Raw genomic sequence first — 230,686 nt, 5'->3', positions numbered from 1 at the left:
CTTCCTGCCGCTGGCCACGGGCGGCAAGGTGATCCTCGCGGACAACGCGCTGGCGCTGCCGTCCCTGGAAAATGCCAGCGAGATCACGCTGATCAACACCGTCCCCTCCGCCATGGCCGAGCTGCTGGCGGACCGGGGGCTGCCCGCGTCGGTGAAGACCGTCAACCTGGCAGGCGAGGCGCTCCACCGCTCGCTGGTGGAGGACCTCTACGCGCGCACGCAAGCCGAGCGCGTCTACAATCTCTATGGGCCCACGGAGGACACCACCTACTCGACCTTCGCGCTCATCGAGCGAGGACAGGCCACACCTCCGGCGATCGGCCGGCCCATCCAGTACACGCGCGCCTACGTGCTGGATCACCTGCTGCACCCCGTCCCCATCGGAGTACCCGGGGAGCTCTACCTGGGGGGCTCGGGGCTGGCGCGAGGCTACCTGGGCAGGCCCGAACTCACGGCGCAGCGGTTCATCCCCGATCCCTTCAGCTCCGAGCCGGGCGCGCGCCTCTACCGGACGGGAGACCTCACGCGCTACCGGGGAGATGGAACGCTCGAGTACCTGGGCCGCATCGACCACCAGGTGAAGATCCGGGGCTTCCGCATCGAGCCCGGAGAGATCGAGCAGGTGGCCAGCCCCTTTCCAGGCCTTGGCCAGATCGCCGTGATGGCGGAAACGGGAGCGGGAGGAGAGCCCCGGCTCGTGGCCTATGTGGTCCCCGCGGCCGGTCACACGGTCTCACTCCCCGGGCTGCGCACCTTCCTCAAGGAGCGGCTGCCCGCGCACTTCATCCCCTCCCTGCTGGTACCGCTGGAGGAGATGCCACGCACGCCGAACGGGAAGATCGACCGGCGGGCCCTTCGTGCCCCCGAGCACCCCACCGAGGATCCGGCCCTGCAAGCCCGGCCCCAAGGTCCGCTCGAGGAACTCCTGGCCTCACTCCTCGGCGAGCTGTTGGGCGTGAGCGCACTCGGCCGTCACACCGACTTCTTCGAACAGGGAGGCCACTCGCTGCTCGTCGCACGGGCGATCTCGCGCATCCGCAAGAGCCTCGGGCGCGAGCTGCCGATGCGCGCGTTGTTCGACTTCCCCACGCCCGCCGGGCTCGCGCGGCACTTGGAGACGCTCCGGAGCGTGGGGCGCTCTCTGCCTCCTCCGAGAAGGCTCGAGAGGACCCCGGATGCGCCCCTGTCCTCGGCCCAACGCCGCCTGTGGTTCCTGCATCAACTGAACGCGGGCCCCGTCTACCACATGCCCTTCGCGCTGAGGCTCACCGGTCCACTCGATGCGGCCGTGCTGGAGCGATGTGTCGCGCGACTCGTGAAACGCCACGAGATCCTCCGGACCTGCTTTCCCGAGTCCGGGGGCGTTCCCGTCCAGCGGCTGCAGTCTGGACCCGGGTTCATCTTCCAGCACGTGGAGGGCGAGGCGCTCGGGTTGACGAGCACGGAGGCGGAGCGGGAATGGCTCGAACAGGAGGCCCGCCGCCCCTTCGAGCTCACCACGGGACCGCTGTTCCGCGTGACCCTCGTGCGCCATACCGATCACGAGTGGCTGCTGCTCTTCGTCCTGCACCACCTCATCGCGGATGGGGAATCCATGCGCGTGATGGCCGAGGAGCTCTCCCAGGACTACGCCGCGGCCCTGGCTGGACAGGAAGCAGAGCGGCCCGAGCTGGCCTTCCAATACTCGGACCATGCTCACTGGCAGCGGCAGTGCCAGGACTCCCCCGCGATCCAGCAGGGGCTCGACTTCTGGCGCACCCAGCTCCGGGATGCCCCGCTCGCCCTCGAGCTGCCCACGAGTCATGCCCGGCCCGCGGTGCAGACATTCCAGGGCCGACAGTACTCCTTCACCCTTGAGCGCGAGCTGGGAGATGCCCTGGGCCGGCTCGCCCGGAGCTCCCACGTCACGCCGTACATGGCGCTGCTGAGCGCCTTCGCGATCCTGCTCTCGCGCTACAGCGGCCAGGAGGATCTGATCATCGGATCACCGAGCGCAGGCCACCGCGCCGAGTTCGAGCCGATGATGGGGCTGTTCGTCAACCTGCTGCCCCTGCGTCTCCGGCTGTCGGGCGATCCCTCCTTTGGAGCGCTGCTCGCATCCACCCGTACCATCGCCCTCGACGCCTACACCCATCAGGAGGTGCCCTTCGAGCAGATCGTCGAGGCGCTGGGCGTGCCCAGAAGCGTGGACCGCTCGCCGCTGTTCCAGGTGGCGTTCTCGGTGCAGGACGCCCTGGAGCGCAGCCTCCGCCTCCCAGGCCTGCGAGTGCGTCCGCTCAACGTGGACCCCGGCACCTCGCGCTTCGAGCTGAGCCTGGTGTTCGAGGAGCACGACGGGCAGTGGAAGGGAACCTTCGAGTACAACAGCGCGCTCTTCGAGGCTTCCTTCATCCAACGGATGGCCGAGCACCTGCGCGTCCTCCTGCAAGGAGCGGTGGACGCGCCGGATGCGCGCATCTCCGAGCTGCCCCTGCTGTCTCGCGCCGAGCGTCACCAGGTGTTGGTGGAGCGCAACCTGGAGAAGCACGAGTTGCCCGAACCCGCGCTCGTCCACCACCTCATCGAAGCCCAGGTCCTGCGCACGCCGGATGCCCTCGCCGTCGCCTTCCAGGACGAGGTGCTCACGTACCAGCAGCTCGACAGCCGCGCCAACAGGCTTGCCAACGCCCTGCGCCGCCAGGGTGTGGGCCCTGACGTCATCGTCGCGCTGGGCCTGGAGCGCTCCACGGAGCTGGTGGTGGCCATGCTCGCTACCCTCAAGGCCGGCGGGGCGTGGCTGCCGCTGGAGCCCTCCCTCCCCCTCGAGCGCCTCGGCGCTCTCATCTCGGATGCCCGGCCGCGCGTGTTCCTCACGCACTCCCGCGCGCCTCGCCCCAGCCTGCCCGCCGGCACGTACGTCATCGTCCTGGACGAGCAGCGCGCCCTCATGGAGGAAGGGCCCGAGGAGAGTCCACGGGTCGAACTCGATGGCGAGCACCTTGCGTACGTCATCTACACCTCGGGCTCCACGGGCCGCCCCAAGGGAACGCTGCTGCGGCACCGAGGGCTGTGCAACACCGCGCTGCAGATCGCCAGCGCCATGGCGCTGCACCCCTGCAGCCGCGTCCTCCAGTTCGCCTCCGCGAGCTTCGATGCGTCTGTCTGGGAGATCTTCCCCACCCTGATGGTGGGGGCGTCGGTGCACCTCGCCCCGCGCGAAGAGCTGATCCCCGGCGAGGCGCTGCATGAAGTGCTGCGGAGACGCTCCATCACCGCGGCAATCCTTACGCCCTCGGTGCTCGCGCAGCTCGATCCGCGAGGGCTGGAGACGCTGGAGACGCTCGCCTCTGGAGGCGAGGCGTGCACGCCGGAGTTGGTGGAGCGCTGGCGCACCGGCCCGCGCTTCCTCAATGCCTATGGACCCACCGAGGTCACCATCTGCTCCTCGATCGCCATGCACGTGGAGCCGGAGCGCATCACCCTCGGCCGTCCCTTCCACAACGTGCAGGGGTACGTGTTGGACACGCGGCTGCGGCCAGTCCCCGTGGGCGTGCCCGGCGAGCTGTACATCGGTGGGGAGGGACTCGCGCGGGGCTACCTGGGCCGGCCAGAGCTGACGGCCGAGCGGTTCATCCCCCACCCTTTCTCCAACGAGCCGGGCGCGCGCCTCTATCGCACGGGGGACAAGGCGCGGTGGCAGGAGAACGGAGAGCTGGAGTACCTGGGCCGCACCGACTTCCAGGTGAAGCTGCGGGGCTACCGGATCGAACCAGGCGAGATCGAGTCGTGGCTGCTCGATCACCCGGGAATCCGGGAGGCCGTGGTGGTGCGCTCGGGCTCGGCCGGGCAGGAGCGACTCGTGGCCTATGTCGTTGCACGGGCCTCTGCCGGGACGGCACGTCCTGGCCTCGCGGACCTCCGGGCTCACCTGAGAACGAACCTGCCGGAGTACATGATCCCCTCCGCGTTCTGCTTCCTGGACGCGCTTCCGTTGAGCCCCAGCGGCAAGCTCGACAGGCGCGCCCTGCCTCCTCCCAGCAGCGCTCCCTCGGACTCCGAAGCGGCGCCCGTCCTCCCACAGACGGAACTCGAGCGCAGGATCACCGCCATCTGGAAGGACGTGCTGCGCCTGGAGCAGGTGGGCATCCACGACAACTTCTTCGACCTGGGCGGGCACTCGCTGCTGCTGGCGAACCTGCGCACGCAACTGAGGCAACAGTTGTCGGTCGAGGTGTCGATGATCGATCTGTTCCAATACACCACCATCCACGCCCTCGCGGGGCTGCTCGGCAGCCGCCACGAAGCCTCGGCGGACGAGGCCCCCCACGCGCCCGAGAGCCGTGGCCCGCGCCGAGAGCTGGCGCGTCGGCAGCGAGAGCTGCGGGTGGGCCAACGCTCCCGGCCGGACAGCGGAGGCAAACCATGAGCAACCAGCGCGTCTACCTCAGGCCGGACGTCCTCGCGGAGCCCCTGTTCAACCAGTGGTACGCGTGGCCCTACCTCATCGCGCCCGCCTCCGCGGCGATGTACACGGCCAACGTCCACCTGAAGCTCATGCGCTCCTTCGTGGAGGCGCCGGAGATCCACGTCGCCGCGCTCCAGCGCCCGGAGATGCTGGGGGGACCCTTCCTGGGATGCGACCCCCGCCGGGCCCACGAGGTGAAGGCCCTGGCGGATCGGATCACCCAGGAGCACGGCCCGTTGCTGGCTTTCGCCGAGGCGATCAAGAGCCTCGACAAGCTCCTGGAGCAGGACACGCAGGGGCTCTCGCTCGAGCCGCTCTACGCGAAGATCCCCAAGCTCCTGCGGGGGTACGTGGAACTCGTCTACGACGCCAACAACCGCCCCACGTTCCGCCTGCTGGAAGGCCTGCTCTACCGCAGCCCCTTCCATGATCGCTCGTGCCAGAGCCTGTCACTGCTGCGCGTGCAGGGAGACAGCCGGCCCTTCGCCTTCAGCACGCCTCGCCTGGCCGATGCCAGCCGGCTCGAGCTCCCTCTGCCCTTCGAGACGCCCGCGCTAGATGAGCTGTTCGCGATGCGGCGCACGCCGGCTCCTCTGGCTCCGCTCGCGGAGAAGCTCGGCATCCCGTCCCAGCAGGCCGCGCACTTCGCCTCGCTCTTCACACCCGAGGCGCCCGCGCCGCGCCCCTCTTGGGAAGGCCCCGGAACCCGCATCCGCTACTTCGGCCATGCGTGTCTGCTCTTCGAGAGCCGGGACGTGAGCATCCTCGTTGACCCGGTCATCAGCTACCACGCGGACGCGGCCGTGCCCCGCTACAGCTTCGAGGATTTGCCGGAGACCATCGACTACGTCCTGCTGACACACAACCACCAGGACCACGTCCTCTTCGAGACGCTGCTGCCACTGCGGCACAAGGTTCGTCACGTGGTCGTGCCCCGGAGCACGGGTGGCAGCCTGGTGGATCCCTCGCTCCGACTCATCCTGCGCCATACCGGCTTCACTCATGTGATCGAGCTGGGCGAGCTCGAGTCACTCGCCCTTCCCGGCGGCACCCTCACCAGCCTGCCCTTCCTGGGCGAGCATGGGGATCTCGACATCCGCACCAAGAGCGCCTACCTGCTCGAGCTGGGCGGCAAGCGCAGCTTCATCGGGGCGGACCTGAACAACATGGAGCCCGCCGTGTACGAGCACGTCCACTCGCTCACGGGGGACGTCGACCGGCTCTTCCTGGGGCTCGAGTGCGACGGAGCCCCCTTGAGCTGGCTCTACGGCCCCCTGCTGTGCAAGCCCCTGGGCCGGAAGATGGATCAGTCCCGGCGGCTCAACAGCTCGGACTTCCCGAAGACGCGCGAGCTGGTCGAGCGGCTCAACCCCCGCGAAGTCTACGTCTACGCCATGGGGCAAGAGCCGTGGCTGACCCACCTCACCGCGCTCCAATACACCGAGACCTCCAAGCCCATCGTGGAGGCACGGCGGTTGATCGACCACTGCCGCGCCCAGGGGCGGCAAGCCCTGAACCTGTTCGGCAAGCACGACCTCCTCCTGAGCTGACCTTGAGCACCGCCCCCACCGGATCCCTTCCCGAAGCGAACTCGCCCCGCGAGACGGACATCGCCATCATCGGCATGGCGTGCCGCTTCCCAGGCGCCATGGACGTCGACGCCTTCTGGCGCAACCTGCGCGAGGGCGTGGAGTCCATCACCTTCTTCAGCGAGGAGGAACTCACACGCTCGGGCCTGCCATCCGAGCTGATCCGCAACCCGCGCTATGTCCGCGCCGCTGGCATCCTGCAGAACGTGGAGGGGTTCGACGCGGGCCTCTTCGGCTACAGCCCGCGCGAGGCGGAGCTGATCGATCCCCAGCAGCGGCTCTTCCTCGAGTGCGCGTGGGAGGCGCTGGAGAGTGCCGGGTGCGATCCACAGCGTTACCCGGGGACGATCGGAGTCTACGCGGGCTGTGGACTGAACACGTACCTGCTCAACAACCTGGCCACCCACGAGCAACTGCAGGCTTCGGCGCGCGCCTTCCAGGTGCTCATCAGCAACGACAAGGATCTGCTGCCCACGCGCGTGTCCTACAAGCTGAACCTGCGCGGGCCGAGCGTGAACGTCCAGACGGCCTGCTCGACGTCGCTGGTGGCCATCCATGTGGCCTGTCAGAGCATCCTCAACGGAGAGTGCGACGTGGCGCTCGCGGGCGGCGCCTCGGTGCGCGTGCCCCACAAGAACGGGTACCTCTACGAGGACGGGATGACGTTCTCGTCCGACGGCCACTGCCGCGCTTTCGACTCCACGGCCAGCGGCACGGTGGGCAGCAACGGCGTTGGCGTCGTGGTGCTCAAGCTCCTGTCCCAGGCGCTCGCGGACGGGGATGTGGTGGCCGCCGTCATCAAGGGCTCGGCCATCAACAACGATGGATCCTCCAAGGCGGGCTTCACCGCGCCGGGTGTCAACGGACAGCAGGCCGTCATCCAGGAGGCCCACGCCGTCGCGGGCGTCCCGGCCGGCTCCATCACCTATGTCGAGGCGCATGGGACAGGGACGTCGCTGGGAGATCCCATCGAGCTCACGGCGCTGACGCGCGCCTTCCGCGGGACCACGGCGGAGCGCGGCTTCTGCCGGATCGGCTCGCTGAAGACCAACGTGGGCCATATGGACACAGCGGCAGGGGTGGGCGGGGTGATCAAGGTCTCGCTCGCGCTGCAGCACGGGCTGCTGCCCCCCACGCTCAACTTCATCCGTCCCAACCCCGCAATCGACTTCGAGAACAGCCCCTTCGTCGTCAATGACCGGCTCACCCCGTGGCACTCCCAGGGAGGACCGCGGCGCGCGGGAGTGAGCTCATTCGGGATCGGCGGCACCAACGCGCACCTCATCCTCGAGGAGGCGCCTGCCCGGGCACCCACGCCTTTCAGCGACACGCCGCAACTCCTGGTGCTGTCGGCCCAGACCCGCACGGCGCTGGAGTCCTCCGCCACACGACTCGCCCAGCACCTCGAGGCCCATCCCTCCCTCTGCCTGGCGGACGTGGCCCACACCCTCCAGAACGGCCGGACCGAGCTGCCCCACCGGCTGTGCGTGGTGGCCACGAATCCCGCCGACGCGGCCCAGGTGCTCTCAGGCCCGGGCCGGGGGGAGCGACTGCTGTCCGGCTTCAGCGCGGCACGGGATCGACCCGTGGCCTTCCTGTTCTCGGGCGGAGGTGCCCAAGCAGTGAACATGGGCGCCGAGCTGCGGCGGCGAGAGCCCGTGTTCCAGGAGCACGTGGAGCGCTGCTGCGAGCTGCTCCGCAGCCGTTCCGGGCTGGACCTGGAGGCGGTGCTCTACAGCGCGCCCGAGCGCCAGGACGAGGCCGCAATCGCGTTGGGCAAGACGCGGTATGCGCTGCCCGCGCTCTTCGTCACCGAGTACGCCCTGGCCCAGCTCTGGATGTCCTGGGGCATCACGCCCAGCGCCATGCTGGGTCACAGCATCGGAGAGTACGTGGCGGCCTGCCTCGCGGGCGTCTTCTCGCTCGAGGACGCGCTCGAGATCGTCGCGGCCCGCGGAGCCCTCATCCAGGGGCTCCCCCGAGGTGCGAACCTCTCGGTCCCCTTGTCCGAGCAGGAGGTGCGCGCGCGGCTCACGGACGGCCTGTCGCTCGCGGCCGTCAACGCGCCATCCCTGTGCGTGATCTCCGGCCTTCCAGAGGACGTGAACGCGCTCCACCATCAGCTCACGGCAGAGGGCATCGAGAGCCGGTTCCTGCGCATCGAGCATGCCGCGCACTCTCGAGTGATGGACGCGATCCTCGCGCCCTTCCGCGAGCGGTTCACCGGCGTGAAGCTCCACGCGCCCACCCTGCCCTTCTTGTCGAACGTCACCGGGACGTGGATCACCGCTGGGGAGGCCACGGATCCGGGCTATTGGGTGAAGCAGCTCCGGCAGCCCGTGCGCTTCTCCGATGGCATCGCGCAGTTGCTGAAGGATCCCGAGCAACTGTTGCTCGAGATCGGCCCCGGCCGGACGTTGACCACCCTGGCGAGGATGCAGCCGGAGACGGGCTCTCGCACGATTCTCCCGTCGCTGAACCGCCAGCAGGACGCTGCCTCTTCGGAGCAAGCACATTTGCTGGGTACCCTGGGCAGGCTCTGGCTCGCGGGCCGCAGCCCCGATTGGAGCGGGGTGCACGCTCACTCCCGCCGGAACAAGATCCGTCTGCCCACCTATCCGTTCGAGCGCAGCCGCCATTGGATTGACTCCCAACCCCCACGGGCTGCATCCAGCGCGGCGCAGGCCCCCGCCCTGATGCGCAAGCCCGAGCTGGCGGACTGGATCTACCTGCCCTCGTGGCGGCGGACGGTGCCGTTCCTCGCGAGGAGCACGGCGCTCCCCCAGGTCCGCTGCCTGCTGATGATGGACGAGTGTGGTCTGGGCACGGAGCTCCAGGCCCGGCTGGAGGCCGCCGGCGTGCCGCCCATCGTCGTGCGCATGGGCGCGCACTATCACCGTGCGGGCCTGCGGGACTTCACCCTGGCCCCGGGAGAGCCCGAGCACTACCAGCGCCTGCTGGAGACATTGCGGCGAGAGGACCAGTTGCCCGAGGCCGTCCTGCACCTCTGGAACGTAACCCCCGAGGTGTTCCCCTCCCGGCTGCTGGAGGACGTAGAGCCCACCCTGGACCGAGGCCTGCACAGCCTCGTGTTCCTGGCCCAGGCCATCGGCCGCAGTGGCTTCACGCACGCGTGGCGGCTCCTGGTCGTTGCCAACCAGCTCGCCGAGGTGCTCGGCGACGAGGAGTTGCATCCCGTCAAGAGCGCTCTGCTCGGGGCATGCAAGGTCATTCCCCAGGAGTACACGGGCCTCTGGATCCGGTGTGTAGACGTGGTGCTGCCGCCTCCGAGCCGGAGCGGCGAACTCGCCGAGCCGCTGCTCCAGGAACTCAGCCAGCCTGAGGGCGGCGTGCTCGTGGCCTACCGCGGCCGGCACCGGTTCGAACAGTTCACCCGGCCCTTCCGGATGGAAGTCCCCACTGAGAGCACTGCGCGGTTGAAGGAAGGCGGTGTCTACCTCCTGGCTGGCGGGCTCGGGGGCATCGGACTCGCCCTCGCCGGCCATCTGGCGCGCACCGTCCGCGCGAGGCTCCTGCTCACGGGGCGAGGACCTTTCCCCGCGCGCGAGCAGTGGGACACCTGGCTCGCGGAGCACGAGGCGCGGGATGCCACGAGCCAGCGCATCCACCAGCTCCGGGAGATGGAGCGGCAGGGCGCACAGGTGTGGATCGAGCAGGCGGATGTCGCGGATCTCGAGCGCATGCGCACCGTGGTGCGGGAGGCCCTCCGGCGCTTCGGGAGGATCGACGGCGTCATCCAGGCCGCGGGGGTGCTGGACGAGGGAGGGCTCCTCCAGGGCCGGACGCGAGCCTCGCTGAGGCCGTACCTGTCCGCCAGGGTGCACGGCACGCTCGTGCTGCAGCGCGTGCTGGAGGGACAGCCGCTGGATTTCTTCCTGCTCTGCTCGACGCTCGGCACGGAGCTGCACCAGACGAAGTTCGGACAGGTGGCGCACTGCGCCGCGAGCGACTTCCTGGATGCCTTCGCTCCTTTCTTCACCCGGCTGGGGGGAACACCCACGGTGTCCGTCGGCTGGTTCGATTGGAAGGGCACCGGCATGTACCAGCAGGCCACGGAGCGGTGGGCCCAGCGCGGCGGAAGCGCCGGCCCCTCCGTATTCCAGGACGGCGTGAGTCCCAGCGAGGGCGCTCGGCTCTTCGGCGCGCTGCTGCGGCACCCCTTCTCGCGCGTCCTCGTCTCCCCGTTCGATCTGGAGGCGCTCGGACGGGAGGGCATGCTCGACGCCCGGGCCCGGCTGGAGGCCTCCGCGCCCCAAGCCCCTCCGCGCCAGGCCCATCAGCGACCCGAGCTCGGCACGCCGTATGTGGCGCCCGAAGGGGAGCTCGAGAACAAGCTCGCCTCGCTGTGGGAACACTTCCTGGGCATCCAGGGGATTGGCGTCCAGGACAACCTGATGGATCTGGGGCTGCACTCGCTCCTGGCCACCCAAGCCATCTCCAAGCTGCGCAGCGTCCTCCAACTGGAGCTGCCGCTCAGCGTGCTCTTCGAGTACCCGACCATCGCGGGGCAGGCGGCGTGCATCCAGACGCTCATGCGCTCCAGAGCTGCTCCCGCCATTCCTCCCGGGGCCCTGGCCCCCGAGCGCGAGGTGATCGAGCTATGAGGCCCGTCTCGGAGCTGCTGCGCCAGTTGGAGGAGCGCGACATCCGGGTGAGCGTCGACGCGGGAAACCTGCGCCTCGACGCGCCCAAGGGCTCGCTCACCCCAGAGCTGCGCAACGAGCTGAGCCAGCGCAAGTCGGAGCTCATCTCCTTCCTCGGCCAGGCCCGCGCGGGGATGGCAATCAGGAAGTCCGCCGCCCCGCCCGAGCCGCTGCTTCCCGTGAGCCGCGAGCAGCCGCTCCCCCTGTCCTTCGCGCAGCAGCGCTTGTGGCTCATCGAGCGTATGGGGTTTGGGGGCAACGCCTACAACACCCCCGCCAACATGCGCCTCCATGGCCCACTGGAGGCCACGGCCCTGCGCGCCTGCCTCCAGGAACTGGTCAACCGCCACGAGGCCCTCCGCACCCGCTTCCAGGAGACGGACGGCAACCCGACGCAGCATGTGCTGCCACCCACTGCCTACGCGCTCCCAGAGGTGGATCTCTCCCACCTGCCCCCAGTGGAGCGGGAGCGCGAGCTGGCCCGGCTGACGGTCGAGGAGAACGCCCGGCCCTTCGATCTGTCCCGGGGCCTGCTGCTGCGCTCGCGCCTGTTCCGCCTGGACGAGACAGACCATGTACTCGTGAGCACGTTCCACCACATCGCCTCGGATGGGTGGTCGCTGGACGTCTACTTGAAGGAGCTGGTCGCGCTCTACCCGGCGCTGGCCACGCGGCGCCCTTCCCCGCTGCCCCCGCTTTCCATCCAGTACGCGGACTTCGCTGTGTGGCAGCGCCGCTGGCTGCAGGGAGAGCGGCTGGACTCCCAGCTCGCCTATTGGCGCAAGGCGCTCGCGGAACTCGAGCCGCTGGCGCTCTGCACCGACAGCCCCCGCCCCTCCGTCCGCAAGCACGCACCGGGTGCCGGTCAGCGCATCCTCTTGTCCCACTCCCGCATCACCGAGTTGGAGAAGCTTGGGCGCACCCAGGGCGCCACCCTGTTCATGACGTTGCTGGCCGCGTTCCAGACCCTGCTCTACCGCTACACAGGCCAGGATCGCATCACGGTGGGCTCGCCCATCGCCAACCGCAACCGCGCCGAAGTCGAAGGGCTGATTGGCTTCTTCGTCAACTCGCTCGTGCTCTGCGGAGACTTCCGAGGGGATCCTCCCTTCATCGAGCTGCTGCGCCGCACTCGCGAGATGGCGCTCGGGGCGTATGAGCACCCGGATCTGCCCTTCGAGAAGCTCGTGGAGAGCCTGCAGCCCGAGCGCGATCCGAGCCAGAACCCGCTGTTCCAGGTCATCTTCTCCTTCCAGCAGCGCAAGGGCATGGGGGCATCGATCGAAGCGGGTGGGATGACCTTCATTCCCCTGCACTTCGAAGAGAACGCGGCCCGCTTCGATCTGGAGCTGCACATCTGGGAGGACCCCGAGGGCTTCCAGTGCCAGTTCATCTACGACACCGGCCTGCTGCGGGCGGACACCATCACCCGCATGCTCGGCCATTACCAGACGCTGCTGGACGGCATCGTCGCGCAGCCGCACAGCCGGCTGTCCGCGCTCCCGCTGCTCACCCACGCCGAGCAGCGGCAACTCGAGGCCTGGAGCATGGCGCAAGCGTGAGCGCCTCCGCCGTGTCCCACGACGAAGCACCGAAGAGGGTCCCATGTCGAAGGAGCTGATCGTCCAGATGTTCCATCACATCGACAGCAACAATTGGGCGGGGCTTCGTCCGCTGTTCTGCCGGGACGTCATCTACGAGCGACCCGGGTACGCTCCCATCATCGGGGCCCAGGAGTTGCTCGACTTCTACGAGCGCGTGCGCGTCATCGCGGCGGGACGCCACACGATCGACGGGCTGCTCACGGAAGAGGACAGCGCGGCCTGCTGGGGACACTTCGCGGGAACGCACCGCAATGGCACGCCGCTCCAGGTGCGCTTCGCCGACTGCTACACCTTCGAGGATGGAATGATCAAGAAGCGCACCTCCTACTTCTTCACGCCCGCGGTGTGACGGTGCCCACGATGCTGAGCCACCGCGCGTCAGAAGAAGCCGCCATGCCGTCACGCCCTGCCTGCATCCACCACCTCTTCGAGGCCCAGGTGCGCAAGGCCGGTGAACGGATCGCCCTGTCCTGTGGAGACACGCACTGGAGCTACCGCGAGCTGGACGCGCGCTCCAACCGCCTGGCTCACCACCTCGTCCAGCTCGGCGTGGGGCCCGGAGCGCTGGTGGGCGTGTGCATGGAGCGCTCGCTGGAGATGATGGCGTGCATCCTGGCCATCCTGAAGGCGGGAGGCGCCTATGTGATGTTGGACAGGACCTTCCCCCCAGAGCGGCTGGAGTTCTGCCTGCGGGACACACGGGTCTCCGTCCTGCTGAGCACCACGGATGTCGCCGCGCGGTTGCCGCCGCACGAGGCCCGGCTCGTGTGCCTGGACGCGCTGGGGGACACGCTGGCTCGCGCGCCCGAGACCGCCCCTGCCTCCCATGTGACGCCGGAGGATCTCGCCTACGTCATGTACTCGTCGGGCTCCACGGGGACGCCCAAGGCGGTCGAGGTCCCCCACCGCGCCATTCCCGGCTTCATCCTCGGCGTCCGGTACGTCACGTTCGACGAGGAGCAGGTGCTGCTCCAGTACTCCTCCATCTCCTGGGATGCGCTCACGCTCGAGCTATGGCCCGCGCTGCTGTGCGGTGGACGCTGCGTGGTGCACCCCGGCGCGACACCCAACCCCTCGGAGCTGGCGAACGCCATCCAGCGCCAGGGCATCACCACGCTGTGGCTGACCTCCGCGCTCTTCAACCTCTTCATCGACACCATGCCCGAGGCCCTGCGCGGCGTGCGTCAACTGATGACGGGAGGAGACAAAGTATCCGTCGCGCACGTGACCCGGGCGCTTCGGCTGCTGCCGGACACGCGCATCGTCAATGGGTACGGGCCATCCGAGTGCACCGTGTTCGCCACCTGCTACCCGGTGCCGCGGGACTTCGACGCGCGCCGGGAGTCGCTCCCCATCGGCCGGGCCATTGGGGATCGGATCGTCCACCTCCTGGACCGGCACCTCAACCGCGTTCCCATCGGCGTGCCCGGGGAGATCTACATCGGTGGCCCGGCCGTCCCGTGGGGCTACCGGAGCCAGCCCGAGCTGACTGCGCAGAAGCTCGTTCCAGATCCCTTCCGCGAGGAGCCCTCCGCGCGGCTGTACCGGACGGGCGATCGTGCGCGCTACCTGCCGGATGGCACCATCGAGTTCCTCGGCCGGGTGGACCGGCAGGTGAAGATCCGCGGCTTCCGCATCGAGCCCGGAGAGGTGGAGGCCCAGCTCCTCAAGGACCCACGGGTGCGGGACGTGGCCGTGGTGGTACGAGAGGAAGCCCCCAACGACAAGCGGCTCGTCGCCTACGTGGTGCCCGAAGGCCCTGGACTGTCCACCGGGGCGCTGCGCGAGTCGCTCGAAGGCGCCCTGCCCGCCTTCATGGTCCCCTCCGCCTTCGCCCTGTTGCCAGCGCTGCCGCTCACGCAGAACGGCAAGGTGGATGCCCGGGCACTGCCGCCTCCCGAGCACGGCTCCCAGGAGCAGGAGGAGTTCACCGGGCCGCGATCCCCGATGGAAGAGGCCATCACGGGCCTCTTCTCCGGCATGCTCGGCGTCGCGCGGGTGGGTATCCACGACGACTTCTTCGCGCTCGGCGGCCACTCCCTGCTCGCCACGCGGCTCGCCTCCCGGATCCGCAGCGTGTTCGGCGTGGAGCTGCCCCTGGTCAAACTCTTCGAGCTGCCGACCCCTGCGGGCCTGGCCGCCTGGGTCGAGGAACATCTCGAGCGCGGAGCGCGTCCCCTGGCTCCACCCCTGCTGCCCACCTCCACCCGCGAGAGCGTGCCCGCCTCGTTCGCGCAGCAGCGGCTGTGGTTCCTGGAGCAGTTGGGCTCGCTGGGCAACACCTACAACGTCGCCGTCAACCTCCGACTGAAGGGGACGCTGGATCGCGCGGCGTTGGGCCAGGCGCTGGATGAGATCTTCCGCAGACACGAGGCGTTGCGCACCTGCTTCCACGCCTCGGGCGATGAGCCGGTGCAGCGAGTCCTCCCCCTCACGACGTTGGATCTGCCCTCGTGGGATCTGTCGGACCTGTCCGCCGAGGAGCGTCAGCGCGAGCTGCTGCGGATGATCCAGCAGGAGAAGTCCACGCTCTTCGATCTCTCGCAGGGGCCGCTCATGCGCGCGCGTCTGCTGCGGCTGGGCGAGCAGGAGCATGTGCTCTTGGTGAGCTTCCACCACATCGCCTTCGACGGCTGGTCCGTGGGCGTCTTCTCCCGGGAGCTGCGCGCTCTCTACGCGGCGTTCCGCGCCGGCAAGCCCTCGCCGCTGGCAGCGCTGCCCATCCAGTATGCGGACTTCGCGCACTGGCAGCGCGGCTGGCTGCGAGGCCCCGCGCTCGAGGCGATGGTGAAGCACTACCGCGCCGCGCTCGCGGATCTCACCCCGCTCCAGCTCCCCACGGACTTTCCGCGCCCTGCCGTGGAGACGTTCCACGGAGGCTCGCGCCCGTTCCGGCTGCCAGTCCGGCTCACCTCCGCGCTGGAGGAACTGGGCCGTCAGGAAGGTGCGACGCTCTTCATGGTGCTGCTGGCGGGCTTCCAGACGCTCCTGCACCGCTACACGGGCCAGCCCCACATCACCGTCGGCTCGCCAATCGCCAACCGGGGCTACTCGGAGATCGAGAACCTCATCGGGTTCTTCGTCAACTCACTGGTGCTCTCCACTCCCTTCGAGGGGACACCCTCGTTCCGCGAGGTGCTCGCGCGAGCGCGGAGCACGGCGCTGGGGGCATATGCGAACCAGGATCTGCCCTTCGAGAAGCTCGTCGAGGAGTTACAGCCTCAGCGCGACCTCAGCCGCAATCCGCTCTTCCAGGTGATGTTCGCGCTCCAGGAGCGCGAGGCCATGGCGCCTCGCTTCGAGTTGGAGGGGCTCGAGTCCGAGGTGCTCGCATTGGACGAGGCGACCATCCGCTTCGATCTCGAACTCCACGTCTGGCCGAGCGAGGGAGGGCTCCGCGGAGGGTGCCTCTATAACGAGGATCTCTTCCGCCCGGAGACCATCGATCGGTTGCTGTCGCACTTCCAGACGCTCCTGGAGGCCGCCGTGGTGGCTCCGGACGAGCCCGTCTCGCGGCTGCCGCTGCTGTCCTCCGCCGAGCGTGAGCGGGTGCTGAACGAGTGGAACGACACGCGGGTGCGTTACCGCCGCGCCTGCATCCATGAGCTCTTCGAGGCCCAGGCGGCCCTGACGCCCCAGCAGACGGCGCTCGTCTTCGACAAGGCGGGCCGGGAGTCGCAGGCCTTCACGTACCAGGAGCTCAACGCGCGCGCCAACCAGGTGGCGTGGCACCTGCGCCGGCTGGGCGTGGGGGTGGAGGACCGGGTCGGCGTCTGCCTGGAGCGCTCGCCCGAAATGGTCATCGCCCTGCTGGGCATCCTCAAGGCGGGCGCGGCCTACGTACCGTTGGATCCGGCATACCCCGCCGAGCGTCTGCGCTTCATGATCTCCGATGCGCACCTCCGGATGATCGTGACACGCGAGTCCCTGCTGGACGCGCTCGGGCCCACCCCCTGCCGCACGAGCTGCGTGGACCGGGATCAGGCGGAGCTGGCTCGCGAAGCCGTAACCAACCCCGGCGTGGCCATCGATCCGCGCCAGGCCGCGTACGTGCTCTACACCTCCGGCTCCACGGGCCGTCCCAAGGGCGTGATCGTCCACCATGAGGGAGTTGCGGCCTTCTTCCGGGGGATGGATGACCGGCTTGGCACCGAGGCGCCCGGCACGTGGCTGGCCGTCACGAGCATCTCCTTCGACATCTCCGTCCTGGAGCTCTTCTGGACCCTCGCGCGAGGTTTCAAGGTGGTGCTCCTGCCGGACACCCGTGAGGAGCGGCAGCCAGCGCCAGCGCCGGCGAAGGCTCCCCGAACTCGCTCGCGAGGGATGGGGTTCAGCCTCTTCTACTTCGCCGACAACGCGTCCCAGCGTGGCGGAGACCGATACCGGCTGCTGCTGGAGGGCGCGCGGTTCGCGGACACCCATGGCTTCGAAGCGGTGTGGACGCCCGAGCGGCACTTCCACTCCTTTGGAGGTCTCTACCCGAATCCTTCCTTGATGGGCGCGGCGATCGCGGCGGTGACTCGGAGGGTGTCGATCCGGGCGGGCAGCGTGGTGCTGCCCCTGCACGATCCCCTGCGCGTCGCAGAGGAGTGGTCCGTGGTGGACAACCTCTCGCAGGGCCGCGCGGGCGTCGCGTTCGCCTCGGGCTGGCACTTCAACGACTTCGTGCTCGCCCCGGACCAGTACAACGGCCGCAAGGAGCTGATGCTGCGGCACATCGAGACCGTGCGCACGCTGTGGGGAGGCGGCGCCATCTCTCGCCGCAATGGCATCGGCCAGGAGATCCAGGTCCGGATCCAACCTCCGCCCGTGCAGGAACAACTCCCCATGTGGCTCACCGCGGGAGGCAATCCGGAGACGTTCCGGCTCGCCGGAGAGCTGGGCGCCCATGTGCTCACCCACCTGCTGGGACAGAACGTGCGCGAACTCGAGGAGCGCATCTCCATCTACCGCGAGGCGAGGGCCCAACGAGGCCTGGTGCCAGAGGAGGGTCGCGTCACCGTCATGCTGCACACCTTCGTGGGCGAGAGCGCCGCGCTGGTGTCCGAGCGGATCCGCGAGCCCTTCAAGAACTACCTGCGCTCCTTCACGGGTCTGCTCAATCCGGTCGCGGACCAGCACGGCCACCAGGTGGATCCCGAACTCATGCTGGAGCAGGCCTACCGGCGCTACGTGGAGACGAGTGCCCTGTTCGGAACTCCGGACTCGTGCGAGGAGCTGGTCCATCGCCTCCAGGCGCTCGGTGCCGACGAACTCGCATGCCTCATCGACTTCGGGATCGACAGCGACGAGGTACTCGCGAGCCTGCGCTCCCTGGACACGCTGAGGCAGCGCTTCCAGCGACACTCCGGGAACATAGCGGAGCAGGTATCCATGAGCTGGCCGCTGAGCCCTGGCAGCCCGCGGGGTCCGCTCGTGGAGGACAGCTCGCCAGCGGCGCTCATCGCCCGTCACCAGGTGACGCACCTGCAGAGCACTCCCTCCTTCGTCCGGATGATGCTGCTGGATCAGGACGGCCGCGCCGCGCTGGGCCAGCTCCAGAAGCTCCTGGTGGGTGGCGAGGCGCTCTCCCCAGCCCTGGCCCGAGAGCTGCTCGGGACGCTGAAGGGCGAGCTGCACAACATGTATGGGCCCACCGAAGCCACGGTCTGGTGCACCTCCGCCCTCGTGCGCCATACCGAAGGGCCCATCTCCCTTGGCAGGCCCACCGCCAACATGCGCCTCTATGTGCTGGATGGGCTGCTCCAGCCCGTCCCCCCCGGTGCGGTGGGCGAGGGCTACATCGGCGGCGTGGCACTCGCCCATGGCTACCTTGGGCGTCCAGAGCTGACGGCCGAGCGATTCATCCCGGATCCGTTTGGCGGCGAGGGAGGAAGGCTCTACCGCACGGGAGATCTCCTGCGGCACCTGCCGGATGGGAGCCTCGAGTTCGTAGGCCGCGCCGACCATCAGCTCAAGATCCGGGGCCACCGCATCGAGCCGGGCGAGATCGAATACCGGCTCCTGGAGCACCCGGACGTGCGCGAGGCGGCGATCGTTGCCCGCGCCGATGCCTTCGGCGATCCCGTGCTCACTGCCTATGTCGTGCCCTCCGCCGAGTTCGGCCGGAGCAAGGAGTCCAGCGCCCAGGCCCGGACGCAGGTGGAGGAGTGGAAGACGCTGTGGGGCGCTGTCTACGAAGAGGCGCTCAGCGAGCAACGTGGCGATCCGCTGTTCAACACCGCAGGCTGGCGCAGCAGTGTCGACAACCGTCCGTTGCCCGAGGACGAGATGCGGCAGTGGCTCGCGGAGCGTGTGGAGCGCGTTCTCGCGCTCCGGCCCCGGAGGGTGCTGGAGCTGGGGTGCGGCACGGGGATGGTGCTCTTCCAACTCGCGCCCCACTGCGAGGCCTACCAAGGCGTGGATCTCTCCCAGGCCTCGCTGGACTACGTGGCCACCCAGATCGCCCGCGCGGGAGAGCGCTTCCGCCACGTGACGCTCGCGCAGGGCGGCGCGGACGAGGTGTCCCGCATGGCCCCGGGCTCGTTCGACGCCGTCATCCTCAACTCTGTCATCCAATACTTCCCGAGCGTCGAGTACCTCATGGAGATCCTCGAGGGCGCGCTCCGGGTGGTGTCGCCCGGCGGCTTCGTCTTCGTGGGAGACGTACGGGTGCTCTCGCTCGCTCCCGCGCTCCGCGCTTCGGTGGAGCTGACGCGCGCCGGAGAGAGCATGACCGTGACGGCCCTCGCGCAGCGCGTGCGCAAAGCCGCCTTCGAGGAGAAGGAGCTCCTGATCGATCCGGCACTCCTCGCCTCCCTGCCCGAGCGGGGAATTGGCGCCAGCGCGGTAACCCTCCACCCTCAGCGGGGCCGCTACGCCAACGAGCTCAACAGGTTCCGCATCAACGCCGTGCTGTATGCGGATGGCGCGTCCGCCCCCTCCATCCTGAAGGACGTGGAGCCTCGGAGCGCGCCGGACCTGGAGGCGCTGCGGGCCTGCCTGGAGCGCGAGCAGCCCGAACGCGCCTGGTTCCATCACCTGTCCGACGCGCGGACCCAGCGAGACCGGCAAGCAGCGGCGCTGCTCTCCGCCGCTGCGCCTCCCGGAGACGTGCGAGAACTCCGCGCCTCGCTGGAGCATGAGCCACTCCAAGGCATCGATCCCGAGGCGCTCCACGCCCTCGCGAAGCGCCTGTCCTACGCCGTGGAGCTGTACTGGAACCCCGAAGGTGAGGGCAACTTCGACGCGGTCTTCATCCGCCAGGGACCGGGTTCGACAGCAGCCTCCGTTCCCAGCCCACCGCGACCCGCCGCGCGCCTCCGAGATCCCATCGCCTATGCCAACAACCCGCTGCGCACGCGGGCCACGACCGAGCTGCTCCCGGAGCTGCGGCGCTTCCTCGGCGAACGGCTGCCCTCGCCGCTGATCCCCTCGGCCTTCATCGCTCTGGGAGCCCTGCCCCTCACGCCCAACGGCAAGCTCGACCGCCGCGCCCTGCCCGCCTTGGAGACCATGACTGCTCGCGCCTCCATCGAACACAGAGCCCCCGCCACTCCCACTGAGGAGCTCGTCGCGCGGCTCTACACAGAGCTGCTGGGCCTGGACCGGATCAGCGCCCACGACCACTTCTTCGAGATGGGTGGGCACTCCCTGCTGGCCACTCGGCTCGTGACGCGGATCCGCGGCGAGCTGGGCATCGAGGTGTCGCTCCAGCTCGTCTTCGAAAAGCCCACCGTCGCGGGACTCTCCGCCGCCATCGACGCCCGTACCCCCAAAGCCCCTCCCCCCGGAGAAGCCGCCGCGCTGCTCGAGCAGCTGAGCCAGATGCCCGAGGAAGAAGCCCTCGCATTGCTCGCCAGCACCTCCACGCCCTGAGCCGCACGCTCCCCTCTCCAGACACTCAGGAAACCACCCGAGATGAATGACTTGAAGGATCAACTCGCGCAGTTGTCTCCCGCGAAGCGAGCGCTCTTCGAGCGGATCATGCAGCAGAAGACGCCGCCCTCGGCCCAGAACGCCTCCGCGCGCACCCTCCCGCGCCGGCAGCAGCAGAGCGGCATCCCCCTCTCGTACGCCCAGCGCCGGCTGTGGTTCCTCGATCGGATGGGCCACACCGGGCACGCCTACAACATGAGCATGAGCCTGCGGCTCGACGGGCTCTTGAATGCCGAGGCGCTCGCCCGGAGCCTCGATGAAATCATGCGCCGCCACGAGGCGCTGCGCACGGCCTTCCGCGAAGTGGAGGGAGAGCCCGTCCAGTTCATCCTCCCACCCGAGGGGGCCCGGCTGGAGTTGGTGGACCTGAGCGCGCTACCCCCCGAGGAGCAGACCCGCGAGGCGCAGCGGCAGGCATGGGAGGAGGGCCGCGCCCCATTTGATCTCTCCGCAGGCCGGCTGCTGCGGGCACGGCTCGTGCGCCTGGGCAGGACGTCGCACCTGCTCCTGCTCACCCTCCACCATATCGCCGGGGATGGCTGGTCCATTGGAGTGCTCGCCCGCGAGGTTTCGGCGCTCTACAGCGCGTTCGTGTCGGGCAAGCCTTCACCCCTCGAGGAGCTGCCCATCCAGTACGGCGACTTCGCCGTGTGGCAGGCAGACTGGCTGAACGGGGATACGCTGAACCGGCAGCTTGCGTGGTGGCGCGAGCACCTGAAGGGCCTCACGCCCTTGCAGCTCCCGCTCGATCATCCGCGTCCCCCCGTGGAGACGTTCCGCGGCCGGGGGCAGCAGCTCCAACTGCCGGAGCACCTGGTGAGCGCGCTGCAGGAGCTGAGCAAGCATCAGGGGACGACCCTGTTCATGCTGTTGCTCTCCGCGTTCAACGTCCTGCTGTGGCGCTACACGGGGCAGCAGGACATCGCCGTGGGCTCGCCGATTGCCAACCGGACGCGGGGCGAGACGGAGCCACTCATTGGCTTCTTCGCCAACTCGCTCGTGTTCCGCAATCACGTGGACGGCTCGCTCCCCTTCACCCGCCTTCTTGAGCAGGTGCGCACGCGGGCCCTGAGCGCGTACGAGCATCAGGATCTGCCCTTCGAGCGGCTGGTAGAGGAGCTGCAGCCCCAGCGGGACCTGAGCGCCAACCCGCTCTTCCAGGTCGTCTTCGCGCTCCAGCAGCAGGAGGCCATGGCGCCGCGGTTCCACCTACCGGGTGTGGATGTGCACCCGGTGGAGGCTCTGGAGGTCACCACGCGATTCGATCTGGAGCTCCACCTCTGGCCGTCGGAGGGAGGGCTGCGCGGGGTCTGCACGTACAACGCCGATCTCTTCGAGTCGTCCACCATCGAGCGGCTGATGGGGCACTTCCACACGCTGCTGGCGGACATAGCGGCCCACCCCGAGCGGCGGCTCTCGCAGTTGCAGCTCATGACAGAGGCGGAACTCCAGCACGTGGTGCACGCCTTCAACACGGGGGCCCATGCACGGCCCCAGGGGTGCATCCACAGCACGTTCGAGGCCCAGGTGGCTGCGGCCCCGAACCGGATCGCCCTCGTGGCTGGCGAGAAGACGCTGACCTACGCGCAGCTCGACGCACAGGCCAACCGGCTCGCGCACCACCTGCGCCGCTATGGCGTGGGGCCCGAGATCCCCGTGGGCCTGTGCCTGGAACGCGGCATGGAGATGGTCATCGCGATCCTGGGCATCCTCAAGGCCGGCGGCGCGTACGTGCCCCTCGATCCCGCATACCCCCAGGAGCGGCTGGATGTGATGCTCGAGCAGGCCGCCCCCCTCGTCATCCTCACGGACTCCCGCCTGGAGGCGAAGATCACCCTCTCGTGGGCGCAACTGGTGCATCTGGACGCGCTGGACGAGCTGCTCGTGAACGAGCCCTCCAGCCCTCCGCACCCGCGGACCGAGCCGGACAACCTCGCGTACATCATGTTCACCTCGGGCTCCACGGGAGAGCCGCGCGGCGTGCCCGTCAGCCACCGCAACGTGGTGCGGCTCGTCAAGGACACCGGCTTCGCGCGCTTCGACGCCACGGAGACCTTCCTCCAGTACGCCTCCATCTCCTTCGACGCCTCGACGCTGGAGCTGTGGGCGCCCCTCTTGAATGGCGGGCGGCTGGCCCTCTTCCCACCCGGGCTCGCCAGCATGGAGGCGCTGGGCCGGTTCATCGTGGAGCATGGCATCACCAGCCTGTGGCTGACTGCGAGCCTCTTCCACCTCATGGCCGAGGAGCAGAGCGCGTGCTTCCGCGGGGTGCGCCAGCTCCTGGCGGGCGGGGACGTGCTGTCGCCTCGCCACGTGGCCCAGGTCCTCGCCGACAACCCCTCGCTGACGCTGATCAACGGCTATGGCCCCACGGAGAACACCACGTTCACCTGCTGCCACCCGATGCGGCACCCGGTGCAGCTCGAACACACGGTGCCGATCGGGCGCCCGATCGCAAACACGCGCGTCTACATCCTGGATGAAGCGCTGAGGCCCGTTCCCCTGGGCGTGCCCGGAGAACTCTACGCCGGAGGAGAGGGCGTGGCCCGGGGCTACCTCAAGCGTCCCGAGCTCACCGCCTGGAGCTTCATCCCGGACCCCTTCAGCCCGATCCCCGGTGCGCGCCTCTACCGGACGGGCGACCTGGCGCGAGCCCATCCCGATGGGACGTTCGAGTTCCTGGGCCGGACCGACCGCCAGGTGAAGCTGCGTGGATTCCGCGTCGAGCCCGCGGAGATCGAGGCGCACCTTCTCGCCCACCCCGCGGTGCATCAGGCCGCCGTGGTGGTGCGCGAGCAGCCTGGCGGAGACAAGAGGCTGCTGGCGTACGTGGCCGCCGATCCCGAGCTCGCCCTGAGCGTGGAGCAGCGCCGGGAGATCGCCACGAGCCAAGTCGTGGAGTGGAGCGAACTCTTCAACGGGCACATCTACGAGGAAGCAAGCGAGCTGGAGGATCCGCTGTTCAACACCATGGGCTGGCTGAGCACCTACGACGGCAAGCCCATCCCCCTGCCCGAGATGCACGTCTGGGCCGACGGCATCGTCCAGCAAGTGCTGCAGGCGCGTCCGCGCCGGGTGATGGAGATCGGCTGCGGCAGCGGCATGTTGATGTTCCGCATCTCGCCCCACTGCGAGGCATACCTGGGCACGGACGTCTCGAAGGTGTCACTGGACTCCGTGCGCCAGCGCATCTCCGAGCAGGGAGAGCGCTTCCGCCACATCCAGTTGGAGCAGCGCCCCGCGGATGACTTCGCGGGGCTCGAGCCCGCCTCATTCGACGCCATCGTGCTGAGCTCGGTGGTGCAGTACTTCCCCAGCCTCGACTACCTGCTGCACGTGCTGGAGAACGCCGTGCGCCTGGTGCGTCCCGGAGGCGCGGTGTACGTGTGCGACGTGCGCAGCCTCGCGCTGCTGGAGGCCTTCCATGCCTCGGTGGAGCTCTTCAAGGCGGAGCCCGAGCTGGCCGTCCGGGAACTCGCGCGCAGGGTGGAGCAGGCGCTGGCCCAGGAGAACGAGCTGTTCCTCGCGCCCGAACTCTTCGCCTCGCTGCGGGAGCGGCTCGCACGCGTGACGCACTCCGAGGTGCGGATCCAGCGCGGCCGCGCCACCAACGAGCTCCACAAGTTCCGCGTCAATGCCGTCCTGGAGGTGGAGACTCCCGAGCCGCCCGCGCTCGACATCGAGCGGGTGCCGGGCGAGCACCTCACTCTGGAGGATCTCGAAGACCTGTTGGTCCCCGGCCGGCGCGGAGGGCTGCTCATCACGGGGCTGCCTCGCGGCGTCGTCCAGACCGAGATCCAGCTCGCCAGGCTGCTCTGGGACGAGGATGTCCTGGCGGGAGATGTGGTGGAGTTGAAGGAGCGGCTCTCTCGCCTCGAGGGAGGGCTCGAGCCCGAGGATGTCCGCGCGCTGTGCGCCGACCGCGGCTATGAAGTGGAGTGCCTCGTGTCCTCGGATCCCAGCCGCTTCGATGCGGCCCTGGTGCCCCGGGGAGGCTCGCTGGCCTCCGTGACGCGAGCGCGCGTCCAGCACACGCGGCCTCTGCGCTCCTGCGCCAACGCCCCTCTGCACAAGCGGCTGGCGGCCGAGACCGTCCCGCTCTTGAAGCAGCACCTGGCCGGGCGGCTGCCCGCGTACATGATGCCGGACACCTTCGTGGTGATGGAGGCGCTGCCGCTCACACCCAACGAGAAGGTGGATCACCGGGCCCTCCCCGCTCCGGAGGTGCGGTCCGCGAATGACAAGGGCCATGTGGCGCCCACCACGGAGATCGAGGCCAGCATCGCCGCCATCATGGCGAAGCTGCTCGGGCTGCCGCAGGTGAGCATCCACGACAACTTCTTCGAGCTCGGCGGGCACTCGCTGCTGGCCACGAGCCTCGTGTCCCGCATCCGGACGCAACTCCAGACGGAGTTTCCCCTGCAGCGGGTGTTCGAGACGCCGACGGTCGCGGGCATGGCCGTCTACGTGGAGAACGCCCATTGGGCCGCGCGCGCGCGAACTGCCCAGCCCCCTCACCAGGAGCGCGAGCTCGGCAGCATCTGAGGCCCGAGAGTTCCCCATGCACGCCATCGAATCCCTGATCTCACGGCTGCGAGGCCTGGACATCCTCCTGTGGAGCGAGAACGGAGCGCTGCGCTACAGCGCGCCTCCGGGCGCCATGACGCCAGCGCTCGTGGCCGAGCTGCGCGAGAACAAAGCGGGGCTCCTCGCAGCCCTCGAGAAGGCGGCAGCCATTCCCCAGGAGGGTCCACCCATCCCCCGCGAGCCGCGTGGGCGCCCCCTGCCGCTGTCCTTCGCCCAGGAGCGGCTGTGGTTCCTGGAACAGCTGGGGCAAGCCGGGCACGCGTACAACATGCCGGTGAGCCTGCGCCTGCGCGGGCCCCTCAATGAAGACGCCCTGCGCCAGGCCCTACGCGAGCTCGTTCTCCGCCACGAGCCGCTGCGCACGACGTTCCAGGCCGTGGGCGGTGTGCCCGCGCAGATCATCTCTTCCCACCCGCCCGAGGTGAGGCGCCTGGATCTCTCCGGCAAGTCCCCCGAGGAGCGGGACGCAGAGCTGCACCGGCTCGTCACCCAGGAGAACACCCACCGCTTCGAGCTGTCGCGCGAGCCTCCCCTCCGGCTGGTGCTGATCCGGCTCGCGCCCCAGGAGCACGTCCTGCTCCTCGTGCTCCATCACATCGCCTCGGATGGCTGGTCCATCGAGATCCTCTCGCGCGAGCTGCCCGGGCTCTATGCCGGTTTCGCCTCCGGCCGCCCCGCTTCCCTGCCTCCCCTTCCCATCCAGTACGCGGACTTCGCGGTCTGGCAGCGCCAGCAACTGGGTGGCGACGTGCTTCAGAAGCAGCTCGCCTACTGGAAGGAGACTCTCGCGGGGCTCTCGCCGCTCGAGTTCCCCACGGACTTTTCCCGCTCCGAGGGAGGCTCCTACCGGAGCGCCGCCCGCGCGTTCCGCATCGAAGCCCCCACAGTTGCGGCGATCCGCAAGCTCAACGCCGAGCGGGGCCTGACGCTGTTCATGACGCTGCTGGCGGCGTTCGACGTCCTCCTCGCGCGCTACACCGGACAGAGCCGAGTGTCGGTGGGCTCGCCCATCGCCAACCGCAACCGCACGGAGACGGAGGGGCTGATCGGCTTCTTCGTCAACTCGCTGGTGCTCAGCACCGACACGGGCGGGGATCCGACCTTCCTCGAACTGCTCGAGCGCGTCCGCCAGAGTGCCCTGGGGGCCTATGCGAACCAGGATGTGCCCTTCGAGCGAGTGGTGGAGGAGCTCCAGCCCACGCGCAGCCTCACCCGCAACCCGCTCTTCCAGGTGGTATTCGCCCTCCAGCAAGCCGCCGCCATGGCGCCCCAGTTCCCCTTCCCGGGGCTCGACACCCGGCTGCTGGAGATCGGCGAAGCCACGGTGCGTTTCGACTTCGAGATCCACCTCTGGCCCGACGGCGACGCACTCCAGGGAGTGTGCACTTTCGCCGCCGATCTGTTCCTGCCCGAGAGCATCGAGCAGTTGTTGGCCCACTACCAGGCCCTGCTCACGCACCTGGTGGCCCACCCCGAGCAGCGCCTCTCGCAAGCATCCCTGTTGAGCCCGGAGGAGCGGAGGCGGCTGATGTCCGAGTGGAACCGCCCTCGGACTGCGTTGCCCGCCGCCTGCATCCACGAGCTCTTTGAGGAGGTGGCCCACTCGCGGCCCGAGGCCCTCGCCATCGTGTCCGGGACCGAGCCCCTCACCTATGGCGCGCTCAACGCGGCCGCCAACCGGCTGGCCCGGCGCCTGCGCGCCTGGGGCGTGGGGCCCGAGGTAGGCGTGGCCTTCTATCTGGAGCGCTCGGCTTCGCTGGTGATCGCGGCGTTGGCCATCCTGAAGGCGGGAGGCTTCTTCGTCCCCCTCGAGCCAGGCCACCCCCGCGCCCGGCTTCAGCACCAGCTCGCGGACACACGCGCCCGGGTCCTCATCACCCGGAGATCCCTCGTCGAACGCCTGCCCCCCAGCGACGTGCGCCTGTTGGTGCTGGAGTCCGAGGATGTCTCGGGCGAGGACGCGAGAGACCTGGGCCGCACCGCCACGCCGGAGAACCTCGCGTATGTGATGTACACCTCCGGCTCCACGGGTTCGCCGAGAGGCGTGGCCGTCACGCATCCGAGCGTCGTCCGGCTGGTGCGCAACAACCCCTTCGCGAGCTTCTCTCCCGAGGAGACGTGTCTGGCGTTCGCGCCCGTCTCCTTCGATGCCTCGACGCTGGAGCTCTGGGCGCCTCTCCTGAACGGAGCCCGGCTCGCCCTCTTCCCCGCCGAGAAGCCCTCGCTCAAGGAGCTAGGAGCCTTCATCGAGCAGCAGCGCGTCTCCACGCTCTGGCTCACCGCGAGCCTCTTCCAGGCCATGGTGGAGGAGCACCCCGAGAGCTTCAAGCACGTGCGTCAGCTCATCGCCGGGGGTGATCGGCTCTCGCCCAAGCACGTGCGCCACCTGCTGGCCGCGGGCTACGGCCTCACGGTCATCAACGGCTACGGCCCCACGGAGAACACCGTCTTCACCTGCTGCAACCCCATGAGGAGTCCGGGAGAAGTCGGCCGCACGGTGTCCCTCGGGCGCCCCATCGCCAACACCCAGGTCTACATCGTCGACGCGAACCTCGCGCCCGTTCCGGCAGGCGTCCCAGGGGAACTGGTGACAGGTGGCGCAGGGCTCGCGCGCGGCTATCTTGGGCGTCCAGCGCTGACCGCGGAGCGCTTCATCCCGGATCCCTTCAGTGGAGAGCCGGGAGCGCGCCTCTACCGCACGGGGGATCGCGCGCGCTTCCTGGCTGACGGGCGTATCGAGTTCCTGGGCCGCATGGACCGGCAGATCAAGGTTCGGGGCTTCCGCGTCGAGCCGGCCGAGATCGAGTCGCGACTGCTGGAGCACCCCTCGATCCGTGAGGCGGCCGTCGTGGCGCGGGAGGAAGCCCCCGGAGACACCCGGCTCGTGGCCTATGTGGTGGCACGGTCGGCGAAGGCGAAGGCGGAGGCGGAGCCCGAGGACGCCGAGCAGGCCAGGCAGCAGGTCGCCTCGTGGGAGTCTCTGTTCGATGACCACATCTACGCGCGTCAGAGCGAGTCCGCCGATCCCTACTTCAACACCGCGGGCTGGCTGAACACGCATGACGGCACGCCCATCTCCGTGGCGCAGATGCGGCTGTGGGCCGGCGACATCATCGATCGAGTGCTGGCCCATCGTCCCAAGCGCGTGCTGGAGATTGGCTGTGGCACGGGCATGTTGCTCTTCAGCATCGCCCCCCACTGCGAGCACTACCGGGGCACGGACTTCTCCCGGACGTCGCTCGAGCACGTGCGCCGCCATGCGGAAGCGCGTGAGGATCTTCGCGGACGGCTCCAGCTCGACAAGCGGCTCGCCGACGACTTCAGCGGCATCGAGGAGGGCTCCTACGACGCGGTGATCATCAGCTCGGTGGCGCAGTACTTCCCCACGGCCAGCTATTTCTTGAAGGTGCTCGAGGGCAGTCTCCGCGCGGTGCGGCCTGGAGGGTTCATCTTCCTGGGCGATCTGCGCAACCAGCGGCTGCTCGAACATTTCCACGCCTTTGTCACCCTCTACCGCGCTCCCAGCACCCTGCCCTCCTCCGACCTGGTCCGCCGCATCGAGGCCGAGCGGGCCCGGGAGAACGAGCTGCTCATCGATCCCGGCCTCTTCGCCGCGCTCGCGCTCCAGCAGCCCCGGATCGGACGGGTCCGCGTCTTCCTCCAGCGAGGGCATGTTCACAACGAGCTGAACAAGTTCCGCTATCACGCCGTGCTGTATGTAGGGGACGCGCCTCAGGCGGCCGAGGCACGGGAGGTGGATGGCTCGGGCATGACGCTGGCCCAGGTGGGCGCCTGGCTCCAGGCTGAGCACCCCGAACGGGCGTGTGTCACGAACCTGCGCAACGCCCGCCTCTCGCAGGAGGCGCAACTGCTGGCGCTGCTGTCCGAGGCAATGCCCCAGCCGGTGAGCCAGCTCCGCATGGCCCTGGCCGAGGTGTCTTCCGAAGCGGTGGACCCAGAGGCTCTGCGGGAGCAGGCCGCCCCATGGGGTTACGATGTGGAGCTGTGCTGGAGTCCGGGGGGCAGCGATCGCTTCGACGCGCTCTTCACACGCCGGGATGCCCCCGCCGCACCTCCTCCACTGATGCCCCTGGAGCGGCGGCCAGCCTCGCCCCGAACCCTCTCCAGCTACACCAACATTCCCCTGCGCTCGAATGAAGGCGCGCAGCTCATCTCGTCACTCAAGCAGTTCCTCGGCGAACACCTCCCCGAGCCCATGCATCCCACGGACTTCATGCTGCTGGAGTCCCTGCCCCTGTCGCCCCATGGCAAGCTCGACCGGGCGGCCCTGCCTGCTCCTGGAGGACGCCCAGACGGCGTGCAGGCCCAGTTCATCGCCCCGGAGACCGCCCTGGAACGGGTGCTCGCCGGCATCTGGAGCACGTTGCTTCGCGTGGAGCGAGTGGGCCTCCACGATGACTTCTTCATGCTCGGCGGCCACTCGCTGCTGGCCACCCAGGCTGTCTCCCGCATCCGCGAGGCCCTCAAGGTCGAGCTGCCTCTGCCCGCGTTCTTCGAGACGCCGACACTGTCCGGACTCCACCGGGCGCTGCTCCAGCGCGAGGCACGCCCGGGCCTGCTGGAGGAAATCGCCACGCTCCGCCTCAAAGTCGCCCAGATGAGCCCCGAGGCCATCAAGGCCCTGCTCCACGAGAAGAAGACCGCTCTCACCCCTTGATCGTCATGCCCGCCTCCAACTCCATGACCTCGCAGAGCCTGTCCAGGGAAGCCGAGGAGCTGCTCGCGCTGCTCCTCGAGGAGCAGCAACCCGGCGCCGGGACGTCCACCACCATTGCGCGGCGCACGGGGACAGGCCCCTGGCCGGTGTCCTTTCCCCAGCAACGGCTCTGGTTCCTGGATCGCTATGGGGTGCGCGGCGCGGCGTACCACATGCCTCTCAACCTGCGGCTCACCGGGACACCGCGCATCCCCGCGCTCGTGGAGAGCTTGCGCGAGATCGTCCGGCGCCATGAGGCCCTGCGCACGGCCATCCTCGAGCGCGAGGGAGTGCCCGTCCAATCCATCACGAACCTCGAGCTCGAGGTTCCCCTGGTGGACCTGAGCGCGCTGCCCATGGCCGAACGGGACGCTGAGCTGAAGCGGTGGACGCTCCAGGAGCTGGAGACACCCATCGAGCTGTCCGGGGGGCTGCTCATCCGAGCCCGGATCCTCCGGCTGCACGAGACCGAGCACGTCCTGCTGACGGTGATCCACCACATCGCCTCGGACGGCTGGTCTCTGGGCGTGTTCCTCCGGGAACTCTCCGCCTTGTACGAGGCCCAGGTATCGGGCCGAAGCGCGCCGCTGCCTCCCCCCGCGATCCAATATGCGGACTTCTCCGTCTGGCAGCGGGAGCGCGCCAGCACGGAATCCTTCCAGACCGGACTCCGCTACTGGAAGGAGCAGCTACGGGACCTTCCTACCCTCTCGCTGCCCAGGCGTCAGACGCCGCCCCCTCCCACGAGCCCAGCGGGAGCGATCCGCCCCCTCAAGGTGCCGGCCGAGACCGTCGCCGTGCTGGATGAGCTGAACCAACGCGCGGGCGTCACCCTGTTCATGACGCTCCTGGCGGCCTTCGGCGCGCTCCTGCACAAGTACACCGGCCAGCTGCGGCTGCCCGTGGGCTCGCCCATCGCCAACCGGGACCGCGCGGAGCTGGAGGGCCTCATCGGCTTCTTCGTCAATTCGCAGGTGCTCTGCGTCGATGCTTCCGGGGACCCGACCTTTTCCGAGCTGATCGAGCGCGTACGCAAGATGGCGCTCGAGGCTTATGCCCACCAGGACATTCCCTTCGAGGTGCTCGTCGAGCAGTTGCACCCGGAGCGCTCCACGGATCGCAACCCGCTCTTCCAGGTGATGCTGGCCTACCAGCAGAACGAAGCCATGGCCCCTCGCTCCGAGCTGACGGGGCTGCGGGCCGAGATCCTGGAGATGGGAGCGCCGACGACGCGCTTCGATCTGGAGCTGCACTTCTGGCGAGAGGGCCCGATCGTGCGCGGCTATTGCGCCTACTCCACCGCGCGCTTCGAGGACGAGACGGTCCAGCGCCTCCTGGAACACTACACCCGGCTGCTCAGGGAGCTGGCCTCCCTCCCGAACCTGCCTCTGTCGCGCTTCCCGCTGATCTCGGAAGCCGAGTGCGAGCAGCTCCAGCAGTGGAACCAGACGGCGACGGCCTATCCGCGACGTTCCCTGCATGCGCTGTTCGAGGCCCAGGCCGCCGCCACTCCCGAAGCCATTGCGCTCCGCTTCGAAGGAGAGCGGATCTCCTACCGGACCCTGCGGGAGCGAGCCCATCGGCTCGCCAGATACCTGTGTCACCTCGGGGTAGGCCTCGAGACAAGAGTGGCCGTCCTGCTCGAGCGCTCACCCGAGGCTGTCATCGCGTTCCTGGCCATCCTCGAGGCGGGGGGTGCCTTCGTCCCGCTCGATCCGGACTATCCGGAGAAGCGCCTCACCGCGATGCTCGAAGCCAGTGGCGCGACGTTCCTCCTCGTAGCCTCCACCGTCGAACACCTGCCCGCCTCGCGAGCACATGTGGTGCGGATGGGCGAGGAGCGAGCCTGGACTGATGAGACGCCGGATGCGCCCGGCCCCCAGGTCTCTCCAGAGAACCTCGCCTACATCATGTTCACGTCGGGCTCCACGGGGGCTCCCCGAGGCGTCGCCGCCACCCACCGCAACGTGGTCCGGCTGGTCAAGGAGACGAACTTCGCCCGCCTCGCTCCAGACGAGGTCTTCCTGCTGCTGGCGCCGCTGTCCTTCGATGCCTCCACCCTGGAGTTGTGGGCGCCGCTGCTCAACGGCGGCACGCTGGTGATCTTCCCTCCCGGGCCCTTCTCCCTGAGCGAGTTGGGGGACTGCATCCGCCGCGAGGGTGTCACCCTGCTGTGGCTGACCAGCGGCTTGTTCCTGCAGTTGGTGGACGAGCATCCGGAGAGCCTGCGGGGCGTGCGCCACGTGATGACGGGAGGCGAGGTGCTGTCCACGCGCCATGCGCGGCGGCTGCTGGAGAGCACGCCCGGGTTGCGGCTGACCAACGCCTATGGGCCCACGGAGAACACGACCTTCACGACCTGCTACCCCATTCCGGGTGCCCACGATCTGGACTCGCCCGCGCCCATCGGCCGGCCGATCGCCAACACTCGCGTCTACATCGTCGACGCGGCGATGAACCTGGTGCCTCCCGGCGTCCCGGGGGAGCTGTTGGCCGCGGGGGATGGCGTCGCCCGTGGCTACCTGGATCGGCCCGAGCTGACGGCCGAGAAGTTCATTCCGGATCCCTTCAGCCCTGAGCCTGGCGCACGCATCTACCGCACGGGAGACGTCGCGCGCTTCCGGCCGGACGGAGCCATCGAATTCCTCGGGCGCATGGACCGGCAGCTCAAGGTCCGAGGCTTCCGGATCGAACCCGCGGAGATCGAGGCGCACCTGCTCGCGCAACCCGAGGTACGGGAGGCCGTCGTCGTCGTCCGCGAGTCGACCCTGGGAGACAAGCGCCTGGATGCGTACGTCGTCCTCCGGGAGTTGGTGACGATGAGCGAGCTGCGTGCGCGGCTCATGGCGGAGCTGCCAGGCTCTCATGTCCCCTCCACGTTCACCGCGCTCGCGTCCATTCCCCGCAGCCTCACGGGAAAGCTGGACCGAAGCGCCCTGCCCGCCGCGCACGTCCTCCCCGCCTCCGAGCACGCGCCGGGCACGCCCACCGAGGAGGCGGTGGTGGCGATGTTCTCCGAGCTGCTGGGCTTGGAACGAGCCGGAGTGGACGATGACTTCTTCGTCCTCGGCGGCCACTCGCTGCTGGCCACCCGGCTGGCCTCGCGGATCCACGGCCGGTACGGGTTCGACTACCCCCTGCGCCTGCTGTTCGACCGTCCTACTCCGAGAGCCATCGCCCACTCCATCGATGCGCACGCCTCCGCTCCAGCGCCCTCGGCTCCAGCGCTCGTTCCCATCGAGCGAGGGCAGCCCCTGCCTGTGTCGTACGCCCAGCAGCGGCTCTGGCTGTTGGAGCGCCTGGGGCTCGTGGGGAGTGCCTACAACATCCCCCTCTCCCTGCGGCTCCAGGGCGCGCTCGATCGAGAGGCGCTCACGCGCGCAATCGAGGAGCTGGCGCGGCGGCACGAAGTCCTGCGCACCGTCTTCCGCGAGGAGAACGGCATTCCCCTCCAGGTGCCCCTCGCGGAGGTACGGCACGAGATTCGGTTCATCGATCTGCGGCAGCTCCCGGACACAGAGGTCGAGCCCGAGGTGCGACTCCTCGCGATCGAGGAGAACCGCCGGGTGTTCGACCTGACGCGTGACCCGCCCTGGCGGGCGCTGTTGCTCGCGCTCGGCGAGCACCGTCACGTACTGCTGATGACGTTCCACCACATCGCCTTCGACGGATGGTCCGAGGGCATTTTCGCGCGCGAGTTCTCGGCACTCTACACGGCGTTCTGCCGGGGTCTGCCCTCCCCACTGCCCGAGTTGCCCATCCAGTATGCGGACTTCGCCGCATGGCACCACCGCTGGATGCGGGACGGCGTCCTCCAGCAGCAGCTCGACTACTGGAAGCAGCAGCTGCGCGACCTGCCCCTGCTGCAGCTCCCCACCGACAGGCCTCGCCCCACGATGCAGTCGTTCAAGGGAGGGTTGGTCAGCTTCCTCCTGCCGCCGACCGTGGCGAAGGGGCTCCAGGAGCTGTGCCAGCGCGAAGGGGTGACGATGTTCATGCTCCTGCTGGCGGCGTATTCGGCCCTGCTCCACCGCTACTCCGGACAGGAGCGGCTGGCCATCGGTACCCCCATCGCCAACAGGACCCGCAAGGAGACCGAGCCGCTCATCGGCTTCTTCGTCAACACCCTCGTGATGTGCAACGACCTGAGCGGAGATCCCTCGTTCCGGGAGCTGCTGCGCCGGGGGCGGGACACCTCCTTGAGCGCATACGCCCACCAGGATCTTCCCTTCGAGAAGCTCGTCGAGGCGCTCAAACCTGAGCGGCGCCTCAATCAGACTCCGCTGTTCCAGGTCATGTTCGGCCTCCAGGAGCGCGACGCCATCCGCCCCCACTTCGAGCTGCCCGGCCTGGAGACCCGGCCGCTCGAATATGGCGACATCACCGCGCGGTTCGATCAGGAGTTGTACGTCTGGCCCGAGAACGGGACGTTCGCGGGCATCTGCATCTATGACGCGAGCCTCTTCGAGCGCGCCACCCTCGAACGGATGATCTCGGGGCTGCAAGCGCTCCTCGCCTCCATCGTCGAGCGGCCGGACACGAAGCTCTCCCGGCTCTCGGTGATCTCCCCGGAGGAACACCAGTACCTGCGCAAGGTGGGGCGCGGCGCGGAGCGATTCATCCCCGCGCAACTGCTTCACGAGCGCTTCGAGCAGCAGGTGGAGCGCCACGCGGACAAACCAGCGCTGCTTCACACCCACGAGACGCTCACCTATGCGGAACTCAATCGCCGCGCGAACCAGTTGGCCCACCACCTGCGAGCCCTGGGTGTAGGGCCCGAGACGCGCGTGGCGGTCTGCACCGAGCGTGGGGTGGAGATGGTGATCGCGCTGCTCGGAATCCTCAAGGCCGGCGGCGCCTATGTGCCGCTCGATCCCGCCTACCCACGAGCCCGTCTGGAGACGATGTTGACGAGCTGCCGTCCGGCCGTGCTCCTCACGCAGGAGTGGCTGAGGGATGAGCTACCCCAGCACGAGGGCACACGGATCCTCTGCCTCGACACCGGGCGGGAGGGACTCGATGCCCAGCCCGCCTCCAACCCTCGGCCACTCGCGGACTCCGGCAACCTGGCCTATGTGCTCTACACCTCCGGCTCGACCGGGACTCCCAAGGGTGTCCTCATCGATCACCGAGGCGCGGTGACGCTGCTGGAGTGGGCGCTCGCCCACTACTCCGCCGATGAGCTGCGGGGCGTGCTGGCTGCGACGTCCCTCTGCTTCGACCTGTCCGTCTTCGAGCTGTTCGTTCCCCTCTCGTGTGGAGGTGCGGTGATCCTCGCGGACAACGCGCTGCACCTGCCCGAGCTGCCACACGCCGAGCAGGTGACCCTGATCAACACGGTGCCCTCCGCGGCCACGGAGCTCCTCCGGGCCGGAGGCATCCCCGCCAGCGTGCGCGTGGTCAACCTCGCCGGTGAGCCCCTGACCAACAGGCTCGCGCAGGACCTCTACCAACTCGGTCACGTCGAGCGGGTCTGCAACCTCTATGGACCCTCGGAGGACAGCACCTACTCCACCTTCGCCGAAGTCGCCCGGGGTGCGGAACGAGAGCCCACGATTGGCCGGCCGCTCGACGCCAAGCAGGTCCTCCTCCTCGACAAGCACCTGCGCCCCGTGCCCCTGGGAGTCGTGGGCGAGCTGTTCATCGGAGGCCCCGGGCTGGCCCGGGGCTACCTCCACGCACCCGAACTGACGGCGGCGAAGTTCCTGCCGAATCCCTTCAGCCCCACCCCCGGCGCGCGCATGTACCGGACCGGAGACCTTGCCCGCTTCCTTCCGGAGGGAGAACTCGAGTTCCTGGGGCGGATCGACCACCAGGTCAAGGTCCACGGCTTCCGCATCGAGCTGGGAGAGATCGAATCCGCGCTGCTGCGGCACTCCGCCCTGCGCGAGGCCGTGGTCATCAGCCGGGAGGATCGCGCGGGCCAGCGGCGACTCGTCGCGTACATCGTAGCCGTGGAGGCACAACCCCCCTCCCCGTCCGAGCTGCGACGCCACCTGCAGGAGACGCTGCCCGGCTTCATGATCCCCGCCGCGTTCGTCTTCCTCCCGGAGCTGCCACTGACGCCCAACGGAAAGGTGGACCGACGCGCCCTGCCTGCGCCCGAGAGCACGAGCCCCACGGCCGCACGGGTCCATATGCCTCCCCGCACCGAGCTGGAGCGCCGCATCGCCGCGATCTGGAAGGAGCTGCTCGGCACCGAACAGGTCGGGCTCGAGGACAACTTCTTCGAGCTCGGAGGTCACTCCCTGCTGATGCTCCAACTGCACCGCCGGCTGTTGGAGATCGCCGCGGCTCCGTTCCCGCTGGTGGAGCTCTTCCATTACCCCACCGTTGCCTCACTCGCCGGCTTCCTGGGCCGCGCTCGGGAGAGCGCTCCTGCCCTGGAGGGAGTCCAGGAGCGCGCGCGCCGCAATCTCGAGGCGCTCGGCCGCAGCCGGCCCACCGTGAACAGGAGACCCAAGCGATGAGTACAGAGCACGTCACCCCCCCGCCGGAGGCCATCGCCATCATCGGCATGGCGGGCCGGTTCCCTGGGGCCCGGGATCTCGCCACCTTCTGGTCCAACCTGCGCCAGGGTGTCGAGTCCATCAGCTTCTTCACGGACGAGGCGCTGCTCGCCGCGGGCATCCGCCCGGAGCTGGTGCGCAATCCTCACTACGTCAAGGCAGCCGCGGTACTCGATGGCGTGGAGGACTTCGACGCCTCGTTCTTCGAGTTCAGCCCCGCCGAGGCGGCGCTGATGGATCCGCAGCAGCGCCTGTTCCTCGAGTGTGCCTGGGAGGCTCTGGAGAACGCAGGGTACGACTCCTCACGGTACGACGGGTGGATCGGCCTGTACGCCGGGCTCGATATGAACTCGTACCTGCTGCACAACGTGCTCACCAACCGGGAGGTGATGGAGTCCGCCGACATCTTCTCCATCATGGCGGTGAACGATAAGGACTTCCTCACCACGCGAGCGTCCTACAAGTTGAACCTGCGTGGACCGAGCCTCGTCGTGCAGACGGCTTGCTCCACCTCGCTGGTGGCGGTGCATCTGGCGTGCAGGAGCCTGTTGGAGCACCAGTGTGACATCGCGCTGGCGGGTGGAGTGGCCATCACCCTGAAGAACAACTCGGGCTACCTGCACCAGCCCGGGCACATCAGCTCGCCGGACGGGCATTGCCGCCCATTCGATGCCGCCGCTCAAGGGACGCTCGGCGGCGATGGCCTGGGGCTCGTGGTGCTCAAGCGGCTGTCGGAGGCCATCGAGGATGGCGACTGCATCCACGCCATCATCCGCGGCTCGGCCATCAACAATGACGGCACCCAGAAGGTGGGGTTCACCGCTCCCAGCCAGGAGGGGCAGGCCTCGGTCATCGCCATGGCCCAGGCGCTGGCGCAGGTGCCCGCGGACACCATCTCCTACGTGGAGGCCCATGGCACGGGCACGCCCATGGGAGATCCCGTGGAGGTGGCTGCGCTGACGCAGGCGTTCCGCCAATCCACGGACAAGAAGGGGTTCTGCGCGCTCGGCTCGGTGAAGAGCAACTTCGGCCACCTGGGCGCGGCAGCGGGAATCGCGGGGCTGATCAAGACGACGTTGGCGCTCGAGCACGGTGAGCTGCCCCCGAGCCTCCACTGCTTCACCCCCAACCCAGCCATCGACTTCGCCAACAGCCCGTTCTACGTCAACACCCAGCTCAAGCCGTGGAATCCGTCCACGCCGCGGCGCGCGGGTGTCAGCGCGTTCGGCATCGGGGGCACCAACGCGCATGTCGTGTTGGAGGAGGCCCCCGTCCGCCCGGCCTCGGGCCCCCACCGTGCGCGCCAACTGCTGACACTCTCGGCCCGAAGCGACGCCGCCCTGGAACAGGCCACGGAGAACCTCGCGCGCTTCCTGCGGGAGAACTCCGAGGTGAACATCGCGGATGCCGCCTACACCTTGCAGGTGGGAAGGCGCGCGTTCCCCTATCGACGGGCCGTGGTGTGCGAGAACCGCGAAGAGGCCCTGGCCCGGCTGGAGGGCTCCCCGGAGCAGCGGTTCGACGGGAAGCCGGGCCAGACGGCGGTACGCTCCGTCACCTTCATGTTTCCGGGCCAGGGGGCGCAGTACCCCCAGATGGCGCGCGAGCTCTATGACGCGGAGCCTGTATTCCGCGAGCAGGTCGACACCTGCGCGGAACTGCTGCAACCCTCGCTGGGACAGGATCTGCGCGCGCTGCTCTTTCCCGCCCGACGCGAGGACGAGACCGCCGCCTCGGCGAAGATGGCCCAGACGGCCTTCGCCCAACCAGCGCTCTTCGTCATCGAGTACGCGCTGGCCCGGCTGCTCCAGTCACTGGGCCTCCAGCCGCGCGCCCTGGTGGGCCACAGCCTGGGCGAGTACGTCTGCGCGTGCCTGGCGGGCGTGTTCACCCTGGAGGATGCGCTATCGCTCGTCGCCGCGCGCGGCCGCCTCGTGCAGTCCCTGAAGCCCGGCGCCATGCTCACCGTTTTCCTGCCGGAGCCGGAGCTGCTCGCCTTGCTGAAGGACGGCGCGTTGTCCCTGGCGACGACCGCTCCCGGGTGTGGCGTGGTCTCCGGCCCGGTAGAGGCGCTCTCGGCGCTGCGCGAGCAGTTGACGGCCAGAGGCGTGGAGACGCGGGAGGTGCGCACCTCGCACGCCTTCCACTCCTCGATGATGGAGCCGGCCATGCAGCGCCTCCAGGCGCATGTGGCGAGACTGCAGCGCAAGCCCCCCACCCTCCCCTTTGTCTCCAACGTCACTGGCACGTGGATCACCGAGGTGGAGGCGATGGACCCCGCATACTGGGCACGGCATCTGCGCGACACGGTGCGGCTCGACGCGTGCTTCGCCACCCTCTTGACGGAGCCAGACCAGGCCTTCGTGGAAGTCGGCCCAGGCCGCTCCATGGGCGCGATGCTGAAGCGGCACTCCGCGTGGAGCCATACCCACCTCCACCAACAGTTGCTGCCTGGAGCAGAGAGTGAGCACGGCGCGGCACGTGAGTCCCTGGAGGCAGCACTCGGCCGTCTCTGGGCCCACGGCGCGAAGATCGACTGGAACGCCTACTCTGCACACGAGGAGCGCCAGCGCGTTCCCCTGCCCACCTACCCCTTCGAGCGCAAGCGCCATTGGATCGAGAGCGGAGCCGCCGATCTCCGCTACCGGAACACCGCGCGCGGTGGCGCTCAGCCAGGCCCGATTCGCACCCACACCTGGAAGCAGGTGTCTCCCCCGGTGCTGGCCCGCGAGCGAAAGCCACGCGTGCTGCTGTTGTCGGGTGCGGCCGGCCCAGGCCCCGCGCTGGTCCAGCAACTGCGGGACGAGGGCTACGAGGTCCTCCATGCCATGCCTCCCCACGAGAGCGCGGCCCACCCTGGCGCGCGCGCGGTCGAGGCTTCGGACAGCACGGCACTCCTGCGATTGCTGGAGGAATTGCACCAGCAGGGACAGCCCCCCAGCGTCATCCTGTCTGCCTGGGAGCTCACTCCCGAGAAGCAGGCCGAGGAAACACCCCTCCTCTCCCAGGCCGCGCTCTCCTCCGAGGCCTGGCACCGCCTGTCCGCGCTCATGGGAGCACTCGCAGCCCGCTCCGAGCCGGTCCGGCTGGTGGTTGCCACGCGCGCGGCGCTCCGCGTGACGGGAGAGGAACCGCTGTTGGCCTCCCGGCAACTGGTGCCCGCGCTCTGCGACTCCGCCCGGCAGCGTTGCCCGGCCGCGAGCGTGGTCCTCGTCGACTTCGCCCACAGCCCCCACGCACCGGATGACAAAGCTTTCTTCACCTGCCTCCTGCCCGAACTCCACGGAGGCACGGGGGCCCCCTGGGTTGCCTGGCGAGGCCATCGCCGCTGGGAGCGCTCGCCCGAACCGCTCATGGAGCACGTCTCCGGGCGCCTCGAGGGAACCCTCCTCTTCGCGGGCGAGCCTGGACCGCGAGGAGCCCTGCTCACGCAGCAGCTCTTCGAATCCGGAGCGGTACGGCCCCTGTTCCTGAAGACCCACGCTGGGACCTCGGCCTTCGCGGACTTCGACCTGGAGAGGGAGACCCCGCGCATCGCCCAACGAGAGGCCTCCCTTGTTCGAGAGGAGCAGATCCACGACTACAGCCTCTCTCCAGGCTTCGTCGAGAAGATGAATGCCCTGTGCGCAGCTCACGCATGGGAGTACCTGACTTCCCGGCTCGCCCACCCGTCCGAGCGAAGTGTTCCCCTCGAGGAGCTGAAGCGCCAGCTCGGCCTGCTCCCGCGGTTCGACAAGCTGTTCGGCTTCCTTCTGCGCATGCTCGAGGAGGATGGCCTCGTCAGCGTGCGGGACGGGCAGGTCCGGTTCGTGTCCCCGGAGAAGGCGCCCCCAGCCGCTCGCAAGCTGTCGCAGGAGATCGCGGCCACCTATCCCCACTTCCGCGGCACGGTGCGCTTCCTCGATCACTGCACGGGCTCCTACAGCCAGTCCCTCTCCGGCGAGGTCGCCTCGATTGGGGTGCTCTACCCCGACGGCAGCGACGCCTTCTTCCTGGACTGCATGCGGGAGAACGTGAACAGCAGCCGGATCAATGCCCACCAGCGGTTGCTGATCGAGGTGCTGCGGGACGCGGTGGCACAGGTCCCGAAGGATCGCGAGGTGCGCATCCTCGAGCTGGGCGCGGGGTATGGCGGCCTCACCTGGCCGCTGCTGGAGCAGCTACCGGCCGGGCGGATCTCCTACCACTTCACGGACGTGGGCAGCACGTTCCTCGCCAGGGCGAAGCAGGAGGCTGAGCGGCGAGGGCTGCGCGGCCTGCGCTTTGGCCTCTATGACATCAACACCGCGCCTTCCGAGCAGGGCTTCCCCAGCGGCGCCTACGACATCATCCTCGGGCTCAACGTCGTGCACGTCGCCCGCGATCTGGGGCAGGCCCTGCCGCACCTTCGAGCGCTGACGGCACCAGGAGGCTGGGTCGGCCTGCTGGAACTCACCCGGGCCCAGCGCTGGGATCACCTCACCTGGGGACTGGCTGCAGGCTGGTGGGACGCGGAGGATGCCTTCCGCGGGAGCACCCTCCTGCTCGATCATGAAGGCTGGGAGAAGGTCTTCAGTGCCACGGGCTTCGCACACACCCAGGCCTTTCCCGTGGACCTGTCCGAGCGAGCCCGCTCCGACTTCGGGATGATCCTCGCCCAGCGTGGAGAGGAGGGTGCTGCTCCCGGAGTCCATATCGGGAGTCCGGATCGCTGGCCCGAACTCCTTCGCCAGATCCAAAGCGAGCACGGCGCACTGCGAGGCATCGTCTACAGCCCGGCGCCGGCGGCCGCGTGGGAGGACATCTCTCGCGAGCTCGAGTCCCTGCGTACAGCGGCTCGTGCAGCCCCCCCGGGATTCTGCCTGCTGCTCTCGGAGGATCTCTCGGACGCGGAGGCCCTGACGGGCCCCACTCGCAGACGGTGGATGGAGGCATGGTCCGAGGCGCAAAAAGAGCCGGCCCTCCGCTGGCGACAGCTCCACCTCGAGGCAGAGCCCTCGGGCCCGGTGAGCGAGGAACTCTCGCGGCTGCTCGCGACCGGAGGGGGAGCGGATGTCCTCTCGGTCTGCACAGTGCCCGTGGGCCGGACGGAGTCCTCTGCCCAGCCGAGCGCCACCGCACTGGCTTCGCCGCTCGAACCCTCCGCTCCCCGTTACCGGGATGGCCTGGAGGAGCAGGTCGCCCGGAACTTCGAGAGCGTGCTGGGAGTACCCACCCCCGCCCCCGACGCCCACTTCTTCGAGATGGGAGGAGACTCGCTGCTCGCGGTCCACCTGATGACGCGACTGCGGAGTGAGTTCGGCAAGAGCCTCAAGATGTCCGAGTTCATGCTCGAGCCGACCATCCGGGGAGTGGCGCACCTGCTCTCCCAGCAGATGGCTCCCAAGAAGCCGCTCTCGCCGGACCTCGTTCCCTTGCATACGCGGGGCACCCGTCGGCCACTCTTCTTCGTGAACCCGGCGGGAGGCAGCCCGCTCTGCTACCTGGACCTCGCCCGCCACCTCGGTGAGGACCAGCCCTTCTACGGCTTCCAATCCCCTGGCTTCCTGGACGATCGGCCGCCCATGGATCGGCTGGAGCCGATGGCGGCGCACTACGTCGACATCATGAGGGACGTGCAACCCCAGGGTCCCTACCTCATCGGAGGCTGGTCCTTCGGCGCCATGGTGGCCTACGAGATGGCACGGCGGCTGGAGGCGCTCGGCGAGCGGGTGGGGATGGTGGCCCTGCTGGACAGCGGAGTCGGCTCACCCAAGGCGAATGGGACTGCCGCGGGTTGGAATCCCCTCGCCTTCATCCCTGCCTGGAAGGCGCTTGCCGTGAGCGTCCATGTGACGAGCTACACGGACATCGCGGCCATTGGACGCATGTTTGGCATCCAGCTCCCCGAGAAGCTCACCTTCAACCGCCAGGACATGGTGGCTCAGCTCAAGTCCTTCCGGGATGCGTTCCAGCAGATGCCCAACCTGATGCCCGTCTACAAGGCCAACATCGTCTCCTCCTTCCGCTACGAGCCGGGGCCGTACCAGGGCCGCGTCACCCTCTTCAAGACAGCGCCCAATGCCTTCAGCCGCTTCCAGGGCGACATGGAAGCGTCCTTGCGGCAGTTGGCGCTCGGCGGGGTGGAGGTCTTGGGCATCCCAGGCAATCACATGACGTTGCTGGACCGCGCCAACGTCCCGCGTCTGGCGCAGTTGCTGCGTGAAACGCTCCAACGGGCCTCCGTCTGAAGGCTCAATCCCCGCAGTACAAACGAGGTATGGCAATGAACACACAGAAGTCGCGAATCCTCTCGATGGATGGCGGTGGGCCGCTCAGCATCATCTCCCTGGTGTTGCTCAAACGGCTGCTCAAGAAGGAGCCCCAACTGCTGCGCTATGTGGATGTCTTCGCGGGCAACTCCGCGGGCGCCATCAATGCGCTGATGCTGGCCTCGAGGGACCTGAGCCCCGGCTACGCGCAGGCCGTGCTCGATCAGCTCATCGAGTTCTGGGCCGAGCACTTCATCGAGCTCACGGCCAACAACCTCGTGCAGAACCTGGGGGCGCTCGCGGGGGCGCGTCCGCTCGGACAGACCGAGTCCCTCGAGACATACCTCCGCAATTACTTCTTCCAAGACACCCCGCTGGCGAACATCAAGAACGTCGCCATCACGACCTTCCAGTTGGACAGCGACAACCGCTCCATCAACATCCCCGGAGGCCCTGTCGACTCCCAGGTCCGCAGTTGGATGCCGCGCGTCCTCCACAACTTCAAGTACACCCACCCGGAGCGGCTCCGGGCGCCGCTCGTCGAGCACAAGATGGCAGCCTTCAGCCCGCGTGCGACGGTCCTGGACGCGGCCATGGCCTCGTCAGCGCCCCCCATCATGTTCCCCGTCTACAAGGGGCACCTCGACGGGGCGATGTTCGCCAACAACCCCGCCATGTGCGCGCTCTCCCAGGTCATCCACTTCAAGCTCAACAACCTCGAGGCGGCTGAGAGCACGGACGTCCTGAAGAACACCACCATTCTCTCCCTGGGTACCGGCCAGAACCCCATGTATGTGGAGACGAGTGAGGCCTTCACCCCGTGGGGCTACAGGGAGTGGCTGCTGGATCTGCGGCACCCGCTGCTCGTCATCCAGGCCCTCTACGAAGCGAACATGCTGACCGTCGACTTCCAGTGCATCAACCTGCTGGGACACGACCGCTACGTCCGCATCAACCCTCCCCTGCAGCGGCCCGTCGAGCACAACACCGATTACTCGATCACCGTGGCGGTGGCCCTGGACAGCGCCAAATCGGTGACTGACGCGCAGCTCGACAGCTACCTGGCACGGATGAAGGCCAGCGGCTGGTTCGACGCTCCCGCGGCACAGGCGTCCGGCCTCGCCGTGGATACGGCGGTGAAGGTCGCCACCAACTACCCCCTGTAGCGCTCAACGGATTGCCGCGGAGAGTCTTCATATGATTGTTCAAGCCACGGATGTTCCGTCCACGACAGCCCCCGCTCCGGGGTTCCTCCAGAGCCTCAGCCAAGGCGTCTTCCGCTGGGATCTCATCTATCCCTACCCCGCGCAGCCGGAGCAGGATCGGATCAAAGGAGATGCCTTCGCGATCGAATTCGAGGCCTTCCTGAAGGAACACCTCGATCCCGCTGAGATCGACCGGACTTGGAAGCTGCCCGCCGATCTCATTCCCCTCCTGCGCGAGGCGGGCTATTTGAAACTCCAGCTCAGCCCCGAGGGCTTCGGGGGCCTGGGGCTGTCCAATGCCAACCTCCAGCGAGCCATTGAGCTCGCGGGCAGTTGGTGCTCTCCCGTCGCGCTGATGCTCATCATCCAGAACGCGGCGGGGGCGGCGGCCTTCCTGGACTACATCCAGGACGTGCCCACGCGGCTCAAATACGCCCAGCGCGTCAAGGACGGCGCCATGGGCTCGATCGCGACCACGGAGCCCCAGGGCGCAAGCAACTTCATCTACAAGACGACGGCGACGCTGTCGGAGGATGGCAAGTCCTACATCATTGATGGGGAGAAGCTCTACATCAGCAACGGGCAGGTCGCCGAGCTGTTCGCGGTCAGCGCGAGCATCATCGTGCCAGGCAATCCCCTTCCACAGGGGACGCTGTTCATGGTGGAGCGGACCATGCCCGGCTTCAGCATCGCGTCCAATCTGGACTTCATGGGCAACCATGGCCTGTACAACGCCTACCTGCGGCTCGATCAGGTGCGGGTGCCGGTGGAGAACATGATTGGAGGCATTGGCCAGGTGGGGACGATCGCGGGCAATGTGCTGCTCAAGGCCCGCCTCTACTTCGCCCCCACCATGGCACTGGCGGACTCCAAGCTCGCAATGCAGTGGGCACGCGACTTCGTGCGGTTGAAGGTCATCGACAACCAGCCGCTCGCCCACTACCAGGCCACCCAGATCGTCATGGGACAGCTCGCCGCCAACACCTATGCCGTGGAGAGCATGTTGGACTGGATCGTGCTCCACATGGACATGAACGCGCAGCCCGGCGCCGTGCAGGTCGACGTGTCCATGGAGCAGAACGCGGCGAAGAACTTCGGCGCGGAGGCGGGCTGGCGCAACCTCGACATGACCTACCAGCTCATGGCGGGCGTGGGCTACGAGACGGCTCAGTCCAAGGAGGCACGAGACTTCCCGCCCTTCCCTCTGGAACGGATCTACCGGGACGCGCGCGTGCAGCGCATCTTCGGGGGGACCACGGAGTTCGTGAACATCACCCAGGGCAAGCTCATCTTCCTGCCCTACTTCCAGCCCACGGGAGCACCGCCGGCCGCCCCGGACGCGGCCCCCAAGCCTCCCGGGGTGGGTGGCCTCTCGGCTCGCAACCAGGAGCATCTGGCCTATGTGGCTCAGGAGGTGCACCACTTTGGCAAGGTCAGTGCCGAGCTCCTCCAGAAATACCCCGATGTGATCCAATTCTTCTCTCAGGAGGCCATGTTGGAGGTGGCGGGACAACTCACCACCGAACTCTTCGCGATGTCCGCGTGTCTGTCCCGCGCGGCAACCCTGGGAGAGGCGCAGGACGGCACGCTCCAGACGCTGACCGACGTCTATTGCACGGCGGCTCGCGACCGCGTCCGGGAGCTCTTCCGGGCGCTCTCCTCCCGGGTGCCTCCTTCCTACAAGGCGCTCAGCGACTCGTTCATGGACAGCACACGCCTGGACTGGTTGCTCGAAGGCGTCATCCACGAGATGCCCCCGGCCTGAGGGATTTCAGCCTTTCCGTAGAAAATCAAGCTCATCGACCACCCAGAAACGGAGGGGCTTCCCGGACAACAAGTTCACATGACTAAACCCGAAATATCCGCCTGCATTCTCTTCTCAGTTTGAAGGGGGCGCTACGGCTTCTCTCCCTTCCACGGGCAGCGCACCGCGTCACTGCCCTCTTCACTTCGAGAAGCCGTGAACAGCAGGGAGATAAGTCATGAGGTCCCCCCGATTCACTTTCGCGCGCGCTCTCGTGCGTGGAACCCTGGTCATGGCCCTGTCGGCCTGCTCGGGCAGCCCCGATGAGTTTTCCGCGCGAGAGGAGACCCTCTCCGAGGTTCAGCAGAACCTCTCCGCCTGGGCGGCCAACACGGCCTATGCCGTCGGCGCGCAGGTATCTTACGGTGGCAGCAACTATGAGTGTCGCCAGGCTCACACCTCGCTCGTCGGCTGGGAGCCCCCCAATGTTCCGGCGCTCTGGCTGCTGCTCACCAGCACGGGTGACACGCAAGCCCCGTCGGCACCTGGCAACCTGGCCTCTCCGTCGAAGACCTCCACCTCGGTCTCCCTGAGCTGGAGCGCCTCGACCGACAACGTCGGCGTCACGGGCTACGACGTGTACCGCGGCACCACGCTCGCCGGCAGCTCGTCCAGCACCTCCTTCACCGTCAGCGGCCTGAGCGCCAACACCGCCTACTCCTTCTCCGTGAAGGCCAAGGACGCGGCGGGCAACGTCTCGGCGGCCTCGAGCACGCTCTCGGTCACCACCAGCGCGGCCAGCAACTGCGCGGTGGCTCCGAGCGCCCCGACGGGCCTGAGCTCGCCGTCGAAGACCTCGAGCTCGGTCAACCTGTCCTGGACCGCGGCGGCCCCCGGCACCAACTGCTCCATCGTGGGCTATGACGTGTACAACGGCACCACCCGCGTGGCGCAGACCACCGGCACTGGCACCACCTTCACCGTCAGCGGCCTGAGCGCCAACACCGCCTACTCCTTCTCCGTGGCGGCTCGCAACGAGTTCGGCACCTCCGCCAAGGGCTCGAGCATCAGCGTCACCACCAGCCAGGACACCGGCGGCGGCGGCTCCATCATCCTGGGCTACTTCGCCCAGTGGGGCGTCTACGGCCGCAACTACCACGTGAAGAACATCGCCACGAGCGGCTCGGCCAGCAAGCTGACCCACATCAACTACGCCTTCGGCAACGTGACCAACGGCAAGTGCGTGCTGGGCGATACCTACGCCGACTACGATCGCGCGTACACCGCCGCTGAGAGCGTCGATGGCGTCGCGGACACCTGGGACACCGGCGCGCTGCGCGGCAGCTTCAACCAGTTGCGCAAGCTGAAGAAGCTCTACCCCAACATCAAGGTCATCTTCTCCTTCGGTGGCTGGACCTGGTCCGGTGGCTTCGGGCAGGCGGCGCAGAACCCGGCGGCCTTCGCCGAGTCCTGCTACCAGCTCGTCGAGGATCCCCGCTGGGCGGACGTGTTCGACGGCATCGACATCGACTGGGAGTACCCGAACTCCTGCGGCCTGAGCTGTGACACCAGCGGGCCGGACGCCTATGTGAACCTGATGGCGGCCCTGCGCTCGCGGTTCGGCTCCAGCTACCTGATCACCGCGGCGGTGCCCGCCGGCGCGGCGAACATCAACGCGGCCAACTACGGCGCCGCGGCCCAGTACCTGAACTGGTACAACGTGATGAGCTATGACTTCTTCGGCGCCTTCAACGCCGCGGGCCCGACGGCTCCCCACTCGTCGCTGTACGCGTGGTCCGGCATGCCGACGTCGAACGGCCAGGACAAGTTCTACACGGACGCCGCCATCCAGCTGTTCAAGAGCAAGGGCGTGCCTTCCAGCAAGCTGCTGATCGGCATCGGGTTCTACGGCCGCGGCTGGACCGGCGTGGCCAACGTCAACGGCGGTCTGAACCAGTCCGCCACGGGCGCCGCGCCTGGCACCTACGAGGCGGGCATCGAGGACTACAAGGTCCTCGTCAACCGCTGCCCGGCCACCGGCACCGTGGGCGGCACGGCCATGGCCTACTGCAACGGCCAGTGGTGGAGCTATGACACACCGTCCACCATCGCTGGGAAGATGAGCTACAAGAAGGCGCAGAGCCTCGGCGGCGCGTTCTTCTGGGAGCTGTCCGGTGACACCAGCAACGGCGAGCTGATCACCGCCCTCTACAACAACCGCTAGTCGCTCCCCCTCCACTGCAGTTTCGCGGCCCGATGAGGCTCTGTCTCATCGGGCCGTGCTGTTTCCTCTCACCTGTTCCCCCCAACCAAGGAGAACTCGCATGTCGCTTCATCGTTGGAAGTACGTGGCCCTGATGGGCCTCTTCTTCTGGCTTGCCGCTCCGCAAGCCCACGCCCAGACCGTGGACTGCACGGGCGTACCCGATTGGAATGCCAGCACCATCTACAACCCCGGCGCCCGCGTGGTGTACCAGGGCAAGCTGTATGAGGCCGTGGTCGCCATCTGGACGGCGGACCCTGTCTGGGGCACGGCCAGCGGCTGGTACAAGCTGCTGGGCACCTGCGGCACCACCGGCGGAGGCGGCGCACCGACCGTGAGCCTGACAAGCCCCGGCAACGGCTCCAGCTACCAGAGCGGAACCTCCATCACCCTGTCAGCCACTGCCTCGGATACGGGCGGAAGCATCACCAAGGTCGAGTTCTTCGCCAACGGCAGCCTCCTGGCCACGGACACCACCAGCCCCTACCAGTACACGTGGTCCGGGGCCGCGGTGGGCGCGTACTCGCTGACCGCGAAGGCGACGGACAACTCGGGCCTGTCCACCACCTCCTCTGAGGTCAACATCTCCGTCACCAGCACGGGTGGCAACAACAGCACCCTGCCGAAGCACATCCTGGTGGGCTACTGGCACAACTTCGTCAACGGCGCCGGCTTCATGAAGCTGCGGGACGTCTCCACCGACTGGGACGTCATCAACGTGTCGTTCGCCGAGCCCGTGGCGGGCTCCACCGCGCAGATCGGCTTCGTCCCTGACACGAACACCTCCGCCCAGGAGATCAAGTCGGACATCCAGATCCTCAAGGGCCGGGGCAAGAAGGTGCTGATCTCCATCGGCGGCGCCAACGGGCACGTCCAGCTGCGCAACGATACGGAGCGCCAGCAGTTCGTCAGCTCCATGAAGCAGATCATCAACGACTACGGCTTCGACGGCATGGACATCGACTTCGAGGGCAGCTCGATCTCGCTCAACTCCGGCGACAGCGACTTCAAGAACCCCACCACTCCGCTGGTGAAGAACCTCATCTCCGCCACCCGCGAGATCCGCAACGCCTACGGCGCCAACTTCATCCTCTCCATGGCTCCCGAGGTCTTCTACGTCCAGGTGGGCTACCAGGCCTACGGCCCGTCCGCGGGCGCGTACCTGCCGGTCATCTACGGCGTCCGTGACATCCTCACGTACATCCACCCGCAGCACTACAACACCGGCTCCGTGCTGGGCCTCGACAACGTCGCGTACAACGCGGGCACGGCGGACTTCCAGGTCGCCATGGCGGAGATGCTGCTGCAGGGCTTCCCCGTCGCGGGCAACCCCAACAACGTCTTCCCGGCGCTGCGGCCGGACCAGGTCGCCATCGGGCTCCCGTCCACGACGCAGGCCGCGGGCAGCGGCTTCACCTCGGTGGCGGACACGCAGCGGGCCCTCGGCTACCTCACGAAGGGCACGTCCTACGGCGGCCGGTACCAGCTGCGCAACCCGGCGGGCTACCCCGCCTTCCGCGGGCTGATGACCTGGTCCATCAACTGGGACAAGTTCGGCGGCTTCTCGTTCTCGCGGCCTCACCGCACGTACCTGAACTCGCTGCCGTGACAATAAAACGCGCCCCCGGTCTGGAACTCGACCGGGGGCGCGTTCACTTCTGACGTCTGTCTCAGCCCACCTCTTGCGCGAGCAACTCCCGGAGGTGGGCCCTGCCCGTGCGAAGCCGGGTGCGGACGGTCTCGAAGGGAACCGAGAGCGCCTCCGCCATCTCCGGCACGCTCATGCCCATCACGTGGTGCAGCAGCACTGCCCGCCGCTGCCCATCCGAGAGCTGCTCCAGCAGCTTCTCCAACTGCCGGCGCAGGACGCAGTCCTCCGGGGAGCTGTCTTCCACGGGCTCCTCGGCCAGTTCCTCCGTCGTTCCGGCATCCACCTGGCGGCGCTCGGCCCGCGCCCGCTTCGACGCGGCGAACGTCACCCGCTCCACGACCCGGTCCGCCCAGGACACGAAGGCACCCTCACCCCGGTAGGTCGGCAACCCGCGAAGGATCGCCACCAGGGCCTCCTGGGTGATGTCATCCACCTCGGAGTCACCCTGGATCGAATACCGGACGCGGGTGCGCACCCGCGGTAGCAGCTCCGCCAGGAGGGACTCTGTGGCCTCACGCCGCCCCTCCATCGCGGCACGGATGCGGGGCTCTTCGGCGGGAGCGGTCATGGCGCGACACATGGGGTTGGCTCTCGTCATCATGGGCGGACACCTGGGTTATTGGAGTTCGACGATCCGGCTGCTGCGTCCATCCGCCGAGCGGGTCCTGAGCAGGACCTTGCCCGCGGCCGCCACGGGTGCGGAGTAGCGCGTCCAGCTCGCTCCACCGTCGACCGAGTACTCGATGGCGAGCCCGGGGAAGCGCACGTTCGCTTCGAGCTTCCCGCTCACGATCTTCGCTCCCGGCAGAGGGATGCGGTAGTTCACGCCCACGATCTCCGGGAGCTCGTTGCGCAGGTCCACCGGACGGTAGGCCCCCAGCCGCGGCAGCACGTACTGCCCCAGGCCGTTCGTGTAACGCGCCCACAGCGCGGGCATCTCGCTCACCGGCGGCAGCTCCGGGTTCCACGCGCGCTCCGCCACGCCGAGCACCTTCGGGAAGGCGAGGTACTCGAGGATCTCGGGCGTCTTGACGTTCTCGCTCCAGAGCAGCCCGTGCATGCCCAGGATGTTCTTCTTGCCCTCGGCGGTCAGGTGCTCCTTGCTGTCCCAGGTGGAGGCGGGAATCGGGTCGCCCATGCGGCTCTCGGTGCCGTTGGCGAAGATGTCGAAGGGCCGGTACTCAAAGGTCTTCTTGTCGTCGACGAAGTTGGCCCAGTAGTACCCGGGCTCGTCCGGATCCTTGTTGTAGGCCAGGTCCATGTAGAGGTTCGTCGCGTGGGAGAGGATCACGCGAGAGCCCTGGTTGGCGTACTTATAGGCGTCGTCCTCGCGGCCCCAACCCCAGACATTGCTCCACGGCATGGGGATGAAGCCATTCAGCTTCAGGCCGCTGTGGATGATGTCGTCCCAGCCCGTCATGTCCGCGCCCGTCGCGGTGATGATCTGGTGCCAGCGGGTGAAGAAGTACTCGGCGATCTGGGTGTCGTTCAGCGACTGCGTCGCGGGGTTCGACTTGCACAGCGGCGAGTTCTGCCACCACACGTTCGCGCTCAGGCTGGGCAGCTCGTCTCCACCGCCATGGATGGCCACCAGCCGGGCGCCCGGCACCGCGTCGTAGCGAGCCTTGAGCTCGGCGACCACCTTCGTGAGGAAGGCGTACGTGCTCTCCATGCACGGGTTCACGAAGTTGTCCGTGTAGCCCTGGACGCTCGTGTGCGCGGACGTGTCATTCGGATCGAGCACGCGGAACTCGGCGGCCTTCGTGGGATCCGAGTCCTTCAGCTTGCGGTAGCGGTACTCCATGGCCTGCACGGCGGCCCGCGCGTGGCCCGGTACGTCAATCTCGGGGATGACGTCGATGTGACGCTCCGTCGCGTACGCGAGGATCTCCTCGAAGTCCTTCGTGGTGTAGTAACCGCTGCCCTTCCCCACGAAGTTGAGCGTCGCCGTCTCGAAGCCCTGATAGGCCGGAGCGACCTCGCGGTTGGCCTTCGTCGGCGTGGCCGGCTTGCGGTCGATGCCGTCCCCTGTCGCCAGATCGTTGGCGGACCCCAGGGACGGTTGCAGCATCTCGGTCTCGGCCGCTTCGTACCCGCGCTTCGAGCCGAAGCTGGTGAGCTCGGGGATGCCAGGGGTTTCGATGCGCCAGCCCTCGTCATCCGTGAGGTGGAAGTGGAACTTGTTGATCTTGAAGTGCGCCAGCACGTCGAGCAGCTTCTTGACCGTCTCCTTGGTCTGGAAGTGGCGGCCCACGTCCAGGTGCATGCCGCGATAGACGAAGCCGGGCATGTCCGAGATGGCCACCTGGGGCAGCGTCACCTCCGTGGGGCGGTTGCTGGCGTTCGCCGCGGCCGTGTACGCCGCCACGGGCACCAACTGACGCAGGGTCTGGATGCCGTAGAAGACTCCCGCCGCATCCTTGCCCTTGATCGTCACCTGGCTGTTCTTCACCTCGAGGGTGTAGCCCTCCGCGTCAGGGTGCTCGTCCCCGTCGATGTCGAGCGTGGGATCGAGGCTCAGCTCGATGGTCCCCGGGGTCCCGCCTCCCGCCGCCTGCGTCGAGACGGTCGCCGACAGCACGTCCTCCAGCGCGGACTTCAGATAGGCAGCCTCGCTCGTCAGCTCCGGCGGGCGGCTGATCACCACCTGCGACTTGAGCGTCAGCGAGCCCGAGCCCACCTCGACCTTGCGCGGACTCGGAAGGAGCGTCGCCGCAAGCTCCACCTGCTGCGCTGCCGGGTTCTCGCCGTAGCGCAGAGCCGGAGTCTGGACGGGCGTCACGTCTCCCTCGAAGCGCGTGGTCTGCTTCGGGTCGGACGCCTCGAGCTTCACCGTCGAGGGCACCGCGTACGAGAGGTCACTCTTGAACAGGCCGCCCTCGAACACGATGTGGAAGCCGGCCGGAGCGTCTGCCTTCAGGATGGCCCAGTTCTCGGCCAGCACGGAGAGCGTGCGCTTCTGTCCCGCGGCCAGCGGCTGGAACTCGGGCAGCGGCTCGAGGACGAAGTAGTCACCGCTCTTGGCCTTGCCTGCCTTGGAGATCTGGATCCCCTGCGCCTTGAGCCCCTGGGTCCCCGTCTGATCGCCCTCGCCCTCCTTCAGGATGCGGCGGGCGAAGTTGAAGTAGAGCTTCCAGCCACTGTTGCCGAGGGCCTGCGGGCCCTGGTTCTCGATCACGAACTCGGAGCGGAAGAAGGCGGGGCCTCCCACCGAGTGATCAACGGGCTGCCATTGCACCGAGAGCTTCGCCGGGAGCTCCGACGGATCCGGATTCGGATCCGGATTCTCCACAGGAGGCTTGGGTGAGTCGTCGGAACACCCCACAGCGGATACGGACATCGCGACAGCCAGCAACAAGCGCTTCATGTTTCCTCCTGATTGAGAGGTGAGGTCGCGCAGGCAAGGCACAGCCCAAAGCCTTGCCGAAAGCGCTTTCAACGAAGGGCGGACAAAATCCCCCCCTGACGGAGGCCGGACGAAGCCCGGCCCCGAGCGTTTTCCCAGGCGAGTGACTGGGTTCGAATGTCGTGAGACGAGGACTAGGTCAGCAGCGCGCGGAGCTCATCCGCGACCTTCTCCGCGGTGGGCCCGATGATGATCTGAACGGAACTCTTGGCGGGTCTGACCACGCCTCGCGTGCCGAGGTTCTTGAGGGCCACCTCGTCGACAAGGCTCTCGTCCGCCACGCTCAGGCGGAGCCGGCTGACGCAGGTGCCGACCTCGCGCACGTTGGAAGCCCCCCCGAGTGCCTGGAGCATGGCACGCGCTAACGATGTTTCCTGGCTGCCGGCTGCCGCCGAGGGAGCGCCTCGCAGGGCCTCCTGGACCTCACCGGCGATCTGGTCGGCGAGGGGCCCGATGATGACCTGCACGCTGCCCGCAGAGGGCCGGATGACACCTCGTGCGCCGAGGGACTTGAGCGTCTCCTCGTCCACACGCGCGTTGTCAGCGACCGTCAGGCGCAGGCGGGTGGTGCAGGCATCCACGTTCTGGACGTTGGATGGACCTCCCAGAGCCTTCAGGTAGGCCGCGCCGCGCGCCAGGGCGGGAGCCGGAACAGACACACCGTCTCCCGTGCTGACGGAGGCGGCCTGCGCGGTGGACTCATCCTCGCGGCCCAGGGTCTTCAGATTGAACTTGGCGATGACGAAGCGGAACACCCCGTAATAGATGCCCGAGTAGACCAGACCCACGGGAACCAACAGGATCGGGTTCGTCGACTTGCCGTAGTTCAGCACGTAGTCGAAGAGGCCGGCGGAGAACCCGAAGCCGAGCTTCACGTTCAGCGCATCCATGATGACCAGCGACAGGCCGGTCAGCACGGCATGGAGCCCGTAGAGCAGCGGCGCCAGGAACATGAACGAGAATTCGACGGGCTCGGTGACACCCGTGAGCGCGGAGGTCAGCGCCATGGAGAGGAGCACACCGCCCACCTTCGCGCGCTTCTCCTTGGGGGCCGCGTGATACATGGCCAGACAGGCCGCCGGCAGGCCGAACATCATGACCGGGAAGTAGCCCGCCATCATGGCGCCGGCCGACGGGTCCCCGGCGAAGAAGCGCTTCAGGTCTCCCGTCACGCCGTTGTAGTCGCCCAGGATGAACCAGGCGATGTTGTTGATGATGTGGTGGAGGCCCGTGACGATCAGCAGGCGGTTGAGGACGCCGTAGACGAACAGACCGGCCTTGCCAGCGCTGAACACCGAGCGGCTGACCGCATCCAGACCCGCCTCGACTCCCGGCCAGCCGAACCCGAACACGAGGGCGAGCGCCAGACAGGCGAAGCCCGTGATGATGGGGACGAACCTGCGGCCGCCGAAGAAGGCCAGATACTCCGGCAGCTTGATGTCCTTGTAGCGGTTGTACAGCACGCCCGCGAGCAGGCCGGACAGGATGCCGGCCGGCATGCCGATCTTCGACACGAGCCGCGCCTTGAAGGCGGAGACCGCCAGGTCCTTGGCGGGGCCCGCCAGGTCCTTGATCACCTCGGGCGGGACCTGGATGAGAGCCTCGGCGCCCTTGATGGTGATGAAGAAGCCGATGGCTCCCGCGAGTCCGGCGGCGCCGTGGTTCTCCTTCGCGAAGCCCACCGCCACGCCGATGGCGAAGAGCAGGCCGAGGTTGGAGAAGATGGCGTCACCCGCGGCCGCCACGAAGGGAATGTCTAGCAGGTCTGGCTGCCCGAGCCGGAGCAGAAGTCCTGCGACTGGCAAAACTGCGATGGGCAGCATCAACGCGCGCCCGAGCTTCTGCAAACCTGCAAACCGGTTGTTCACCATGTCTGGGTGCCTCCGTTGCTGCGGGACAAGCGCCCCTTACAGGGCGGGCCAGATGCTCTTCACGAGAGCACGAACTGCTTCTCCACTTTCGAGATCCAACGCCTTCCGAGCCACGTCCTCACACTGAGGGAAGTTCAGCGTGCGGATGAAGGCCTTGAGGTCGGGGACGACGGCGGGCGTGCCGGACAGCTCCGTGACGCCCAGCCCGATGAGCAGCGGGGCCGCGAGAGGCTCCGAGGCGATGCCTCCGCACACCGCCACCGGGCGCCCATGCTTGCGCGCTCCCGCCACCGTCTGAGCCACCAGGCGCAGAACGCCCGGGTGCAGGCTGTCGAGCTTCGCCGCCACGTACGGATTGCCGCGATCCATCGCCAGCGCGTACTGCGTGAGATCGTTGGTGCCGATGGAGAGGAAGTCCGCCTCCGCGGCGAGCCGATCGGCCTGAACGGCAGCGACCGGCACCTCGATCATGGCCCCCAGCGCCACAGGCCCGGTGACGCCCAGCGCCTGGCGCTCCGCCTCGATCATGGCGCGCACCATGCGCAGCTCGGACACCGAGGTGATCATGGGCACGAGGATGCGGCAGCCGCCGGCCTGCTTCACTCGCAGGATGGCTCGGAGCTGTGTCCGAAGGATCTCCGGATGCTGCTGCGCGATCCGCACGCCTCGGAGTCCGAGGACCGGGTTCTCCTCATGAGGGAGCGGCAGGTAGGCCAGGGGCTTGTCGCCGCCGACATCGATCGTGCGGATGACGAACGGCCGACCGCGCAGGGCGTCGGCAATCTCCTGGTACTGAGCCTGCTGCTCGGCCTCGCTGGGAGCGGTGACGCGCTCCAGGAACAGGAACTCGGTGCGCAGCAGGCCACAGCCCTCGGCCCCCTTCGAGACGGCCGTGGACGCGTCACCGGGGCGTCCGAGGTTGGCGAACACCTCGATGCGGACACCATCCGCCGTGTGGCACTCCTCGTGGGCGCTCGCCAGGTTGGCCTCTTGGCGAGCGGCGACGGCCCGACGGGTGGCTTCGCGGACCTCCGCGGGCGGGAAGACGTGAACCTCTCCGCGATTGCCATCGACGATGAGCGGCGCCCCATTGGGCACCTGGAGGGCCGACGCGCCCATGGCCACCACCGCCGGGATGCCCATGCCCGCAGCGAGGATGGCGGCATGCGAGGTAGGACCGCCGCGCGCCATGCAGATGCCGCTGAGCTGACCCGGGGGAATTACGGCCAGCTCAGAGGGCAGCAGCTCGTCGGCAACCAGGATCGCGTCCTTCGGCAACTGGGCCGGCACGCGCGAAGAGCCCTTCCCGGTCAGCTGGCCGATGACGCGGCGCTCGATGTCGCGCAGGTCCCCGACGCGCTCCGCCAGGAGGGGATCGTCCAGCTCGTGAAGGACGCGGGCGTGCTGCTCCACCGCCTTGTGCCACGCCCACGCGGCGCTGCGGCCCTCGGCCACCTCCCGGTAGGCCGCCTCGGTGAGCTCCGGGTCATCGAGCAGGGAGAGGTGGGCGCGGAAGATCTCCGTACGCGACGACTCCCCCGCTCCACCCTTCGCAATCAGAGCCTCGAGCTCCCGGCCCACGCGGGCGAGCGCATCCACGAGCTGCTGCTTCTCCTCCGAGACGCCACGGCCATCCACGGGAAGCTCGGACGACTCATCGAGAACCCTGACGGCATACCCGACGCCTACGCCCGGCGCCGCAATGGTGCCCTTGAGGAGAACCTCCTGCTCGGGAGTAAAGAGCTGCGCGGGAGCAGCGGAGGCCGAGGCGCCCTCGGCGGTGGGAGCAGCCGTGGGCTCGGCGATCGGATGAACGGGATCTCCCAACCCGCCGGCCACGAGGTCCGCCAGTTCCTGGGCCACCCGCTCGGCCTGATCGCCCTGCACGGAGATGAGCAGCGTATCGCCGTGACGGGCTCCGAGCCCCATGAGCGCCACGACGCTCTTGCCGTTGGCGGTGCGCTCCTTGTTGCTCAGGGTCACGGTCCCCGCGTGCAACCTGGCGTGTCTCGAGAAGGCCGCGGCAGGCCGGGCATGCATGCCATGCTGAATCAGCAGGCGAATCCGCCGCTCCGCCTTCTCCTCGCTCACCGCCTCCTGGGTCGCACCAGCGGATCCCGCAACCGCCAGCAGCGGCTCTCCCACCGACACCGCGCGGTCCTGCACGCGGCTGGTGACGGTATGGGTCTCGCCATTGACCACCACCATGGCGGTCACGAGGCTGCGCGCCTTGCGGGCCAGGAGTTCCATGTCGAACGCAATCAGCGGCTCGCCGGCGCGCACGCGCTGGCCCTCGCTGACCCGCACCATGAAGCCCTCGCCCCGCAGGTTCACCGTGTCGATACCGATGTGGAGCAGGATCTCCGCGCCCGTGGACGCGCGCAGCGTGCACGCGTGACGGGAGGCATGCACGGAGACGACGACGCCATCACAGGGAGCCCGCAGCTCGGCGGAAGTCGGATCCACCGCGACACCATCTCCCACCATGCGCTGCGCGAAGGCGGGATCGGGAACTTCTTCCAGGCGCGTGGCCCAGCCAGCGAGAGGTGAGATGAGGTTCAGCGTGGACATGGACCGCGGTCCCCCCGGGGCGCGAGAGTCGAGAGAGCGACGCGCAGATTACCTCCAGCGCGGGTCAGAGTGGCATCCACTTCGTTCTCGGAGAGCCCCGCGAGCCCCAGGACGGCGCGCTTGATGTCGCCATAGCGATCGAGCGCCTTCGCGGCTGCATCCTCTCCGACCCCGGCGATGCGAGAGATGATGCTGGCGCAGCGCTGCCGCAGCTTCGCGTTCTCGGGCTGCACGTTGCACATCAGGTTGTCGAAGACGAGCCCCAGGCGGACCATCACGGCCGTCGAGAACAGGTTGAGCATCACCTTCTGAGCCGTCCCTGCTCCGAGCCGGGTGGAGCCTGCGAGCACCTCCGCGCCCGTGGGAACGACCACCCCATACTCAGCGGCCCGGACGAGCGGAGCGTCCGCCAGACTGGAGATGGCCAGGGTCAAGGCACCGTGACGCCGGGCCTCATCCACGATCCCCACCGTGAACACGCTGTTCCCGCTCGCGGAGACGCCCACGACCACATCCTCGGGGCCGGGCCGGAGGTCGCGAATCCGGGAACGGCCCGCACCCTCATCGTCCTCGGCACCGCCGTCGATTCCGCGCGCCAGATCGAGCCCACCGGCCAGCAGGATGGAGAGGCGGGAGGTGGGCCATCCAAAGGTAGGCCCGAGCTCACAGGCATCCAGCGCCGCGAGCAGGCCCGAGGACCCCGCTCCCGAGTAGACCAGCCGCCCGCGCCCCGAGGACAGCCGCTCGGCCGCTGCGTCCACGCCCTTCCCGAGCACTGGCAACGCCGAGAGGCAGGCCGCCGCCGCGCGCGACTGGCTGCTCCACAGCGCTTCGAGGAGCTCCGACGTGCGCCAGGTGTCCAACCCCTGGAACCGCTGGGCCGCCTCCTCCGTGTCCTTTGCCATGAACTCTCACCTCGACCACTGGTATTAAATTGGTCTGGCGCAAGATACCAGTATGTCACCTGCTTTCAATGGAAAATTGGCAAGAGTGGATCGCGGAGTTCGGGGTATTCCTGAGCACCTAAAAATAACCCAGTAATTTCATGATATTAGATCTCGAAATACCACCCAGGGATGATTATTTAGTGTTGCGTCATGGCACTAGATTGGTATCATAGTGGTCGTACTCCACGCTGAGGAACCCGGAGCCATGTCTACCCACGTGAGCGGAGCAGAAGCGCTCGACAGGGGGGCCCTTTCGAGCGCCCTACCGTTGCCGCTCTACCTCCAGCTGGCGCGATACCTGAAGAGCATGATCGTCGGTGGCACGTTCGGCCATCAGGACGCTCTGCCCAGCGAGCGCGAGTTGGCGGAGCGCCTGGACGTCTCTCGGGTCACCGTGCGCAAGGCGCTGAAAGAGCTCCTGGACGAGGGGCTGCTGCTCCAGCGCCAGGGTGCCGGCACCTTCGTGAATCGCAACCCCTATGTGGAGCAGCGCTTGTCCACGTTGACGAGCTTCTCCGAGGACATGAGCGCGCGCGGAATGACCGCGGGCTCGACGTGGCTGTACCGCAAGGTGACGGTCGCCACGCCCGAGGAGACGCTGGCCCTGGGCCTCAGCCCTGGCGTCCTCGTCAGCCGGCTGCAGCGTCTGCGCACGGCGAATAGCGTCCCCATGGCGCTGGAGCTGGCGGTGGTCCCCACCCGCTTCCTGCCCGATCCCACCGAGGTGGAGGGCTCCCTTTATGAGGTGCTGCGGCGCCGGGGCTTCAACCCCTTCCGCGCCCTGCAGCGTCTGACGGCGATCAAGTTGCCGGCCGAGCAGGCCGAGCAGCTCGACATGGTCGAAGGCGCAGCGGCGCTCTACATCGAGCGTCGGACCCTGCTCGAGGACGGCACTCCCCTGGAGTTCGTTCGCTCCCAGTACCGAGGGGACGCCTACGACTTCGTGGTGGAGCTGAACATGGCTGGCGGCAACAAGCCGCATGAGGTGGGATCATGAACGTTGGCACTGTGCCCTCCCCTGCCATGGCGCACGAGGCCATGCAGGCAGCGGAAGCGGCTCGCATGCAGATCCGGGATGTCGGCGGATCCTTCGCCGAGCTCGGTGAACGCCTGCGCCGAAGGCCCCCGCGCTTCGTCGTCACCTGTGCCCGCGGCAGCTCCGATCATGCGGCCCACTACGGCAAGTACCTGATCGAGACGACGCTGGGGTGCGCGGTCGCCTCCATGGGACCGAGCGTGGCGTCGGTCTACAACACCCAGGGCCTCAACCTGAAGGACTCGCTCTTCATCGCCATCTCCCAGTCGGGCCGCAGCCCCGATCTCCTGCGGCTGACGGAGCAGGCTCGCAAGGGTGGCGCACTGGTCGTCGGCTTCATCAACAGCGTGCAGTCTCCGCTGTACGAGCTGTGTGACATCGGCATGCCCCTGTGCGCGGGCCCGGAGAAGAGCGTCGCCGCCACGAAGTCCTATCTGGCTTCCGGCCTCTCGTTCCTGCAGTTGGTGGCGCACTGGTCGGGCGACGAGGGCCTGCGCGACGCGGTGTCCCGGTTGCCGGAGGCGCTGGACGCCGCGCGTGAACTCGACTGGTGGCCGGCGCTCGCGCCGCTCGCCGAGGCCCACAATTTGTTCGTGCTCGGGCGCGGCGTAGGCCTCGGGGCCGCGTTGGAGATGGCCCTGAAGTTCAAGGAGACCAGCCGGCTGCACGCCGAGGCCTTCAGCACAGCCGAGGTGCTCCACGGCCCGCTGGCCCTGGTCGGCCCCGGATTCCCCATCCTCGCACTGGGCCAGGAGGACAGCTCGGCCGAGAGCACGCGCCACGTCGTGCGCCAGTTGGTGGAATTGGGGGCGAATGTCCGCTCGGTGCTCCCTGTGCCCGGCAGCGAGCCGCTGCCGACGGTGCCCCATGTGCCGAGCGCGATCGCGCCCCTGTGCCAGGTCCAGAGCTTCTACATGGCGGTGCATCGGCTGGCGGCGGCGCGCAAGCTCAATCCCGACGCCCCCGCGCACCTCCGGAAGGTGACGGAGACTGTGTGATGAAACGGGTCTTGATGGGCGCGCGCCTCTTCACAGGCGAGCGCATCCTCGAAGGGCATGGACTCGTTCTCGAAGGGGAACGCATCGTCGGCGTGGTGCCCACGTCGAATGTGCCCACTGATGCCCAGACCGTCCGGTTGCCCGAAGGCGCGCTGCTGGCACCGGGCTTCATCGACGCGCAGGTCAACGGCGCCGGGGGCGTGCTGTTCAACGAGACGCCTACCCCCGAGGGAGCGCTGGCCATCGCGGCGGCGCTGAGGCGCACGGGAACGACGGGGCTGTTGCCCACCTTCATCACCGATGAGCAGAGCCAGATGCGCAGGGCCTGCGACGCCGTGGTGGAGCTGATGGCCCGGCCTGCCAGCGGCATCCTGGGTCTCCACCTGGAAGGCCCGTTCCTGAGCAGTGAGCGTCCAGGCGTGCACGAGCCTCGCTTCATCCGCGCGCCCGAGTCCCACGACATCGAGTACCTGACGGCGCTGTCGAAGCGCATCGTCAGCAAGGGAGGGCGCCTGTTGATGACGGTGGCGCCGGAGCGCGTGGACGACGCCTCGATCGGTCGCCTTGCCGCGGCGGGCGTGGTGGTCTCGGCGGGGCATACGGCGGCAACGTTCGAGCGGACGAACGAGGCCGTGGCCGCGGGAGTCCGAGGCTTCACCCACCTGTTCAACGCCATGCCGCCGGTGCAGAACCGCCAGCCGGGTCCCGTCGTGGCCGCCTTCAGCAGTGACGAGGCGTGGTGCAGCATCATCGCCGACGGCGTCCATGTCCACCCGGCGCTGATGCGCCTGCTCTTGAAGGTCAAGCCAACCGGCAAGGTGATCCTGGTCACGGATGCCATGCCACCGGTGGGCTCGGACGACACCTCGTTCATGCTCTACGGCCGGAAGATCCTGCGCGGCAACGGGAAGCTGGTGACCGAGAACGGAACCCTGGCGGGGAGCGATCTCGACATGGTGACGGCGGTGCGCAACTGCATCCGCCTGCTCGGCCTGAGCGTGGAGGAGAGCCTGCGCATGGCATCGCTCTACCCCGCCACCTATCTCGGGCTGGAGGCCCAGCTGGGCCGGTTGGCGCCGGGCTATCGCGCGGACCTCACGCTGCTCACCCCGGAGCTCTCGGTCCTGGCGACCTGGGTGGCGGGTCAGGAGCAGTGGTACTGAACCACTGCCCGCTGACCGCGCTTCACTGCGACAGCGGGACAGCCTGGATCGCTAGTTCTTCACCAGCTCGAAGTTGTCGAACGCGGCCCAGTTGTTCGCATTGGCGTCCGCCCAGATACCGATCTCGATGGTGCCGTTGGTCACCTGGATGCCGGAGATCGTGTACTTGGTGTAGTTGGTGACGACGCCCGAGCCGATCTCGGCGGTCTTCTCCGCCCCGCCGTAGTTCTTCGCATACAGGCGCAGCACGTTCTGCCCGCCACCGGAGCGCACGTACACGCTGGCGGTGTACGTGCCATTGGACACGCTCAGGGACTGCCCGAGCAGTTGCTGGTAGGCCCCCACCTCGAAGAGGGTGAGCTTGTACGAGCCAAGGTACGGATAGTCCGTGTCCACCTTGTAGGCGACCGCGGCGTTGTGCCACTCACTGGCCCAGCTCGACGCGGAGCCAGTCTCGAAGCTCGGGTTGGCGAGCAGGTTGGTGGGTGTGCCGGTGCTCTGACGCGTCCACTTGTACGTGCCCACCGTCTTGGCGGGAATCGTGGCGAGGAGCTCCTGCCCTTCCGAGACGAGCTTGAACGTCTGGTTCGAGCCCGTCTGGTTGATGATGACGGAGGCGATGGTGTTGTCCGGGTTGAGGAACGACACGTTCGTCACGGTGGTGCTCGAGCCATAGCTGCTGGAGATGCGCTTGGCTCCCGCCTGCACGTACTTGGAATACTGGCCGATGAGGTAGACCTCGGGGAGCGCCCAGTACGTGTCATAGGTATACGCATTCTGGATGAGCATGGTGGGCCCCGGAGTACCGGTCCACTGCTCGGGCTTGATGGTGCTGTCGAGCATCGTCACCCAGGCGTTGTAGCTGACGGACCAGTTGCGGAAGTACTGCGCCATCCGGTCCGCACCCGCAGTGCCCCACCAGGAGCGCTCCGTCATCAGCATGTTCTTGCTGGGGTAGGAGTTGTGAACCGTGGTCATGGCGCTCGGGTCGCCGGCATAGTCGTGAAAGGCAATGCCATCCACCGCCGCGTTCGCGGTGGCGTCGCTCATGACGGGAGCCACGTAGGAAGCGGCCGAGTCGAAGTTGTGATCAAAAGCCCAGATCTTCACCCCGCTCAGGCCATTGGCGTTCAGCTCATTGCGCACGGCGATGATGAGCTGGCGCTCCTGGTCCGAGGTGATGCTGGTGCTGGGATAGTCGGGCGCGGTGTACAGCGGCTCGTTCTGCACGGTGAGCGCGTAGATGGGGATGCCTTGCGCCTGATACGCCTGGAGGGCCTTGCGATAGTACGTGGCCAGGACGGGGATGTACTGGGTGAGCAGCTTGCCGCCGATGAGGCTCTGGTTGTCCTTCATCCAGGCGGGAGGACTCCAGGGGCTGGCGAAGATCTTCAGGTTGGGATTGACCGCCAGCGCCTCCTTGAGCGTGGAGACGATCTTGTAATCAATATCCTTCTGGATGGAGAAGTACGTCAGGCTCGTGTCCGTCTGCCCATACGGCCTGTCGTCGTAGGTATAGAACGTCCGGCCGGTGAAGTCGGACGTGCCTAGGGTGATGCGCAGGAAGTTCATGCCCGAGCCCGTCGCCGGATCCAGCAACTTCTTGAGCACCTCCGTCCTCTTGGCCGCGGACATCCGGGCGAGGTTGAAGACCGTGGACTCCTCGAGCGACGTGCCGATACCCAGGATGGTCTGGTATTGCGCCGTGGGGTCCACGCTGATCGTCGTAGCTGACGTGCTCGTGGGGTTGGTGAAGGTGGCCGAGGCCTGCTGGCTCAGCGCATAGGGAAACGAGATCGGCCCGTTGAACCAGGCGCCATCCCCCGGGTTCTTCTCGGAGGTCCAGACCACCTGCGCGGTGGGCCCCGCCCAGGCACTCGTCCCGGCGAGCATCCCCATGGAGAGCGAAACGGCAGCGACTCTTCCCAGCGTGTTCTTCAACAACTTCATATCGGGTTCCTCTTTTTTCGACGGGAGGTGTGGCGAGACCACTCATGAACGAAAGGGGACCGCGTGTGAACGCGGTCCCCCGGGTACTGCTTCAGCGATGTTCGTTGCTTACAGGGACTGGACGAACTTGATCAGCGCATCCCGGTCCGAGGCGGACATCCTCACGAAGGACTGCTGGGCAGCCGCGGCTTCACCGCCGTGCCAGAGGATGGCCTCGGAGAGGTTGCGAGCGCGGCCGTCGTGCAGGTAGGCCTCACCGCCGCTGATGCCCGCCGTCAGGCCGATGCTCCACAGCGGAGCGGTGCGCCACTCGGCACCCGACGCCGTGCCCTCCGGCAGGTTGTCCGCCAGGCCCGTGCCCATGTCGTGCAGCAACAGGTCCGTGTACGGGTGGATCGTCTGGCTGCGCAGCTCCGAGTTCGGGTGGTAGGGGCTCGTGGTCAGCGTCGCGGCGTGGCACTTCGCGCACCCCGCGCTGTTGAAGAGCGTCTCTCCGCGCTGCACCGTCGTGTCGTTGAGGCTGCGCCGGGCGTTGACGCCCAGCAGCGAGATGTAGCGGACGAGCTTGTCCAGGTCGGAGTCGCTCAGCTCCGTGCTGGTGCCCGTGCAGCCCTGCTGGGACGAGCCGCAGTCCAGCGACTTGTACACCGACGTCGTGACACCCATGTCGCCGTTGAAGGCATCCGCCACCTGGTGGCGCACCCGCGCCTGGCTCGCCTTCCAGCCGAAGCGGCCCAGGCGGGTCTGGCCCGTCTGGGGATCCACCACGGTGCTCATGCGGCCGGAGATGCCGTCTCCGTTCGTGTCATTGGGATCCGCCAGGGCGAAGATGGAGCTCTCGGGAACGGATTCCAGCAAACCCAGGCCCACGAGCTGCGGCGTGATGCGCGCCGAGTAGTTGGTGGGGACGACGTTGGTGAAGCCATAGACGGGCTTGCGCAGCTGGTAGGCCGTGCCATCCGAGAAGGTGCCGTTGGTCGTCGTCCACGAGGTGATCTTCACATCCGCCTCGGGGGTGCCGCTCACGGCGCGCGGCTGCAGCTTGGAGCCCAGCTGCGGATCCGGCGCGTTCGTGGTGCCGTTGACCTTGCCCACCTTGACCACGACGTTGGTCAGCGTGGTGTTGGTGGCCGGGGGCAGGCCTCGGCCGTTGTTCACGTGGCAGGCCACACAGGAGCGAGCGATGTAGCTGTTGCCCAGCTTGTTCGCCTGCTCGCTGAACACCGGGTTGTCCGACTCGGAGTGCGAACCATCACCGAAGTCGGTGTGGTGGATGCGGCGGCCCTCGACGAACGCCTGCGTGTTGACGGGCGCCAGGTTCAGCGCCATCTGCATGAAGCGCTGCGACGGCTCGTTCGAGTACGGGTAGTTCTGCGTCGTCCGGCCACCCGCCCACGCCGTCTCCGGCAGCGGGTAGGAGTCCAGCAGCGAGCCCACGCCCTCGAAGGGCACGATGCCGCCCTGGCCCACGATGTAGAGCCAGGCGCCGGAGTAGTAGTTGAAGCGGCCATCCACCGGCTGCTTCAGGAAGACACCGATCTCGATCTCCATGCGATCGCCAACCTTGATCGCCCTGCCCTCCTTGGCGTTGTAGTTGACGCTGGCGGTGTAGTTGTAGTCGTCCACGCGGGTGAACGTGCCGTTGTGGAAGTACTCCGCCACGGTGTTGATGCCCCGGAAGAACGCCCGGAAGTTCGTGCCGTCATGAGGATAGACGGTGTGCATGTTGACGGTAATCGTGTTACCGCCCTTGGCCACCTGGTCGATGATGTCGACGTAGAAGGTGCGGTTGACGAAGTACTTGCCCAGGAAGTGATCGTACGCCTGGAACTGCGACTCGCGCGCGTGGCGGTCGCGCACGCGCTCGCCCACGTGCGTGATGATCGCCGCGGAGGTGTTCTCCACCAGGGGCGCCTCCAGCGCCGTGGTGTTGTTGAACAGCGGAACAGCCGTGCCGGTGCCACCGTCCCCGGGAGTGCCCGTGCCTGCATCCGTGCCCGTGCCTGCATCCGTGCCCGTGCCTGCATCCGTGCCCGTGCCTGCATCCGTGCCCGTGCCTGCATCCGTGCCCGTGCCTGCATCAGGAGGCGCCGTGGCGCCATGGGTATAGGTGGCCGTGGCGGAGTCGTAGGCGCAGTTACATGCGGCGTCCCAATACGTGAAGTTGTAGGTGACGACGTTGCCCGTGGCCAGGCCCGTCACCGTGTATTGGTTCTGGGTGCCAGTCTGCGTCATCCGGACGTTGACCTGGCCTCCGTTGTTGATCTTGTAGTGGATGTCTGCCCAGGAGGTGCTGTTGATATAGAAGAGGGCCGAATTGGCCCCCGAACTCTGGGCTCCCGAAGCGGGCGCCGCGAGGCTTTCTCCCGCCCACAGGAAGCCCACCAACATCATGACGGCGGCTCCAACAGATTTATTGATCATGGCGTTTCTTCACCTTCCTTCTCGGCGTGTGTTCATCCAGAGAATGCTCGAGGGATGGGGCGCAGCTGACGCAGTGCAGCGGTGAAACCGCGCGTTTGAAGACAGACGCGCAGGGTGCAATGCCTTGACCGGATGCGTCGAAACGCTGTGGTCCCGGTCATTCCATCAATAGGAAGAGACCACTCGGCATTTTCCGGGACCTACTGTAAAGCTACTTATTCGGAGAGTAAAGGGGTTTTATGAAAACGCATTCATGATCTCGGTTCAGGAATTACCACCCTGACGTAAGAGCACGACTGATAGAGAGTTCGCACGACTCGGAACGGCCTCCAGGGATGGCTCCATGCGTCAAAACAGAGCAGTCCTGTGACAGCGCTTGCCTGCGTGGCGCCAGAGTTGCACATGGCTCCATGCGTCAAACCGGTTGAATATCTGACAGCGCTTGCCTCACGGGCTCGGCTTCGGAACACGGGGAACGGACTCCCAGCCATCTGTCATGGAATGACTCCAAGACATTGGCAGACACACTCCCCCTTAGAGTCCCAGCCATACACAAACGGCTCATCGAATCGTCCACGGCTCCCGTGAGGACTCCATCGCCCGCCCTGGCCCGGATCAGGTTAGGGTGAAGGGAGCCCATGGACGCCACCCCTCCACCCGGCCCGCGCGTGCGCTGGCTCATCGCGGGAGCATTCAGTCCCTCGCCCTCGGGGCAGCGGTTCCCCGTCACCGAGGCGTCCTTCACCGAGCATCTCACCCGCTCGGCCAACGGCTTGCGCATCACTGTTCAGGACCGCATCGGCTCCAGCGATGTGAACGCCTATGAGGTCTCCTTCGACGGCCTTCACTCGTTCCAACTCTCGGCGGTCATCGACTCGACTCCGGACCTGCGCCTCCTTCGCACCGCCCTGGCGGCGCTGTCCGGCTCGGGCACGCTCAGCCCCGAGGATGCCGCGCAGCTCAAGGCCACGATGGGCCCGGGCCGCCTCTCCGCCGCCATGGCCCAGGCCGCCCAGGGCTCACTCTCCTCCGAGGACGCACGCCGCGCCGCGCTAGTCGTACTCGAGGAGGCCCTGTTCGCCACCGCTCGCGACCTGCTCCAGCATCCCCTCGTCGCGCGCCTGGAGTCCTCCTGGCGCGGCCTGCGCTGGCTGTGGGAACACTGCCCCGCGTCCGGTGGCCTGGAACTCGAAGTGCTCGACGTCGAGCCCTCATCGCTCGTGGATGCACTCTCGCAGGTCCTCGACGGTCCTCCCCTCCAGCGCCCCGACGCGTGCTTCATCCTCGACGAGATCTCGGACTTCGATGCCCTGCACCCGCTTGCCTCCCTGGGCGAACAGGCCTCGCTGCCCATGGTCGTAGCAGTCCCCCAGGAGGCCCGCTCACCTGAGGCCTGGAACCGGCTGCGAGCCGATGAAGTCTCTCGCTGGCTGTGCGCGGCCCTGAATCCCGTGGTGATGATGGCCGAACAGCACGGGAGCATCCGCCGCCAGTGCTTCACCAGCCCAGCCCTCGCCGTGGCCGCCCTGCTGGCCGCCAGCTTCCGCGACACGCGAACCTTCGGGCGCCTCGTGGGACCCGGCAGTGGCACCCGGGCTCCGGCGGTGTGGAAGCCTCAAGCGGGCTCCACCATCGCCACCGAGGTGGGGCTCGCCCTGCGCGAACAGGAGCGGCTGGCGGCGCAGGGACTTCTCGGTGTAGGCGGATGGTGGGACTCGAACGCCGTGCTGCTGGCCGCGGCGCCCACTGTGTATGGCGGCCGTGATGCCACCCCGCTGCCGGCACAGCTCCTCACGGGCCGCATCGTCAGGCTCGCGCAGGAGCTCACCGAACGCCTGCCATCGGGAGCCAACCCCGACGCGATCGCCGCTGCCTTCTCCCGGGCCGCCGAGGTCTTCCTTCCCACCGGCTCGAAGAAGGACTGCCAGCTTCACGCACAGGTGGTGTCCACGGGCAGAGGCGAACGGGGAGTCCAGATCCGAGCCTCCGTGCGCCCCGAGCTCGCGGGCACGCACCTGCAGCTTGCGTTCACCGTGCCGCTCCCTGGCTTCGTCAGGGAAGCTTGAAGCTGCGTGCGATGGCACCCGTGGCGTCCTGCCAGCTCTTCGCGCCCTTGGGATGGCTCCACTCGAAGCCGTAGAGGACACCGTCCTTCTCCCACTGTTTGAGGTAGAGCACCCGCCCCTTCGGAGCCTCTCCCGAGAGCACCCACCACCCCTTGCCCCTGTACGGTCAGGAACATGCGAGCACCTTCGCGAAAACGTTGCTGGCCAGCATAGCCTCCCCCTCCCCGCGGCTCAGGGTAAACCCGAGACAGAGTCAGGCGCTCGGACACCACACGGACAGCCAGCTCCTGGCCCTCCGCCTCCCACCGAAGCGCACCCTCGGAGCGGACGACGCATGGACCCCAGATATGCCATGATGCCCCGGTTCCCTGCATGAGAGGACGACCCCGGTGAGTACGCCATTCCAGGTGGAGCTCCAGCTCGGTCTGACGCTCACGGTGGGCGGCCAGACGTTCACCATTCCGGGTGGCCAGGTGAAGCACCTGTCCGTGCACATGGCCAGCCATGGCTTCACCGGCTCGGTCACCTTCTGGACCTCCCTGGAGAAGAAGGACGCACCGCTCTTCAAGGCCTTCTCGAAGCCGGATCTCCTCCAGGTGCGCGCGACCGTCACGGCGCTCGATCCCTCCCTGGACACGCCGCCCGCTCCCATCGTGCTCCAGGGCCTGGCCCGCAGCCGCCGGATCCTCGCGGACGTCCACGGCACCGCGCAGAAGGAGCAGCGCGTCTTCCGCCGCTACACCATCGAGTTCGCGGATGCAGCCCAGGTGCTCTGGCGGCAACACCGCCCGGTCGAGCTGCACACCTCCATGTCCATGGGGGAGATCATCGACCTGCACAAGGCCAGTCTCCAGATCAACCAGGACTGGGCCCTGCTGCGGCAGAAGCGAGACATGCTGTGCCTCGGGATCGGCGCGGACACGCCCGAGGTGAGCTTCTACGACTTCGTCCTCTGGTACGTGGACTCGAACAACGGCGTCTTCAGCTACGACAACCAGAAGAACGAATACCTTCTGGCCGACAGCAAGCCCTCCTCGGGCCAGGCCGCCGCGCTCGGCCGCCTCCGGGTGCACAGCGTGCAGGTCCAGATGCCTGCGCCCATCCGCCACGGCTCACGCGTGCTCAATGCCGTGGCCGAGGGCCCCACCACCGAGCAGCTCGACCAGCCCCAGGCCGCCACGGGCATCTCGCATGACGTGCTGCTGCGCACCCCTGTCACCGACGTGGCCGAGCTGCGACAGAAGCAGGAGAAGGCCCGCCTCCAGCTCCGGGAGCGACAGCTCCAGGTGTCCTTCAAGCAGTTCCCCGCCGTGGATGTCTTCCCTGGCGCGCTGATTCGCCTGGAAGCATCGGCCTGGCCCAAGAGCTTCACGGGGGCGGGCGACGATCAACGGGTGCTCGGACTCGAGTTGGAGGCCTCCGCCACGAGCGAGGGCCAGTACGACGGGCAACAGGCCCCCAGCGCCCAATACGAGGTGCGCCTGTCCGTCCGGCTCGAGTCCGCTTCGGATCCGGTGGTCACCCTGCCGCCCTACCGCGGGCCGCGCTACCCCATCCACGTCGAGGGGCTCGTGCATGCCCCGGGCGGTGAGCCAGAGGATCGGCGCTACCTCATCACCGAAGACGAGAAGACGTCCGTCAATTCCTTCCATGTCACGGTACCGCTCTGGAACAAGACGGTGAGCGTGCCCGCCGAGCCCATCCACTTCCCGGGCCAGTTCTTCTTCCCTCCCTACAAGAACACCCGCGTGCTGGTGGCGCTCCACCTCGAGCGTGCCGAGCTCATCCGCTTCATCGACTGGAAACAGGGCGTGCGCTCACCACAGGACGGCCAGGGCGATCAGATCCTCATGGGCCTGAACAAGCTGAGCCAGACGGGCATCACTCACGACTTCCAGGATGAGAAGCCGGTGTGGCGCATCCACCGCACCTCCCAGGGAGACACCCAGGTCGTCCGCATGGGCGAGGGCCACCTCTTCATCCAGGTGAAGGAGTCGCCCAGCGGCGCGGCTCCCACGCCCACCTATGACGTGTCGCCCCAGGTCGAGGCCGCCAAGGGAGATCTCACCGCGGCCGTAGGGGGAGCGATCGGGCAGACGTCCGCCGCCCACCAGGGCGCGATGGGCGCCGTGCGTGCGAAGATCAAGGCCTCGCAGGCGGAGGCAAAGACGGCACTCAAGGGGGCTCGGACCGAGCTGGGCTCCAAGGTGTCAGCAGCCAAGGCCAACATCCAGGCCTCCACCTCGAAGATGAACCAGGGAGTCGAGCAGCTCTCGGGGGCAGCGGCGGAAGCCAAGGCCTCGCTCGAGAAGCTGCGGTGAGGCACGAACCCAAGGACGGAGCAGACCCATGCAGCAACTGCGCGCCAAGGTAGCGGAGCTTCGCGGAGAACTGGAGGCCTTCAGCACGGGCATCGTCGCCCGCGTGAAGCCTCTGCGCACCGAGATCGACACGCTCACCGGCAAGCTCGAGGCAGCCGTGAGCTCCCTGCGTCCCGAGGTGGAATCGGTGGGCAGCGGGCTCTCTCAGAAGATCGATGCGCTGGACGCCGAGTTGGCGGAACTGGAGCCCTGAGTGAAGGCGCTGTGGGCCAGGTTCGACAAGGCCGCGGACGAGGTGCTCGTCCTGCGCGGGAAGCTCGATGCCTCCGCGGGGCGCATCCGCACCTCCGTGGGCGCCATCGAGCCCGCCGTCTCCTCGCGCTGCAAGGCCATCGAGGATGTGACGCGCGCCAAGGAGCAGTCCTTCGGCAAGCAGCTCGAGTCTCTCACTGTCGAGGTGGGCCAGCGCTGCGAGGCGATCGCCTCGGACGCGTTCGCCGTCATCAAGAAGCGCAAGGATGACCTGAAGGCCCAGCTGGAGGCCGCCGAGAAGACGCTCGAGCAGGAACTCCAGCGGATCCAGACCGAGGTGGATCAACAGTTGAACTCCGCGCAGGCGCAGTTCCAGGCCCGCGAGCAGCAACTCCAGAAACAGATCCAGGAACTCAACCTCCAGGCCGGCCGCATCCTCGCCAACGAGATGAAGTCCACCGAGCAGAAGCTCCTGGACGACATCAAGAAGCTCCGGGCCGAGTTCGAAGCGGAGAGCAAACGGATCAAGGACGGCGAGAAGCTGCTCCAGGACCAGCTGAAGAAGTCCCATGAGCAGGTCAAGGAGCGGATCCAGAAGCTGGAGGCCGAGCTCGACGAGCGCGAGAAGCAGGTCGCCCAGGAGACCCAGAAGCTGCGCACCCAGGCCGAGAGCGCCGTGCACCAGGGCACCTCCCAGCTCTCCTCCGCGACGGAGGCCGTGCTCGCCCCCGTGGCGCAGACACGGCAGTCCCTCGACGAGGAGGCCAAGAAGCTGATGCAGGCGCTCACGGCCGTGCTCTCTCCTCCCTCCACCGCCCTGGAGCGCGTCGCCGGTGACATCAAGTCCACGGGCGAATCCTCCAAGGCCGAGGTGCGCCGGCAGGTAGAGCAGCTCCGCGCGGGGCTCAACCCGGTTCGCGGCCAGGTGAAGTCGGCCACCGAGTCGGCCACCCAGGTCATCCAGACGCTGGAGACCACCGTCAACGGGACCATCGAGACCGGCCGCACCGAGGTCAACCGCGTGCTCGACGCGCTCGAGCAGACCCTGGCCGGACAAGTCCAATCCCTGGCCAACCAGATCAAGCTCGTGGAGGAGCTGATCGATCAGGTCCAGAAGCAGATCGAGTCCGCCATCACCCAGGGCAGCCAGGCCATCGACACCCTGATGCAGACGGCGATCACCACCTTCGAGAACATCCGCGCACCTGTCCAGACGACGGTGGACTCCGCCTTCTCGGTGCTCGACGGGCTGATGGACACCCTGGCCCAGCTCGAGAAGCAGATCGAGCGGCTCCTCTCGCTCCTGCCCGAGAAGCTCGAGCAGCTCCAGACGCTCTTCAAGACGCTCGTCGGCACGCTGGAGTCCCTGCTCTCGCGCGCCGTGCAGATGCTGGATGCCATCCCCTCCGAGGACCTGCCCAAGCCGCTGGTGGATCCGGCCATGAACGCCATCACCCAGGCGGTGACGCAGATCTCCACCCAGTTGGACAGCATCGTCAGCCAGGTGGCCCAGCAGATCACCACGATGTCGGATCAGCTCATCACCCAGGTGGAGCAGGTACAGGCCCAGGCCATCCAGCAGGTGCAGGCGCTGCAACAGCAGCTCGTGCAACAGGTCGAGACGCTGCAACAGTCCGTGCAGACCGCCATCGATCAGGCCGTCACCCAGGTGCAGCAACTGATCGTCCAGGTGACGCAGCAGGTGGCCGCCGCGCGCGATCAGGTGGTGCAGCAGATCGACGCGATCGCGAACCAGGTGGCCCAGCGCGTGGACCAGCTCAAGGCGCAGGTGAAGACACAGCTCGAGTCCTTCGAGGAGTCGCTGGGCCAGGGCGTGCAGACCGCGGCCAACCAGGTGGCCGCCGTGGGCAACTCGATCGAGCAGCAGGTGTCGGGCGCTCGCGAGCAGGTGAAATCCGGGATGCAGACCGTGAGCACCTCGGTGGACAAGGCGCTCGCGGAGGCCCGGAAGGCCAAGGAGCGCGTCGAAGCCGAGATCACCCTGCGCATCGATCAGTCGCTCGCCGCCTTCGCCAAGCAGGCCGAAGGACTCATGGACACCGCCGCGAAGCAGATCGACGGCGTGGCCACGCGGGTGGACACCACGCGAGAGCAGCTCCTCGCTCCGCTGGACCGGGTAGAGGCCTCGATCCAGCAGGCCAACTTCTTCTCCCAGGTCGTCGAGCAGGTGCGCGCCAACGTCCTGCGGCTCCTGGACGGATTGGACGCCCAGGTGCGCAAGCTGGCCGCCTGACTCAGGCGCCGGGAGCCTTGGGGGCCTCGGGCGCCTTGGGGGCCTCGGGCAGCTCGGGCATCTCCGAGGGGATCGCGGGCGGAATCGAGTCGCTCAGGATGCGGCTCACCGTCAGCTCGATATCCACCGCGCTCGGCATGGGCGGGCTGAGCAGCACCTGCCAGTTCCCATCCGGAGCAGTGAAGAGGAAGGAGACCGCCACGGGCCCCTCCTTCGGCGTCTTCACCTGGAAGCGTTGGATGGTGCCCGGGTAGATGACGGCCGTCTGCAGCACCGTCTGATCCGGCGCGCCCACCCTGGCGGCCACTTCGGAGTACGCCTCGTTGGCGTACTGCTTCGTGTCCACCTTGCGCACCAGCATGTACATCGGCCGGCCCAGGTTCGTCCCCGGCGGAGACTTCACGCTGAGGGCCACCTGCGTCGACGCACAACCCCCCAGACACAGCGCCGCCACCGCCCACATCAGCGGCTTCACGCGCGCGCTCATCGCGGCACCTCCCGGAAGGGCACCCACGGGTCTCCCTTGAGTCCGAAGCTGATCTCCAGCCCTCGCTTGTTCACGTTGTTGCCTTGCAGCGCCAGGCTCCACTGTCGGCGCTGATCCGTGGTGAGCGCGGCCTCCTCGAAGAGCCGGAAGCAGCTCCATGCGGAGCGGTTCCACGGCAGCGACAGGTACTGCGGCGCATCCCTCGCGGGCGAGCGCAGCTCCAGCACGATGGAGGACACCTGTTGGTCCCACCAGCTCACGGGGAACTCCTGCCACGTGGGGCTCTGGTTGAAGCCGTACGCCGTCGTCTTCCCGCACTTGAGCGAGGACATGGTGACGAAGACGCCCGGCATCGGCGGAGGCGGCAGCGGCTGCGGCTGCACCTTCAGCATCAGCGGCCGGGGCTTTCCATCATCGTCCCACAGCAGCTTGGACAGGCGCCCCAGCCGGCTCAAGGAGACGAGCATCTGGTCCGGCAGCGCCAGCTTGTCACGCAGCGGACCGCGCAGGCCCCAGTCCGAGCCCCGCTCCACGCACACGCGGGAGTAGACCTGATGCACGAAGGTCCAGAAGGCCCCGTCCTTGCGGCGCAGCACCTCCAGCTCGCCCGGATCCACGTCCTCCTGGGACTCGGGGTTGAAGGGGTAGCGCTCCAGCATGGGGCCCAGCATGCGGGCCGTCGTCTCCGTCCACCGTTTGGCCAGCGTCTTCTCCAGCTCCTGCTTGCCCAGCGCCTGCACCTGGAGGAAGGGCTCCAGGAAGGGCTGGCGCAGCTCGCCGGTGATGCCCTGCTGATCCAGCCACTCCTGCGCCTTGCGCAGGTAGGAGTTCTCCTCCTCGAGCAGCATGGACAGGGCCACCTTCTCCAGGGGCGTGATGAAGTCCGCGAGCTCCGGCAGAGCGCTCTCCTCGACCGGCACGGCCCCCTCCGCACCCGAGCCCCCAGCGGCCTTGCCCTTGGTGGGAGCCTCCGCCGCGGCCTTGGGCTTGCCCTCCTTGTCCCCGCCCGCGCCTCCCGACTTGGAGGCCGGATCCAGGTCGTCATGCATCTGCGCGATCAACGCCTGGTACGGGGCGAGCGCGGCATAGAAGCCGTTCTTGTCCGCCGCCATGATCTGGACGATGGGCCGGAAGGGCGCCACGGCGTTGCGCAGCGGCTCGTAGTACGGCCCCTCCAGGGGCTCGAGGTTGGCGCGGTTGGCCACGTCTCGCAGCATGTCCACCTGCCGCGAGGAGGGCTGCGTGACGCTGGCCAGTTCATCCAGCAGCACGCTGCGCGAGGCCAGGAAGTGGTAGTCGCGGATGCGCTGGAAGAGCGCCTCGCGGTACCCACGGGAGAAGGAGTTCACCCGCTTCTGCACGTACTCCTCGCGCTTGGCGGCCACCTCCGTGGGGAGCTGGGCATTCTTCAACCGCTGGGTGAAGTCCTCCACCAGCGGCTTGAGGTCCGTCTCGAAGGCCGTCCGGTTCAGCAGCATCTGTCCAGCCTGGCTGGCCTGGGCCGCGCTGAGCCGACCACTGGCCTCATACGAGTCCAGCAACGTCTTCAGCAGCTCGCGAGAGAGCTGCGGCGGGCGGAACTCGAAGTTCTGCTGCAGCAGCTCGATGTGGTACGGGCCCTTGTTGTTGCCCGACAGCCAGAGCCCATCCCGCGTGAGCAGCTCCGAGGGGCTCATCTTCTCCACCGCCTGGAAGCCTGAGAAGGCCTCCTCCTCCATGTTCAGGATCGCCGCGAGCGTGTCCCGGTTCGCCCGCAGCCAATCCAGCACCTGCACGGTGGACTCGATGCCCAGGAACTGCTTCGTGTTCATCTGGATCTTGGAGGCGTCGATCTGGCTGAGCACCGTGGACAGAGAGGCGAAGACATCCAGGTCCGCCAACTGCGCCTTCAGACGCTCTCGCTCCTCGCGTCGCAAGTCCAGGTCCCCCAGCCCCTTCGGCCCCGACTCCAGGGTCACCTTGAGGAACATCAGGTGATCGAACCAGGGCTTGAGCTGGCCCTCGAACGTCAGCCGCTCCGCGTAGGGCCAGCAGGACCAGTCCTCGTCCGCCGTTCCAGAGACCTGCACGGCGCCGCGCCGGCACGGAGGGTTACGCTCCCAGGGCTCGTCACTGGCGAGCACGTAGGTGGACACCAGCGGCTCGCTCAGCTCGAGCGCCGAGATCCAGGTGCGGCCCTGATCAGAGCTGGCGGAAGCCTGCACGCCGGGCGCGCTGGTCTCTCCATCCTCCCAGCGCCTCGAGTTCTGGGGCTTGACGCTGGAGTTCACGAAGCTGCCCAGGCTCTCCGACTTCGACGCGTGCAGGGTGGCCAGCAGATACACCACCTGCTCGGGGCGGCAGTCCTGGGGAGTCTTGTGGCAGTACTCGAGGAAGGGCCGCAGGTGGATCTCCCGGACACCCTGCGCCAGACGCCGACGCAGGTCCAGCATCTCGTCCGGGAAGCTGGAGTTCAGCGGGGGCCACCAGCGCGCGAACCGCCACAGGTGGCTGATCCGCTCGGCGGCCTCGTTCACCTGCGCCTCGACGACCTCTCCGGAGCGATCGATGCCCTGCTCCCGCATCTGCGCCACGGTGGCCTCGAAGCCCTGCACCTGCGCCTGGGCCTTGCGCAGCAGCCAGTAGAAGCGGCCGTACGCGAAGATCACCGGCAGGCAACACACGGCGGCGATCAGCGCGGCCCGCTGCAGGTGGGTGCGCAGGTAGAGGCGGCGCAGCGACTCGATGTTGCTGTCCTCGGAGGCCACGGACAGCGTGCCGCTGGCGCGAGCCTCGGGCGTGGGCGAGGACAGGTACACGCGCGTGAGCTGCGGCTTGTACGAGAGCGTGTTGCTCTCCAGCAGCGCCGTCACGAAGCGCCCCAGTGCCGCGAACGAGCGCCCGCCCTGCGAATAGAAGCGCTCCAGGCGCTCGAAGGCATCCACCGGCAGCGAGGTGAGCCCCAGCGCCAGGAACTGCTCCTGCCCATCCAGCAGCGAGGCCAGACGGCCCTCCTCGCCCTGCTTCGGAATATCGAAGGCGCACCCCACGCCGTGCTGGCGCAGCATGCGTGCGAAGTCCTCGAAGCCCTCCAGCCCGTCCATGTGCGTCAGGCACAGGCGCGTCTCCACGGGAGCGCCGCGCGCCTCGGACATGATGTTGAGCTTGCCGCGCAGCAACTGGGCCATGCGCCGCTGCTCATCCGGGGGCGTGTCCGCCAGCCAGCGCACGTCCAGCGCGAGGACGGCCACCCCCTTCTGCTTGTGGCTGAAGCACTTGCGCCACATCTTGCGCAGCGCGCCGCGAGCCTGGAGCGTCTCATCCTCCAGCAGCGGGGCGGACACCTCCTGCACCACGCAGTCGGGGCCCAGGTAGATCTGCAGCAGCGGATCGTCGGTGTAGCTGGGGAGGAACTGGCGGGCCTGGCGCTGCCAATCCACGTCCAGGCCGATGAGCTGCGTCTTGCCGCTCCCGGCAGGCCCCAGCACCACCACGTTGGGCAGATCCACCACGGCGGCGCGGTGGGCCAGCGGCAGGCCGTAGAGGAACCTGTTGCGCACCTGCATCAGCCGGCCGGTGCTCATGGGCGGAGGGCCACTGGCGACCCGGGCCGGGGAGCGACGGCTGCGCCACCAGCCCCACAGCTTCCAGCCGAGGAACCCCAGCAGCACCACGCCGATGACCACCAGCACCCAGATGAGGTACGGGCTCACCGCGTTCCAGATCTTCCCCACGGAACTCGTGCCCGTGTCGGCGGACTGCGCCCCGGAGTCGACGGCCTTGGCCCCCGCTTCGAGCGCCTTGACGCCCTCACCCACCGCCTTGGCGGGATCCGCGGCGGCCTGCACCAGCGTGGCCAGGTTGAAGAGCAGCTGCGAAACCACGGTCACCCCCCCCCACGGGCCTTGCCCGCTGCGGAGTGTCCCGAGCGCGCGGCCAGTTGGAGTGCCTCGAGCACGTCTTCCAGCTCGTCCATCGACGCGACCAGCTTCTCGTGCCGGGCCTCATGCTCCTTGGGAGCCAGGCGCGTACCTCCCGCTTCCGGGAAGATCGCCGCGATGCCCTCGCGCACGTCCGTCAACAACGGCTCGGCCCCCGCGACGAGCGGGCCGAGTTCGGAGCGAACGAACTGCTCGAAGCGCCCAAGCTGTGCCCGGGGCCCCTGCAGCTCCTTCATTCTCTGGGCTTCTTCCCTCATCGCGACAGCCACCACAGTAGCACCGGGACAAGAACCACGACGCTTCCGGACGCCACGTAGTACCGCAGCGGGAAGGCGTGGACGAGAGGGGGCTGGGCCACGGCTGGAGGGGGAGCAGGCACCGCCTCCGGCTTGGGAATGCGGGCCGCCAGTTTCTCCTTGTACTCGCGCAGCCGGGCGGTGCTCTCCGCATAGTGGCCCTTGAAGCCCGCGGTGAGACAGAAGTGAAGCATCTCGAAGACGAGCACCGAGGCGCCGCGCTGCGCCAGCTTCTCGTCCGCCAGCTCGTAGAAGCGGTTGCCGCCCGCATCCGTCTGGAAGAGCTTGGACTGGAGCAGCGGCCAGTCCGCCTGCTCGGCGTCCGCCAGCCGGCGCAGCACCAGCTCGTCCACCAGGTAGACGAAGGGCTCGGAGGCGTCGCGGATCTCGTCCTCCCGGTAGCCCGTCCCCAGCTCCTTCTGGAGGCTCGTCACCTCTCCCAGCAACTGGTACTGAAGCTGGGCCAGGCCCTGAGGACCCACCCGCACCTGCGTGCGCTCCTCACCCGGGCCGGGCTCCGGAGGCAGGTACTGCTCCAGGAGCGCGCGCACCTGGCGGTACGCCCGCAGGATGGCCTGCCAATGCTCGAGTTTCATGAAGATACCTTCAACGGGAAGGAACCTGCCCCTGCCACGGTGGGCCGCAGCACCACCGAGGCCTCGCCGTTCCATGCCTCCAGCAGCTTCTGCACCTGATCCAGGAAGCAGGCCACCAGCGGCTCGGCGCCGGGCTCGAAGGGCTCCAGCAACATCTCGTACACGTGCAGCAGGCCCGAGCCGCGCAGCGCGCCATCCGGAGCCACCGTGGCCTTGAGCTCGCGGATCCAGGGGATGACGCGGCGGAAGGGCTCCTCGGCGGGCGTGCCGAGATAGTTGAGCAGCGCGGCCAGCTCGTTGCGGTCCAGCGTGGACTTCACCTTCCAGGCCAGCAGCCGCGTCAGCCCCGCCACGTCATTGCGCAGCGCGCTCTCCCGCTGCGCTTCGAGCCGACCCACCAACTGCCAACCCAGGCCTTCCACGTGCCGAGCCGGCGTGGAGACACTCATCCGCCCCACCGCCTCGGCGGCGAACTGCGGCTGGAACCAGAGGGCCTCCACCAGCAGCTTCTGCGGTTCGAGGAAGGCCTCGGGCAGGCGCACCAGCAGGCTGTGCCGCGGGCGCATGTCCTCGTCGAGCCCCTCGTCCAGTTCGTAACTGGGGCCCTCACCTGGGAGGAAGGCCGGACGCATGGGCGTGCGCCCCGTCTTGCCCAGCACATAGACGCCGGTGACGGAGTGCAGCTGCAACTCCCGGCCAGCCGTCATCCCGCGGATGGTGTACTCGGAACGGGTGCCGTCCGCGACGATAGGCTGCGCGGGCTCGGCCTTGAGGTTCTCCACCGGCACGACGAACGGGTGGAGGATGTCCGGGTACGGCGAGCGCCCCACCGTCCAGGACTTGTCCAGGTCCATGCACAGGCTGAAGCGGGTCCACTCCTTGCGGTGCGAGGGCACCGACACGTGGAGGAAGAGCCCCTGCTCCGGCTGCTGGAAGAAGGCTCGCACGCGCTGCAGCGGGTGCTCGTAGCGGCTGGCGTCGTCCAGATCCGCGGGCGCATCCCCGAAGGAGTACTCGCACGGCAGGCCCTGCGAGTTGCTGTCCGCCTGCGCGTCGTACACCACGCTCACCTGCTTCATCGCCTTGCTCAGCGCATGGAAGACGGCAAGCGAGGGCCGGTACTCATCCAGGTGGCGCACGTGCAGGCTGAGCAGGCCCACCGCGTCCCGCCGCGGGAAGGCGGACTCGAAGCGGAGGATCATCCGGTAGTTGCCATCCGTGAGGCGCACCACCTCCGAGCCCACCAGGGAGATGGGGAGGATGCGCAGGTGGCGCCGCGTGCGAAACGAGCCCACCACGCCATGCGCGGGGGCCATGCGCAGCTCCGTACCGCGCGGCAGCACCACCGTCTCCGTCATCTTCTCGGCCGGCATCGCCTGAACCAGCGCCACCGAGGGCAGCGGCTGCAGCAGGAAGTCGAAGAACGAGGAGAACAGCCGCAGCCACGTGGAGCGCAGGTTGTGCTGGGTGGCCAGCCGCGTCTGCACCGAGAAGAAGGCCATGGACTCGATGAGGCGCCGCACGTGCGGATCCTCCCGGTCCAGAGGCACGGTGGGGTGCGAGCTCAGGAAGCGCTGCCGGAAGCGCTCCAGCGCATCGAGTTCGTTCAGGTAGTCCTGGTAGATCAGCTCCGACGAAACGCTCACTGCTCCCTCACCCCAGCTTGACGAGCGCTCCGCCCACGGTGGTCATCGAACCCTTCAGCTCCGCCACGCCCGAGGACTCCAGGCCCAGCTTGCCCTGCCCGGACACCTTCGTCATGGCCGAGGCCAGCTCCGCCTGCGACTGCCCGGACATCTTCAGCGTGAGGCCCTCGATCTTGTTCTCTCCGCCCGAGGCCGTGAGGCTCGTCTGCATCCCCTTCATGTCCAGGTTGCTGGCCGCTTCGATGGCCACCTTCGCGTTGGAAGACAGCTTGGCGTCCTGCGTGGCGCTCTGCGTGAGCTTGGCGCTGGAGGTGAGGGTCATGTCCTTGGTGCTCTCCACCTTGAGGATGTCCTGGCTGGCCCAACTGGACTCCTTGGCGGATTTGAGGGTGAGCGTCCCGGTAGCGTCCACGGTGAAATCCTTGCACGTGATCGTGACGCTGTCCTGCTTCTGGACGATGGTGCTCGTCTCCTCGTTCCCTTGCACCTTGATGGTGATGCTGGTGCCGTCCATGACCACCGTCTGGGTGATCTTGCCGTCAGCGTTCTCCACCTTGACGGTGACGCCTTTCGCCTTGTCCATCTCGACGGTACAGACCAGCGTGCCCATGGTTCCTCGCTTCCTTGGCAGAGAGCCGCGGCCCCCTTCCCGTCACTGCTCTTCCTTCACCTGGATGAGCAGGTTGCCCTCGGCGATCTCGATCTTCTGCGTGTCCTTGGCGGAGGTGCGCTGCATCAGGAACACGGGCTTGTCGTCCGTGTAGTAGTGCTTGATGGCGGTGCCGTTCTCCGTCGTCTTGCCCACGAGCAGCTGCACGCCCTGTCCGTCCTGGGGCAGGCGCGCTCCGGTGCGCCAATCCAGGAAGCGCTTGATCCACGCGCGCTGGAAGTCCAGCGCCACCAGCACCCGCTCCCCCTTGTAGGCGGGGAAGTAGAAGTGGCCCGGGAGCAGGTTCGGGTTGAAGGGCGTGGCGACGATCTGATCGGCGAACAGGGGGATCTTCACCTTGTAGCCGTCCACGGAGGTGTTCGAGTCCGTGTACACCTGCCACGTCTCGTCCTTCTCCGCGCCCTGCTCGCTGACGATGAGGGCCTCGACGTAGCGGGGGTAGGACGGCGGCTGCCACGCGGGCAGATCCACATAGGGCTCGTCCTTGGGCTCGAGCCGGGTGTTCATGCGGAAGGAGAAGAACGCCTCCGCGTCGCCGTACACCTCTTCCTCGCCCTTCTCCTCCACCTCGCCACTCAGGTGCAGGCTGCGCACCCGGAAGGTGGCGTCCTTGGCCACGCCCGCGGCGCCCCAGGCCTCCTCGGCCGGCAGCTTCACCAGCGCCCCCGGAGTGAACGCCTTCTCGGGGAACGAGCGCCACGTCACCTCCACCTCGGGGCCTCGCTCCTTGAGCCGCGCCGTCTCCAGATCCACCCGCGCCTGGACCTCGGCCGCGATCGGAGTGACCAGCAGCACGTCCTGGCGGATGCCGGTGACGGCCTGCTTCTGCGTCACGGGCTTGGTCTCCGGACCCTCGGCGAGCGCGTTGAGCACGTTCACGTCGTGGCGGATCACCTCCGGCAGCAGCAGCTCCAACCCCACCAGGTTGGCCACCTTCAACTGCATCGGCGTGCCGGTCGCGTCCTTCGCGCCCGACAGCTTGTAGCCGTGAGTCGCGTAGTCGTGGATGAAGACACCGTGGTGGCTGTGCACGTACCACAGCGCCCAGTCGTAGAAGCTCGCGCCCCGCTGGGAATCCAGCCCCACGAAGATCATCGGGTGCTGCTTAGTGATCGTCTCCCAGTCATAGGCGAGCTGGATCTTGTCGCCCTTGTGCGCGTCCAGCACATCCTTGGCCGACTTCTGGGTGTACAGGGCGCAGGGGAAGTGCTGCCGCCACAGCAGCCGCGCCGCGTCCTGGAAGCGGATGCCGTAGCGGCGGTGGAGGATGAGATCGCTGTCACCCGTGGTGATGGCGTCCTCCTCCAGCGACTTCTCGGTGACGTAGCCCTTGATGGTGAGCGCGGTGTGCGTCGGCTGGGCCGACGTCTCCGGCAGCACCGCCTTCACCTCGACCTTCACCTCCACCAGATCCGGCTTGAGGAAATCGGCCAGCAGCTCGTCCTTGCTCTGCCCACCCTGGGCCGAGTTGTCCGTGAGCATGAACTCGGCCTCGCCCTCCAGGCCCCAGCTCCACAGATCCAGCGCGAAGCGCTTGATGCTGCCGGCGATGATCTTGTGCGCCTTGCCCCCGATGGTGAGGGTGAGCGTCACGACGAGCCGTTCCTGAAAGGTGGTCTCCATCATCGCTCCTCGTCCTCTTCCACCCGCACCTGCCCGCTCACGGTGTGGAAGAGCACCCGTAGGGTGCAGGGCTCACCGCCCAGCGTCCCCGTCAGCACGAAGTGCAGCCAGAGTCCCGAGTCCCGTCCCCGCAGCTCCAGCTCCACATCCCGCAGCCGGGGCTCGTGCGCTTCCACCGAGTGCAGCATCTCCCCGGTGAGCGTCTTCATCAGATCCTGGGTGCCGTACTTCTCGGAGTAGCGGCCCAGGCCAAAGCCATCGACGAAGTAGCCGTAGCCCTCCTTGGTGTTCAGCAGGGATTCCAGGTTCTGGCGCACCTGCTGCAACTCGCTGTTGCCGCCTGGGCGCTGCCAGGGGCTGGTGAACTTGTCGAGGAAGGCCGGGCGCGTCATCTCACGCCCTCCGCCAGAAGAGGAACACCTGGTGGCCCTGCAGCGCCGGCGTGACGAAGAAGGCCATGCCATTGTCGCGCTGGGCGTATTGCCACTCCTCTCCCAGCGTCAGCCGGTACCAGGAGATCTCCGGACCGAAGGCATGGGGGAACGCGGGGTGCGGAACGTGCTGGAAGGGAATGCCTCGCAGCGCCAGGCGGCGTACCACCGGCAGGCGCGAGGGGCTGGCCACCTTCACCCCCTCCATGGAGGGCGGGCGGCTGGGATCCTCGCTGCGCACCAGCAGGTACAGCTCGCTCTGCACCCCCGAATCCAACGTGGGCAGCGGCGAGAGGATGAACTGTCCGTCCTTCGCCTCGAAAGTCTTGTAGGTGAGCCGCGTGTCCTCGGGGCGGAAGGCGCGGTTCAGCAGGTCCATCCATCCACCGAGCGACGCGGCCAGATCATCGTGCTGGTAGGTGGGCATGGACTCGCCGGGCTCCAGCTCCAGGTAGCAGCTCACCTCGAAGTAGAACCGGCGCAGCGCATCGAAGAAGTGGTACGGGTGAGGGCTGATGCCCACGCGCATGTCCGCGCGCATGGCCTGGAGCCTGCGCACCTCGAGCAGGGTGCGGCGTGCGCTGGCCAGCCGCTCCGCACGTTGGTAGCTGTCCAGCAGCAGCGTGCGCAGCTGGCCGTGCGCCTTCTCCAGCAACGAGTCCAGCTCGAAGAGCAGCCCGTCCAGGAACGGGTTGGGCCCCACCAGCAGCAGCGGCGGCACCTTCTCGGTGGAGGGGCGCCACATGCCCTCGAGCCCCTTGGAGAAGGACACCAGTTCCAGCGAGGACAGGGCGCGATCCACGGCCTGCTCACTGGACAGCTGCAGCTTGTGCAGCACGCGCTGCACGTTGGGAGGCTCCGCCGAGTACAGGGGCACGCCCTCGGTGCCGCGCGTGTCCTCGAGCAGGTGCAGGAAGACGGTCACTTCCGCCTTGCCCGTGGCCTCCAGCGAGAACGTGGGCACGGCGGCGTTGCCTGGTACGTCCACCAGGAAGCCACCGGGCATGACAGCCGTCAGTGTGGAAAGGGAAAGGCTGCCCTCGGCCAGCAGCGCCTCGCTCCATGCGAGCGCGGCAATGCCGACCTGAGGCAGCCCGGACAACGCAGCATGCAGCCGCGCTTCGGACGAGAGCGCCTCGTCCTGGGCGCGAAAGTGCTCGGGAAGGAGCGTCTGGCCGACCTGCCAGCGGACCCGCGCGAGCTTGTGGCGCTGCATGGCTTTGGTCCTATCTGGAGGCTACTTCGCCGCGGCCTCGGTGACGCCCCACTGCTTGACGATGTTCTTGCCAGAGCCCGTCGCCAGGTTCACCGACTGCTCCAGCGTCTGCGGCTTGACGCCCACCTGGCAGACGTAGTTCTTCGGCGACTGCACCTCGTGGGACGGATCGTCCGCCACGGACAGGTTCAGGTCATCCCCGTTCTTCTCTAGGATGCCCTTGAGCACCGCGTCCGTGAAGCTGGACTTGAAGTACTTCTTGGCGAGGGGATCGTACTCGTAGACGACGTACTGGATCTCCACGTTCACGTTGGCCCAGGTGCCCATGAGCGCCGCGGACAGGATCTGCTTGTTGGCCGTCGAGATCTGCGACGACAGGTACATGGCGTCCGTGACACCCGTCTCCCATAGGAAGTGGTTGAGCACACCCACTACCTTGGCGGCGAGCGCCTTGTCCGGCTGCTCCGGATCCTTGATGGTCTCCTGATCAGCCTTCAGCTCGATGTCACCCAGCTTCATCTTGGTGATGAAGCCCACCGGAGCCTGCTTGTCCTTCTTGAAGTTGAACCCCTGGTACACATCCAGGGAACGGGAAAATTGCGGCATGGGACCCTCCTCTTTTTTGCTGATGGATGACTACGGCGTGCCTGGCTAGCCCAGGCGGGACTCCAGCATCAGTTCCACGTTGAGGCCTTCGAACTGAATGTGCGGCAGCACAGCGACCTTGCAATCGTACCAGCCGATCTCGCCCGGACGCGCCTCCACCATGACGTTGGTGGCCTTGAACGGGAAGCGGCGCAGCGTCAGGTCGTCCGGGTTCACCACGGTGGTGACGTAGTTGGCCAGCCACGCGTCGATCTGCCGCTGCACGTAGCCGGCGTCCGCGGTGCTGCCGATGTTGTCGCGCATGATGCTCTTGATGTAGTGCGCAAGCCGGGTGATGGAGAACGTGTAGGCCAGGTTCGTCACCAGCTGCGAGTTCTCCGAGTCCTTCGGGTCCTTGAACTTCTTGGCCCGCTTGATGGACTGGGTGCTGAAGAACGTCGCCTCACCGGTGCCCTTGCGGTACACGAGCGGGATGAAGCCGTTGCGAGCGAACTCGTACTCGCGGTAGTCCGGGATGGCGATCTCCACCGGCGCCTGGATCATCTTCTGCCCGCGCAGGGTGAAGGTGTCCACCGGCAGGCCGGTGACGAGCCCGCCGCCCTTGGGGCCGCGGATGGACTGGCACCAGCCGGACTGCTCGAAGGCCTTCACCAGGTTGCGGCCCATGAGGTACGAGGTGTTGCCCCACAGGTACTTCCGGGTGTCACCCTCCGCGTCCTCCTTGAAGTTGAGGACATCGCACGGGTTCTTGTCCGGATCCCACGGCAGGCGCACCACGTAGCGCGGCAGCGTCAGGCCGATGTAGGCCGCCTCTTCCTTCTCGCGCAGCTCGTTCCACTTGCCGTAGCGCGGGTGGCTGAGCACGCCATCCAGGTTCTTGAGCGACTCGAGCTGCTCCACGCTGTCGCAGTCGAAGAACTTGGGGCTGGCCGCCGCGATGAACGGACAGTGCGAGGCGTTGGCCACCTTGCCCATGCGCTCCAGCCAGGTGATGTCCTGGCGGGACGAGGTGAATTCGTACTGGCCCAGCATGACGCCGTAGGGACGGCCGCCGAACTGGTCGTACTCCTTGATGTACATCTTGTCGAAGAGCGCGCTGGAGAAGATGTTGCTCGAGTTCTTCTCGAAGTCCTCGGACAGCTCCTCCTTCTCCACGTCCAGGATGTCGACGGTGATGTCGGCCTGGAAGTTGGTGTTCTGCACCAGATCATCCAGCCCGCGCCACGCGGCCTCCATCTTCTGGAATTTCTCGTCGTGGATGATCTCGTTCATCTGCGATTCGATGAGCTGATCCACGTGGGCGATGGCCTTCATCACCTCGCCCTTGTCGAAGCGGGTCTGCCCCGCCTCGTCCTGGATGGGCTCCACGTTGTAGAGCAGCGCCGCCAGGGCGGACATGAAGCGCTCGTCCCCGGGCACTTGCAGATCGTTGTTGGTGGTGGGGACCAGGCCCGTACCGACCAGCGGCTGGGGGCTGGTGGGGATATCGAACCCGCGGACTTCAAACAGCTCTTTCAGGGCATTCTTTTCGGCCATGAGCGACAAGCTCCTCGGCTAAGGATGGAAAATCGTGGGGTGGATCAGGACTTGGCGGTCGCCACGGCGGGAGCGGGAGCGGGAGCGTTCTGGGCCGCGAGCGCGGGCTGGACACCGTCGGCCGGCTTGGCGGCAGCCACCGCGGGCAGGCGCATGCTGGCGTAGCTCTTGAGCTGCTCGCTCTCCAAGAGCTTCTTGAGTTCGTCCTTGTTGGAGAACAGCTCGTAGAGCTTCTTGCGCAGGTCCTTGCGGTTGTCGATGTCCGACTGCATCTCCAGCAGGAGCTTGCGCAGCAGCATCAGCGCCTTGAGCTTGGGCACGTGCTTGACGATCTCGTCCGGGTGGAAGGACTTGATCTTGTCGACAGGCAGCTCCACCGCCATCTTCCCTTCGCCGTCGGCGCTGAGCTTGTCATCCACCTCGAAGGAGATGGACATGCCCATGTCCTTCATCAGCTCGTTGAGGTTGTTCCCGTTGACCGAGCGCAGCTTGCGCTCCTCGAGATCGACCTGCCGATCCTTGGAGCTGCCGAGCGAGAAATCACCGAGGACGACGACGCGGAACGGGAGCTTGACGTCCTCTTCCTTGCCGTTGATGTTGGTGCGATAGACGAGCGTGATGCGAGACTTGGGTAGCTTGTCCTGAATGGGCACGGATTCTCCTTACACGGTGCGGCGCACACTTCCTGGGAACTGAATGGCCCCCCGACTTCACCGCGGGACGTACACCGCTGTGTTGCGGAGAGTAATGTTAAAAAAAAGCATTCAAAGGGGTCAAGTAAGGTTACCCCTCTGCGGCGATGTTCGGCTGGTGGCTGGACGTATCCCCTGAGAACAGAAGGACTTGCTGCGCTTCGCTCGCGGGTTCCTGCAGGGCGTCATAGCCCAGGTGGCTGGCCCGCTCCAAACGTAGGATACCCTCCTGCTCGCGCATCACGAGGATCACGGTGAGCATCAACACCGTCTCCGAGAGCAGCGGCAACACATCCGTCTCGAAGCGGCGGCGGGCCTCGGTGGCCCAGGGCGAGCCGTTACTGGAGAAGGGCTCGGCACAGAAGATCCTCACCTCCATGGCGCCGGTGGGGATGTTGGCGAAGCCGCCCATGGAGTCGCCCTCGCCGAGCGCGCTGGAGCCCAGCCGCATCTCTCGCGCGGGCACCTGCTGGTGGCGCACCTCGCGCCGCACGGAGAGCTCCGCATCGGGGAACGCCTTGGTGAAGATCCAGTGCATCGTGCTCGGGCAGGTGGGGCGCAGCAGCCTCAGCCGATCCCTCGCGGCCTCGGGCCACCCGGGCAGCAGCGCGCTGTTGCGCTCGGGGTAGAGCCCGGAGAAGCACTCCTCCAGCAACCGGTGATCGAAGTAGCCGATGAAGCGCTCGAGCCGATCATGGTCGAGCTGATCCATGGTCCTCATCATGAAGGACGGCAGCGGCGACTGGGCGCTGAACAGCCCCATGTTCACCGTGATGATCACGCGCTTGCGCGGCGTGTGGACGAACTGGACGTCGTGCACCAGATGGGACTGGCGCACGGTGGTGCGATGGCTGCGGTACTCGAGTTCCGCGTCGCCATAGCCGGAGGCGGCCAGCACATCCAGCAACGCCGGGATGTCGAAGCTGCGGATGCGCTCTCGGATGCGCTGCTCGACCGGGCCGTCCATGGCAGCCCTAGTCCTCCGCCTCGCCCAACTGCGCGCTCTGCTCGAGGAAGGCGGAGAGATCCACGCGGTAGAGCTGATCGAGCGCGCGGAAGGACAGCGACTCGGTGCTCTGCAGCAGCGGCTCCACCTGCTCCGCGTGAGTGCTGAGGCCCGAGAAGAAGCGGGAGAAGAGCGAGGGCAGGTAAACGCGTGGATCGAAGCGCTCGATCAAGGCCAGCACGTCCGCTGCCACCACGGAGGCCTTCACCATGTCCCCCCGCTCCACGAGCGTGTTGAACGCGGCCAGCTTGCGCATCAGATCCGCCAGCGCGGGAGACACGGGAATGGTGGGCCCGGCCGACACGGGCGCCGCGGGCCTGGCTTCCTCCTCGGACGAGTCGTCCTCTTCGGGCTCCTCCTCGGGATCCGGCGCGGCCGCGTCCTCCGGAGGGGGCGGCACCGGCAGCGACTGCAGGTGTCCCTCCAACCACTGGGTAAGGCGACGGAAGGGGGCCTCACAACCGTTGCGCGGCATCACCCGGCTGAACGAGGCGAAGATCTCCTCGCTGAGCGCGAGCGCCTGCTCCAGCGGCTCGCGATTGGACGGAGCGCTCCAGGCCAGGAACGTGGCGTCCTTCATGCGCTCGTGATGCTCCAGGTGCTTGTTGAGCACCTTGATCAGCCAGCGCAGGCCGCCGTCGGCGTAGACGTCCCTGCGCTCGCGCGGGCTGAAGAACTGCCAGTTGCGCAGCAGCATGCTGGAGAGCGAGTGGTACACCACGGGCATCGCCGCCATGCCTCCCTCGAGGAACACCCCGAGGAGGTACGGGCCCACGAGCCGCACGTCATGCTCGCCTTCCTTCAGCAGCGCCTCGGCGGCCCGAGCCGCGTCGAGATAGGCGCTCTTGGCCACCAGGTCGTTGACCTTCCCCAGGCGCTCGTCGGAGCCGTCCATGTCCGGCGCCTCTGCCTCCAGCAACTGATCCAGGAGGTGAAGCTCCAGGGGAGCAATGACCTTCGCGGGTTCACCCATCTTGCACCGTCACCTGTCCAGGCGAGACGACCTGGATGACACCACCGTAGGAGCACATCAGTTTGCAGTTGCTGTCCACGGCCGGCATGTTGCCGATCATCAGCTTGGGACACCCGGGAACCCAGGGCGCCGCCGTGGCGGGGATGCAGGGCATGGGCGTGAGCACCCCCATGGCCGCCGCGGTAGCCGCCGCCACCATGGGGTTCGCCATCGACTGACACATGCCGAAGGGCATGATGTTCACCATGGGCTTGTTGTCCATGATGTTGGCCGCCGGCGTGGTGGCCATCACCTTGTTTGTGGGCAGGACCATCAGCGAGGACGGGGCCACGCCGAAGCTGCACTGCAACATGGCCCCTGTAACGACCTGGACTCCCATGATGCACTCCTTGGAGAGGGCTGGCGCGGCGCCTCATCCTCACACAGGCGGCTCGGCCTTTTCCAGCAGGTGGCCCCGCAGCGCCGTCAGGGCCTGGAAGAGCGGATCCGCACTCTTACGATAGAGCGCACCCGTCAGGTACTGCGCGTGGCACCAGGGCTCGTCTACCTGCCCCTTCACCTTGCGAGGGTACAGCGGGATGAACTCGGTGCGATCCGGCAGGTGCTCCGCGCCCAATTCGAGTTCCAGGGTGCGCCTCACCGTCTGCAGCCAGACGGCCGACTGCTGGGGTTGGGCTCCGGTGAAGACGAGCAGGACGTAGCGGTAATGGCCCGCCACTCCTCCCGTGGGCGCTGTCACCACGGCGGCGCCTCGAACGAAGGGCAGCCCCTGGACGACCTCGGCCACCTCGGCGGCCGGATACACCCGCCCTTCCCTCCTCGCCGTGCGCGGCCCTCCGTAGTGGTACACGCCAAACGAGCGCGTGAGGACGACGTAGGGAGGTGGCCGTCCCTTGTCCGGCATCAAGGAGAAGACGCCCACATCTCCTGGCGCCTCCTGGCCGCTCATGTTGACGTCGCTGAGCCCCCAGCGACGCCCCGGAGCCGGAGGAGCTTCGGTGTGCAGATCCCTGACCCGCCGCGTCGAGACGAGCACCGCGCCGCCCGCGGACGGATCCACGAGCACGTTGGAGGAAGGCACCGCGGACACACCGCACTGTTTGATCCAGGCCCGCCAGGAGACCCAGTCAATGGGCTCCTCGGGGTTGCGGAACCAGTGGCCCACGCTCTTGAGCGAGGTGCGCGTCCGCAGCAGCAGATCCCTCACCGCAGGAGTGACGCCGAGCGCGCGCACCGGATGCTCGTTGAGCAGCGCGGGGGTCGTCTCGAGATCCGCCAACTCGATGTGGAGATAGGTGGCGCCTCGCAGCAGCGTGGCGAAGAGGAAGGCCGGCACGTGCTGGAGCGGGTGGTAGCCGGGCGCCGCCAGGTGCTCTCCCGCGCCAAGGCCGAAGGTGAGCAGGCCGTCCACGAGCGCCCCTCGCCAGGCATCCTCCGCGCTCAGCGGTGCCGGGGTTCCCGCCGGCTCCACCAGGGGCGAGAACAGCAGGCCCACCGGCTCCTCCGGCTTGTACGTGTGCGAGGTGAAGGCCGGCGAGGCCTGGCCTCGGCTCTGCAGCAACTGCTTCTCGAAGCCCTGAAGGATGAGCGCCTGGTGAGGTTCGGTGGCGATGTGATCCGGCCCGAGCATGGCCAGGCGGCGCGTGATGAAGCGCCGGCCCTGCGGAGGCAGGAAGCTGATGCACGCCCCCAACCCCAGTGCCGCCGCGAGCGAGATGAGCAGCTCGTTGCCCACGGAGTAGATCAGGCACACCTTGGCGCCAGCCTTGACGCCCTGCCGTGCCCAGTCGGTGGCCCGGCGCGAGGCCTGCTCGTGCAGTTGGCGGTAGCTGAGCGTCTGCCACCCGCTCCTGCGATCGTAGGTGCGCAGAGCCACCCGATCCGGAGTGCCATGGCGCACGACAAGATCGTGGAAGAAGTCGTAGTGCTGCCCGCCGCGGCTCTTGAGGGGCGCACCGCGGCCCACGTGAGCCACGGCCAGCGCCGCGGTGAATCCATCCGGATCCTCCCAGCTCTCCACCTGCCAGGCCGGTACCCCAGGCTCAGCGGGGGTGCCGGTCTCCAGCTGGTCGAGGATCCTCTTCACATCGAAGGGCATCCGGCTACTCGCGCCTCCGCCGCGTGTCGTGACCGACGAGCGCCAGCAGAGCAAGCATGCTCGAACCGTCCCGCTCGGCGTTCGAGTTGGAGCAGCCGCTACCCTGTCCTGGCACCGAGACCCGCTGGACCGTCAGGACTTTGACTCGGAGCACTTGCCCCTCCCCACTCAAAGAGCGGTAGAATTCGACCGTTCATGAGTTTACATTCATCCGCTCGCACCAGTGCAATGGCCGTGAGCTTGCTGGTCTGCTCGCTGGCTGCCGCGCAAACCACCGAACAGCTCCCGGGCTTTGATCTCGAGCGGCTGGAGACCAACGTAGGGCGCGGCACGCTCCTGGTCGGCAACGGCGAGCTGATGGTTCCAGGGGGGCTCCATGTAAGCCTCCTGGGGCACTATCAGAGACTTCCCCTCGTGCTGAACGACGGAGAGGGAGATCTCCAGGTAGTGCGCAACCGGGCCACCGCACTCCTCTCGGCCGGCTACGGCTTGTTGCCCTGGCTCGAGGTGAGCGCTCAGCTCCCGTTCGTCCTGTGGCAGCAGGGAGATGATCCCTCCCTCCTGGGGCTTGGCGCGCTGGCGGCCCAGGGCTTGGGTACCCCGGTCCTCCAGGCTCGACTGGGACTGCTGTCTCGCCGCCAGCGGCACCCGGTGGATCTGTCCGCGGATTTCGGTGTGGGGCTGCCCGTGGGCAATGGTACGGCCCTGGCGGGAGATGATGGGCCGCGCTTCCACGTGCGCATGACGGTGGGCACCAGCCTGGGCATGGTGGCGCCCTCGCTCGAGGCGGGCGTGCTGTTCCGTCCCACCATCCTCCTGGCCACCTCCGACGGCTCGGCCAAGCAGGGCGCCAACTCAGAGATCCGCCTGGGAGCCGCGCTGGCCACCACTGGCAAGGGCCTGCGCGGCGAACTCGGCCTGCGTGCCACGCTCTCTCCCCAGGTGGCGATGGATGTGCTCGGAGGCGTGCGCTTCCCGCTTCCCGCGGGGCTGGATGCGTCCCTCATGGCCGGCCCTGGACTGGGTGGCGCCCTGGGCGCGCCCCGGTTCCGGGTCCTGGCCGGCGTCAGCTTCCACGACGAGCCTCCCCCCAAGCTGTCCTTCATCGACGAGAACGCGGACCGCGAGCTTCAGCTCGCGCTGGCCACGCCCGACCGCCCGCCGGAAGACGAGCGCGTCCGTCCGGTGAGCACCTGGGAACTCAACGCCCTCAGCCGGGGAGATTCCGGAACCGCTGCTCCCCAGGGGCCGCAGGAGCCGCTGCGGCCCTACCAGCCCACGCCCCAGGAGCGGGTCGTCCTTCGCGGAGTGATCCCCTTCACCAAGGGCAGCGCGGAGCTGCAGGCTGTGGTGCCGCTGTTGGATCAAGCGGTGCTCCAGATGTCAGAGCTCCCCAGGGGTGGCACCGTCATCATCGAAGGCCACGCGGACACCGAGGGCACCGACGCGTCCGACATGTTCATGTCGCTGCGGCGCGCCCAGGCCGTGCGACGCTACCTCGTCAACCAGGGCGTCCCCGCGACACAAGTGCGGATCCGCGGCTTCGGCGCGGAGTGGCCGGTGAGCGCCAAGCCCGCCACCGAGGAAGAGCGCCAGCTCAACCGTCGCGCCGAGGTGATCGTCCTCACCGAGGCAGTGCCCACCTCGGCCACCACCCAGACCCCCACCCCCTAGCTGGATGGAGAACCCCTGCCGCCTGTCTGGCGGCAGGGAGAACGCCTCACGGAGATGTTGGGAGTGCGCTCAGTTGACGCACTGCCTTCCGTTGGCGTTGTTGCTGAACGTGTTGTTGTACGAGGCTTGGATGAAGCTGGTCGTCACCGTCGTGCTGCCGGAGTGAGTGCCATCACTGATGGTCACGCCACAGCCAGAAGAGTCGCTGAGCGTGCTGTTGGTCAAGAAGGCCCCGATCTCCTGATACACGTTGACGTTGCCTGTACCGATGCTGCCAGCGGCTCCTGCCTGAGAGACGGTCACGTAATCGAGCTGGCTCCCGCTGGCCTTCCAGAAATGGAGCCCCCGCCAATAGCCTCGAGTGGTCTGCGTCGTGTCCGCAACGAAGCGGATGGGCGCTGTCGAAGTTCCCACCGCCTTCAGAGCACCCGGCGTGTCGCTGGTCCCCACCTGGAACGAATGATCCGCGCCGACCCGCACTTCCGTCCCCGCCTCCAGCGTCAGGATCGGGCTGGTCTCATAACCCACGAGAACCTCGGCATTGACGACATAAGGAATCGCCAGGTTCGGCCATGTCTGGGTCGTGGCCACGATACAGCAACGAAGCTCCACGGCATTGTGCCCGTTGCCGGTAAAGCTCCCGCCCGTGGGAAGCGTACCGGCTGCATTGGGCTCGATGGAGATGGCATAGCTGCCGTTGTCGTTCGCGGTCAGCGCGGTGGACCCGCTGCCAAACCCGCCATCATTCAACAAATAAACTCCGTACCCGCTGCTCTTTCGCACGATCACGTTCTCGACCACAGGGCGTGCGCCACCACCACCGGAGTTTCCGTACACATTCAGGTTGCCAGTCGCGGCGCTATCGCCAACCCCTGCATACTCGATGGTGGCAGAGGAGATGCGGCTGTTGCTGGAGGTTCGCGGGTACAGGTGCACCCCTCGCCAGGAACCGGGCTGTGGAGTGGCCGAATCCGCGGTGAGAATCACGCGCTCGTTCGCCGTACCGCTGACGACCAGCTCGCCCTGGGCGCCTTCGCCAACAGACAGCCCCTGGCCGCTCCCGAAGCGGAACACCGTACCGGCGGCAAGGGTGAGTGTAGGGACACTGGCCCCTTCGACCTTGATCAGATCGTTGACGACATAGGGGATTCCCGACTTCTGCCAGGTCTGCGATCGAGAGACACTGCCGCGCAACTCGATCGCATCAGGGGAGTTGTCCGTGAAGGTACCACCCAGAGGGAGCGTACTGGCCTGGTTGGCCCCGATCCGTATCGCGTACGAGGCGCTCCCCGAAACACTGAGCGTCGTCGACCCGGCGCCAAAGGCGCTGCCGTCATCGGCCACCGCGACTCCCGCGGCGCCGCTGTTCTGGACCGTCACGTTGCGAAGCACCGGTGCCGCCTGGCTCTTCACGGCGATGCAGGCGCGCTCACCCGAGTCCTTCCCACAGTGACTCAGCGTGACGTAGTCGAGCTCCGAGGTACTGCCCGCTCCAGAGAACAAAAGCCCCTGCCAGTCTCCCTTGGCGGGGGTGCTCTGGCCGGACACCATGCGGACAGGTGCTGCCTGGGTCCCCGTGGCCTTCAGCGCTCCCGTGGTGATGGTCAACCCGAAGCCCGGAGCGAAGCGAAGTTCCACCCCGGCTTCGAGGGTCAGCGTGGCGAGCACCTCGAGGTTCGCGTTCACCCTGTGCGGATTGTCGGACGCGCGCCACGTCTCATCGGCCGTGATGTTGGTGGAATGGTCGGTGCCTGGCTGACGGCTCACCGTGAGCGTCGCTTGTCCCGTCTGGGTGCTGCTGCCCACCGTGGCCGTGGCGCTGATGGTCAGGCTGGTCGTGCTTGCAACAGACTTCGTCGAGACCTTACCCGCGGCATCTACCGTCGCCACGGATTCCACGCTGGACGTCCAACGGTAGCTGGAACTGGGGACGGTGAAGGGCTTGCCGGATTGATCCGTGGCGCTGGCCGTGCATTGGGAGGACTCTCCTGCCGTCACGGAGGCGGGGGTGCAGGTGACCTGTATCGCGGCCAGCTCGGGTTGCGGTGGCTCGACAGGATCATCGCCGCCACAACCGCCCAGGATCAGCAGCGTGGAGATACAGAGGGTTGCCCGGGTGAACCTCATGAGTCGTTGACCCCTTTCGTTACGAGTGCCCATCATAGTTCCGAGTTCGCCGTGGCCGGGCAGAGGCATGTCGCGCCCGCGTTCGTGTCCAGTCGATGCCTGGCAGAGCCGCTCGGCTGCTTGCGCTCGCGCCAGCAAGCAACCAGCAGGGCCCCAGCGATGGCCCTCGTTGCTCAGGTGACTGTACGCTCATGAACAGGTAGACTCCTACCGCTTTTTGCATGGGGAGGGGCATGTGCTCCGCTTCTTGAAGTACCTGGCCGTGTTCGCTCTCGGAGTGCTCTCTGCCTGCACCGTTGACGCCCCAGAGGGTGCGGCTTCCGAGCAGCCACCCTCTCAGGTTTCCGCTGCGCTCACGGGCTTTGACGCAGGGCCCGTGGTGTGGAACGGCGCCACCAGCAACTGCTTGAGGTGCCGTGGTACCTCTGCGGGACTGTATGCCTGCTCGGGTGCGCCCGACGCGGGCTGGAACAACGGCGAGAAGACCTTCCCGGACCCTGTTCCTTCTGGCGCACTGGTCGTAGGCATCTCCGTCAGTGTGGTCGGCAAGTCCAATCTCAACAGCAATGCAGAGGCCGTCACAGTCACGTTGAATGGGGCGACGACCATCGGGACCTTCGACCCGGGTAATACAGGCAACACCTGCCCAGGCTCTACATGCGAGACCAAGACCGTCAGCTTCCCCGCAGATAACAGCTACGATCTTGATGAAGGGATCTCCTCCTATCACTACAAGACCCCGACTGACCCCGGCATCAATACGCTGAGCTTGGCAGTCGGCTCGGGTGACTACTGCGTCTCCCATGCCATCGTGACAATCACCTATGCGCTCCGGAGTCTGGAGCTCTCGACCGTCACTCTGGTCTTTGACAACCAGAAGGCAGGTACCGTCAGCGAAACCAGGGTCATGACGGTCAAGAATACAGGTGAGGCGAACATCTATATCAGCACGCCCCTTGTGGTCGACGCGGGCGTCGACGCAGGCGTCGATGCGGGCCAGCCGTTTACCGTTGGGACCTTTTCGCCGGCAGCCCTCCTGCCGGACTCGGCCAGAGACATCATCGTGACGTTTGCGCCCCCTTCCGTGGGAACCTTCAAAGGGGTTCTCACGGTCGCCAGCATCGACCCGTCCATTGCGCAGCAGAACGTTGTGATCACGGGAAAAGGGGTAGCGTCGGCGGCCGATGTCGTGATCCCCGATGCGGGAGCGCTCGCCTTCAACAACCAGCGAGTCGGTACCGACAGTCCGTCCAAGCTGGTCCAGGTTCGCAATGCCAGCGACAGCCCCATCACGATCACACCCGGCACGCAGGGAGACGGCGGGATCTACACGGTGGTGAGCCCTAGCGGGGGCTTTACCCTGGATGCTGGCGCCTCCCAGGGCCTCCAAGTGGTGTTCAGACCCCTTGTTCAGGGCGGCTCTTCAGGAGCCCTCACCCTTGCCGCCAACGGCGAAGACCCAGCAATCGCCCCAGTCGTTGCTCTCACAGGGGTGGGCATCAAGCCCAGCCTGGTGGTGACGTCCTCCACCCCCCTGATTTTCGGGAAGCAGCGCGTGCTCACCACCAGCGACGCCGGGCTGGTGACCCTGAAGAACGCGGGGACCGATACGCTCGTCCTCCAGGGCTTCACCCTCTCCGGACCCTTCACGGGTATTCCGGACGCGGGCATCTCGCTGACTCCGGATAGCGGTACCAGTCTCTCGCTTCGATTCCGGCCCACTGCCGCGGGGCCTGCTTCGGGAACCTTGAGCTTCACCTCCGATGACCAGGATTACCCCGATGCTTCGGTTCAGCTCGAGGGCATTGGTATCGAACCCCTCGTGGCGGTGACCCCCACCGGTCCCCTCGATTTCGGCCCGCAGCGCGTGGGTGGCACCGCCCCCGGCACCCAGACGGTAACGGTGACGAACATCGGTGATGACAACCTCACGGTCCAAGGGGTCAACATCGGTGCGGGTTTCAACGTCTCTCCGAGCGGCGGGTTCACCCTGGAGCCCGATGCTGGACGGGCACTCACCCTGAGCTTCACTCCTGGCACCCTAGGCACCATCTCTGGCAGCCTGAATGTCATCAGCGATGACCGGCTTCGTCCCAATGTTCCCGTCGCGCTCTCTGGCGTTGGGACCGTCCCCAAGGTGGGCTTGACTCCGAGCACCGTCCTGGTGTTTCCGACTGATCAAATCGTCACCACCCCCAGCTCTCCCAGCGCCGTGACGGTCAAAAACAGTGGCAATGAGGAGCTCGTCGTTTCCGCTGTCTCGGCCACCGCGCCTTTCTCTCTCGTCAACGCGAATGCCTTCAACGTGACCGCGGACGGCGGTTCCTATGCCCTCCAGGTGGTTTTCACTCCCACGGATGCGGGGCTTTCCACCGGACGACTGACGCTGACGACGAACGATCCCGTGGACGGAGGGATGGCCACCCTCGAGTTGCAGGGCACAGGGGTCAGGCCCACTCTCGAAGTGACCTCCGCGCTCGACTTCGGTTACCAGCCAGTCGGCGCCCATCCCGATGCTGGAGTGGTGAAGTTCAGGAACGCGGGCACAGGCACGCTGCAGATCAGCAGCATCGCGCTGCAACCGATCTCGGGCTCTTCCTCGGCTTTCACCATGCCTCAGCAGACGACGATCAGTCTGGGAGCAAACGTCGAGGGTACAATCCCGATCACGTACCATCCTGATGCGCCGGGAGAGTCCACGGCCAAACTGACGTTCAATACCAATGATCCCGAGCCAACCAGGCACACGGGCGAGGTTTCCATTCGTGGCATCGCGGAGAATCCTGTTCTCACAACGGATCCGGTGTCTCCGCTGGACTTCACCGACGTGCGGCGGGGTTCTCCAGCGAGCATGCAAGTGCGTCTCATCAACAACACCCATGTTCCTGTGACGGTCCAACCGCCCACAATCGATCAGGACCCAGCCGATCCCATCTTCACTTATCTGGGCTTCCCCAATAACAATACTGGCCCCATCACGATTGCGGGAAATGACCATTTCGATTTCTTCTATGTAAGGTTCAGTCCGCCTGCCGATACATCCGCGCAAGACAAGTCATACACTGGAAAACTCCGCATTCCGAACTCTGGCGGCGAACGGCAGCTCGATCTCAAAGCCAGGGCAGTCAATCCACGTTTGTCCCTCACTCGTACCTCGATTGACTTCGGAGATGTGGAGAAGGGAGAGCCCAGTACCCCCGTGCCTGTGACAGTCGCCAACAGCAGTTCGGCCCCTGTCAAAATCAATCTCTCCGTCACCAACGGAGTGGCCTTCAGAACCGAGTTGACGGACGGAGGCCCCGTGCTCCCGAACGTCACGGTCGATACAAACAACCCACTGACCTTCAACGTCATCTTCAGTCCCAAGGCAGAAGGGACTGTAGACGGTGGCATCACCGTCTCCAGTGATCTTCCTCCCCCAGCGCCGCAAGTGTCGCTCCAGGGAACAGGAACCACGGCCAGCATCTCGGCGGACGAGACGACGATCTCGTTCGGCAATCAGCGTGTGGGGCAGAGTTCCACGAGGACTCTTACCATCAACAATTCGGGTGCCGCCAAGCTGAAGATTTCGCAGATCCGCACGAGCGATTCGGCCTTCGCCGTGCTCCAAGCGCCCGATCCGGCCCCCATCGACGGGGGAACGCCGCGCCCTCCGATTGTCATCGACTCTCGTAGCAGGGCCTTCCTGGATGTGGTGTTCACTCCGTCGGAGGTGAAGGACTGGAAAGATGTCGGGATCTCCGTCGTCAGCAACGCCGTCAATACATTCACCAGCCCCAACCTCTCGGGACGTGGGATTGATGGACGTCTGGTGGCGAACCCCAGCCCTGTCTCATTTGCAGACGTGGAGGTGTCGAGTTCACAGTCGAAGACCGTGACGATCACCAACGCTGGAGAGCACTCCATGAAGGTCCTGGATGTGGCTCCGCCGGACGCAGGAGTTTTCAAAGTCGCCGATAGCTGCAAGGACAGGATTCTGGAGCCATTTGATGCGGGCACCTGCGTGCTCTCCGTCACCTTCCAACCTGACCATCGCGGTGACTACCTGGCATCTGCATATTTCAAGACCGACGCCCGGCAGAACCCCGATTACGTGCTCACGCTGAGTGGTACGGGCGTGGCTGGGGAAATGCAGTTGCTACCCCTGGTGCTCAACTTCGGCGGCTCCAACCTGCAAGGGACTGTTGTTCGGAATCTCAACATCACGAACGTGGGTGAGAAGTCCCTCTATGTTTCAGCGCTCGATATTGTCGCGGATGCACTCGACGGTGGCACAGCCATGGACTTCAGCCGCGACGATCTATCCGTGCCGCCTGTGACGCTGGAGCCCAAGGGCACCAAGCAGATTCCTCTGAAATTCACCCCCTCGGGAACGGGGCCTCGCAGCGCCGAGGCTGTCGTCTACTACGGTGCGAACCAGTCGATGAGGGCGACCCTCGTAGGCGTGGGGACCTCACCGAAGCTATCGCTGAAGGAGTCTGGCAAGCCGGTGACCGGCCCTCTGGATTACCAGAGCGTGTTGATCGGCACTGCCGCGTCCAAGATCCTGACGATTACCAACGAGAGGCAGCAATACGAGGGGCCGCTCACACTGACCTCCATCGCGTTGAACGGGCCGAACAAAGCCAACTTCAGCATCACGACGCCCGGATTCCCCATCACCCTGCAGCCAGGTACCTCCACCCAGATCTCGGTGGCGCTGGAGCCAAACACGGAAGGTCAATTCCTGGCCGAACTCTTCATCACCTCGGATGATCCAGACACCCGCAACATCTCGATCCCTCTCACCGGGTTGGGCGTTCGTCAGCAGATTCAACTGCTACCGCCGAGCCTGGACTTCGGGAAGCAGTTGATCAACACCCCCTCGAGTGAGCTGCCGCTCGTCGTCAACAACAGCAGTTCCTCTCGCAGCGCGACCCTCAACTCGGTCGCTGTGACTGGGACGGGCGCCTCGTTCTTCAAGGTGTCCACCCCGCCTCTGCCGCGAGTGGTGGAGCAGTCCTCGGGAGGAGTTGAGCTGAAGGTGCAATTCACCCCAGGAGATGAGACGCAGGTGGACGCCAAGCTGAAAATCAGCTTCTCGGATCCACCGGCGGAGTTCGAGGCACCGCTGCGTGGCCAGGGCATTGGCTCGGTGCTGTCGGCCCAGGCCGTGGACTTCGGGGTGATACGTCTGGGAGGTGAGCCGCTCGAACAGGATCTCACCATCACCAACCTGAGCAGCGCAGAGGTCACCCTGGGAACGCCGGTGGAGGAACCGGGCAAGTATGGCGAGCCCTTCACCTACATCCCTGAGCTCAGCACGCTGGGGGGAATGAAGATTCCCCCCAATAGCTTCCTCCGGTTGAAGGTGCGCCATGCCCCCAAGATTGAAGCCGACTCCTTGACCCGGCTGGCGTTGACCACCACCACCCCTCCCAGCCCCAGCAAGACGATCGTCGACCTCAAGAGCAGGTCGATCCAGCGTCTGCTCACGGTCGAGCCCGTCAGCGTGGACTTCGGCCGCGTGGATGTTCACGACGAAGTCGATCCCAAGGAGATCACCATCTTCAACAAGTCCCCTGTCGCGCGGCTCGTCCAGGTCAAGGTGAAGGACGAAGAGACACACTTCGAGCTGGATGAAGCCGACGCGGAGTCCCTGAAGACGACCCCCATCCCGCCGGATGGGAAAGCCACCTTCAAGGTGGCCTTCAAGCCCAAGGACGCCAGCGCGGAGGAGACCGAGGTGGTGGTGTCCCTCGCCGGGAGCACCGAGACCGAAGCCAAGCTCTCCGTCAAGGGACAGGGCCGCCAGCTCACGGGACAGGGCGGTGGATGCTCCAGTGCCAACATCGGGGCGGGGAGTGCGGCGATGCTGGGGTTGCTGACGCTGATGGCGCTCGGCCGGCGGGGACGGAGGCGCGAGCAGCCGGATTCCACTCGACGGCCGTGAGTGTCTCGAGTCCCCCGGCGCTCAGCGCTGGGGGATGACGCCGATCCGGACGAGGAAGCGCGTCTTCCTCTCCAGCTCGCGCTGCAAGTCATTCAGGTGCCGCGCCGAGTCTCGCACTGGTGCCATGGCTGGGGCGCTCGCCCGCGCGGGAGTGATGGCGGGTGGCCCCATGGTCCTCCGAGGCTCTGGACGGGCCGCTTCACGCTCGGCCGGCGCGTTCCGGGGCCTGCGGACCATGGGCTGCCTCACCACGAGCGGCGGCACCCGATCATCCACCGCGCGACCGTAGAGCCAAGCTCCACACCGCCACAGCACGTCGTGGCGCTGCACCAGCAACGTCCAGAAGCGATCGCGCATCTCGAGGAACCGCACGAGGGGCGGTGACCCTCCATCGGCCGAAGCGCCCTGCTGCCCGAGCAGCACCTTCAGCTTCTCCGCGATCTGCTCCGCGTCTCGGACCTCGCTTGGGCTCACCGGCGAACGCCCGGAGATGCGCGACTCGTTCCTTCTAAACACCGCGGCCAGCGCCAGGCAGTCCTCCAGGACATCCTGCTGCCCATACAGCCGAACCTCATCCGCGTCGGCGTCAGACAGCAGGTTGGCCTCGGCGAGCGCCTCGGCGGACTTGCGCAGCTTGCGCCGCATGTTCTGCGCCTGATCGAAGAGCGTCCCGAACGAGATGGACCTCAGCTCGCGCTGGACCTGCAGCGCGGCGAAGGCCACGCCCTGCACGAGCCGAGGGAGCATCGAGAGCTCCACGACATCGATGCTCGGCAACTTGCCGATGACCACCGCTCCACTGCCGAGCACCGCCTCAACCCCGCGCGTCACGTTGTGGTAGGTGAGCACGAGATCCGCGCAACACTCCTCGACGGCGGCCGGGTCGATGGCCCTCGCGGCGGCGATAAAGGAGTCGTAGGCCGCTTGCGAGCTCACGCTCTCGAGTTCGGCGATCTCCACCGGCACGTCCGCGGGGGGGGTCTCGGGCGCTTTGCCGCTCTCTTCCTCGGCCATATGAGGGCAGATTATCGACCGCCCTCCGGCACCGCAATGCACCGACCCCTTGGGGTAATCCTCACCCCCTGTCCCGCCGGATCGTGACCTTCCGGCCACGCAGGGTGGCATGCTTCAGCGCTGCGATGATGTGGTCGGCGGACGGCTCGGGTACCTCCACGAGCGAGAAGGCATCCGCAATCTGGATGGCACCGATCTGCGAGGCCTCCAGCCCCGCCTCGCCCGCGATGGCTCCCACCAGATCCGCCGGGCGCATACCCGCGCTCCGGCCCGCGCCGATGTACAGCCGGGTGATATCCCAATCCGGCCGCTCCGCCCGACGCCGGGGACCGCGATCCCCATGCTCGGGCCGTCCACCGGGCGCAGGCCTCTTTCCAGGGGGTTCCGCGGCCCCCTTGCGGCCAGGACGCTCGAAGCGGGGGCGCTTCTCGGATGGCGGAGCAAGCACGGGGATCTCCTCCTCCTCCCCAGCACGGCCGTCGTCCCGAGCCTCCTGAAGCAGCTTCACCGCCGCGGCGGCGACATCCATCACATCGAACTCGGCGGCCAGGCCCTCCACCACGCCCCGGCACGAGTCGAGCCCGCCCGCCACCAGCGCCTCTCGCAGCGAAGCCCGCGTGAGCTCCAGATGCCGGGCGCGCAGGTCGGCCACGGTGGGCACGGCGGACACTTCGATGCGTTGCCCCGTGAGCTTCTCCAGGTTGCGCAGCAACCGGTGCTCCCGGGGCTCCACGAGCGTAATCGCCACCCCCTCGCGCCCGGCTCGACCCGTGCGGCCAATGCGGTGCACGTAGGCCTCGGGTGCGTTGGGCACGTCGAAGTTCACCACGTGGGACAGGCGGGGAATGTCCAACCCTCGCGCCGCCACATCCGTGGCCACCAGCAGATCCGCCGCGTGCGACTTGAGCTGCTTGATCACCCGGTCGCGCTGCTCCTGGCTCATGCCCCCATGGAGCGCCTGGGCCCTCCAGCCACGGCCGTTGAGGGACACGGAGAGCTCGTCCACCTCCGTCCGCGTGCGGCAGAAGACGATGGCCGCCGTGGGCGACTCCACGTCCAGGACGCGACAGAGCGTGGCCACCTTGAAGGCTCGCGGGACGATGTAGGCCGTCTGCCGGATGCGCGGCAGCTCGCCCGGCTCCACCTTCTCACGGGCAATGCGCACGCGCACCGGCTCTCGCAGGTGACGCTCGGCGATGGCGGCGATGCGTGGCGGCAACGTCGCGGAGAAGAGCGCCGTCTGCCGCTCCTCGGGCGTAGCGGACAGGATGGCTTCGAGATCCTCCGCGAAGCCCATGTCGAGCATCTCGTCCGCCTCGTCGAGCACCACCACCTGCACATCATCCAGCTTCAGCGTCTTGCGCTGCAGGTGGTCGAGCGCCCGGCCCGGAGTGGCGACGACGACGTCCACGCCACGCTTGAGCACCCGGAGCTGCTGGCCGATCACCTGCCCGCCGTAGAGGGGCAGCACGCTCACGCCGAGCTTCTGGCCGTAGCGGTGGATGGCCTCGGCCACCTGCATGGCCAGCTCGCGAGTCGGCACGAGCACCAGCGCGGAAGCGGTATGCGGCGCCCGAGTTCCGGGATTGAGCTGCTGCAGGAGCGGAAGCGCGAAGGCGGCCGTCTTGCCCGTCCCTGTCGCGGCGATCCCGAGCAAATCCTTGCCCTCCAGCAGCGGCGGGAGGGCCGCGCGCTGGATGGGGGTGGGCTCCTCGTACCCCAGATCCCGGAGCGCCTCCACGAGCTGTGGCTTGAGCCCCAGCGAGTCGAAACTGTCATCAAGAGGCGTCGAAGGTTCTGTCACAGGGCCCGGCTTGTATCATTCCCCAAGGAGCCAAGGGGGTTCGAACACGCCCCACCGTCGAGAGGTGTATGAAGGTGGGTATGACTGAGTCGACTTCGAAACCCTCGGGCGCTCCCCCACCCCAGCTCGGGCGCATCGCACTCCATGCCGTGGCTTCCGGGCTGGCTCCGCTCATCCCCATCCCCTTCCTGGATGAGTACGCGCTGCGTCAGGTGCGAGAGCGCATGGTCCGTGCCGTCCTCGCGGAGCATGGCCTGACGTCCCCTCCCCCCAAGGCCGTGGGGATCCTCGCCGGCTCGCATGTGACGTCCACCCTGGGCGGCCAGCTCCTCGGGTTCTTCAAGTCGATGGCGCTCCTGCCCTTCCGAAAGGTCTGGCGCAGGGCCTTCCTCGTGCTGTGGGTGAAGGACTGCGTGGACATGGCCTCGTACTCGCTGCACCACGGCTACCTGCTCCACCACGCCGTGGCCCGGGGGGATCTGAGCGCCCGCTCCCTGGAGGGAGACGCTCCGAACAAGGTGCATGACGCCATCCTCGCCGCCTGCAAGGAGGTGGACTCCCGGCCCATCAACCAGCTCCTGGGCCGGCTCTTCCAGGGCAGCAAGCTGCTCATCAAGGAGGTCACCCAGGCGCTGAAGACCCCACTGGTCGGACAACCCCGCGTGCCGGAGAAGGAGGAGGACGCCGAGGTTGCCTCCCTGGCGGACCGGCTCACCGAGGCCCTCTGGGAGAAGCGCGGCTACCTCACCGCCCTGCAAGAGCGGTACGAGAAGCACATCGGCTCGGCGCGCTGAGCGGCGAAGATCGGTTTGGACGGAGGGGCCTGCGTTCGTTAGCTTCCAGGCCCTCCGCGCCCTCGCCATGACCCGCCTCTATCTCGTCCGCCACGGCCAGGCCTCCTTCGGGGCCAGCCACTATGATCGGCTCTCGCCCCTGGGCGAGCGTCAGGCGGTGCTCCTCGGACAGCACCTGCAGCGCACCGCCTTCCGCGCCGATGCGTGGCTCAGCGGCACCCTGGATCGGCAGCGCGCCACGCTCGTCGGAATGCTCCAGGGGCTGGAGTCGCCCCCCTCCACCGACGCGCACCCCGGCTTCAACGAGTACGATCACGAGGCCATCTTCGGCGCCTACCTGCCCCGTGTCATGGCGGAGATGGGGGTGACTCCAGATGATCGGATCGCCCTGTTCTCGGACACGCGCCAGTTCCAGCTCGCCTTCGCGCGCGCGATGCAGCACTGGGTCGACGGAGCTCCCCACGAGAAGCCTCCCTTCGAGACGTGGGAGTCCTTCCAGACGCGCCTTCGCGAGAGCCTCGAGCGCATGGCCCGCTCCAGCCACGAGCGCATCGTCATCGTCACCTCGGGCGGGCCTATTGCCTTCGCGATCCAGGCGGCGCTCGGGCTGACCACGGAGAAGACCTTTGCCTTGAACTGGGCGATCTATAACTCCTCCGTCACCGAGCTGCGCTTGCGCCGTGGCACGCTCATGCTGGCCGGGTTCAACAACGTGGCCCACCTGGAACTCGCGAGCGATTCCACCCTACTCACCTACCGCTGAGACCCGATCGAGGAACCCTCATGAGCACTCGCGACGAGACCCGGCCCCCCCGCTCCGGTGAGGAGCTGGATGCCAGCAAGCTGCTGGAGTGGCTGGCACGGCAGAACCCCGTGTTCACCGGCCCTCTGCAGATCACCCAGTTCCCCGGAGGCGCCTCCAACCTCACCTATCTCCTCCGCCAGGGCGACAAGGAGTGGGTGCTGCGCCGGCCGCCCTTCGGCACGAAGGCGAAGACGGCCCATGACATGGGGCGCGAGTTCCGCGTGCTCTCGGCATTGCAGCACGTGTTCCCCTACTGTCCCAAGCCCGTCGCCTACTGCGAGGACGAGAGCGTGATGGGCAGCCCCTTCTACGTGATGGAGCGGCTCCACGGGCTTATCCTTCGCAAGGATCTGCCCAAGAACTTGACGCTGAGCCCCCAGGACGCGCGGACGCTCTGTGAGCACCTGGTGGATGTGCAGGTGGCCCTGCACCAGGTGGATGTGAAGGAGGCGGGGCTCTCGGAGTTCGGCAAGCCCGAGGGCTACGTTCGCCGCCAGGTGGAGGGCTGGAGTGAGCGCTTCCGCAAGGCGCACACGGAGGATGTGCCCGACTGCGAAGCCATCATGAAGTGGCTGGCCGAACACCTGCCTCCCGAGAGCGGGCGCGCGGCGCTCATCCACAACGACTACAAGTTCGACAACGTCGTCCTGGATCCGAAGGACCCGCTGAAGATCATCGGCGTGCTGGACTGGGAGATGACCACCCTGGGCGATCCGCTCATGGATCTGGGGTGCTCGCTCGCGTACTGGATCCAGGCGGATGATCCGGAGGAGGTGCAGATGGCTCGCATGCTCCCCACGAACGTGCCGGGCATGATGACCCGCCGCGAGCTGGTGGACTACTACTCGCGCAAGTCCGGGCTGCCCATCCAGGACTTCCACTTCTATTATGTGTTCGGCCTGTTCCGGCTCGCCGTCATCGCGCAGCAGATCTACTACCGCTACGCGAAGGGGCAGACGACCAACGAGAAGTTCGCCCCGTTCGGCATGGTCGTGGCCATGCTCAGCTTCCGCGCCGAGCAGGTCATCCAGAGCGGCACGTTCTGAACGGGTGGTGGAAACGACATCCTTCAGTTCCTCTGGCGCGCCGCCGCTGCTGCTTGCGCTACCACCGCCACGAGGCTCGAGATGAGCTGCGGATCCCGGCTGCGGAGCACCCGGCCCTCCCTCTTCCGCGTCCGCAGCACCAGCCAGTACGTGTCTCCCATCAATACGAGCGCGGCGATCGAGCTGTAGATGGCCGTCGCCGAGACCACCAGGGCCACCCCGTAGATCCCTCGCTCCCGAGTATCCTGGGCCGCCATGGCCGAGAGGAGCACGGGCAGGCCCACTCCCCCGCCCAGCATCAAGGTCACCAGCCAGGGAACAACCCATGGACCACGGCGGATGGAATCCACCGCCTCCACGTCTCCCAGCGGCCACGTGCGGCCCTGGGCGACCACCCGCTGGCTCGTCACGAGCAAGCCCTGAGCGTTGAAAAGCGTGGTCTCGGAGGGCACCGAAGCCTGAGACAATGTGTCACTCATTGTACCCTCCTGGACGACGAGGACCTTCCGGTCGCAGGGAGCACCGCGAGAACCATTCGCCGAAGCTCATCGAGCGGCTGTCCCAGGGCGAAGCATCCCCGTGCTCCCAGCCGCAGTGCTCGCTGCATCAACCGCTCGTCGGCGAACGGCAGCAGCACGAAGACTGGCGCCGGGTAGGTCCCGTCCCGAGCTGTCTGCAGCGCACTCAAGACGCTCTCCCCTCGCCCGACCTGGACGAGCACGAGATCGGGCCGGGCCACGTGCGCCTCGCCCACCTGCAACGTAATCCCCACCTCCACGAGCACGTCGCAGAGGAGCGCGGCCAGGGACTCATCCGCGCCCAGAAGCAACGCGTGGCCGATGTGTCGCGTCGCCACGGCTATGGGGCATCCACTCGGGCGTGCGCCACGGAGACCGAGAACTCGCTGCGGCGGTTCCTGGACCAGACGCTCTCGCCACTGCCCGACTCCGCCGGGCGCTCCTCGCCGTAGGACACGACCGCGATGCGGTCCCGCTCCACCCCGAGCTTCACCAGGTAGTCCCGAGCCGCCGAGGCCCGCCGCTGCCCCAGGGCCAGGTTGTACTCGGTGGTGCCCAGCTCACACGTGTGGCCGGAGATCGTCACCCGCGTCTCACGGCGCGGCCGCAGGGCCTCCGCCACGTGATCGAGCAGCACTCTCGAGTCGGGCCGCAGGGTCGCCGAGTCGAGTTCGTAGTAGATGGGCCCGAAATCCAGTGCTGGCAGCTCGGCGACTTCCTTCGCGGGTGAAGAAGGTGGCTTCACCGGCTCGGAGCGGGGCTGCGTGCCCACCGAGGAAACGTTGTCAGAGGAAACCTTGGCCGCGGACTTCGTGGCACAGGCGCTCGCGCCAATGGCGAGCAAGAGCAGCGGAAGGAGCAAGGAGCGCATGTCTTGCTCTCAAGCAACGCCCATGCCGCATCCGCGCTCCTCGGGAAGAGCCCGCGCCCGGGCTCTTTACCCTGGTATCGCGCCACCCTACCGTGGCGAATTACCCGTTCCCTTCTCGCGCTCGCGGCGGTGGATGGTGGAGACGTCGATGCCGAGCAGCTCCGCGGCCCGCGTCTTGTTCCCTCCGCAGTGAGCCACCACCCAGGAGATGTACTCACCCTCGAGCTGGCGCAGCGGCCACAGCTCCTCCTGAGCCAGGGAGAGGGGGTGGACCTCGGGGCTCACCGAGGGTGCGTGCAGCTTGAGATCGGCCAGCTCCACCGTCTCCCGAGGCACGAGCACCACCAGGCGTTCGACCAGGTTCTCCAGCTCTCGCACGTTGCCCGGCCAGGGCATCGTGCCCAGTGCGGAGACCACCTCGGCGGACAAGGCCGTCACCTTCGAGCGAGGATTCCTCGCCCGAGCCCTCGCCACGAAGTGCTCGACGAGGAGTGGAATGTCTTCGCGCCGCTCGCGCAGAGGCGGAATCCGCAGTGTCACGACGTTGAGTCGGTAGAAGAGGTCCGCCCGAAAGCGGCCCTCGCGCACGCGGGCCTCCAGGTCCTGGTGGGTGGCCGCGACGATGCGCACCTCCACCTTGCGGCTGGCGTCCGCCCCCACCGCCCGGACCTCTCCGTCCTCGAGCACCCGCAGCAATTTGGCCTGGAGCTCGGACGGCATGTCGCCAATCTCATCCAGGAAGAGCGTGCCCTTGTCCGCCTCAACGAAGAGCCCTCGCCGCGGCGTCGTGGCGCCGGTGAAGGCTCCCTTCACGTGGCCGAAGAGCTCACTCTCCAGCAGCGCGTGGGGCAGCGCGGTGCAGTTCACCGCCACGAAGGGCTCGGCGGCCCGAGGCCCCTCCGAGTGCAGCGCCCGCGCCACCAACTCCTTCCCGCTGCCACTCTCCCCTCGCAGCAGCACCGGTGCGCCCGAGTGGGCCACGGGCTCGATCAGCGCGTACATGCTCCGCATCGCGGCGCTCCGGCCCACCAGCGCTCCCAGCCCGCCCGGCCCCGCGGCCTGACGCAGCTCCCGGTTCTCCGCGCGCAGCCGCCGCTCCTCCAGGGCCCGCCGCAGGTAGATGAGCACCTCCTCCAGCCGGAAGGGCTTGGTGAAGTAGTGCCAGGCGCCCCGCCGCATCGCCTCCACCGCGCTCTCGATGCCTCCGAACGCCGTCATCATCAGCACGGGCATCTCCGCGTCCACCCCGCGCGCCGCGTCCAGCACGTCGAACCCGTCCACCTCCTCCATGCGCAGATCGCACAGCACCGCGTCGAACGGGCGCGCACGCAGCAGGCGGATGGCCTCCGCACCTCCCGTGGCAAGTTCCACCTCGTAGCCTTCGTCCGTGAGCGGATCCTGCAGCATCCGCCCCATCTCCACGTGGTCATCGACGACCAGGATGAGTCCCTTAGATGACATGCTGTTCCTCGGCCGCCGCGGGCCCCGCCGCGGGCCAGAGCAAGGTGACACAGGTGCCTCGCCCGGGCTCACTCTCCAATTCCACCCGCCCACCGTGATTGCGGACAACGTGCGCCACCATCGTCAGCCCCAGCCCCGTCCCCTGCCCTCGCTTCTTTGTCGTGAAGAAGGGATCGAACACCTGGTGGAGGTTCTCCGGCGGAATGCCGCACCCGTCATCCTGGACAGTGAGGGTCACGAACCCCCACGCCCCCGAGGAGGAATCATCCGGAGCCGCCGCCGTCAGCCGGACCCGTCCCCCCGCGCTGCACGCATCACAGGCGTTGAGGGTCAGGTTCACGAGCACCTGCTGGAGCTGGTCCGGATCGGCGGCGATCGCGGGCAACCCCTCGGGCAACTCCCACTCGATCCGCACCTGACGCCGCTCGGCCTCCAGGCGCAGCAGCTCGCTCACGTCTCGCAGCAGCGACCCGATCGCCACGGGCCGCACCGCCGCGGGCTGGAGCCGCGAGAAGTCCAGCAACTGGCGGATGGTCCGGCTCACCCGATCGATCTGCTCGATGATGACGCCCACCCCTGCCGCCTGAGGATGCGCGGAGCCCAATTTGCCGAGCACGTACTCGGCGCGGCCCCGGACCACTCCCAGCGGCGTGCCGATCTCATGCGCGATGCCCGCCGCGAGCACTCCCACGGTGGCGAACTTCTCGGCGCGCAGCAGTTGACTCTCCAGGGCCCGGACGTTGCTGAGGTCCTCGACCACCAGCAGTGTGCGGACCTCGGGCTCCCGCGCCTCCAGCGGCACGGCGTGGATGCTGTACTGCCCCTCCTCTCCGAAGAGCGCGAGCGGTTCTCCCAGCAAGCTGCGCACACGAGCCTCTCGGATGGCCGCCTCCACCACCCCTTGCAGGCGCTTCAGCACCGGTTCGGAGGCCTGGGGAAAAGCCGCCGCCAGCGGAGCTCCCACGACGTTCGAGGGCATCCGAGATCCCAGCGCCTGATTCACCGCGCTGATGCGGCCCTCCTCCGTGAGCGCCAACACCCCCGTGGGGATGTTGTCGAGGATCTTCTGGGTCTTGTCGTGCAGGTGCGCCAGCCGATCCGCATGCCGGCGGCTCTCGCGCAAGGCCACCGCCCGACGCTGGGCCACGATGACGTACACCCCGAAGGCCACCAGGAACAGCGTCACCAGCATCGCCGCCAGGGATAGCCGCACGATGAGCCCCCGCTCGTGCGAACGCAGCGCAATCGTGGACACCAGGGTGGCGGCGGACCAATGACTGCCGCCCCTGAGCGGAATGGAGGTGAAGGCAGCCACCGCCTCCGCCTTGCCCAGCCCGAGGCGCTCCGCCTCCTGCTCTCCGATCAACAGGATGCCCCGCTCACCCGCCCTCATCTTCTCCGCCAACGAGGCATAGGTGGGAACACGCCCCTGCTCCGACTCCAGCCGCTGGTACCAGCTCGCGAGCCCCGGGTCGCTCGCCACGCTCGGCTTCCCGTGCGCACCGATGAGGAGCAGGCGTGCCTCCGGATCCGAGCTGACGATCCGCAGCGGAGCAAACACGGACTGCGTGTCCACCAGGACCGCCACCGCGCCCTGGGGCACTCCCGCTTCCGCGGGGATGGCCGTGGCGAGGATGCGCAGCCAGCCTCCTCCAGCCCCCGTGAGCGGAGGAGAGCTGGTGATCTCCCCAGGAGCATGCTCGAGCGCCCGGCGAGCCGTCTCCCCGAGCGCAGGAAAGAACGTTCCCTGCACCACCACGGGATCGGCACGTCGATCCACCAGCCGCAGCCGCTCGACCCCCGCGTCGTCATAGGCGGCGATGACCTTGTACTGGCCAATCACCTCCAGCAGCGCCCGGAGCTCGCGCCGATGCTCCTCCGAAGTACCCGGCTGCGAGAGCAGCTCCCCAGCGAAGAGCAGATCGTCGCTCACATCATCCAGGGCCTCGTTCACGCCCCGGGTCGCTTCATCGAGCTGAGCCTGGCGATCCCGAGCGAACTGCTGCACCAGATCCGCGCGGCTGCGCTGGAGCACCGCAACCACGCCCACGCCCACGGTGGCGAGCGCCGCGCACAGCAGGAGGATGGGCACGAGGGTCTGGCGCATGGGTAGAAACCGTCTAGCAACTTGCGAACCGGCGCGGCCGCCAGCACACCCTGGCCCACGGCCGCCGCATCCGTGGCAACCTGCCACTCCCACCCGGGCATTTCGCCAGCACCCCTCTTGCGAGCCGTTGACGCACCCAGCTAGAGGAGAACCGGCGGGCGGAAACCTTACAATCGTATGCGAACGGGACTAAGCTCGGTGTGGCACCTACCCCCTGCGTGTGCCATGGCCGACACTCCCGTTCCGCCGCTCCGCGTCAACAAGCTGGTCGTTGCCTACCTGGTCGTGGTCCATGCACTCGCGGCCTCGGCCTTCTTCCTGCCCGTCCCGTCGTACGCGTTGCCCATGGCGGTCTGCGTCTACGTGGCCCTCGGGCTGGGCACCACCGTGGGGCTCCACCGGCTCATCTGCCACCACGCCTTCGAGTGCCCGCGCTGGGTCGAATACACGCTCGTCACCCTGGCCATGCTCACTGGCCAGGGCAGCCCCCTGCTCTGGGCGGCCACCCACCGCATCCACCACGCCCATGCGGACGCCCACGGGGACGTCCACTCGCCCCAGCGCAGCTTCTTCTACGCGCACCTGGGGTGGATCATCGATGACGGCTCCACTGGCTCCGAGGACTGGAAGACGTGGTGCCGGGACATCGTCGGGCACCGCTACTACCACTGGCTGCTGCGCTACCGGCTGGTGCCGCAACTCGTGACGGTGGTGGTGCTGGGCCTGGTGCTGGGCTGGAAGGCGCTGCCCGCGTGCTTCCTCCTTCCCATGGTCTGCTGGATGCAGAGCACCTACCTGGTCAACTCGGCCTGCCATGTGCCGCTGCTGGGCGTGCGGCCCCAGAGCACCCGCGACCAGAGCACCAACGTGTGGTGGGTGAGCGTGCTCGCCCTGGGCGAGGGCTGGCACAACAACCACCATGCCTACCCGGCCTCGGCCCGCCACGGCTGGAAGTGGTGGCAGTGGGATCCGGGCTGGATCTTCATCCGCCTGCTCGAGCAGCTCGGGCTGGCGTGGGACGTGCGCGTGCCCACCCGGCGCGAGAACGAGGCCCCGACGACCTGACCCCCGCCGCCACGTGCACCCCCGCACGGGCCTGGGAAGCAGCTCCCTCACACTTATGCGCATCGCCATCATCGCCACGTATACGCATCCCACGCGTACACGAGTGAAAGAGCCGTCCATCATGCAGTCCTCGGTGCCGGAGCTCATCGCCGGGCTCTGTCCCGACCACGCCGAGATCGAGATCTTCAACGAGAAGGAGGCGGACATCCCCCTGGATCGCCACTGGGATCTCGTCTTCTTCTCGTACCTGCACTCGTACTACGAGCACACCAAGGTGCTCTCCACGCTGTTCCGTCAGCGGGGCATGACGACGGTGGCCGGAGGCCGCCACGCGGGCCACTTCCCGGACGATGCCGCGAAGTACTTCGACTCGGTCGTCACCGGTGAGCCCGAGGCCAACATCCCCGTCCTCATCCAGGATTTCGAGAAGGGCCAGCTGCAGAAGCGCTACAGCCTGCCCTCGCTCGGCGCGTCCGCCATCCGGCCGTACCGGTACGATCTCATCGACTTCACGCACAACAAGGTGCGGCTGCCGGGCATCGAGGCCTCGCGCGGCTGCCCCTTCACCTGCAACTTCTGCGTGCTCACCGGGCACGAGAAGTACCGCTTCCGCCCCATCCCCCAGGTGATCGACGAGATCAAGACGCGCATGGTCTGGAACCCCAACTTCATGGGGTTGATGAGCAAGGCATTCATCTTCCTGGACAACAACCTGGGAGGCTCGCCCAAGTACCTGCGAGAGCTGTGCGAAGCGCTGCTGCCGCTGAAGACGACGTGGGGCTGCGCGCTGACGTTCAACGTCCTCAAGGACGAGTCACTGGTGAAGCTGATGGCGCGCGCGGGGTGCCGCTACATCTATACCGGCCTGGAGTCGCTCAACCCGGACTCCATCAAGTCGATGAACAAGGGCCAGAACAAGCTGTCCGAGGTGGATGCCGTCATCCAGCGCGTCTTCTCGGCGGGCATCCTGCTGTCGTTCGGGCTCATCGTCGGCGCGGACGGAGACACCAACGAGTACCTGGAGAGGGTCCCCGAGTACCTGGCCGATCTGAAGTACTTCTCGGTGACGTTCCTGGGCATCGTCAGCCCGTACCCGGAGACGCCCTTCTTCCGAGAGCTGCAGGGCGAGGGGCGCCTGCTGCCCGGCACCCTCAGCCGGGACTACGACGGGTACACGCTGTGCCACCAGCCGAAGAACCTGCACCCCTCGGAGGTGGTGGAGCACTTCACCCGGCTGTGCAACACCCTGGGCAGCCTGCCCAACATCGCCAAGCACTACTGGTCCAAGCTCACCATGAGCGACATGCCGCGCTACAAGACGACGATCCTCTTCTCCGGGCCGGAGATCCTCAGCATCCGCAACCCGCTGAAGAACAAGGCCCGCCGCTACATCGCGGGCCAGGATCCGCTCGAGGACTGGGATGCCCAGCAGATGGCGAAGCTGGGACTAGAGCCGCAGCGCCTCACTTGAGGCGGAGGTGGATGGGGCCAGCGCCTTGGGGGACGCGAGGAGCGGACTCATCCGCTGCACGCGCCGCAGCTCGGCCTTGGCGCCGATGGCGGTGAAGATCTCCCGGGCCCGCGCGAGCAGCTGCGCGCGACGGTGAGGCAGGGCGACGGCCGCGTCGAAGCACGCCACGCCCAGCTCCCACTTGTTGGGCCCCTTCTCCAACACGGAGATGGCCTCCAGGAAGACGGGCTCGGCGGCGGCCGTGCCCTTGCGCAGGTTGAGGGCGCGGGCCGTGACGCGGAGTGAGGGCCCCTTCAGGTACGGATAGATCCGCGACAGGGCCCGAGCCTTGAAGGTGGCCAGCCGGACGATGCGCCGGAGCTTCGAGCGAGGCACCGAGGTGGCGCCCTCCTCCAGCGCGAAGAGCGCGGCCTCCGCCGCGTCCACCAGGCCGATCTGCAGGAACGGCACGAGCACCTGATACTTCCACAGCGTCTTGAAGGCGCGCACGGCCACCTGCGCGGCCTCTTCCACGCGGTGCTCGCGCACATAGATGTTGGCCAGGTGGTTGAGCGCCGCGCACTGGTTGGCCAGATCATCCACCTGGATGCTGATGTTCAGCCCCTTCTCCACCTCGGCGCACAGCTCGGCCACCTCGCCGTCGCCTCGCAGGTAGCGGCACATGGGCACCCAGGCGTGGGACCAGCCCTGGTGCATCAGCGCGTTGAGCTCCACGCCGAGCTCCCCCATCTCCCGGTAGTACTTCTCGGCGACTTCGAAGCGCCCGGAGGTGAAGTGGCTGGTGGCGACGATCATGGTGGAGGTCTGCACCTCCCACCGCTCGCCCGCCAGCCGGAGCATGCTGATGGCCTCTTCCTCGAGTTTGACGGCCCGCTCCGGATCATTGTGGAACAGGGCGTTGATGCCCAGGCGGCTGAGCGCGATGCCCTCGGCCACCACGTCTCGCGAGCGCCGGCCGAACTCCAACGCCCGCGTCAGGTAGCGCAGCGAGCGCTTCAGCAGGCCGGAGCCGAAGAGCATGGTGGCGTAGTACCCGCTGGCCTGGCTCAGCCCGTAATCCGTCCGGGAGCGCTCCGCCATGTTGATGGCGACCAGCGTGGCCCAGGTGAGCTTCGAGATGTCGACGAAGTAGTAGATCTTGATCAGCGAGATGAGCGTGTTGAGTTGCTTGATGAAGAGGGCCAGCCTGTGGGCCGGCACCGGCCGGAGGATCCACGGGAAGGCCCGGCTCAGCAGGTGGACGCCCATGTTGAGCGCCGTGCGCAACACCAGCCCCGCCTGGGTCCGCGGCGGAGCGCGCCCCATGAGCTTCAAAGCGCTCTCCAGCTCCTGGATGGCGCGGCCGGTGGCGCCCTTCTCCTGGAAGGCCCGGCCCAAACCCACGTGGATCTCCGCGCGCAGGTCCGCCGCGTCCTCCTCCGACAGGCGCTGCTCGAACATCTGGATGGCGGCGTCGTAGTTGCCGGCCTGCAGCAGCGTCTGCGCCAGCTCCAGCATCACCTGGCGCGTGTCCTCCAGCACCACGGCCCGCTCCAGCGTCTCCGAGGCGGAGAGCACCTCCAGGGCCTTGTTGTAGTGGTGGATGGCTTCTTCGTTCGCGTACTGCCGCTTGGCGGACCGAGCGGCCATCAGCGTGTACTCCAGCCCCTTCGCCTCGTCGTTCCCCGCCAGGTAGTGGTAGGCGAGGATGCCGGCCGGCTTCACGGCGTTGTCAGCGGCCTTCTCCTCCAGGAAGCGCGCCAGGCGCCGGTGCAGATCCTCTCGCCCCGACACGAGCAGCGTGTTGTACGCCACGTCTCGGATGACGATGTGCTTGAAGAGGCAGGTGTAGGGCTCCTCCATCTCCAGGAGGATCATCCCCAGGCCGGTGAGCGCGGCCATGGCCCGCTTCGTCTCGTCCAGCTCGATGCCCTCCGGCAGCAGCGCGTGGACGGAGTCCAGCGAGAAGATGCGCCCGACGACGGACGCCACCTTGACGATGAGCTTCTCCAGCTCTGGCAGCAGATCGATGCGGTTGAGCACCACGTCCTGGATGGAGTCCGGGATGCGGATGCTCTGCAGGCTGCGCCGCAGCACCCGCCCGCCCGCGGTGGACTCCTCCAGATGGCCCTCCTCCACCAGCCCCTCCACCAGCGACTCGATGAAGAACGGGTTTCCCTGGACCTTGGCCATCAGCATGTTCTCCAGGGCCGTGTTCGGCGGAGACAGCTTCAGGTGCAGCCGCAGCAGCTCGCGCGCGTCCTCCTCGTTGAGCTGGGACAGCTCCACCAGCCGGAAGGTATCCAGGTCGTGCAGCGAGCGCAGCGCCTCGCCCGGCCGCATCGTCACCAGCAGCGACAGCCGCAGCGGAGAGATCCGCATGGCCACGTACTCGATCAGATCCAGGGAGATGTGGTCCGCCCAGTGCAGATCCTCGAAGAAGACGAGCAGCGGCGTGGCCTCGGACACCCGGACCAGGAGCTGATGGATGATGTGGAACACCTGCTGGTTCTTCTGGCGCGCATCCAGCGAGGCGGTGAGCTCGTCCTCCACCACCGGCAGGCCCATGATGCCGGCCAGCACGGGCACCCACTCAGGCCCCACGCCCTCCAGCCCCTCGAAGACGCGGCGGATGCGCTCCAGCCGCGCCTCGGGCCCGTCGCCCTCGCGCAACTGGAACAACTGCACCAGCACCTCCTTCCAGGGGAAGAAGGGCGTGAACGTCTCATACGAGTAGCAGATGCCGTACAGCGTGAAGGCGCCCTGCACCTCGGCCAGCTCCACCAGCCGGCTGGACAGGCGCGACTTACCGATGCCCGCCTCGCCCGAGATGACGCACACGCGCCCCGCTCCGGCGATGGACTCCTCGACGGCCTGGCGCAGCGTCTCCAGCTCCTCCCGGCGGCCGACGATCTCGCCCTGGGCCTTGATGAGCAGGCTGCGCAGTTGCCGCGACTCCGTCTGCACGCGGTAGATGGGCACCACGCGCTGGATGCCCTTGAGCTTCGCGTCCTCCACGTGCACGGTGCCGAACTCGTGGTGGATCTTCCGCTGGGTGGTCGCGTCCACCTGGACGCCCGTCTCCCGCGCGTGCGCCATGAGCCGGGCCGCGATGTTCACCACCTCGCCCAGCGCCCAGTAGCCCTTGCGGGACGGCGCCCCCATCTCTCCCCAGTACGCAGGGCCCGTGGCGATGCCGATCCGCAGATCCTCGATGAAGGGGAACAGCGTCTGGCCATTCAGCAGCTTCTTGGCGAAGTGGCAGGCGAGCACTTCCTTGTTCTGCTGCGCGGTGGGCGCGCCGAAGACGAAGTAGAGGACGTTCCCCTTGTCCGTGAAGTCCGGCATCAGCAGCACGCCCCGGTGCGCGGTGCTCTCCCTCTGGGCGAAGGTGAAGAACGCGTTCATCTCCTCGACGAACGCCTCGGCCTCCGCATGGGAGCGGCGCGCGCCCACGCGCACGAAGACGCAGGTGATGTCCCGGAAGTCCCCGGTGAAGCCCTGGTGCGAGGTGATGACCGTGCGCAGCAGCTCAGGGTGGAGCAGCAGCGCGCATTGCCCCAGCGTCCGAGCCCCTCCCACCGGCAGAGGACGCGGAGGCAGCGTGGTGAGGTTCTTCGGCGGCGCGAACTTCAGGAAGCCCTCGAGCCGCTCTCCCTCGGTATCCGGCGGGAGCAGCGTGCTGGCCTCGCGGCTCACGACTACCTCTCCGCCAGAGGAGCGCTTCTCCGCCGCCACGGCCTGTTCCAGCGGCTGGCCGACGAGCCCGGACTGCAGCCACTGCGCCTGCTCGCCCAGGATGATCCGGTGGCACTCGCCAAAGCCCACGCCGATGCGCGAGGACAGGGTGAACCGCTGGCCCAGCAGATCCACGCTGGCGTAGCGGGCCAGCTTCTTCTGCACGTGCGTGCCGCAGATGGCTGCCCGCCGCACCACGTCCGCGTCCGTCTCGCCGCGCTCCGGCTCGAAGAGGGCCAGCGCCGAGTCCCCGGCGAACTGGTAGATGTCTCCACCGTAGTCCCGGATGCCCTCGATCATCTCCGTGAAGTAGGTGGAGAGCAGGCGCTGGAGCGCGTCGATCCCCCGGGGGCCCGCGCCACTCAACGAGACGACGATGGGCGTGAAGCCCGCGATGTCGAGCAGCAGGCTGGCGCCGCGCGCAGGCTCCACCGGCGGCAGGGGCACCTCGCCCAACTGCGCCAGCCGGCGGACGATCGCTGCCGGCACGTAGGGCGCCAGCGCCGCCAGTGTCATCCGCTCGTTCACGTCCCCCCCTTCCTACCCTGCTCGGTATCCGGGACCATGGCCGCTCAAGGAAGCACGGAGAAGCGGATCCACGAAGAGAAAGAGAACACCACCACCCAGACAGCGATTTCTACTGTCTCGGAGAGCGGTTGTGTCTTCCGGATGGCACCCCACAGGTGGATGAGGATCATCAGACCCGAGACGATGGCGATGAGCTCGAACAGCAGGTGGTGGCTCTTGGGGTCTGGGATGCCGTGCGCCACCGCGAAGATGAGGGTGAGCGCCGTGGCTCCCAGGCACCGCCCGAAGTACACCGTCAGGTCCGTGCTCCCCTCGGGGATCTTCCACCCGAACCACCGGGCCCACGTGAGGGGGGCCAGCAACAGCGGCAGGGCTATCACCAACAGGAAGACCCCAACGGAGATGACGAGGAACCAACTGGCCTGAGGGTATTCAGGGTTGATCATGACAGGGCGACGCCCAGGGTATGCCGCGTCACCCGCAGTGAAACGGTGACGCAGTGTTCTGAACCCATCATAACAGAGCGCTTGCGCGGACGACCTGTCAGGTTTGCGAGGGCGCGCTACCTCACCGTGTCCAGCAGCCAGTCGCAGACGCGCTCCAGCGAGCCCGTCCGCTCGATCTGCTCGGGGAAACGCCGGAATTCCCGCTCGGGCCCGAAGAGCAGCGTGGGCTTGTGGTAGCGCAGGGCCAGGGCCGCCTCGGAGGCCGTGCCCGCGCCGCCCGGCAGCACCACGAGCGCGTGTGAGGAGAGCACGTTGAGGTGATTGCGGCTCATGAGTTCCTGGCCCTGGGCGCCGCTCAGGGGCAGGTGGGTGAAGACGGGCAACTCTACGCTCGGATTGGGATAGCCGGGCTTGGGCCGATACACCCCGTCCACCAGCTCGCCCGGAACGATGCCGATGGAGACTCCCCGCCGCCCGGGCACGGCGACGAACGCCTCCGCCGCCGCTCGCATGACGCCCTCTCCCGCCCCGGTGAGCAGATCGTACCCGTGCTCGGCGATCCACCGCGCGAGCGGTACCACCCACTCGCGGTACTCGTCCCGCCCGGACCCCAGCACTCCGATGACCTTTCTGCGCTGCAACATGTCCCTTCCCATGTAGGGAGGCGGAGCCTCGGAATCCACCGAATCAATGCAATCTCGGTGCTGAGCCGCGCGGCCCATTTCCAGGCATTCGAGCAAGCGAGCAAGCCCGGACGCCGGGCACTGAACCTTGCAAGTCCCCGTCTCTTTGAAACATGCCCGGGTTCCAACACGTTCCCCGGCGGCCGTGTCGTTCTGGCCGCGTGGAAGAGGCCCACCTGACGCGGTGTCACCTGATCCGCGTGTCGGATCTGCCCCCTAGCGTGATCCGCGGAACAGGGAGGCTGAGCGATGCGAGATGTGTGCGCGGGCTGTGCACGGCACGGCAAGGCCTATGAAATCTTTGACTGGTGTGCCCGCTGCGAGCGCTCCCTCTGCCCGGATTGCATGAAGGAGGGCTGCTGTGAGCGCATCCCCGCGCGCTCCGGCCAGGTGGCCTTCAAGCAGGACCTGGGACTCTGGCGCCCGCGAGCCACGTGACGGAGGCGGGCCGTGGTGGCGGCCCGGCCCCTGCCCCGGAGTGCTACTTCTTCGCCTGGGGATCGATCTCGACTTCCTGGCCCGGCACCGCCATCACCGCGACGGTGGTGACGCCAGCCGCGCACTCGACCTGGACCTCCAGCTCCTTGCCCGCGTCGATGGGCGCCTTGACCGGAGTCTTCCCCACCATCTCGCCGCTGACCTTGACGGTGCAACCCACGGGGTTGCCCAGCACACTCAGCGAGCCCTTGCTGCCCGCCTGGCGGGAGGCCTCGGGGATGGTCCGCACGTCGATGCGATCGCGGCGCTCCGTCCGGCCGAACCGGTGCAGCTGGCCATTCATGGCGGTGGAGACGAGCAGCGCGCCCGGCTTGTCGACGCGCGGCGAGTTGTCCATGCGGAGCCCGCCGATATAGAGCTGCTCACCCTGGCTGAGGTTGACGACCTCGATTCCGCCATTGCCGCCCAGGAAGTGCATGAGGCCGAAGCCCAAGCCTCCCAGGACCACGACGGCGCCGACGGCGATCGCCACCCAGTTGCGCGAGGAGGGAGGAGACTCGGGCGGCGGAGGCTGCTGAACCGGCGCGGGCGGCGGCGGAACGGGGGCAGCGACGGGGGCAGCGACGGGTGCGGGCGCGACCGCGGGAATGGCGACACGGGACTGCGCAGATCCGGGGTTGCGAGCCACCGGAGCCGGAGTCGCCATCTGGACGCTGGGACGATGCGGCGGTGCGGCCACCGCGACCGCCGGAGCCGCTGGCGCCGCCGAGAGCGCCTGACGCTGCCCGGTCCCAGTCCCCTGAGCCATGGGGGCCGCGTTGGCCTGGGGAGCCACTCCCGCGGGGATGGCCCGGATACCCGAGCGCGAGGCAGGAGACGGAGCGCCACCGCCCGCATTCCCGAGCGCGGGGCGCTGCCCCGTCTGGCTGGGCCGGGACGGCTGTCCCGCGGCCTGCTTCACCTTGACCTGCTGCTCGGCGGCCTCGGCGTCCACGGCGGCCTCGCCGCCCGCGGCCATCTGGGCCGGCTGAGCGGTGGGGATGGGACGAGGCCCGCTCCCGGAGCGAGGAGACGGCGTGCCGCTAGGGCTGGGCCGAGGGCCCGAGCCCGTGCCCATGCCCGGGCGTGAGCCCGTCAGGTTGGGACGAGAGCCGGAGCCCGTGCCGGAGTTGCTCGCGGCGCCCGCCAGCCGCGCCGAGGAGCGCGTGTCGGACGGCGCCAGTTCCCCGGAGCCCGTGCTGTTGATGCGCGGGTGCGAGCCGGAGCCGGAGGACGAGCTGGCGGCGGGCGCGTACTCGGACAGCCTGTCTCCGAGCGTGTCCTTGAAGAACTGGGCCACCGCGGCCGGCGAGGAGTTGAGCCGGTGGTGGGCCATCACCGCCTCGATCTCCTCGCGCATGGCCGCCGCCGAGGGCGTGCGCCGCGAAGGATCCTTCACCAGCGCGCGGAGGATCAGATCCGACACGTCCTGGGGAATGCTCGGCTTGAGCTGCGAGGGGACGGGCGCCGGCTCACGGACGATGGCGTTGAGCGTGGCTGCGTCGTGATCGCGGCGGAACGGCAACTGGCCCGTGAGCAGCTCGAAGAGCACCACGCCCAGTGCGAACACGTCGTTGCGCGCGTCCAGCGAGCGGCCGGCGGCGGCCTCCGGAGAGATGTACGAGATCTTCCCCTTGAGCACGCCCGCCTGGGTGTGGTCCTCGCCCTGCACCTTGGCGATGCCGAAGTCGCTCAGCTTGATGGCGCCGTCGAGCGACACGAGGATGTTGTGGGGGCTGACGTCGCGGTGCACCACGGGGTGCGCGTTGCCGGCCGGGTCCACGTAGCTGTGGGCGTAGTGCAGGCCGGCGGCCGTCTCCGCGACGATGCGCAGCGCGTGCTCCATGGGCAGCGCCAGGCCCTTGCGGCGCAGCTCGTTGAGGAGCCGCTTCAGGTCCGGGCCGCGCACGTACTCCATGAGGATGTACGCCACGCCCTCGGTGACGCCCACGTCGAACGTCTGCACCACGTTGGGGTGCGTGAGGCGCGCGTTGGCGCGGGCCTCGGCGAAGAGCATGTCGACGAACTCGGGATTCTCCGCGAACTGCTGGAGAATCTTCTTCATCACCAGGAACTTCTCGAAGCCCTTCACGCCCACCTGCTTGGCGAGGAAGACTTCGGCCATGCCGCCCTGGCCCAGCCGGCGGATGATCTGCAGCTTGCTGCCGCCGTGCGAACCGCTGATGTCCGTGTTGCCGGCACCGCCGGCCTCGGGCGCGGTGTTGGTGGAGCCGAAGAGGAACTGCGTCCTCGAGCGGGCCTCCAGCGACTCCACGTCCTCCATGGGCTTGTCCGTCAGCGGGACGCGCGCCAGGAACTGGGGCAGGTTGGGAATGGAGGCCAGCCGGGAAGCCCCGCCACAGACGACGCAGGGGCGCTCCTGCCCCTCGTTCTGCCGCAACTGCTGGAGGAAGCTGGCCGCGTGCAGGCGCTGGTGGTGGAGCTGGCCGCAGTTCTGGCACTCGTACGGCAGCCACAGCGAGTGGATCTTCGCCGGAAGCGCCTTGCCGGACTTGGCCAGCGGCGAGAGCACCGCGGGAGGCACGCGGCACAGGAAGACCTGGGCGCCCTTGGCGGACGTCTCCAGCACCTGCTCCAGCTTCAGCACGCCCTCCAGCTCCACCTTGGCCACGTGCGCGAAGTCGAACGCGACGCGCCCCTCCAGGCCCGAGGCCAGCCGGCGCACGTTGAGATCGCCCCGGATGACGCTGGCCAGGGTGACGTAGGTGATGTCGTCCTGCACCACTTTCAGGTGCGAGGGCAGATCCAGCGGCTCGGAGGCGACGGCGAGGCGCAGGTAGCGCATCACCACCGGATCCACCGTGCCCAGGTTCTGCCGGCGCATGTACCCGAAGAACTCGCCGGGCAGATCGGCGAACTCCAGCGGGTTGGAGCAGACCGGGCAGTTGTGCTCGGGGGCGCGGTTCTCGGAGATGACCTGCGCCTCGTCCATCAGGTTGACGGCGCGCAGCCGGTCCTCGCTGCACGTGCGGCACGTATACGGCGCCAGCACGGTGAGCACGCGCGTGACGCCCGCGAAGCCCTCCACCATGTTGAGCTGGTCCACCACCACCGGCGGTGCGTAGACCATGTACATGCTGATGGCGCCCGACGGCAGCTTGGACGCGAACTCGATCCACTTGCGCACACCGAACGAGCTGATGCGATCGACGCAGCCCAGATCGACGATGACGATCCCCGTGAGTTCAGGGGAGGCGGACGTGAGTGGGAACGTCTCGTCGATGACGCCGGAGATCCGAACGTGGGTGATGTTCCCCACGCGGGAGCGGCTGATGTGTGCGTTAGAACCCTGGTTCTCCACCGGCCCTACCCTCATTCCGTACAGAAGAGCAGCGACTTGGGGAGCGCCGCGCGGCGGCGTGCATCCCCCAGGTCCACCGCGCAAAGCACTCGCGTTTCACGCCCACGGTTCACTCGCACGGCGATGGCGTCGCTGTGCTCGATCATCCGTCTCAACCCCAACCCCGCCCCTCCTCCTGAAGCATTGACCTGCACGCGGCCGCCATACGACTCCAACGCTCTGACAAACGGTCCTGTCGTCAGCCGGCCAAATTTGTCCACGGCCTCCAGATAGACGCGAGCGCCGTCCACCGCGAGCCCCAACTCGCAGGCGTCCTCCGCATCCACATCCTGCACCTCGGTCCGGCGGTGGGCGTACTTGGGCTCACCCTTGGCATCCACCGGCGCGTCGAGCAACGCGTTGACGGCCAGCTCGTGCATGACGTCCGCCGCAAGCTGGGCCGCCGTCTTCGTGCCCCCGGCCTCCAGCACAATCATGGAGGCCGCATCCGCGGCGTGCTGCACATCCTTCAGCCGCTGGATGCGCTGCCGGGCCACCGACAACCCTTGAGGCGTCAGGGGCCCGCCATTCAACGCCGCGCCGAGCAACAGTGCTTCCCACTCACTGGGCCCGCTCTCTGGCTGACGCGTGGAGAGCAGCAGCGCGGGCGGATCGCGTTTGAGCAGCTCCGCGTGCGCCGGAGTCAGCTTGCCGTCGAAGAGGACCAGCCGGCGTACCGAGGCGCGCGCGGCGCCCGTGTCCTCCAGGCTCGAGTACAGGGAGACACCGCCGCGCGCAAGCGTGGGGGCCACCTGCTCGAGCACCGTGGGCGCGAGCGAAGGATCCGCGATCAGCAGGAGGCCTCGGGAGGCCTCCACGTGGGGAGCAGTTCTCACAGCGGGTTAGTAACGGAGCTTGACTTCCGTGTACACGCCCCGAGGGGGTGCCGGGAAGCCGTGCGACTCCTGGTACTTCGAGTCGAAGAGGTTGGTACCGAGAAGTGACACGGACATGGCGTCCGTCACGTTCACGCCCACACGGGCGCTGGCGGTGACGTAGCCGGGCAGCTTCACACGCTGCGTCTCACCCGTCTCCTCGACGATGAAGCCGGGGTCGAAGCGCTCACCCACGTACAGGGCGTACACCTCCGCGAAGCCGTACTTGCCCATGGCGGTGCGGGCGCGGGCGTACACGCGGTGGTGCGGGGCGTAGTCCAGCTGCTCGCCGTCGCCGCCGCCGTACGGCACCGACTTGGCGTCCAGGTACTGGTAGGCCACGTCGAACGAGGAGTTCGCCGCGGGGATCTGCGCCGCCGCCTCGATCTCCGCGCCCAGCACGCGCGCGTCGCCGATGTTCCGGAACTGCGAGGTGGAGCCGAACATGAGCTGCTGATTGATGAAGTTCTGGGCGCGGTTGTAGAAGCCCGTGGCCGTCAGGCGCACCCGGCGCTGGAAGGGCCAGAAGTCCACCGCCGCCTCATAGGTATCCAGCGTCTCGGCCTTCAGGTCCGAGGAGCCCAGCAGCGTGGCCGCGTACATCTGCTGGTTGATGGCCAGCTCCGCCAGCGTGGGCGCGCGGAAGGCGCGGCCGTAGTTGGTGCGGAACGTCAGGTCATCCATCGCGTGGAACACGATGCTGGCGCGCGGGGAGATCTGATCCGTGCGCTCCGCCCACACCTTCTCGGGGATCTGGTAGCGGTCGTAGCGGGCACCCGCGCTGAGCACCAGCTTCTGCAGCGGGCGGAACTCGGCGTCCACGAAGCCACCGAGGATCGTCTCCTTGGTGTCGTCCAGCGACAGCCCCTCGAGGACGTTCTGGTTGTTGACCAGGTCGTCCTTCACGTCGCCGCCGAAGGTGACGTTGAGCTTCTCCAGGGTGAGCAGCGCGCGAACCTCACCGCCGTACCGGCGGCGCTTGCCCAGCGCCGGCTGAAGCTCGCTGGTGATCATGTTCTTCTGCTCGACGATGCGGCGCTTGAAGTAGGCGTAGGTCTGGCCGAACACGCGCAGGTTGTCCGTCACCTGCTGGTCGTACTGAGCGGACGCGTTCAGGTTCTCCACGTGCTCGTTGTCATCCGCGGTGTAGTGGCAGCGGCCGCAGTTGCCCACGGTGGAGATCTGCTGGCCACCCGGACGGCCCAGGTCCGCGTCGGTGTAGTCGGCGTTGAGCGAGAAGCCCTTCACCTTCACCTTGCCGCTCACCTGATGGACCGTCGAGTCCTCGTTGTTGTCGGTGATGCCCTTGACCGGGTCGTTGAACAGCTGCGGGCCGTCCGACTTGAAGCCGTAGTAGCTGGCCAGCGCCTCCACCGGACCGCCGCGGCCGGCCACCGTGGTCTGGATGCGGTAGGTGTCGTCCTGTCCCGCCAGCAGACGCGCATCCGCGCCCACCTGGTGGCCCTCCTGGATGAGATCCGACGGATCGCGCTCGATGAGGTTGATCACGCCGCTGAAGGCGTTGGAGCCGTACAGCGAGGAACCCGGGCCGCGGATGACTTCCACCTGCTTCAGGTTGACGAGCGGCGTCGTCTCGTCCGCGTAGAACTGGCCCGTCCAGGGATCCGTCAGCGGACGGCCGTCCTTGAGGAGCAGCAGGCGGTTGGACAGGTAGTTGGAACCCAGGCCACGCGCGCTCACCGCCACCTTGCGCATGGCGCCGCGGCGGCACTCCAGGCCGGGGAAGTACTGGACGGCCTCGCACAGGGAGAAGGCACCGGTGCCCTCGAGCTCCTCGGCGGGGATCCACGCCACCGTCAGCGGCACATCGGAGATGCGCTGCTGGCGCTTGCCGGCCGTCGTCACCACGGCCTCGCTCAGCAGCTTGTTCACGCCCTCTTCAATGGAGTTCTGCCCGGAGAGCGGATCATCCATGCCGAGGCCGGCCATGCTGGCGGGCGGCGGCAACGGACGCGTGCTCTCGGGGCCCGCGAAGGGAGCAGGCGCCGGCATGGTGCTGCTCGAGGAGGACTCCGGCGCCAGACCGCCCGAAGTCGACGTCGACAGGGTGCTCGACGAACCGGAGCTGGTGGTAGGGGCCGGAGTCGGCGGGGGCGCGGCGACCGGAGTGGGCGCCGGAGTCGGCTCGGGCGGCGGCGGGACGGGAATGCTGGGGGTGCTGGTCGCGGCCGCAGGGGTCTCCTCGACCGGCGGGGAGACGGTGGGATCCTCCACGCTCAGGTTGTCCACCGACGAGGGCGTGGGAACGGGCGCCGGAGTGGAGGTCGCGGGCGTACCGGGAGCGCCCTTCACCTTCTTGGGAACCTTGCCCTTGCCCTTCACGGTCTTGGCCTTGGCATCCGCGGCGCCCGCGGGCTTGGGCTTCACAGGGGCGGCATCGGCCACTCCGGCGGCGAGCCCGAGCGCGAGGCAGCATGCCAGGGAGATCCTCAGGGACGCGCGAAACCCGCGGTGCCCAGACTGAACCAATGCCGCGACACGCCGCGGCCAACTCGTTACAGAAGAGTGCATCATTCTCGCATCCGCTAGAGGAGCAGCCTTTAAGGTTCTTGCAGCCCGATCGACCAGGAAGCGACAGGACCCTCTCCTGCCAAGGGTTGGGTTCCACCGCCCGAACTGTCAGATTCAAGTTACCCTACTGTATTGATTCGAGCCAAGTGTAGGACCTGAGCTGCTGTGGAGCCGCCCGCCTCACCTGCGCCTCCCCCTCTGGCGCCCCCCTGGGGCTCCCCTACCCCCCTCCCCCTTCCCCACCCATCAAGTCGGGGCGGCGAGACCGCCCCGGACGGCCCGGATGTCCTACCCCGCCGGGCCCTCGGCTGGGATCAGTCGTCCGGCTGCTCGTCCGAGACGTCCATCGCGGTGACGAAGTTGGGCAGCACGGGGTTGAGCTCCCCCGAGCTCACCAGCGCATCCGTGTCCACCCGGAGGACGGGGGACTCGACGATGACGGGCTGCCGGCGCGGCGGGCCCTGCTGGACGAGCTTGCGGAAGTCCTCGAAGTCCTTGCCCTGCACCTTCACGAAGGAGCTGAAGGGGGCCACCTCGCCCAGCTTGGAGAGGCTGTCCTCCACGTTGCCCGCCCCCTTGAAGGTGACGAACAGCGCGCCGGGCACCTTGGTGCTGCGGTAGAGCACCCGCGCGTCCTTGGGCGCGTGCACCAGCGGCACGAGCGCGGCCTCGGCGCCCTTGGCCTCGAGCATCTTCAGCGCGGACTCCACGTTGGGCACGGACACCATCTTGAAGTGCTTCTGCGCGTCCAGGTCGCCCGCGAAGACGACGTTGGAGACGAACTTGGGATCCGAGGGGCCGGCGCCCTTGGCGATCGCCAGCCGCTTGCCGGCCAGATCCTTCACCGAGCCCTTCGCGTAGGAGACGACGGCCCAGCGCTGCGCGGTGTCACCGGAGAGCGCGGCGAAGGCCACGGGGCTGGCCTTGGCGCCCAGCTGCACGGCGGCCCACGCGTCGACCACCGCGAAGTCCAGGGTGCCGTCGGAGATGGCCTTGGAGAAGTCCTCGTAGCGGCCGAAGCTCTTGGCCGCCACGGACTGGCCGAGCGAGTCCCCCAGCTGCGCCGCCAGCTTCTCGGCGAACTGGAAGCGCTCCTGGCCATCCGCCAGGGTGGTGGGCAGGAACACGCCCAGGGTGGTCTTCTTCTCGGCCCACGCGGCGGGTGCCCAGGCACACACCAGCGCGAGCCCGATCAATGACAGGCGAGCGATCTTCATGGAGTGGTCTCCGTGGCGGTGGCCTCGCTGGGAGCGGCGTCGGAAGCACCAGCGCCCAGGCCGTACAGGGACACCAGGCGATCCTTCCACTCGCGCACGGTGGCCATGCGGGGGCCACCACTCGAAGCCAGGTAACGGCGGTAGGACTCCACCGCCTCGGGAATGTCGTTGCGGCGCTCCTGGGCGTCGATGCCCAGGTTGAGCGTGGCGGTGGACACCGAGGCCTCCAACCGGCGCCAGGAGGCCACGGCATCAGCCGCCTTGCCCTTGCGGTACTCCACGCAGGCCAGGTTGTGCTGGAGGACGGCGTTGTCCGGATCGGTGGTGAGCACCGCCTTGAAGGCCTTCTCCGCGAGCTTGAAGTTGCCCGTGGCGTAGGCGCGCTCGCCCTCGAGGCGGTTGAGCGCGCCGTTGAGGGCTGCGATCCACTTGGCCTGCCAGGGCGAGGGCTTCTTGGAGGCACCCGCCAGGATCTTGCGAGCCTGGGGCACCTGCTCCTTGCGGTAGAGGATGTAGGACTCGGTCAGCGCGCGCGTGTTGGTGCTCGCCCAGCGCGGGGCGGGAGTGAGGCCGCGCTTGAGGGCGGCGGAGGCCTCCGTGTAGCGCTTGTCCTCGGTGAAGACGAGCGCCCGGGTGAAGGCGGCCAGCTTCGCCAGATCCGGCTGCTTGTTCAGCGGGAACTTCTCGGCCAGCTCCACGTCCTTCTGCGCGGCGGAGGCGTCTCCCCTCTCCAGGCTGTTGAGCGAGCGGCGCAGCAGCATGAGCGGCAGGTTGGCCTGGGCCAGATCGCGCGCGGCCTTGGAGGGGCCGGGCTCGGACAGGCGCTGCACCGCCTCGTCCACGCGATCCAGCTCCACCTGCGCCAGCGCCGCGCCCACGGAGACGTCGGCCAGCTCGCTGGGCTCCTCCGTCAGCTTCGCGGCCTGCTCGAAGGACTCCAGCGCCTTCTGCGCGTCCCCAGCGCCGTTGCGGGCGTAACCGAGCATCCAGTGCTCGCGCCACGAGGCGCCCGGCAGCGTCACGCCCTGCTCCAGCACGGTGCGAGCCCCGGCGAAGTCACGCTTCTCCAGCAGCGCCGCACCGAGCCTGCGGGCCATGGGCGCGCTGTGCTCGAGATCGAACGCGCGGCGCAGATCTCTCACGGCATCATCCAGCCGGTTGCCCTCGGCGCGGCTGCGAGCGCGGTGCGCCAGCGAGCGGGCCAGCCACTTGGTGGCGATGGCGTTGCCCGACTCCAGGGAGAGCGCGTTGGTGTAGTCCTCGACGGCCTGATCCCACTGGCCGGTAGCGAAGTGATCGGCGCCCAGCAGGTTGTAGCCAAGCGCCTGCCGGGGAGCGAGCTCGATCACGCGCCGGTGCACCTCCACCGCGCGCTGGAAGCGGCCGGCGCGGCGGTTCACCGAGCCGAGCGAGGCCCACAGCTCCAGGTTGTTGCCGCCGGCCTGCGCCGCGGCCTCCAGGTAGCGAATGGCCTCCTCGTTGCGGCCCTGGGCCTGGAGCGCCTTGCCCACGGCGATCTGCGCCGGCACCAGGCCCGGTACCAGTTGCAGCACCTTGCGGTACTCGGCCTCGGCCTCCGCGGACTTCTTCTGAGCCAACCGCACGTCACCCAGCAGCAGGTGCGCGTTGGGCGTGCTGCCCAGCTTCACCAGGGCCACGGCGTGCGTCTCGGCGCCCGCCACGTCTCCGGAGTTCAACAGCATGCGGGCCAGGCGCTCCTTGGGCTCGGGGGCCTGCGGGAAGCGGCTGACGACGCCCTGCACCAGCGTCTGCGCCTCCTGCGCCTTGCCCTCCATCTCCAGCACCGACGCCAGGCCCATCTGGATCGAGGCCACCTCGGCCCGGCCCGACTGGGCCTTCTGGAAGGAGGCGCGCGCGGCGGCGGTATCGCGCCGCATCAGGTGGGCCTTGCCGATCAGCTCGTAGATCTGGAAGTCGTTGCCCGCCAGCTTCTCCGGGCGCTGCGCCAGGTAGCGCTGGAGCTTGGCGATGGCCACGTCCCCACGCTGCTCATAGAGGTAGTACGTGCCCAGGTAGTAGTTGACGATGAGGTAGTCGAGCTTGTCCGCGGTGGAGACCAGCTCCAGCAGCGGCACGGCCTCCGGGAAGCGGCGCAGCTTGAAGTAGGCCACGCCCAGGGGGAACGCCAGCGTCAGCTCGCTGGGGTTCGCCGTCATCACCGGCTGCACCTTCTCCACCACGCGGGCGTAATCCTGGAGGGCATTGCCCACGGTGCCCACGCCTGCGGCGGCCGTCACCAGGCCGGGCTCGGTGGTGAGCGCCTGCTCATAGAGGCCGAGCGCCTTGCGGTATTTCTCCTCGGCGTCCTTCTTGTTGCCGGAGGCGATGGCGGCGCTGGCGGCAACCTGGGCGGTATCGCCCTCCTGCACCAGGCGTTGGGACTCGGTGAGCGGCGGCGGCCGGTACTGCGCGAGGGCCGTCGTGCCCGCGAGCACGTGGACGAGGGCGAGAGCCGCGACAAAGCGGCCCGGTGAAAGGGTTCGAGAGTGGCGACTCATGAGGTTGGGTGGCTAGGAGGCAGGGCTGAATTCGGCGACGACGACGGTGATGTCATCGCGCTGGGGCTGACCGGCGCTGAAGGCGCGCACGTCCGCGAGGATGGCGTCCCGCAGGGACTCGGCGGACAGCTGGGAGTTGCCCTGGATGGAGGCGCTCAGGCGCTGGGTGCCGTAGAGCTTGCCGGCCGCGTCGCGGGACTCGGTGAGACCGTCCGAGTACCAGACGACGATGTCGCCCGGACGCAGCTGCGCCTGCCGCGAGGAGTACTGAGAGGTGACGGAGGCGCCCAGCAGCGGGCCGCGCGCCGGCAGCGAGGCGAACTGACCCGAGAGCCGGTTGTAGACGGCGGCCGCCGGGTGGCCACCGGCCGCGTAGTCGATGAAGCCCGTCTGGGTGTCGATGACGGCCAGCGCGCTGGACATCTGGTACTCGCCGCGGCCCAGGTGAGCCAGGGTGATGTTGAGCGCGCTGATGAGCACCTGCGAGTTGAGCTGATCCGGCTCGCGCATCGTCATGGCCGAGGCGAATCCGCTGGTCGCGCTGGTGGCCACCAGGGCGGTGGACAGACCGTGACCCGTCACGTCGCCGATGCCAATCGCCACGCGCTGCTCGTCCAGCGGGGCGCGGAACCACCAGTCACCGCCGCAGGCATCCGCCGTGATGACGACACCGGCGATGCGCAGCGGCCCCACCTGGAGCGCCTCGCGGCCGGGAGAGAGCGTTTCCTGGACGGTGCGCGCCAGGGACATCTCGCGCTCCAGCTGCGCCTTGACGCGCACGTCCTCGAGCAGGACCTTGATGCGCTCGGCCATGTGGTTGAACACCACGCCGAGGGTGCGCACCTCACGCCCGGCGCCGGAGGCCTGCCCGGTGGTGCGCGCGTTGAGATCACCGGCGGCCAGCTGCATCACCTTGCGGGTGAGCACGCCGAGCGAACGGGTGACGCGGCGACTCTGGAAGGCCACGAGCACGCCGGCCAGCAGCACGAAGCCGCCGCCCAGGCTCACCGTGCGCAGCGTGGTGTTGCGCAGCGTCTCGCGCTTGGCCTCGTCCAGCTCCTGGATCTGCTTCTGCAGCGACTCCAGCGAGTAGCTGATGACGATGAGTCCCTTGCCGCTCTGCGAGCCGTACTCCAGCGGCTCCTGGAACTCGAAGACGGGCTGGCCCTGGAAGAAGGCGCTGGCCCAGCCGCGCTCCGCCTTGCGGCCGCCGGAGGAGGAACCCAGCTTGGCCTCCTTGTCCGAGTCGGCCACCAGCTGGCCCTCCGAGTCGAACATCTGCACCCGGAGGATGTTGTGGTTGTCCTCGATAATGGAGCGCGCCACCTCCGTGAGGAAGCTGTAGTTGTTGTCGCGCAGCGAGGTGGCCGAGGTGAGCGCCAGGGTGTGGCTCACCGTCTGACCGAGCTCGCGGGCCTGGTTCTGAAGCCGCTCGGTGAAGCTGGCGGCGGTCTCCTCGAACTGCGCCTTGGTGGAGACGAAGGACGTGGCCGCGAGCAGGCCCACGATGACGACCACCAGCGCGCCTGTCGTCAGCAGCAGCATCTGGTCCAGCCGCATTCCGCGGATGGAGGCCACGTCCGGCAGCTCACCGGCCTCGAGCGGAGCGACGATGGTGCCCGTCATCTCTCCGGCCACCGGCGCCGCCACCGTGGTGCTGGTGAATTGCACGCCGTGGTGCGTGCCCGTCGGCTCCACGGGCCGGTGGCCCGAACCGGTCAACTCTGAGCCTTGAGGGATCGCGGTCTGCGAGGCGTCATCAGAAGACATGGCAGTGAAGCGCGAAGTCGTCTTGGGCAAGGGCACACCTGGCAACGGGCCGCGCTGGAGAACGCGGGCTGACGTGGGAAGCGGCCGGACTCTATCTTACTTCCAAGAGAGTGCGAGCCCCTGGCCCCCCCTCCTGCAGGCAGCCTCAGCTCCGATTAGGATGGGCAGACCTGCTCTCGCCATGGTGCTCCGATTCCGGGTGGCTGGGTTCCCCGTCCAGGTCCACCCCCTCTTCCTCCTCATGACGTTGGTCACCGGCACGACGGGGTGGAGCAGCCCTGCCCGCATCGCTGTGTGGTTCTGTGTCGTCTTTGTCTCGGTGCTCGTGCACGAGCTGGGGCATGCCCTGATGTTCCGGCGCTATGGGCACGCGGCGAGCATCTCGCTGCATGGCCTGGGGGGCACTGCCCGGAGCGAGGGAGGCGGACACCTCACCCACCGCCAGGAGTTGTGGATCGCGCTGGCCGGGCCCCTGGCTGGCTTCCTGCTGGGCGGGCTGGTGCTGGCGCTCGATCGGACGCTGCACATCGGGCAGGCAGGCAGCCTTGCCAGGTCCGCTGTCTGGGGGCTGCTCTGGGCCAACTTCGGCTGGGGGGTGTTCAACCTGCTCCCCGTGCTCCCGCTGGACGGCGGGCATGTGATGGCGGCGGTGATCCGCGAGCGCGGCGGGCGTCGCTACGAATGGCTCGTCCACGCCATCTCCCTGGGGACGGCGGCCTGCGGGCTGGTGCTCTCGATCATCTGGAAGGAGACCTGGCTGGGGATGTTCGCCCTCGTCCTGGGCGTCATCAACGTGAACGGGTTCATGAAAGCCTGGGTCGAGCGGAAGTACACCCTCCGGATCCGCTCCGCGTCGCAGCGAGCGCGCCCCACTCAGCAAGACGGAGAGCAGGCCTCGGCCCAGGTCGAGCAATTCCTCGCGGGGCTGCGCCAGTCCCCGAGCGCCCCGCCGCCCGAGCCACGCGCCGCACCGCCACCCGAACCCCGCCCGGAGAAGCCCCCCGTGTCCCGCGCTCCCCGGCCCGAGCGCCGCACCCCGCTGAACCGCCACTTCCTTCAAGAGGAGGACTTCCCCGAGCTGCCTCCCGATCCCCAATTCGTGGGCGAGCTGCTGCTGAGCAACGGCCTGCCGGAGCTGGCCATCCAGCCGCTGAGGGCCACCTTCAATGAAGCCCCCACCCCTCATACGGGCCACGTGCTCGTTGCCGCACTGCTCCAAAGCCAGCGCTACGAGGATCTCACCCGGCTCCTCTCCTCTCCGAGCCAGCAGCACCTGGGGAACGAGACGCTGGCGCTGATCGCCTCGCACGCGGACGCCTCCAACCAGCCGGCGCTGGCCTCGCGAGCCCGCGAACTCCGCGAGGGCCGCGCACGCTCCGAGCCCCTGCCCGCGCGCGGCCCGCATGACTCCGAGAAGCCCGGCTGATGCCGCAGCGCGCCACGTGAAAGGCCTTTCCCGACTGGCGGACATCTAAGCGAGCAGCCCTCTTGAGTGCACCGGGAGCTGTTGGGTTATAGGGACGACTCTCCCACTCTCCAGGAAGCCTCGCGTGTCACGACCTCGTTTGATCAACCGCGAAGAAGCATCCGCCCCTCTCGAGCGCGAGCAGCTCGTGCGGATCCACGATCTGATGGTGAAGACGCGCGTGCTCGAGGAGCGTCTCATCCAGATGTACAAACAAGGGCACGGCTACTTCTGGATCGGCGGTCCAGGCGAGGAGGCGTTCAACGTCCCGCTCGGCATGCTGATGAAGAAGGGCCAGGGCCCGGACTACGACTACCTGCACGCGCACTACCGCCAGTCCGGCACGATGCTGGCGCTGGGCGAGGAGCCCATCGGGGCGCTGCGGCAGATGAAGAACACGGCCACGGATCCCTACTCCGGCGGCCGCAACTTCGCGGGCCACTTCTCCAAGAAGGAGTGGAACATCGCCCCGGTGTCCTCGCCCATCGAGGTGCAGTACGTCATGGCCCCGGGCACGGCGATGGCCCAGAAGCGCCACGGTGGAGACGGCATCACCATCGTGACCGGCGGAGACGCGGGCACGGCCGAGGGCGATTTCGCCTCCTGCCTGATCTGGAGCAGCCGCCCCGCCAACCCGCTGCCGGTGCTCATCATCGTCACCAACAACAAGTGGGGCATCTCCACCTCGGCCGAGGGCCAGCACGGCGAGACGCGCATCTCCGACCGCGGGCGCGCCTTCAACATCCGCAGCAAGACGATCAACGGCAACGATCCCGTCGAGTCCTATCGCGAGCTGCGCGAGGCCATGGAGTACGTGCGCACCGAACGCAAGCCGTTCCTCATGGAGGCCATGGTGTCGCGCCTGTTCGGCCACTCGTCGGCCTCGGGCGCCAACTTCGTGAGCAACGAGCAGGACTGCCTCAAGGAGTTCGAGGCGAAGCTGGAGAAGGACGGCCTGCTCACGCGCCAGCAGATGGACGATCTGCGCAACCGCTACAGCGAGGAGCTCGCCGCCGCGGCCCGCCAGGTGCGCGACGAGCCCCAGCCGGCTCCCGAGACGATCTGGAATCACATCTACGCGGAGAAGAAATAACCATGGCCAACATGGCACAGGCCATCCGCATGGCCCTGCACTACGCCGAGGAGCACCTCGGGGTGATGGACATCTTCGGCGAGGACGTGGGCGCGCCGCTGGGCGGAGTCTTCACGGCGACCCAGGGCCTGAAGAACGCGTGGAACTCGCCGCTGGACGAGCGCGGCATCCTCGGCGCCGCCATCGGCCTGGCCATGGCCGGCCAGCGCCCGGTGGCCGAGATCCAGTTCGCCGACTACATCTACAACACGATCGATCTGCTGAAGCTCGCGGGCAACACGCTCTGGGCGAGCCACGGCGACTGGAACCTGCCCATGGTGGTGAAGACGCCCGTGGGCAGCGGCATCCGCGGGTCCATCTACCACTCGCACTCGTTCGACGCGACGGCGACGCACATCCCGGGCTGGAAGATCGTCATGCCCTCCAACCCGCTGGATGCGTACGGGCTGATGATCTCCGCCTGCCAGGAGCTCAACCCCGTCATGTTCCTGGAGCCCAAGGCGCTGCTGCGCGTGAAGGGCGAGGAGCGCATCCCCGGCGAGCCCGAGGACGACCGGCAACTGTCGAAGATGATCGACGCGCCGCTGGGAGACCGCTCGGCGTGGAAGCCGAATTGGCCCGCCCTGCAGCCGTACGCGGTGCCTATCGGCAAGGGCAAGGTGGTGCGCGAGGGCTCGCAGGTGACAGTGGTCAGCTACGGCCGCACCCTCCCGCTGTGCGCCAAGGCCGCCGACGCCTTGCGCGATCAGGGCTTGAGCGTGGAGGTGATCGATCTGCGCACGCTGTGGCCCTATGACTGGGATCTGGTGAAGGGCTCCATCGAGAAGACGGGCCGCGTGCTCTTCGTGAACGAGGACACCGAGGTGACGAACTTCGGCGAGCACCTGGTGCGTCGCACCGTGGAGGACCACTTCTACCAGTTGCAGGCGCCGCCTCGGCTGCTGGCAGGCAAGTTCGTGCCCGGCATCGGCCTGTCGGACAACCTGGAGATGGCCTCCGTGCCCCAGCTCCCGGACGTCATCGACGCCGTGCGAAAGCTGGCCACCGAAGAGCCATAAGTCCCTGCCACGTGTAGGAGTCCGGGCCGCCGTGCCTTCCAGTTTGGAGGACCGGCGGCCCTTTCGTTAGACTCCGGACGACGTGCCAACGCCTATTGCCAAGAGCCCGCCGCCCTCGCCTGCTCCCGCGGCCTCGCCGTCGGCGTTCCGCATTCGCCGTGCTCGACGCGGAGATGCCGAAGCCCTCGCCACGCTCCTCAAGGAGCTGGGGTACCCGGACGGATCGGATACCCAGACGGTCCACTGGGTCACCAGCCATCCCGAGATCGAGATCTTCGTGGCGTGTGATCCGCAGGACAAGCCCGTGGGGATGCTCAGCCTCTCGCACCGTCCCCAGCTGCGCCTGCGCGGGCGCATCGCCACGGTGGACGAGTTGGTGGTGACGGAAGCCTGGAGGCGCCGCGGGGTGGGCCGGGCGCTGCTGCTGCACGCCATCGAGCGCTCCCGGGTGCTCAGCGTGAAGCGGCTGGAGCTGGCCGCCCGGAGCGAATCGGGCTCGGACACGGCCCGCTTCTACGAGGCGTGCGGCTTCGTAGGGGACTGCATGGTGTTCCGCCACGGGGGCTCCTGAAGCCCGCCGGGCCACCTGCCTAGCGCTTGATGCTGTCGATGACGCGCTGGAGCCGGGTGCGATCCTCCTCGCTCATGTCCGTGAAGCGCACCCCTACGGCCTCGGCCTCGTCCCGCACCCAGGCGACGACGCCGTTCAGTTGGAAGGACTCGCCGGCGATCGTCATGTCCATGCGGACCGGAGAGCCCACGTCGTAGGCCTTCCGGGTCCGCAGACAGAGGCCGCCCGCTGACACGTTCAGCGAGTAGGCCCGAAGGGCCCTGGCCGCCTCCTGGGTATAGGTGAAGTGGACTTCGAAGCGTGCAGGCACCCGCTCCTCACCTCGGCGGTTCACCGGGGCATCCTGCCCCGTGGCTGGTACATCCGCGGAATTGCCGTTCATGCGGAACCGAAACTCCCAAGAGCAGCGCGGCGAAGCAAACAAGCGACCGGATGAGCAGCAACAAGTGTCGGCTGTCTCGCAGGCCCGGTTCAAGAGGGCCCTGTGCCCGAACGCTCGCTTCCTGTCCAGACGATTCCCGAATCCCTGGGAGTTCCGGCCCGCTCGGCCCCTCGAGCGCCTGGGGGAAAGCCCTCATCCTCCTGCCTGCTCCCCTCCCGAGAAGCCCAGGGTGAGAAAGGGCGTCAAATGGAGGACTTCCCTTCCTGGTTGGTGCGGGGCTGTTCAACCTTATTCCAGCCAAGGAGTGAAATGTGATTCGGAGCAGATCGGGCCTCTGGGCCCTCATGTGCACCTGGAGCTTGCTGGCGGCCTGTGGCGCCGGCTCGCCCGAAGCACCCTCGGCTCCCAGCTCGGAAGGGGGCGAGATCAGCACTCCCGCGCCGATGGATCCCCTCCCGCAGACGCCTTCGGAGCAGGAACCGAACCCCGCTCCCGAAGAGGCGCCCCCGCCTGGAGCGGATCCGGAGGCGCAGCCGCCCCCCACGCCTCCGATCCCCGCCCCTGCGTTCCAGCCCGCCTTCCATCAGGCGCTGCGCTGGTCCAAGAGCGTGAGCAGCTTGACGACGTTCCGGATGCGGGTGCCCGTGGGCAAGGCGGGCGAGCGGCTGCGGGTGACGTTCAGCGCGGGAGACGGGACGCTGAAGCTGCAGAAGGCCACGGTGGCCCTGGCGGGAGCGGATGGGGCGCTGGCCTCGCAGCCCGTCACCCTCTCCTTCAATGGAGCCCCGGGCTTCACCGCGAGTGCCCGGCAGCTCGTCACGTCGGATCCGGTGGTCTTCCCGGTGGGGTTCCGGGCGGAGCTGGCCATCTCGTTCGAGGTGAGCGGAGCGCTGGGCGTGAGCGCCATCGACGCGTTCCCTGGGAGCTTCTCGCGCTCGGGCGCGTACTCGACGCGGATGGAGGCGCTGGGAGGCTCGGCCTCGCAGAAGGCCATCGGGGTGGCGACGGTGGACGTGGAGGCCACGCCGGGCCGCGCCTTCGTGGCCCTCGGAGACAGCATCACGGAGGGCTACATCGACACCTACAACGACACGCGCAATGCGTGGCCGGCGCTGGTGGAGAAGGAGCTCGGGGTGCCCGTGGTGAACGCGGCCGTGTCCGGGCAGGGCTTCTGGGGCGAGCTGATCAACCTGGATCACGAGGTGCTGGCGGTCCAAGGCGCGACGGACTGCCTGGTGCTCCTGGGCACCAATGATCTGACGGCGCTGAGCGTGGCGGATCTCGAGGCGCGGATGACGACGCTGATCACCCGGCTGAAGCCCTTCTGCCGGGTCTGGGTGAGCACGCTGCTGCCCAAGGAGCGCACGAACTACGGCACCTACGAGCAGGTGAAGACGGACCGCGTCGCGTTCAACGCGTGGATCCGGACGCAGACGATGGCCTCGGTGATCGATCTGGAGGCGGTGACGCGCTCGCCGGGGAGCGTGCACCTGTTCATCGACGGGCTGGACGTGGATGGCATCCACCCGAGCATCCAGGGCCACCAGGTGATGGCCAAGGAAGTGGCTCGCGTGCTGCGAGCACAGGGCGGGCTCTGATCAAGCCTCCGGAGGCGTGGGAGCGCCGGGCCTCACAGCTCGCGCTCCCACGTCTCGCCGATCGAGCCTGTGCCGAAGAGATCATGCGGCTCCGAGGCGACGAGCCTGAAGCCGGCCTTCTGGTAGATGTTCCGGGCGGCGGCGAGCTGGTTGTTCGTCCAGAGGGTCATCTTCCGGTAGCCGACCTGGCGGGCGAAGCGCAGACACTCGTCCACGAGCCGCACGCCGATGCCGAGCCCGCGCGCCTTCGGCTCGACGAGCAGCAGGCGCAGCTTGGCGATCTCGTCGGTCTTCTTCACGAGGAACACCGAGCCGACGATCTCGCCGTCGCGCTCGGCGATCCAGCAGCGCTCGCGCTTGGGGTCGAACTTCTGGATGAACTCGGCCACCACGCTGGCGACGAGAGCCTCGAAGCGTTCATCCCAGCCGTACTCCTGGGAGTAGAGCACGCCGTGGCGGTAGGTGACCCAGCCCATGTCCCCGGGCTGATGGGGCCGCAGGATGTAGGGGACCTTGCGCTCGGGCTTGGAGCCGAGCAGCTCCTGGATGGTGCGCATGGCGTCGACCAGGCGCTGCTGGTCCGCCGGTGAGATTCCTCCGATGAGTTCGCCGATCTCGTTGTCCGAGCGGGCGTTGAGGGCGGCAAAGACCTCGCGGCCCGGCTTCTCGAGGGAGAGGACGCTGCGGCGCGCATCCTCCTCGGAGGGCTGCTTCGCGATCAGGCCGCGCTCCTCGAAGCTACGAAGGATGCGGCTCAGGTAGCCAGCGTCTAGACCCAGCTCGCTGCCCAATTCGGTGGCGGTAGGCTTGTCGCGGTGGGCCAGCTCGTAGAGGACGCGGGCCTCCGTCAGCGAGAACGGGCTCTTGAGGAGCTGCTTCTGCAGCACACCGATCTTCTGCGTGTAGAAGCGGTTGAAGCTGCGCACAGCCTCGATTCGTCCCTGGGCGTCAGTGTCGGCCATGGTTGCCAGGGTCAACGAATTGGTTGCCTGAGTCAACCGATGGCCAGGACTCCGTCAACTGACGGGCGCGTCCGTGCACGTAAACGCGCGAAATCTCTAGGAATCTAGGCTCAGCCCGTGTTGCGCATACCGGCGGCGATGCCGTTGAGGGTGAGGAGCAGCGGCCGGCTGACCTCCTGGCCCTCGCGCTTGCGGCGCAGGAGCTCCACCTGGAGGAAGGACATGGGGTCCACGTAGGGATTGCGCAGGGCGATGGAGCGCTGGAGCTGGGGGTTGTTGTCCAGCAGGCGGGACTCGCCGGTGATGCGCTTGACCCAGCGGCGGGTGCGCGAGTGCTCGGCGCGAATGGTGCGCCACAGGGGGCGTGTGGATTCGGGAGCGAGCTTCGCGTAGCGCGAGGCGATGGCGATATCGCTCTTGGCGAGCACCATGGTCACGTTGTCGATGACGGTGCGGAAGAAGGGCCAGTCGCGGTACATGCGGCGCAGCAGGGACATGCCCTCGGGCTTGTCGGCGAAGGCCTCGAGCGCCGAGCCCACGCCATACCAGCCCGGGAGGATGGCGCGGTTCTGCGTCCAGGCGAACACCCAGGGGATGGCTCGCAGGGACTCGAGTCCTCCCGCCTTGCGCTTGCTGGGGCGAGAGCCGATGGGCAGCGCGGAGATCTCCTCGAGCGGAGTGCTGTCCATGAAGAACTCGACGAAGCGAGGATCCTCCCACACGAGCGCGCGGTACTCGCGGCGGCCGATCTCGGCGAGCGAGTCGAAGGCCTCGCGGAAGACCTTCTCGTCCTCGGGAGAGGGCCGAGGCTGGGCATCCATGACGTGCAGGAGCACGCCGCCCAGGGCGAGTTCCAGGGTGCGGCGAGCGAGCTCCGGCTGAGAGTACTTGTGATCCAGGGCCTCGCCCTGCTCGGTGGCCTTGTAACCACCGGCGAGGCTGCCCTGAGGCAGTGCGAGGATTGCCTGCTGGGCGGGCCCGCCGCCACGAGCCACGGACTCGCCGCGGCCGTGGAAGAGACGCAGGGGAATCCCCTCCTCCTTGGAGACCTGGGTGAGGGCCACCTGGGCGCGCTGGAGCGCGGCGGCGGCGGCCAGCAACCCCACCTCCTTGCCGGAGTCGCTGTAGCCCACCATGACTTCCTGAACGCCTCGGGCCTCGACGTGGCGGCGGTAGGTGGGATCGGCGAACAGGGTGCGGATGACCTTGGGCCCGTCGTTGAGCGCACCGAGCTGCTCGAAGAGGGGGACGATGTCGACGGTGGCGCAACCGCGCTCGTTGTCCCAAAGGCCGGCGTGGCGGGCACAGCGGAAGGCGGCGAGCACATCATCCGCGGTGCTGGCCATGGAGAGGATGAAGGTGCGACAGGCGACCTCGCCTGACTCGGCCTGGGCCTCCTTCACGCGATCGAGTACGGCGAGAAGCCGGGCACCACCCTCGGAGGGCGCGGGCCCGCCATCCAGCGAGGCGTTGGCGCTGATGGCATCCTCTGCGGGCACACGGAACTCGAGCTCGGCGAGGTGGAAACCCATGGCGCTGACGCGCTCGTGGACGCGGCGCACCTGACGAACCCCGGCGCGCTCGGCTTTGACCTGCAAGAGGGTGCGCTCGACGAGCTCCAGATCCTTCAGGAAGGCAGCGGGAGAGCGGTAGGCAGCGGGAGCCATGGGCTCCTTGCTGCCGGCGCGAGAGCCCTCGACATAGTGGAGGGCAAGCTGGAGCCGGGTCTCCATGAAGCGGAGCTTGCGGCGCCAAGACTCGCCGGCGGTGCGAGGCCCCTGACGCTGAGCCACCTCGGGGAGTTCGGCCTCATCGCGCTCGATGGAGGCGCGCAGCTCCTTGGGCGTGGGGGCGTGGCGATCCGACTGGGAGAGCGAGACGCCCAGCGACTCCACGTCGCGCAGGAGCATGCGAAGGCCGCGGGCGCGGTGGGCGCGCAGGGTGTCGGCGAGCACCTCGGGAGTGACGAGCGGGTTGCCATCCATGTCGCCACCGACCCACGAGTGCAAACGCACGGGAGTGGGGACACGGCCGAGGGGCTCGCCATAGGCGCGCTCGAAGGCCCAGGCGATGGCTTCGGGGAGGCGGGCGAGCTGGTCGGCAAGGACCTCCTCGACGTACCAGAGGGCGTTCTTGACCTCGTCGCCGACGGTGGGGCGCATGCGGCGCAGCTCATCGGACTGCCAGAGGGCGGCGATCTCCTCGCGCATGGACTCCAGGCCGTCGGCGATCTCCTGGGGCGTGAGGGTACAGCGGTCGCGGGCCTCGAGGAGGCGCTGAATGCGGTAGAGCTTCTCGAGGAGCGTGCGGCGAGCGGCCTGGGTGGGATGGGCGGTGAGCGTGAGAGTCACCTGGAGCCCACGGAGGGCTTCGAGGACACGATCCTTGGGGACGCCGGCATCCTTGAGGGTCTGGAAGGCGGCCTCGAGGGAGCCGCGCTGCGGAGCGGCCTCGGGATCGCTGGCGTGCTCGCGGAAGCGGCGGATGCGGTGGTGCTGCTCGGCGAGGTTGACGAGCTGGAAGTAGACGGAGAAGGCGCGGAGGACGGGCTCGGCCTGCTCAAGGGGAAGCTTCTGGAGGAGCGCGGCAAGTTCTGCTGCGACGGCGCGACGGCCAGGTTTGGGGCCGCGGCGACGTTGGATGGAGAGGTGACGGACCTGCTCTTCGAGATCGAAGAGGGCCTGGCCTTCCTGCTCGATGAGGACTTCACCGAGCAAGCGACCCAGGAGACGGACATCTCGACGGAGGGGCTGGTCTACGGAACGGGTGCGCGCCATGACGCACCGCACCCTATCGCTACCTGGGGCCGGAACTCACAAGAAGTGATCTCATCCCACAGCATCAGACATCCTGGCTGCACGACTTCGGTGGCTCGCTCGAGGGGCGGAACCTTCGCGTCTCGCCCTTCCCCAGAGATCCCCTCAGAGAGCGTGACTCTGCGTCAGAATATCCCTGCCCCAGGGGTTTTCTCGAACTGACAAAGGATTCGCGACATGGCTTTGTCGCCTCGCCTATATCCTGGGCGGGGAGCTTCGGATGCTTCGCCAAGAAGTTGGATCCCGAGAGTTTCATCAAGTCTCAACAACTTCCAACCAGCCCTCTCCCCGCTAACACTGCCACCTCTTACCTGCCAAACACGCATCACGGCGTGTCCATCTTCCGTGTAACCGCAAGCGTGAACTTCAACAACTCTCGAGAAACCGTCGTATCGAATCTCTATGCGACGATTGGTGCGTAGCGCCTCACACGCTGTATAGATATTCACGACTATTGGCCCTCCCTTCCCGTCTCAAGCCCAGAGTGCCACGGACTTTGGCCAACCGGAATTCTCGCGTTCCTGGAGCCTAACGGCAGTGCCACCGTGGCGCACCCGAGAGGTTTGTCACACTTCAAGGGACTACCCGGCCGCCAATCTGTGGGAAGCGCTCATAGGCGTGCATCAGAGCCGAGAGGTGAGCGGGATTGCCGAGAACCAGCGGAGCCTCCGTGAGCCGGACCACCCACCCTCCCGCCGCTGTCCCCCGCGATCGAGAGAGCAGGTCCTCGTCGCGCGCAGGATCCGGGAAGCCGATGCTTCTCGCGGCAGCAGCCGACCAGTAGTTCACCCACCCGAGGCGATGCGGGATCTCAGGTGAAGAAATGTTCCGAGAAAGCTTGAGCGCTGGCAGTCCACGAGGTGGGGGCTGCGGGTTGGCGGCCCAGTTTTTCGTCTGGCGCGCGATGTCCACCGCCGCAAGGAACGGTGTTGTATGTCCCCAGAAGGCACGCGCACCCTCCGCTATGGCCGCCAGCACGTCCGCTGCCACCGCCACGCCATCTGCGGTCAGCGGCAACACCGCTTCCACGACGAGTTGGGCCTGCCCCTCCGGTGAGCTGGCAGCCGAGAGTTCCCATCCGGTCACTGTCACCCGGAAGTCGTCGTCGCCGTTGCGGAGTAGCGGGAATCCTCCATCCATTCTCGTCTGGGCGAGCCATACATCCCGATCCGGCAAGGGGATACGCTGACCCTTCTCAGAAATCATCCACCCCAGGTGCAAGCCAGGGGCTGCGCGCTCCATGGAATGAACGACTGCAACAGGACGCCCATCATCGCTCGCGAGCGCAGGCGCATAGACAGTAACTGCAAGTTCATTCTCTTGAGTTGCCGGCATCTCAGCACCAGCCCATGACAACGATGAGGCCCTCGAACTCCGGCTCCGCACGCTCCAGAGCTGCCTTATGCGCGGCGCGGCGCACACCCACCCGGAAGTCAAATCCGCAAGCCCCTGCGAGGCCGCGCTCTCTCCGCAACTCTGGCACCTGACTCCTGATCACGGGGCACCGCCGCTCAGTATCCCGAAACCGGATCCTCTTGGAGTCGAGCGCATGAAAGCATCGCTCCACCACCACAGGCCATGGCTGACCGGCTTCATGAACGACGCACTGCCCCTCATCCCGCCAGGGCAACACCGCCGCTCTCTGGAGGTTGGCAACCCTCTGGCTGCTGCTCACCGGCCCTTGCGTTCTCGGCTCCGTCGTAGCGCAGGCGGCGAGCAGGAACAGGAGTGCGCTGAGACTTCGGCAGGGCATTCCCAGGTCTCCCGGAGAGCAGGACCCTCAGTACGGGCCGACTCTTCTCCGGGAGTATAGCGCTCAAATTCGTACCCGGATTGAATTTTCCAATTTCCGACACCGTCAGGGAGCCCTGCATTCGCGGCGCTGGCCTCCCGGCGCCGCATGCAAACCAAAAAGAGGGGACCCCTAAATGTATGGACGAGTTGCGGTAGCAGCATTGGCCGTAGGCGTGCTGAGCACCGGTTGCGTTTCCATCAGCCAGGTGCAGACGGCGGATACGCTGGGCACAGGCAAGTTCCAGTTCGCCATTGAGCCTGGAATGGCTGGCGCGGCGGTGTTCGCCCAGGACGACACCTCCATAGACGGCAGCGTCTACTACCCCCACGTGGATCTGGGCTTGCGCTACGGCGTCGCGGACAGGGTGGACCTGGGCGTCCGGTTCGGCTCCTCGCTGGTGGAGCTCCAGACCAAGTTCCTCCTCACCCACCCGAATGATCCCGACAAGGCCATCTCGCTGGCTCCCTCGGCGATGGCACTCCTCGGCAGCATCGGGGAAGACGAGCTCAGCTACATCAACCTGGCACTGCCGGTGCTGGTGGGCTTCAAGACCTCGGGAGGCTCGGAGTTCGTCCTGGGCCCTCGCGTCTCCCTGGCGCGCGTCGGCGTGGATGATACGAGCGTGAGCATCATCAGCGCGGGCGCCTCGGTAGGCTACGCCCTGCGTGTCGCCGAGGGCTTCCGCCTCATGCCGGAGGTCGCGGTCTCCTATCCGCTCATCGGCTCCGTCGACACGTCCTCGGACTCGGATGTGGTCGGTGGCTTCAACGGAGGCTTCGTCCAGTTCAAGCTGGGCTTCCTGTTCGGTGCCGGCCGCCCCATCAACCGCTCGGCCGTGGACGAAAACGAGAACTGGGGCGACAACTCGAACGGGAACACAGACACCGGGTATTGAGCCGTCTCAGCCACTCCAGCGTGGACCCTGCCGCCACGCTGGAGCGGGCACCGGGGCCTTGTCTCGATCAGAGCGAGTACCCGCCCGTCACTTCGAGCCGCTGGCCGGTGAGCCAACGGCTCTCGGGGGAGAGCAGCATGGCCACCACGCCGCCAATGTCATCGGGCACGCCCACGCGGCCCAGCGCCGTCTGCGCGGCCACCACCTTCTGCAGCTCAGGGTTGCGCATCACCCCGCCGCCGAAGTCTGTCTCGATGCCACCCGGCGCGATCACGTTGACCGAGATGCCCCGAGGCCCCAGTTCCCGGGCCATGTACCGCGTGAGCACCTCGACGCCCCCCTTCATCACCGCGTACGCCGAGCTTCCAGGGTACGTGTAGCGAGTGAGCCCCGTCGACATGTTCACGATCCGCCCCCCGTCCGCGATCAGCGGCAGCAGCCTCTGCGTGAGGAAGAACGTGCCCTTGAGGTGGACGTTGAGCTGCTCGTCGAACTGCTCCTCCGTCGTCTCGGCGAAGCCCGCGAGCAAGCCCGTGCCGGCGTTGTTCACCAGGTAGTCGAAGCGCTCGCGCTTCCACACCCGCGCCAGTACCCCCTTCACCGCCTCGGCGAACGCCGCGAACCCGGCGCTCCGGCCCACGTCGAGCGCCAGGATGGCCGCCTTGCGGCCCTTCGCTTCGATCTCCGCCGCCACGTCGCGCGCCTCCTTCTCCGCGGAGCGGTACGTGAGGATCACGTCGACGCCCCGGTCGGCAAGCTGGAGGGCCATGCTCTTGCCGAGTCCACGGCTTCCGCCGGTGATGAGGGCAATGGGGGCAACAACGGTACGAGAGTTCGCGGCAGTCATGAGCGTTCCTTGGAGAGGAGTTGCCATGATTTGTTACGTACGCCCCGCTCCGGGACTAGACACTTATTCGTGCCATACGCACCGTTTGGTAACCATGCCCTCCATCGTTAAAGAACTCCCTCCCATCCCAGCCGAGCGAGCACTCAAGGTGATCGGCGGCCGCTGGAAGGCCGTCATCCTCTATTACCTGTTCGAAGGCCCCAAGCGGCTCTCCGAGCTCAAGCGTCTGGCGCCGCTCGCCAGCCAGAAAGTGCTCGTGCAGCAGCTCCGAGAGATGGAGGAGCACGGCATCGTCCACCGCGAGGTCTTCGCTCAAGTGCCTCCGCGAGTGGAGTACTCGGCGACGAAGCTGGGGCACAGCCTCCAGCCCATCATCGCGGCGCTCTGTGAATGGGGACGCCGCCACGCGGCGGAGCTGAACGCGATCGATCAGCTCGAGCCGCATCCGAGGCTTGGCAATGTCGAGCGACCGAAGGCGGCCGGAGCCCTCAGTCGCTCCTCTCCGCGAGCTCAAGCCCCAAGGCCGCGATGATCGCAGGCTGATTCTGACCGCTCACGTGCGTGTCAGGCCGCCACCTGCACCTTGGCCCGGCTCATGACGTGGTCCACGGCCGTGAGGTGCAAGGCCATCTGATCGATCTTGACCAGGTTCTGGGGTTCGGCCTGCAGGGCGGCGGCCACCTCGTGCAGCGGCAGCCCAGAGGCGTTCGCCTCGTCCCGGATGAGCTTCTCCACCCGCTCCCGCGTCACCTTCAGCTTGTCCCGCTTGCAGATGGCCCCCAGGGCCAGGCCGATGCGCAGCCGCAGCTCCACCTCGGCCCGCGTCTGCGTGTCCTGCAGCCACCCGCGCAGCGACTCGTCCCGACGAGCCTCGTCGAAGCCCAGCTGGCTCAGCACCTGCCCCTCGCTGGAGGTCCAGCGGCGGCGGATCTCCTCATCCACCAGCGTCGCGGGCACCTTCACCCGCGTGCGCTCCGCCACCGTGGCCAGCACCTGCCGCTGCACCTGGCTCAGCAGCAGCTGCTTGGCCTCGGCCTCCATCTGGCCCACCACCTTCTTCATGGCCTCCGCCAGGGTGGCGGCACCAAACGCCCTCAGGAAGGCAGGGTTCTCCAACTCGGGGTACGTCACCTCACGCGCGCCCCACAGCTGCACGCTGAAGCGCGCGGTGGCCCCCCGCAGCGACTCGACGGGATAGTCGCCCGGCAGGGTGATGTCGACCGCCACCTTCTCTCGAGGCGTGCGGCCCACCAGCGCCTCGAAGAGCCCCGGCAACACGGGCTCTGGCTCCAGCCGCACCCACTCGCCCGAGCGCACGCTGAACGGGATCAGCTTGCCCTCGCTGTAGCCGACGATGTCGAACAGCACCTCGTCGCCCCACGCCACCTTCTCGCTGGGGTAGCGGTAGCGCTCGGTGGCCAGGGGCCGCGCCAGCTCCAGGAACCGCGCCTGGACCTGCTCCGGAGTGAACGCCTCCGGAGGCGAGATGGTGACCGCGAGGTCCTCCAGGGAGGGGGCCTCCACTCGGGGAAGGGACCGCATCACCGATTGATCATCCTGGGGCAGCGGAGACGACAGCAGCGGAATCGAGACGGAGTTCATGGAGTCACCTTGGGGAGTGTGAAGGTGGAGAAAGAAGCGGAGGAACTACCAGCCCTTGAAGAAGTCCTTGATGCCCTCGCCCACCTTCTTGGCCGTGTCCTTGATGCCCTCGCCCACCTTCTTGGCCGTGTCCTTGATGCCCTCGCCCACCTTCTTGGCCGTGTCCTTGATCTCAGGACCGAAGGTCTTCACCACGTCGCTCACGAGGGAGACGCCCGTCGAGATGGCACCGCCCACCTGCGAGACGATGGGGATGTTGGTCGCGGCCAGCGCCGAGCCACCGGCGACGATGCCCGAGGTGATCTTGTCGCCCACGCTCGCGTTGGGGTCCTTGAACGTCTTCACCGCGGTGGCGATGTCCAGACCCGCCAGGGCGATGTTCGCGCCCGGGACGAACCGGCCGAGCGCCTTGCCGCCCGTCTTCAGCAGGCCCTTGGCGACGTCATCGGCCTTGCCGGCCAGACCGCCGGGCAGCTTCAGGTCCGGCACGGAGGGCTTGCCGGAGGGACGGGCATCCGGCGTGGAGGGCTTGGCATCCGGACCGGAGGGCCTGGTGGACTGGGTGTCCGGCGTGTTGGGCTTCGACTCCGGGCCGGAGGGCTTCTTGAACGGGTTGCGCAGGTCGGCCAGGTCGCCCACGCCGCCGGCCAGATCCGCCACCCCACCCGCCACGCCGCCGACCACATCGGCCGCGCCACCGAAGAGCGACCCCAGCTGGCTGGCCGGATCCGCGTACTGCCCCGCATAGGGGTCAGCGTACGCGCCGTACTGCTGGCTGGGGTCCGCGTACTGCCCCGCATAGGGGTCAGCGTACGCGCCGTACTGCTGGCTGGGGTCGGCGTACTGGCCGGCGTAGGGATCGGCGTACTGGCCCAGCTGGCCCGCGCTGTACTGGCCCGCCTCGACATTGCCCAGCGAGGTGGGGCCCTGGGAGTAGGCCATGCCCTGGAGCACATCGAGCTGGCGCGCGCCCGAGCCGCCATTGACGGCGCCGGCCACCTGGTTGGCGATGTTCAGCGGCATCTGCGCCGCCCCCGCCAGAGCGCCCACGGCCGCGTTCTGCAGCCCGGCGAACTGGGTCCCGAAGTTCGAGGCGAGGCCCGCCGCCGCCTGGATGCCCGCCTGGGCGGAGGCCAGGGCGTTGGTGGCCACTCCCAGAGCGTTGCCGATGAGCTGCTGCTTCGCGATGCCCGCCTGGGCCACCGTGTCGGCGACGCCGCCGAGCAGGGCCGGCAGAGCGCCACGAGCCGCCGTCGGGCCGCCCGCGGCGAACGACGAGGCGTCCAGCGGGGCGGACACCATCCGCTTCTGCGACGTCTCGACGGGCGTGGCAGGAGTCTGAGCGACGGACTCAGCAGGGAGCGGCTGGGCCAGGGGCAGCATGGGGCGGTTGCCAGAGATGGGGGCGGTCATGGGGGCCTCTCGAAGTGAAGGTTCGGACAGGGCTAGAGCAGGCCGCGTGCCAACCCTTCTCGAGGTTGGAAATCGCTGATTTCCCTCTGGAAGCCCCGGTGTACGCCCCGTCCGCCCTGGTCCTTACTGGTGACTGACGTTCGGAAAGCGGTGACGGCTGTCATCACCGGTAGACTCAGCGGGCGCGCTTCCGCGCCGCCAACGGGAGAAGGCATGGACCGGCTGCAAGAGGCACTCGAGGCGTGGCGCCGGGAGCTGGGCGAGGAGCACGTGCTCGCCGACGAGGTGACGCTCGCCCGGGCCCGCACGGCGACCTTCGCCACCACCCAGGCTGTCAGCGCGGTGCTGCGGCCCGGGAACACCGAAGAGGTGCGTGCATGTGTGCGCATCGCCCAGCAGACGCATGTCCCCATCACGCCGGTGAGCGCGGGGCGCAACCAGGGCTATGGCTCGCGAGTGCCAGTCCGGAGCGGCGTATTGGTGGATCTGGGCCGGATGAACCGGGTGCTCGAGTTCGACGAGGACCTGGCGTACCTCACGGTGGAGCCGGGCGTGTCGTTCGCGCAGGCCCATGCCTTCCTGGAGGAGCGAGGCTCGCGGCTGCAACTGGCCACCATCGGCGGGCCGCCGCAGGCGAGCCTCATCGGCAACGCGCTCGAGCGGGGGGACGGGATAGGGCCCCACGGGGACGTCTTCCAACACGTGTGCGGCCTGGAGGTGGTGCTGCCCACGGGCGAGTGCCTGCGCACCGGGCCCGGACGCTACCCTCGGGCCCAGGCGGCGTCCGTGCTGCGCTGGGGCGCGGGGCCGGGCCTGGACGGGCTCTTCAGCCAGTCGAACCTGGGCATCGTGACGCGGATGACCTTCTGGCTGGCGCCGCGGGCACCGTGTCTCCGGCTGATCTCGGGCGTATTGGAGGATCCCTTCCAGCTGGGCCCGGTGTTGGAGCGGATGCGGCAACTGCGGCTGGAGGGCACCCTGCGCGAGGCCTTCTCGCTGTGGAACGACTACAAGGTGCTCTCGGTGCTGGGCCAGTACCCGTGGGAGGCGACGCGGGGGCTCACGCCGTTGCCCGAGGCGCAACGGCGGAAACTGCGCGCCGAGCACAAAGTGTTTCCGTGGCACCTGAACTGCGTGCTCGAGGCCCCGAGCGAGGCCCAGGCCCAGGCGGCGCAGGAGCGGGTGGAGCACGTACTGAAGGAGACCCTGCCCACCCTCATCTGCCTTCGAGAGGAAGAGATGGGGCCGGGAGGCCTGCGACAGGTGCCCTCGGCGCGCAACCTGCGGATGATGTACTGGCGCAAGCGCACGCCGCTTCCCGAGGTGCCCGAGCCAGAGCGAGACGGGTGCGGCTTCATCTGGCTGTCGTGCGCGGTGCCGATGACGGCCTCCCATCTGGAGACGGCCCTGGCGCTCGCGGAGCCCCTGCCGCTGCGGTTCGGCTTCGAGCCCAACCTGTGCGTGCTGGGCGTCTCGGCGCGGTGCGCCTATCTGGTGGTGGCGATCATCTATGATCGAGAAGTCGAAGGAGAGGATGCGCGCGCGATGGCGTGCCACGACGCCCTGCAGCAGGCCCTGGGAGGAGCGGGCTACTACCCGGCGCGGCTGGGCATCCAGGCACCGGTGCTGCCCTTCGCGCCAGAGGATGACTCGCCAGCGGTGTTGAGGACGCTCAAGGCCGCGCTGGACCCGCACGGCATCCTCGCCCCTGGCCGCTACCTGCCCTGAGTCCCCTGTCCCTGGTGACAGCCGTCATCTGTCTGGTGGATCGAGTCACCCAGTGATCCTGGGTTCCAGCCACCACGCGGGGGGCTCGAGCGCCTCGTCTTCTGCGTAAACACCTGGATGCACGTGGGATTCCGGGGATTCCAGCCCTGGCACGAGCGCTGCAGTCGTGTCTGCTCGTCAAGGCACTCCCCCCGTCGCCTCGTCCCGTCGCCCCCGTCCTCCCAGGAGCTCGCGCCATGAAGTTCCCCAAGATCTCGATCCCCAAGCCCAGCATCCCCAAGCCGAGCGCTCCCAAGCCCAGCGCCCCCAAGCCCAGCGCTCCCAAGCCCAGCACGCCCTCGCCCAGCGCTCCCAAGCCCAGCACGCCCTCGCCCAGCGCTCCCAAGCCCAGCGCTCCCAAGCCGACCTTCACCCCGCGCCCGGACATCAACGGCTTCCCCTCTGGCGGCAAGCCGACCTTCACCCCGCGCCCGGACATCAACGGCAACTTCCCTGGCCAGAAGCCCAACCTGAACAACCCCTTCAGCGGCCTGAACAACCCCTTCAGCGGCCTGAACAGGCCCAACCTGAACAACCCCCTCAGCGGCCTGAACAACCCGCTGGGTGGCCTGAACAACCCGCTGGGCGGCCTCAACAAGCCCTTCGGTGGCCTGAACAACCCGCTGGGTGGCTTGAACAACCCGTTCGGTGGCGTGGGTAACGTGATCGGCGGCGTCGGCGAGGCCATCGGCGGAGGCCTGTCGGCTGTGGGTGGAGCCCTCGGCGGCGTGGCCAGCGGCGCGGCAGGTCTTGCCGGCGCGGGACTCCAGGCCGTCACCATGCTGCCCAGCGCCATGGCCATGCTCAACCCCCAGATGATGGATCCCTACGCTGCGGGCGCCATGCCGATGGACCCGTACGCCGCTGGTGCCGCTCCGATGGATCCCTACGCCGCGGGCGCGGCCCCGATGGATCCCTACGCCGCAGGCGCCATGCCGATGGATCCCTACGCCGCAGGCGGCCTGCCGATGGATCCCTACGCCGCGGGCGGCCTGCCTGCCGACCCGTACGCGGCCGGTGCCATGCCGATGGATCCGTACGCGGCCGGCGCCATGCCGATGGACCCGTACGCCGCAGGCGGCCTGCCCGCGGATCCGTACGCGGCCGGTGCCATGCCGATGGACCCCTACGCCGCGGGCGGCCTCCCCACTGCGGGCCTCGCTGGCGCTCAGATGATGGACCCCGCCCTCGCGGCCGGCGCCCTCCCGACGCAGAGCCCCATCGCCTCGCCGGCCGACACCCTGCAGTCCAGCCTGGGCAACATCTTCAACGCGGTCTCTGACGCCATCTCGACCGCCACCCAGGCCATCGACACCATCAAGCAGCTCGTGGATCCCTCCGCCGCCACTCAGCTCTCCCAGCTCACCCAGCCCTCCGCGCCCGAGCCGAAGCTGATGTCCCGCATCCAGAACGATGCGATTCCGGCCAGGGAGGAGAGGATCGGACCGCCGCCGACTCACGAGGTGCTGCCGCCTGTGGATCTGAGCAAGCTCGGCCGGCCCACGGAGATTTCTCCAGAGTTCCGTAAGACCCTGGAGGAGGCCGCTCAGAACTAAGTCGCCCTCCTCATATCGAAGCGATCGCGGGCCCCCATGTCTCTGACGGAAACGTCGGGGGTGGGGGCCTCGTGCTTTCTGCACAGGAGCCAGGGAACCCCGGTTCAGGCCCCCAGCCTTCGCGGACGCATCAAGGTGACACGGCGTGGACGAAGCCTGCCGCATCCACGTCCTGTCCAGGACGCGGTAGAACCGGCGAATCGATGCTCCCCATTCGCGTGCTCTTCATCCACGGTCTCGAAAGCCACCCGCAGGGGAGCAAGGTCCGCATCCTCCGCGAACAAGGGTTCGACGTGGTCGCGCCCGACATGCAGATGGCGGTTCTGCAGTTCAAGCGGCGGAACTCGGTTCTCCGCCAACTGCTCCGCCTACCGGAGACGTGGCTCGCCGGTGTCGTCATTGGGATCTCCTCAGTCCTGTGCATCGTGGGTTCATCGGTGCTCGGACTCACCGCGACGATTCTCCTAGGGCTGATCTGGGGTGCGGTGCGCGGCAGGGCACTCGTGGCCAAGGCGTTCGCACGGAGCTTCGCCGCATGTGTCGAGGTCCAACGCGCGGCGGTACAGCGGGAGAAGCCGGAGATCATCGTGGGCTCAAGTTGGGGAGGTGCCATCGCGGCGGAGTTGATCATCCGCGGTGAGTGGAGCGGACCTACCGTCCTGCTGGCCCCCGCCATCCTGAAGGCCAGCGAGTGGATGGGCCGTTTGGACTCCACGGACAAGATGGAAAGCATCCGGGCGCGGAGCACGCAGGTGCCCATCGTGGTCTTCCACGATCCGTCCGACGACACGGTGCCGCATCAGGACAGCGTCGAGCTTGCGCGCGGCTCGAGGATTGATTTCAGGTCCGTGGACGCGGGCGGGCACAGGTTGATGGGACTCCTGAATCGCGGCGAGTTGGCGGAAGCCATCCAGGGACTCAGCTCACCTGGTGACAACCGTCATCGTCCTGATGGATCGAGTCACCCGGCGACCCAGGGGTAGTGGTCACCACCTGAGCCTCCATGAGGCTCCTCCTTCCACACAAACCCTTGAATCCTCGTGGAACGCTGGGGCTTCCGGCCCTGGCACGAGCGCTGCAGTCATGTCTGCTCGTCAAGGCACACCGCCCCGTCACCGCCCCCGTCGCCCCCGTCCTCTCAGGAGATCCACCATGAAGCTGCCCAAGATCTCGATGCCCAAGGTCAACCTGCCCAAGCCCAGCGCTCCCAAGCCCAGCGCTCCCAAGCCGACCTTCACTCCGCGACCGGACATCAACGGCAAGCTCCCTGGCGGCAAGCCCAGCGCTCCCAAGCCGACCTTCACCCCGCGCCCCGACATCAACGGCAACCTGCCCGGTGGCAAGCCCAGCGCTCCCAAGCCGACCTTCACCCCGCGCCCCGACATCAACGGCAACTTCCCCGGCGGTAAGCCCAGCGCTCCCAAGCCGACCTTCACCCCGCGCCCGGACATCAACGGCAACCTCCCCGGCGGCAAGCCGACCTTCACCCCGCGCCCCGACATCAACGGCAACCTCCCCGGCTTCAACAAGCCCGGCCTGAACAACCCCCTCAGCGGCCTCAACAACCCCCTCAGCGGCCTGAACAGGCCCGGCCTGAACAACCCCCTCAGCGGCCTCAACAACCCCCTCAGCGGACTGAACAACCCCCTCAGCGGCCTCAACAACCCCCTCAATGGGCTCAAGAACCCGCTCGGTGGCCTGAACAACCCACTTGGTGGCCTCAGCAACCCGCTCGGTGGCGTCGGTAACGCGCTGGGCGGCGTCGGTAACGCGCTCGGCGGCGTCGGTGGCGCCATCGGCGGTGGCCTGTCGGCCGTGGGCGGTGCCCTCGGCGGTGTGGCCAGCGGCGCAGCGGGCCTGGCCGGCGCAGGACTCCAGGCAGCCACCATGCTGCCCAGCGCTCTGGCCATGCTCAACCCGCAGATGATGGATCCCTTTGCCGCAGGCGCTGCTCCGATGGACCCGTACGCTGCGGGCGCCGCTCCGATGGACCCGTACGCTGCAGGCGCTGCTCCGATGGACCCGTACGCCGCGGGCGCCGCTCCGATGGATCCCTACGCCGCAGGTGGCCTCCCTGCCGATCCGTACGCGGCCGGTGCCATGCCGATGGACCCCTACGCCGCGGGCGGCCTCCCTGCAGACCTCGCCAGCGCCCAGATGGATCCCTACGCCGCGGGCGGCCTCCCTGCAGACCTCGCCAGCGCCCAGATGGATCCCTACGCGGCCGGCGGCCTTCCTGCCGACCTCGCCAGCCCCCAGATGATGGATCCGTCCGCAGCCAGCGCCTCCGCCCCGCTGCAGGGGACCCTGGCTTCTCCGACCGACTCCCTGCAGTCCAACCTCGGCAACATCTTCAACGCCGTCGCTGACGCCATCTCCACCGCCACTCAGGCCATCGACACCATCAAGCAGCTCGTCGACCCCTCCCCGGCCCAGTCTCTGATGCAGCCGTCCATCAAGCTCCCGAGCGACGAGAAGTTCCAGCCGGGCGGGCCGATGACTCTGCGGGATGCGCAGCCCTCGAGGATCAGCCGGGAGGACCTTGCTCTCATCGAGAACAACAAGCCTGCGGATTTCAATGAGCAGCTGAGCAAGCAGGTGCACACGGAGGAGGGCAAGCTCACCATCCCCGGGCTCGAGGGTTAGTCAGGGGGAGGGACAGATTGCGACCCTCCCTCACTGAGTAGGAAGCAACGTCTCAAATCCTGTGGCCTCTACCCCTCGGACGGAAACCTCGGAGGGGTGGAGGCCACGCTCATTGGCGCGGCGCTCCGGCATCCCTGGACCGCAGGTACCGCCTACCGGTTCACCGCGCTGGCGCCGTGCACGTCGCGATTGTTGTGGTCCCAGCGCGCACGCTCCTCGCGCTCACGACGCTCCCGCTCTTCACGCTCACGACGCTCTCGCTCCTCACGCTCACGGCGAGCACGCGCCTCACGCTCACGACGCTCCCGCTCCTCACGCTCCCGGCGCTCTCGATCGCGGCGCGCCTGCTCCTCACGCTCACGACGCTCCCGCTCTTCACGCTCCCGGCGCTCTCGATCGCGGCGCGCCTGCTCCTCGCGCTCACGACGCTCCCGCTCCTCGCGCTCCCGGCGGCTCTCGTTACCCCGGCGATCCACGGGCACGGTGCCCGTGTTGTAAGCAGGCGAGGCATCGTGTGTCTGGGCAAAAGCAGGAACGCTCGTGGACAGCGTGAAGGCGATGGACAACCACGTGAGCTTGGACCTCATGACGTTTCCTCCCGGTGGGCTTCTTCCGTTGTGCCTGGTAGGACGGGGGGAGCCGTGCCCTATTTGATGACGAAACATTTCGGCCCCCACGCGCGTAAACCCGCGATTCCACAGGATTTGGGTTGCCGGCAGACACGGAGGACGGGCTCAGGCGCTGGCACGGAATGCGAGCAGCGCACGCTGGAGCGGCTTGCGCTCCGCGTAGAACCGTTCTGGATCCAAGGCCTTGAGATCCTTGGGTCTGACGTCGGACGGCAAGCTCTTCAGCCCTCCCAACGTGAGCAGGGCCACGAGGTACTCGTCATGCCAGAAACCGGTCCGCTTCTTCTCGGCGACAAGCTCGCGCTTCACCCTCGCCACGAGGCCGCGGCGTTCTTCGCGCGTCAGCTCGCACCGGGGCAGCACGATGCACAGCAGGAACCTCTTGAAGTAGCCGCCATCGCTCTCCTCTTCCTCATCGGCGTACTTCTCGACGAGTTGGAAGGCGGTCTCGATCCCGGCACGTCCCAACGCCATCAGGAGTTCGAGTTGCGCCACGTGGCTTGATGAGACCTTCACCTCGGCGATGTGGTGAGCCAGCTGGGCCTGGGTGTCCTCGGGCAGGCGAGAGAAGAGCGGCGCGCAGGTCGGCGTTTCGTCATCCTCATGCCAGAGATACCTCCAGAGCTCGGACTTCATCGCGGTGCGAACAGCCTTCTTGCGCCGTCCCGCTCGGGAAGGATCGATGGACACGACAGCCATGGCGGCGGCATCGGACAGCTCGAGATCGAAGTAGGTTTCCTCGATGCTGAAAAGGGCTTCCAGGCGCCGCCGGAGCGGAGCCACGGCGGGCCCCAGCAGGATCGCCGCCCCCACGGCGCTGAACTTGTCATACACGTCTCCATCCAGGAGCGCGGCGAGCGTCTCGAGGAGAGCGCCTCCCGAGTCCCGCGCGGCACGAGCCCGTGCGCCCCAATAGCTACCGCCATGCCGGAGCACCACTTCCGCATCCTGGAGCTCGAGCGGGACATGGATCAGGTCCACGATCGACGTGAGCTCGTCAGGCCGGAATGCATCAACAGACCGGCGGTCCCACGTAAGGTCGGTGGCGCGTTTCTCCAGGGCCGCAACCACCGTTTTGACATGAGGTACCGAACGGACGCGGTCGTCCCGGAGGCACTGAGCCGCACAACGAAGGAGCTCCTCGTTCTTCGAGAACAGCGCCCTGGCGGCCTTGGCGAGGAGCTCGTCGGACAGCTTCCCCAACCGTTCGCGCCTCAACGTGCGCAGGAGCGCGAGTTCCTCCTTGGCGCTCGAAGTGGGCACCGGCGGAAGGAGCGATTCCAGCGGCACCGGCTTCGCCTCGAAATAAGCACGGCCGACTTCGTGCTCCCGCCGGATGTAGAGGGTGCGGCGCCACGACACGTCGCCCCACGTCGCGAGGAGGGTCTCGACATAGTCCTCGAGGCTCGACGCGCGTGACGACGTCCAATCCGCACCGTAGTCGTCTCCGACCTTCACGACCGTGGGTTTTCCTTTGAGCACCACCAGGGCCGGGGTGGTGTATTGCCCCGGAAAGTCGACCCCGAACAGCCGCCCCACGTCCCCATCAAGATCCCGGGAGTAGTCGATGATCGGCTCCACCACCCTCTCGATGGGAGGCATGACGATCATCCGGAAGGAGTCCGTGTCGAGCGACTCGACCTCTCGAAGCGTGGGTATCCCCTTCTTCGACTTGTGTACCTTGGAATCGAAGCCTGGCGCGTGAACCGGCACCCACACCAGGGCCAGCCCATTCGAGCGCGCGTAGAACTCGATCTCCGCCTCGGAGAGTTGCACGCCTGCCTTCTCGGCCACCTGCTTCACCTTCTCGCGCGTGCTCGGCTCGCCGACGTGATTCCAGAGGACTCGGACGTCCTCTCGTGCCGCCAGCTCCGCGGCGCGCGCCATGAATCTTTCGCGAAAGTCCCCCAGGGAGGTCTTGCCGCGGGGAAGGTTGGCAGGCGCTGATGACGATCGCTTGGGCATGCGGGATTCTCCTTCTCCGAGTGTGCTCAGCCCACGGCGCCCAGGACAAGCATTTCACGCAGAACGCTGAAACTCTCGATTCGCACAGGAGGGTGCATTTCGCGGTGCGACATGTTCCGGGGCTTCCTGTCGGGAGGTTGAACCCGATCCCGGGAGCAACCATGTCCGATTCGTCCCCATTCGCGTCCTCCACATCCCTGCCCCTGCTCACCCGCCTCCTCATCTCGGCCCTGCTGCTCGTGCTGAGCGCCTGCGGCAGCGACATACCCTCAACCCTTCCCTCCCTTCAGGACCCCAGCACTGCCCGCCAGCACCTCACCGCCCTTCCCGGAGTCCAGGTGAGTGGGAACACGCTCGTCCGCGGCGACGATGGAACGCCCGTGCGCCTGCGCGGAGTCGCGCTCGGTGACGTCTATGACTACGTCCTGACCGGCCGCAGCGCCTCCGCGGACTTCGCCACCCTCTCCGGCACCTGGAGAGCCAACGCCGTCCGCCTGAGCGTGCACCCCAGCGCGTGGATCGATCATCGGGCCGAGACGCTCGGAGCCCTCCAGTCCCAGACGGCCGCCGCGCTGCAGGCAGGCCTGTACGTCATCATCGACTGGCACACCATCGGCTTCCCGGATGGCTGGCACGAGGTCCCCGATCCGGAGTGGGGCTACCCGGCCTATCTCTATGACTCCAGCTTCAGCCTGGCCCAGGATTTCTGGGGCACCGTGGCCATGCAGATCAACGATCCCCGCGTGATCTTCGAACTCTGGAACGAGCCGGTGCAGTCCGAGGACGACAGCGCCGCCGTGTCCTACTGGTCCCAGCTCAAGCCCTTCTTCGAGCAGCTCGTCACCCTCATCCGATCGAAGAGCAACGGCTCGGTCATCCTGGCCTCGGGTAACTCGTGGGCCTACAACCTCAAGGGCATCAAGAACAACCTGCTCACCGACCCGAACACGGCCTACACGTGGCACGTGTACGCGGGCAATGACGGCAACGACCCGGCCCGATGGGCAGCGGCACTCGATGGGCTGGACCAGCTCAAGCCCGTCTTCGTCACCGAGTGGGGCTTCCAGCAGCCGTCCACGGGAGATCACTTCGACGGCACCGCGAGCTCTTTTGGCAACAAGTTCCGCGACCAGTTCCTCGAGGGCCGAGGCCTGCACAGCACCGGGTGGAGCTGGAACGTGGACTATGGCCCGGCGTTGCTCGAGTCCGACTGGACGACCCGCACCATTTGGGGTGACTTCCTCTACAGCTATCTGACGCGTCAGCTGCTGCGCAACGGCAACGCCGAGGACGGCCTCAACGGCTGGAACTGCAATGGTTGCACGCAGAGCACCATCAGCTCGCCACGCCACGGAGGCCTGAAGTCCCTGCGCGTCACCAGCCGAGCCGACGCCTGGGCAGGTCCTCAGCAGGAGGTAGGAGCCCAGTTGCTCAACGGCGCCACCTACAAGACCGAGGTCTGGGTGCGGCTGGCCTCCGGTACCGCCAAGGCCATGGTGACGTTGGAGCTCGTCACGGATACTGGCACGAACTACCTCACGCTGACGCCCCACACCTCCGTCACGGCGACCGGGTGGACGCGGCTCAGCGGAAGCTCCATCGTGTCGTGGACCGGCACGCTCAGCGCGGCGCGCTGGTATGTGGAGACCGAGACGGGCACGCAGGGCTTCTACGTGGATGATGCGCAGCTCCTCCTCGCGCCGCCTCCCTGACTCCTGCTCTCGCCGCGAGCGCTTCGCCCGTAAGCGCTTCCGGTGGCCAGTCGGCGCTCCCCTCTCTGGCGCGATCCGTCGCGTCCTGGCAGCCTGGGAGGGGAGCCGCATGGGTTGCCTCGACGAGAACACCATCGTCGCCCTGGGAACAGGGCGCCTGTCCCTTGAGGAACGCCAGAGCGCCGCTGCTCACATCGACGCCTGCCCGGACTGCCGCGCCCTGCTCGCCGCGTGGGGGCAGGCGATTTCCTCTCAGGGGATTCCCGCGACCGCCTCGCCTCATGAAGAGGCGCTCCCCCAACCCGAGAAGACAGTGGAACCAGGCTCGCGCCTGGGGCCCTACCTCGTCCTGTACCTGCTCGGAGCAGGAGGCATGGGCGTCGTCTACGCCGCGTATGACACCCGGCTGGACAGACGCGTGGCCTTGAAGCTGCTGCGCCGCGACCGCTTCGCTGGAGTAGAACAGGCAGCGAGCGCACGGCTGCTGGGCGAAGCCAAGGCAGTGGCCCGCCTGAACCACCCGCATGTCATCACCCTCTATGACGTGGGCCTGCTGGACGATCAGGTCTTCCTGGCCATGGAGTTCGTCGAGGGTGGAACGCTGAGCCAGTGGCTGCGCGAGAAGCCCCGGACCTGGCGCGAGGTGCTCGAAGTCTTCCTGCCCGCGGGGCAGGGGCTGGCCGCGGCGCATGCGGCGGGTCTCGTTCACCGCGACTTCAAGCCAGACAATGTGCTGGTGGGCCAGGACGGACGCGTCCGGGTGACGGACTTCGGCCTGGCTCGCAGTCTGGAGGTGGCCGAGGAGCCCGGTCCGCGCGCTCCACCGGTGGCCTCTCCCGCCGCGTCCGTGACGCACACGGGTGCCGCCATCGGAACGCCCGCGTACATGTCTCCCGAGCAGCTCGCGAGGAGCAAAGCGACCGCCCGCAGCGACCAGTTCAGCTTCTGTGTAGCGCTCCATGAAGCCCTCTTTGGAGAACGGCCCTTCGACGGCACCTCGCGCGAGGCCTTGCGCGATCCACCCAAGGACTCGGCGGTGCCACCGTGGCTCCGAAGGGTGTTGATTCGTGGCCTGTCCTTGGAGCCCTCGGCGCGCCATCCCTCCATGGACGCCCTGCTCGAAGCGCTGGAGCAGGGACCACGGAGAGAACGGCGCAAACGGTTCATGCTCGGCGCAACGGTGGTGCTGGGAATCGGTGCAGCAGCAGCGGTCCTCCTCTGGCCCCTCCAAGCCCGTGAGGTCCTCTACAATGGAGATACCGAGGAGAGCACCAACGGCTGGAGCTGTGACCACTGTGTCCAGAGCAGCGCCAGTTCCCCGAGCCATGGAGGCCAACGCTCCCTGCACGTGACCCAGCGGGACGGGCCCTGGGCGGGCCCTCAGCAGGACGTCAGGGCTCGGCTGCTCAACGGAGCCACCTATCAGAGCGAAGTCTGGGTGCGACTGGCCTCCGGAGCCACCGAGGCCATGGCCACGTTGGAGCTCGTCACCGACACCCGCACGGACTATGTCACGCTGACACTCCAGGTCCCCGTGGACGCTTCTCACTGGGCGCAGCTGAGCGGCACTGCCCTCGTGTCCTGGACCGGAACGCTCCGCTCGGCGCGATGGTACGTGGAGACAGAATCCGGAACTCAGGACTTCTACCTGGATGACGCGCGCTTCTTTCCCCTCGCGCGCAGCATCACTCCGACCGCGACCGCTCCGTGAGACACGCTGCGGCAACATCCTGATGCTCGTTCAACCTGGAGATTGAAGGCGATTGCCCTTCATTTAAACGGGCAAGAAAACCAGGGACCTCTTACTCTGGCCGCGCATGGAAAAACGGGTGGATTCCCCCCGGAGCAACGGAGGTTCGGCACCGCCGATCATCTCCGTGTCCGGCTTGTCGAAGACCTATGCGTCGGGGTTCCAGGCGCTCAAGCATGTCGATCTAGAGATACGCCAAGGCGAGATCTTCGCGCTGCTGGGCCCGAATGGGGCGGGCAAGACGACACTCATCAACATCGTCTGCGGGATCGTCAATCCGAGCACGGGCACGGTCCGCGTCGACGGGCACGACATCCTCCGGGACTACCGAGCGGCCCGAACGCGGATCGGCCTGGTGCCGCAAGAGCTGTCCACCGACATGTTCGAGACCGTCTGGAGCACCGTCAGCTTCAGCCGCGGGCTGTTCGGGAAGGCGCCCAATCCGGCCCACATCGAGAAAGTGCTGAAGGATCTGTCCCTCTGGGACAAGCGGGCCAACAAGATCATGACGCTGTCGGGCGGCATGAAGCGCCGGGTGCTGATCGCCAAGGCCCTGTCTCACGAGCCTCGGGTCCTGTTCCTGGACGAGCCCACGGCTGGCGTCGATGTCGCGCTGCGTCGAGATATGTGGGAGATGGTCCGAGGTCTCCGTGAAGGCGGGGTGACGATCATCCTGACCACCCACTACATCGAAGAGGCCGAGCAGATGGCCGATCGGATTGGGGTCATCAACAAGGGAGAGCTCATCCTGGTGGAGGACAAGGCCACCTTGATGGAGAAGCTCGGCAAGAAGCAGCTCACGTTGCAGTTGCAGAGCCCCCTGGAGAACGTTCCGCCCGAGCTCGCGGGACGCTCGCTGGAGCTGTCGGCGGACAAGACCTCGCTCATCTACACCTTTGACGCCCAGCGCGAGGAGACGGGGATCGCCAACCTGCTGCGGCACCTCGGGGAGCTGGGGATCACCTTCAAGGATCTGAAGACATCCCAGAGCTCGCTGGAGGAGATCTTCGTCGAGCTGGTGAGGGCTCGGACATGAACATCCACGCCATCCGGTCGATCTACATCTTCGAGCTGGCGCGCGCCTGGCGAACGCTGTTGCAGAGCATCGCCTCGCCGGTCATCTCCACCTCGCTCTACTTCATCGTGTTCGGGTCGGCGATCGGCTCGCGCATGGCCGAGATCGACGGCGTCAGCTACGGCGCCTTCATCGTGCCCGGGCTGACCATGTTGGCCATCCTGACGCAGAGCATCGCCAACGCGTCGTTTGGCATCTACATGCCCCGGTTCTCGGGCACCATCTACGAGATCCTCTCGGCGCCGATCTCCGCCATCGAGATCATCATCGGCTACGTGGGCGCGGCCGCCACCAAGTCGGTCATCCTGGGGCTGATCATCCTGGTCACGGCTCGGGTCTTCGTTCGCTACGAGATCTCCCACCCGGTGTGGATGGTGGGCTTCCTCGTCCTCACGTCGGTGACGTTCAGCCTGTTCGGGTTCCTCATCGGCCTGTGGGCGGACGGGTTCGAGAAGCTGCAGCTCGTGCCGATGCTCATCGTCACGCCGCTGACCTTCCTGGGTGGCAGCTTCTACTCGATCAACATGCTGCCCCCCGTGTGGCAGAAGATCGCCCTGGTCAACCCGGTCGTCTACCTGGTGAGCGGCTTCCGCTGGAGCTTCTTCGGAGCGTCGGATGTCGGCGTGGAGGTGAGCCTCGGGATGACGATGGTGTTCCTCGTCCTCTGCCTGCTGGTCGTGCGGTGGGTCTTCCGAACGGGATACCGGCTCAAGGCGTGAGCCATCTCACAACAGCGGGCACAAGTCCCTTGGAGGGCAGGAAGCGCTCCGTATGATGCGCGCGTGCAGACTCCTGGGCATGCCGTCGTCAATCTGGCCATCCTGACCAGCGCCGTCACACCCGAGCACACGCTGCCCATTCTCGCGGGAGCCATCCTCCCGGACGTCCCCATCGTCGTCCTCTACCTGCGCGAGCACTACCTGCGGGGCCTGCCGGAAGAGCGCATCTGGCGCGAGAGCTACCAGCAACCGTTCTGGCTCAACCTCATCCATGGAGCCCACTCGCTGCCCCTGACGCTGCTGGGCACACTGGTGGGGGTGGCAGCGGGCTCCAGCATGGTCGCCGTGTTCTTCGGCAGCATGCTCCTGCATTCGCTGGCAGATCTTCCGCTTCACGCCGAGGACGCGCACCGCCACTTCCTGCCCTTCAGCCACTACCGCTTCATCAGCCCCATCTCGTACTGGGATGTGCGCTACCACGCGCGCAAGGTCGCGCTCGTCGAGGCCCTCCTGGTCGCTGGAGCCGCGGCCTTCCTCTGGAGGGACAGCTCCCTGGTGGCGCGGCTGCTCTTCGTGGCCGTCGTGGCCTGGTATGCCGTCACCTATTGGAGGGCCTTCCTGCGATGAGTGGGCTCGCACAGCTGTGCGCCACCTGGCTGGAGCTCACGCTGGCGGGAGCAGTCTGCGCGGCGCTCATCAAGGCCGTGAAGTACCGCGGCTTCTCGGTGGATGCGGCGATCGATCTGGACGATCTCGCGTGGGTGGCGCTGATCGAGTTCGTGCTCGTGCTGCCCGCGAGCCTGGGCCCAGCGGGTGCCGTGGTGGGGTTGCTGGGCGGAGGGGTGTTCTACTTCGCGCTCTGGCTGGATGCGGTCCTCTTCCGCATCTTCACCATCGAGTTGGGCCCTGGGGGCGTGGGCAGCGTCATCCTGTCCGTGCTGTACCGGGAGTTGGCGGAGCTGTCATTCGCGCGCCGCTTCTTCTCCAGCCATCGACTGTTCGCCGCGCTGCCGGCCGCCGCGACGGTGGCTCACGGCTGGCTGTTCCTGGGCGCCGGGAGTCTGGTGCGTGCGGGGCTCATCCTGGGGCTCTGCGTGTACCTCGTTGCCGCGACCTGGGTGTGTACGGTGGCTCGAGCACGCCTCAGGGCGCTTGGGGCTTGTGGAGCCCTGCTGCTGGTGGGCGCGGGCATGCTCCTCGTGCCAGGCGCTGCAATGCCGGCGGCAGGAGCAGCGCTGGGGCTGATCACCATCGCCCGCGCCTTGCAGGCGTGGCGCGGGAGAGCCTCGGGCCCATCGGGGGTCCGCCACTTCCTCTTCGAGAGACTGCGACCGAAACGCGCGGGCTTCCGGGCACGACCGGAGCATGCCCGCGTCCTCGAGTCCCCTCCCCGCCCGCTCCGGCCAAGCAACACCCACGGCCTGCTGCGAGGCCAGGACGTGGTGCTCTTCACCTTCGAGTCCGTGGGACGGGTCCACCTGGCCGCCACGGCTCCGAGCGGAGCGCATGCCTCGTTCTTCCAGGGGTTGATGTCCCGGTCCCTGCGCTCGCGACACCACGCGTGCCTGTCTCCCACCACCAACAACGCGCACACCGCGCTCTACGCGAGCAGCTACACGGAGGCCGCCCGCTTCTCGAGCCTGCGCGCCCTGAGTGAAGCGGGGTACCAGACCGTCTATCTCACCACCGCGCGCACGGGGGACTACGGCCTGCGCGCCATCCTGGACAAGGCGGGCTTCCAGCACATCATCGACCGGGCGCTTCTCGCCCCCGAGCAGAAAGGGCTGCTGACGGATCAGGTGCTCCTGTCCCAGGGGCTGGAGCAGCTCTCGCAGGTCCTTCGCGCGGGGAGTGGACCGCTCTTCCTCCATGTCCACGCCACCCATACCCACGTTCCCTACCGCGTCATCGACGCGGAGCGCTTCCGCCGCTTCGACTCCCAGGAGGATTACGGGCGCTTCCTCAACGCGATCGAGGAGGAGGATGCGCTGTTCGGTGCCCTCCTCGAAGGGCTGCGGCGGCAGGGGCTCGTGAAAGAGCCCCTCGTCGTCGTCAGCAGCGATCATGGGCAGGCCTTTGGTCGGCTGGGCTACCACTCGCACGGCAGCGCCATCACCCGGGATGAGCTGGACGTTCCCCTGCTCTTCCACCACCCGGCGCTCGCCCCGCGCGAGGTGCCCTTCTCATCCCACTTCGACGTGCTGCCCACCGTGCTCGATCTGCTGGGCGTGGCGCATGGCGAGCCTGTGTTCGGCGACTCGTTGCTTCATGACGACCGGCGGCCCGAGCTGCTCGTGTGGGCAGGCCATCCTTCCCGAAGCAGCACGTCCCACTATGGGCTGCTGCTCCAAGACGAAAAGCTGATGGTGGATCTGGTGCTCGACCGGTGCCTGCGCATGGACTGGAACGACGAGCACGTCGAGGAGCTCACGGGCGAGGAGAAGTCCTACGCCGTGGAGCTGGCCTCTCACTTGATGAACCTCCGAGGCGTCACATGATGGCAGCGGCACGTCTCTCCGCAGAGCGCCCGCGGGTGCTCGTCGTCTGTCCGGGCCCGTGGGACAAGGAGAACATCGGCTCCCGCTTCCGCGAGCGCTACGAGCTGCTCTTCCACGGCGAGCGACTCGTCGAGCAGCCCTCGCTGGTGGCGGGCCTGCGCTTCAACGTGGCCCGCTGGATCGATCAGTCCGTAGCCATGTATCGGGACGCGGGCCTGAACGGCATCCTGGGCACGGGCGACTACCCGGGCTGCATGTTTGCCTCGCTGATCGGAGAGCAACTGGGACTGCCCGTTCCTCCGCCTGGTGCGGTGGTGCAGCTCAGCCACAAGTACTACAGCCGGCAGATCCAGCAGCGAGCTGTCCCCGAGGCCACGCCGCACTTCGAGCCCATCAACCCGTTCTCCGGGCCGCCGCGGCTGCGCAAGCTGAGCTACCCGTTCTTCCTCAAGCCCGTGAAGGGCACCATGTCCATCCGCGCGCAGATGGTGCATGGCCCCGATGACTTCCGCCGCGCCGTGCGCTTCTCCTGGCGGGAGCGGATCGAGAAGTCCCTGCTGCTGCGGCCCTTCCAGCAACTGCTGCGGCGTTACACCGATGGACAGATCCCCGCCCATTGGTTCATCGGCGAGGCCCCGCTGGCGGGCACCCAGGTGACGGTGGATGGGTTCGTCGAGCGTGGAGCGCCGGTGGTGATGGGCATCGTGGACTCGGTGATGTACCCGGGAACGATCAGCTTCCAGCGTTTCGAGTACCCCTCGCACCTGCCCGAGGGCGTCCAGACGCGCATGCGAGACATCGCCCTGCGCTTGATGAAGGCCTCCGGGTTCGACCACGCCTGCTTCAACATCGAGATGTTCCACGACACGGAGCGCGACACGGTCTCGGTCATCGAGGTGAACCCGCGCATGTCCTACCAGTTCGCGGATCTCTACGAGCGCGTGGACGGGATGAACACCTATGAAGCCCAGATCGCGCTGGCCACGGGGCAGCCAGTGCCCTGGCGGGCCCGCTCCGGGCGAGACGGAGCCGCCGCCAGCTTCGTCATGCGCCGCTTCACCGATGCGCAGGTCCTCCGCGTGCCTTCCAAGGAAGAGATCGCAGCCGTGAAGGAGCGCTTTCCGGGCACCATCATCAAGGTGTTGTGCACGCCCGGCGAGAAGCTCTCTCAGCAGGATCAGGACGTGGGCAGCTTCCGCTACGGCATCATCAACATGGGAGCCCCCACTCGCGCCGAGCTCTTCTCCCGGTATCAGCAAGTGGAGGAACTGCTCCCATTCGAGTTCAGCTGATCGTCAGATTCCAATCCGCTGCAGGATGAGGATGGGTCCGTCATCCAGCTTGCGGCCGCGCAGATCGATCTCGCAGTCGAGCATCCAGTCTCCGTGGCCTTCCGGATCCATGATGCGCTGCTGCGCCCGCCACATCCGCTTGCCTGTCTCTTCGATGAAGGTGAGGCTCGGACGGCGCGCCGCGGGCGTGAGGAGCACCACCTTGTTCTCCTCGAAGTAGGGCGCCATCGCCTGCTCCAGCTTCGGCGCCGTCCACTCCCCCACCGCCCCGTCCAACATCGCCAGAGCATCCATGTAGCGCCGCTGACCCAGTGCCCGCAGCAACCGGTGAAGCTCCTCGCGCACCCGCGCCGCGAACGCCTTCGGATCCTCCGTCAGCTCCTTGGGCTTGAGCTCCACCACGGGCTTGGGCTCGAGCACCGCACCCGGGTTGCGCATCCGCTCCCACTCGTCCAGCAGGCTGGAGTCCACCTGCCTCAGCGTGGCACGCAGGTGATCCAGGATGTCCTCCACCGCCTCATCCTTGAAGCGCTCGGGCACCGTCTGTACCAGCGTCTTGTACACGTCGCTCACGTAGCGCAGCAGTACGCCCTCGCTGCGCTGCAACCCGTACTCGCGCACGTAGTCATGGAAGGACATGAAGCGCTCGAACATGTCCCGCACGATCGCCTTGGGACGGATGTTCTCCTGCCCCACCCACGGGTGCTTCCGCTCGAACTCGTTGAAGGTGGCGTAGATGAAGTCCCGGTTCGGCTTGGGCCACTCCAGCTTCTCCAACTCCTCCATCCGATCGTCGTACTCCATGCCCTGCGCCTTCATCTCCTGGATCTTCTCCCCCTTGAGCTGGTGGAGCTGCGCGTAGAGGACAACCTCCGGGTTCTCCAGGATGGACTCCACCAGCGTCACCACGTCCAGCGAGTACGTCTCCGCGGTGGGATCCAGCTTCTCCAAGGTGTCCAGCAGGTACAGCGACAGTGTGTGGTTCAGTGAGAAGTCCCGCTGCAGATCCTCCGCGACCTTGACGACCGCCCCAGTCGGCCGCTTCTCCACGCTGACGATCCCCGCTCCCGCCAGCGTCCGGAAGCAGGCCGCCGCCGTCTTCAGGTGCCGGCGCTTCACGTAGTCCGAGTCATGCGTCCGGCCGATGAGCTGCACCAGCCGCCGGTACCCGCCGCTGCCCTCCGTCAGATCGCTCTGCAGCAGGTTGAGCAGCAGGCCGTGGGACACCTCGAAGCGAGACTCGAGCGGCTCGGGGATGCCGTTCTGCAACCGCTCGAAGGTGTTCTTGTCGTAGTTGACGAAGCCCTTCTGCGGCGGCTTGGCCTTGGGCGCCTTCTTCTTGCCCGCAGCCTCCTTCTGCGCCTGCTTGATGTTCTCGATGACGTGTTCGGGCGCCTGGGCCACCACGGTGCCCTCGTCATCGAAGCCCTTGCGCCCCGCGCGACCGGCGATCTGCTGGAAGTCCCGCACGCTCAGAATGGCCAGCTTCTCGCCGTTGAACTTGAAGAGCTGCGTGAAGAGCACCGTTCGGATGGGGATGTTCACCCCCACGCCCAGCGTGTCCGTGCCAGAGATGACCTTGAGGTGCCCCGCCTGCGCCAGCTTCTCCACCAACAGGCGGTACTTGGGCAGCAGGCCCGCGTGGTGCATCCCCACACCGTGACGCAGGAAGCGCTGGAACTCCTTGCCGTACGGCGTGTCGAAGGGCGCGTCCATCAGCGCCTGCCGGATGGCCTCCTTCTCCTCCTTGGTGGAGAAGTCCACGCTCATCAGGTTCTGCGCCTGCTCGGCCGCCGCCCGCTGCGTGAAGTTCACCAGGTAGATGGGGTACTTCCCCTTGCCCACCAGCTCCTGGATCGTCTCGTGCAGCGGCGTCTCGCGGTACTCGAAGTCCAGCGGCACCGGGCGCTTCGCGCTGCGCACGGACACCACTTCCTTCCCCGTCAGCTTCTGCAACCCCTCCTCGATGATGTGCGTGTCGCCCAGCGTGGCCGACATCATCAGGAACGTCGTGTGGGGCAACCCCAGCAGCGGCAACTGCCACGCCGTGCCACGATCGCGGTCCGAGTAGTAGTGGAACTCGTCCATCACCACGTAGTCCACCCGCGCCCGCGAGTCCCTCATCGCCATGTTGGCGAGGATCTCCGCCGTGCAACAGATGATGGGCGCATCGCGGTTGATGCTCGCGTCGCCGGTGAGCATGCCCACATTCTCGGCGCCAAAGGCGTCGCAGAGCGCGAAGAACTTCTCGTTCACCAGCGCCTTGATGGGGCACGTGTAATAGGAGACCTTGCCCTCGGCCATGGCCTTGAAGTGCAGCGCCGTGGCCACCAGCGACTTGCCCGAGCCCGTCGGCGTCTTCAGGAACAGGTGCTTGTCCGCCAGCAGCTCGAGGATGGCCTCCTCCTGCGCTGGGTAGAGCGACAGCCCCGTCTCGGACACGTAGCCCACGAAGCGGTTGAGGATCTCGTCGCTGCTCAGCGGAGGCGAGCCTCGGGGAGGCAGCAGGGCAGCCAGGGGAGCGCGTTTCTCGGCAGTTTCCATCTCGGGGATGGAATCTAGGCGGGCAAGCCCAGACCCACCTGGAAAAATCGTGTCCCGGATCCGACTTTCTCCCCGCACGCCCCCTCCCCCTTCGAGCGGGGACGCTCAACCGTTCTTCATCACCCAGTCGAGCGCCAAGCGCACCCGCGCGGGCAATTGCCTCCGGGATGGGTACACCGCGTAGATCTCGCGAGGCTCGACCGTGCGACCTTTCAGGGTGAGTTGCACCAGAGCCTCGCCCTGCTGCTCGATGGCATCCTTGGGAGCGCACACCACTCCCAGCCCCTGCACCGCCGCGGCGATGGTCATCCGAGGATCATTCACGCGGATGCGCTCGCGCGGCCGGAAGTCCTCGGTGGATCCGTCCTTGCGGCGAAGGCGCCACACACCGGGCAAGCTGAGGATGGCGGGGACCGATCCGAGCTGTTCGCGATCGAGCAAAGTCCGGCCTTTCAGCTCCTGCCGTACGAACCCGGGGGAAGCGGCGAACGCAAAGGGAGTGCTCCAGACACGCCGCGCCACCAACTCCGCGTCCTGGATGGGCCCGGTGCGAAAAGCCAGATCGAAGCCTTCCTCGACCAGGGACACCCGGGTGTTGGTGAGATGGAGTTCCAAGGACAGCCGAGGGTGCTGGGCGGCGAAGGCGAACAGCGCTGGCGCAATGCGTTGCGAGCCCGTCATCACGGGCGCCGTCACCCGGAGCCGGCCCGAGAGTTCCCCCTCCTGCTCCACGCTCGTGTCGAGCACCGACGCCAGGCCTTCGAGCAGCGGCCCGGCACGCTCCAGCAGCCGCTCTCCCTCATGAGTCAGGCCCACGCTCCGGGAGGTGCGCTGGAGCAGCCGTACGCCTAGCGCCTCCTCAAGTTGGGACACCCTGCGACTCACCGTGCTGGTGGGAACACCCGTACGCCGTGCCGCCTCCACGAAGCTCGAGTGATGCGCCACGGCGACAAAGAGCCGCAGATCGTCCAGAGAGGTCATCCCATTCATGGGATGGAGCTTGCCACACCATCCCATGGTCGGACGCACGGTTCATGCGCTACTTCCATCGCATGAACCTCAAAAACCAGCATGTCATCGTGATTGGAGGGTCGTCCGGGATCGGGCTCGGGGTGGCCAAGGCCAGTCTCGACGCCGGAGCTTCGGTGACCATCGTCGGCCGTTCTCCCGACAAGCTCGCAGCTGCGGCGGCCCAGCTTGGCGGAGTGCAAGGCCTGCGGACCTTCGCCGCAGACATCACCCAGGAGGACCAGGCCCACACGCTCTTCCGTGAGCATCCACCCGCGAACCATGTCGTCCTCACCGCGGTGTACTCCCACGCTCAACCCATCCGGCAGCTCGAACTCATCCACGCTCACCGCACCATCGATTCGAAGCTCGTGGCGGCGCTGCTGATCGCCAAGCACGCCCGGATCGAGCTCGGAGGCTCGCTCGTCTTCACCACGGGCGTCGCGGCGGACAGACCGGGACCGAGCGGGTCCATCGTCGCGGCGGTGAATGGTGCGGTCCACTCGCTGGTGCGCGCCCTGGCCATCGAGCTCGCTCCCATCCGGGTGAATGCCTTGTCCCCGGGCTGGGTCGATACGCCCCTGTGGGACACCCTCGCTGGCAGTGCCAAGCAGCAGCGCTTGGAGCAGCACGGACAGCGCCTCCTCACGAGGCGCACCGGCACTCCGGCGGACCTCGGCCACGCGGCCCTCTTCCTGATGACGAACGGCTTCACCACCGGAGAGGTGCTCAACGTCGACGGGGGACACCGGCTCGTGTGAGCACCGGGGCAGCCTTCGGCGGATCTTTCCCTTCGAGCTCCGCCAGCGCCTCTGGAAGAATGCGCGCATGGCCAACATGCAAGGGAAGACCATCGTCATCACCGGTGCCTCCGCGGGCATCGGAAAGGAGCTCGCCGTGGTGTACGCCTCGCGGCGGGCGAACGTGGTGCTCGCGGCGCGGAGCGAGGAAGCGCTCGCCCAGGTGAAGCAGCAATGCGAGCAGGCCGGCGGGCGGGCCCTCGCTGTGGCCACGGATGTCGCGGATCCCGAGGCCTGCCGGCGCATGGTGGAGCGCGCCGTGGAGACGTTCGGTGGCATCGACACCCTGGTGAACAACGCGGGCATCACCATGTGGGCGCGGCTCGACGAGGTGACAGATCTGTCTCTGTTCGAGCGCATCATGCGCGTGAACTACCTGGGCTCGGTCTACTGCACATACCACGCCCTGCCCCACCTCAAGGCGCGCAAGGGGCTTTTGGTGGCCATCTCCTCGCTCACGGGGAAGACGGGGGTGCCCACCCGCAGCGCCTATGCCGCCAGCAAGCACGCCATGCAGGGCTTCTTCGACTCGGTGCGCGTGGAGCTGCGGGACACGGGAGTGGACGTGCTCGTGGTGTCTCCCGGGTTCGTCGCCACTGAGATCCGCGACCGCGCCGTGGGGCCGGATGGAAAGCCCATCCAGAAGAGCCGACGCGACGAGAGCAAGGGCACCATGGACTTGCAGACCTGCGTGGAGCTGATCGTCCGCGCCATGGACCGCCGCGATCGCGATCTGGTGATGACGACCAAGGCCAAGGTGGCACAGGTGCTCAAGCTCATCGCGCCGGGCTTCGTTGACATCATCGCGCAGAAGGCCGTCCAGGACCGGGACTCGTAGGATCTCGTCATCAACCAAGAGGGATTGGTCTGGGCCTTGGCCATCATCGCTCCCGAGGAAGCTCATGAAGCGCCCATTGCTGTTACTGCTTTGCGCCCTCGTTTCTGCCTGCGCGCTCTTTCGCCGCCCCCCTCATCCCGTTTACGCCCCACCCGAAGAGGCAGCCGCTGTCACGTTCCCGGCGGAGCCCCTGGCCACCGGCGGACACGTGAGCCTCTCAGGAAATCAGCTCGCGGCTATCGAGCTGGCCATGGAGGATTTCCTGCCTTGGGACGCAAAACCTGGGAAGGAGGCCTCACCTCGCGAGGTATGCCTCTCCAAGCGTGCGTCGTACGATGTCATTGCGGCACCCGGACCTGAAGGTATCGTCTTCGTCGAGATTTATGCTCGCCCGGGAGCTTGTGACATGGGCTTGGGCCCCGTTCTCGACTTCGAGGCCACGTATGCCATTGACATCGTGCAGTGGCGCATCCTCGCGATTCAGCATTAGAGCGCCTAACAAAAGTCAGAATTGAGGCCCCGGGAAGAGTATCAGGCAGCAGCCCAGAGCAAGGAGGCCGAAGCGAACATCGTCGCGCCGCTCATCGCGCACGCGCAGAGTCCTCTGCCGGTGACACCCACCGGTGTTGTCCCAGCCGTTGCTTCGACTCAAGGACTTGCTCAAGGGCGTGCTCTTTCCGTCCCAGGATCTCGCCTGGCCCCTCGCTGCTGGAACTTGACGGTTTCCCGGTGGGTGTTAGTTGTCTGTTGGGGAACCAAGTTCATGTCTGGGTATGAAGGTTTCCCAGTCAGGAGTAAGCGTGAAGCCTTTCATCCCTCGGCGAGCAAGCGCCTTCGTGTGTCTGCTCATTCTCAACACCTCCATCGAGGCACTCGCCGACATTTCCTCGGGCATCATTGATTGGGGGCATGTCACGGACCGTGACTGGGTGGACTTCAACGGCGATGGCCGGGCGGACTATTGCCGGCGGGTGGGGGGCACCAACCTCCAGTCCAGCTACGTGAGCTGCACGGTATCCACGGGCACGGGCTTTGGTAGCACGTCCTACTCGGGCGTCATCGACTGGGGCCAGGAGGCGGGCCGGGCCTGGGTGGACTTCGATGGCGATGGCCGGGCGGACTTCTGCCGCTGGGTGGGGAGTTCCAGCGACCCGTCCACCTACGTAAGTTGCACGGTGTCCACGGGAGCGGGCTTTGGCGCCACGTACTCCTCAAATTTCCTCGACGGGGGCCAGGAGATAGGCCGAGCCTGGGTGGACTTCAACGGCGATGGCCGGGCGGACTTCTGTCGCTGGGTGGGGGACTCCAGCAGCCCGTTCGGCAGTGTGAGCTGCACGGAGTCCACGGGCACGGGCTTTGGTGACACGTACACCTCGTACGTCGTCGATGGGGGCCCCGAAACGAGCCGGGCCTGGGTGGACTTCAACGGCGATGGCCGGGCGGACTTCTGCCGCCGGGTGGGGAACACCAGCGCCCAGAGCGGCTACGTGAGCTGCACGGTGTCCACGAGCGCGGGCTTTGGCCGCACGTACACCTCGAGCGTCATCGACTGGGGCAACGAGGCGGGCCGGGCCTGGGTGGACTTCAATGGCGATGGCCGGGCGGACTTCTGCCGGGTTCACGGCAGCATCTACCAGCAGTCCAACTACCTGAGCTGCACGATCTCCCTGGGCACGGGCTTTGGGGGCACCTACTCCTCGGGCGTTCTCGATGGGGGCTACGATACGGGCCGGGCCTGGGTGGACTTCAATGGCGATGGCCGGGCGGACTTCTGCCGCCATGTGGGCGGCGCCCCGTCTCGCTACGTAGCGTGTACGGCCTCCACGGGCACGGGCTTTGGGAACCTGTACTCCTCGAGTGCCCTCGACTGGGGCCAGGACGCGGGACGTGACTGGGTGGACTTCAATGGCGACGGCAAGGCGGACTTCTGTCGTCTGACCGGAGGCACCAACTTCCAGTCCAGCTACGCCACCTGCACGCTCTCGCCCTGACGGCGAAGCTCCACGGCAGGGCGAGAGGCATTCCAGTGCAATGTCGACGGCTCTCGCGTGCTCCGATTTCGTGCCTGACTTTGTTAGGCGCTCTTAGTACCAAGCGTAGAGGGGGAACCAAATGGATCATGCCGAGGTTCACCGCAAGGTACCAGAGATCGTCCGTGATGATGAGGACGTTTTGACAAGCACAGCTTTTGGCTTGCTGGAGCTACTGCCACCGGAGCGAGTTCTTGTGCCTTGGTTGCTCACGGCTCTCTCAGTGGACGGGCGGACGCCGCAGCTATCTGCCGGCTACAGCGACGTTGTCGCCGACTACTGGCCACTCTTCCCGGAACTCGGCGACCGCACAGAGCTGGATCTTCTTCTTGTCCTTCGCCACGATTGCTCGATCGCTCGGGATGGCGCATCGCTCATGGAAAAGCCGCGCAGATTGCTACCGGGCGCTCCGGAGACATCAAGCAGCCGGATCGCTGGGCTCCTCACTACATCGCGCGGTTCTTCAAGTTCGAGGACCAGCCCGCCCCAAATGGTCCTCTGGCGTATGTAAACTGCGTACTCTCCGACGGCGGAGCCTCGGACTACACCCTTCCAGGCAAAGGCATGCCCGTCCTGACGGCAGGTCTTCTAAGATTCGTCCCAGGCACCAAGCAGTGGAACTGGTGGTACTGGATGGCCAAGAGCTGGTTCTGGACCCCGCAGAACGAATGGCCCACCCCCACATGGCAACAATTCCGAGCGCCCGAGCTTTCGAAAAATGGAATCGACTTCATCGAGTGCACTGCGCTCCCGCTGGATCAGGCTGCCAGCAGAGATGTACTCGAGCGCTTGGTGATTGAACCTCTCCTGGTGCAGTCAGGACTTCGTAGGCACGGTAATTCAAATGAAGAACGGGAAGTTTGAGTCACTCAAACGCGTGGCTGACGACATGCATGGCGAATAGCGACTCTTCCCTTTCGAGGAGACCCTGGAATGAAGAGGTTTTGCATTGGAGTCCTCCTCCTCATGTGCACGGGGTGCTCCCATATCCACAGGAAGCCCCAGGTAGCTTCAGAGCAAGAGGCGTCACGGATCCAATTTCCCGAATGGAGCCAGGACGCGACCACGACCCTCACAGGTACGCAACTCAAGGCCCTGCAAATCGCTCTGGACGACTTCCGGCCGATCGGCTCGGAGCCCTCGAAGAGCGCGGATGCCTCGTCACGGTGCCTCCTCGAACTCAAGACCTATGATGCATGGGTGCGCAGCGGCGACGGGGTGACCTTCATCCACTTCACACCAAAAGAGGATGAGCGCTGCGGGCTTCAGCCCACTGTGATGGACGCAGGAGCCAGCTACGCTGTCAGCGACGATGGAGTGATTCTCAAGCGCGAATGAGCAGCCCGAGAGACTGTGTCGGCAGGGTCTTCTGGTACCCCTCCAGCCAACTGTGGGAGCCCTCCCTCTCGCTGCCCCCACGAGCGCCCACCTGTGGTAACTGAAAGCCCTCTTCCCGCGAGGACCGCACCGTGAGCGCTTTCACCTACCAGGACATGCTGCCGCTGGGCGAGGACACCACACCCTACCGGCTTCTCACCAAGGACCATGTCTCCACTTTCGAGGCCGGAGGGAAGACCTTCCTCCAGGTGGCCCCCGAGGCCCTCACCCTGCTCACCCGCGAGGCCATGCGGGACATCGCCCACCTGCTGCGCCCCGGGCACCTCCAGCAGCTCTCCCACATCCTCAAGGATCCCGAAGCCACCTCCAACGATCGCTTCGTGGCCCTGGAGCTCCTGAAGAACGCCAACATCGCCGCGGGCCGCGTGCTGCCCTCCTGCCAGGACACCGGCACCGCCATCGTGATGGGTAAGAAGGGCCAGTACGTCCTCACCGGCTTCAGTGACGAGGAGGCCATCGCCCGCGGCATCCACGACACGTACACCACCAGCAACCTGCGCTACTCGCAGCTGGCGCCGCTCGACATGTACAAGGAGGTCAACACCGGCACCAACCTCCCCGCCCAGATCGAGCTCTACGCCACCGAGGGAGATGCCTACAAGTTCCTCTTCATGGCCAAGGGCGGCGGCTCGGCCAACAAGAGCTACCTCTTCCAGGAAACCAAGGCGCTGCTCAACCCCGACAGCCTGATGAAGTTCCTGGAGCAGAAGATCCGCTCACTGGGAACCGCCGCGTGCCCGCCCTACCACCTGGCCGTCGTCGTCGGCGGCACCTCGGCCGAGTTCGCGCTCAAGGTCGCCAAGTACGCCTCGGCCCGCTACCTGGACACCCTGCCCACCAGCGGCAACAACCTGGGCCGCGGCTTCCGCGACGTGGAGCTGGAGGAGAAGGTCCACCAGCTCACCCGCCGCATGGGCATCGGCGCGCAGTTCGGCGGCAAGTACTTCTGCCATGACGTGCGCGTCATCCGCCTGCCTCGCCACGGCGCCAGCTGCCCGGTGGCCATCGCTGTCTCGTGCTCCGCGGACCGGCAGGCTGTAGGGAAGATCTCCAAGAGCGGCATCTACCTGGAGCAGCTCGAGACCGATCCCGCGAAGTACCTTCCCGAGACCACCGACGCACAGCTCGGCGGCGACGTGGTGAAGATCGATCTCAACCGGCCCATGTCCGATATCCGGGCCGAGCTCAGCCGCTACCCCACCAAGACGCGCCTGTCGCTGTCCGGTCCGGTGATCGTCGCGCGCGACATCGCCCACGCGAAGCTCAAGGAGCGTCTTGACCGCGGCGAGGGCATGCCCCAGTACCTGAAGGACTACGCCGTGTACTACGCGGGGCCGGCGAAGACGCCGCAGGGCTACGCCTCCGGCAGCTTCGGCCCCACCACCGCCGGCCGCATGGACAGCTACGTGGATCTGTTCCAGTCCCAGGGTGGCAGCCTTGTCATGCTCGCCAAGGGCAACCGCTCCAAGGCCGTCACCGACTCGTGCAAGAAGCACGGAGGCTTCTACCTGGGCAGCATCGGCGGCCCGGCCGCACGTCTGGCCCAGGACTGCATCAAGAAGGTCGAGGTGCTCGAGTACCCCGAGCTCGGCATGGAAGCCGTGTGGAAGATCGAGGTCGTCGACTTCCCCGCCTTCATCGTCGTGGACGACAAGGGCAACGACTTCTTCGCCGAGCTCAACGTCTCCGCCAAGGACTGAACATTCAGCGGTGGTACTCCAGCAGGAGTACCTCTTGATCAACCGCAAGCGGGGGCAGAGGCTGATACGGCTCATGGTACTGGAGAGCATGGCCCCCAGGCCGCGTACCCGTCGCACTCACCTCGCGAGCGGGCCTTTCAGCGCTGTCACCGTCATCGTCACCGTCGCCATCGCCGTGCCGCCATTGCCGTCGGACACCGTGTACGTGAACGTCGTGATCCCGAAGAAGTTGGGCGCCGGCGTGAAGCTCACGTTGGACGCCGTGAACGTCACCGTGCCGCCGGCCGGCTGAGTCACCGCCGCCACCGTCAGCGTCTCGCCCGTGTCCGGCGCGGACGAGTCGTTGGCCAGCACGTTCAGCACCGTGGCGCCGCTGTCCTCGAGCACCGTGAAGCTGTCGTCGTTGGCCACGGGCGGGTCGTTCACCGGCGTCACCGTCATCGTCACTGTCGCCGTGTCCGTGCCACCGTTGCCGTCCGTCACCGTGTACGTGAACGTCGTGATCCCGGAGAACTCGGGCGTCGGCGTGAAACTGACGTTGGACGCCGTGAACGCCACCGTGCCGCCAGCCGGCTGAGTCACCGCCACCACCGTCAGCGTCTCGCCTGTGTCCGGCGCCGTCGTGTCGTTGGCCAGCACGTTCAGCACCGTGGCGCCGCTGTCCTCGGCCACCGTGAAGGTGTCATTGACGGCATCGGGCGGGGTGTCCACATCAATCACAATCACCGTCACCGTCGCCGTGTCCGTGCCGCCATTGCCGTCGGACACCGTGTACGTGAACGTCGTGATCCCGAAGAAGTTGGGCGCCGGCGTGAAGCTCACGTTGGACGCCGTGAACGTCACCGTGCCGCCGGCCGGCTGAGTCACCGCCACCACCGTCAGCGTCTCGCCCGTGTCCGGCGCCGTCGTGTCGTTGGCCAGCACGTTCAGCACCGTGGCGCCGCTGCCCTCGGCCATCGTGAAGCTGTCGTTGCTGGCCACGGGCGGGTCGTTCACCGGCGTCACCGTCATCGTCACCGTCGCCGTGTCCGTGCCGCCATTGCCGTCCGTCACCGTGTACGTGAACGTCGTGCTCCCGAAGCGATTGAGCGCTGGCGTGAAACTGACGTTGGACGCCGTGAACGTCACCGTGCCGCCGGCCGGCTGAGTCACCGCCACCACCGTCAGCGTCTCGCCCGTGTCCGGCGCCGTCGTGTCGTTGAACAGCACGTCCAGCACCGTGGCGCCGCTGTCCTCGGCCACCGTGAAGCTGTCGTCGTTGGCCACGGGCGGGTTGCTCTCATCAAACACCAGCACCGTCACTGTCGCCGTGTCCGTACCGCCATTGCCGTCCGTCACCGTGTACGTGAACGTCGTGCTCCCGACGAAAGCGGGCAGCGGCGTGAAACTGACATTGGACGCCGTGAACGTCACCGTGCCATTGGCCGGCTGAGTCACCGCCGCCACCGTCAGCGTCTCGCCCGTGTCCGGCAAGGACGTGTCGTTGGCCAGCACGTTCAGCACCGTGGTGACACCGTCCCCGGGCACCGTGAAGCTGTCGTTGACGGCATCGGGCGGGTCGTTCACCGGCGTCACCGTCATCGTCACCAGCGCCACCGCCGTGCCGCCATTGCCGTCGGACACCGTGTACGTGAACGTCGTGCTCCCGAAGAAGTTGGGCGTCGGCGTGAAGCTCACGTTGGACGCCGTGAACGTCACCGTGCCGCCGACCGGCTGAGTCACCGCCACCACCGTCAGCGTCTCGCCCGTGTCCGGCGCCGTCGTGTCGTTGGCCAGCACGTTCAGCACCGCAGCGCCGCTGTCCTCGGCCACCGTGATGCTGTCGGCGCTGGCTGTCGGAGGATGGTTCGAGCTGCCCACCAGGACCGTCACCATGGCCTGGGCCGTGCCGCCATTGCCGTCGGACACCGTGTACGTGAACGCCGTGGTCCCAAAGAAGCCCGCTGACGGAGTGAATCTCACCACGCCTCCGCTGAGAGTCACCGTGCCGTGGGCCGGCTGAGTCACCGCCGCCACCGTCAGCGTCTCGTCCGTGTCCGGCACGAATGTGTCGTTGGCCAGCACGTCCAGCACCGTGGCGCCACTTTCCGCAGCCACAATGAAGCTGTCGTCGCTGGCCGTGGGCGGGTCGTTCACCGGCGTCACCGTCACCGTCACCAGGGCCGTGTCGCTGCCCCCGTTGCCGTCGGACACCGTGTACGTGAACGTCGTGGTCCCGAAGAAGTTGGGCGCCGGCGTGAAGCTCACACCAGCGGCCGTGAAGGTCACCGCGCCGCCGGCCGGCTGGGTCACCGCCGTCACCGTCAGCGTCTCACCCGTGCCCGGCGCGCTCATATCGTTCACGAGCACATCCAGCGCCGTGGCGCCGCTGTCCTCTGCCACCGTGAAGCTGTCATCGTTGGCCGTGAGCGTGTCGCTACGATAGCGAAGCTGCTCGCCGACATCGTGGGTCGCGCCGCATGCCAGGAGCAGCGAGGCCATCACGTATATCCCCTTGAGCTGGTTCGACATGATCTCTCCGTGACTGGGATGCGCAGTGCATCCTCGCCACGATCAGGACGGCGGGCGTCGAAACCTTACAAACCGTCGGACTCCAGGCGCTCACGCGCCTGCGCCGCGAAACGCCCTTTCACTTGCCCGGAAAAGAGAATCCCACCGTCCCAAGCACCTCGCCCCGAGGCAGGTTCCGCGTCACCGTCTCCTCGGAAGAGGGGATCGTGACAATCCGCACACGAGCTGTGCGGAGGCGGAACCAGAAGAAGCCGAGCACCCCCACAAAGGGGCGCACGGCCCCCATGCGCCAGGACACCGTCGCCCCCGCCCAGGCCGCGGGATCGGCATCGGAGACCGAGGCGTTCTCGGAGAAACCGACCCCTCGCAGCCGGAGCCACGCAACGGCGGCGCCCCCTTCGAGCTCGAGCCTGGGCCCCTCGCGCAACAGGCGCCACCGCCCTCCCACGCCCAGCAGAGGCCTGCTCCACCGGATGCTCCCCTCTCCCAGCAAGAGCTCTCGGGAGGGCTCGACGAGCGCCAGCGCGACCACCCCCCCGCGACCACGCCCGACAGAACCCCGGGCTATGCCTCCAAAGGCCCAGACGTCCGAGAACCCCGCCACCGCGCCCAGCCCTCCGCGGAACTCCAGCGGAGAGGTGTCTGGCGACAGGGACTCGGGGGCACTCTCGCTCGCGCTCGGTGGAGGCTCGACAGGCGGAGCAGCCACCGGTGGCGGAGCCTCCTCAGTCAGTGGCGTCGCCTCAGGCAGTGGGGTGGCCACGGGCGGCAGAGCTGCTCCGGGCATTGGAGGAGTCTCGGGCATTGGAGGAGTCTCGGGCAGCGGAGGATCCTCGGACAGCGGAGGAGCCTCGGGCAGCGGAGGAGTCCGTGGCGGTGAACCGGCTTCGGAAGGCGGAGGCGTTCCCTGGGGGAGCTCCAGCAATCCCTCCCGGAAACGCGCTTCCCACGCTGCGATCACCACCGCAGCCACCTTCGCGAGCTCGCGGCAACTGCCACGGCGGGGCAGCTCCTTGCTTGCGAGGCGCGTCCCTTCCTCGGTCACGAGCTCGAGGACGATCGTCGCGCCCTTGCTCTCCACACGCGCCACGTGCCGCGGCCCCGGAGCGTCGGGGAGCAACCGCGCGAGCCTCTGCGCGACCTGGCTCGGATGGGGACAGGTCGCCGACCCCTCAACCCCCACGGCGGCAACGAGCAGGGGTACCACAGCCACCATGGCAAGGGATCCCATGCGGGTGAACGCTCTTCCTGGGCTACCCGCTGCCAACGAGGTCGAACATCTGCCCCACACCCTTGGCGCGTGCCACCTCGTAGAGCGCCTTGGCCAAGGCCACGTCCTGCACCGCCAACCCCGTCGAGTCGAAGATCGTGATCTCGTCGCCCTTGCGGCCCGCCTTCTTCCCCGCCACCACTTCGCCCAGCGTGCCCGCGATCTGCTCCTTCTGCAGCTTCCCGTCGTGCAGCGGCACGTTCACCTCGCCTGAGTGCAGCGCCTGCTCCTCGTCGTCGATGAAGATCCGCCCGTCCACCAGGATGCGCGGATCCAGTTCCTGCTTGCCCGGTGCATCCGCCCCCATCGCGTTGAAGTGCGAGCCCGCTCGTACCCACTCGCGCTTCACCACCGGCGCGCGCACCGGCGTGGACGTGCACACGATGTCCGCACCCGATGCCTCCTGCATGCTCACCACGCGCCCGCCCTTCTCCTTCTGCAGCGCCTGTGCCGCCGCATCCGATGCATCCGCCAGCAGAAGCTCGAGCCCCTCGAACAGCGCGCGGTGCGCGTCGATCAGCACGCGCGCCTGCACGCCACACCCCACCAACCCCAGCGTGCGCGGCTTCGAGCGCGCCAGGTACTTCGACGCGACGCCTCCCGCCGCTCCCGTGCGCCACGCCGTCAGCAGCGTCCCGTCCATGATGGCCAGCGGCGAGGCCGTCTCCGGATCGCTCAGCACGTACACCGCTCGCACCGTCGGCAGCTGGTGCTTCTCCGGGTTGCGCGGGTGCGCGTTCACCCACTTCACTCCCGCCGCGCCGTCCAGGAACGCCGGCATCGCGCGGAAGTCGCCGTCGTACTTCGGCAACGAGAGGTACACCTTCGCGGGCATGAGGGCTTCGCCCGAGCCGTGCGCGCGGAAGGCGCGCTCCACGGCCGTCAGGCCCAGGTCCACTGAATAGATGCTTCGGAGGTCATTCGCGCTGAGGAGGAGAGTCGGCATGCGCGCCTTATAGCGGGGCAAAACCCCGCAGCAAGCGGTGTGGACAGCTCAGCGCTTTTATCCGGCTTCCCCACTTGTTCCGAATGAACAGAAGGAAGTAGGAGTCCCGCTTTCACGGGTTGTATTGCCCGTCCCCTCGCCAGTCCGAGCACCCCACCGCTCGAAGTCGCAGCGCCCTGGAGCCCCCATGAGCCACCGCCTCGCCTCCGTCGCCGCCCTCGCTGTCTCACTCCTGGCCCTCGTCCGCTGCGCGCCACCGGACTCCGCCGCCGAGCCGGACCTCTCCCCCGGCACGAGCACCCAGGCCCTCAGCCCCGGCGGAGGCCTGCGCTTCATGACGTACAACATCAAGCACGGAGAGCTCAGCAGCCTCGAGGCCATCGCCAGCGTCATCAACGGCCAGGCGCCAGACCTCGTCGCGCTGCAAGAGGTGGATGTCCTCACCAACCGCTCGGGCAACGTGGATCAAGCCACTCGCCTGGGCCAGCTCACCGGCCTGTACTCCGCCTTCGTGCCCTCGCTGCTCAGCTATGACTCGGGCCAGTACGGACTCACGCTCCTGTCCCGCTACCCCATCCTCACCTCGCAGCGCATCGCGCTCCGATCCGCCGCCGAGCAGCGCATCCTCGCTCTTTTCGAGGTGCAACTGGATGCCCAGCACGTCATCCCCGTGGGCGTCACCCACTTCGGCACCACCAGCGCCTCCGAGCGCCTCAACCAGGCCGATGACATCAAGGCCGCCCTCACCGGCAAGCCCTGGGCGCTGCTCGCGGGCGATCTCAACGCCTCGCCCTCTGAGTCCGGCATCACCAGCCTGCTCCAGCAGTTCACCGATGCGTGGACCCGCGGCGGCTCGGGCAGCGGCTACACCATTGACGCCCTCTTCCCCACCAAGCGCATCGACTACGTGATGCTCGGCTCCGCCTGGAGCTCTCCGCTCACCGCCAGCGTCGTCAGCGCCTCGTCCCAGTCCGATCACCGCCCCGTGGTGGCCACCCTCATCCTCCCGTGGAGCCAGACGCTGCTGGGCGATCGCGTCCCGGGCACCGCCGTCCAGGCGGACACCAAGGCCGTCGAGGTGGGCGTGCGCTTCCGCAGCAACGTCCCCGGCACCATCGAGGCGCTCCGCTTCTACCGCGGCACGGCCAACTCCAGCGGCTACGTGGCCCACCTGTGGAGCAGCACCGGCACGCTGCTGGCCCAGGTCTCCGTCCGCGACGGCCGCATCCCCGGCTGGCAGGAGGGCACGCTCTCCACTCCCGTCGCCATCGCCGCCGGGCAGACCTACGTCGTCTCCTACTACACCTCCAACGGCCAGTTCGCTCGGGACGTCAACGGGCTCACCAACGCCATTGTCAGCGGCAACCTCACCGCGCCGGGCAGCGCCAGTGTGGGCGGCAACGGCGTCTACGTCTACGCCACCGGTGGGGGCTTCCCAACCAGCTCCTACAAGGATGCCAACTACTGGGTGGACGTCCGCTTCAAGCCCACTCCGTGAACAGTGGTACCTTGAGGCCATGGCGCCGTCAGACCGATACCGCGACATTCCACTGACCCTCAGCCAGGAAGGAAAGGAATCCCCCGAGGCCGGGGACTCCCAGGGAGGCAACGTCCATGAGACGCTCCCCTACGAGCACGCGCGCCGCCCTGACGGACTGCCCACCGTTCGCCGCTTCCGCCTCACCGTGGTGGAGGGCCCAGGCCTCGGCACCGTCTGGGAATCCGCCTCCACCACGTGCTCCATCGGCTCGCACCCGCTCAATGACTTCCCGTTGGATGACTCAACCGTGTCGCGCTTCCACTGCGAGCTGCGCCTCAGCCCGCGCGGCCCGCTGGTGAAGGATCTGGAGAGCACCAACGGCGTCATCATCGATGGGGTGCAGGTGGTGGAGGGTTTCCTGCGCGGAGGCAGCCTGCTGCGGCTGGGCCGGGCCGTGCTGCGCTTTGACTTCAGTGCGGAGAACAACCGGCTCCAGCTCTCCGAGCACACCCGCTTTGGCTCCCTGGTGGGCAACTCGGTGGCCATGCGCCAGTGCTTCGCGTTGCTCGAGCGCGCCGCCTCCCGCGACGTGACGGTGCTGCTCGAGGGAGAAACGGGCACGGGAAAGAGCCAGGCGGCCCAGGCCATCCACGAGGCCAGCTCCCGGCGCGACAAGCCCTTCATCGTGGTGGACTGCGGCGCCATCCCCTCCAACCTGCTGGAGAGCGAGCTGTTCGGCCATGAGAAGGGTGCCTTCACCGGCGCCATGCTCCGCCGCGCTGGCGCCTTCGAGGAGGCTCACGGTGGCACTGTCTTCCTCGATGAGATTGGCGAGTTGCCCGCCGAACTCCAGCCCAAGCTGCTGCGCGTGTTGGAGAACCGGGAGATCCGCCGCGTGGGCAGCAACACCTACCAGTCCGTGGACATCCGCCTCATCGCCGCCACCCACCGCGAGCTGCGCACTGAAGTGAACGCGGGCCGCTTCCGCTCGGACCTCTTCTTCCGGCTGGCGGTGCTGCGCATCCCCATGCCCTCGCTCCGCCAGCGCCCCGAGGATCTACCGATCCTCGTCGAGAGGATCCTCGACTCGATGGGCGAGGCGGTCGAGGACACCGGCGCGCTGCGCACCCCGGAGTTCATCTCGCGGGTGCAGCACGCGGCGTGGCCGGGCAACGTGCGAGAGCTGCGCAACTATCTGGAGCGGTGCCTCGTCTTCGAGGACGCGGTGGCGCTGTCCGAAGAGGAATCCCACGCCAGCGGCTCGGTGGAGGTCGACCCCTCCCAGCCCTATGCGGAGCAGCGCCGCCGCATCACGGACGACTTCGAGCGGCGATACCTGCGCGCTCTGCTCGAGAAGCACCAGGGCAAGGTGGCCCAGGCCGCTACCACCGCCGGAGTGGACCGCGTCCACCTGTACCGGCTGCTGCGCCGCCACGGCATCAAGCCGTGAACCTCAGCGACGGCCGGTGACTTGGACCAGGCCCGTCCCTCCTGCCGGCACGGGCTCGAAGTGGAACTGCGACTCCAGTCCCTGAAGCGCGGCGCCGGTAGCGGCCAGCCCATGGCCCGAGTGTAACGCCCACCCCGGTAGCCACAACAGCCCGCTGCCCTCGGCGGGAGTGGTCCCCGCCAACTCTCGCGACGGCGGTGCCTCGTCCACATGCACCGTCAGGCTCAGCCTCACCCGGCGCGACGGAGAGAGCGCTCCCGCGTACTCCAGCAGATCCAGCGCCGCCGCCAGCACCCGGGCCCGTGAGGCCTGTGCCTCGGTCACGCCCTCGGGCAGTGGCGCCGCCGCGAGCAGACACCCTGCCCCGTCCACCTTTACCTCCAGCCCCGCCACCCGCGCCACCGCGCCCGCGCGCTCCAGCACCACATCCAACTGATCCAGGGCCGTGGCGTCCGGCTCGCCTTCCACGTGCGCTTCCACGTACAGCGCCACCGCCCGCGCCCTGCGCGCCAGCCCCTGTTCTCCCCGCACCGCGCGCCGCAGGTCCTCCAGCACCTCGTCCACGTCCGCGTAGCGATCCTCGCGCCGCTTCTGCAGACAGCGGATCACCACGGCATCCAGCGCGGCGAGCACTGGAGCGCGCTCGCTGACTCGCGGAGGAGGCGTATGCAGGTGCTGCTCCTCCACCTCGTGCGAGGTGCTCCCCTGGAAGGGCGGCTGCCCGGTGAGGAGCTGGAAGAGGAGCACGCCCAGCGCATACAGGTCCGTGCGCGGATCCGGAATCTCTCCTCGGATCTGCTCCGGCGCCATGGACAGCGGCGTGCCCAACACCGCGCCGGTCTGCGTCAGCGTGGAGGCCCCCGGCGCACCCTCGGTCAAGCCCTTGGCCACCCCGAAGTCCACCAACTTCACGCGGGCCTCCGCTCCGCCCTGCAGCCGCATCACGTTCTGCACCTTCAGATCGCGGTGCACCACTCCCGCCTCATGCGCGGCCCGCAGCGCGGCGCCCACCTGCTCCAGCACCTCCAGCGCCTCGGAAGCCGACAGCGGCCCTCGCGAGGCCAGCTCGGCCGCCAGATCCCGGCCCTCCAGCCACTCCATGGCGATGAAGGGCCGTCCGTCCGCCAACTCCCCGTACCCGAGCACGTCAACGATGTGCGGATGGCGCAACCGCTGGAGCGTCTCCGCCTCCCGGCGGAAACGGCGCAGCGCGGTGTGGGCCTCGGTGAACTGCGAGCGCATCACCTTCAACGCCGTGGGAGCCCCGGTGCGCGCGTCCCTCGCGCGGTACAGCATGGAGACCGGCCCCCGGTAGTGGAGCTGCTCCACCACCCAGCCGCCCACCAGCGCGCCCGGGGCCAGTTCCTCTCCGTAGAGCGATTCCTCTCCACCGGGCGGCATGGGTTCCTTGTACCGCTGCTACCTCCTCTTGCACAGGTCCGGCTTGCCGTTGCTGCTGACCACGTCACACGCCCCGTGGAGGAAGACGGTGACCGGCTCCTTCCACTGCACGCCCGAGGGATCCCGGCATTTCTCGTAGTCACCATCCCCATCCACTCGCGGGCCGTCGTCCGTCGCGCACATGGAGTTGGGGAAGATGGGGTGGGCGGAGTCCAGGCACGCTCCGGCGACCCTGGCGGCGCAGTTGGCTCCCGAGCCCGGCAGCGCGCACACCCGGTAGGTGGCGAGGGCCAGGCCGTTCGTCCACCCCGAGTCGTAGCAGGAGAACATCTTGCGATAGACCGAGCCCTGCACCACCGCATCTCGGATGTACACCTGATCCTTCTCCACGTAGACCTCGGTCCCCAGCGACTTCGGATCGAAGATCGTCCCGTAGTAGGCCCCTTCACGCACCGCGAAGGTCTGAGCCTCGGACAGCCGATAGTTGGCCGGAGCGGCCACCTGCACCGTGCCCGAAGCCGCGAGGCTGCTCTCGTAGGAGGCCTTCATCACGCTGAAGTACCCCGACGCGGGGCAGGCGAACGCCACCGCGGGAGCCGTGGTGCTGCAGCTGCCCTCGCTCTGCCCCAGCATCCGCGCCCCGCTGCCGTCGCAACCGGAGGTGCCCTCGCACACCCGGAGCACCAGCCGACCCAGGCTCGTGGAGCCCAGCACGGGGCCCGTGCACTCATCGGGCGCGGGGCCTCCCGCTCCCAACCGCACCGCGCTGCCCGGCGTGCAGCTCCCGATGGCATCCACCGTCCAGCCGCAGTCTCGCGTGACGCCCGGGGTACTCGCCACGCAGGCGCTGAAGCTCGCCACCTGCGTCGAGCAGTATGGCTCATACCTGGAGGGGCTCGTAACGGGCTCCAGTGCATAGGCCGTCGGATCCGTGGGGTGCTCGCCGCGCACGGACAGCTCCACCCGCCGGCCAAAGGCGTTGTTGCGCGCCAGGAGGCAGGCCGACACCCGCTCCAGGCACCCCTGCGTGGGCGCCGTCATGAGCCACGCGGGGCACAAGCCCATGGACCCGTACCAGACCTCCTGCATGTTGGTCAGCGGGTTGGTCCACTTCAGCCCCTGCCCCTCCTCCAGCGCGCAGCTCACCAGGTAGCTCATCAACTGTTGCGCGTTGGGATCCCGGAGCTGGGTGTTGATGTAGGGATGACCCGGCGGAAAGAAGAGCTCGTTCAACGAGTTCATGCCCATCAGCTCGTTGGCCGTGCGGTTCGTCGTCAGGGCGTTGAATACCAGCGCCTGCGTCGTCAGCGAGTTCGGAATCCGGATCGCATCCTCGCGCGTCGTCACCACCGGCTCGCCCTCGTCTCCGGCCTCGCCAGGCAGCGCCTGTCCACACCCCACCAGGACCAGCACCACCGACACCCCGAGCCCGCGAATGCACTGCCCCCAGGAACGAGCACGCGCCGCCATGAGTACTTCCTCCGTATCAAGCTCAGTCATCACTGCAAGCCCTGGAAAGCACGTAGCGCGCCAACTCGTGAGGGAGGGTGATTCCAGACGGAGGCGCGAGGTGAGCGTACGGAGGCTGTAGCGCGGCGGGTTACGCGCACGGACACACGTGTAACTCTCCGCGCTACACCCGCTCGCTCAGCGCCTGGCGCAGGGGGTGTAAGCGCGCGCGCCACAAGGGAGCTCCTTCCACGGCGCGCTCCGCTCGCGCGAGCCACTCTCGTGCCTCCCCCAGGCGCCCGGACCGCAAAGCGCCACGCGTCACCTGGAGCAGGATCTCTGCCATCTCATCGGCCGAGGCGTAGGACTCGGCCTCGGCCACCAGGGTCCGCCAGGCTTCCCCCTGGGAGGTGCCCGTAGAGGCCTCCTGGACCGCCAGCTCCACCAGCCGGCGCATGATGGCGGTGGGCGGCAGGGACTCGGGGGAACAGCGTTCCTGGATCCACCGGAGCTGGTGCACCGCCTCGGCCGTGTCTCCCAGGGCCATGGCGATCCGGGCGATCAACAGCGCGTCCACGGGCACGGGGTGCTCCTGGAAGAAGCGCATCCCCAGCTCGTGCGCGCGACGGGCCAACGGCAGGGCCTCTTCCAGCCGGCCCTGCATGTAGAGCACCTCGGCGAGGTTGAAGGTGGACCAGCGCTCCACCTGGGCATGACCGAGTTCGCGCCCCAGCGCCATGGCGCGGCGTAGATCCGCCTCCATGCGCGCCACGTCTCCCTGCTTGAGCCACAAGAGCACCCGCGCGGTGCACGTGGCCGCCAGGTGCAGGGCGTCCCCCGCCTCCTCGCAGCGGGCGAAGGCCTCCTCGAAACACGCGGCCGCCTCCTCCGTGCGATCCAGGAAGGTCAGCGCCGAGCCCCTCATCGCCAGGGCAACCACGTGAGTCTCATGGTCGCGCGCCATCTCCGCTCCCTCCGCCGCGGAGCGCAGGACACGGGCCGCGGGCTCCCACTCTCCCAAGCGCACGTGCAGCCGTCCTCGAGCCAGGGTGCAGCGCAGCGACAGGCGAGGCTCATCCAGCCGCTCGATGCGATCCATCGCCTCGCGGGTGCAGGCCGCGGAGCCCTCCACATCCTCCATCCAGTCGCGCGCGGTGGCCTCCTCCAGCAGCAGGTCGACGACGCGCGCCTCATCCTTCAAGGCCTCGGCCAGGGCGCGCGCGGCGGACAGATCGGCCAGGCCCTCGCGAAAGAGCTGGAGCCGGTGGCGCACGCGGCCTCGTCCCGCCAGCGCCTGGACACGCAGGGCCTTCTGAGACTCGGGGAGCAGCGCAAGGGCTCGCGTGTAGAACTGCTCGGCCTCCACCAGCGAGTGCGCACTCCGATCCTCCTCCGCCAGTTCGAGGAAGGCCTTGGCGGCGTCCAGATGGGCACCACAGTGGGCAGCGTGGTGCGCGCGACGGCGCCGAGCTGAGGGCCCCTCACCCTGGAGGGAGCGCAGGGCAGCGGCATGCAGGGCACGGCGGGTGGACGGGGGCAGCGCCGCCTCCAGGGCCTGGCGCAGCAGGGGGTGCCGGAAAGTGTAGCGTCCCGCACCCGTCGAGCGCAGCAACCCCGCGCGAGCCAGGCGCGCCAGCCCCGTCCCCGCATCCCACGAGGCCACGCGCTCCACCTCCTCGCGGGCCTCCAGGTGCCGCAGCGCCGCGTCCACCCGAGTCACCTCCACTTCGTTGCCCAACACCGCGCACAGCCTCGCCAGGGTCTGGTGGACCTCGGGGAGCTCGGCGAGCGCGCGCGTGGCCAGGCGCTCGAAGAGCGGCGTCACCGACACATCCAGCAGCGCATCCGGGGCGAGGTACCACCCGCCTCCGGGAGAGGCCCGCACCGCCCCCGCGGCCCGCAACGCACCGGTCAGCTCCACGAGCGACAGCGGCACTCCCTGCGCGAGCTGCTCCAGGCGCGCAAGGACGGGCTCGGGGATGAGCTCGACCGGGTGGAGCAAGGACGTCAATAGCGCGCGGCTCGCCTCGGGAGACAGGGGTGGCAGCGAGTGGCGGGACACCCGGGCACTGCGCTCGCCGAAGTGGGGGCGTAGACCCAGCACCGAGGGACGCCCCGCCACGCAGATCCACAACGGAGCCTGGGTACCCCCCAGGGTGGCCATCTCCAGCATGTCCAGACTGGTGGGATCGGCCAGGTGCGCGTCGTCCACGAGCAGCACCCGGGGCACCTCTCGCGCTCGCTGGCGCAGACTCTCGGCCAGGGCGCGCGCGGAGGCGTGACGCTGGGCTCCCGAAGAAGCCCGCCCAGGAGTGAGCGGCGCTTCACTCCCGGCGGCTACACTCCCCAACGCCTGAAGCAGCATGTCCGGCGAGGTGCTGTCTGGTGGCAACGCCCGGAGGCTTAGCACCTGGGTCCGCCCCTCCGCGCCCAACCGAACGGCGAGAGCCTCCAGCAGACGCGTCTTCCCGTGACCGACGTCGCCCGTCAGCACACAGAGCCCGGGCACCCCCTCGGTGAGACAACGTGTTGCCTCCTCGTGCAGTTCCGCGAGCAGTTCCTCCCGTCCCACCAGCGGTGGAGACTCCGAAGAGGAAGAGAACGAAGTTCCACTATCGAAGACCCGGAGGAACACGCCTCCCGAGCCTGGCCGCGTGGCCCGGGCATCGAGGCGCGCCGCAGCCTCGGAGGTGACGCACACCTGGCCCGCGATGAGCTCCACGGGCCACCATCGCTCGGGGGCTTCCAGGGCGCTGCCGGCCACCCGCGTGGTCGCCGCTCCCGGTCTCACGTGCAGTTCGGCCAGGTGGAGGATCGCGGCGGCCTCTCCGCCCTCGACGAGTTTCCGTGCCACGAGCGAGGCTGCTCTCAAGCTGGCCTCGGCGGAGAGGGACTCGGGAAAGGCGAGGAGGTAGCCGCTCGCCCACGCTCGCGCCAACGTGCCTCCGTGAGGATCCACCGCGGCGAGCAGCGCATCCACGGGCGCGTTCGTCCGGACGCCCAGGAGCGCCACCGGCCAAAGGCCCACCCCCGAGTTCACGGGCGCCGCGGGGCTGGGAGCCACCTCCGGAACGAGCGGCCCTGTGACATGACAGGCTGCCTCGAAGGCCGCGAGTACCTCACCAGCGTGGGCGAAGCGGCCCGCCGGGGCCTTGTCCAGGCACCGCCGCAGGACCTCGTCCAATGCGGGCGGCACCTGGGCGCGTTCGGAGACGCGAGGAGGGCGAAGGCTGACATGCCCGTGACGAACCTCATCCGCGGTTCCGGTGAAGGGCGGAGCCCCCGTCAGCAGCTCGAAGAGAAGGATGCCGAGCGCATAGATGTCCGCGGCCGTCCCCGCTTCCCGGGCATCCAGGCACTGCTCGGGCGCCATGTACACGGGAGTGCCGAGCCGCTGGCCCTCGCGGGTGATCTCGTTGGACGCCTCGGCCTCCGCGCCTCCAGAGGTATCGAGGAAGCGCGCCAATCCGAAGTCGAGCAGGCTGAGCGCCCCACCCTCGCGCAGGAAGATGTTCTCGGGCTTGAGATCCCGGTGCGCCACACCGGCGGCATGCACGCGCTCGATCGCCGAGCACAGCCCCGCGAGCAGCTCGCGCACCCGAGGCACCGACGCGGCCCCATTCCCCGGGAGCGTGGCCATCCACGCGGCAAGCGTCTGCCCATGCAGCTCCTCCATCACGAGGAAGGGACGCCCGCTCACGGTGCCATGCTGGAACAGCTCGGGCACGGTGGGAGGACCGATGCGGCGCAGCGCGGCGGCCTCGCGGGCGAACCGCTCGAGGTGGGAGCCGAACCCAACCTTGAGGGCCACCTCGCGCCCCTCCACCTCCTGCGAGGCGGTGAAGACATGCGAGAAGCCACCGCTGCCCAGCACCGTGGCGACGCGCAGGCCAGGCACGCTCGGGAGCGCCAAGGGCTCGGGAGGCGGGGCTGGCGGGGGGCGCTCACCATGCACGGGGCACGCCGCGCCTGGGGCGAGACGGCGGTAGCAGGCCGGACAACGCATGGGATGCCAGGAAGGCTACCAGACTGAGTGCAGAGCGGCGATGACGCCGACGAGCCCCTCTCCCACGATGAGCCCGGCGGCCAGCGGCACCGCACGCCCCTCCACGGCGGAGGGACGTACACGCCGTGTCACGGCCATGGCCAGCCCTCCCAGGAAGAAGCTCACCGCCGTCGAAGCGGGCAGCAGACACGCCAACCCCATACCGAGCGGAGACGGAAACCAGCGCCGCCAGCGCTCGGGCAGCAGGTGCTCGGCCACGGTGAGCACGGCCGCGGCGAGCGCTGCCCACATCACGGCTGCTCGAATGGAGGGAGAGAGTCCGTCCAGACCCGCCGCGAGGACCTCGGCAACGCTCGCGGTGGTGAAGGCCCCGGGGGCTGGGAAGCGCGCTCCGCCCAGCGCGGAACGGTCGGGCACCAACAGATAGAAGAGGGGCACGACGACCACGGAGCCCACCACGGTCCCCACAAGCTGCGCGAGGAACTGGCGCCGAGGGTGAGCGCCGAGCAGGTGGCCCGTCTTCTGATCACTTAGGAGATCCGCCGAGGCGGCAGCCGCATTGACGGTGATGCTGGCCGTCACGAGGTTGGCCTCCACGTTGCGCGGCAGGAGCACTCCATAGGTGAGCTGTGTCACCTGCCCCAGCGCGCCCACGGGCGTGGCGTCCGTCTCGCCGGTGACGCGGCAGGACATGAGGCACAGGACGAACGAGAGCCCCACGGCGATCATCGCGTGAAGCACGGGTATGCCAAAGCCCACATAGGCCACGGCCACGGTGGCGGGAGTCAGCACACCAATGCCCGCGAGCAGCCAGCTCCCCGGCACCTGCAGTGCATCCACCGGCTGGGGCATCCGGTCCCGAGCGAAGACGACCCCTCGCAGCGCCCGCCCGAGCGTCCGCCCCTGAAAGGCGAAGTGCAGCAGCGACGACGTCGTCAGCGCGGCGGCGCCGGGCCAGAGCCCCCAGGTGAGGAGCGCCTCCACCCCACCCTCCACGGGGATGATGCCGGTGGAGATCAACCGAGGCGCCACCGCTCCATGAAACACCAGCGCGCCCAGCAACACCGACGCGGTGGTACGCAACCCCAGCAGCGCTCCAGCGCCCCAGGGCATCAGGCTCGTCTCCAGCGCGAACCCCAGGCTCGCCAGGGAAACTCCACCCAGCGACCCAGGCAGAGCCAACGCCACGGGGATGCGCCCCAGCGCTTCTCGTCCGAAGGTGATCACCCCGGCCACGAGCCCCCCGAGCCCCAAGGCCCGGAGCCGAGAAGCCGCCTTCTCCCCCTTCACGTGGAGCGAGTGCACGGTGACCGCGGCGGCGGTACCTGTGGCGAACGGCAGCTGCTCCCGGTCCACGAGTTGGCGCTTGAGCGGCACGGCGAAGAACACGCCCAGTGCGGACAGCAGGAACGTCCACGCCAGCAGCGTCCACACGGGAGGATGATGCCCCACGGTGAGCAGATATGCCCCCTGAGCGGACACCAACCCTCCCCCGGTGGCGTAGCCCGCCGCGGAGGCCACCGCCTGCGAGCAGCACGTCTCCAGCGGGGACAGGGACTCACCCGCCAGCCAGGGCACCACCCTCCGCCACATTCCGTGCGCCGCATACACCAGCAGTCCTGCCGTCACGGCCACGCCGAACTGGATGCCCATCTTCAACCCCGCATAGAGGTTGGTGGCGCACGTGACGAGGCCCACCGCGCTGCCCATCGCCACCGCACGCAGGGTGAGCTGCGGCAGCCGGTCTCCCTGGTACACCTCGCGCAGCCAGAAGGCGTCCACCTCTTCCGGAGTGCTACCGGGGACATGCAGCCGCATCTCCGAGGAGGACGGGGGCGCTGCGTCCTCGGGCTCGAGGCGAGGGGCGGGCTGGGCCATGGGGGAGCCGCCATCCTGCCACCGTGAAACCGCATGCACGAACGGTCCATTGGCGGACTGTAGGCAGAGGTACCCGTAGCGGAATATTTCCCGGTCGATAGAATCCGACCCGTTCCCGACTTTACTGCTTTTCCCACTAAGGAGGATTCGGATTCACTCTGAGTGGCACTTGCAGTCGCTGATCAACACCAAGAGCGTTGATACACTGAACATACTTTCACCAACGACCGAGCAACTTTCCGCCTGGTCGAGTAGGGTGCACCGCCATGACGCCAGAGAAGCTCGTCCACGCACAGACCGTCGAAGCGCTGTTCGGCCGTGCCTTCGAGAACCGCCTGACGCCGGCTTGCCGTGAGGCCCTCAAGCGGGTTGGGTTGGACCTGGATCGAAAGTTGGAGCGGTCCTACACGTTGGATCAATGGAAGGACTTCCTGCGGGTCGCCGCGGCCCACATCTATGGAGGCGTGCCGGCCGAGGCCGCGTACTACTCGCTGGGTGAGCGCTTCATGGATGCGTGGTTCGGGACGTTCTTCGGCAAGGCGCTGCTGGGAGTGGCCAAGCTGGCGGGCCCCCGGCGGATGCTCCTGCGCGCGGGCACCGGCATCCGGGCGGGCAACAACTTCAGTGAAGTCCGCGTCGTGGAGCGGAGCCCCACCTCAGTAGAGCTGTGGATCAATGATGTGATGGCGGATCAGCCCACGTTCGCGGCGGGGATGCTGTCTCGAGCGGTGGAGCTGGCCGGCGGCTGGCGCGTGGTGGCCATCCCCGAGGGCTTCGACGGAACGTCCTGCACGCTGCACATCCGCTGGTCCGAAGTGCCCGTCGTGGCGACCCTCAACGGGAACGCCACTGCGGATGGGCAAGCAGCCGCGCCTCGACCTCGGGCGTGAGTTCGGCCCCGTGGGGTGCGCGGGAGGAGGAGCGGCGCCACCGCTCCACCCACCGCTCTCCCAGGGGAGCCTCCAGGGACTCCAAGCGGGTTGAGGCCACCGTGGTCTCCCCCTTCGTACCGGTGGACACACCGGCACCCACGTAGAAACCCGCCAGTAGCAGCGTCACCCGCGTCGGCGTGGCGGCGCTGTAGGTCATCAGCAGAGCCCCCTCCCCCTCCTCGCGGCAGTGCGCGCGGACCCGCGCGAGCACACCCTCCGTCCACATCTCCGGGTTGGACGCCGGAGAGAAGGGATCGAAGTACACGAGGTCCGCGGGCGGCAGGGGCTGCTCCAGGTGGCCGATGGCATTGCCCAACAGGAGCCGCCAGCGAAGGCCCTCCCCTTCCCACACCCCGTCTCGCATGAGGGCTTCGGCCGCATCGCGGAAGGGCTGGAGGAAGGGAAAGCCTGCCGCATCGGCCAGGGCCAGCCGGAGCGGTGCGAGATCCACCTCCAGGCTCACCACTTCCAGCGGCCTGCGGCGCTCGGCCCCCAGCGCTCGGGCACACGAGAGCGCGGCCACCGCGTTGGTCGCGGCGCCCAGTCCCACATCAAGGATGACGAGCGGTGAACCCGGCTGGAGCAAGCGCTCGGCCAGACGGGGCTGCTCCACATAGAGCCGGAGCGCCTCCTGCCATGGCCCTACACTGGGGTGCATCACCTCGCCGTGCCCCAGGTGCCTCACGGCACGAGAGCCGTTGCGCAGGGTGACCAGCTCGAAGTCGCCGTCACGGGGATTGCTGTCGGCTCCGGGCGCCTCGTTCGGAGGTGACATCGCGCGTTCAGCCCACTTCCTTCAACGTGACGGCGTCGGGAGAGACATCTCCGCGCAGATCCTTCGGCGGAGCGATGGCCGCCCTCAGCTCGGAGTACACCTGGGCATAGGAACCCTTGAGGATCGCCTCGCGCAGCCGGCCCATGAGCAACTGGTAGTGACGCACGTTGTGGACGGAGAGCATCCGCGAGCCCAGGTGGTGCTTGCCCCGCATCAGGTGATGCAGGTAACCGCGCGTGTACTTCTTGCAGATGAGACAGTCACAGGCCGGATCCAGCGGCGAGTCATCCAGCTGGTAGACCATGCGGGTGATCCGGACCAGGCCCTGGAACGTGTAGGCATAGCCCTGCTGCGCCATCTTCGTGGGGATGATGCAGTCGAACATGTCCACGCCCCGCATCACCGCCTCGACCAGATCCATGGGAGTCCCCACGCCCATGAGGTAGCGCGGCTTGTCCGTCGGCAACGAAGCCGTCACGCGCGCCGTCATCGTCTCGCGCTCCTCCTTGGACTCCCCCACCGCCAGCCCACCAATGGCGAAGCCATCAAAAGGATGCGGGGTGAGGAAGGCGGCGCTCTCGTCTCGCAGGCGCGGGTGCACCCCGCCCTGGACGATGGCGAAGAGGGCCTGGCCGGTGGACTTCTTCTCCTTGGCCGCCAGGCTGCGCAGGGCCCACCGGTGGGTGCGCTCCATGGCCTCTCGGGTACCCGCCTCGTCCGTGCGCGAGTCGATGCACACGTCCAGCACCATCATGATGTCCGAGTTGATCGCCTGCTGCATGGCGATGCTGGACTCGGGGCTGAGGAGCTGACGGCTGTTGTCGTAGAAGCTGCGGAAGTGCGCGCCCTTCTCCTCGATGAGCCGGTCCTCCGGCAGCGAGAAGATCTGGAACCCACCCGAGTCCGTGAGCACCGCCCCATCCCACTGCATGAAGGGGTGGATGCCGCCGAACTTGCGGAACACCTCGGCGCCGGGCCGGAGCATGAGGTGGTAGGTGTTGGCCAGGAGGACCCGGGCCCCGGTGTCCCACACCTCCTCCATGCCCAGGTGGCGGAAGGCGGCATGGGTGGCCACCGGCATGAACATGGGGGTGGGGAACGAGCCCCGGCGGGTGTGCAGCACCCCGGCGCGGGCTCCAGTGGGATCTGTGGTGAGCAGCTCGAAGCGGACAGCCATTGGAGGCGCCTTATACCTGTGGAGCGACCGGTTCACCCGGACGATGTAAGCGCCCCTCCCCCCGCCCGGTTTCCGGACGGAGCGCCGGGCGCCAGTCCCATCCCACACCCGCCCCCTGCCCGAAAGCACCGGGTCGCCTGCAGGGGGGCATGAACGCTTGAGGCAGCGCGTTAAAAGGTCTCCACACCGTACCTTTAGCGGTGTTATTGCCCGCGCACGCCCATGTTCACCATCATCAACGTCTCCAAGGCCTACGGCCCCAAGAAGCTCTTCGAGGAGGTCAACGTCGCCTTCTCGCCCGGCCGCCGCTACGGCCTGACCGGCCCCAACGGGGCGGGCAAGTCCACCTTCATGAAGATCCTCGCGGGGGATGAGGAGGCGGACATGGGCACGGTGTCCCGGCCGAAGCGGCTGGGCATCCTGCGGCAGGACCACTTCCGCTACGAGGACACGCGCGTGCTGGACGTGGTGCTCATGGGCAACAAGCCCCTGTGGGACGCCATGCACGAGAAGAACACGCTGCTGGCCAAGGCGGACATCACCGAGGAGGACGGCAACCGGCTGGGCGAGCTCGAGGGTGTCATCGCCGAAGAGGACGGCTACGTCGCCGAGAGTGACGCGGCCACGCTGCTGGTGGGTCTGGGCATCGCGGAGCAGTTCCACGAGGGCCCCATGCGACAGCTCACCGGCGGCCTGAAGCTGCGAGTGCTGTTGGCGCAGGCGCTGTTCGGCAAGCCCGAGGGCCTGCTGCTCGACGAGCCCACCAACAACCTGGATATCGAGTCCATCCGCTGGCTGGAGAACTTCCTGAAGGAGTACCTGGGCGTGCTGATCACCATCAGCCACGACCGGCACTTCCTCAACGAGATCTGCACGCACATCGCGGACATCGATTACGAGACGATCATCCAGTACACGGGCGGCTACGACGAGATGGTGCACCAGAAGGCCCAGCTGCGCAGCCGCGTCGAGTCCGAGGTCAGCGAGAAGAAGAAGAAGATCGCCCAGTTGCAGGACTTCGTGGCGCGCTTCCACGCGGGTACTCGCGCCAGCCAGGTGCAGAGCCGCATCAAGCAGATCGAGAAGCTGCGCACGGATGACCTGAAGCGCTCGAACATCGCGCGGCCGTTCATCCGCTTCGACCAGAAGCAGGCCAGCGGCAAGCAGACGCTGATGATCGAGGGCATCCACAAGACCTTCGACGGCGTGCCGGTCATCAAGCCATTCAACTCGCTGGTGGTGAAGGGCGAGAAGATCTGCGTCATCGGCCGCAACGGCGTGGGCAAGTCCACGCTGGTGAAGATGATCGCGGGGCAGTTGGAGCCGGACGGCGGCAGCATCAAGTGGGGCCACCAGGCGTCCATGGGCTACCTGCCGCAGGACCACCACGGCACCATCCGCAAGGACACCACGGCGTTCGAGTGGCTGCGCGACATCAACGTCAAGCTCACCAACGAGGAGATCTCCGGCGTGCTGGGCCGGATGCTGTTCTCGGGTGAGGAGCGGATGAAGCCCACCAACACCCTCTCCGGAGGCGAGACGGTGCGGCTGCTCCTGTGCAAGCTGATGCTGACGCAGGACAACGTGCTGGTGTTCGACGAGCCCACCAACCACCTGGACCTGGAGTCCATCAGCGCGCTGGCCGAGGGCCTGAAGAGATACGAGGGCACAGTCATCGTCGTGACGCACGACCAGGAGCTCATCTCCGAGGTGGCCACCCGCATCTGGTCGCTGAAGGAGGGCAAGGAGGTGGTCGACTACAACGGGCCCTTCCAGGAGTTCCTGGAGAAGCACTCGGCCGACACGGTCATCCGGCGGCGCTAGGCGAGCGCTCTGGCCCCCGTGCTAGGATCCGCCCCGCCATGCTGAGAAAGACCTTCAAGCTGTTGAATGACCTGCGCCGCCTGCCAACGCTCCTCGAGAACGTGGCAAATGCGGCGAATGCGGCGTCCGCTTCCCAGGCGCCGGCCTCGTTCACTCCCTCGGTCAACGACCCCAACCGTGCGCCCAACCCCTTCTACCGGGTGACGGTGTCGCACCTGAGTGCGTTCATGGGGCTGTCGGAGCGGGCCAAAGCCGCGCTGGACGACATGAGCCGCGACGAGGGCTTCTCCGGCAATGCGGACCCCAGCATCCTCAGCCTCATCGACGCGCTCATCTCCGGCAATGCCAAGACGCGGGTGCTCCAGCTGGGCACGCTGGTGGGCTTCTCGACGGTGTTCGTCGCTGGAGCCCTGCAGCGCGTGAGCAACGTCACCGGGTCCTCCGTCCGGCTCGACACGGTGGACTGTGATGCTCCGAAGCAGGCGCGCGCCGCTCGCTACGTCAACGCCGCCGGGTTCGGCGACATCGTCCGCTTCCACGATGGCTTCTCGACGGACCAGAAGATCATCGATCGCCTGCGCGACGAGACGTACGACGTCATCTTCATCGACTCCAGCCACAACTACAGCCAGACCCTGATCGAGATCGACATCTACTGGCCGAAGGTGCGTCCCGGCGGCTACATGCTCTTCCACGACGCGGGGAGTGTGGCGGCCAACTACGATCCGCAGAAGGAAGGCGGAGTCCGCAAGGCGCTCGACGAGTGGCTGGCGAAGCGCCCCACGGATCTGCACTCGCACATGCTGCTGGAGCCGCCCTACTGGGCCAACCCTTGCGGTGCTTTCTGGGCTGTGAAGGCCGCGCCGACTGCAGTCTCCTGAGACGCGAGACAAGAGGCCGGTGGGCTGGCTGCGGCCCATCGGCGGACAGTGCTAGCGTGCCTGCTCCTCACCCAAGGAGGCACCATGTCTCGCACTGCTTGGAAGTTCCTGCTGCCCGCCCTGCTGCTCAGCACCGCTGCGCTCGCCGCTGGCTCGGCCGATGTGAAGGTGGGTACCGCCATCGAGAAGTATGAGGTGACCGGAGCCTCGGACACCTTCAAGGTTGCTCCCGAGACGAAGCTCTACGCGGGCACCAAGATCACCGGCATCGAGAACGACAAGGTCACGGTCGTCTTCGAGAAGGACGGCAAGGAGGCATCGCGGGTGGAGCTGAAGGTACCGCGGACGCCCTACCGCACCCACGCATACAAGACGATCCGCGCGGGTGACTCCGGTACCTGGACGGTGAAGGTGCTGGGCCCGGATGGAGCGGAGATCGGCTCCTCCAAGTTCCAGGTGGAAGTCTCCGGCTGACACCTGCCTGCGGCTCAGGGGCGTGTGACGATCACGCCCCCCTTCCCTACGGCGACGACGCGAGTCCCATCCGACATGATCCGGGAGGGAGAGACCGTGAGGTGGGGATCCTCGAGGGACCAGCTCGCCCCATCGGTCGAAGTGGCAATCACCGGAAGCGATGACTGAGCGTCCCGGCCCAAGAGGAAGAAGCCGGAGTCATCGCTGATCACGGAGAGCCACTGCACATCCGGGGTGGAGTGAAGGGCCCACGCCACTCCATCGAGCGACGTGTAGATGCTCTTCCTGGCCACGGCGACGAACTGCCCGTGTGCGTAGATGACATCCTGGAGAGAAACGGGAGTGCGCACCCCCGACAGCAACTGCCAGTCCCCAAAGGTGCTGGCGACGTAGATCAACCCTCCCGGCCCCAAGGGAAATCCGTGAGGGTGGATCCCCACCCAACGAGAGGCTCCCACGGCGAGCCCTTGGGGTCCCCAGGGGATCTCGTAGGAGACCGGAGTCCACGTCAGCCCATCGGGAGAGGTGGCCCCACCCTGCTCGCCACTCACCGCGAACAGCTCTCCATTCGAGGCCACATCGGACAGGCGGATATCCCTTCCACTGCTCCGCAGCTCCCACTGCTCGCCATCCGCGGAGAGGAGCACACCGCCCGCCTGGCCCACCGCCATGAAGCGGCCCTCGAGGAACCGGACCTGGTTCAGGTCTTCAGCCGTTCCGGAGTTCCGCTTCGTCCACGTCACTCCATCGGGAGATGTCTGGATGGTCCCGTTGGCGCCGACCGCCACGAAGAGCGAGTTCCCCCTCGCGACACCGTTCAGGGCTCGCGTCGTGGGCTCTGCCTCCCTCCAGCTCACTCCATCCGAGGAGAGGAAATGGCTGGCCCCGCCAGCGATGCGCAGACTGCCCACCATGTTGATGGCGGTCAGGTCCTCGAGCGAGGGCACGGAGGCCGGAGCCCAGGACACGCCGTCCGGAGAGGTGAGCAACGTGCCCTTCTCTCCCACTGCGATGAACTGCGTGCCGTCGAAGAGCACGTCGTACAGGTACACGTGGACATCGGGGAGGGACGTCCAGTGGAGCCCATCCGAGGAGGTCTCGATGAAGCCCGAGTTCACGCCGACATAGGTGTTGGCTCCGAAGGCCACTCGCACGGGGAAGTCCGAGACGTCTCCATGCAGTGTCCAGGTGATGCCATCGGGCGAGGTGAGGCTCCCTGCAATGAACTGGCCCGCGGCGTAGATGACGGAAGTGAGATAGCGGCTCTGGCGAATCACCCGCGCCGTCCAGGTCACTCCGTCGGGGGACGAGAGGATGGAGCCCTGGTGAAGCGCACTGTCTCCTCCCACGGCGACGAAGATGGAGCCATTGAAGCTCACATCCTCCAACCCGTCCCCGATGGGCATGGGAGCCCAGGATGTCCAGATCACTCCATCGGGCGAGGAGAAAAGCTGGGGACCCGAGGAGTTGTTCACGCCTCCAGCCCCGACCGCCACGAAGATCCCCTGGCCGAAGGTGACGTCTCGCAGGCGGGCGTTGAGCTGGGCTTTGCGCTCCCAGATGCTCCCATCATGGGAGAGACAAACCTCGCCTTCGCTTCCCACACTCACGAAGGTGTCATGCCCGAAGGCAACTCCTCCAACAGACTGGAGACACTCCCGAGGACTCTGGCGGATCGTCCAGGGCATGCCGCCATCCGGAGGGGGGCCCTGAGGTCCTCCATCGGGAGGAGGCCCTGCGTCCGGGCTCTCGGGAGGAGTCGCTGCGTCCGGCTGACCGGAGGAAGGTGAGCCAGCGCAGGCCGAGAGCACGACAGCGACGAGCACAATCCAGGCAAGGAGAAGCGAGCGCGGCATGGCTGTCCTCAGTCAGGGCTGCCCAACACGGCACGCATCTCGGACAGATCGCGATCCAGCTCGGCCTTGCGTGCCGCATGCAGCTCGAACGAGGTGAAGGGCACCGCGTCGAACTCACGAGACGCCGAGGCCGCCACGCGCTCCAGGCCCTCGCGGGTGATGAGCCCCCGCCGAAAGGCCTCGGTGGCCGCGCCCACGTAGGTGTCGAAGACGAAGACGCCCTTCTGGGCCATGGCCTTGCGCTCGTCGGCGCTCATGTTCGTGACGTTGTGGATGAAGACGGCCTTCATGTCCGAAGGCGCCGTACCCACCGCCTTGGCTCCAAAGATCGCGTCGCCCTGGCCGCTGTCTCCGATGAAGACGCTCTTGTACTCGGGGAAGAGCTGGCGGTACTGCTGCCAGTTGTCGAACTTCTTCTCGGCGATGTTCGAGTTGCCGATGAGGTGCAGGAAGTCGCCCGAGAGCACGGTGGCGTTCTTCAGGCCGTTCTCGTCCAGCATGGCGCGGGTGAGGCCCTCCGCCAGTCCGGCTCGATCGTAGGGCCGAGCGGAGAGAAAGGTGAGATCGCCCTCGCGGTCCGGTGAAGCGCCAGCTCCCTTATCCAGCTCGGAATAGAACGCCTTCACCCCCGGGTACACGGTCTTGCCTGGATACCGGTCGTCCTTGAGGTTCGCGTAGAAGGTGTCGTCGATGTCGCTCAGCACCTTCACCTGCCCTGTGGCCTGGGCCTGCTGGCGGAAGTGATCGAGCAGCTGCGAGCGAATGCCCGCGTTGTCGATGTCGTGGAACACCAGCTGCTGAAGATCGTGATAGTCGCCGCCCCCGTCCACGGCGTTCTTGAGCGCGGTGAGCGCGGAACCCTGGGTGCCGAGGAAGATGTCGCGCACGGCCTCTTCGGCCTTCGAACCGGTCCGGTGGTACTGCAAGGCGTCGATGACGCGGGCGCGGTTATCGATGCTCAGGTCTCCCAGGCGGTCCTTCGAGAACAGCGCGAGGAGCGCGTCGTGGTTCTGGGGACCAAACAGGTGGTTGTCCATGTCTCCCATGAGCCCGTGAAGCTCGTCTCGGGACATTCGGGAGAGCACCTGATTGAACTCTCCGGGTGAAGCGGAGTGGAGCAAATCCAGGATCTGCTTCTCCTCGCCACGATCGGTGTGGCCGCGCATCCACCCGCGCAGTTGAGAGAGCTGTGCATCCACGGGCGAGGGCGTGGATGCCTCGAAGCTGCTGACAGCGGAGGCCAGGTTCGCGGCCGCGGCGCTCGCAGCGGGAGTGCGCGCAGCCACCGTGTTGCTTGTCGGCTCTTCCTTCGAAGTCGGAGCCTTGACCTGCGAGTTCGGTCCCTGCGGAGTGATCCTGGCCATGGAGACTGAACGCTACCAGCCCCTTCTTTCAGGCCGCAAACCGCCGGGTTTGCAGGTCAACTCGAGCGTGTGCCGCGCCGCAGCAGGAAGATCCCGAGGCCGAAACCCGCGGCCCACTTCGCGGCGGCCGCGAGCGGAGTGCTCCGCAGCGGTGGAGGCTCGGAAGGCGCGGGAGGCGGAGGACGGAAGTCCGTGGCACCGGGCAGCCGGACACCGGCGCTCTCCACCTCGGTCTTGGTGGCCGCCACCGGAACACCGCCCTCCCCTGGCACCCTCTGGCCGGGAGACTTCCCCTCGGGAGAACGGTGCTCGATGATCGCGTTGATCTCCGCGCCCACCAGGATGACCTGCGCCGAGATCCACATCCACATCAGCAGGACGATCACACCGCCGATGGCGCCGTAGTTCGCGTCATAGCTGCCGAAGTTGGTCACGTAGACCGAGAAGCCCCACGAGGCGATCAACCAGACGACCACACCCACGGCGGAGCCGGGGGTGATGAACTTGAACCGCTGCTTCACGTCCGGCAGCGCGTAGTAGAGCACCGCCCACAGGAACATCATCAGCAGGCCGGCCACGGGCAGGCGCAGCCAGGTCACCAGCGTGGGGAACGGTCCACCGATCTTCTGAGCCAGAGGTGGAGTGGCCACGGCCACCGCTGCCGCGAGGATGGAGAAGACCGCGGTGAACAGCGTCACCAGGATGGCGATGCCTCGCACCTTCCAGAACGGCCGCTTGTCCTCCACGCCATAAACGGTGTTGAGCGCCGTCATGAGGGCCACCATGCCGCCCGACGCGGCCCAGATGGCACCCAGACCGCCCACCGTCAGCAGCCCCACGTTTTTGCTGGCGGCCAGAGCCTGGAGCCGCTCTCCGAGGATGGACACCACCTCGCGAGGCGCGACCTGGGCCAGCTGATGGATGAGCACCTGGGCCTGTGCGGGATCGATGATCACGCTGGCCAACGACACGAGAAAGAGCAGGAACGGGAAGATCGCCAGCACGCCGAAGAAGGTCAGCGCGCCGGCCACGTCACTGATCTTATCGCGCGAGTACTCGTTCTTCAGGTTCTTGAAGAACTCTTTCCAACCCATCCCCTTGCCCGGGAGAACCATTTCGCCTCCTCGACAGTGTCCCGCAGGGAGGATGCGCACTCACTCCCGGGCTGACGGCTGCCCTGGCTGGAGCGCTCGAAGGAACGCTCCCACAGCAGGCAGGCGGAGAGGCGAAAGGCTCAGCCCGCGTAGGCGGTCAGCACCGGCGCGTCCTTCAGACGCGGGGCGGCAGCGTCCTTGGCGGACAGCTTCGGCGTTTCGGAGATCGGCCAGGGGATGGCCAGATCGGGATCGTTCCAGATGATGGAGCGCTCGTGCTCGGGCGCGTAGAGCGCGGTGCACTTGTACTGGAAGTCAGCGGACTCGGAGAGGACGCAGAAGCCGTGCGCGAATCCGGGCGGCACCCAGAACTGGCGCTTGTTCTCCGCGGACAGCTCCACGCCGACGAACTTGCCGAAGGTGGGCGAGCCCTTCCGGATGTCCACGGCCACGTCGTACACGGCGCCAGCCACCACCTGGACGAGCTTGCCCTGGGGCTGGGGCTCCTGGAAGTGGAGCCCGCGCAGCGTGCCCTTCACGGAGCGCGAGTAGTTGTCCTGAACGAAGGGCCCGGGGATGCCGGCGTCCGCGTAGCGCTTGGAGTTGAACGTCTCCAGGAAGAAGCCGCGCTCGTCCCCAAACACCTTCGGCTCGATGATGAGGACGCCGGGGATCTCCGTGGGGATGACCTTCACGACACGGCTCCCTTGGAGTTGATGAGCGCGAGCAGGTACTGGCCGTACTCGTTCTTGCGCATGGGCTCGGCGAGCGTCGCGACCTGGGCCGCGTTGATGTAGCCCATGCGGTAGGCGATCTCCTCGGGGCAGGCGACCTTGAGGCCCTGGCGCTGCTCGATGATCTCGATGAAGTTCGAGGCCTGCATGAGCGACTCGTGGGTGCCGGTGTCGAGCCACGCGTAGCCACGGCCCATGAGCTCGACCTGGAGCTGCCCGCGGCGCAGGTACTCGGCATTGACGTCGGTGATCTCGAGCTCGCCGCGCTTGGAGGGCTTGAGGTTGGCGGCGATGTCCAGCACCTGGTTGTCGTAGAAGTAGAGGCCGGTGACGGCGTAGTTGGACTTGGGCTTGGCCGGCTTCTCCTCGATGGAGAGCGCGCGGTTGTTGGCGTCCATCTCCACCACGCCGTAGCGCTCGGGATCCTTCACGTAGTAGCCGAACACGGTGGCGCCCTTGGGATGCTTCGCGGCGCGCTGCACCAGTTCGCTCAGGCCGTGACCGTAGAAGATGTTGTCGCCGAGGATGAGGCAGGAGGTGTCCTGGCCCACGAATTGCCGGCCGATGATGAACGCCTGGGCGAGGCCCTCGGGGCGAGGCTGCTCGGCGTACTCGAAGCGGACGCCCCACTGCTCACCCGTGCCAAGCAGCTCTCGGAAGCGCGGCAGATCCGAGGGCGTGGAGATGATGAGGATCTCCTTGATCCCGGCCAGCATGAGCGTGGTGACGGGGTAGTAGATCATCGGCTTGTCGTAGATGGGCAGCAGCTGCTTGCTGACGACGCGAGTCAGCGGGTACAGGCGCGTGCCTGAACCACCGGCGAGAACAATGCCTTTCATCATCCACCTCGAGAGGGCGTGGTTGCTGCCTTCCACGCCGCATGGAAACGAGCGAGCGACTCGGACAGGGACAGGGGCTTCGCGGAGAGCTGGGAGCGGACCTTGTCCACCTTCAGCCCGCTGCGCAGGGGGCGAGGGCTGGCCAGCTTGAGATCCGCCAGCTTCGAGGGGCTCATGGGGCCCGGATCGAACCCGAACACCTCGCACAGCGCCTTGCCAAAGGAGTAGCGATCGACCACCTCGCCACCGCAGGTGTTCCAGATGCCGCCCAGCTTGCGGACACCCAGCTCCACGAGCATCGCCGCGACGCTGTCTGCGAAGCTGGGCGAGACGAACTGATCCTCGAAGAGCTTGAGGGGCTGCTTCTTCTCGAGCGCGCCCACCAGCCACGCGCCGAAGTTGGGGCGGCCGGCGGGAGGCCAGCCGAACACCACCGCCGTGCGAGCAATGGCGCAGCCAGGGACGAAGACGCGTGCGGCCTGCTCACCCATGTGCTTGGTGATGGCGTAGACGCCGCGCGGGTTGGGCAGGGCCTCCTCGTCATAGGGCCCATGGTCGCCATCGAAGACGTAGTCCGTGGAGACGTGAACCAGATGAGCCCCCACGCGGCGCGCGCCCTTGGCCACGGCGGCGGCGGCGGTGACGTTGGCGGCGTAGGCGGCTTCCGGGTTCTTCTCGCAGGCATCCACCTCGGTCATCGAGGCAGGGTGGATGATCACCTCGGGCGAGGCGGACTCGATGGCGGTGAGGACATCCGCCTCGAGCGTGAGATCGACGGCCAGGTAGCGGTAGGCACCGTCAGTGCGCTTGCCTCCCCGGCCGAGCCCCACCACTTCATGTCCGGCCTGCTCCAGCTGCGCGCAGACGCGGCTGCCGACCAGCCCGTTGGAACCCGTGACGAGGAAGCGCATGCGAGAGCTCCGGCGGGGACTAGCCCTTGAGACGGGCGCGGTACTGGGTCTCGAAGTACTGACGGTAGGCACCGCTCATCACGCGCTCCCACCAGGCGGAGTTGTCCACGTACCACTTCACGGTCTCGGCCAGACCCTGCTCGAAGGTCTGCGAGGGCGACCAGCCCAGCTCCGTCTTGATCTTCGTGGGATCGATGGCGTAGCGGCGATCGTGGCCGGGCCGGTCCTTGACGAACTTGATGAGGGACTCGGGCTTGCCGACCAGGCCGAGGATGGCCTTGACGATGTCGATGTTCTTGCGCTCGGAGTTGCCGCCGATGTTGTAGACCTCGCCGGCCTTGCCCTTCTCCAGCGCGGTGACGAGCGCGGAGCAGTGGTCATCCACGTGGAGCCAATCGCGCACGTTGCCGCCATCACCGTAGACGGGCAGCGGCTTGTCGTGCAGCGCGTTGGCGACCATGAGGGGGATGAGCTTCTCGGGGAACTGATAGCGCCCGTAGTTGTTCGAGCACCGGGTGACGACCACGTCCATCCCGAAGGTGTGGTGATAGGCCAGCGAGACGAGGTCCGAGCTCGTCTTCGAAGCCGAGTACGGGCTCGACGGCTGGAGCGGAGACGTCTCGGTGAACAAGCCGGTGGGACCGAGCGAGCCATACACCTCGTCGGTGGACACCATGAGGAAGCGCTTGAGGCCGCGCGAGCGGGCCGCCTCGAGCAGGCGCTGGGTGCCGAGCACGTTGGTGGCGACGAAGACCTCGGGGCCGAGGATGGAGCGATCCACGTGGCTCTCGGCGGCCAGATGCATGATGGCGTCGATGGAGTGCTGCGCCATCAGGTGCTCGATGAGCTCCCCGTTGCCGATGTCGCCTCGGACGAAGACGTGCTTGGGATCGCCTTCGAGCTCGGAGAGGTTCTCGAGATTGCCCGCGTACGTGAGCTTGTCGAGGTTGACGACCTTCCACTCCGGGCGGTGCTTGCGGATGTACTTCACGAGGTTGGAGCCGATGAACCCGCAACCCCCCGTAATCAGGACGTTCATTTCGACTTACTCTGAGAAATCAAGGGATTGGGTCTGGCTATCGGATCGGCTCCGCCACGTCAAGGTTACCTTGTGCCGGCTGCGCTCCGGGGATAGAGGCGCAGTCTATCGTGATGCGTCGGAAAAGCAGGCGTGCCAGCGGACCATCGCCCGTCCGGGCCGTCCATCAGCTGTTGCCACGGCTGGCGTGGGGTGACGCGGTGGGCAATCAGGTGCGCTACCTCCAGGCGCTCCTGAGGGGTTGGGGCTACGCGTCGGAGATCTATGCCGACCAATGGGATGCGGAGTGCCGGGAGCAGGTCCGGCCCGCAGAGTCATGGCTAAGGGAGGCAGATGAGGACTCGGTGCTCCTCATCCACCACAGCTTCGAGTCCCGGCAAGTGCCGCTGATCGCGAGGGGCCCTGGGCGCAAAGCACTCGTGTACCACAACGTCACGCCGGCCTCTCTGTTCGAGGGCTTCGATCGGAAGGTGTCGGCGGCATGCGAAGCGGCCAGGGAGGAGCTGCTGGCGCTGCGGCCGCACGTGGAGGCGGCGTACGCGTATTCGCACTTCAGCGCCGAGGAGCTGACGGCGGGAGGATTCTCGCACGTGGCGGTGCTGCCGTTCGCGCTGGACTGGAACGCGTTCCACGCACCGCCGGATCCGACGTTCCAGGCGGAGTTCGACGACGGCTGCGCGAACATCCTCTTCGTGGGGCGAGCGGTGCCGAGCAAGCGCATCGACGACGTGATGCGCGTGTTCGCGGCGTACCAGCGGCTCTATCAGCCGAGGAGCCGCTTGTTGATCGCGGGCTACCTGAACCGGGAGACCCCATATGGAACGTACCTGCATGGGGTGAAGGAGCTGCTGGGAGCGGAACGCGTCCACCTTCTGGGCCGGGTGAGCGCCTCGCAGCTCTCGGCATGCTACGCGGTGGCCACGGCCTACCTGTCGATGAGCCGGCACGAGGGATTCGGCGTGCCGCTGTTGGAGGCCATGGAGCGCGGAGTGCCGGTGGTGGCGTACGGCGCGGCGGCAGTGCCCGAGACGATGGGCGGAGCCGGACTGGCCACGAGGACGCGCGATCCCCTCGAGGTGGCGCAGCTGCTGGCGGTGCTGGAACGAAAGCCCGAGCTACGCCAGAAGGTCATCGCCGGGCAGCGGGCACGGCTCGCGGCGCTGGGACAGGAAGCGGTGGCCCAGCAGATTCGCGAAGGGCTTCGCCCCCTCCTCGAGGGATCCTTGGCGCCGACGACAGAGCCCCCTCTGTCCGAACGGGTTGATCTCGTGTGCCCAGGCTATGTGAGCCACCCGCGAGCCCCCTCCTCACTGCTCACACGGAGGTTGGCGGAGGAGCTTCCAGAGGCTCGCGTGCTGGCGCTGAGCTCCACGACCCTGCATACCGTCAGCCCTCGCGTGCAACAGGAGAAAGGCTTCTCGGTCTGGAGCTTCAGTCCTGATCAGCCTCTACCAGTCGCCGCGAGTGCGGATGCTCCGCTGCCGGGCTCGTCGTCGCTGGAGCTGGCCGTGCGGACCACCCGTGCGACGCCGGTGTTCCTCGATGCGACGACGCTCGTGGCGAGGAGCGCACTGCCTCACGTTCAGCAACGAGCGTGGGCCGTACATGAAGCCTCAGCACCCGTATCCCCCGAGGCGCGGGCGCTCGAAGAACGGCTCATCCCATACGATGCAGGAAAGCTGGAGGCGGCCCTCCACCGGTTGGTGGAGCCCTTGCGCCGTCCAGGAGTCACCCATGCGCGCTGAAGAACTCTTCACGGACCCGGCCCTGGCGGCCACGGTCGCCGCTGAGACCGAGCAACTCCCCTCCCCCACTCCCGAGGCACGCGAGGCCCTGCGCACTACTCTGGAGCGGACAGAGCGGGCTCCCACGGAGGCGCAGTGGCCGCCCCTGCTGGAGACGCCACGACAGAAGAAGGATTCGCGCTACGCGGAGCCCGCCACCTCACACCGCCCGGTGGTGGGTCCGGCGCTGGTGCTGGCCAAGCGCGCCTTCCGCCTGGCCTTCCAGCCATTCATCAACGAGGTGCTGCGCAAACAGGTGGAGTTCAACGAAGCCATCCTGGACTCGCTGGCGCTCATCTACGAGCAGCAGCGAGAGAACGCGCGCACCCAGGCGGCCTGGCGCAAGGAGCTCAACGAGCGCCTCGCGCGGCTCGATCAACGGCCTTAGAAGCGCTGGCGCCGATCCTCGCGGGTCTCGCGCCGATCCTCACGGTTCTCGCGGTGGTCCTCGCGAAGCTCACTGTGGTCCTGCTGGATCTCCTGCTGCGCCAGCCCGATGAGATCCACGATGAGCGAGCGCATCCGCTGCAGGTCCGCCGGCCTCCGGCTGCCCATGAGCGGGGACAGCTCCCAGGCAATGGCGGAACGGGTCCGATGAGAAGCCGCCTCCGCGCGCGCATCCTGCACGTCATCGCGCCGGTCGCGGCGGTCGTCCCTCAGGTCCCGGCGATCATTCGCGAAGGCCACCGGCTTGCCCCACATCTCGTCGCGGCCCAGCTCCCGCCGGTCTCCGTGCACCTCGCGGTTGTCTCGACGAACCTCGGCCTGGGACTGCGCCATCTCCTTCTTGCCCTCGGCCAGCTCCTGACGCAGGAGCTCGCGCAGCCGGGACTCCACGGCGGACATCTCTCGCTCGTTGCGCTGGGCCCACGCATTGTCGAAGCGGCTCAGGACGGCTTGCAGCTCGGCCAGGTCCTTCCGGTCGTCCCGAATCGCGCGTTGATCCTGGCGGACCTCCTGGCGGTCCTGGGCTCGCTCCTGGCGGTTGCGCGGGGGCTGGGCATATGCGGCGCTGGCGATGAAGAACGAGGCGGCGAGGGCAGTGGTGATTCGGTTCATGACGTTCATCCTAGGCGCTGGAGGAGCCATCGGGCTCCATGTTCACGAAGCCTCAGACGGGCCCCTGGAGCCTTTATTCGAACGCTTCGCCCGGTTGTCCTACATCGGGATCAACTCGCGGCACCATAGACCTGCCGTGCGTGCGTGAGCGCGGCACGAAGCTGCTCTCTCCAGACCGGTCCCGGGGGAGCCCGCATCTCGACGGAGACCCACCGTTCGTACTTCGCCTGCCTGAGGGCGGCGGCGAACTGCTCGTGCGTCACGCTGCCTGTCCCGATTGGAGCCAGGTTGGCCTCGCTGACATGGAAGTGCTGGCTCACCCGCAGCGCCTCCAGCAACGCGTCATCCACCGGCTCCCCACTGAGCGTCATTCCCCCCGCATCCAGGTGCAGGCAGAAGCCAGGGCTCCCCACCTTGCGTACCAGTGCCAGCCCCTGCTGAGAGGTGGTGACGTAATCGCAGCCGTACACGCTCGGGTTGGGCTCGATGCACAAGCGCGTCCCATGCTCCGCGGCCAGCTGACCGAGCCCATGGAAGAACGGCAGCGCGATGTCCTCTACATGGGAGGGAGACAATGAGCCGGCCAGCCGGTTCTTCGGCGAGCCGAACACCAACGCCCCGACCCCCAGCTTGCCCCCGAGGCGAATCATCCCCGCGAGATGCTCGAACGTCTCCGCGCGCTTCGTAGCATCACCGAAGATCGTGAGGTCGGGCCGTCCGAAGAGCAGGGCTTGCATGGCAACAATGGGCAGGCCTCGCCGCTCCCAGGACTCGCGATAGGCCCGGATCTCCGCATCGCTGACCTGGAGAGGCTGAGCCCAGACCGCCGTGGGGGCAATCTCCACACCCTCGAAGCCCAGCTCGCGCAACAGTCCGGCCACCTCCGCCTCGTCCGAACGAGCCCAGGCGATGTTCGACGCCGCCATCCTCATCACGCCTGCCTCCGGCTCGAGTCGACGAACGCCTTCATCGCTCGAAGCACCTGTCCTCGATCGTAGAAGTAGCCGTTCCGCCCTCCATACAGTGCCGCATGCTTGCTGCGCAGATCGTAGCGTGCAGGGCCAGGCATCGGCTGATGGAACTCCCTTGCGAATGCCTCCCTGGCCAGCTCCGACACACGAACAGGCTCAGCGGTGAAGTTCACCACGCCAAGCCCATGCGCCAGCGCCGTCTGGACATCCCGCCACAGGTTGCCCAGATCGTAGAACTGGAAGACCCCCTCGGAGTTGATGGCTTCCACGCGGTTGTCATGGAGGAAGTCATAGACGACGTTCTTCTTCAGCCCCGGCCCGAACAGGCCCGGCAGACGGACGACGAGCGTGTCGAAGCGCTCCTGCAGGAACAGCTCCAACCGCCGCCGGTGCCGGCCGTACGCACCCGCCTTCTCCCAATCGATGAGCGAGTCCTCATCCACCTCGACAGGTGAGGGGTACACGTCCACCGTCGAGATGAGGATGACCTTGCGGGCGGACACCTCACGCAGGTGCCCCATCAGCCCCTGGAGGATCTCCCAATCCCGCTCCGGCTCCTTGTTCGCCTTCCACTTCTCCGCGGGAGCACCGGAACAGACGAGCACGTCGTACTCCTTGCCTCGGATCTCCTGGATGTTCTTCGAGTTGAAGAGCGCCTCGAAAGGCCGTTGGCACAGCAGGTTGCCTCCCACGAAGCCGGTGTGGCCGATGAGCGCATCAGGCATGGGGCTGCTCCCGAGAGCTGGAAGGAGGATCGTAGCGATGGAGGCACGCGTTCATCAGCGTCTGGAGCACGAGCAGGTTGCCGCGCACGGCACTGATCTTGGTGGGCACCGGCCCCTTGCCGGGATAGCGCCGGGACACGGGAACCTCGAGCACCCGGAAGCCCAGCTCCGGGGCGCGGATGGCCAGGTAGTAGTGCAACTCGTAACGGGAGAAGACGTCCCGGAAGGGAGCCACGCGAGGATCCGCGAGGAACCGGCGGCTGTAGGCCCGGAAACCGTTGGTGGTATCCGTGTAGCGAGCCCCCGCCGCCAGGCTGATGAGCGGGGCGTGCACCAAGCGGATTCCCAACCACCGCATGGGCGGAGTGTTCTCCGCCTCGCCCCCGGGGATGAAGCGCGAACCCTGGACGTGGTCGTACCCCTCGTCCAGCGCCTTCAGGAAGAGAGGGATGGCGCCCGGATCGTCCTTGTTGTTGCCGTCGATGGTGACAATCCCCTCGTAGCCCTGCTCCAGCGCGTAGGCGAAGGCCATGCGCATCTGGGCGCTGAGCTTGCCGGGCCCTGTCTTCACCAGCACCGTGCGCACACCGGCCGGCCCCACGAGCTCCGACGCCACCGAGCTGTCCGTGCTGCCACCGTCCGCGATGATGACGTCCACCGTGTCCATCAACGGCTGCATGCGCGAAAGCTGCTTCGCGAGCTTCTCCCCCTCGTTGATCACGGGGATGCAGACGCAGTAGCGAGTGCGCCGGGGACGCAGCTCCACGACACGGGACGCGGGCACCTCCCAAGACAGGTCCGGCACGGCCTCAACCATTCGACACCTTCGGGAGCGGAGCGGACTCGGGGACGACGTTGGTGCGGCGCTCGGCCACCAGCACGTTGCTGTTGCGCTCTTCCATCACGTAGTACAGGGGCCGCTCCGAGGACTCCTCCACCAGACGGCCGATGTACTCCGCCAACACCGCCAGCAACGTGAAGAGCAGGAAGAACATGCCCGAGGACTGGAGCGACATCGTCGTCCACCCCTCCTGCACCTGCGGCATGAACAGGTAGATGCCCACCACGTAGCTCATGTAGAGCAGGTTCAACAGGCTCGCCCCTACGCCCACCCATGTCACCCACCGCAGCGGATGCGTGGAGTACGCCACGATCATCCCAATGGCGAGCGACACCGCGTCGAAGAAACCGCGCCGCCGCCGCGAGCTCCTCGACACCGGCGTGTAGACGAAGCTCTGGCTGGCGTAGCCTACGTAGAAGCTGAGCAGGCTCAGGTAGCGGTAGCGATCCTTGATTCGGGAGATGGCATTCACCACCTGCCGGCTGAGCACCCGGAACTCGGTGCCGTTGCGAGGCAGCCGCCATCGGAAGACGAAACGGGCCAGCCCATAGAAGATGAAGGCGCCCAGCCTCAGCCACAGCGGATCTCCCTCGCGGTTGCGCCGCACCCCGAAGACCACCCCCTGGCCAGCGCGCGCCTGGGCCACCAGCTCGGGGATGAGGGACGGAGGATCGCACTCGGGCAACATCACCACCGTGTAGTCGCCGATCACCGACTCCAACCCGGAGGCAATGGCGATCTCCGTGCCGAACTTGCGCGACAGCCGGAGGTAGCGCACGCACGCATGGCGCCCCAGGGCTTCCTTCACCCGCTCGGCCGTATCGTCGCTCGAGCCATCATCCACCAGCACCAACTCATAGTTGGTGTAGTTCGCTTGGAGGATCCCCGTCACTTCATCGAGGAAACCGTTGATGATGGAGCCGCAGTTGCTCAGGGGCACCACCACCGACACGAAGCAGTCCACCAGCCCCATCAGTTCAGCTCCCCGCGCTTGCGCAGCACGTCAACCTCCTGCAGCACGTCGTAGATGTTGTCGATCTTGCCCCCCATCAGGCAGATGAGGTTCTTCAGCCCGTGATCGCGCTTGAAGAGGATGGGCCGGCTGTCATCCACCTCGCTCGACGGCAGCACTGTCTTCATCTCCCAGAGAGACTCGACGTAGCGGCAGCCCTCCATCACCGGCAGGTACCTCTGCGCGTCGCGGAGCATGAGCTCGAAGTTCGTCCTGCGCTCGTAGTTCTCCAGGTGCTGGTAGGGGTCCCGGCCGCAGCCGTCCGCCATGTCCTGCCACGAATGGTGGGGCGTGTAGCGCACGTGGCTCAAGGTGTGCAGCCCCTTGGACGGAAAGGGCATCACCGAAAAGAAGGGCCCACACATCACCGTCACCCCGACCTCCCGTAACTCGGGCGGCACCTCCACCAGGGCCATCTCCGCCACCTCGTACTTGAGCGGCAGCGTGCGCAACCCCGACGCCTGGAGCAGCGCGTTGAGCCGGGCGTAGGTGCAGTTGAAGACATACCTCGCCACCACCTGATCCCCTGCCCCGTCCTCCCGCAGATCCACCGCGATGCACCCGTCTCGCCAGGGAGAGAGCTTCGTGACTTCCGTGCGCATGCGCAGTTGGGTGCTCGTCTCCCAAAGCTCGCGGAGCACCCTCTCGCGCAGTTTCACCGCGTCGAATGCGAACTCCTGCACGCGAAAGACGCTCTCCACCCGGTCGGGATCGAACAGGGCTCGCACCTGGGGAGTAGCAGGTTCGATGGGAGCACCGATGCGCTCGCAGAAGGTCTGGAACTGGTTGGCGGTGACATGCGAGTGCTGCAACGCGATGGGATAGAACTTCTCGAAATCACTGCGGATACAGTCCGCGTATTCACTGACAAAGCGACCAAAGTTCACTCGGGAGCGCAGCGCTGTCAGCAGGCTGCGCGGATAGTGATAGCCATTGTGGACCCGCGCCTGATTGGCATAGGAGGCGCGCCTCATCGGCTCGGGTTCACGCTCCACGAGGAGCACCCGGCCGAGGAAGCCACTCAAGTGGCGCGCGAGGCTGCATCCAAAGAAGCCCGCGCCAATGACTACCGCATCGTATGTCTGGCTATGACCTACGGGCATACACTCGATGGAGTCACACCCGCGTGAGCCGCTCTCTCCGCGGCCCCAGCGAGCAGACAACTGATCATGTCCGGCCCGTGAGGGCATAATCATAGCTCACGAAGACCCTTGGACGTCAAGGTACCTCTCACATGGCAGGACGCGTGCGTGACAGCTATGAGTCTCACCGCCTTCACGTCTCCATGAGTCCGCCCATCCCCTCCGCACCTCGTGCGTCACGCGCGGACACCGTCCGCTTCGTCATCGCTGGCGCTGTGCTCATCACCGCCCAGTTCGCGCTGGCGCTCAGCCTCCGAAACTTCAACTTCTTCAACGACGACCTGGAGCACGTCGCGTACGGGCGCTTCTTCTCCTCGCTCTACAAGCGTCAGTTCGACGTCCACATGCCGCTGGGTGCCCTGCTGTCATTCCTGTGGGGACATGCCTTCGGCTTCAGTGCCTCGCTCAATCGAGCACTGGCGGCGGCACTCAACAGCGGCATCCTCCTCACTCTCCTGCTCCTGGGACGGCGCGCCTTCTCCCTGGCCGCTGGCTTCATCGGAGCCGTGGCCTATCTGCTGCTCGAGGTGCCGCTCTGGGCCTACCTGCACTTGAGCGAGGTACCCAGCGTGCTGTTCATGCTCCTGGGCACCGTGGCCATCCTGCGGCTGGAGTCGAACCTCCAGCTCCAGGGCCCAGCCCGGGCTCGGCTGGCGCTCGGCGTGGGAGCGCTGTTCGGCCTGGCCTTCATGGCCCGGCTCCTGGCCGTCGAACTCTTCGCCCTCGTCGTGCTCGTCGTCACCGTGGGGCGCGTGGTGGGGCGCTCACCGGGCACTCCCTGGCTCAAGCTCCTGGCCCTGGATGCCGTCTGGGTGAGCCTCGGAGCCGTGCTCCCCCTGCTCGCCTTCGTGGGGATCTTCGCGGCAATGGGCACGCTGAACGACTTCATCTACTGGACCCTGCTACACAACATGAAGGCGAAGACCTACGTGGACCCGGCAGGCTGGATTGGCCACCTGAACGAACCGGCCATTCGAGCCCTGTGGCGCTTCGCCCTCTGCGCCCTGGCCGTCTCCATCGTGAGCTATGCGGTGTACTGGCGGCGGCAGGAGCGCACCTCGCGCGTGGCCTTGTGGCTGGCGTGGGCCGGCGCCATCGGCGGCTGGGTTGGAGCCAATCCCTCCGGCATCGGCCAGCTCGCCTTCCACGCCATCCCCGCGTTTCCCTTCCTCGGGCTGGCCGCCGGCGCGGGCACGGTGGGGCTTGTGCGCCAGGCGCTCGCGAGTCAGCGCTCCCGCAAGCTCATCGCAGGAGCACTCGCGATGCTCGCGGCGCTGGCGGTGATCGGCGTGGGGAACTCGCTCTGGCTGCCACTGACGATGACCTGGAAGCTGGCCCGGCAGTTCCCCGTCATGGGGGAGTTCGCTTGGAGCGAGCAGGTGGGCCGCTACATCCGCGACAACTCGCGGCCCGAGGACACCCTCTTCATCTTCGGAACCTGGCCGCTGCTGTACGCCACCTCTGAGCGCAACAGCGCCACCACCTTCAGCATCGTGTTCATGGACCTGGTCCACTACGAGGAGGAGATGCTCGCGCAGCTGCGCGCCGCACCTCCCCGGTTCGTCGTGCTGAACCCGAAGGACTTCTGGTTCTCCCACAACGTCCACGCGCTGCCTCGCGTGCGGGACTACCTGCTCGAGAACTACCGCGTGTCCACCGCGTTCCCCGAGCTGCTCGAGCCGCGCACACCCGAGAATGAGCAGCGCGTCTTCCGCCACCCGGAGATCTCCGCCGCCGTCGCCCAGCCCGCGCCTTGAAGGGTCAGCCCCCCAAAAGTGGGAGGCTGACACGCTCCAGCGCCCGGCTCAGCGCGTGCCGGTGGCGGCCCGCTTCTCCTTCTCCACATAGCACTCGGCGGGCATGCCGCTGAGCCGCTGCATGGTGACGTGGCCAAAGGACAGGTGCAGATCCTCGACGATCTGCATGTCGTTCACGTTCACGTGCAGCGAGTGCCGGGACATCAGCTTCAGCTTGCCGCCGTCGTAGCCGGTGATGCCCAGCGTGATGCCGCCGTTCTCATTGGCCCACTGGATGGCGTTGAGCACGTTGGGCGAGTTGCCGCTGCCGGAGATGCCGATGACGAGATCTCCCGGCCGCATGAAGTTCTTCAGCGGCTCCTCGAAGACGGACAGGTACGACACGTCGTTGGCGTACGCCATCATCGTGGGCACGTTGTCGTTGAGGCAGATGGCGCGAATGCGGTGCTCCTTCTTGTAGGAGACACCCTTGTTCCAGTCGCACACAAAGTGGGAGGCCGTGGATGCGCTGCCTCCGTTGCCCATGGTGAAGATCTGCCGGCCTTCCTTCCAGGCGGCCTCGACCAGGTCCATGCAGAAGTCCACCTGCTGGTAGTCGAGCGCATGAATGGCCTTCACCATGCGGCTGTAATAGGCCTCACTGTACGTCATGTTTCTCTCTCTCCTCGGCACATCCGGGGCTCGGCCCCCCGTTGCTGCGGGTAATCAGTGAACGAAGATGATGGCGCTGCCCCGTGGCTCGAACTTGAAGTCCACACGCCGCAGATCTCCCAAGGCTTGCGCAATCGCAGGGTGAGCTTCCTCGGGGGCGTAGAACATGAGGAATCCGCCAGAGCCGGCTCCCAGCAGCTTGCCACCGGTGGCTCCAGCCTGACAAGCCTTGGCATACCACTCGTCGATTGCCGGACTGCTCACTCCGGCCGTGAGGCTCTTCTTCAGCACCCAGTTGGCGTGAAGGATTTCGCCCACGGTGTCCAGGTTGTTGTGCTCCAGCTCGTGCTTGAAGTCGTAGGTGAGGCGCACCATCTGCCGCAACACGTCCTGTTTGCTGCGGCTGCCGCGCACCGCCTCGTCCTGGGCCTTCAGGATGGCGGACGCGCTTCGGGTAATCCCCGTGTAGAAGCAGATCGTGTTGCGTTGGAAACGGTCCAGCGTCTCCCTGGCGCAGATGATGGGGTGGACGAACACCGAGTCGTCCGCGTTGAACTGGATGAAGCTCAGTCCCCCGTAGGCGGCCGCGTACTGGTCCTGCTTCCCGATGGGCTCCTTGAGGACGTCGATCTCCAGCTCGCAGGCCTGGCGAGCGAGCGTCTCAGCGGAGACGAACTTCCCCATCTGCGCGTAGAGCGCGTGGAGCAGGCCCACCGCGAAGGTGCTGGAGGAACCCAGGCCCGTGCCCTTGGCGGGGATGTCCGCCACGGAGGTGATCTCGAGCCCACCGGGGATCTTCAGCAGCCGCATCGCCTCGCGGACGATGGGGTGCTGGATCTCGTTGACGGTGTCCACCTCCTCCGTCTTCGAGTAGCTGATGCGGATGGAGTCATCGAACTTCTTGTTGATGGTGACGTAGACGTACTTGTCGACGGTGGTGGAGACGACCGCTCCCCCATGCTCCCGGTAGAAGGAGGGCAGATCGCTGCCTCCGCCGACGAAGCTCATCCGCAATGGTGCCCGGCTGATGATCATGTACCCATCTCCACGACGACGTCCGCCCGCTCACGAGTGGCGCGAATGCGCGGGTTCTCGTGAGCCTCTCGCTCCGAATACCGCCCCAGGGCCTCTTCCTGGGACGTCCCTCTCCACGCGTAGTCCCGGAGGAAACGTTCACGCCGCACGGATTCGTCACAGTCGACGAAGACCTTGAGACCGAGCGCCGCCTGGAGCCCCGGAACATCGAGCGCCACCACACCCTCGACCAGCAAGACCTCCCCACCCCCTACTTCGACCACTTCCCCATCCAGGTGCGAGGTGCGAGAGGCGCGCTCATAGCGAGGCAACCGCAGCGTGCTCGCCCCCGTGCGCGAGGCGAGCGGGGTAAGGGCGGCCTCGATGGCCGGGTAGTCATAGCTGTGCTGGGGCTCGGGTCCGCTCCGGTCCGCCGCGGAACGGATCCATGAGTCCAGGGAGAGGATGGTGACCCGCAACCCCCGCTCGGCGAGCAGCTCGCGCAGCACGGAGCTGGCGCTGCTCTTGCCCGAGTGTGCCAACCCGGCGATCCCCACCAGCATCCCCGGGGTGATGCGCTCGGCCACCGGAGCCAGCTTGCGGCGCAGCGCTTCATGTCCCTGGAGGGCGAAGTCGACCGCGTCCCCCAGCGTGTGGAAGACGTAGTCTGGCCGGTCCGGGAAGCGAGCGTCTCGGCCCGCTTCGCCCGTGCGCAGGAGGATGGAGCGCATGCCGGCGTTGCGCGCCGTGCGCACATCCACCGTGCTGTCGCCGATGAGCCATGAGCGCGGCAGATCGATGACCAGGTCCTTCGCGGCCTGCTCCAGCATGCCCGTGGCGGGCTTGCGGCAGTTGCAGCGGATCTTCAGCTCGCGCCGCTCGCCCGGGAAGCCCGCGTCCGGATGGTGCGGACAAAAGTAGATGCGATCGACGTAGGCGCCCTCGCGCCCCAGCAGCGTCTCCAGCTTGTAGTGGATCTGCCGGAGCGTCTCCTCGGTGGCCTCACCCCGGGCGATCACGGGCTGGTTGGTAACGATGGCCGTGCGCAGCGTGGACTGGTTCAGGCGCCGCACCGCCGATCCCACCCCATCGATGAGGTGGACCTGCTCGGGCGTACGGATGTAGCCGTCCTCACGGATGAGCGTTCCGTCTCGATCCAGGAACACCGCCGGCTGCGCGGCGCCCAGCGAGCGCTTCGCGATCTTGCCGGAGCGCAGATCGCCCACCACGCGGTCGTACCGCTCCGGAGTCCCCATGTCCTTGATGTACTCGGGGCTCACGTAGCCGAAGAAGCGCACGCCCTGGCGGTGCAAATCGGGGAACAGGTGCTTGGCGAAGTCGATGATGCGCGGCTGTCCGGAGAAGGCCGGCAGCGCCCGCTTCTCGATCACGTAGAGCGCCGCGTTGACCTGGTTGGGCAGGAACCGGTCCGGCGGGTGCGGGTAGCCGTGAAAAGCCAGCACCTTGCCCGCGTCGTCCACCTCCACCAGATCCGAGTCCGCGGGGTGATCGTTCGGGTGCAGGAACAGCGTGACGTCCGCCCCTGAGGCCTCATGCGCGGCCCAGAAGCGCGTGAGGTCCACGTCCAGCATCGTGTCGCCGTACATGACCAGGAAGCGCTCGGCGAGCAGCTCCCAGCCCTCCATGACGGCGCCCGCGGTGCCCAGCGGCTGGGGCTCACGGTGGTGGACGAGCCGCATGCCCAGCGAGGCCCCGTCCCCAAAGAAGGACTCGATGGCCTCCGCCCGGTAGCCGGTGAACAGCACGGCCTCGTTGAACCCGTGACGGTGCGCCAACTCGAGCTGGTGCTGGAGCAGCGGCTTTCCCGCCACGTCCATCATCGGCTTGGGGAGGTTTTCGCCCAGCCGGGTGCCGAGCCGGGTGCCCTTGCCCCCGGCGAGGATGACCACCTGCTTCATGACATCAGCTCTGCGGCGATCTCCCGGACGGCCCGCTCGATGGCCTGGTCCGAGGTGAGCTGAGGCTTCCACCCCAGTCCCTGGATCTTCGCGGTGGAGTACCGGAACTTCGGCACATCCCCCGTCCAGCCCTTCTTCCCACCCGTGAAGCGGATGGGCGTGCCGGGCGACACCACGGAGATCACCCGCTCCGCGATGCCGCGCACGGTGGTGGCATCTTCCTGGCCCGCCACACCGACGTTGAAGTAGTTGAGCCGCTGGGTGGCCTTCTCCCGAGAGAGCAGCATCGCTTCGAGCAGCTCGCTCACGTGCAGGTACGGCTTGCTCTGCGTGCCGTCTCCCAGCACCTCCAGCTCGGCGCGGGTGCGCTTCAGCTTGTGGATCAGGTCATAGATGATGCCGTGAGTGGCCCGGTTCCCCACTACGTTCGGGAAGCGGAAGATCCACACCTGCTCCAGGAAGCTCTCCAGGGCGGCGCTGATGAGGCCCTCGGAGGCCAGCTTCATGGCCCCATAGTTGGAGATGGGGAACAGCGGACCGGTGTCCTCGGTGAGCACGCTGGGGTGATCGCCGTACACCGCCGAGCTGGAAGCGAACGCGAAGCGCGGAATCTTCAGCGCGCGAGCGATGCGCAGGCTGTTGTGCGTGGTGAGGAACGTGTGCGTCAGGTCCACGTCCGGGTCCGCCACGCCCGCGGCGATGTCCGAGTTGGCCGCCATGTGCCAGATGATGTCGATGGGCCCCGGAGCCGCCGCGCGCACGGCCTCCAGGCAGCGCGGGTACTGGCTGAGATCCTCCTCCAGCAGCCGGAAGCCTGGGTGCTTCTCGGCCTCGGCCAGGTTGCGGCGGTGGCCGCGGATGAGGTTGTCCACGCCCAGGACTGTGTAACCCTGGGCATGGAGCCGATCGACGAGGTGGCTGCCAATGAAGCCGGCGGCGCCGGTGACGAGTGCGGTACGGGTAGTCATAGGCTCACGCGTAGAGCTTGAGGAGCAGCTCCTCGACCCGGCGGGCCATCTGCTCCTCGTTGGGGAAGGTGCTGACCAGCTCGATGCCGGCCTTGGAGCGGCGCGCCCGCTCTGCGGGATCCTTCAACAGCTCGGCCACCTGGATGGCCATGCGCTCGGGGATGGGATCGGCCAGCAGCGCGATGTCCTGGCGCCCGCCGTAGTTGATCTCGTTGCCGGGGCGGTGCAGGTCTACCACCGGCAGCCCGCAGGCCATCATCTCGTACGGCACGAGGCTGGGGTTGGTGGTGGAGAAGGCCACGCCCACGTCCGAGCTGGCGTAGAGGTTGGCCAGATCCTGGATGCCCGGCAGCAGCGCGTGGACCTTCGCCGGGAACGGGAACGAGTGCGAGGCCAGCTCGCGCGAGCCGTACAGGTTCAGCTCCACGTCCGGCACCAGCTGGTGCAGGTGCTTGAGCATGCTCAGGCCGATGTCGTAGCAGCGCCGCGGCATCTCCGGCCGGCCGAAGAAGAGCACCCGCAGCGGGCCTCCCTCCGCGCGCGGCCGCGGGTAGTAGATGTCCCGATCGATCGGGAAGATGAAGTGCTCGGCGGGCACGTGGTACTGCTCGCGCAGCAGGTGCGCGCACCAGGGGCCCGAGGTGATGTGGTACAGGCCCTGCCGGTAGGTGTTCTCCGCGAGGATGTACTCGCTGCCCATCGGGTAGAAGAGCGGCTCGAAGTCCTGCACGAAGTACGCGAGGTGCTCGGCCTGCGAACGGTGGCGCAGGGCCACCTCCACCGTGGACCAGTGGGTGGCGAAGATGACGTCCGTGGCGTTGAAGTCCCCCTGGTACCGGAACATGGGGCAGTCCAACGGGTAGAAGTGCTTCTGCACCTTCTTCGTCAGTTCCGGGCCCGTCTCGTCCGTGCCGGTGAAGTACAGCTCCAGGTCATGCCCGAAGCGCTGCAGGTGATACGCCACCCGGATGATGTTGCGGTGGCCTCCGCTGCCGAGCGGCAGCCCTGGGACGACCCACGACACCTTGAGGATCTTGCGGCCCTTCCTCGCAGGTCGCGCCTCCGCCTTCTCCGGCGGCGGTGCGGCCTCCTCCCGCCGAACCAGGAAGGCATCGCGAGCCACCGGCCCCAGGGCCTCCAGCGAGAACTGCGCCAGCGCCCGAGCATGTGCCTTCTCGCCCACGGTGCCGCGCAGCTCCGGATCCTTCACCAGCGCCTCCAGCGCCGTGAACCACTCGGCCTCGGTGCGAGCCAGGAAGCCATCCACGCCGTGATCGATGGACGCCGCGTAGCTGCTCGTGGCGGAAGCCACCGTCGGCACGTGCACCAGGCCCGCCTCGAAGATCTTCAGCTGGCTCTTGCCCTCGCAGTACGGGTTGCCCACCTCGAGCGGCGCGAGGTTGATGTCCATGTTGGACAGCGTCTTCAGCATCTGCTCATACGGCTGGAAGGAAACCCGCTCCACGCGGCTCGCGAAGCGGTTCCACGCAGGCCCCAGATCGAGGATACCCACCAGCACGAAGCGCACCTGGGGATAGGCCTCCATCAAGCGCAGCAGCGCGGGCTCGCAGGCACTGAAGTCCACCTGGTGCGTGTTGCTGCCGCTGAAGTAGCCGATGCGGACCGCGCCCGGAGTGGTCGTCTTGGGCGGCAGGCCCCGGGCGATCTCGATCTGCCGGTGATTGAGGGTGTTGGGCAGCACGTAGCTCTGGCGCCCCAGCGCCTCGGCCCGCTGCCGCAGGAAATCCGTGGGACACGTCACCGCGTCGCACTCCAGCAACGTGCGGCGATAGCGCTTCACGCCCTCCAGATACTGCGCCCGCTCCTCCGGGCCGAAGGCGTCCCGCACCACCCGGACGTTGTCGATGTTCTCCGGCTCGAAGATCAGATCGTCGACATCGAAGAACACGCGGGCCCCTGCCTTCCGGGCCAAGGCGATCAGCTTGCCGAGCTCCTCCGTCCACGCCGCGCGGAAGATCACCAGGGCCTTCGCCTTCACGCCCCGAGCGATCATCTCCGGGAGCTGCGCGTCGCTCATCACCAGCGTGCTCACCCCCGTCGCCCCCAACGCCTCGGAGACATTGACGACGCGGTAGCGCTTGGACTCGCCCTCATGGCAACCGACGACGAAGAGGACCTCCGACTCGAAGGCAGGCCCCACATGCTGGACAGCGGCCGGATGGACCGGCTGAGCTGCATCAGGAGAGGCCGAATGCTGGCCCGCATCCTGCGGGCGAGAGAAGAACTCGGAGACCCGGTTGACCTGCTGCTTTCCCTTGCGGGCGATGCGCTTGAGCTGGCGCTTGCTGGCGCGGAGCGGCTCCGCATAGCGCCAGCTCCGGGAGTTCAGCACCTGGTCCACCTGGGCCAGTGCCCCCTCGGCCCGCTGCTTCCAGAGCTCCAGTTCCCGAAGGGCATCCACGAGCTGCTGGGACAGCCCCTCCACCCTCTTGGTCAGGGTGCCGCGCTGCTGCATCGCATCGTCCAAGCGAGCCTCGAGCCGCGCGGCCCGAGTCTCCAGCTGAGCAGCCGTGGCCTCTCGCTCGGCCAGGCGGGAGCGCGTTCCAGCCAGATCCTTCTCGGCGTCGGTCAGCCGCTTCTCCAGGCTCGAGCGCTCCTCGCGCAGGGTGTTCTCCGCGCGGTGGAGGATCTCCACGTCGCGCTCGAGCAGCTTCACGTAGTTCTCATCGTTGAGGACGAGCTGAGACTCCAGCCGCGACAGGTCCAGCGGCTTCCGGGACGCCACGCAGATGAAGTAGTCCGCGTCCGCCAGCTCGAAGGGCGCCGAGCCGATCACCTCGATGCGCCGCAATTCCCGCGGCAGCCCGGACGTCACCAGCGAGGCGAAGTGATTGTTCTCGAAGAAGAAGGCTGTGTGGCCGAAGTGGCGCTGGAGGGCCTTCTGGAACTCCTCCTGCGTGTACTCGCGGGTGTGAAACGGAGAGCGTTTCTCCGCCAGCGCCCGCGGGGTGGAGATCAAGAGGACGCCATCCTCGGACAGGTGCTCGGCGATCCGGCCCAGCACCTGCTCCTGCGCCTCCGCCGGCACGTGCTCGATCAGCTCGAAGCAGATGACGACGTCGAAGGTGCGTGCGAGGTGGAACTCCGAAGCAGACTCCACACGAAAGTCCACCGCCGGGTGCTTGTAGTGCGCCCGAGCGTGGGAAATGGCCTCCGCCGAAATGTCCAGCGCGGTGACGTGCGTGGCTCCCTGCTGTGCAAGGATGCGAGAGCCGTAACCGACTCCGCACCCCACATCCAACACCTGGCGTCCTTGAACCAGTTGGGAGGCAAAGAGGTACCGGGCGATGTGCTCCTGGTACATCTTCCGGGCGAACTGTGGCTCGCAGTTATCCGCCTCGGGGACGATTCGCTCACCGGTGAAGCGCAACAAGGAGAGACCTTTCAAAACGGGAGAGACTGGGCGGGGTATCCTACTGATCCCAGTCAAGTCAATTGGTTGCCCACTGCGGCTTCCTGGCAGCCCCTGCCTCGCTCGTTCCCCCCATGAGGTTCGCGAACACCCGCTCCACCTGGTCCTCCCAGGTGGTCCGCGCCATGCGCTCGGCCGCGGCGGCTCGCACCCGCTCGCGCAACGGAGGCTCGCGCACGGCCCGTCGCAGCTGTTCCAGGACGCAGCTCACCGTGGGTTCCGCCAGCAGCACGTTGTGTTCGTCCTCCAACAACCAGCGACTTGATGGGTTGTCGTGGGTCACCACCGTCACGCCGCATGCCATCAGCTCCATGAGCCGGTAGGCGGGCTGCGTGGCGAACATGAAGTCCAGGCCTACATCACACACCCGGTACAGCTCCGCCCGCCGCGCGTCCGGGAGCAGGCCCAGGTGGGTGATCACGCCCGTCAGCCCGTACTGCTCGGGGCTCCAGCGCTCGCCCGCGGTGACGATCTCCACGGCCGCGCCCAGCTCCTTCTTGAGCCTGCGCAGCGCGGTGATCCCCAGCTCGAAGGCATTGCCCTCCATGCCCGGGTGTCCGGTGAAGAAGACGCGCACGGGACCGCGCCGCTCGGGTCGCCGCGCGTGGAAGAGGCTGCGATCCACGGCGGGCTCGAACCACGTGCCCTCCATGGGGTAGCGGGTGGTGATGGCCTCGTACACGCCTCGGGTGTTGAAGAAGCCGTAGAGCCCCAGGCGATACGTCTGCTCGGCCAGCGCGGAGAGCGTGCCCTCCGAGGAGACCGACTCCAGGCGGTGGACGAAGCGTGCCAGCACGCCAGCGCTCGGATGCGCGAGCGCCGAGTACACGGACTGCCACGTGGTGGCGATGGCCAGATCGCAAGCGGGCAGGCTGGCGATCTCTTCGGGCCCCTTGAGGATGTGGAAGGTCCCCGGTGGCTTGGGGAAGAGCACGGCGGTCCGTGCCTCCATCTCGGCCACCGAGACATGGAGACTGTCGGAGATGACGAACTCGTTCTGGATGCCGTGCCTATCCCGCAGCACCTCCGCGAACCGGAGGACAGGCTCGAACTCCGTCGAAGGCAGATGGAAGGCCGGGAGGAACCAGGTGACGCGCTCCACGCGTCCCTTGCTCCGCAGTGCCGCCAGCCGCGAGGGAGCCTCGGTGCGCACCTGTTGCGCCCGCGCGGAGGTGTAGTCCAGCACCTCGAGGTGATCCGTGACGTGGCGGTGCCGCGCCACCTGCTCGGCCGTCACGCGCTGCCGCATGCTCGGCAGGTCGTGCGCGAGCGTCTCCAGCGCCAGCGCCTCGCCATCCTCCGTGTGCCAGCGCAGCCCCGCATCCGTGCCCTTCAGCGTGAGCAGTGGGTTGTAGAAGGGGTCTCCCGAGCGCAGCCAGGGGCGGTACGCCACGAAGGAGCACCACAGATCGTTCTCCGGCATCTGATCCAGACGGCGGCTGGCGGACTCGTGGTGGAACAGCGTTGCGTGCGGCGTGTAGAGGACGCGCAGCCCCTGACGCACCAGCCTCAGCCCCAGATCCACGTCGCTGCCGACAACGCTGAAGCGCTCGTCATATCCGTTGAGCGACTCGAAGACTTCGCGCCGGAGCATCACGCAGGCGCTGGTGACGGCCAGGTAGTTGCGCGCCCAGTCCGCATGGCCGAAGGCCGTCGGGTAGCGCGTGTCCGGCACGCGCCAGAACGGATGTCCGGCAAAGCCGGTGATGCCCACCACCACCCCCGCATGCTGGATCGAGCCATCCGGGAAGAGGAGCTTGGCTCCCACGGCGCCTACCTCGGGCCGCTGCGTCTGGCTGATCAGCTCGTCCAGCCAGAGGGGTTCGATGATCTCGATGTCGTTGTTGAGAAACAGCAGCAGCTCGCCCTTGGAGTGGCGAGCCGCGAAGTTGTTGATGGCTGGGTAGTTGAACGGGAAGTCCCAGGTGAGCTTGCGGATGCGCGGATCCGTCAGCGCCTCCAGCAGCGCGAAGGTCTCCGGCTTCGTGCTGTTGTTGGACACGAGCAGCAGCTCGTAGTTCCGGTAGCGCGTCTTCTCCAGGCTCGTGGTGAGCGTCCGGAGCAGTTCGGGCTTGTCCTTGAACGGGACGATGATGGACACCAGCGGCTCGCCCTTCACCGGGTAACGCACGCGGTAGTGCAGCGGCGCGACCTCCCCGGCCTCGGCGCCGGCCCCTCGCCGGGACAAGTGCTCCTTCAGCGCCCGCAATCCCGAAGCGGAGGACTCCTGGAGGGCGCTCGGCTCCCGCGACGAAGACAGGACCGAGTCCTTCCCGTGGTAGAGAATGCCCGGCACATGGGCGATGCGCTGCGTGCGCTCCGCCAGCCGCAGGAGCAGCTCGAACTCCTGTGCGCCCTCGAAGCCTACGCGCAGCCCTCCCGCCTCGACCAGCAGCGAGCGCCGCACCACCAGGAAGTGGGAGATGTAGTTCACCGAGTGCAGCAGATCTGGAGACCAGTCCGGCTTGAGGAACGGGAGTTCCCGCCGCCCCTGGGCGTCCACGCGATCCTCATCCGAATAGAGCACGTCAGCTTCGGGCTCCCGAGCCAACCGCAGCGCCACCTCGCCCAGCGCGTGCGGCGCGAGCGTGGCATCAGGCTCCAGGAAACCGACGAAGGGACCTCGGGATAGATCGAGCGCGGCGCGGGTGGACTGCACCTTGCCACCCTGAGTCGGCAGGCGTGTCACCCGGATACGAGTGTCCCTGCGCGCGTAGTCCTCGAGCACCGCCGCCACGTGCGGTGCGCTCGATCCCTCGTCCACCAGACATAGCTGCCACTGTGGATACACCTGGGAACGCACCGACTCGATGCAAGCCCGGAGGAGAGGCTCGGGTGTCTCGCGAACCACCGTCAGGAGGCTGATGACGGGCCGGCTCTCCAGCGACGCGATCGCCCTGGCCACATGGTCGATCCTCGCCGGCTCGCGCTCCGTGTACCAGCGCTCGTAGTCCTCGGGCGGAGGCGTCTCCACCGGCAGGCGCGTCTCCAGCGCGTCCGCCAGGAACAGGGTGATCTCCCGGTTGAAGGTGTGCTGCCGACGGAACACCTCGCGCCACGCCACGGACAGGAGCCTCCCGCCCAGCGACGATGCACCCGCGCACGGATCCGTCCGTTGCATCAGCTCAGCCACGCGGCGAGCACGCTCTTCCAGCTCCAGTCGCTCCGGGTGCGCGGAGACCAGCAGCAGCTCCACTGCCTCCTCGTTCCACCGCCGCTGCCGCTCCAGGCAGTCGCGCACGAACGGCTCGGCGAGTTGTGCATACGTGCGCTCGATCAGCCGTATCGCCCTGTTCACGGGTCGCTCGGAGGAGGACTGCCGGCCACGCGCCACCGGGTCCATCAGCGGCCCCAACCTGCTATGGATCCCTTCCTCATCCAGGGGCGCGGAGAGCGTGCGCTGGTGGAGGAAGTGCTCCACCACGGCGAGCAGTTCCTGGTTGAAGGCATGCTGCGGCCGCAGCAGCTCGATGTGGAACGGCCGGAGCCCCTCCACGAAGGCCCGCTTGGCGGCGGTGACAGCCTTGCCCCACTGGCGGCGATGGGAGGGCGGCACCTCGAACTGGAAGATGTCCGCGGCCAGCCGCGCGGCCTGCAACGGAGTGTGCGCACGGGCCGGAGCCCCCGGAAGCTGTTGCAGGAACTCCGCCGTGAGCAGCTGCAACGTCCGCTCGTGGGCATCGAGTTCCTCGCACCGCTCGCCTCGGCATGGGTGCATCGAGTCGATGACCCGGCGCTCAGCGGTGATCATCTCCGCGAGATCCCCGGCCCGCGAGCGGAGCGTCAGGGACTCGGCGCTCTCGGAGAGCTGCCGCAGCGAAACACCCGGCGTCAGCAGCGTGAGGTTCGGGTTGTAGAAGGGGTCTCCCTCTCGCAGCCAGGGCCGGTACACGATGAAGGAGGCCCAGAAGTCCCCTTCAGGCAGAGGCGAGCTGTCCTCCGACCCGTGGTGCACCAGCCTAGCGTGCGGCGTGTAGACGACCCGCAGACCGCGAGCCACCGTCCGCATCCCAAGGTCCACGTCGCTGCCACATACGACGAGGCGCTCATCGAACCCACCCAGTGCCTCGAACACCTCGCGGCGCACCATCAGGCAGTCGCTCGTCACCGCCAGGTAGTTGCGCGTCCAGTCCGAAGAGCCGAACGGGGTCCACTGGGCTGGGCCCTCCATGCGGTAGAACGGATGGCCAGCGAATCCCGTCATCCCGACGACGACACCCGAGTGCCGGACGGAACCATCCGGGAACTGGATCCGCGCTCCCACCACCCCCACTTCGGGCCGCTGGGCCTGGCTGATCAGCTCCTCCAGCCAGTCCTCCTGGATGACCTCGAGGGCCGCGTCCAGGAATAGCAGCAGCTTGCCCTGCGCCTGGCGCGCCGCGAAGTTGTAGACGGCCGGAGCGCTGAAGGGATGTTCCCACGTCAGCAGGCGGATTCGCGGATCCTTCAGGCCCTTCAGCAGCTCGGACTGTCCGCTCTGCGCACCGCCGTGGAAGACCAGGAGCAGTTCGTAGCGGGAGTAACGAGTCTTCCTCAGGAGGCTCTGGAGGAGCGTGCGCAGCCGCTCCGGCTCTCCCTGGAATGGAACGATGATGGAGACCTGGGGCCGACCGCGCAGCGGATAGCGCACCCGGTACTCCCCAGGGGCGGTCTCCAGGACCACGCCCTCTTCTCCGAGCCGCCGCAGATGTTCCTCCAACGCTCGTGCTCCCGCTCTCGACGCGGCCCTCAGCTTGCTCGTGTCCTGCGAGAACGAGATGCCCGATCTCCGCCAGTGATAGAGGACGCCCGGCACATGGGCGATGCGCTGCGTCTGCTCCGACAAGCGCAGCACCAACTCGTAGTCCTGCGAACCCTCGAAGCCCGGGCGCAGCCCTCCTGCCCTCTCCAGCAACGAGCGGCGCACCACCACGAAGTGGCAGAAGTAGTTCATCGAGCGCAGCAGGTCCGGGGACCAATCCGGCTTGAAGCGGGGATAGAACCGGCGACCCTCGTTGTCGAACCGATCCTCATCCGAGTACAGCAACTCCACATCCGGCTCGCAGGAGATGCGCAGCACCATCTCCGCCAGCGCATGTGGCGCGAGAAGGTCGTCATGATCCATGAAGGCGACGAACTCCCCCCGGGCCAGCCCGATGGCGGCGTTGGTGGCCGCCGCGATGCCGCCGTTGCGCTCCATGCGCGTCACGCGAATGCGCGCGTCCTTGCGCGAATACTCCGCGAGCACCTCGGCGACACGAGGCGACTTCGAGCCGTCATCCGCCAGGCAGCATTCCCAGTTCTCATAGGACTGGGCCAGCACGGAATCGAGGCAGGCCCGGAGGATGGGCTCGGGCGTCTCGTACACCGGCGTCACGATGCTGACGAGCGGCCGGTTCGTGAGCTGCTGGATCGCCTGGGCCGCGCGCGCGAAGAGCGCTGGCTCACGCTCCCGGCACCAGGCCGCGTACTCCTCGGGGCTGGGAGCCGTCGGCCGGGGCCCCACGCCCAATAGCTCCGCCAGGCAGAGTGCGACTTCGTGGTTGAAGGCCACCTGCCGACGGAACACCTCGCGCCACAGCGGCGAGGACACCCGAGCCTCCAGCGAGCGCGCCCGGGAGAGCGGATCCGACAGGGCGTGTAGCTCGGCCACCCGCCTCAAGGCCTCTGCTCGCATGGGCGGATGGGGGCTCACCGCATCCGTCAACAGGCTCACGGCCGCCTGGTTCCACTCGCGCTGGCCCGCGAGCACCTCCCGGAGCAGCGGTCCCGCGGCCTTGAGGTAAGAGCGCTTGGCGAGCTTCACCGCCTGCGCCACTCCCCTCACCCGATGGCCCGGCACGTTCCACCCGGTGGGCTCCACATGTGGTGTCAGCCGTGCGCTCACCCACCCCGAGAGATCCCGGAGCGTGGGGGTGCCACGCATGGCGTGCACATGCCCCAGGACAACGAGCATCTCCTGGTTGAAGGTGTGCTGGGGGCGCAACAGCTCCACGTGGAAGGGCTTCAGCCCCTTCACGAAGGCGCTCTTGGCGGCGGTGACGGCCCGCCCCAACTGTCCGCGGTGCGACTCCGGCACGGAGAACTGGAACACATCCGCCACGCCCTCCGCGGCCTGCACGGAGGGAGGCGTTGAAAGAGGGACGCCCGTCGGCGCGGGGCGAAGATTCGAAGGCTGTTCGGACATGGCGTGAGCAGGGCCCCGCTCTGCCACGGGGCCAGGAAGAAGGGCTTCAGACTTCCACGGCGCGGCTCAGAGGCGCCGGAGCGCTGACGCTCGCGGGCTCCAGCGACCAGACGTGGGGCGGCCGCCAGATACCGCTGTCGGCGATATCGGAGCGGACCTTCAGCTGGCACAGCCCGCGTTGGGAGTCATACGGCGCTCCCTGGGACGGGTGAGCGGAGACATCCAGCGTATAGGTGCCTGGCGTCAGCCCCACCCGCTTGAGGGACAGGCGCAGCGTGCCGGCGGGCGGCAGGGGCATGGGCAGCGGCACGGACTCGATGAAGGTGTTGGTCCCGTACACCTTGGTGCCCTGGCTGTCGAAGAGCGCGATGCCGAAGCCCACGTCCTCCACCGGGCACCGGGCCACGAAGTCGATCGTCATGTCGAGCGGATCCTCGGTGTCCACCTCGTGGACCTCCTCGCCCGAGGGCTTCCAGAAGCGCACCGCTCCGATCTTCACGTCCGAGAGAGCCCCGTTCGCTTCAGAGGAGCCCTGCTGCCCCGTGGCCGCCGGCTCGCTCCCCGCCGCCAGCGCCGGGACCACCTGGGGCAACTGCCCGCCAGTCTTCGACAGCGCCGCTGGGCCCAGATCCATGGCCTGCTGCTCCGCCAGCGCCACCGCCTGCCGGTACTCCGCCGCCAGCGTCGCCGCGTTGCCCACCCCGCGCACACGCCCCGCGTCGATCCACACGCCCATGTCGCACCACCTCTCGATGGTGCCCAGATCGTGCGTGACGAGGACGATCGTCTTCCCGGCGGCTTTGAACTCCATCATCTTCGCCAGGCTCTTCTTGGAGAAGTGCTCGTCACCCACCGCGAGGATCTCGTCGACGATGAGGATCTCCGGATCCACGTGCGTGGCCACGGCGAACGCCAGGCGCGCGTACATGCCGCTGGAGTAGGTCCGCACCGGCTCGTCGACGAAGTCCCCCAGCTCGCTGAACTCGATGATCTGGTCCATGCGCGCGCGGATCTCCGCCCGCGTCATGCCCAGGATGATGCCGTTGATGAGGATGTTCTCCCGCCCCGAGAAGTCCGGGTGGAAGCCAGCGCCCAGGTCCAGCAGCGCCGAGATGCGGCCATTCATCTCGATGGTGCCCGAGGTGGGCGTGTAGATGCCCGTCATCAGCTTGAGCAGCGTGCTCTTGCCCGAGCCGTTGCGCCCGATGATACCCACCGTCTTGCCACGGGGAATCGTCAGATCGATGCCGCGGATGGCCTCGATGTACGTCTTGTCGTCGGGGATGCGCTTGCGCTGGCCCTTCAGCAGGCGCACCAGCTCCGACTTGAGCGTCGTGTACTCGCGCCGGATGGTGCTCTTGCGGAAGCGCTTGACGAGGTTGCGAATGACGATTGCGTCCATGAGGCGTATCTCGCTCAAACGATCTCCGCGAACTCCTCGCGGCGACGTTCGAAGATGCCGGCGGCCAACCACAGTAACACCACGGCGATCCCCATCCACAGCGCCAGCGGCCCCAGGTCGGGCAGCCTCCCGTC

At 67.4% G+C, this 230,686-nt stretch carries 145 protein-coding genes (2 of these 145 only partly in view); 61 read left to right on the top strand and 84 right to left on the bottom strand.

Annotated elements, in window-relative coordinates; all coding sequences use genetic code 11:
• From KY501_RS01920 to KY501_RS01850, 14 genes are all read left to right on the top strand, one after another.
• Positions 1 to 4,405: the 3' portion of a non-ribosomal peptide synthetase gene (locus tag KY501_RS01920; protein WP_224360638.1), read on the top strand. It extends 2,099 nt beyond the left edge of the window; only the last 4,405 of its 6,504 coding nucleotides appear in the window; its start codon lies beyond the left edge, outside the window; its stop codon occupies positions 4,403 to 4,405.
• Positions 4,402 to 5,994, top strand: coding sequence for an MBL fold metallo-hydrolase (locus KY501_RS01915; RefSeq protein WP_224360637.1), 1,593 nt, complete (start codon positions 4,402 to 4,404; stop codon positions 5,992 to 5,994). Before KY501_RS01920 ends, KY501_RS01915 begins: the two co-directional genes overlap by 4 nt.
• 2 nt (positions 5,995 to 5,996) lie before the next feature.
• A complete protein-coding gene (locus tag KY501_RS01910; RefSeq protein ID WP_224360636.1) occupies positions 5,997 to 10,658 on the top strand; it encodes a type I polyketide synthase in 4,662 nt (1,553 codons plus the stop codon).
• Positions 10,655 to 12,259: a condensation domain-containing protein gene (locus KY501_RS01905; RefSeq protein ID WP_224360635.1), complete on the top strand. Its 1,605-nt coding sequence runs from the start codon at positions 10,655 to 10,657 to the stop codon at positions 12,257 to 12,259. Before KY501_RS01910 ends, KY501_RS01905 begins: the two co-directional genes overlap by 4 nt.
• 43 nt (positions 12,260 to 12,302) lie before the next feature.
• On the top strand, positions 12,303 to 12,650 hold the full coding sequence (locus tag KY501_RS01900) for a nuclear transport factor 2 family protein (protein ID WP_224360634.1): 348 nt from the start codon (positions 12,303 to 12,305) through the stop codon (positions 12,648 to 12,650).
• Positions 12,651 to 12,694: 44 nt separating this feature from the next.
• The gene (locus KY501_RS01895; protein ID WP_224360633.1) at positions 12,695 to 20,158 is read left to right on the top strand and encodes a non-ribosomal peptide synthetase; all 7,464 of its coding nucleotides are present in this window, start codon (positions 12,695 to 12,697) and stop codon (positions 20,156 to 20,158) included.
• Between the two features lie 42 nt (positions 20,159 to 20,200).
• Entirely contained in the window at positions 20,201 to 24,763 is a 4,563-nt protein-coding gene (locus KY501_RS01890) for a non-ribosomal peptide synthetase (protein WP_224360632.1), read from the top strand.
• A gap of 16 nt (positions 24,764 to 24,779) precedes the next feature.
• A complete protein-coding gene (locus KY501_RS01885; RefSeq protein WP_224360630.1) occupies positions 24,780 to 29,483 on the top strand; it encodes a non-ribosomal peptide synthetase in 4,704 nt (1,567 codons plus the stop codon).
• A gap of 5 nt (positions 29,484 to 29,488) precedes the next feature.
• The gene (locus KY501_RS01880) at positions 29,489 to 35,992 is read left to right on the top strand and encodes a non-ribosomal peptide synthetase (RefSeq protein WP_224361064.1); all 6,504 of its coding nucleotides are present in this window, start codon (positions 29,489 to 29,491) and stop codon (positions 35,990 to 35,992) included.
• Positions 35,989 to 42,240 carry a type I polyketide synthase gene (locus KY501_RS01875; protein WP_224360628.1) on the top strand — a complete coding sequence of 2,084 codons (6,252 nt, stop codon included), beginning with the start codon at positions 35,989 to 35,991 and terminating at the stop codon, positions 42,238 to 42,240. The genes KY501_RS01880 and KY501_RS01875 overlap by 4 nt, the downstream gene beginning before the upstream one ends.
• Before the next feature lie 35 nt (positions 42,241 to 42,275).
• A complete protein-coding gene (locus KY501_RS01870) occupies positions 42,276 to 43,427 on the top strand; it encodes a patatin-like phospholipase family protein (RefSeq protein WP_224360626.1) in 1,152 nt (383 codons plus the stop codon).
• 31 nt (positions 43,428 to 43,458) lie between these two features.
• Positions 43,459 to 45,231, top strand: a complete 1,773-nt coding sequence (locus KY501_RS01865; RefSeq protein ID WP_224360625.1) for an acyl-CoA dehydrogenase family protein — start codon at positions 43,459 to 43,461, stop codon at positions 45,229 to 45,231.
• A gap of 217 nt (positions 45,232 to 45,448) precedes the next feature.
• Positions 45,449 to 47,434 (top strand): glycosyl hydrolase family 18 protein, encoded by a 1,986-nt coding sequence (locus KY501_RS53595; protein ID WP_304608588.1) that lies wholly within the window; start codon positions 45,449 to 45,451, stop codon positions 47,432 to 47,434.
• A gap of 100 nt (positions 47,435 to 47,534) precedes the next feature.
• Positions 47,535 to 49,082 carry a chitinase gene (locus KY501_RS01850; RefSeq protein ID WP_224360623.1) on the top strand — a complete coding sequence of 516 codons (1,548 nt, stop codon included), beginning with the start codon at positions 47,535 to 47,537 and terminating at the stop codon, positions 49,080 to 49,082.
• Positions 49,083 to 49,143: 61 nt separating this feature from the next.
• On the opposite strand, the gene KY501_RS01845 is transcribed toward KY501_RS01850, so the two are convergent.
• The 5 genes from KY501_RS01845 to KY501_RS01825 form a co-directional block, all read right to left on the bottom strand.
• Entirely contained in the window at positions 49,144 to 49,725 is a 582-nt protein-coding gene (locus tag KY501_RS01845) for an RNA polymerase sigma factor (protein WP_224360621.1), read from the bottom strand.
• 15 nt (positions 49,726 to 49,740) lie between these two features.
• Positions 49,741 to 52,491, bottom strand: a complete 2,751-nt coding sequence (locus KY501_RS01840; RefSeq protein WP_224360619.1) for a family 20 glycosylhydrolase — start codon at positions 52,489 to 52,491, stop codon at positions 49,741 to 49,743.
• 173 nt (positions 52,492 to 52,664) lie between these two features.
• On the bottom strand, positions 52,665 to 54,401 hold the full coding sequence (gene nagE, locus KY501_RS01835; protein WP_224360617.1) for an N-acetylglucosamine-specific PTS transporter subunit IIBC: 1,737 nt from the start codon (positions 54,399 to 54,401) through the stop codon (positions 52,665 to 52,667).
• 36 nt (positions 54,402 to 54,437) lie between these two features.
• Complete coding sequence (gene ptsP / locus KY501_RS01830; protein ID WP_224360615.1) at positions 54,438 to 56,972, bottom strand: phosphoenolpyruvate--protein phosphotransferase; 2,535 nt, start codon at positions 56,970 to 56,972, stop codon at positions 54,438 to 54,440.
• Positions 56,960 to 57,877 (bottom strand): N-acetylmuramic acid 6-phosphate etherase, encoded by a 918-nt coding sequence (locus tag KY501_RS01825; RefSeq protein ID WP_224360613.1) that lies wholly within the window; start codon positions 57,875 to 57,877, stop codon positions 56,960 to 56,962. Before KY501_RS01825 ends, ptsP begins: the two co-directional genes overlap by 13 nt.
• A gap of 247 nt (positions 57,878 to 58,124) precedes the next feature.
• Between KY501_RS01825 and KY501_RS01820 the strand changes: the two genes are divergently transcribed.
• The 3 genes from KY501_RS01820 to nagA are packed head-to-tail and all read left to right on the top strand — an operon-like array spanning position 58,125 to position 61,116.
• Positions 58,125 to 58,916, top strand: a complete 792-nt coding sequence (locus KY501_RS01820; RefSeq protein WP_224360611.1) for a GntR family transcriptional regulator — start codon at positions 58,125 to 58,127, stop codon at positions 58,914 to 58,916.
• A complete protein-coding gene (locus KY501_RS01815; protein ID WP_224360609.1) occupies positions 58,913 to 59,953 on the top strand; it encodes an SIS domain-containing protein in 1,041 nt (346 codons plus the stop codon). The genes KY501_RS01820 and KY501_RS01815 overlap by 4 nt, the downstream gene beginning before the upstream one ends.
• The gene (nagA, locus tag KY501_RS01810) at positions 59,953 to 61,116 is read left to right on the top strand and encodes an N-acetylglucosamine-6-phosphate deacetylase (RefSeq protein WP_224360607.1); all 1,164 of its coding nucleotides are present in this window, start codon (positions 59,953 to 59,955) and stop codon (positions 61,114 to 61,116) included. Before KY501_RS01815 ends, nagA begins: the two co-directional genes overlap by 1 nt.
• 51 nt (positions 61,117 to 61,167) lie before the next feature.
• On the opposite strand, the gene KY501_RS01805 is transcribed toward nagA, so the two are convergent.
• Both KY501_RS01805 and KY501_RS01800 read right to left on the bottom strand, forming a co-directional pair.
• Positions 61,168 to 63,066, bottom strand: coding sequence for a glycoside hydrolase family 30 protein (locus KY501_RS01805; RefSeq protein WP_224360605.1), 1,899 nt, complete (start codon positions 63,064 to 63,066; stop codon positions 61,168 to 61,170).
• Between the two features lie 108 nt (positions 63,067 to 63,174).
• Positions 63,175 to 65,490, bottom strand: a complete 2,316-nt coding sequence (locus KY501_RS01800; RefSeq protein WP_224360603.1) for a di-heme oxidoreductase family protein — start codon at positions 65,488 to 65,490, stop codon at positions 63,175 to 63,177.
• Positions 65,491 to 66,128: 638 nt separating this feature from the next.
• On the opposite strand from KY501_RS01800, the gene KY501_RS01795 reads away from it, so the two are divergent.
• Positions 66,129 to 67,556, top strand: a complete 1,428-nt coding sequence (locus KY501_RS01795; RefSeq protein ID WP_224360601.1) for a type VI secretion system contractile sheath large subunit — start codon at positions 66,129 to 66,131, stop codon at positions 67,554 to 67,556.
• Here KY501_RS01795 and KY501_RS01790 read toward each other — a convergent pair.
• On the bottom strand, positions 67,543 to 67,698 hold the full coding sequence (locus KY501_RS01790; protein ID WP_224360599.1) for a hypothetical protein: 156 nt from the start codon (positions 67,696 to 67,698) through the stop codon (positions 67,543 to 67,545). The two genes, KY501_RS01795 and KY501_RS01790, sit on opposite strands and share 14 nt — an antisense overlap.
• 247 nt (positions 67,699 to 67,945) lie before the next feature.
• Here KY501_RS01790 and KY501_RS01785 point away from each other — a divergent pair, with 247 nt between their 5' ends.
• The 3 genes from KY501_RS01785 to KY501_RS01775 are packed head-to-tail and all read left to right on the top strand — an operon-like array spanning position 67,946 to position 72,383.
• On the top strand, positions 67,946 to 69,877 hold the full coding sequence (locus KY501_RS01785) for a hypothetical protein (protein ID WP_224360597.1): 1,932 nt from the start codon (positions 67,946 to 67,948) through the stop codon (positions 69,875 to 69,877).
• A gap of 28 nt (positions 69,878 to 69,905) precedes the next feature.
• A complete protein-coding gene (locus tag KY501_RS01780) occupies positions 69,906 to 70,130 on the top strand; it encodes a hypothetical protein (protein WP_224360596.1) in 225 nt (74 codons plus the stop codon).
• A complete protein-coding gene (locus KY501_RS01775) occupies positions 70,131 to 72,383 on the top strand; it encodes a phage tail protein (RefSeq protein ID WP_224360595.1) in 2,253 nt (750 codons plus the stop codon). It begins immediately after the preceding gene.
• A 1-nt stretch (position 72,384) separates the two neighbouring features.
• Here KY501_RS01775 and KY501_RS01770 read toward each other — a convergent pair whose 3' ends face one another.
• The 17 genes from KY501_RS01770 to KY501_RS01690 form a co-directional block, all read right to left on the bottom strand.
• Entirely contained in the window at positions 72,385 to 72,870 is a 486-nt protein-coding gene (locus tag KY501_RS01770) for a hypothetical protein (RefSeq protein WP_224360594.1), read from the bottom strand.
• Positions 72,867 to 76,733 (bottom strand): type VI secretion protein IcmF/TssM N-terminal domain-containing protein, encoded by a 3,867-nt coding sequence (locus tag KY501_RS01765; protein ID WP_224360593.1) that lies wholly within the window; start codon positions 76,731 to 76,733, stop codon positions 72,867 to 72,869. Before KY501_RS01765 ends, KY501_RS01770 begins: the two co-directional genes overlap by 4 nt.
• Before the next feature lie 2 nt (positions 76,734 to 76,735).
• On the bottom strand, positions 76,736 to 77,026 hold the full coding sequence (locus KY501_RS01760; RefSeq protein ID WP_224360592.1) for a hypothetical protein: 291 nt from the start codon (positions 77,024 to 77,026) through the stop codon (positions 76,736 to 76,738).
• A gap of 17 nt (positions 77,027 to 77,043) precedes the next feature.
• Positions 77,044 to 77,682, bottom strand: coding sequence for a DotU family type IV/VI secretion system protein (locus KY501_RS01755; protein ID WP_224360590.1), 639 nt, complete (start codon positions 77,680 to 77,682; stop codon positions 77,044 to 77,046).
• Positions 77,679 to 79,328, bottom strand: coding sequence for a type VI secretion system baseplate subunit TssF (locus tag KY501_RS01750; RefSeq protein WP_224360589.1), 1,650 nt, complete (start codon positions 79,326 to 79,328; stop codon positions 77,679 to 77,681). Before KY501_RS01750 ends, KY501_RS01755 begins: the two co-directional genes overlap by 4 nt.
• A gap of 7 nt (positions 79,329 to 79,335) precedes the next feature.
• Positions 79,336 to 79,938 (bottom strand): hypothetical protein, encoded by a 603-nt coding sequence (locus KY501_RS01745; RefSeq protein WP_224360587.1) that lies wholly within the window; start codon positions 79,936 to 79,938, stop codon positions 79,336 to 79,338.
• 42 nt (positions 79,939 to 79,980) lie between these two features.
• Positions 79,981 to 81,624 (bottom strand): hypothetical protein, encoded by a 1,644-nt coding sequence (locus KY501_RS01740; protein WP_224360585.1) that lies wholly within the window; start codon positions 81,622 to 81,624, stop codon positions 79,981 to 79,983.
• Positions 81,621 to 82,013, bottom strand: coding sequence for a GPW/gp25 family protein (locus KY501_RS01735; RefSeq protein ID WP_224360583.1), 393 nt, complete (start codon positions 82,011 to 82,013; stop codon positions 81,621 to 81,623). Before KY501_RS01735 ends, KY501_RS01740 begins: the two co-directional genes overlap by 4 nt.
• Position 82,014: 1 nt before the next feature.
• Positions 82,015 to 83,268: a type VI secretion system baseplate subunit TssK gene (gene tssK / locus KY501_RS01730; protein WP_224360581.1), complete on the bottom strand. Its 1,254-nt coding sequence runs from the start codon at positions 83,266 to 83,268 to the stop codon at positions 82,015 to 82,017.
• Between the two features lie 21 nt (positions 83,269 to 83,289).
• Positions 83,290 to 83,874: a hypothetical protein gene (locus KY501_RS01725; protein WP_224360580.1), complete on the bottom strand. Its 585-nt coding sequence runs from the start codon at positions 83,872 to 83,874 to the stop codon at positions 83,290 to 83,292.
• A gap of 45 nt (positions 83,875 to 83,919) precedes the next feature.
• Positions 83,920 to 85,410 carry a type VI secretion system contractile sheath large subunit gene (gene tssC / locus KY501_RS01720; protein WP_224360578.1) on the bottom strand — a complete coding sequence of 497 codons (1,491 nt, stop codon included), beginning with the start codon at positions 85,408 to 85,410 and terminating at the stop codon, positions 83,920 to 83,922.
• A gap of 44 nt (positions 85,411 to 85,454) precedes the next feature.
• Positions 85,455 to 86,063, bottom strand: coding sequence for a type VI secretion system contractile sheath small subunit (tssB, locus tag KY501_RS01715; protein WP_224360576.1), 609 nt, complete (start codon positions 86,061 to 86,063; stop codon positions 85,455 to 85,457).
• Between the two features lie 130 nt (positions 86,064 to 86,193).
• Positions 86,194 to 87,069 carry a type VI secretion system baseplate subunit TssG gene (locus KY501_RS01710; protein ID WP_224360574.1) on the bottom strand — a complete coding sequence of 292 codons (876 nt, stop codon included), beginning with the start codon at positions 87,067 to 87,069 and terminating at the stop codon, positions 86,194 to 86,196.
• A gap of 7 nt (positions 87,070 to 87,076) precedes the next feature.
• Positions 87,077 to 88,081 carry a type VI secretion system protein IglI family protein gene (locus KY501_RS01705; protein ID WP_224360572.1) on the bottom strand — a complete coding sequence of 335 codons (1,005 nt, stop codon included), beginning with the start codon at positions 88,079 to 88,081 and terminating at the stop codon, positions 87,077 to 87,079.
• On the bottom strand, positions 88,074 to 88,460 hold the full coding sequence (locus KY501_RS01700) for a DUF4280 domain-containing protein (RefSeq protein ID WP_224360570.1): 387 nt from the start codon (positions 88,458 to 88,460) through the stop codon (positions 88,074 to 88,076). The genes KY501_RS01705 and KY501_RS01700 overlap by 8 nt, the downstream gene beginning before the upstream one ends.
• A gap of 39 nt (positions 88,461 to 88,499) precedes the next feature.
• Complete coding sequence (locus tag KY501_RS01695) at positions 88,500 to 90,179, bottom strand: class I adenylate-forming enzyme family protein (protein ID WP_224360568.1); 1,680 nt, start codon at positions 90,177 to 90,179, stop codon at positions 88,500 to 88,502.
• Between the two features lie 4 nt (positions 90,180 to 90,183).
• On the bottom strand, positions 90,184 to 90,333 hold the full coding sequence (locus KY501_RS01690) for an MYXO-CTERM sorting domain-containing protein (RefSeq protein WP_224360567.1): 150 nt from the start codon (positions 90,331 to 90,333) through the stop codon (positions 90,184 to 90,186).
• A gap of 74 nt (positions 90,334 to 90,407) precedes the next feature.
• Here KY501_RS01690 and KY501_RS01685 point away from each other — a divergent pair, with 74 nt between their 5' ends.
• A complete protein-coding gene (locus tag KY501_RS01685; RefSeq protein WP_224361062.1) occupies positions 90,408 to 91,853 on the top strand; it encodes an OmpA family protein in 1,446 nt (481 codons plus the stop codon).
• Between the two features lie 69 nt (positions 91,854 to 91,922).
• Here KY501_RS01685 and KY501_RS01680 read toward each other — a convergent pair whose 3' ends face one another.
• The gene (locus KY501_RS01680; RefSeq protein WP_224360565.1) at positions 91,923 to 93,980 is read right to left on the bottom strand and encodes an Ig-like domain-containing protein; all 2,058 of its coding nucleotides are present in this window, start codon (positions 93,978 to 93,980) and stop codon (positions 91,923 to 91,925) included.
• A 235-nt stretch (positions 93,981 to 94,215) separates the two neighbouring features.
• Here KY501_RS01680 and KY501_RS01675 point away from each other — a divergent pair, with 235 nt between their 5' ends.
• Positions 94,216 to 99,912, top strand: coding sequence for a choice-of-anchor D domain-containing protein (locus tag KY501_RS01675; protein WP_224360564.1), 5,697 nt, complete (start codon positions 94,216 to 94,218; stop codon positions 99,910 to 99,912).
• A 21-nt stretch (positions 99,913 to 99,933) separates the two neighbouring features.
• On the opposite strand, the gene KY501_RS01670 is transcribed toward KY501_RS01675, so the two are convergent.
• On the bottom strand, positions 99,934 to 100,926 hold the full coding sequence (locus tag KY501_RS01670) for a hypothetical protein (RefSeq protein WP_224360563.1): 993 nt from the start codon (positions 100,924 to 100,926) through the stop codon (positions 99,934 to 99,936).
• A 61-nt stretch (positions 100,927 to 100,987) separates the two neighbouring features.
• Positions 100,988 to 102,730: a DEAD/DEAH box helicase gene (locus tag KY501_RS01665; RefSeq protein ID WP_224360562.1), complete on the bottom strand. Its 1,743-nt coding sequence runs from the start codon at positions 102,728 to 102,730 to the stop codon at positions 100,988 to 100,990.
• An 80-nt stretch (positions 102,731 to 102,810) separates the two neighbouring features.
• Here KY501_RS01665 and KY501_RS01660 point away from each other — a divergent pair, with 80 nt between their 5' ends.
• The 3 genes from KY501_RS01660 (at position 102,811) to KY501_RS01650 (ending at position 105,375) form a co-directional block, all read left to right on the top strand.
• Positions 102,811 to 103,524, top strand: coding sequence for a hypothetical protein (locus KY501_RS01660; protein WP_224360561.1), 714 nt, complete (start codon positions 102,811 to 102,813; stop codon positions 103,522 to 103,524).
• Between the two features lie 67 nt (positions 103,525 to 103,591).
• Entirely contained in the window at positions 103,592 to 104,287 is a 696-nt protein-coding gene (locus KY501_RS01655) for a histidine phosphatase family protein (RefSeq protein WP_224360560.1), read from the top strand.
• Between the two features lie 20 nt (positions 104,288 to 104,307).
• Positions 104,308 to 105,375: a phosphotransferase family protein gene (locus tag KY501_RS01650; RefSeq protein WP_224360559.1), complete on the top strand. Its 1,068-nt coding sequence runs from the start codon at positions 104,308 to 104,310 to the stop codon at positions 105,373 to 105,375.
• A 23-nt stretch (positions 105,376 to 105,398) separates the two neighbouring features.
• Here the strand turns inward: KY501_RS01650 and KY501_RS01645 are convergent, their stop codons facing one another.
• The 5 genes from KY501_RS01645 to KY501_RS01625 form a co-directional block, all read right to left on the bottom strand.
• The gene (locus KY501_RS01645) at positions 105,399 to 105,854 is read right to left on the bottom strand and encodes a DUF6232 family protein (RefSeq protein WP_224360558.1); all 456 of its coding nucleotides are present in this window, start codon (positions 105,852 to 105,854) and stop codon (positions 105,399 to 105,401) included.
• A complete protein-coding gene (locus KY501_RS01640) occupies positions 105,851 to 106,231 on the bottom strand; it encodes a DNA-binding response regulator (RefSeq protein ID WP_224360557.1) in 381 nt (126 codons plus the stop codon). Before KY501_RS01640 ends, KY501_RS01645 begins: the two co-directional genes overlap by 4 nt.
• A gap of 2 nt (positions 106,232 to 106,233) precedes the next feature.
• Positions 106,234 to 106,764 (bottom strand): OmpA family protein, encoded by a 531-nt coding sequence (locus KY501_RS01635; protein ID WP_224360556.1) that lies wholly within the window; start codon positions 106,762 to 106,764, stop codon positions 106,234 to 106,236.
• Between the two features lie 87 nt (positions 106,765 to 106,851).
• A complete protein-coding gene (locus KY501_RS01630; protein WP_224360555.1) occupies positions 106,852 to 108,225 on the bottom strand; it encodes a sigma-54-dependent transcriptional regulator in 1,374 nt (457 codons plus the stop codon).
• Positions 108,215 to 110,332: a two-component system sensor histidine kinase NtrB gene (locus KY501_RS01625; protein ID WP_224360554.1), complete on the bottom strand. Its 2,118-nt coding sequence runs from the start codon at positions 110,330 to 110,332 to the stop codon at positions 108,215 to 108,217. Before KY501_RS01625 ends, KY501_RS01630 begins: the two co-directional genes overlap by 11 nt.
• Positions 110,333 to 110,557: 225 nt before the next feature.
• Here KY501_RS01625 and KY501_RS01620 point away from each other — a divergent pair, with 225 nt between their 5' ends.
• Positions 110,558 to 111,397, top strand: a complete 840-nt coding sequence (locus KY501_RS01620; RefSeq protein WP_224360553.1) for an acyl-CoA desaturase — start codon at positions 110,558 to 110,560, stop codon at positions 111,395 to 111,397.
• Positions 111,398 to 111,518: 121 nt separating this feature from the next.
• Positions 111,519 to 112,868 (top strand): B12-binding domain-containing radical SAM protein, encoded by a 1,350-nt coding sequence (locus KY501_RS01615; RefSeq protein ID WP_304608587.1) that lies wholly within the window; start codon positions 111,519 to 111,521, stop codon positions 112,866 to 112,868.
• On the opposite strand, the gene KY501_RS01610 is transcribed toward KY501_RS01615, so the two are convergent.
• The 3 genes from KY501_RS01610 to KY501_RS01600 form a co-directional block, all read right to left on the bottom strand.
• A complete protein-coding gene (locus tag KY501_RS01610; RefSeq protein WP_224360551.1) occupies positions 112,845 to 117,113 on the bottom strand; it encodes an AAA family ATPase in 4,269 nt (1,422 codons plus the stop codon). The genes KY501_RS01615 and KY501_RS01610 overlap by 24 nt on opposite strands.
• A 44-nt stretch (positions 117,114 to 117,157) precedes the next feature.
• Positions 117,158 to 117,559 carry a hypothetical protein gene (locus tag KY501_RS01605; RefSeq protein ID WP_224360550.1) on the bottom strand — a complete coding sequence of 134 codons (402 nt, stop codon included), beginning with the start codon at positions 117,557 to 117,559 and terminating at the stop codon, positions 117,158 to 117,160.
• A gap of 116 nt (positions 117,560 to 117,675) precedes the next feature.
• On the bottom strand, positions 117,676 to 118,203 hold the full coding sequence (locus KY501_RS01600; protein WP_224360549.1) for an SLOG cluster 4 domain-containing protein: 528 nt from the start codon (positions 118,201 to 118,203) through the stop codon (positions 117,676 to 117,678).
• Positions 118,204 to 118,491: 288 nt separating this feature from the next.
• Here KY501_RS01600 and KY501_RS01595 point away from each other — a divergent pair, with 288 nt between their 5' ends.
• Positions 118,492 to 118,680, top strand: coding sequence for a hypothetical protein (locus KY501_RS01595; RefSeq protein WP_224360548.1), 189 nt, complete (start codon positions 118,492 to 118,494; stop codon positions 118,678 to 118,680).
• A gap of 43 nt (positions 118,681 to 118,723) precedes the next feature.
• Here KY501_RS01595 and KY501_RS01590 read toward each other — a convergent pair whose 3' ends face one another.
• From KY501_RS01590 to KY501_RS01565, 6 genes are all read right to left on the bottom strand, one after another.
• A complete protein-coding gene (locus tag KY501_RS01590) occupies positions 118,724 to 121,999 on the bottom strand; it encodes a serine/threonine-protein kinase (RefSeq protein WP_444881604.1) in 3,276 nt (1,091 codons plus the stop codon).
• Between the two features lie 53 nt (positions 122,000 to 122,052).
• The gene (locus tag KY501_RS01585; RefSeq protein ID WP_224360546.1) at positions 122,053 to 122,898 is read right to left on the bottom strand and encodes a hypothetical protein; all 846 of its coding nucleotides are present in this window, start codon (positions 122,896 to 122,898) and stop codon (positions 122,053 to 122,055) included.
• 24 nt (positions 122,899 to 122,922) lie between these two features.
• A complete protein-coding gene (locus KY501_RS01580) occupies positions 122,923 to 125,343 on the bottom strand; it encodes a TonB-dependent receptor plug domain-containing protein (protein ID WP_507236543.1) in 2,421 nt (806 codons plus the stop codon).
• A 458-nt stretch (positions 125,344 to 125,801) separates the two neighbouring features.
• Positions 125,802 to 126,704 (bottom strand): PhnD/SsuA/transferrin family substrate-binding protein, encoded by a 903-nt coding sequence (locus tag KY501_RS01575; RefSeq protein ID WP_224360545.1) that lies wholly within the window; start codon positions 126,702 to 126,704, stop codon positions 125,802 to 125,804.
• The gene (locus KY501_RS01570; protein WP_224360544.1) at positions 126,701 to 129,223 is read right to left on the bottom strand and encodes a tetratricopeptide repeat protein; all 2,523 of its coding nucleotides are present in this window, start codon (positions 129,221 to 129,223) and stop codon (positions 126,701 to 126,703) included. The genes KY501_RS01575 and KY501_RS01570 overlap by 4 nt, the downstream gene beginning before the upstream one ends.
• A gap of 12 nt (positions 129,224 to 129,235) precedes the next feature.
• A complete protein-coding gene (locus tag KY501_RS01565; RefSeq protein ID WP_373691544.1) occupies positions 129,236 to 130,993 on the bottom strand; it encodes a SpoIIE family protein phosphatase in 1,758 nt (585 codons plus the stop codon).
• A gap of 181 nt (positions 130,994 to 131,174) precedes the next feature.
• Between KY501_RS01565 and KY501_RS01560 the strand changes: the two genes are divergently transcribed.
• The 4 genes from KY501_RS01560 (at position 131,175) to KY501_RS01545 (ending at position 135,180) form a co-directional block, all read left to right on the top strand.
• A complete protein-coding gene (locus tag KY501_RS01560) occupies positions 131,175 to 132,419 on the top strand; it encodes a M50 family metallopeptidase (protein ID WP_224360543.1) in 1,245 nt (414 codons plus the stop codon).
• Between the two features lie 124 nt (positions 132,420 to 132,543).
• Complete coding sequence (locus KY501_RS01555; RefSeq protein WP_224360542.1) at positions 132,544 to 133,551, top strand: thiamine pyrophosphate-dependent dehydrogenase E1 component subunit alpha; 1,008 nt, start codon at positions 132,544 to 132,546, stop codon at positions 133,549 to 133,551.
• Positions 133,552 to 133,553: 2 nt separating this feature from the next.
• A complete protein-coding gene (locus tag KY501_RS01550; RefSeq protein ID WP_224360541.1) occupies positions 133,554 to 134,609 on the top strand; it encodes an alpha-ketoacid dehydrogenase subunit beta in 1,056 nt (351 codons plus the stop codon).
• 82 nt (positions 134,610 to 134,691) lie between these two features.
• Entirely contained in the window at positions 134,692 to 135,180 is a 489-nt protein-coding gene (locus KY501_RS01545; RefSeq protein ID WP_373691539.1) for a GNAT family N-acetyltransferase, read from the top strand.
• A gap of 19 nt (positions 135,181 to 135,199) precedes the next feature.
• Here the strand turns inward: KY501_RS01545 and KY501_RS01540 are convergent, their stop codons facing one another.
• On the bottom strand, positions 135,200 to 135,562 hold the full coding sequence (locus KY501_RS01540; RefSeq protein ID WP_224360540.1) for a TIGR02266 family protein: 363 nt from the start codon (positions 135,560 to 135,562) through the stop codon (positions 135,200 to 135,202).
• Between the two features lie 311 nt (positions 135,563 to 135,873).
• Here KY501_RS01540 and KY501_RS01535 point away from each other — a divergent pair, with 311 nt between their 5' ends.
• Positions 135,874 to 137,160 carry an SGNH/GDSL hydrolase family protein gene (locus KY501_RS01535; protein WP_224360539.1) on the top strand — a complete coding sequence of 429 codons (1,287 nt, stop codon included), beginning with the start codon at positions 135,874 to 135,876 and terminating at the stop codon, positions 137,158 to 137,160.
• A 32-nt stretch (positions 137,161 to 137,192) separates the two neighbouring features.
• Here KY501_RS01535 and KY501_RS01530 read toward each other — a convergent pair whose 3' ends face one another.
• From KY501_RS01530 to KY501_RS01515, 4 genes are all read right to left on the bottom strand, one after another.
• A complete protein-coding gene (locus KY501_RS01530; protein WP_224360538.1) occupies positions 137,193 to 138,122 on the bottom strand; it encodes a bifunctional helix-turn-helix transcriptional regulator/GNAT family N-acetyltransferase in 930 nt (309 codons plus the stop codon).
• A gap of 110 nt (positions 138,123 to 138,232) precedes the next feature.
• A complete protein-coding gene (locus KY501_RS01525; protein WP_224360537.1) occupies positions 138,233 to 140,899 on the bottom strand; it encodes a phosphoenolpyruvate carboxylase in 2,667 nt (888 codons plus the stop codon).
• A gap of 612 nt (positions 140,900 to 141,511) precedes the next feature.
• The gene (locus KY501_RS01520; protein WP_224361058.1) at positions 141,512 to 142,273 is read right to left on the bottom strand and encodes a DUF5953 family protein; all 762 of its coding nucleotides are present in this window, start codon (positions 142,271 to 142,273) and stop codon (positions 141,512 to 141,514) included.
• A 1-nt stretch (position 142,274) separates the two neighbouring features.
• Positions 142,275 to 142,691, bottom strand: coding sequence for a DUF6310 domain-containing protein (locus tag KY501_RS01515; RefSeq protein WP_224360536.1), 417 nt, complete (start codon positions 142,689 to 142,691; stop codon positions 142,275 to 142,277).
• 175 nt (positions 142,692 to 142,866) lie between these two features.
• Between KY501_RS01515 and KY501_RS01510 the strand changes: the two genes are divergently transcribed.
• Positions 142,867 to 143,628 carry a hypothetical protein gene (locus tag KY501_RS01510; RefSeq protein ID WP_224360535.1) on the top strand — a complete coding sequence of 254 codons (762 nt, stop codon included), beginning with the start codon at positions 142,867 to 142,869 and terminating at the stop codon, positions 143,626 to 143,628.
• Between the two features lie 67 nt (positions 143,629 to 143,695).
• On the opposite strand, the gene KY501_RS01505 is transcribed toward KY501_RS01510, so the two are convergent.
• The gene (locus tag KY501_RS01505; RefSeq protein ID WP_224360534.1) at positions 143,696 to 144,475 is read right to left on the bottom strand and encodes an SDR family NAD(P)-dependent oxidoreductase; all 780 of its coding nucleotides are present in this window, start codon (positions 144,473 to 144,475) and stop codon (positions 143,696 to 143,698) included.
• Positions 144,476 to 144,569: 94 nt separating this feature from the next.
• Here KY501_RS01505 and KY501_RS01500 point away from each other — a divergent pair, with 94 nt between their 5' ends.
• The gene (locus KY501_RS01500) at positions 144,570 to 145,007 is read left to right on the top strand and encodes a winged helix-turn-helix transcriptional regulator (protein WP_304608586.1); all 438 of its coding nucleotides are present in this window, start codon (positions 144,570 to 144,572) and stop codon (positions 145,005 to 145,007) included.
• A gap of 32 nt (positions 145,008 to 145,039) precedes the next feature.
• Here KY501_RS01500 and KY501_RS01495 read toward each other — a convergent pair whose 3' ends face one another.
• The gene (locus KY501_RS01495; protein ID WP_224360533.1) at positions 145,040 to 146,077 is read right to left on the bottom strand and encodes a trigger factor; all 1,038 of its coding nucleotides are present in this window, start codon (positions 146,075 to 146,077) and stop codon (positions 145,040 to 145,042) included.
• Positions 146,078 to 146,122: 45 nt separating this feature from the next.
• Positions 146,123 to 147,490: a hypothetical protein gene (locus KY501_RS01490; protein ID WP_224360532.1), complete on the bottom strand. Its 1,368-nt coding sequence runs from the start codon at positions 147,488 to 147,490 to the stop codon at positions 146,123 to 146,125.
• Positions 147,491 to 147,703: 213 nt separating this feature from the next.
• Here KY501_RS01490 and KY501_RS01485 point away from each other — a divergent pair, with 213 nt between their 5' ends.
• The 4 genes from KY501_RS01485 (at position 147,704) to KY501_RS01470 (ending at position 153,459) form a co-directional block, all read left to right on the top strand.
• Entirely contained in the window at positions 147,704 to 149,218 is a 1,515-nt protein-coding gene (locus KY501_RS01485; protein WP_224360531.1) for an FAD-binding oxidoreductase, read from the top strand.
• Between the two features lie 236 nt (positions 149,219 to 149,454).
• Complete coding sequence (locus tag KY501_RS01480; protein WP_224360530.1) at positions 149,455 to 150,813, top strand: hypothetical protein; 1,359 nt, start codon at positions 149,455 to 149,457, stop codon at positions 150,811 to 150,813.
• 203 nt (positions 150,814 to 151,016) lie between these two features.
• Entirely contained in the window at positions 151,017 to 151,796 is a 780-nt protein-coding gene (locus KY501_RS01475; protein ID WP_224360529.1) for an alpha/beta hydrolase, read from the top strand.
• A 169-nt stretch (positions 151,797 to 151,965) separates the two neighbouring features.
• Positions 151,966 to 153,459 (top strand): hypothetical protein, encoded by a 1,494-nt coding sequence (locus tag KY501_RS01470; RefSeq protein WP_224360528.1) that lies wholly within the window; start codon positions 151,966 to 151,968, stop codon positions 153,457 to 153,459.
• Positions 153,460 to 153,611: 152 nt separating this feature from the next.
• Here KY501_RS01470 and KY501_RS01465 read toward each other — a convergent pair whose 3' ends face one another.
• Both KY501_RS01465 and KY501_RS01460 read right to left on the bottom strand, forming a co-directional pair.
• Positions 153,612 to 154,046, bottom strand: coding sequence for a hypothetical protein (locus KY501_RS01465; RefSeq protein WP_224360527.1), 435 nt, complete (start codon positions 154,044 to 154,046; stop codon positions 153,612 to 153,614).
• A gap of 147 nt (positions 154,047 to 154,193) precedes the next feature.
• The gene (locus KY501_RS01460; RefSeq protein ID WP_224360526.1) at positions 154,194 to 156,053 is read right to left on the bottom strand and encodes a hypothetical protein; all 1,860 of its coding nucleotides are present in this window, start codon (positions 156,051 to 156,053) and stop codon (positions 154,194 to 154,196) included.
• 161 nt (positions 156,054 to 156,214) lie between these two features.
• On the opposite strand from KY501_RS01460, the gene KY501_RS01455 reads away from it, so the two are divergent.
• The 7 genes from KY501_RS01455 to KY501_RS01425 all read left to right on the top strand — a co-directional run bounded on the left by KY501_RS01455 (position 156,215) and on the right by KY501_RS01425 (position 165,099).
• Complete coding sequence (locus KY501_RS01455; RefSeq protein ID WP_224360525.1) at positions 156,215 to 157,765, top strand: cellulase family glycosylhydrolase; 1,551 nt, start codon at positions 156,215 to 156,217, stop codon at positions 157,763 to 157,765.
• A gap of 109 nt (positions 157,766 to 157,874) precedes the next feature.
• Positions 157,875 to 159,476: a protein kinase domain-containing protein gene (locus KY501_RS01450; RefSeq protein WP_224360524.1), complete on the top strand. Its 1,602-nt coding sequence runs from the start codon at positions 157,875 to 157,877 to the stop codon at positions 159,474 to 159,476.
• A 118-nt stretch (positions 159,477 to 159,594) separates the two neighbouring features.
• On the top strand, positions 159,595 to 160,551 hold the full coding sequence (locus tag KY501_RS01445) for an ABC transporter ATP-binding protein (RefSeq protein ID WP_224360523.1): 957 nt from the start codon (positions 159,595 to 159,597) through the stop codon (positions 160,549 to 160,551).
• Positions 160,548 to 161,309 carry an ABC transporter permease gene (locus KY501_RS01440; protein ID WP_224360522.1) on the top strand — a complete coding sequence of 254 codons (762 nt, stop codon included), beginning with the start codon at positions 160,548 to 160,550 and terminating at the stop codon, positions 161,307 to 161,309. The genes KY501_RS01445 and KY501_RS01440 overlap by 4 nt, the downstream gene beginning before the upstream one ends.
• A 63-nt stretch (positions 161,310 to 161,372) precedes the next feature.
• Positions 161,373 to 161,936: a hypothetical protein gene (locus tag KY501_RS01435; RefSeq protein WP_224360521.1), complete on the top strand. Its 564-nt coding sequence runs from the start codon at positions 161,373 to 161,375 to the stop codon at positions 161,934 to 161,936.
• Entirely contained in the window at positions 161,933 to 163,807 is a 1,875-nt protein-coding gene (locus KY501_RS01430) for a sulfatase-like hydrolase/transferase (RefSeq protein WP_224360520.1), read from the top strand. Before KY501_RS01435 ends, KY501_RS01430 begins: the two co-directional genes overlap by 4 nt.
• The gene (locus KY501_RS01425; protein WP_224360519.1) at positions 163,804 to 165,099 is read left to right on the top strand and encodes an ATP-grasp domain-containing protein; all 1,296 of its coding nucleotides are present in this window, start codon (positions 163,804 to 163,806) and stop codon (positions 165,097 to 165,099) included. Before KY501_RS01430 ends, KY501_RS01425 begins: the two co-directional genes overlap by 4 nt.
• Before the next feature lie 3 nt (positions 165,100 to 165,102).
• Here the strand turns inward: KY501_RS01425 and KY501_RS01420 are convergent, their stop codons facing one another.
• Together KY501_RS01420 and KY501_RS01415 are read right to left on the bottom strand one after the other, a co-directional pair.
• Complete coding sequence (locus tag KY501_RS01420; protein ID WP_224360518.1) at positions 165,103 to 167,643, bottom strand: DEAD/DEAH box helicase; 2,541 nt, start codon at positions 167,641 to 167,643, stop codon at positions 165,103 to 165,105.
• A 105-nt stretch (positions 167,644 to 167,748) separates the two neighbouring features.
• Entirely contained in the window at positions 167,749 to 168,624 is an 876-nt protein-coding gene (locus KY501_RS01415; RefSeq protein WP_224360517.1) for a LysR family transcriptional regulator, read from the bottom strand.
• A gap of 53 nt (positions 168,625 to 168,677) precedes the next feature.
• Between KY501_RS01415 and KY501_RS01410 the strand changes: the two genes are divergently transcribed.
• The 5 genes from KY501_RS01410 (at position 168,678) to KY501_RS01390 (ending at position 175,417) form a co-directional block, all read left to right on the top strand.
• Positions 168,678 to 169,412, top strand: coding sequence for an SDR family oxidoreductase (locus KY501_RS01410; RefSeq protein WP_224360516.1), 735 nt, complete (start codon positions 168,678 to 168,680; stop codon positions 169,410 to 169,412).
• A 67-nt stretch (positions 169,413 to 169,479) separates the two neighbouring features.
• Positions 169,480 to 170,289, top strand: a complete 810-nt coding sequence (locus tag KY501_RS01405) for an SDR family oxidoreductase (protein ID WP_224360515.1) — start codon at positions 169,480 to 169,482, stop codon at positions 170,287 to 170,289.
• Positions 170,290 to 170,353: 64 nt separating this feature from the next.
• Positions 170,354 to 170,779 carry a hypothetical protein gene (locus KY501_RS01400; protein WP_224360514.1) on the top strand — a complete coding sequence of 142 codons (426 nt, stop codon included), beginning with the start codon at positions 170,354 to 170,356 and terminating at the stop codon, positions 170,777 to 170,779.
• Between the two features lie 310 nt (positions 170,780 to 171,089).
• A complete protein-coding gene (locus tag KY501_RS01395; RefSeq protein WP_224360513.1) occupies positions 171,090 to 172,280 on the top strand; it encodes an FG-GAP repeat domain-containing protein in 1,191 nt (396 codons plus the stop codon).
• A 1,532-nt stretch (positions 172,281 to 173,812) separates the two neighbouring features.
• Positions 173,813 to 175,417 (top strand): fumarate hydratase, encoded by a 1,605-nt coding sequence (locus tag KY501_RS01390; RefSeq protein ID WP_224361057.1) that lies wholly within the window; start codon positions 173,813 to 173,815, stop codon positions 175,415 to 175,417.
• Between the two features lie 117 nt (positions 175,418 to 175,534).
• On the opposite strand, the gene KY501_RS01385 is transcribed toward KY501_RS01390, so the two are convergent.
• From KY501_RS01385 to KY501_RS01375, 3 genes are all read right to left on the bottom strand, one after another.
• A complete protein-coding gene (locus tag KY501_RS01385; RefSeq protein ID WP_224360512.1) occupies positions 175,535 to 177,928 on the bottom strand; it encodes an Ig-like domain-containing protein in 2,394 nt (797 codons plus the stop codon).
• A gap of 118 nt (positions 177,929 to 178,046) precedes the next feature.
• Positions 178,047 to 179,159: a hypothetical protein gene (locus KY501_RS01380; RefSeq protein WP_224360511.1), complete on the bottom strand. Its 1,113-nt coding sequence runs from the start codon at positions 179,157 to 179,159 to the stop codon at positions 178,047 to 178,049.
• A gap of 22 nt (positions 179,160 to 179,181) precedes the next feature.
• Complete coding sequence (locus KY501_RS01375) at positions 179,182 to 180,144, bottom strand: Rossmann-fold NAD(P)-binding domain-containing protein (protein ID WP_224360510.1); 963 nt, start codon at positions 180,142 to 180,144, stop codon at positions 179,182 to 179,184.
• A gap of 187 nt (positions 180,145 to 180,331) precedes the next feature.
• Between KY501_RS01375 and KY501_RS01370 the strand changes: the two genes are divergently transcribed.
• Entirely contained in the window at positions 180,332 to 181,642 is a 1,311-nt protein-coding gene (locus tag KY501_RS01370; RefSeq protein ID WP_224360509.1) for a DUF4082 domain-containing protein, read from the top strand.
• Between the two features lie 19 nt (positions 181,643 to 181,661).
• Complete coding sequence (locus KY501_RS01365; protein ID WP_224360508.1) at positions 181,662 to 183,074, top strand: sigma 54-interacting transcriptional regulator; 1,413 nt, start codon at positions 181,662 to 181,664, stop codon at positions 183,072 to 183,074.
• A gap of 3 nt (positions 183,075 to 183,077) precedes the next feature.
• Here the strand turns inward: KY501_RS01365 and KY501_RS01360 are convergent, their stop codons facing one another.
• The 4 genes from KY501_RS01360 to KY501_RS01345 form a co-directional block, all read right to left on the bottom strand.
• Positions 183,078 to 184,475: a serine/threonine-protein kinase gene (locus KY501_RS01360; RefSeq protein ID WP_224360507.1), complete on the bottom strand. Its 1,398-nt coding sequence runs from the start codon at positions 184,473 to 184,475 to the stop codon at positions 183,078 to 183,080.
• Between the two features lie 18 nt (positions 184,476 to 184,493).
• Positions 184,494 to 185,945 (bottom strand): hypothetical protein, encoded by a 1,452-nt coding sequence (locus KY501_RS01355; protein ID WP_224360506.1) that lies wholly within the window; start codon positions 185,943 to 185,945, stop codon positions 184,494 to 184,496.
• Between the two features lie 163 nt (positions 185,946 to 186,108).
• Entirely contained in the window at positions 186,109 to 189,930 is a 3,822-nt protein-coding gene (locus tag KY501_RS01350; protein ID WP_224360505.1) for a serine/threonine-protein kinase, read from the bottom strand.
• Positions 189,931 to 189,945: 15 nt separating this feature from the next.
• Positions 189,946 to 191,808 carry an OPT family oligopeptide transporter gene (locus KY501_RS01345; RefSeq protein WP_224360504.1) on the bottom strand — a complete coding sequence of 621 codons (1,863 nt, stop codon included), beginning with the start codon at positions 191,806 to 191,808 and terminating at the stop codon, positions 189,946 to 189,948.
• A gap of 266 nt (positions 191,809 to 192,074) precedes the next feature.
• On the opposite strand from KY501_RS01345, the gene KY501_RS01340 reads away from it, so the two are divergent.
• Positions 192,075 to 192,698: a DUF2378 family protein gene (locus KY501_RS01340; RefSeq protein WP_224360503.1), complete on the top strand. Its 624-nt coding sequence runs from the start codon at positions 192,075 to 192,077 to the stop codon at positions 192,696 to 192,698.
• Here KY501_RS01340 and KY501_RS01335 read toward each other — a convergent pair.
• Together KY501_RS01335 and tgt are read right to left on the bottom strand one after the other, a co-directional pair.
• A complete protein-coding gene (locus KY501_RS01335; protein WP_224360502.1) occupies positions 192,643 to 193,515 on the bottom strand; it encodes a tRNA (5-methylaminomethyl-2-thiouridine)(34)-methyltransferase MnmD in 873 nt (290 codons plus the stop codon). The two genes, KY501_RS01340 and KY501_RS01335, sit on opposite strands and share 56 nt — an antisense overlap.
• A 7-nt stretch (positions 193,516 to 193,522) precedes the next feature.
• Entirely contained in the window at positions 193,523 to 194,692 is a 1,170-nt protein-coding gene (gene tgt, locus KY501_RS01330) for a tRNA guanosine(34) transglycosylase Tgt (protein ID WP_224360501.1), read from the bottom strand.
• 222 nt (positions 194,693 to 194,914) lie between these two features.
• Between tgt and KY501_RS01325 the strand changes: the two genes are divergently transcribed.
• The 3 genes from KY501_RS01325 to KY501_RS01315 all read left to right on the top strand — a co-directional run bounded on the left by KY501_RS01325 (position 194,915) and on the right by KY501_RS01315 (position 197,871).
• Positions 194,915 to 196,516 (top strand): ABC-F family ATP-binding cassette domain-containing protein, encoded by a 1,602-nt coding sequence (locus KY501_RS01325; protein WP_224360500.1) that lies wholly within the window; start codon positions 194,915 to 194,917, stop codon positions 196,514 to 196,516.
• A gap of 38 nt (positions 196,517 to 196,554) precedes the next feature.
• Positions 196,555 to 197,397: a class I SAM-dependent methyltransferase gene (locus KY501_RS01320; protein ID WP_224360499.1), complete on the top strand. Its 843-nt coding sequence runs from the start codon at positions 196,555 to 196,557 to the stop codon at positions 197,395 to 197,397.
• Positions 197,398 to 197,481: 84 nt separating this feature from the next.
• Positions 197,482 to 197,871, top strand: coding sequence for a DUF2914 domain-containing protein (locus KY501_RS01315; RefSeq protein ID WP_224360498.1), 390 nt, complete (start codon positions 197,482 to 197,484; stop codon positions 197,869 to 197,871).
• A gap of 14 nt (positions 197,872 to 197,885) precedes the next feature.
• Here KY501_RS01315 and KY501_RS01310 read toward each other — a convergent pair whose 3' ends face one another.
• The 7 genes from KY501_RS01310 to rfbB all read right to left on the bottom strand — a co-directional run bounded on the left by KY501_RS01310 (position 197,886) and on the right by rfbB (position 205,708).
• Positions 197,886 to 199,727 carry a sialidase family protein gene (locus tag KY501_RS01310; RefSeq protein WP_224360497.1) on the bottom strand — a complete coding sequence of 614 codons (1,842 nt, stop codon included), beginning with the start codon at positions 199,725 to 199,727 and terminating at the stop codon, positions 197,886 to 197,888.
• A gap of 8 nt (positions 199,728 to 199,735) precedes the next feature.
• A complete protein-coding gene (locus KY501_RS01305; protein WP_224360496.1) occupies positions 199,736 to 201,091 on the bottom strand; it encodes a phosphatase domain-containing protein in 1,356 nt (451 codons plus the stop codon).
• Between the two features lie 56 nt (positions 201,092 to 201,147).
• Positions 201,148 to 202,206, bottom strand: a complete 1,059-nt coding sequence (locus tag KY501_RS01300; RefSeq protein ID WP_224360495.1) for a YihY/virulence factor BrkB family protein — start codon at positions 202,204 to 202,206, stop codon at positions 201,148 to 201,150.
• Positions 202,207 to 202,325: 119 nt separating this feature from the next.
• Positions 202,326 to 202,880 carry a dTDP-4-dehydrorhamnose 3,5-epimerase gene (gene rfbC, locus KY501_RS01295; protein WP_224360494.1) on the bottom strand — a complete coding sequence of 185 codons (555 nt, stop codon included), beginning with the start codon at positions 202,878 to 202,880 and terminating at the stop codon, positions 202,326 to 202,328.
• Positions 202,877 to 203,758: a glucose-1-phosphate thymidylyltransferase RfbA gene (gene rfbA / locus KY501_RS01290; RefSeq protein ID WP_224361056.1), complete on the bottom strand. Its 882-nt coding sequence runs from the start codon at positions 203,756 to 203,758 to the stop codon at positions 202,877 to 202,879. Before rfbA ends, rfbC begins: the two co-directional genes overlap by 4 nt.
• A complete protein-coding gene (locus KY501_RS01285; RefSeq protein WP_224360493.1) occupies positions 203,758 to 204,669 on the bottom strand; it encodes an SDR family oxidoreductase in 912 nt (303 codons plus the stop codon). Before KY501_RS01285 ends, rfbA begins: the two co-directional genes overlap by 1 nt.
• Before the next feature lie 19 nt (positions 204,670 to 204,688).
• Positions 204,689 to 205,708 carry a dTDP-glucose 4,6-dehydratase gene (gene rfbB / locus KY501_RS01280; RefSeq protein ID WP_224360492.1) on the bottom strand — a complete coding sequence of 340 codons (1,020 nt, stop codon included), beginning with the start codon at positions 205,706 to 205,708 and terminating at the stop codon, positions 204,689 to 204,691.
• A gap of 113 nt (positions 205,709 to 205,821) precedes the next feature.
• Between rfbB and KY501_RS01275 the strand changes: the two genes are divergently transcribed.
• Together KY501_RS01275 and KY501_RS01270 are read left to right on the top strand one after the other, a co-directional pair.
• A complete protein-coding gene (locus KY501_RS01275) occupies positions 205,822 to 207,453 on the top strand; it encodes a glycosyltransferase (RefSeq protein ID WP_224361055.1) in 1,632 nt (543 codons plus the stop codon).
• The gene (locus KY501_RS01270) at positions 207,443 to 207,880 is read left to right on the top strand and encodes a hypothetical protein (protein WP_224360491.1); all 438 of its coding nucleotides are present in this window, start codon (positions 207,443 to 207,445) and stop codon (positions 207,878 to 207,880) included. The genes KY501_RS01275 and KY501_RS01270 overlap by 11 nt, the downstream gene beginning before the upstream one ends.
• Here KY501_RS01270 and KY501_RS01265 read toward each other — a convergent pair.
• The 6 genes from KY501_RS01265 to KY501_RS01240 form a co-directional block, all read right to left on the bottom strand.
• Positions 207,877 to 208,551, bottom strand: coding sequence for a hypothetical protein (locus tag KY501_RS01265; protein WP_224360490.1), 675 nt, complete (start codon positions 208,549 to 208,551; stop codon positions 207,877 to 207,879). The two genes, KY501_RS01270 and KY501_RS01265, sit on opposite strands and share 4 nt — an antisense overlap.
• 110 nt (positions 208,552 to 208,661) lie before the next feature.
• Positions 208,662 to 209,477, bottom strand: a complete 816-nt coding sequence (locus KY501_RS01260; RefSeq protein ID WP_224360489.1) for a sugar phosphate isomerase/epimerase family protein — start codon at positions 209,475 to 209,477, stop codon at positions 208,662 to 208,664.
• A gap of 5 nt (positions 209,478 to 209,482) precedes the next feature.
• Entirely contained in the window at positions 209,483 to 210,247 is a 765-nt protein-coding gene (locus KY501_RS01255; protein WP_224360488.1) for an NAD-dependent epimerase/dehydratase family protein, read from the bottom strand.
• The gene (locus KY501_RS01250; RefSeq protein WP_224360487.1) at positions 210,240 to 211,064 is read right to left on the bottom strand and encodes a glycosyltransferase family 2 protein; all 825 of its coding nucleotides are present in this window, start codon (positions 211,062 to 211,064) and stop codon (positions 210,240 to 210,242) included. The genes KY501_RS01255 and KY501_RS01250 overlap by 8 nt, the downstream gene beginning before the upstream one ends.
• Positions 211,057 to 212,061, bottom strand: coding sequence for a glycosyltransferase family 2 protein (locus KY501_RS01245; protein ID WP_224360486.1), 1,005 nt, complete (start codon positions 212,059 to 212,061; stop codon positions 211,057 to 211,059). Before KY501_RS01245 ends, KY501_RS01250 begins: the two co-directional genes overlap by 8 nt.
• Positions 212,061 to 213,203 carry an NAD(P)/FAD-dependent oxidoreductase gene (locus KY501_RS01240; RefSeq protein ID WP_224360485.1) on the bottom strand — a complete coding sequence of 381 codons (1,143 nt, stop codon included), beginning with the start codon at positions 213,201 to 213,203 and terminating at the stop codon, positions 212,061 to 212,063. Before KY501_RS01240 ends, KY501_RS01245 begins: the two co-directional genes overlap by 1 nt.
• 131 nt (positions 213,204 to 213,334) lie before the next feature.
• On the opposite strand from KY501_RS01240, the gene KY501_RS01235 reads away from it, so the two are divergent.
• Positions 213,335 to 214,999, top strand: coding sequence for a hypothetical protein (locus KY501_RS01235; RefSeq protein ID WP_224360484.1), 1,665 nt, complete (start codon positions 213,335 to 213,337; stop codon positions 214,997 to 214,999).
• A gap of 48 nt (positions 215,000 to 215,047) precedes the next feature.
• On the opposite strand, the gene KY501_RS01230 is transcribed toward KY501_RS01235, so the two are convergent.
• The 8 genes in view from KY501_RS01230 to KY501_RS01195 are tightly spaced (at most 58 nt apart) and all read right to left on the bottom strand, a layout consistent with a single transcriptional unit that may run on beyond the window.
• On the bottom strand, positions 215,048 to 215,650 hold the full coding sequence (locus KY501_RS01230; protein WP_224360483.1) for an SIS domain-containing protein: 603 nt from the start codon (positions 215,648 to 215,650) through the stop codon (positions 215,048 to 215,050).
• A gap of 54 nt (positions 215,651 to 215,704) precedes the next feature.
• Positions 215,705 to 216,685: a GHMP family kinase ATP-binding protein gene (locus tag KY501_RS01225; protein WP_224360482.1), complete on the bottom strand. Its 981-nt coding sequence runs from the start codon at positions 216,683 to 216,685 to the stop codon at positions 215,705 to 215,707.
• Positions 216,682 to 218,583, bottom strand: coding sequence for an HAD-IIIA family hydrolase (locus KY501_RS01220; protein ID WP_224360481.1), 1,902 nt, complete (start codon positions 218,581 to 218,583; stop codon positions 216,682 to 216,684). The genes KY501_RS01225 and KY501_RS01220 overlap by 4 nt, the downstream gene beginning before the upstream one ends.
• Positions 218,580 to 219,551 carry an NAD-dependent epimerase/dehydratase family protein gene (locus KY501_RS01215; protein WP_224360480.1) on the bottom strand — a complete coding sequence of 324 codons (972 nt, stop codon included), beginning with the start codon at positions 219,549 to 219,551 and terminating at the stop codon, positions 218,580 to 218,582. The genes KY501_RS01220 and KY501_RS01215 overlap by 4 nt, the downstream gene beginning before the upstream one ends.
• A gap of 4 nt (positions 219,552 to 219,555) precedes the next feature.
• Positions 219,556 to 222,945: a rhamnosyltransferase WsaF family glycosyltransferase gene (locus KY501_RS01210; RefSeq protein ID WP_224360479.1), complete on the bottom strand. Its 3,390-nt coding sequence runs from the start codon at positions 222,943 to 222,945 to the stop codon at positions 219,556 to 219,558.
• 58 nt (positions 222,946 to 223,003) lie between these two features.
• Positions 223,004 to 229,150, bottom strand: coding sequence for a rhamnosyltransferase WsaF family glycosyltransferase (locus KY501_RS01205; RefSeq protein WP_224360478.1), 6,147 nt, complete (start codon positions 229,148 to 229,150; stop codon positions 223,004 to 223,006).
• A 46-nt stretch (positions 229,151 to 229,196) separates the two neighbouring features.
• A complete protein-coding gene (locus KY501_RS01200) occupies positions 229,197 to 230,552 on the bottom strand; it encodes an ABC transporter ATP-binding protein (protein WP_224360477.1) in 1,356 nt (451 codons plus the stop codon).
• Between the two features lie 14 nt (positions 230,553 to 230,566).
• Positions 230,567 to 230,686: the end of an ABC transporter permease gene (locus tag KY501_RS01195; RefSeq protein WP_224360476.1), read on the bottom strand. 660 nt of this gene lie beyond the right edge of the window; only the last 120 of its 780 coding nucleotides appear in the window; the start codon falls outside the window, past its right edge — the gene reads right to left on this strand; the stop codon is at positions 230,567 to 230,569.

This window comes from Hyalangium versicolor (assembly GCF_020103695.1).
Lineage (GTDB): Bacteria > Myxococcota > Myxococcia > Myxococcales > Myxococcaceae > Hyalangium > Hyalangium versicolor.
The sequence above is the reverse complement of the archived record's forward strand: the minus strand, read 5'-3'. Positions and strand labels throughout refer to the sequence as shown.

Bases quoted from the DNA above. Each gene is read 5' to 3' on its own strand.
- KY501_RS01915 (WP_224360637.1), top strand. From the start codon at position 4,402: ATGAGCAACCAGCGCGTCTACCTCAGGCCGGACGTCCTCGCGGAGCCC.
- KY501_RS01905 (WP_224360635.1), top strand. From the start codon at position 10,655: ATGAGGCCCGTCTCGGAGCTGCTGCGCCAGTTGGAGGAGCGCGACATC.
- KY501_RS01900 (WP_224360634.1), top strand. From the start codon at position 12,303: ATGTCGAAGGAGCTGATCGTCCAGATGTTCCATCACATCGACAGCAAC.
- KY501_RS01895 (WP_224360633.1), top strand. From the start codon at position 12,695: ATGCCGTCACGCCCTGCCTGCATCCACCACCTCTTCGAGGCCCAGGTG.
- KY501_RS01890 (WP_224360632.1), top strand. From the start codon at position 20,201: ATGAATGACTTGAAGGATCAACTCGCGCAGTTGTCTCCCGCGAAGCGA.
- KY501_RS01885 (WP_224360630.1), top strand. From the start codon at position 24,780: ATGCACGCCATCGAATCCCTGATCTCACGGCTGCGAGGCCTGGACATC.
- KY501_RS01880 (WP_224361064.1), top strand. From the start codon at position 29,489: ATGCCCGCCTCCAACTCCATGACCTCGCAGAGCCTGTCCAGGGAAGCC.
- KY501_RS01875 (WP_224360628.1), top strand. From the start codon at position 35,989: ATGAGTACAGAGCACGTCACCCCCCCGCCGGAGGCCATCGCCATCATC.
- KY501_RS01870 (WP_224360626.1), top strand. From the start codon at position 42,276: ATGAACACACAGAAGTCGCGAATCCTCTCGATGGATGGCGGTGGGCCG.
- KY501_RS01865 (WP_224360625.1), top strand. From the start codon at position 43,459: ATGATTGTTCAAGCCACGGATGTTCCGTCCACGACAGCCCCCGCTCCG.
- KY501_RS53595 (WP_304608588.1), top strand. From the start codon at position 45,449: ATGAGGTCCCCCCGATTCACTTTCGCGCGCGCTCTCGTGCGTGGAACC.
- KY501_RS01850 (WP_224360623.1), top strand. From the start codon at position 47,535: ATGTCGCTTCATCGTTGGAAGTACGTGGCCCTGATGGGCCTCTTCTTC.
- KY501_RS01845 (WP_224360621.1), bottom strand. From the start codon at position 49,725: ATGATGACGAGAGCCAACCCCATGTGTCGCGCCATGACCGCTCCCGCC.
- KY501_RS01840 (WP_224360619.1), bottom strand. From the start codon at position 52,491: ATGAAGCGCTTGTTGCTGGCTGTCGCGATGTCCGTATCCGCTGTGGGG.
- nagE (WP_224360617.1), bottom strand. From the start codon at position 54,401: ATGGTGAACAACCGGTTTGCAGGTTTGCAGAAGCTCGGGCGCGCGTTG.
- ptsP (WP_224360615.1), bottom strand. From the start codon at position 56,972: ATGTCCACGCTGAACCTCATCTCACCTCTCGCTGGCTGGGCCACGCGC.
- KY501_RS01825 (WP_224360613.1), bottom strand. From the start codon at position 57,877: ATGGCAAAGGACACGGAGGAGGCGGCCCAGCGGTTCCAGGGGTTGGAC.
- KY501_RS01820 (WP_224360611.1), top strand. From the start codon at position 58,125: ATGTCTACCCACGTGAGCGGAGCAGAAGCGCTCGACAGGGGGGCCCTT.
- KY501_RS01815 (WP_224360609.1), top strand. From the start codon at position 58,913: ATGAACGTTGGCACTGTGCCCTCCCCTGCCATGGCGCACGAGGCCATG.
- nagA (WP_224360607.1), top strand. From the start codon at position 59,953: ATGAAACGGGTCTTGATGGGCGCGCGCCTCTTCACAGGCGAGCGCATC.
- KY501_RS01805 (WP_224360605.1), bottom strand. From the start codon at position 63,066: ATGAAGTTGTTGAAGAACACGCTGGGAAGAGTCGCTGCCGTTTCGCTC.
- KY501_RS01800 (WP_224360603.1), bottom strand. From the start codon at position 65,490: ATGATCAATAAATCTGTTGGAGCCGCCGTCATGATGTTGGTGGGCTTC.
- KY501_RS01795 (WP_224360601.1), top strand. From the start codon at position 66,129: ATGGACGCCACCCCTCCACCCGGCCCGCGCGTGCGCTGGCTCATCGCG.
- KY501_RS01780 (WP_224360596.1), top strand. From the start codon at position 69,906: ATGCAGCAACTGCGCGCCAAGGTAGCGGAGCTTCGCGGAGAACTGGAG.
- KY501_RS01770 (WP_224360594.1), bottom strand. From the start codon at position 72,870: ATGAGCGCGCGCGTGAAGCCGCTGATGTGGGCGGTGGCGGCGCTGTGT.
- KY501_RS01760 (WP_224360592.1), bottom strand. From the start codon at position 77,026: ATGAAGGAGCTGCAGGGGCCCCGGGCACAGCTTGGGCGCTTCGAGCAG.
- KY501_RS01755 (WP_224360590.1), bottom strand. From the start codon at position 77,682: ATGAAACTCGAGCATTGGCAGGCCATCCTGCGGGCGTACCGCCAGGTG.
- KY501_RS01745 (WP_224360587.1), bottom strand. From the start codon at position 79,938: ATGGGCACGCTGGTCTGTACCGTCGAGATGGACAAGGCGAAAGGCGTC.
- KY501_RS01740 (WP_224360585.1), bottom strand. From the start codon at position 81,624: ATGATGGAGACCACCTTTCAGGAACGGCTCGTCGTGACGCTCACCCTC.
- KY501_RS01735 (WP_224360583.1), bottom strand. From the start codon at position 82,013: ATGACGCGCCCGGCCTTCCTCGACAAGTTCACCAGCCCCTGGCAGCGC.
- tssK (WP_224360581.1), bottom strand. From the start codon at position 83,268: ATGCAGCGCCACAAGCTCGCGCGGGTCCGCTGGCAGGTCGGCCAGACG.
- KY501_RS01725 (WP_224360580.1), bottom strand. From the start codon at position 83,874: ATGCCGCAATTTTCCCGTTCCCTGGATGTGTACCAGGGGTTCAACTTC.
- tssC (WP_224360578.1), bottom strand. From the start codon at position 85,410: ATGGCCGAAAAGAATGCCCTGAAAGAGCTGTTTGAAGTCCGCGGGTTC.
- KY501_RS01710 (WP_224360574.1), bottom strand. From the start codon at position 87,069: ATGGACGGCCCGGTCGAGCAGCGCATCCGAGAGCGCATCCGCAGCTTC.
- KY501_RS01705 (WP_224360572.1), bottom strand. From the start codon at position 88,081: ATGGGTGAACCCGCGAAGGTCATTGCTCCCCTGGAGCTTCACCTCCTG.
- KY501_RS01700 (WP_224360570.1), bottom strand. From the start codon at position 88,460: ATGGGAGTCCAGGTCGTTACAGGGGCCATGTTGCAGTGCAGCTTCGGC.
- KY501_RS01695 (WP_224360568.1), bottom strand. From the start codon at position 90,179: ATGCCCTTCGATGTGAAGAGGATCCTCGACCAGCTGGAGACCGGCACC.
- KY501_RS01685 (WP_224361062.1), top strand. From the start codon at position 90,408: ATGGCCGTGAGCTTGCTGGTCTGCTCGCTGGCTGCCGCGCAAACCACC.
- KY501_RS01680 (WP_224360565.1), bottom strand. From the start codon at position 93,980: ATGAGGTTCACCCGGGCAACCCTCTGTATCTCCACGCTGCTGATCCTG.
- KY501_RS01670 (WP_224360563.1), bottom strand. From the start codon at position 100,926: ATGGCCGAGGAAGAGAGCGGCAAAGCGCCCGAGACCCCCCCCGCGGAC.
- KY501_RS01660 (WP_224360561.1), top strand. From the start codon at position 102,811: ATGACTGAGTCGACTTCGAAACCCTCGGGCGCTCCCCCACCCCAGCTC.
- KY501_RS01655 (WP_224360560.1), top strand. From the start codon at position 103,592: ATGACCCGCCTCTATCTCGTCCGCCACGGCCAGGCCTCCTTCGGGGCC.
- KY501_RS01650 (WP_224360559.1), top strand. From the start codon at position 104,308: ATGAGCACTCGCGACGAGACCCGGCCCCCCCGCTCCGGTGAGGAGCTG.
- KY501_RS01645 (WP_224360558.1), bottom strand. From the start codon at position 105,854: ATGAGTGACACATTGTCTCAGGCTTCGGTGCCCTCCGAGACCACGCTT.
- KY501_RS01635 (WP_224360556.1), bottom strand. From the start codon at position 106,764: ATGCGCTCCTTGCTCCTTCCGCTGCTCTTGCTCGCCATTGGCGCGAGC.
- KY501_RS01630 (WP_224360555.1), bottom strand. From the start codon at position 108,225: ATGTCATCTAAGGGACTCATCCTGGTCGTCGATGACCACGTGGAGATG.
- KY501_RS01625 (WP_224360554.1), bottom strand. From the start codon at position 110,332: ATGCGCCAGACCCTCGTGCCCATCCTCCTGCTGTGCGCGGCGCTCGCC.
- KY501_RS01620 (WP_224360553.1), top strand. From the start codon at position 110,558: ATGGCCGACACTCCCGTTCCGCCGCTCCGCGTCAACAAGCTGGTCGTT.
- KY501_RS01615 (WP_304608587.1), top strand. From the start codon at position 111,519: ATGCAGTCCTCGGTGCCGGAGCTCATCGCCGGGCTCTGTCCCGACCAC.
- KY501_RS01605 (WP_224360550.1), bottom strand. From the start codon at position 117,559: ATGATCAACCCTGAATACCCTCAGGCCAGTTGGTTCCTCGTCATCTCC.
- KY501_RS01600 (WP_224360549.1), bottom strand. From the start codon at position 118,203: ATGTTGCAGCGCAGAAAGGTCATCGGAGTGCTGGGGTCCGGGCGGGAC.
- KY501_RS01595 (WP_224360548.1), top strand. From the start codon at position 118,492: ATGCGAGATGTGTGCGCGGGCTGTGCACGGCACGGCAAGGCCTATGAA.
- KY501_RS01575 (WP_224360545.1), bottom strand. From the start codon at position 126,704: ATGAAGATCGCTCGCCTGTCATTGATCGGGCTCGCGCTGGTGTGTGCC.
- KY501_RS01570 (WP_224360544.1), bottom strand. From the start codon at position 129,223: ATGAGTCGCCACTCTCGAACCCTTTCACCGGGCCGCTTTGTCGCGGCT.
- KY501_RS01565 (WP_373691544.1), bottom strand. From the start codon at position 130,993: ATGTCTTCTGATGACGCCTCGCAGACCGCGATCCCTCAAGGCTCAGAG.
- KY501_RS01560 (WP_224360543.1), top strand. From the start codon at position 131,175: ATGGTGCTCCGATTCCGGGTGGCTGGGTTCCCCGTCCAGGTCCACCCC.
- KY501_RS01550 (WP_224360541.1), top strand. From the start codon at position 133,554: ATGGCCAACATGGCACAGGCCATCCGCATGGCCCTGCACTACGCCGAG.
- KY501_RS01540 (WP_224360540.1), bottom strand. From the start codon at position 135,562: ATGAACGGCAATTCCGCGGATGTACCAGCCACGGGGCAGGATGCCCCG.
- KY501_RS01530 (WP_224360538.1), bottom strand. From the start codon at position 138,122: ATGGCCGACACTGACGCCCAGGGACGAATCGAGGCTGTGCGCAGCTTC.
- KY501_RS01525 (WP_224360537.1), bottom strand. From the start codon at position 140,899: ATGGCGCGCACCCGTTCCGTAGACCAGCCCCTCCGTCGAGATGTCCGT.
- KY501_RS01520 (WP_224361058.1), bottom strand. From the start codon at position 142,273: ATGCCGGCAACTCAAGAGAATGAACTTGCAGTTACTGTCTATGCGCCT.
- KY501_RS01515 (WP_224360536.1), bottom strand. From the start codon at position 142,691: ATGCCCTGCCGAAGTCTCAGCGCACTCCTGTTCCTGCTCGCCGCCTGC.
- KY501_RS01510 (WP_224360535.1), top strand. From the start codon at position 142,867: ATGTATGGACGAGTTGCGGTAGCAGCATTGGCCGTAGGCGTGCTGAGC.
- KY501_RS01505 (WP_224360534.1), bottom strand. From the start codon at position 144,475: ATGACTGCCGCGAACTCTCGTACCGTTGTTGCCCCCATTGCCCTCATC.
- KY501_RS01500 (WP_304608586.1), top strand. From the start codon at position 144,570: ATGCCCTCCATCGTTAAAGAACTCCCTCCCATCCCAGCCGAGCGAGCA.
- KY501_RS01495 (WP_224360533.1), bottom strand. From the start codon at position 146,077: ATGAACTCCGTCTCGATTCCGCTGCTGTCGTCTCCGCTGCCCCAGGAT.
- KY501_RS01490 (WP_224360532.1), bottom strand. From the start codon at position 147,490: ATGACCGCCCCCATCTCTGGCAACCGCCCCATGCTGCCCCTGGCCCAG.
- KY501_RS01485 (WP_224360531.1), top strand. From the start codon at position 147,704: ATGGACCGGCTGCAAGAGGCACTCGAGGCGTGGCGCCGGGAGCTGGGC.
- KY501_RS01480 (WP_224360530.1), top strand. From the start codon at position 149,455: ATGAAGTTCCCCAAGATCTCGATCCCCAAGCCCAGCATCCCCAAGCCG.
- KY501_RS01475 (WP_224360529.1), top strand. From the start codon at position 151,017: ATGCTCCCCATTCGCGTGCTCTTCATCCACGGTCTCGAAAGCCACCCG.
- KY501_RS01470 (WP_224360528.1), top strand. From the start codon at position 151,966: ATGAAGCTGCCCAAGATCTCGATGCCCAAGGTCAACCTGCCCAAGCCC.
- KY501_RS01465 (WP_224360527.1), bottom strand. From the start codon at position 154,046: ATGAGGTCCAAGCTCACGTGGTTGTCCATCGCCTTCACGCTGTCCACG.
- KY501_RS01460 (WP_224360526.1), bottom strand. From the start codon at position 156,053: ATGCCCAAGCGATCGTCATCAGCGCCTGCCAACCTTCCCCGCGGCAAG.
- KY501_RS01455 (WP_224360525.1), top strand. From the start codon at position 156,215: ATGTCCGATTCGTCCCCATTCGCGTCCTCCACATCCCTGCCCCTGCTC.
- KY501_RS01450 (WP_224360524.1), top strand. From the start codon at position 157,875: ATGGGTTGCCTCGACGAGAACACCATCGTCGCCCTGGGAACAGGGCGC.
- KY501_RS01440 (WP_224360522.1), top strand. From the start codon at position 160,548: ATGAACATCCACGCCATCCGGTCGATCTACATCTTCGAGCTGGCGCGC.
- KY501_RS01430 (WP_224360520.1), top strand. From the start codon at position 161,933: ATGAGTGGGCTCGCACAGCTGTGCGCCACCTGGCTGGAGCTCACGCTG.
- KY501_RS01425 (WP_224360519.1), top strand. From the start codon at position 163,804: ATGATGGCAGCGGCACGTCTCTCCGCAGAGCGCCCGCGGGTGCTCGTC.
- KY501_RS01420 (WP_224360518.1), bottom strand. From the start codon at position 167,643: ATGGAAACTGCCGAGAAACGCGCTCCCCTGGCTGCCCTGCTGCCTCCC.
- KY501_RS01415 (WP_224360517.1), bottom strand. From the start codon at position 168,624: ATGACCTCTCTGGACGATCTGCGGCTCTTTGTCGCCGTGGCGCATCAC.
- KY501_RS01410 (WP_224360516.1), top strand. From the start codon at position 168,678: ATGCGCTACTTCCATCGCATGAACCTCAAAAACCAGCATGTCATCGTG.
- KY501_RS01405 (WP_224360515.1), top strand. From the start codon at position 169,480: ATGGCCAACATGCAAGGGAAGACCATCGTCATCACCGGTGCCTCCGCG.
- KY501_RS01400 (WP_224360514.1), top strand. From the start codon at position 170,354: ATGAAGCGCCCATTGCTGTTACTGCTTTGCGCCCTCGTTTCTGCCTGC.
- KY501_RS01390 (WP_224361057.1), top strand. From the start codon at position 173,813: ATGCTGCCGCTGGGCGAGGACACCACACCCTACCGGCTTCTCACCAAG.
- KY501_RS01385 (WP_224360512.1), bottom strand. From the start codon at position 177,928: ATGTCGAACCAGCTCAAGGGGATATACGTGATGGCCTCGCTGCTCCTG.
- KY501_RS01380 (WP_224360511.1), bottom strand. From the start codon at position 179,159: ATGGGATCCCTTGCCATGGTGGCTGTGGTACCCCTGCTCGTTGCCGCC.
- KY501_RS01375 (WP_224360510.1), bottom strand. From the start codon at position 180,144: ATGCCGACTCTCCTCCTCAGCGCGAATGACCTCCGAAGCATCTATTCA.
- KY501_RS01370 (WP_224360509.1), top strand. From the start codon at position 180,332: ATGAGCCACCGCCTCGCCTCCGTCGCCGCCCTCGCTGTCTCACTCCTG.
- KY501_RS01365 (WP_224360508.1), top strand. From the start codon at position 181,662: ATGGCGCCGTCAGACCGATACCGCGACATTCCACTGACCCTCAGCCAG.
- KY501_RS01360 (WP_224360507.1), bottom strand. From the start codon at position 184,475: ATGCCGCCCGGTGGAGAGGAATCGCTCTACGGAGAGGAACTGGCCCCG.
- KY501_RS01355 (WP_224360506.1), bottom strand. From the start codon at position 185,945: ATGGCGGCGCGTGCTCGTTCCTGGGGGCAGTGCATTCGCGGGCTCGGG.
- KY501_RS01350 (WP_224360505.1), bottom strand. From the start codon at position 189,930: ATGCGTTGTCCGGCCTGCTACCGCCGTCTCGCCCCAGGCGCGGCGTGC.
- KY501_RS01345 (WP_224360504.1), bottom strand. From the start codon at position 191,808: ATGGCCCAGCCCGCCCCTCGCCTCGAGCCCGAGGACGCAGCGCCCCCG.
- KY501_RS01340 (WP_224360503.1), top strand. From the start codon at position 192,075: ATGACGCCAGAGAAGCTCGTCCACGCACAGACCGTCGAAGCGCTGTTC.
- KY501_RS01335 (WP_224360502.1), bottom strand. From the start codon at position 193,515: ATGTCACCTCCGAACGAGGCGCCCGGAGCCGACAGCAATCCCCGTGAC.
- tgt (WP_224360501.1), bottom strand. From the start codon at position 194,692: ATGGCTGTCCGCTTCGAGCTGCTCACCACAGATCCCACTGGAGCCCGC.
- KY501_RS01325 (WP_224360500.1), top strand. From the start codon at position 194,915: ATGTTCACCATCATCAACGTCTCCAAGGCCTACGGCCCCAAGAAGCTC.
- KY501_RS01320 (WP_224360499.1), top strand. From the start codon at position 196,555: ATGCTGAGAAAGACCTTCAAGCTGTTGAATGACCTGCGCCGCCTGCCA.
- KY501_RS01315 (WP_224360498.1), top strand. From the start codon at position 197,482: ATGTCTCGCACTGCTTGGAAGTTCCTGCTGCCCGCCCTGCTGCTCAGC.
- KY501_RS01310 (WP_224360497.1), bottom strand. From the start codon at position 199,727: ATGCCGCGCTCGCTTCTCCTTGCCTGGATTGTGCTCGTCGCTGTCGTG.
- KY501_RS01305 (WP_224360496.1), bottom strand. From the start codon at position 201,091: ATGGCCAGGATCACTCCGCAGGGACCGAACTCGCAGGTCAAGGCTCCG.
- KY501_RS01300 (WP_224360495.1), bottom strand. From the start codon at position 202,206: ATGGTTCTCCCGGGCAAGGGGATGGGTTGGAAAGAGTTCTTCAAGAAC.
- rfbA (WP_224361056.1), bottom strand. From the start codon at position 203,758: ATGAAAGGCATTGTTCTCGCCGGTGGTTCAGGCACGCGCCTGTACCCG.
- KY501_RS01285 (WP_224360493.1), bottom strand. From the start codon at position 204,669: ATGCGCTTCCTCGTCACGGGTTCCAACGGGCTGGTCGGCAGCCGCGTC.
- rfbB (WP_224360492.1), bottom strand. From the start codon at position 205,708: ATGAACGTCCTGATTACGGGGGGTTGCGGGTTCATCGGCTCCAACCTC.
- KY501_RS01275 (WP_224361055.1), top strand. From the start codon at position 205,822: ATGCGTCGGAAAAGCAGGCGTGCCAGCGGACCATCGCCCGTCCGGGCC.
- KY501_RS01270 (WP_224360491.1), top strand. From the start codon at position 207,443: ATGCGCGCTGAAGAACTCTTCACGGACCCGGCCCTGGCGGCCACGGTC.
- KY501_RS01265 (WP_224360490.1), bottom strand. From the start codon at position 208,551: ATGAACCGAATCACCACTGCCCTCGCCGCCTCGTTCTTCATCGCCAGC.
- KY501_RS01260 (WP_224360489.1), bottom strand. From the start codon at position 209,477: ATGGCGGCGTCGAACATCGCCTGGGCTCGTTCGGACGAGGCGGAGGTG.
- KY501_RS01255 (WP_224360488.1), bottom strand. From the start codon at position 210,247: ATGCCTGATGCGCTCATCGGCCACACCGGCTTCGTGGGAGGCAACCTG.
- KY501_RS01250 (WP_224360487.1), bottom strand. From the start codon at position 211,064: ATGGTTGAGGCCGTGCCGGACCTGTCTTGGGAGGTGCCCGCGTCCCGT.
- KY501_RS01245 (WP_224360486.1), bottom strand. From the start codon at position 212,061: ATGGGGCTGGTGGACTGCTTCGTGTCGGTGGTGGTGCCCCTGAGCAAC.
- KY501_RS01240 (WP_224360485.1), bottom strand. From the start codon at position 213,203: ATGCCCGTAGGTCATAGCCAGACATACGATGCGGTAGTCATTGGCGCG.
- KY501_RS01235 (WP_224360484.1), top strand. From the start codon at position 213,335: ATGGCAGGACGCGTGCGTGACAGCTATGAGTCTCACCGCCTTCACGTC.
- KY501_RS01230 (WP_224360483.1), bottom strand. From the start codon at position 215,650: ATGACGTACAGTGAGGCCTATTACAGCCGCATGGTGAAGGCCATTCAT.
- KY501_RS01225 (WP_224360482.1), bottom strand. From the start codon at position 216,685: ATGATCATCAGCCGGGCACCATTGCGGATGAGCTTCGTCGGCGGAGGC.
- KY501_RS01220 (WP_224360481.1), bottom strand. From the start codon at position 218,583: ATGAAGCAGGTGGTCATCCTCGCCGGGGGCAAGGGCACCCGGCTCGGC.
- KY501_RS01215 (WP_224360480.1), bottom strand. From the start codon at position 219,551: ATGACTACCCGTACCGCACTCGTCACCGGCGCCGCCGGCTTCATTGGC.
- KY501_RS01205 (WP_224360478.1), bottom strand. From the start codon at position 229,150: ATGTCCGAACAGCCTTCGAATCTTCGCCCCGCGCCGACGGGCGTCCCT.
- KY501_RS01200 (WP_224360477.1), bottom strand. From the start codon at position 230,552: ATGGACGCAATCGTCATTCGCAACCTCGTCAAGCGCTTCCGCAAGAGC.